Here is a 228,239-nt window from a genome sequence, read left to right on the forward strand (position 1 = left end):
ATGGCCGCACGCGCGACATCACCGTCATTGGCCTGGGCAAGTCCAACCTGGATGGCGTCATCACCGCGCTGGCGAAGACGCAGAACCGCGTGGTGAAGGCGGACCAGCTGTCGGACCGGGGCTTCTTCTACCGCTCGGACCAGTTCAACTTCGCGCGGCGCGGCATCCCCGCCGCCTACTTCGGCAGCGGCATGGACTTCATCGGTCGCCCGGAAGGATGGGGCCGCCAGCAGCGCGAGGCCTGGGAGGCGAAGCATTACCACCAGCCGTCCGACGAGCTGCGCCCGGAGTGGGACATGACGGGCGCGGTGGAGGACGCGCGCCTGTTCTTCCTGCTGGGGGCCCATGTCGCTCGCGCTCCGGAGCTGCCGCGCTGGAACAAGGGGGACGAGTTCGAGGCCGCTCGCCTGGAGGCGCTGGAGGCACTCAAGGCCCCCCGGACGCCGCCCTCCGAGGGGGCATCGAAGTAGGGCTGGAAGCGCTCCGTCCGCCGCTCGACGGGCGGGTACAAATGTCCAGTGTTTCGCCCCGCGAGGGTGTTAAACCTCGCGGATATGCCTGAGTTCCAGATCGTCAGCGACCACCAGCCCGAGGGGGACCAGCCGAGGGCCATTGGCGAGCTCACGGAGGGCGTGCTTCGGGGCGACCGCTACCAGACGCTCCTGGGCGTCACGGGGTCCGGCAAGACGTTCACCATGGCGAACATCATCGCCAAGGTGCAGCGGCCCACCCTGGTCATCGCCCACAACAAGACGCTGGCCGCCCAGCTCTACGGTGAGTTCAAGAGCCTCTTCCCGAACAACGCCGTCGAGTACTTCGTCTCGTACTACGACTACTACCAGCCCGAGGCCTACGTCCCGTCGTCGGACACCTTCATCGAGAAGGACTCGTCCATCAACGACAACATCGAGCGGATGCGCCACTCGGCCACCCACTCGCTGCGCACGCGCGACGACGTGGTGATTGTCGCCAGCGTGTCCTGCATCTACGGCCTGGGCGCGGCCCGGAGCTACGTGGACCTGGCGGTGCGCGTGGACGTGGGCGGGGAGATGGGGCGCGACACGTTCATGCGCCGCCTGGTGGAGGGCCAGTACGACCGCAACGACATGGACTTCCACCGAGGCACCTTCCGCACGCGCGGCGACACCGTGGAGGTGTTTCCCGCCTACGAGGAGGAGCGCGCGGTGCGCATCAGCTTCTTCGGCGACGAGGTGGAGCGAATCACCGAGTTCGACCCGCTGCGCGGCGTCACGTTGGGCACGCTGGACAAGATCGTCATCTTCCCCGCCAGCCACTACGTCGCGGGCGAGGACGTGCGCAAGCGCGCGCTGCAGACCATCCGCGACGAGCTGTCCGAGCAGCTCCAGACGTTCAAGCGCGAGGGCAAGCTGCTGGAGGCGCAGCGGCTGGAGCAGCGCACGATGTTCGACCTGGAGATGATTGAACAGGTCGGCTACTGCAACGGCATCGAGAACTACTCGCGGCACTTCTCGGGCCGCGCCACGGGCGAGCCGCCCCCGTGCCTCATCGACTACTTCCCGCGCAACCTGCTGGTCCTCATCGACGAGAGCCACCAGACGGTGCCGCAGATTGGCGCGATGTACCGGGGAGACCGCGCGCGCAAGGAGACGCTGGTCACCTTCGGCTTCCGCATGCCCAGCGCGCTGGACAACCGCCCGCTGAAGTTCGGTGAGTTCGAGGAGCTGGTGCCCCAGGCCGTCTTCGTCTCGGCGACGCCTTCCGAGTACGAGCTGCAGAAATCCCAGGGCGTGGTGGTGGAGCAGATCATCCGCCCCACCGGCCTGACGGACCCGGAAGTCGAAACGCGCCCTGTTGGCAACCAGGTGGACGACCTGCTCGAGGAGGTCCGCCTGCGTGTCACGCGCGGCGAGCGCGTTTTGGTGACGACGCTCACCAAGCGCATGGCGGAGGACCTCACCGAGTACTACGCGGACGTGGGCGTGCGCGTGCGCTACCTGCACTCGGACATCGACGCGATTGAGCGCATGGCCATCATCAGGGACCTGCGCAAGGGCGAGTTCGACGTGCTGGTGGGCATCAACCTCCTGCGCGAGGGCCTGGACATCCCCGAGGTGTCCCTGGTCGCCATCCTCGACGCGGACAAGGAGGGCTTCCTGCGCAGCCACGTGTCGCTCATCCAGACCATCGGCCGCGCCGCGCGCAACCTGAATGGCCGCGTCATCATGTACGCGGACTCCATCACCGACTCGATGAAGAAGGCGCTGGAGGAGACGACGCGCCGCCGCGAAATCCAGCGGCAGCACAACAAGGCCCACGGCATCACCCCTCGCTCCATCAAGAGCAACATCCTCAACTTCTCCGACCACGCCTACGACGCGGAGGGCGGCGGCACGTTGCCCATGGCGGCCGAGGGTGAGGACGACTTGCTCGAGGCGAAGGAGATCCGGCGGCTGGTGAAGGAGTTCACCGAGGAGATGCAGCGCGCCGCCGAGTCGATGGAGTTCGAGAAGGCCGCCGAGTACCGGGACAAGGTCCAACTGCTCAAGGACATGGACCTGGGGCTGAAGCCCGCCTCGCGCTTCCTGCTGAAGGGGCCCGCGAAGGCGCCGGACGAAGCCCCGAAGCGTGGACGGGGCAAGGGCGGCCGGGCGCGAGGGCGCCGTTAGGAGGCGTCTGCCATGGACGTGAAGCTCCAGGAGAAGCTCGACGCCCTTCCCACCGAGCCCGGCGTGTACCTGATGAAGGACCGCCGGGGGCAGATCATCTACGTGGGCAAGGCCATCAACCTGCGCAGCCGCGTGCGCTCGTACTTCACGCGCACCGGGGACACGCGCGTCTTCGTGTCGCTGCTGGATGAGCTGCTCGGCGACCTCGAGACGGTGCTCGTCCACAACGAGAAGGAGGCGCTGCTCCTCGAGAACGAGCTCATCAAGAAGCACCGGCCGCGCTTCAACGTCCTGCTCAAGGACGACAAGCAGTTCATCTCCCTGCGCCTGGACCGCACCCACGCGTACCCGCGCCTGGAAGTCGTCCGCAAGTACGAGCGCGACGGCGCGCGCTACTTCGGCCCGTACTCCAGCGCGGGCGCCATCCGCGAAACGCTGCGCATCATCAACCGCTACTTCCGCCTGCGCACCTGCACGGACCACGTGCTGGCCAACCGCAAGCGGCCCTGTCTGCTGTTCCAGATCGGCCGCTGCCCGGCGCCCTGCGTCCACCCGGTGCCCGAGGACGACTACCACCGCAGCGTGGACGAAGTGGTGATGTTCCTGGAGGGCAAGGCCAGCGAACTGGTGGAGGGGCTCCGTCTGCGCATGAAGCGCTCCGCCCAGGAGCTGAAGTTCGAGGAGGCCGCGCGGGTCAGAGACCAACTCCTGGCGATTGAGCGCAGCCTGGAGCGCCAGAAGATCGCCACCACGGACTTCAAGGACCAGGACGTCTTCGCGCTGTTCCGCGAAGGCGACCGCATCATGTTCTACGTCCTCTGGGTGCGGCAGGGCCGGCTCAACGGCGGCCAGGCGTTCCCCTTCGGCAACCAGGAGTTCCCCAACGAGGAGCTGCTCGCCTCGTTCGTGAACCTCTACTACGACCAGGGCAGCTTCGTGCCGGAGGAGGTGCTGCTTCCGCTGGACCCCGAGGACGGCACCGACGGACTCGAAGGCCTGCTCTCCGAGCGGAAGGGCGAGCGCGTGCGCGTGCTGGTCCCCAAGCGGGGGGAGAAGCACGAACTGGTGCAGATGGCGGTGAAGAACGCCGAACAGGCCTTCGTGGAGCGCCGCCGCACCAAGGACGAGACGGACCAGGTCCTCTCACGCCTCCAACAGCGGCTGAACCTCAAGAACTTTCCGCGCCGCATGGAGTGCTTCGACATCTCGCACTTCCAGAGCTCCGCCATCGTCGCCTCGCAGGTGGCCGTCACGGATGGCGACGCGGACAAGTCCCGGTACCGGAAGTACAAGATCAAGACGGTGGAGAAGCAGGACGACTTCGCGAGCATGTACGAGGTCGTGACGCGGCGCCTCAAGCGAGGGCTGGAGGACGGCGACCTGCCGGACCTGCTCGTCATCGACGGCGGCAAGGGGCAGCTGGCGAGCGCGCACGCGGCCATGAAGGACCTGGGCGTGGACTCCGTCGACGTGGTGGGCCTGGCCAAGAGCCGCGACTTGGAGGTCTTCGACCGGGATGCGGAGAGCGCTCGAAGCCCCGAGCGGGTGTTCGTCGTGGGGCGAAAGGACCCCATCGTCCTGGCTCAGAACTCGGCGGAGATGTTCATGCTGACGCGCATGAGGGACGAGGCGCACCGCTTCGCCATCACCTTCCAGAAGCAGGTGATGCGCAAGAGTCGGGTGCGTTCGGCGCTGGAGGACATCCCGGGAGTGGGGGAGGTGCGGCGCAAGACGCTCTTGCGGCACTTCGGTTCACTCAAGCGCGTGGGCGAGGCGAGCATCGAGGAGCTGGCCGACGTGGTGGGCCCCGCCGTCGCTGAGCGTGTCCATGCGGGGCTTCACGGACACCCCGACGAAGAGGAGGAAGACCCTGTCCGGGAAGCATCCCTCGACGATGCCGTCGAACCGGCGAACGAAAAATCGCAGGGAGGGTCGCCACCCGGTGCCGCGTGATTAATTTCCACTTCGGACTGCGGGGGAAGTGCGCTGGAACCGCGACGTTCCTGGGGTTTTTAATTGCGACTGGGCTCGGCGCTGATTTATAGCGGTTGACGATTCGAGCCGTCCAAAGAGGGCGAGGGACCGACATGAGGCTGTATCCGAAGGTGATCCCGATCATCTCGCGAGAGGCGATTCAGCAGCTCATGCAGGATGGGGACATCGAGGTGGAGCCGATGCGCGTGGCGGACGCCGAGATGGACCTGTCGGCCATCATGCGTGAGTACCTCGCGAATGAAGAGCGTGTGAACCAGGCGACGCGCGAGGCGTTGGAGCGTCGCGGATATGACTACTCCAAGTTCAACCAGGTGAAGCGCGAGATGGCGGATGTCCGCGGCTTCAAGATGGGCGACGAGGGCATCGAGTACGTCATCAACCAGATGATCGAATTCCTCCTCATCAGCCGGAACGTGGAGGAGGTCTACTCGGCCGACAACTCGCTGCGTCAGAAGATTTTCGCGGTGATGAAGCGGCACCTGGACGTGGATGATGAAATCGACAAGGAGGCTCGCTCCCGCCTGAAGCACCTGCAGGAGGGCACCAGCGCCTTCGACATCGAGTACAACAAGACGGTGGAGCAGATCCGCCGGGCTCGAGGCCTCATCTAGTTTTCTTGGGGGAGAGGGGACTGCCGTTCCCCGCTCCGCTGCCTACCTTGTTTTACAAGGAGGCAGCGTCGATGGCGGGACCTCTCACCGCGTTTCTCTTGTCCGGGTTGCTGGCCGCGGGGCCAGGCGGGTTCACGTTCGAGGGCCGGCAGGCCAGCGCGCGGACCGAGCAGCCGGACGCCTTCTTCATCCAAGGACCGCTGCCCTTCACGGACCTGGCCGAAAGCGGCCGAGGGAGCGCGGACCTCACCGTCGAGGACCGGGTCGACGCCCCCGAAGCCACGTACGGCGACAAGGCGAGCTTCTCCGCGTCTTTCCGCCTGGGGGCCACCGACTACCGGGTGGAGCTGTCCCAGGCCGGTTTCCCGCCCGCCCAGGCCCTTGCACAGGCGCCTTCCCGGCCGCTCCCTCCACCCCCGCCGCATACCGTGGCCGGCGGCGTGCTGCTGAACGTGCCGCTCTACGGCAACAGTGGCCTGGGGTGGTCAGCGATGACCCGCACGCATGCCGCGGTGGCGGTGTGGGGCGTGGGCAGCGTGTGGCGCAACGGGCGGCTGCTGACGGACACGGCCTTCGTGCACGTCGGGGCGTTGGATGCGGGGGCATTCGCGGACGACGACACGCACCGGATGCTGCGTCAGGCGCGCGTGGGTGACGCGGAGCTCGTGGTGCTGGTGTGGAACCTGCCTCCGGAGGCGGAGCCGCGAGGGTTCCTCCAGTTCATCTTCGAGGACGTGGCCATCCAGGTGGATGGGGTGTCCGTGCGCTCGGTGGCGGTGGTGGAGAACACGGGCCATGTGACGGGAGACCCGTATCTGCTGACGCCCGTGCCGGCGGGGGTCTATCCCGGAGTTCCGCCCCCGCTTCCGCCCGCGCCGGTACAGCAGACGGGGACCGGCGGCAGTGGGCTGGCGACGTCCGCGGCGGCGGGGCAGGAGCCGTCGGTGGTCATTCCTGGAGGAAGCACGCGGGTGCTCGTGGGCGGGAGTGATGGCCAGGTGGTGACGGAAGGCGGTGCCACGCTGGGCACCGGGGCGAACGTCCTCGTGGCGCCTCGGGAACCCGAGGTGACGAGCGGCGTCTCCCCCATCACGAGCACGCCGAATCCACCGGTGAACACTTCGCAGGTGCTGCCGGGGACGCCCGTGCTGGGCCCGTCGTTCGCAGGGGACCAGACGGTGATTTCGGGCACGACGGCCCCGGGGGTGAATTCCACGGTGAGCGCCTTCGGGACTCCGGCGAACCTGTCGACCACGGGCTCGTTCTCCGTGCCGTCGCTGACCGCGCCCAGCTTCGATGCGTTCTCCGGGACGGCGCAGGTGAGCCCGGGCATCATCGGCACCGCGCCGCCGCTGAACGCGGACTCGGCGACGCCGCCCACCGCGCTGTTGGGGGCCCCCACGCCGCTCAATGCCGCGTCGGCGCCCCCGCTGCTGGGGTCGCCCACGCCACTGAACGCGGCGCCGGCCACGGGGCTGCCCGCCACGCCGGCGCCGGCCAATGCGGCGCCCGCGACAGGCGTGGGCTCGACCGGAGCGCCCGCGGCGGCACCGGCGGGTACGCCCGCGAACTGAGGGCGACGGGCGACACTCCAGCGGGCCAGGGCCGTGGATTCAGCGGCTCTGGGCGCGTTTCGCGCGGAGCGATTGGCGCGCGGGCGTGGGTCGTCGCGCCCACCCGACAGCGTCGAGGCCGGGCGCGCGTCGTTCAGCGGACGCGCGAAGGGGGCGTCTGTCGCGCCATCGCGGCGGCCTGGGACAGGCGCTTGCGAAGCTGGAGGACCAGATGCTGGAGATAGTCGAGCCGCTCGATGATGCGCGGATCATCCCCCGCGTTCACCAGGTTCACCGGTGTCAGGGGCGCGGTGCGCAGCGTGCTCAGCAGGTCCGAGAAGTGGGCCTCCACGTCGCCGAGCGCATCCAGGCCTTCCCGCAAGTCATCCTCGAGCATATCGACGAGCACGGTCGCGTCGGTGCGAGAGGGCAGGGTCCGAGCCAGGCGCTCGGTGGCCACTCGGACCGGGTCGGCCTGGCGCGACAGCACGGGGGCGGCGAGGGCGAGAGGGGGCATGGCCTCGACGCTACAGGCCCGTAGCACCCCGTCAATTTTCCCGCCCTCGCGTCCCCGGTGCGTAGGGCCTCAGCGCCCGGCGGCCTTCAGAGTCTCGCGATGGCTCGTCAGGAAGCTCGCCACGCTGGTGGGAGCCTTGCCCGTGAGCTCCGCGACACTTCCCGTCGCCTCGCCCATGCGTCCCTCGGCCACCGCCACGTCGAACGAGGCATAGGCCTCCGCCAGCGGCGCGGGCAACCCGTGCGCCACCATGCCCGCCTTGAGGCTCGTGGCATCCACCGGAACGAACTGCACGGGACGGCCGGACAGCTCGCTCGCCAGTCGCGCCAGCTCCGCGTGACTCACCGCCGACGGGCCCGTCACTTCCAGCGTGCGCTTGCCCTCGAAGGTGGACATCAGCGCGGCCACTGCGATGCGAGCGCAGTCCTCGCGGGCGATGAACGCCGTCGAGCCCGTGCCGGTGGCGGCCACGAGTTGTCCCGTGGCGATGGCCTGCGGCAGGCTGTGCAGCAGCATGTCCGCGTAGATGTTGTTGCGCAGCACCGTGTAGCCCAGCCCGCTCTTCGCCAGCGCCTGCTCCGTCGCCCAGTGGTCCTTCGCGAGGGTGATGGGCGAGTCTGGCTCGGGGCGGGTGAGGGACGTGTAGACGATGTGCCGGACACCGACGCGGAGCGCCGCGTCCAAGGCATTCTGGTGCTGGGTGATGCGGCGTCCGGGGACGTCGAGCGAGTCCGTGCTGATGAGCAACAGCCGCTCCGCGCCCGCGAACGCGGTGTCGAGCGACTTCGCGTCATCGAAGTCCGCCTTGCGCACGACGACACCGCGCGCCGAGAGGTCCGAGAGCTTCGACGGCTCCCGGGTGGTGACGATGAGCGAGCCCTTGTGGGACTCCAGGAGCAACTCGACGACGCGACGGCCAAGGTGGCCGGACGCGCCGGTGACGAGCAGGGTGGCGGACATGGGGACTCTCCGGAGCAGCGGGGTGACGTGAGCTTCGGCCCTTGGGTTAATCCCCGGACTCCCTGCTGCACAATGCCTCCTCGTGGAGCATACTGTTCCATGGAGGGAACAATGGACCTCAACCAGCTCGCGCTCTTCGTCGCCGTCGCCGAAGGGGCCAGCTTCTCCACCGCCGCGAAGAAGCTGGGCATGCCGAAGTCATCGGTGAGTCGAGGCATCTCCAGTCTGGAGTCCTCGCTGGGCGTGCAGCTCATCCATCGCACGACGCGTCGGGTGGCGCTCAGCACCGCGGGCCAGGCGCTGTATGAGCGCGTGTCTCCCATGCTCGCCTCGCTGCGCAAGTCCGTGGGGGAGCTGCCGGAGTTGGAGGACGAGCCCTCGGGCGAGCTTCGGCTGACGGCGGTGGTGGACTGGGGCACCACCGTGCTGGCGGAGATCATCACCCGCTTCGTGGCGCGCTACCCAGCGGTGAAGGTGGACCTGCACCTGGACAACCGCGTGGTGGACCTGGTGGCCGAGGGCTTCGACGCCGCCCTCAGGTTGTCCTCCAACACGCTCAAGGACTCCTCCCTGCGTGCCCGCCGGCTGGGGCCCTTCTCGCTGCGCCTCTACGGCTCACCCGCGTACCTCGCGCGCCGGGGCACTCCGCGCCATCCTCGCGAGCTGACCAGTCACACGTGGGTCTCCTTCCGGAGCGTGAAGCCCTTCTCGCTGGTGGGACCCGGGGAGACGATGCGCGTCCCTCAGTCGGGCTCCATCCGGTGCGATGACATGTTCTTCATGCGGGAGACGCTGCGCCTGGGCGCGGGCATCGGCTTCCTGCCGTCGATGCTCGCGGAGCCCGAGGTCGCGGAGGGGCGGCTCGTCCCGGTGCTCCCGAAATGGAGCATGCCCGGGGGCAGCGTGTGGTTCGTCTCCACCGCGGAGCGGCACATGCCACGGAAGGTGGCCGCCTTCCGCGATTTCCTCCTGGAGACGCTGAAGCAGCGCCCGTTTCCACCTTGAGCCGGAGCGCGGTGCCGTCCCGCGCCCCTTCGCTGTCAGAGCGAGCCGAGGAACTTCATCAGCGCGGCGCGGTCGTCGCTGGAGAGCGCGCGGAAGCCCTCACGGGCGGCGAGGGCCTCGCCCCCGTGCCACAGCACCGCTTCTTCTATCGTCCGGGCGCGACCGTCATGCAGGAACCCGGAGTAGGGCAGCACCGTGTGCGTCAGCCCCAGGCCCCACAGCGCGGGCGTGCGCCACTCGGTGCCGGTGGCCGCGCCATCCGGCCTGCCATCCGCGAGCTCCGGGCCCATGTCGTGCAGCAGCATGTCCGTGTACGGATGGATGCTCTGAAAGGCGAGTTCCTCGTAAGCGGACGCGCCCGTTTCGAGCGTCTCGCGGTGGCAGGATTCGCAGCCCAGTGAGCGGAACAGCTTCTCTCCGCGCTGGACCACCGGGTCTTCCAGCGCCGTGCGCGCGGGAACGCCGAGCGACTGCGAATAGAAGACGGCGGCCTCCAGGAGTTCGGGCGTGAGTTCATGCGTCCCGTCGGGCTCCGGGAAGAGCGGGCTGCTGATGCCCATGTCGTTGAAGTACGCCTCGGCGGACTGCTGCAGCAGATGAGGGCTGTTCGCCTTCCACCCGAAGCGCCCGGGCACGAGCGTGTGCAGCGCCGCGTCCCAGACCTCGTTCATCCGCCCGGAGATGCCATCGCCGTCCCGGTCATCAGGGTCCTCCAGGGCGCGCAGCGTCTCGAGCGGCAGGGCTTCCAGCAACCCCAGCCCGAACACGGGAGGGGGAAGCCGCAGCGACATCAACATGTTCGCGGGCAACGCGGAGCCATCCGACGGTGCGATGTTCACGCGCGGCGAGCGCAGCGAGTACGGCGTGCCGTCCGCGTACTGCCCGGTGCTCTCCACCCATGAAAGCGTGAGTGCGGCGGGTGGCATGGCGCCATAGACGGCCTGGTCCCTCACCTGCAACCCCAGGCCAGGGACCGGCACCGCGCCGTATGGATGCTCGGGCATTCCCTCGGGAAGGCTCACTCGCACGAGGAGCTGGGTGCGCTGGGCCGTCGGCCCCATCACCGGCATGCCGCGCCCGTTGCGCAGATGACAGCCGTTGCATGAGACGTTGTTGTACGTCGGCCCGAGCCCTGGGTTCACACGCGAAGGCGCCGGGACGAAGATGGCCTCGAAGGCCGCGTCGCCGTCCCGGTGCAGCCGGTCATACTCAGGTCGCAGATTGGCGGCGGGCTGGGCGAACGCCAGCGACGTGCGATTGTCGACGGTGGTGGCCCCGCCCGCCCTCGGCGGAGCGAAAGGCACCTGGGGCGCCTCCTCTCCGCAGCCAGCGGTCCACAACAGCAAGGCCCCCATCATCACGGCACGTCGCATGGCGTTCACCTTCGCTTGTCACCCTACGTTACTTCGTCACCAGGGGCAGCACTTCGCCCTGGAAGGTGTCGTGCAGGGTGCGGATGGCTTCCTGCGCCGCCACGATCTTGGGGCGCTCCGTCTCGTTGGTGATGGACTCGCGGAACGGCTCGGCGATGGCGGCCAGGGCGCTGATGGACCCGGCGATCTGCTGGCGGATCTTGACGTCGAGCGTGCTGTCCACGCCCACCACGTCGCGCAGGGAGCTGCCCGTCTTCGTCTCACCCGGCAGGTGGCCCAGGTAGGCGTTCTCCACGCTGCGGATGTTGTTGGTGAAGTCCTCCAGCGAGTTGTACGCGAACTGGCTCTCCACCACGTCCGGCTCGCGGGTGTCGTACGGCTCGGCGATCTTCCCGTTGGCGACCTCGTCCAGGATGGTGGTGATGCCGCCCACCATCTCCTGCGCGGCGGCCTGCACGGACGGGTACGCGGAGTTGCCCGACTGGCCCGCGGTCGCCAGCGTGTCACGGAACGGCGCGTTGCCTTCCACCGACTGGACCCACCGGCCGTGCAGAATCTGGCCCACGGCCTTGAGCTCCGCGGACAGGGCCTTGAGGTACTCGAACTCGCGGGCCGTGAGCTGGCCCACCGTCTTGGTGCCGCCATTGCCGAAGATGATGTACTCCAGCGTGTGGAAGCCCTTCTGCTCGTTCTTGAGGTTGCTCACGTACTGCTGCGTGAGGGCGTCGTTGTTGGCCAGCACGGCCTCCAACTCGGTGTGGCTGACCGGCCAGCTGTCCAGCGCCGGGTCATAGCCGAAGCTGTCCACGGGACCGAACAGGAAGCCCTCGCTCTGCTCCCAGGGAATGCGCGCCGCGCGCCACGCCGCCTTGGCCGCCGCCAGCTTGTCCGCCGTGGGCGCCGCCGCCAGCGAGACACAGGCGGCGTCCAGCTCGGTGAGCCGCGTGGCCAGCCGCGCGTAGGTCGGCACCACGACCTTGTCCGCGAACGTGACGACGAGCTCCTGGGTGACCTTGGAGTCGTCGGTGGGGTTGTCGGAGTCGTCGCCGCAGGCGCCGAGGAACAGCGCGCTGGACAGGAGCGCCGGCGCGAGCGCCAGGCGGAGGGGCAGGGACATACGCTTCATGACTGACCTTTCGTTGGGGGTTGGTGGACGCAGGCACCTGGGCCGACGTCAGTAGTTGAAGCCGGTGGCGAAGCGCAGGGTGTTCTCCGGCCGGAAGGCGGAGGAGCCCAGGCGGCGGTGCCCGAAGTCGAGCTTCGCGAACGCCACGTTCATCAGGTTGTAGGACAGGCCCACGGTGTAGACGGAGCGGCGGAAGCGCGGGTTGTCGTACAGCTCCTCGCGCGGCTTGAACTGCGTGTCCGCGTAGTCGTAACGGACGAACGGGAAGAGGTGGTGCGAGTCGCTCAGCCCCACCACGCTCGCGATGTCGTAGCCAAGCTCGCCCCACACGGCCAACGCGTTGTCGGACACCGGCGTGCGTATCACTCCCAGCAGGTTGGACAGGCGCGCGTTGCGCTGGGAGACCAGCTCCGCGTTCTTCAGGTGGCCGTACATCACCAGTGCCTTCGCGCTCCACGGGCCCTTGCGCACGGACAGGTGCGCGTCCAGCAGTGTCAGCGGAGCCGACACGTAGCCGCACGGCGCCACTTCCCTGGGGTTCGCCTCCTCGCAGCTCTTCACCAGGTCCGCCTTGGGACGGTTGCGTGTGGTGTCGCCGTGATAGGCGGACACGCCGAAGGTGAACCCGTCGAAGTGCGTGACGTCCGCCCGGACGACGAGCGCCATGTCCGTGGCCCGCTGCACCTCGAAGCGGCGCTGGTGTCCGCCCGCCGACCAGAGCTGTGAGCTGAAGCCGGTGGAGTCCAGGCCGTTCACCAACTGGCCCGTGAGCCGCAGCCCCCAGGGGAACTTGTAGCGCAGGCGCACGCCCATCTCGTCCCACGTGTTGGGGATGATGCTCGTCTCCGCCTCGTCGCGGTTGGTGCCCAGGTAGTCGGTGGGCCGCGAGAACTCACTCAGCGTGCCCACCGCCACGTAGAAGCGGCCCACCGCGAGCGCGGCGTTGGCCCCCAGCTTCTTCGAGAGGAACATCTCCTCGACGAGGATTTCGCCGCCCTTGTCCAGCTCCTGGTCGAACTCGCCGAACTCCTCGTACTCCAGCTCCATCGCGGAGCCGGTGCCGCCGTGCTCGAATTCGACTTCGACCTCGGCCTCGAGACCGTAGTCGGGCAGGCCGCCCTTCACTTCAATCACGAAGCGGTTGGTGTCGAACTCGATGCGCGAGTCGCGCTGCGCGCCACCCGCCCGGTTCTGGTCCAGCCCGTAGTTGAAGTAGGCGAACTGCAACTCACCGTACGCCGTGACGTAGACGTCGATCTTGGGACGCGTGGGCCCCAACGGGGGCGTCGCGGGCGGCGCGGCGGGAACCGGAGCGGGCTGCGCGGGCTCGGCGATGGTCGGAGCCGAAGGCGCGGGCTCCACCTGGGGCGCCGAAGGCGGCTCCACGGCGGGCTCGGCTTGAGGGGCTGGGGGCGCCTGGGGACCGGCCGGAGCTTCGGCTCGGGCAACCGTGCCGGAGAACACCAGCGTGGAACAGAGCAGCAGGGATGAACGGACGAAGCAAGAGCGTGGGCGCATCGGAGCGGCGCGCACCCTACGCTCGCGATTTTGATTTTGCAAACCAGAATCAAATTGTGTTCAGCAAGAAAGGCCCGGAATACCGCGCACCGGGCCTCTCCAGAGGGGACTTCAGCCTCTCGTCACCACTTCATCTCTTCCTTGCCGGGGCCGGCTTCCTGGCGCTTCTCGCCGGGACGGCTGACGGAGGTGAGGGTGGCGCGCACGGCGCCCAGGTCCAGGGTGCCCACGGCGGCCAGGGGCAGGCGGCGTGCATCGTCGGAGAGCCACACGTGCACTTCGCGCTTCTGCTTGGGGCGGTCCAACCGAACCGCGGTGCCCTGCAGGTGCCACGCGGTGAACTGGCCCAGGGGCGTCGTCACCTGCTCCTTCTTGAGGACCTGTCCCTGCATGCGCCACAGCCGGCGCACGCCGTACACGTCGAAGCAGACGGACATGTTCTCCTCCAGGGGGAGCTGACGCAGCAGGTAGATGGAGCCCGCCACGTCGAGGCCGTCCTTGTCGTAGGTGTAGTTGTACTGGCCCTTGGCGCGCTGGCCGATCTGGTAGTCCACCTTGATGGCGCGGTCCTTGTGGGTGAACGCGACCTCCACCTTGCGGCGCATCTCGTTCTCCGTGGCGTCCTCCACGTAGCGCTTGGGGCGCAGTGTTTTCGGGTGGAGCCACGTAGTGGCGCTGCCCCGGACGCGGCGGACCTTGGAGAAGAAGGAGTTGGTCTGCGCCTCGGCCAGCACGGGGATCTGCCCGTCCTGCTGCTTCTGGACTCGCAGGGTCATCTTGCCCGCCTGCGCGCCCATGGCGTCCAGGTCGAACTCGAGCACCTCGCCGGGCATGAAGGCCAACGGCATGCGCAGCGCGGGTAGCGCCTGGGCGCACGGTTCCACGGTGATGGGGGGCTCTTCGGGTGTCGCCGCCGCGCTGGCTTCAGCGGGTTTGTCGGCTTCGGGCTTGTCGGCCTCCGTGTCCGGGAGCTGAGCCCAGGCGGTGCCGCCGGAGGACAGCATCAGCCAGGCCGCGAGGAGGGTGCGCAGGGAGCTCATCCATCTTCCTTCCACAAGGGACTACGGGGTGCTCTGGGGCGTGTGACGGCCCGGACGCTTCGCAAATTCGGACGTCGACCATCGCTGCCGGAGCCGGGCAGTCACGAGCTGGCGGACCTGGGTCCATTCTCGCGCATCCCGGCTGATGTCCCAACCCGACCGGACCAGGTGACGTGCCGCGTCTCGGGCGAACGCCTGGTCTCCCAGCTCGGAGAGGAGACGGAGGTACTCGTAGTCCTCCAGGCCGTCTCGCAGGTGTTTGAGCCGCAGCGACTGCACCGGGTGGTGTCCGGAATCTCCCAGGTGTCTGGGCGTGCCCGGATAGAAAAGGGTGCCGTCGCCGTTGCCGCCGAACTCGAGGAGGTCCGTCCAGGGGTCCTCCTTCGTGTTGTAGGCAAAGACGGTGTCGAAATAGAGCTCGCCATCCACGCCACTCGCGAACGCCAGCGGGCCCATGGCCCGGTTGAGCGGGGCGGGGTGGTCCACCATGTACGAGGCCCAGCCGCTGTAGGCACGCTCCCGCGCGGAGTCCGGAGCGGGGCCGCCGTTGCAACCATGCGAATTGCAACTCTGATACCACCACACCTGGGTGGCCTCGGGCAGCTTCGCGCGCAGCTCCGCGAGTTCGTGCACGGCGCGACAGGTGGCGGGGCCCGAGCGGGGATAGAAGCAGTTGAGCGTGGGCGCGAGGATGTCCGCGGCGGGCGCGAGCGTGGCGTCGAACGGGCTGGTGATGAGCACCCGGCTTCCACCGGCGGCGCGCACCCGGCGCGACTGTGCAAGCACCAGAGGCACGTCCTCCGGCTTCGGCTCGTCCTTGGTGTAGAAGAAGAGCTGCGCGGGCCAGCCCTTCGTCTGGAAGTGCTCGGCGAAGGCGCGGTAGTACGCCACCTTCTCTTCCTCGGTGACGGCCTGCTTGTTGTCGCGCAGGTCAGCGGTGGTGAAGCGGGCGCCGGAGTCCAGCAGGGTCCCTTCGAGGAAGGGCCCCATCTCCGCGTCGTAGGCGCTCCAGTCCAGGAGGGCCTTGCCGTCCTCGAAGCGCACCGGGGGCGGCGTCATGCTCATGCCGTGCGCGCTCACGCGGTGCTCCAGCAGGACGCGTGCGTACGCGCGCAGCAGCGCGCGCGCCTCCGGTGAGTCCGGGTTCAGGCCGTGTCCCCGGGCGATGCTGTAGAGGGAGATGCCGAAGCTGGTGGGCAGCGAGGACGTCGCTGGCAGCACGAAGGGCTGCACCTCCACCGTGAAGGGCACCGCGACGCGCTCCACCTTGTTGAAGCGTGCCCTCAGCGTGCCCCGGTAGGTGCCCGGAGACTGGCCCTCCGGCGCGCACACCTCCACGTAGAGGACGGTGGGCAGGTCCGGGTCTCCGTCGGGGACGGGGGCGCTCAGCGGCAGCAGCGGATCCGGCCAGGCTCCCTGGGCGCCCTGGCTGTTGGACGCGAGGTGGACCGGGAGGTAGCCCTCGCGCCAGAGGGCCGCGGGCAGCGCTTCCCCGGGGCCTCCGAGGAACAGGGGCGTCACCTGGAGCTGCCGGGCCGTGCCGGGGAGCACCACCTGCACGCCTTCGCACTCGCCGCGCGCGACGCTCAGGCGTGCCTGGGGCCGCCCCTGGAGCGCGGCACCGGGCCGCACCTTGACCAGGGCCGAGACCACCATTGGTTCCGGTGTAGCGGCCACCGCCGCCATCACCACCCACGCCCAGCCCGCGCCCATCCGCCCCCTTCACTCTCCAGCGGTGCTACCCACCGCTCTCGGCACTCGCCACCGTCATGGTGCGCCCGGGCTGGTAGTCGGTGATTTCCGCCACCACCATGCCCAGCGCGAACTCAGCCTCCACCCGCACCGGCACGTGACGCGCGTCCGTGGTGAGGTAGACGAACATGTCCCGCTTCGACGTCAGGCTGCCGCCGAACTCCGCCTGCACCCGCGTCTTGAACACCTCCTGGGTGCCCAGCTCCGTCTTCATCGTCTCGCGCGACTCCACCTTGGCGCGCATGGTGAAGCTCTTGCTGCCGGTGAACACGGGGTAGGCGTACTCACCGCCCACCGCCAGCTCCTGGTTGCGCAGCGCGAAGGTGGCGCCCGTCACGTCCAGCGTCCCTTCGACGACCTCGGCGGTGGACTCGCGCGGCGACTCGCCTTCCTTCTGTTTGACGACGAAGACGCTCTTGCCATCCGGCTGCATCTTGATGCGCTGCCGGCGGCGCTTGCCGTTCTCGTCCGCGTGCAGGTCACTGCCGACGACGCGCTGGGTGCTGGCCTTCCAGTACGACACGAACTTGTCCTTGATGGGCCACACGCCGATGAGCGCGTCGGAGCGCGCCACCGCGACGATGGGCCACACGTCCTCGCCCCACTGCTTCATGGGAGAGCCCACCGTCACCTGCGCGGTGCCCGCGGTCACACCGAGGTACTTCACGCGATACTGCGCCTGCTCACCGGGGCCGAACGCCGGGTTCGCGGAAGGCTCCTGGGCCACGGCCGATGCTGACCAGACCAGGCCCGCCAGCATCGCCGCGAACCCCCAATTGGACTGCGCACGCATCGGTTGAGCTCCATCGCTAGGAAGTTAAGTAGCCTGCCTGCTACCTGCCAGGCCCTGCCCCCGAACCATTCCCGCCACTCCACATTTCCATGGACGTGCCCGTCCCCCGGGCATTCAACGGACGCTCGTTCCCTGGCCGTGGGGGCGACGCAAGGGCCGAGCGGGGACGCAGTCTCGCACGCGAGGGCCCCCGGGCGCCTCTTCGCGGCCCAGGCCCGGCCGCCCTCCAGCAAGCCGGCCATGTCCACCGGCCGACACCGCTGCTAGCCTTCCGAACTGGCGCCTACAGGTAGGCGGCGCCTTGCCACGGAGGCACGGGAACATGGCCGGCAACTACGACTTCGACGATGACGACCACAAGGAATCGGCCCCGGTGGGGAAGAACAAGGAGTTCGACTGCCCGGGCTGCGACGCCAACAACCCCGTGCCTGACGGCTTCGGGGACGGTGACGAGCTGCGCTGCAACTACTGCGGGTGCGAATACAGCGTTCGCATCAGCGCGGAAGGCCGCATGAAGTTCAAGGAGATCTGAGGCGGCCCGCCAGCGAGCCAGCTCGGTCGTCTCAGGTCCGCTCGCCGAAGATGGCGGTGCCCACGCGCACCAGCGTCGCGCCCGCCTCGATGGCCAGCTCGAAGTCGTGCGTGGTGCCCATGGACAACTCGGTCAGCGCGTGGCGTTGCCCGAGCTCGTGCAGCGCCTGGAAGTAGCCGCGCGCGCGGGCCTCGTCGTCGGTGGGCGGGGGCAGGGACATCAGTCCCACCAGCCGCAGCCCGGGCAGCTCGCGCACCTGCGCCAGGAAGTCGGGCAGCGCCGAGGGCTCCAGGCCGGACTTGGTGGCCTCGCCGCCCACGTTGACCTCGACGTAGCAGGGCAGGGGAGCCAGGCCCTCGCGCCGCTTGGACAGCTCGCGCGCCACTTCCAGCCGCTCCAGGGCGTGGAAGGTGCTGGCCACCTTCGCCACGTACTTCACCTTGTTGGTCTGCAGGGGGCCAATCGCGTGCCAGCGCAGCCCCTCCAGGTCCGCCAGCTCCACGGCCTTGTCCCGCAGCTCCTGCGCGTAGTTCTCCCCGAAGTCGCGCTGGCCCGCGGCGTAGGCCTCGCGGATCAGCGCCGCGGGCTTCAGCTTGGAGACCGCCACCAGCGTCACCGACTCCACGGGGCGCCCCGCGCGAGCACACGCGGAGGTCACCCGCGCTCGCACCGACGCCAGCCGCTCCGCGACGTCAGAGCCCATGGTCATCGCTTCCAGGCCAGGGGCACGCCGGCGCGCTCGAGCAGCGCGAGCGTTTCCCCCAGGGGGAGTCCGACGACGTTGGTGGGGCTTCCGTCCACGGTGGCGACGAGGAAGCCGCCCTTGCCCTGAATGGCGTAGGCGCCCGCCCGGTCCACGGGCTCTCCGGTGCCGACGTACCAGGCGATCTCCGCTGCGCTCAGTTCCCGGAACGTGACGCGGGTGCGCACGACGAGCGCCTCCTCGTGGCGGCCCGCGAGCGCGACACCGGTGTGGACGTCATGCGTCCTGCCGGACAGTCGGCCGAGCATGGCGCGGGCCTCGGCCGGGTCCTGGGGCTTGCCCAGGAGCTCCGAGCCCAGGGCCACGGTGGTGTCCGCGGCCAGCACCCAGGCGCCTGGGGAGCGGGCGGCCACGACGGCGGCCTTCTCGCGGGCCAGCCGGAGGACGTAGGGGCCTGCCTCCTCGCCAGGGCGGGGTGTCTCGTCGATGTCCGCCGCGGAGACGGTAAAAGTGAGACCCAGTTGCGACAGGAAGTCCCTGCGGCGGGGAGAACCGGAGGCCAGGACGAGCAACGTTTGATCAGCGTGCGTGTGCATGTTACGGCTCCAGGCGTCGCGTCCTTAGCAGACTTGCGCCTCGGAGTGGACTCTACGGATGAATCCCGCGGACCTCCTGTCGGCCATGAAGCGGACAGTGGAACAACTGGCCGCCTTCAACGAGATGGCGAAGGCGTTGACGTCCACGCTGGAGCTGCGCGAGGTGCTCGCGCTCGTCATGCAGAAGGTCAGCAGCCTGCTGCTGCCCCGCAACTGGTCCCTCATCCTCCAGGATGAGCGCACCGGAAAGCTCTACTTCGAAATCGCCGTGGGCGAGGGAGCGGGCGTCCTCAAGGGCCTGCAACTCAACCCCGGCGAGGGCATCGCCGGCGCCGTCTTCTCCTCGGGCGTGGCCCGGCTGGTCCACGACGTGGGCGGCGACCCCAGCTTCTCGCCCCGCTTCGACGAGGCCTCCGCCTTCCACACCCGCTCCATCCTCGCCGTGCCCCTCTTGTCCCGAGGCCACGTGCTGGGCGTCATCGAACTGGTCAACGGCCCCACGGACCCGCCGTTCTCCAACGACGACCTCACCACCCTCACGGCCATCGCGGACTACGCGGCCATCGCGATCGAGAACGCGCGCAACTTCCGCCGGGTGCAGGAGCTCACCATCACCGACGAGCACACCGGCTGCTACAACGCCCGGCACCTGCGCGCGCTGCTCGACACGGAGGTGAAGCGCTCCGCGCGCTTCCGGCATCCGCTGTCGCTCGTCTTCCTGGACCTGGACCACTTCAAGAGCGTCAACGACCGGCACGGGCACCTGATGGGCAGCGCCACGCTGAAGGAGGTGGGCGACCTGCTCATGTCCCTGGGGCGCAACGGCCTGGACGCCGTCTTCCGCTACGGCGGCGACGAGTTCGCCATCCTCCTGGTGGAGACGGACCAGGACGGCGCGGCCCAGATTGCCCAGCGCGTGTGCGAGGCGTTTCGCGGGCGCTCCTTCCTCCAGGAGCACGGCCTGGACGTGCGCGTCACCGCCAGCGTGGGCGTGGCCACGTTCCCGGATCACGCCACCTCCGCGTTGGAGCTCATCCGCTCGGCGGACTTCGCCATGTATGGGGCCAAGGCCCGGGGCCGGGACGCCATCTGTGTCGCCGAGCCCGGGGGGCCGGATACAGGCAGCGGCAACGGCTCCGATTTCCCGGCGCGCTGAAGCACCTGGCCCGCAAAGGCCGAGGGCCGGGGAGGGGAACACCCTCGGCCCGGCCCTCGTGGGACTGCGTCGTGCGGGACGACGACTACCCGGCGCCCACCACCGAGTCGATGGCCTCGGTGTTCGTCACGACGTTGCCGTTCTTCTTCAGTGCCTTGAGGAAGGACTCCGTCACTTCAATCTGCTTGGCCTGCTGGGCCTGGGCACGCAGGGTGTCCTTCTTCGCCTCGAAGCCCACGGCGTCCGGCTTCTGGCGCTCCACCACTTGCGCCACCACGAAGCCCTCGCCCACGGGGAACGTCTCACCCAGCACCTGGGGACTGGTGGCCGCGAAGGCCGCCTTCACCAGCGCGGGCGCGGGGCCCAGGTGCGGCACGGCCTCACCCTCGGCGGTGAAGCTGTCCGTCTCCACGGCCTCCGGACGCGTCTCCGTCTCGAAGCGCAAGAGCGCGGGCTGCTCCTTCTCCGGCGGGAACAGCTCCTTCAGCGTCTTGCCGCCCTGCACGGTGGCCAGCGCCTTCTCGGCCTCCGTCTTCGCCAGCTCCTTGGCGCGCTCCTGCTTGTAGAGCGTGGTGGCGATCTCGTCCTGGACCTCCTCCAGCTTCTTGTCCTGCGCCGGCTGCTTCTCCTCGACCTTCACGAGGTGCACGCCGAACTTCGTCTCCACCGGCTGCGTGACGCCGCCCGCGGTGAGCGCGAAGGCCGCGTCCGCCAGCGCCGGCTCCCAGCTGCCGCGCTCCACCCAGCCCAGGTCGCCGCCGCGCGCCTTGCTGCCCGGGTCTTCGCTGCTCTCGCGGGCGACCGTGGCGAAGTCCTTGCCGCCGTCGATCTCCTTCTTGAGCGCCTCCGCCTTCTTGAGCGCCTCCGCCTTCTGCTCGGCGGTGGCCTCCGGGGGCAGCTTCACCAGCACCTGACGGGCGCGGATGCGCTCGGGCTGCTGGTACACGAAGCGGTTGGCCTCGTAGTAGTCCTTGATCTCCTTCTCGTGCGCCTTCTTCCAGTCCGCCAGCTGCGCGGGCGTGGGCGCCGTCACCTTGTCCGCGAACATGGTGGGCAGGAAGCGCGCGAAGACGACCTTGGCCTGGTTGCCGTCCTTCTCGTAGCGGGCCCGGACCTCGTCATCGGAGACGACCGCGTTGGCGCGGACGACCTCGATCATCTTCTGCGCGGCCAGCTGGCGGCGCAGCTCGGTCTCGAACTCCTGGGGCGTCTTCCGGTAGAAGTCGCGCAGTACTTGCTGGTAGCGCGAGAAGTCGAACCCGCCCTCCTTGGCGTGAAAGTCCGTGTTCTGGTGGATGAGCTTGCGCAGCTCCTCGTCGGACGGGGTGATGCCACGCTGCTCGGCCGCCTGGGCCAGGAGCTCCGTGTTCACCAACCTGTCCATCACCTGGTTGTGCATGCCGAATTGCCGGGCCACGGACTCGGGGATGGGGCTGCCCTGCGATCGCAGGAAGCTCATCTGCCGGGCCCAGGCCGTGGCGAAGTCGCGCAGCGGGATTTCCTTGCCGTTCACCTTGGCCACCGAGCCCGGCGCCGTGGTGGCGGGACCCGTGGAGCCGAAGCCGGAGCTGCCCGGCCCGAACGAAAGCGTGAACACCACCGCGATGCCGATGATGAACAGCAGGGAAAAGACCTTCCGGGGGTTCAGACCGTCCATTGTCGTCACTTCGAGAGCAAACGCGCCGAGAAAAGTCGTGCGGAAGGACTCGCGACGCGGTGTTGTTGGTAGCCCGGCCGAAGGGTGGTTGACCTGCGGCCACCCCCGTCACAGGGCCTTGACTGCCTAGGACACTGCACCGGAAAATGCAAGCGATTTAGAGAGTTTAGCCGGACCCCCACCCTCCGCACTTCCCTCCCACCCCGGAATTCCCCTCTGTGCTGTCGCTCCTCAAGCGATATCGGCGCCCCCTCATGGTCGGCGTCCTGCTGCTCTACCCGCTGGTCGCCTTCCTGCTGAGCGGGCGAAAGGGCAGGGACCCCAACCCCATCGACCGGGCGGTCATCGCGGTGACGTCGCCCGTCCAGCAGGTTCTCACGGCCTCCATCGAGGGTTCGGTGTCGGCGGTGCGGCACTACCTGGATTTGCGCGGGGTGCGGCAGGAGAATGACGCCCTGCGGTTGGAGAACCTCCAGCTCCGGGCCTCGGTGCAGGCGCTGGGCGAGTCGCGCACGGAGAACGAGCGGTTGCGCAAGCTGTTGGGCTACGCGGAGGCTGCAGCGGGGCCGGAGATTCCGGCGCGGGTGGTGGGCGTCAATCCGGTGGCCAAGCTCTTGTCGGTGCGCATCAGCGCGGGGGAGAAGGAGGGCGTCTTCCGGGGCATGTCGGTGGTGACGCCGGATGGAATCGTGGGACAGGTCATCCGGGCCACGGGGAGCTATTCGGACGTGGCGCTGGTGACGGACTCCCAGAGCCGGGTGGCGGTGCGGGTGCAGCGTTCCAGGGCGCGGGGCACGGCGTCGGGTGCTGGCAGCGGACCTTTGAAGCTGGAGAACATGCTGCGCACCGAGGACGTGGACAACGGAGACCTCATCATCACCTCGGGCACGGATGGCATCTACCCACCGGGGCTGGTGGTGGGCCGGGTGACCCATCTAGAGAAGAAGGAACACGGCATGTTCCAGGGTGGGGACATCGTGCCGGCGGTGGACACCAGCAAGCTGGAAGAGGTGTTGGTGGTGGGCAGTCCCTACAGCGCGATGGCGCAGGGCAGCGCGGCGGAGGGTGCGTCGAAATGAAGTTCCTGGTGACGGTGGGCATCGCGCTGGCGCTGCTCACGTTGGAGTCCGTGGTCGTCAAGCAGGCGGGCCTGGTGCTGGGCCGCATCGACGTCACCGTGGTGCTGGTGGCGTTCCTCGCCCTGCGCGCCACGCTGCTGGAAGGCGCCTTCTCCGCGTTCGCGGTGGGCTACCTGTTGGACTTGATGAGTGGCCAGCCCACGGGGCTGTTCACCTTCCTCGCCGTCTTCACCTTCCTGGTGGGGCGGCTCGTGTCGACCTTCGTGGACGTGCGAGGCGGCCTGTCCTTCGCGCTGTTCGCCATGGGCGCGGACGTGGGGCACGGCCTTCTGGCGGCCTTCTTCACCTGGCTGACGGTGAAGGACGGTGGCACGGGGCCGGTGCTGGCGGGGCTGCCCGTGCAGGTGGCGCTCACCGGAGCCGCGGCCCTGGCGCTCTTCCCGTTGCTGCGGCGTTTCGAGGCGGCGCAGGACCGTCCGGCGGGGTTGCTGAGGTGACGCCTCCGACGCTGGGCAACACGACGCCAGGCCGCGAACTGCGCCGGCGCTTCCTGTGGCTGGGCCTGGCCATGACGGTGTTGCTGGGCGTGTTGTCCATCCAGCTCTACCGGCTGCAAATCACCCGGGGCGAGGAGTACTCCGCCAAGAGCGTGGCCAACTTCGTCAAGGAGGTGCGCCTGCGCGCCGACCGCGGCGTCATCAAGGACGCGCGCGGCACCATCCTCGTCGACAGCCGCCCGTCGTTCGACGCCGTTGTCACGCCCGCCTTCTGCACCGACTGCTCCGAGCAGGTCATCCCCCGGCTGGCGGAGCTGCTCCAGTGGGACGCCGACCAGGCGAAGAAGGTGGAGGACCTGGTGCGGCAGGGCCGGCGCAACGCGCCCTTCCAGCCCGTGCCGGTGCGCGTGGACCTGACGCGGGACGAGTACGACCGGCTGGCCGCCCGCCGCGACATCCTGGACGGCGTGGAAGTGGCCCCCGTGCCGCACCGCCACTACCGGACCAACACGGTGCTGTCGCACGTGCTGGGCTACATGAACGAAATCACCCAGGAGGAGCTGGAGCGCCTCAACGGCGACGGCTCGCGCTACGCGCTGGGGGATTACATCGGTCGTCGCGGCCTGGAGCGTTACTTCGAGCAGCGCCTGCGCGGCCAGGACGGCGTGCGCAAGGAAGTGGTCAACGCGCGCGGCCAGAAGATTGAAGAGCTCAACGTCAAGCTGGGCGACAACGCCGTGGTGCAGCCCCAGGCGGGCAGCAACCTGGTCCTCTCCATCGACATGCGCCTGCAGGAAGAGGCCGAGCGCGCCTTTCCCGGCGTGACGGGCGCTGTCGTCGCCATCGACGTGCACACGGGCTTCATCCGCGCGCTGGTGTCGCGGCCCGGCTTCGACCCCAACCTCCTGACGGGCCGCGTGACGCCCACGCAGATGGCGCAACTGTCCAGAGACCCGCTGGAGCCCATGGTCAACCGCGTGGCCGCGGAGCACTACAGCCCGGGCTCCACGTTCAAGGTCGTCACCGCGCTCGCGGCGTTCAAGTCCGGCGCCTTCCGTCCGGAGACGGTGGTGAACTGCCCGGGTGGTTACCGGCTGGGCGCGCGCACCTGGCGCTGCCACCTGGACCGCGGCCACGGCCCGGTCAACGGCCTGGACGCGATGAAGAGCTCGTGTGACACGTGGTTCTACAAAGTGGCGGACACCATCGGCCTGGACCCCATTGGAGAGATGGGCAAGTCGCTGGGCCTGGGCAGCCCCACCGGTATCAGCGTGGTGGCGGAAGTGCCGGGCATCATGCCGACCAGCGCGTACCACGACAAAGCCTCTCCGGGCGGCTACACCAAGGGCATGGCGCTCAACAGCGCCATCGGCCAGGGCGACAACAACGTCACGCCGCTCCAGCTCGCGCTGATGTACGCGGCCATCGCCAATGGCGGCACGCTCTACAAGCCGCAGATGGTCCAACGGCTGGAGAACCTGGACGGGCAGGTGGTCCAGGAGTTCAAGCCAGAGGTCGTCCGTCGGGTGGAGCTCCCCCCGGCGCACCTGAAGTCCGTCATCGAGGGCCTGGTGAAGGTGGCCCACGAGCCGGGCGGCACCTCCTACCGCTCACGCCTCAAGGGCATGCGCGACTTGGACGTCCTCGTCGCGGCGAAGACGGGCACCGCCCAGGTGGCGCGCCTGGGCGCCATCCGCCTCAGGACGCACCAGATGAGCTACTTCGAGAGAGACCATGCCTGGTTCGCGGGCTTCGCCCCGGCGGACAAACCGGAGATCGCCGTCGTCGTGCTCAACGAGCACGGTGGTCACGGTGGCGTGGATGCCGCGCCGACGGCGATGGCCGTCATCCAGAAGTACCTGGACCTGAAGAAGCTGGATGCCTCGGCGCCGCCGCCGCGTCCCAATCAGCCCTACACCCCCTCGGTGCTGCGCGCGCCGTCTCCGGACGAGGCGGCCCTGACGCGCGGGGTGAAGCCCCCGAAGCTGCTGCCGGGCGACGAAGAGGCCTTGGAGGACACCCATGCAACTCCGGATTGAGCGGCGGATGGTGCCCCACGTTCCCTGGGGCCTCATCATCTGCGTGCTGGGCGTGTCGCTCCTGGGCATCTGGAACCTCGCCTCGGCGTCGCGTCCTCCGCTCGCGCCGGTGTGGTCCAGCCAGGCGCTCTACCTGGGGCTGGGCGTCGTCGCCGTGCTGGTGGTGTGTCTGGTGGACTACCGCTGGATTCAGCGCATGGCGATGCCCATCTACGTCGCCAACATCCTGGCGCTCATCGCGCTGCGCTTCATCGGCCACACGGCCAAGGGCGCGGAGAGCTGGTTCGTCATCGGCCCGTTCCGCCTCCAGCCCGCGGAGTTCATGAAGATTGGCGTCGTGCTGATGCTGGCCAAGGTCTACCACGACGACTTCCGCCCCAATGAGCCGTCCTACGGCCTGGTCCGTCTGTGGAAGCCGGTCCTCGTCGTGGGCGTGCCCTTCGTCCTCGTGCTCGTCCAGCCGGACCTGGGCACCGCGCTGATGATTGGCCTGTCCTCGCTCACCGTCATCCTCTTCGGCAAGGTGCGCTGGTACCTGGTGGCCACGCTCGTCGCGGCCATCCTCGCGGGCGCCATCGTCATCTGGAACGACTACGTGCGCGACGTGCCGGAGCCCCGGCCCACCATCGTCCGGCACCACCTGAAGAAGCACCAGAGTCAGCGCATCTCAGGCTGGTTGGACCCGGAGGCGGACCTGCGCGGCAGCGGGTACCACGCGGCCCAGTCGAAAATCGCGGTGGGCAGCGGCGGTGTGTCCGGCAAGGGCTGGCGCGAGGGCACCCAGACGGGCCTGCGCTTCCTGCCCGAGCAGCACACCGACTTCATCTTCTCCGTCTGGGCGGAGGAGCACGGCTTCGTGCTGTGCACGCTCCTGCTCGTCCTCTACGGCGCCATCTTCATCTTCGGCCTGGGCGTGGGGTTCAACGCCCGCGACAGGTTCGGCGCCTTCGTGGCCGTGGGCGTCGTCGCCATGCTCTTCTGGCAGGTGTTCGAGAACATCGGCATGGTCATCGGCCTGCTCCCGGTGACGGGAATTACCCTGCCGCTGATGAGTTATGGCGGGTCTTCCATGATGTCCGTGATGCTCAGCATTGGCTTGTTGGTGAACATCAGCATGCGGCGTCACATGTTCTGAGACGTCGCGAGCCGCGACGCTCGAACCGGTGCTCCGAAGCGAAGGATGGCGAGGAGCGCTCGGCGGCTGCTCGCGGGTGGTGTATGAATCACCCCACCAATTCCGGGGGGAGGGCGAGTCCCTCTCGGGCCGGTGGAGGTCAGGCATGCAGAGGAAGGTCGGGCAGAAGGTGAGTGGGAGTGTCCGCGTGGCGGAGATTCCCGTGGCGGCGAGGGACGTGAAGCCCCCGGCGCCAGCGCCCGTGGCGCGGGCCCCCGTCGTGGTGAAGGACGAGGTCCGAAAACCGGCGGCGTCGCTGCCGACGTTCTCGCCCCTCATCGAGCGCAACCAGGGGGAGCCGGAGCACCGGGAGTTTCCCCGGGCGCAGCTGACGACGCGTTTCGAGGTCTGGGTGGATGACGCGGAAGGCGGGCGGCGCTTCGCCGCGAGCCTGGCCTCCATCAACGTCAGCGTCAGCGGGGCCTTCCTGGAGAGCACCTTCTACCTGCCCATGGGCACGGTGCTGGGCGTGAGCTTCTCGCTGGAGCCAGGCGCCTCGCCGGTGCGGGCGCGGGCGGAAATCGTCCGGGAGGAGCGTGAGGACGGCCCCGAGGGACGCAGCGGCTTCGGCATCCGCTTCCTCGACTTCAGTGGACAGACGGAGGTCGCCCTGGCGCGGCTCTTCGTGGGGGCCCGGCTGCGAGCCTTCGCGGAAGACTACCTGCACTCCCAGCGGGCGCGTTCGCTGCCCAACGAACTGGAGCGCGTGGTGGATGTCCTTTCGGCGTGGGAGCTGCTCAAGGCGACGAGCACCGAAGCGGACCCCTGGCAGGCCAAATAACGCCTGACACCCCACTCCGAGGGTCGGCCAGCCATGGAAGGGTGGGGGGGATTTGCTGGAGACACGGATTGAGGAGCGGCTCGCCCAGGGCCGTGGGCGCCACCGCGAACCGCCTGTCTCAGGCGGGCTTGCCACCCGCCAGCAGGCGTCGCCGCTCCGCCTGGTAATGCGCTGAACACAGTCCCTTCGAGCGCTGCTCCCGCGTGCAGTCCGGCATGGTGCAGCGCCGGTCTGATGCCACCATGTTGCCCGCAAGGGCCTTGGGCGGACGGCCGCGGCGACGGCTTGCCGCCATGCCGTTGCTGTTGCCACCCGTGGGGATGCCCTGGTTCATCGCCCGGAGGACGCCTCGGCCAATCGCATCGCCAAGCGCTTCCGCCCAATTCACCAATGCGGGGGTCAGGGGGACCTTCGACAACTCCTTACGTGGTCGTGCCATGAAAACTCCCGTGAAAACAGTCAAAACAAACAAGGCTTCCAATGCGCCTATTTGGCGGTGGATGTCAACGCTGTCAATACAACCAGGGAGGGGTCTCGTCTGACTCGCAAAACCCGCGCGGAAAATTGATGACAAGACTGCAAAGGGATACGTGTTTCCCGCAGGCGTGGCGGACGAGCATTCGGTATCCGCGCTGTATTTGTCCGCAGGGGTGAAAATGACGCGGAGTCTGAGAAATCGCTGAAGGCTCGTCACGACAACGTCGCGCGAGTCGATTCGGGTGTTGGGTTGGATTGAGTCAGTGCCGCGGCAGGGCAAAGCCGCTGCTCCAACGGTTCCGGGCTCGCGAGAAGGATCCGCTGACAAGCCATGCTTCGTGGAGTCAGTCCGTGGAACGAACGGGGCGGGCATCACGCCGGCCAGAGGCGCTCGGGGGGACGCTGGAACTCATCCCACGACCCGACAGCGCGAAAGGGCGACAGTGCCCTTGGGGTGACAACAAGGCCGGGCGAGGCGCGACGTGGGACTCGAGGTCCTCACGTGCGCACAGGCCCGGCGAAGCGGCCTACAGCGCCTTCTTGATGGCGTCTTCGATGCGCGCCTTGGGGACGGCGCCGACAATCTGCTCCACGACCTTGCCGCCCTTGAAGAGCAGCAGCGTGGGGATGGACCGGATGTTGTAGTCCTGCGGCGTTTGCTGGTTGTCGTCGATGTTCATCTTGGTGAACTTCACCTGACCGCCATACTGGGTGGCGAGCGCGTCGATGGACGGGGCGATGGCGCGGCACGGCGCGCACCAGGTCGCCCAGAAATCCACCAGCACGGGCTCCTGGGAGTCCAGCACCAGCTGCTTGAAGTCGCCATCTCCGACCGCCTTCACGTTGTCGCCTGCCATGGTGTCTCCTTCGGGCCCTCTCCGGCCTGCACGGCGCGTCGTCTAGTACGTGCCCCGGGAGCCTGCAAGAATCGGCGGACCGTCAGCCGATCTGCCAGAAATGATGCGGTGGACAAGCGGGGGTTTCACCCGTCATTCCGAACGGCTCCCCATAGAAGCCCGGCGCTGGTGTAGGCTGGCGGGCGTGACGAAGCTCTTTCTGCCCCAGTCCCAGCTCGAGGAGTGGGCACTGGCCGACAAAGCGGACGTGCGGGATGGCCGGCTGGTGGTCATGGCCGAGGGCGGCACCGCCTTCGCCGTCTCTCCCGCCGTGCATTTCCTGCAACTCGTGTCGGGCGAGGACACCCACGGTCTGGTGGCCAAGGTGAAGACCGAGGAGCAGCTCTCCCGCCTGGGGGCCGAGCAGATGGCCGACTCGGTGCTGGTGGGGGAGTCCGCCTACGAGGTCGTTCCAGGGTATGTGACGGAGGTGCCCTCCGGGGCGCCGAAGCCGGAGGCGGCGGGCAAGAAACCCGATTCGGAGACCGACCTGTTGGCGGCGTTCCTTCTCAACAAGATGGGCTGATTCGCTCGTCTGTCACGGTTATTGCCTGAATCCATGAGCCACACGCTCGTATCGCTCGCCTGCCACGCCTACGGCATCGCCGCCGTGGCCTATCTGGCCTACCTGGTCCGCCAGTCGGACGCGCTGGCCATGGCCGGGCGCGTGCTGGTGGGTGGGGGGCTCGTGCTGCACGGGGTGGCCCTGTTCGAACTGCTGGGGGCCCAGTCCGGCCGCCCCGTGGGGATGGCCCAGGGCTTCTCCACGCTGGCCTTCCTGCTGCTGGCCATCTTCCTGGCGCTGGATGTGCGCTACCGCCGCCCCGTCATTGGCGCGTTCCTCACCCCGCTCGCGGTGACGGTGCTGATACCCGGGCTCTTGATGCACGGAGGGCAGTCGCCGCTCCCGCCGGGGGTGCGACAGCCGCTGCTTCCGCTGCACATCACCCTGGCGTTGCTGGGGCTTGCGGCGTTCGCGGTGGCCGCGGGCGTGGGCGTCATGTACCTGTTGATGGAGCGGCAGGTGCGCGCCAAGCGCTTCGGCCTGCTCTTCTCCCGGCTGCCGTCGCTGGAGTTCCTCGACACCCTCAATCGGCGTTTGGTGGTGTGGGGCTTCATCGCGCTGTCCATCACCCTGGCCACGGGGGCGTTCTTCGTCGCCACGACGGTGGGCTGGCAGTGGGACGGCAAGTCGATTGCCACGGTGGTGGCGTGGGCCGTCTTCGCCGCGCTCGTCAACGCGCGCATCTTCGCGGGCTGGAGGGGACGCCGGGTGGCGTTGCTGACCATGGCGGGGTTCTGTCTGGTGCTGGTGTCGTTCCTCACTTCGTACGACGTGACGACGAGCACGGCGGCCGCCCTGAGGATTCCCTGAGTATGGAGCTCGTCTGCATTGGCCTGTCCCACCGTACGGCGCCCCTGGTGGTGCGCGAGCGGTTGGCCCTGTCCGAGACGCGTCAGGTGGAGGTGCTCCAGCGGCTGGCCCAGTCGCCGGTGGAGGTGCTCTGGGTGTCCACTTGCAACCGCGTGGAGGTGTATCTGTCCGCGCCGGACGGGCTGGTGGCTCGGGAGCGCGCGGTGATGGAGCTCCAGGCGCTCGGCGGTGAAGAGGCGTTGGAGCACCTGTACGAGCACCGCGGCGAGGCGGCCCTCATCCACCTGTTCCGCGTGGCCTCCAGCCTGGACTCCATGGTGCTGGGCGAGGCGCAGATTCTCGGGCAGGTGAAGGACGCCTTCGAGCGAGGGCAGGGCGCGGGGGCGGTGCGGGGTGAATTGACGCGGGCGTGCGCGGCGGCGTTCGGGTGTGCCAAGCGCGTGCGCACGGAGACGGCCATCGGCCGCGCGGCGACGTCCATGGCGTCCGCGGCGGTGCAACTGGCCAGCAAGGTGTTCGACGGCTTGAAGGGCAAGACGGTGCTGGTCGTGGGAGCGGGGGAGATGGGAGAGCTGGCGGCGCGCCATCTGCAGCAGGCGGGCGCGACGAAGCTGTTCATCACCAACCGGACGTTGGCTCGCGCGGAGGCGCTGGCGACGGAGGTGGGTGGGGTGGCGCGTCCCTTCGAGGAGCTGTTCACGCTCCTTGGGGCCGCGGACGTGGTGGTGTGCAGCACCGCGTCGCCCGTGCCCCTCTTCACGCGGGAGAACGTGAGCGCGGTGGGCAAGGGGCGCAAGGGCCGGCCGCTGTTCATGGTGGACCTGGCGGTGCCTCGAGACATCGACCCCGGGGTGGGCACGCTGGACTGGGTGCACGCCTACGACGTGGACGACATCCAGAAGTTCGTCGCGGACAACGCGGCCGCGCGCGCCGAGGAGGCGCACAAGGCGGGCGTGCTGGTGGCGCAGGAGGTGGCTCGCTTCGTCAAGGAGCGCGCGCTGCGCGAGGGCATGCCCGTGCTCGCGAGGCTGCGTCAGCGCGCGGAGGCGATTGCCCGCACGGAAGTGGAGCGCACGTTGACGGCGTTGGGTGACGGGCTGACGGACAAGCAGCGCAAGAGCATCGAGGCCATGGGGCGCGCCATCGTGAACAAGCTATTGCATGAGCCCACCTCGCGACTGCGCGCCGTGGGGCCGGAGGGCGAGGGCAACCGGCTGGCGGGTGCCGCCGCGGAGCTGTTCGGTCTGCTGGAGGCGGAGCTCGAGGCGGCGGACGCGGCTTCTTCCGCCCTGGCCCCTGTTCCACAACAGGTCGCCACGGGAGCGAAGCGATGAAGTCCGTGCGCATCGCCACCCGACAGAGTCCGCTGGCGCTCTGGCAGGCGCGTCACGTGGGAGCGCTCCTGGCCGCGCATCATCCCGGCCTGGAGGTGTCCTTCGTGGAGATGACCACCGAGGGAGACCGCTTCCTGTCCGCGCCGCTGTCCGCGGTGGGCGGCAAGGGTCTGTTCGTGAAGGAAATCGAGCAGGCGCTCATCGACGGTCGCGCCGACCTCGCGGTGCACAGCCTGAAGGACATGACGTCCGAGCTGCCGGAGGGCCTGGTGCTCGCGGCGGTGCCGACGCGCGAGGACCCTCGCGATGCCTTCTGTGGCCTGGACGGGCAGACGTTGGACTCGCTGCCTCAGGGTGCGCGCGTGGGCACGTCGTCGCTGCGTCGCAGCTGCATCCTGCGCTCGCGACGGCCTGACCTCGAAATCGTCAGCCTGCGTGGCAACGTGCAGACGCGGTTGCAGAAGACGAAGGAGCTGGGGCTCGCGGGCGCGGTGCTGGCGTACGCGGGACTCAAGCGTCTGGGACTGGAGGGTGTCATCACCCAGGTGTTGTCCACCGAGGTGAGCCTGCCCGCGGTGGGGCAGGGTGTGCTCGCCATCCAGTGCAGAGGTGCCGATGCGCGGGTGTGTGGGCTGCTTGCCCCGCTGGAGGATGCGACGACTCGGGTGGCGGTGACGGCCGAGCGCGCGCTGCTGGCGAAGCTCGAGGGGGGGTGCACCGTGCCGCTGGCGGGGCACGCCACGGTGTCCGAGGGCATGGTGCACCTGCGCGGACTCGTGGGCCGGCCGGATGGCGCACGGGTGGTGCGGGGCGAGGTCCGTGGGCCCGTGGCACAGGCGCGGGAGCTGGGCGAGGCGCTGGCCGAGGACCTGCTGTCGCAGGGCGCGGCGGACATCCTGCGTGATTTCGCTCGCCGCCCGGACGCACGGCCCTAGACTGTCGCCCGCGTGGAACGGCGACTGGAAGGCATCCGAGTCTTGGTGACGCGCCCGCGTGAGCGGGCCGAGGAGCTGTGCTTTCTCCTGGAGGACGAGGGCGCGGAAGTGCTCAGCCTGCCACTGCTGGAGTTGCGTCCTCCGGAGGACCCTCGGCCGCTGGCGTCCGCCGCCGAGCACATCCAGCGCTATCGCTGGGTGGTGTTCGCGAGTCCCTCCTCGGTGGACGCGCTGATGGATGCGCTGCGCGAGGCGGGCACGGCGCAGCGGCTCGCCCGCGTGAAGCTGGCGGCGGTGGGGCCTCGCACGGCGCGCGCCGTGAGGGGTTATGGCCTGGACGTCGCCGCGGAGCCGGATGAGGGGACAGGGGAAGCGCTCTTCGAGGTACTCAAGGACGCGCTCCAGTCGGGTGACGAGGTGTTGTTGCCCGCGGCGGAAGAGGGACGGCGCGAACTCGAGGATGCATTGCGAGACGCGGGCGTGCTCGTCACCCGCGTGACGGCCTATCGCTCTCTTCCAGCGGAGCTTTCGCCAGAGGCGCTGGAGCTGCTCGCCGGTTCACCGCCGGACGTCGCGGTGTTCGCCTCGCCGCGCACCGTCGAGGCCTTCCTGGAAGCGGCGGGTCGCGAGCGGCTGGGGCCCGCGCGAGTGGTGGCGATTGGCCCCACCACGGCGTCCGCACTGGAGCAACTCGGTCTGCCTGCCACCGCCGTCGCGGAGAAGCCCACGCCCGAGGCGCTGGTGGATGCCACGGTCCGCGCGGTGCGCGGGTAGCTCACGGAAGTTGGCCTCGGCTGTCGCGGAGCGTCCTCGGCCCGAGTCGTGGGTGGATGCCACGGTCCGCGCTATGTGCGGGTAGCCCGGGGGATTCGGCCTTGCCCGTCGCGGGAGGCGGCCCCGCTTGAGTCACGGGTGTGAGCCTCCGCGCCGTTCGCGGGTAGACTGTCCTTCCCGTCGACGTCCGGGCGAATGCGTACCCGGGGATGGTCGACGTGGAGGGGTCTTCGATGATTCGGGGTTCGCAGCGGAGCGCCGTCGTACTCGGGTTGTTGTTGTCCGTCACCGCGGCGGCGCAACAGGTGTTGGAATACAAGGACCTGGGCCACCGGGTGCTCAGCACCCCCGCGGACCCCTTCGTCTTCTACGTGGACGGCCGCCAGGCACAGCCCGCGGGCAATGACCTCAACCTGGTGGTGGCCGCCAGCCGCGCGGCGGCCCAGACGTGGCAGGTGAGCTGCTCGTGGCCGACCTTCTCCTTCCCCCAGGACGGTGGCGTGGCCACGACGGGCTCGCCCATGGCGAACGTCAATGACCCCACCGACCGCTTCAACGTGGTGCCCGTCTGGGTGACGAGCGCGAGCGACCCGCGCTACACGGACACGCTCAATGGCGGGGACAGGCCCTCCGCCGCGCGTCCACTGACCTTCAGCGGCTACGTGTACCAGTGCGACATCTTCCTCAACGCCGTGGACTTCACCTGGTCCACGCTGACGCCCACGCCCGCGGGCCAATACGACATCCAGAGTGTGCTGACGCACGAGATTGGCCACTGCCTGGGCCTGGGCGACTCCTTCGAGGCCATTGGCGCGGTGATGTTCTTCGACATTCCGAGGGGCGAGAGCCGACGCCAGCTCGCGGACTACGACAGGACGGCGCTGTGCCGCTTCTATCCGAAGACGGGCGCCGTCGGTTCGCCCTGTGACAGCACCGCGTGCACCACTGGCCTGACGTGTGTCACCGCTCCGTCCACCGTTTCTGGCGCGGACCTCAAGGTCTGTGCGAAGGGCTGCTTCGGCAGTACCTCCGGCGAGTGTCCGGCCCCCTATGTCTGTCGCGAGTCCACGGCGGTCTCCGGGTACACGCGGGCCTGTCTGCCGGCCCTGCCTGACGGAGTCACCCCCGTGGGCCGCGAGTGCACGCCTGGCCCGAGAAGCTGCGGCAACACGAATGGCGACTGCATCGCCCCGGTGGCCCCTCCGTCTGGCAACGGCGAGTTCGACCGGTGGGACAATGGATACTGCACGGAGACGTGCAGCGGCTCCGGTTCGTGCCCCGCGGGCTCGGAGTGCTCCAACGTGGCCGGGCAGGGCTCCATCTGTCTCAAGGACTGTACGCCCGGTGGCAGTGACTGCCGCCCTGGCTATACCTGTGAGACCCGGCCCGAGGGCGACCTCTGTGTCCCCGGCTGCTATGGCGACCTGGACTGTGACAGCAACTCCGTCTGCCGGACGTGTGACCGTGTCTGTGTTCCGAAGCAGACGGCGGGCAAGCAGGTGGGCGATGCGTGCGCGGCGAACGCCGAGTGCGGCACCAACCAATACTGCCTCTTCGCGGAAGGGGGCACGCAGGGCGTGTGTGCGCAGCAGTGCTCCGTCTCGGCGTGCGCCTGCCCGGGTGGAACGTCGTGCCAGGTGGTGAACAAGGACGGTGAGCGAGCCTGCGTCCGGGCGTGCTCCACCAGCTCGTGTCCCTCGACGCTGCGGTGTGGCGCGGTGGAGCAGGGGAGCTCCGCCTGCCTGCCTGTCTGTCTTTCCAACCAGGACTGCGCGCCCAACATGCTCTGTGCTTCCGGGGGCACCTGTTACGATCCGCTGGCGCGGCCCGACGCCGGCCCGTGCACGCTGTGCAACGATGGTGGCACCCAGCCGCCACCGCCCGTGGACGCGGGGCCTCCTCAGGGCAGCGTCAATGGTCCGGATGGCTGTGGTTGTACGGGTGCTCCTGTCTCGGCCGCGGCATTCCTGGGTGGATTGGTCCTGCTGCTGCTGGTGGCGGGAAGGAGACGGACTTGGCACAAGCAGTGAGCGGCTCTGGCAACCCTCCCGCACGGAGCCGGGATGACTTCACCACGCTCTTCGTGCTGGAGGCGTTGGTGGGGCAGGGGCTGCTGACGGCCCAGCAGGCCCAGGAAATCCTCGCGAAGGAGGGGGCCGCGCGAGCGCGAGTCCTCAAGGCGCAGACAGCCGCGAGTGGCAAGGAGGCCGCGCGCTACGACGTGTCGCCGGTGGAGGTGGTGGCGGCCTTCCAGGTGCCCCTGGCCAGTGGCCGGGGCGTGCTGGACGAGGACCGCGTCACGGAGGCCGCCGCGCGCGCCGCGGGCATCGCCTACCGGAAGATCGACCCGCTCAAGCTGGACATGACGCTTGCCACGCGAACGGTGTCCCGGCCGTATGCGCAGAAGCACGTGTTGCTTCCGCTGGAGCGTACGGCGCAGGGGCGGTTGTTGGTGGCGGTGGCCAACCCGTTCGACCGGGAGCTGTTCGAGAGCTTCCATCGCCTCACCAGTCTCCCGCTGGAGCCGGTGCTGAGCTCGAAGGCGGACATCCTCAAGTCCATCTCCGACATCTACGGTTTCAAGAAGACGCTGGCCCGCGCGGCGGATGACTTCAGCGTGGCGGCGGGTGGGGGGCAGCTCTCCAACTTCGAGCAGCTCGTGTCGCTCAGCGGCACGCAGGAGTTGGAGGCGTCGGACCGGCCCGTGGTGCAGGCGGTGGACTATCTGCTGCGCTATGCCTTCGACAACCGCGCTTCGGATATCCACATCGAGCCCAAGCGGGCCACCAGTGTGGTTCGGTTGCGCATCGACGGTGTGTTGCACCCGGTGTACTCGTTGCCGGCGCAGGTGCATCCGCCGATTGTGTCGCGCGTGAAGATGCTCTCGCGCATCGACATCTCCGAGAAGCGCAAGCCCCAGGACGGGCGTATCAAGACGGAGCGGGACGGGCGTGAGGTGGAGTTGCGTGTCAGCACGCTGCCCACGGCCTTTGGCGAGAAGGTGGTCATTCGCATCTTCGACCCGGAGACGCTGGTGCAGGACATCGCCCAGCTCGGGTTCGAGCCGGACGAGAAGAGCTCCTTCGAGTCGTGGATTGACCAGCCCCACGGCCTCATCCTCGTCACGGGGCCGACGGGCAGTGGCAAGACGACGACGCTCTACTCGGCGCTCAAGGCGCTCGCGGGCCCGGACGTCAATGTCACCACGATTGAAGACCCTATCGAGATGGTGTGGGACGCCTTCAATCAGGTGCAGGTGCAGCCCAAGCTGGGGCTCGATTTCGCGAGCGCGCTGCGCCACATCCTGCGTCAGGACCCGGACGTCATCATGGTGGGTGAGATTCGTGACCAGGAGACGGCGGAGAACGCCATCCAGTCCGCGCTCACCGGACACCTCGTCCTCTCCACGTTGCACACCAACGACGCGCTGGGCGCCGTGGCGCGCATGAGGGATTTGGGCGTCCCGTCGTTCCTCCTGGCACAGAGCTTGTTGGGCGTCATGGCCCAGCGACTGCTGCGGCGCGTGTGCAGTCATTGCGCGGAGGAGGCGACGCTGACTCCAGATGAGCTCCTCGCGCTTCAGGCGCCGCTGCCCTTGTTGCCGGGTGGGGTGCGCCTGCTGAAGGGCGCGGGCTGCGTGCGCTGCCGAGGCACCGGTTACGTGGGCCGCACGGGCGTCTTCGAAATCGTCACCACGAATGGAGAGCTGCGCGAGCAGATTTCACGCGAGGCTCCCTACGAGAAGCTGGTGGAAGTGGCTCGGCGCGGAGGGATGCGCACGTTGCGCGAGGCCGCCGTGCGCAAGCTGGCGCAGGGCCTCACTGCCTTCGACGAAGTGGTGCGCATGACTTCGGCGTGAGGCGGGACGTGGACAGGCCTCCCGCCGGAAAGGTGGGGGCCTGCAATCACCCGGTGTCAGGCGGGGCAGGTGAAGCGCGCGTGCCTGTGATTGAAGGTGGGGCAACGCCGCCTTGAATCAAGAACGAGAAATCCGCAGCTGCTGAATTTGCATGGAATGGCATGCCCAACGACAGTCATCGCCATTGCGAGAGTGCCCGTTCGGTACTCGCTGGTCGCTGAACTGTGGCTCGGTGATATGCAGATGGGCGAGGTCGCTGCTCTGTGTCCGGCGCAAGAAACCACTCGGGGCTGTATGATGAGTGGCACGGAACGCGACGAGATTGGCCTGAGATGGCCTCAAGATTGATGACACTTATCGACGTCGAACGCCTCACCGGTGGTGGCAAAAAAACGCTGTCATCCGTTTCCCAGGACGGAGGTTTCCAGGTGTCGTCATCCAGGGCGACACACTTCATTCCCTGGTGACCACCGCGTCCGAGCTGTGCGCTACCCTGGGGCAGGGGGCCACCCGAATGGCATGATGTTCTACGAGGGGGCGCACTAGCGTGGCCACGATGGAAATGCATGCGGGGCGTAACTTCCGTTTGCGAACACGAAGAGATGACACCCAAGTCGGAGTTGCGAATTACTACGCCTTTGCCCATGGCAAACGGCCATCCTGGTGGAGTGCAGAGGTGCCTCTCGCCGCCACGGCGTTCGGTGTCTACGAGAACCGCCTGCACGCCAGGGATGGCGCCATCGTCCTGACGGAAGACGGGCTCGTGGTGTTGTCGGGCGCGGAGAGCACGCAGGTGCGCTTCGACGAGATTGAGCGGGTGCTTCTCCCCTCCAAGGAGCCGCTCTCGCTCGCGCTTCAGGTGATTCTGCACTCGGGCCAGGTCGTCGAAGTTCCTGCTTTCGGGCCGGAGGGGATTGCGTTCGACCTGTTCCGTTTCCTGAGCAGTGCCGTGAGGGAGGCCAGGGCAAGGACGAGGTAGGGCCGTCGTGCGGCCATGGGCAGGCGGATGTCTTCGTCCCCTGGCGCCCGAGCGCTCCAACGACAACGGCCCGGTCCCCCGCGAAGGGAACCGGGCCGCGATGTCTGCTCAACCGAGCGAACGCCTAGAAGCGCGCCTGCAGCAGGGTGTTGAAGCCCAGCGCGTGCGGCTTCTCGAACGTGGCCTGCGCCACGCCCGTGATGTCGTCCCGGAACGTGGTCCGGTTGGTGTCGTACGTGTAGTAGACCTCGCCCACCGCCGCGACGGAGTCGGACAGGTCCCAGCGGAACGTCGCCTTGGCGGAGTAGATGGGCTCCGCGCCGCACGCTCCCGAGCCACCGCACGTCTCCGGCAGGATGCTCAGCTGATTCACGTCACGCACCACGACGGTGCGCGTGCCCACCAGGTTCGGCGGCGGGTTGTTGCCACCGAGCAGCGACGTCGGGCTGCGGAACGACGCCGGACGCTGGATGCCGAAGATGAAGCCCGGCGTGAAGTGCAGCGCCGGCAGGTGGTAGTCCGCACCCAACGCCAGGAAGATCTCCGGGTTCAGCTCCGTCCCCTCGGGGAAGTCCTGGAACGGAGGGAAGCCCGGCACGTCGAACTGGATGTACGAGAGGCTGCGGTACAGGCCGAGCAGGCTCAGGCGCAGGAAGCCCAGCTTCGCGCGGGCCTGCAGCGCCAGCGCCGTGGCGCCCTGGGGCTCCGTCGCGCCGAACTGGTCCGGCTTCTCCAGCGTCTGGGACAGGTAGCTGCCTTCCAGCGACACGGAGTAGGACAGGCCACCCGGGTACTTCTCCGGAGCGAAGAAGCGCTCGTAGATCTCCGGGTCGTTCTTGTAGAGCCGGAAGTCCACGCTCGTGCCGACGGGCACGCCCACGTGGTAGACGACCTGCGCGGACACGCCCGCGGCGTTCACCGGCGCCTCCACACCCAGCGTCGCGAGCCCGGGGACCAGGCCCTTCTGGAAGTAGCCGCCGCCCGCCTCGACGCGCAGCGTCTCCAGGATGTCCACGCCCGCGCCGGCCATCACGCCGTAGAGCGTCTCTTCCTCGAGGACGAGCTCGTTCTGCACCAGCGCCGTCTTGCCGCCCACGTACGCGTACCACCTGTCGCGGGTGATCTGCAGCTTGGCACCCGGCACGCCGTTGGTGGCCGAGCGGGTGGTGAACACGCCGCTGCCGCCCCAGGAGATGCGGTACGCATAGCCCAGCCGGAAGCGGTCCGCGGACACCGGGAAGCCCACCAGCGAGATGCCTTCCTTCTCACCCCAGCCCGGGGGCTGGTAGTTGAGCCGGATGTAGCTGGAGTTGTCCTGGATGGCGACCTGACCGCTCGGGCGCTCCAGCACCAGCAGCGTCAGGGCCGCCTCCGTCGTCAGTCCCTCGAAGAACGCCGGTGCCCGCTTGTAGAGCACGATGTTCGACAGCGACTCGAAGCCGGAGAAGCGCGTGTTGAAGTTGTCGTAGAACTGGGTGTTCTGGTTGCCCGCGCCAAACCGTGCGTTGGGGCTGTTGGGCGTGGTTTCACCCGAGCCCGCGAGCACGTTGTCGTCCGCGAACACGAACGACAGACGCGTGTCCACGAAGTCACTGGCCCAGGCGGGCACACTCAGGGAGATAAGGCCGGTCAGGGCCAGCTTCTGCAGCGTTTTCAATGTCCCTCTCCACGGAGCGCCCGCTTGGGTTCGCTCCTCCCTGCACCCCGGTGACCCGGGGCGCGAGTTTCGTCAAAAGCCTACGGATTCACGCAAGGTTCGATGGGACGCGGGCACTCCATGCCCGGGCCAGGGTAGCAGCAGAGGTCGTCCTGATCTCGGGGCAGCACAATCCAGCGAGGCCGAGCCGCGCTGACGTGGCGCAGATGGCCCACGATGTCGAAGGTCGCTCCATGCAGGAACCGGCACTGCTCGGCGCGCTCCGCGTCGGCATCCGTCTCGCTGCAGTTGACCACCAGGTCCGGTACGGCGTCCTTGGTCACCAGGTTGATGCGGGTACGCGGGTGCTGGCTCACCTTGCAGCTGGCCGAGCCGTTCACCGCGTCCTGCACGGAGACCCACACGAACAACTGGTTGTCCTTGAGCGTGTGCTCCAGGCGCGTGGCCGCGGCCAGGGCGACGTTGGTCGCCACACCGGGCACGCTGCTGCCGCCGAAGCGCACATTCACGGCCTTGTCGCACCAGATGTTCACCGTCACGCCCGTGGTGTAGGCGTTGGAGGAGCGCGTCCACGCCTCGGTGGCGGGGGACACGGGCGGCAGCGCGTTGAGCGCGTGCAGTCGGCCGTTCACGGTGGCGTCCAGGCCCGCTTCGGCGGCGCCCGTCGGGTTCATCTCCACCACGAACTGGCCGAAGTTGTCGTAGGTCGTCTTCTCCGCGCAGATCTGCCCACGGTACTCGCCCAGGCCCAGCGTGCAGTCGACGTTGCACTTACGCTCGGGGACGTCCGGGTCATTGGGGTCGTCCTCGCCGCAGGCGCCGAAGACGTTGGTGCGCGGGTCGGGACAGAAGAAGGGCACGCTGTTGTTGCCGTTGGCGTCGCAGCTCCGGAAGACCTGCGGGAACTTCACCCGGCGAATCTTCACCAGCGAGGACTCCAGGCCCTCCATCTTGTAGTTGCCGTAGCTGTAGCCGCACATCACGTCCGTGATGTAGGGCGAGCCGCTGAAGCCGCACAGCCGGCCGTTGATCTCCGTCGGCGGCGCCAGGGCCAGGTACTTGTTCCACTCGGCCTGGGGCAGCAGGCGGACCTTCTCGCGGATGCTCCACGAGGGGAACGTCAGCTGCGTGGTCGCGGTGAACTCCTGCACGGAGCCCGCGATGGACCACAGCAGGTCGCCCGGATCCAACCCTTCCGGGAAGGAGTAGTTGTAGATGTAGAGGGCGTTGAAGCGGCCTGGGAAGAAGCCCGAGGGCTCCGCCGTCTGGGTGTTGGCGCCGGGGATGCTTCCCTCGCGCACGCGGCACGCCGTCAGGTCCGTCACGAAGAAGCCGCCCGGGTCCGTGCCCGTCACCAGCAGCGTCACCGGCTGGTTGTAGTTCGGGTCGTCCGGCTCGCAGTTCTGGATCAGCGGCGAGCCCGCCTCGGGCGCGCGACCAATGCGCATGAACGTGCCGTTGTACGCGGTGAGCTGGTCGCTGTTCTGCGGCACCTGCACCGTGGAGATGGTGGGCTCCTCGAAGTGCATGGAGCGCGACAGGCCGGTGGAGAAGGTGCGCGTGGCGGGCTCCTCGGGGAGCTCTCCGGCGACGACCTCACCCTCGGCGTAGTCGACCTGGACGGGCTCGTCCTCCACCCACACGTGGGCTTCACCGTAGAGCTGCGCGCTGCGCACGGTGCCCGTGCCCTTGCCATTGGTGAGCTGCACCCACCGGTAGCGATAGGGGCCGGTGAGGTTTCCCGGGACGGTGCGGAAGGAGACGGGGCCGTTGAACGCATCCATCGGCTGGCCCTTCACGTCCACCGCCTGGATATCGAAGTCGATATCCACCGGACCGCGAGGCATGGCCAGGCGGCAGTCTGGGGTGCCACGCAGCTCCATGGGCACGGCGGCCTGGGTGCCACCGTGCTGGGCAACGCAGCTGGCCACCACGGGCAGCGACGCGCGCGGATTGGAGTCCGCGACGTAGAAGCCCTTCACGGTGACTTCGAACGACGCGAGGCCCTTCGGCTGAGGCGACTCCTCGGTGTAACAGCCGACCAGGGCCAGCGCCGACAGCAGCATGAGCTTCTTCATTACTTCACCCTCCGGCCAATGCGGCCGTCTTCCACGGCGTCGGCGATGGGCATCGCCGTCGGGTTCGTGCAGAAGTTGCGCAGCTGCTGCGTCACCGTTCCGCACACGGGGTTGATTCCACTCATGACTTCGCGGCAGTCACACCGGCCGGTGAACGGGCCCGCGGAGACCGCGCAGGCGGCCTGGGCCTCCAGGGCGGTGGTGACGTCGGGGATGTTGCAGCCGTCCGGGTTGTAGCCCCGGGCCGCCAGATCTCCGCAGGTGCAGGTGCCCACCTGCTTGGCGGCGATGCAGGCCGCGCGGGCCTGGTCGGGGTTGGTGACGGAGGCGACACCGCAGCTCGACGGGTTGTAGCCGTTGCGCAGCAGGTCCTCGCAGGAGCAGCTCCCCACCTTGGCGGACAGCTCGTTCTCGTAGTCCTGCATCTCCCGACAGGAGGCGCGCAGGCGATCATTGATGACCCACTGGCCGTTCACCAGCGAGCCACAGCGCTGCCCGTCAGCCCGGTTGCCACGCGTCGCGTAGCCCGCGTTGATGTCGTCGCAGGTGCAGAAGTCCTGCATGTAGCCGATGAGCGAGTCGCGCAGGGAGATGCCCGTCTCCTGGCGCGTGGTGTTGCGCTTGAGCACGTTGAAGCCCGAGCCACCCTTGGCGATGTAGTCGTTCACCGCCACGCGGTAGGTGCCGAACGGGTTGAGCGCCTTGCCGCCCACCACGATGTTCGTGCCGGGGTGGGCGTAGCAGCGGCCCGTCGTGGCCGAGGTGCTCGTGTCTTGGATGCACTGCCAGGGGGCGTGGCCTTCGCGGTTGTCCGGGGGGCAGTCCGCGCCCTCCAGCGAGAGCTTGCACTCGACGCGCAGGTCGTTGATCTGCACCTGGGCGCAGTCCATGGTGAAGCTGGCACCGGAGATCTGCGCCTGACTCACGCAGCCACGCTCGGAGGAGCGCTCGGCCACGAAGTCGAACATCTCCTGCATCTCCTTGCCCGACAGGTACATGATGTTGATGGTGTTCTCGAACGGGAACACGTTGAACATCGACTCCTGGGACACGACGCCGGAGTAGAGGTTGTCGCGGATGCCCAGCGAGTTGGTGAGCGCCATCTGCGCGTCCACGCGGCGACGCTTGCGCATCGAGTCCGCGGCGATGTTGCCCAGCGGCGAGTCGCCACCCGTCGAGTTGTTCCGGCGCGTCACGTCCGTGGGCGCGTACGCGAAGATGTTCGTGAGCTGCAGCTTCATGTCCATCCCGATGATGTAGGGCTGGAGCAGGTGCGTCGTCTGTCGGTCCTCCTGCTCGCGGCAGGCGTCGATGGCCGCGCGCACGGCGGGGGTCTGGATGAACTGGCCGTCCTCCCAGAAGATGTTGGAGTCGTAGCGGTAGCGGCGCATGGCGTCGTCGCACCAGAGCCCGTCGATGGGGAACACGCGGTAGTCCTGGCTGAGGACCTCGCCACCTTCACCCGTGCCGAGCACGTCCGGCATCTTCACGACCAGCTCCAGCCGGCCCACGTACTTGGAGAAGGCGCCGGAGTGTGCGAGCACCACCTTGCGGCCGCTCGGGTCCGCCAGCAGCTGCGGCGGGTTGAGCACCACGTGCAGGTGGCCGCCCATGATGACGTCGACGCCGGAAACGCCGGGGACGAACACGCGGACGACCGAGTTCTCGTTGCCCTCGGGACCGAACCACTCCAGCACCTGCCAGGGGCTGTCCTCGCGGCGGATGAAGCTGCGGGCGCGGCCGTACTCGTAATAGGCCTCGTAGCCCTGGACGACGTCCTGGTCCTCGGTGAGGCCCAGGTGGCTGACGAGGACGATGAGGTCCGTCACCGGCCGAAGGAGCGCCACATAGGCGCGGACGACCTCGTTCTGCTCCAGGGGGGTGACCTGCAGGCTGTTGCCACCCTCGACGATGGAGTTGAGCGAGGAGATGTTGGCCATGCCGACGATGCCCACCCGCAGGCCCTTGATGTTGCGGATGGTGTACGGCGAGGTCTCCAGCCCCGTCTCGTTGCTGCCGTTCTGCCGCCAGTCATTCCAGTTGTAGTTGGCGGCGAGCAGCGGGAAGGTGGCGTTCTGCTTGGCCTGCTGCGTGAAGTTCAGCGCGCCGGCGTCGAACTCGTGGTTGCCCACCACCGCGGCATCCAGACGTGCCTGCGACAGGAAGCGGAACTCCACTTCACCGTTGTTGAGGTTGAAGATCGGAGCGCCCTGGAAGCAATCGCCCGAGTCGACGTGCATCACCCGCTCGCCCCTCGCGCGCTCGCGCTTGAGGATGGCGGCCATGCGCGTCGCGCCACCGAAGGGACCGGCCTCGGGCACGAGGCCCAGGTCCTGGTCCGTTTTCAGCGGAGCGAAGTCATACGGGATGAGCCGGGAATGGATGTCCGAGGTATGAAGGAGCGTGAGGCGCACCTCCTGCCCCTCGAGGTGGTAGTCCTGGCCCTCCACCACTGGCATGCATGAGGCGGTGGCCAGGGCACTAAGAAGGCCGAGCAGGAGGCGACGCATCAGGAAGAATCCGTGTTTCGGTAGGACGTCGGGAGTAAAGCGCGCGCAAGGTACGGTATCGGACACGGGCGGGCAAGCTACGCCGCCATGGCATTCCTACTCGCACACCTTGACCGTTCAACTCCAGGAGAGCAGGCAGACATGCGGCAGAGCCATTCCAGTGTGACTGACATCGAGATCATCGAGGATTTCTCGGCCACGGCGCGCTGCGACGAGGGTTTCCTCCGAGTGAAGCGCCTGCGGTGTCGCAATCGACGCGCGGACGGCTCTTCCTCGCCAGTCTACCGGGTGGACGTGGTGGACAGGCCCCGACTCGATGCGGTGTCGGTGCTCGTTTATCGACGCGGTGCGGCGGGACTGGAGGTGTTGACGCGGATGAACCTGAGGCCCGCAGCATACTTCCGGAAGGATCAGCGGGACGCGATGACGGTGCCGGACCCCGGTGCGGGCTACCTGCGGGTGGAGGAGATCGTCGCGGGGTTGCTGGAGCCGGAGGACAAGGGTGAGGAGGGCCTGCGGCGCCGCGCGGCCGAAGAAGTCCGCGAGGAGGCGGGCTACGCGGTGCGCCCCGAGGACATCCAATTGCTGGGGGGCTCGTTCTTCCTGGCGCCGGGCATCCTCTCGGAGAAGGTGTTCCCCTCGGCGGTGGACGTCACGGACGTGAAGCAGGAGGAGCCGGAGGGGGATGGGTCGCCCCTGGAAGAGGGGACGCTGCTTCAGTGGCGGACGCTCCAGGAGGTCCTCGACGCGTGCCGGCGCGGTGACATCCCGGATGCGAAGACGGAGGTGTCGCTGACGAGGCTGCTCGCCCGACTGGGCTGAGACATGTCCGTGGGGTTTCTCGCGGGCCGCGTGCCAGGGTAGGGTGCGCGGCGTTTCCGCACTCCACTGACGAGGTCGCTGCATGTCGTCGCTGCCCCCGTGGCTGGCCAACCTGTTGCCCATTCTCATCCTGCTGGGGGCCATCTCGCTCGTGCTGGCCCGCCTGCCCAAGGTGGAGCTGGGTCACACGGACGCGTTCCGCCGCCGCCGCTTCTTCAACTGGTTCCCACTGGGGATGACGTACGCGTTCCTCTACATGGGGCGCTACAACCTCAACGAAGCCACCAGCGCGATGAAGGGCCACACGTCCAACGCGGACTTCGGCACCATCTTCTTCTGGGGCACGCTCGTGTACGGCTGCGCCTTCCTGCTCAACGGTCCGCTGACGGACCGGCTCGGTGGGCGGAAGACCATCCTGCTGTCGGCCGCGGGCTCGTCCGTGGCGAACGTGCTGATGGGCATCGTCGTCTACAAGGTGCTCACGGACGGCTGGCAGCCGCCGGGTGGAATCGTGGGGACGCTGTCGTTCCTCTACGCCGTCAACATGTACTTCCAGAGCTTTGGCGCGGTCTCCATCGTCAAGGTGAACGCGTCCTGGTTCCACGTGCGCGAGCGCGGCCAGCTGGGCGGCGTGTTCGGCATCCTCATCTCCCTGGGCGTGTACTTCGCCTACGACTGGAGCCGTTTCATCGCCAAGGCGGCGCCCACGTACTGGGTGTTCTTCGTGCCCGCGGCCATCCTCGCGGCCTTCGTGGTGGTGGACTACTTCGTCATCCGCGACACGCCCAGCCACACGGGCCATCCGGACTTCGACACCGCGGACGCATCCAGCGGAGAGTCCCAGGCGGGCCTGGGCGTGTGGCCCGTCTTCAAGAAGATGATCACCAACCGCACCATCATCATCATCCTGATGGTGGAGTTCTGCAGCGGCTTCATGCGCAACGCCATCATGCAGTGGTACCCCAAGTTCGCGAAGGCGACGGGCATCGCCGACGGTTTCGTCGCGGCCAACTGGGGCATGCTGCTCTGCGTGGCGGGCATCACTGGCGGCATGTTCGCCGGCGTCATCAGCGACCGCGTGTTCGACTCGCGCCGGGGTCCTGTCTCCGCGGTGCTCTACGCGGGCATGAGCGTGGGCGCGGTGGCCACGCTGTTCCTCCTGGGCAGCCCCGCGCTGGGGTGGACGGTCATCTTCATGTCCCTGTGTGTCATCGGCGTGCACGGCATGTTGTCCGGCACCGCCAGCATGGACTTCGGTGGCAAGAAGAACGCGGGCCTCGCGGTGGGCATCATCGACGGCGCGGTGTATGCGGGCACGGCGCTCCAGTCGTTGCTGCTCGGGCGCATCCTGCCGGCGGGGGAGGTGGCCAAGGACCCCCACAACTGGGGCAACTGGCCCCTGGCCATGCTGCCCCTGTCCTTCGCGGGCCTGCTGCTGGCCACCAAGGTCTGGAACGCCCGGCCCCAGTCCAAGGCCGCCCCCGCCTCGGGCGCTTCCGCTGTCACGCAGACAGTTGCAGCTCCCAAGACTGGTACCGGGGGCTGAGCCCCCTGTGGACCGCTGGACGTCACGGGGGCGTCACTCCCCCGTGACAGGGTTGTAACGTAGAGTGGCGGTGTGTCCCAGGCACCCGCACCGCTCCATAGCCGCTTCGAGGTTCACGACCGGAAGCAGTTCGAGATCAAGCTCGAGTACCAGCCCTCGGGCGTGGACGAGACGCGCTACCTCGTGGAGGCGCATCTGTTCCTCCCTGGCAGCTTGAACATCGACCAGGAGACGTACCCCCGCGCGGACTTCTACGCGGACATCCACAACTACGTGCGCTTCAAGACGCCGGTGATGGCGGTTCAGGAACTGCTCTCGTCGGACACCTCGCCGCTGGTGCGGCTGGAGGCGTGGCTGCGCACGGGGTTGGGCTCGGAGCGGGACGTCGTCTACCAGGCGAAGCTCCTGTCGTGCGTGCTGCGCGGGGCGCTGCGCCGCTTCGCCACGGGCGTGGAGTCCCGCTGCGAGGGGCCGGTGGCGCTGCCCACCGACGCGTGCGCGACGCTGGAGTCGGAAGTCGTGGCGATGCAGGCGGGGGTGACGCAGGTGCTGGCGCGCTTCCGTCAGTGGCTGCGCTCGGTGGGGGAGCTGCGCCTGCAGGAGCGCTCCCGCGCGTCGCTGCGGCTGGTGGACGAGTACGTCAGCCTGCTGGTGGAGAACGGCTTCCGACGCTCGGTGGCGGACATGAAGTCGCTGCCGCGCGGAGAGCCGTGGCTGGGGCTGCGCAAGGGGCTGATGGAGGCGGTGCTGCGCGAGGAGTCCTACCGCAAGGAGCACCGGCTGCGCAGCGTGCTGAGCCCCACGGGCGACAACGAGGAGTACATCCAGCGGTTGGGCATGCTGAAGAAGTTCTGCATGAACGTGCTCTTCCTGTCCTCGCGCCGCCTGCAGAAGCGGCAGGGGTGGGAAGAGGTGCTGTTCGCGCTGGCTGCGGGCATCGCGATGGCGTTCGCCACGGCGGTGGCGCTGTGGGCGCAGATCCGCTTCACCCAGGTGAGCCTCAACTTCTTCCTCATCGCCGTGGTCGGCTACATGATGAAGGACCGCATCAAGGAGGGCCTGCGGCGGCTGTCGAGCCGCGTGGCGGCCACGCACCTGTCGGACCGCACCGCGGACCTGGTGGACCCGGTGACGGGGCGCACCATCGGCAGGTGCGAGGAGCGCGTGGACTACGGGCCCAAGGTGCCGGACTCGGTGGCGGCGCTGCGGCACCAGGACGACTTCCTCACCGTGTCCCAGGGCGAGCTGACGGAGACGGTCATCCGCTACCGCAAGCACATCATCCTGGACGCGCGCCTCCTGCCGCGCTCGGACCGGGGCCTGTCGGGCGTCACGGACATCCTCCGGCTCAACGTGGAGCGCTTCCTGCGGGACATGGACGAGCCCGAACTGGCGCTGGAGTACGTGGACCTGGCGGACCTGTCGGTGGGGCACATCCGGGGCGCCAAGCGCTACCCCGTGGACGTGGTGTTCCGCTTCACGGTGGAGGAGGAGGAGACGGACCGCCGCCAGGAGAGCACGCAGCTGGTGCGGCTGGTGCTGGACCGCAACGGCATCCAGCGCATGCTGCGCTTCGCGGACACGGCGCCGGGCGCGCCCCCTGGCCCCATGCCCTGGCAGTCAGCCGCCTGACATAGGCGGTTTCGGCGGCACGGGCGGGCGCGCGCGGGTAGTCTTCGCCGCGCCCATGGCCCACGAAGACTTCAAGAAGCGCATCCGCGACGACTGGCGCGACAGCCTGAACGCCATCCTGGCTCGGGCCCGCTCCCTCGGCGAGCGGGCGGTGCTGGCGTTCGACCTGGACTCCACCCTGCTCGACAACCGGCACCGGCAGGCCCGTATCCTCCGGGAATATGGCGAGGCCCAGGCCGTGGCGAGCCTCGCCGCCTGTGGCCCCGAGCACTGGACCTCCGGCTGGGACATGCGTGACGCGATGCGTGCCTGTGGCCTGGAGGAAGCCCAGGTGCAGGCCCACTTCCCGGAGGCCCGCCGCTTCTGGGGCGAGCGCTTCTTCACCAGCGAGTACTGCGAGGTGGACGAGGCCATCGACGGCGCGGCGGCCTTCACGCACGCCGTGGTGGCGACGGGTGCGCGGCTCGTCTACGTCACCGGGCGCCACGAGGGCATGCGCGAGGGCTCCGTCGCCTGCATGCGGCGCCACGGCATGGCGGTGCCGGACGACGCGCGGGTGCTGCTCTTGATGAAGCCCACGCTGCGCGAGGACGACGACGCGTTCAAGCGAGAGGCGCACGCGAGGCTGGGTCGGCTGGGCACCGTGGTGGCCGCCTTCGACAACGAGCCCACCCACGCCAACGACTACCGGGTGCGCTTCCCCGAGGCCACCGTGATTCACCTGGCCACGGATCATTCCGGTCGACCGGTGACGCTGTTGGACGGCATCATCAGCGTCCCGCATTTCACCCTCGTTTCCTGACGCACCGCGCCTGGAACACAGGTGCGGCCCTGAGGGGTTTGAAAGGCTTTGAAGTCCCCCTGCCGCGCGCTATGAGGCGCACGGCGTTTGCCGCCCCGGGTGAGGAGGGGCGGACAGCATGGAGGCACCCGCGGTGGCCAGCCCGTACTCGAAAGACTTGCTGTTGACGATGTACCGGAAGATGTACCTCATCCGCCGTTTCGAGGAGCGCGCGGGCCAGCAGTACACGCTGGGGAAGATCGCCGGCTTCTGCCATCTGTACATTGGCCAGGAAGCCGTGGCGGTGGGCCCCATCGAGGCCATCCGGAAGGAAGATTACATGCTCAGCGCGTACCGCGACCACGGCCAGCCCCTGGCGCGCGGCAGCGACGCGGGCATGGTGATGGCGGAGCTGTTCGGCCGGGGCACCGGCTACAGCAAGGGCAAGGGCGGCTCGATGCACATCTTCGACATCGAGCACCAGTTCTACGGAGGCTACGGCATCGTCGGCGGGCAGATTCCGCTGGCGGCCGGCATGGCCTTCGCCAGCCGTTATCGCAACGAGGACCGCGTGACGGTCTGCTACTTCGGCGACGCGGCGGCCAACCAGGGCGCGCTCCACGAGACGTTCAACATGGCGTCGAAGTGGAAGCTGCCGGTCATCTACATCTGCGAGAACAACCGCTACGGCATGGGCACGGCCATCTCCCGCACGTCGGCGGTGCCGGAGATCTACAAGCGCGCCGCCGCCTACGACATGCGCGGCGAGCCGGTGGACGGCATGGACGTGCTGAAGATGTACGAGGCCGTGAAGGACGCGGCCGCGTGGTGCCGCGCGGGCAAGGGCCCCGTGCTGCTGGAGGCGAACACGTACCGCTTCCGTGGCCACTCCATGGCGGACCCGGCGACCTACCGCTCCAAGCAGGAGGTGGAGGAGGAGCGCAAGGGCGACCCCATCCCCAAGCTGCGCGACTACGCCATCAAGAACGGCCTGGGCGCGGACGCGGACTTCGAGCGAATCGAAGAAGAGGTGAAGGCGCAGGTGGACGCCGCGGTGAAGTTCGCGGACGAGTCCCCGGAGCCGAGCCTGGAAGAGCTGTGGCGCGACACCATCGTCGAGCCGGGCGAGCCGGACGTGCGTCCCCGTGAGCGGGTGCTGGGCACGAAGGTGACGAACTGGCCGTCGTACCCGAGCGGCCAGGAGCTGAAGGTGACGTGGGACCTGGAGCCGCGTGAGCAGGCGGAGCTTGCGGACAAGAAGGCGGGCCTGACCCGCTAGTTCCTCCGCCCCCTGACCAAACCAACCTTTTTGATTTCGAGTCGGAGCCGACGATGCCCGAGTTGATGTACCGCGAGGCCCTGAACCAGGCGCTCGCCGAGGAGATGGAGCGCGACGCCAACGTCTTCCTGATTGGCGAGGAAGTGGGTCGCTACAACGGCGCCTTCAAGGTGTCGCAGGGGCTGCTGGACAAGTTCGGGAGCGCGCGCATCATCGACGCGCCCATCTCCGAGCTGGGCTTCGGCGGCATGAGCGTGGGCGCGGCCATGGTGGGCCTGCGTCCCGTGGTGGAGATGATGACCTGGAACTTCGCGATTCTCGCGATGGACCAGATCGTCAACAACGCGGCCAAGCTGCGCCACATGTCCGGCGGTCAGCTGCGCTGCCCCATCGTCTTCCGGGGGCCGGGCGGCGCCGGTGGCCGGCTGTCCAGCCAGCACAGCCAGGCGCTGGAGTCCAACTACGCGCACTTCCCGGGCCTGAAGGTGATTGCGCCCGCGACGCCCGCGGACGCCAAGGGGATGCTCAAGGCGGCCATCCGCGACGAGAACCCCGTCATCATGTTCGAGGGCGAGCGGCTCTACGCGCTCAAGGGCGAGGTGCCCGAGGGCGAGCACGTCGTGCCGCTGGGCAAGGCGGACGTGAAGCGCGAGGGGACGGACGTCACCGTCATCACCTGGAGCCGCATGTATTACTTCTGCATGCAGGCGGCCGAGGAGTTGGCGAAGGAGGGCATCAGCGTGGAGGTCCTGGACCTGCGCACGCTGCGGCCCCTGGATGAGGAGGCCATCCTGGCGAGCGTGCGCAAGACGAACCGCGCCGTCATCGTCGAGGAGGGCTGGGCGCTGGCGGGTATCGGCGCTTCCGTGGTGGACATCATCCAGTCCAAGGCGTTCGACGAGCTGGACGCGCCGGTGGAGCGCGTGACGGGGCTCGATGTGAACATGTCCTATGCGGCGAACCTGGAGAACGCGACCCAGCCGGACGCGCCCAAGATCATCGCGGCCGTGAAGAAGGTGTTGTACCGCCAGGGAGCCTGACCCGTATGGCCACGCCCATTCAAATGCCGAGCCTCTCCCCGACGATGACGGAGGGGAAGATCGTCAAGTGGCTGAAGAAGGTGGGGGACAAGGTCTCCTCCGGTGAGGCACTCGCCGAGCTGGAGACGGACAAGTCCAACCTCGAAATCGAAGCCTACGACGACGGCTACCTGCTTCAGATTCTCGTCGGCGAGGACCAGTCGGCCCCCGTCGGCGCGCCCATCGCCTATATCGGCGCGCAGGGCGAGAAGGTGGCGGCGGGTGGCGCTCCGGCGCCCAAGGCCGCCGCGCCCGCCTCCGCTCCCACGCCTGCTCCCGCCGCGAAGGTCGAGGCCCCCGTGGCCCCGGCCGCCGCTCCCGCGACGGGCGGTGGTCGCATCGCCATCCAGTTGCCGAGCCTCTCCCCGACGATGACGGAGGGGAAGATCGTCAAGTGGCTGAAGAAGGTGGGGGACAAGGTCTCCTCTGGCGAGGCGCTCGCCGAGCTGGAGACGGACAAGTCCAACCTCGAAATCGAAGCCTATGACGACGGGACGCTGGCGGAGATCGTCGTCGGGGAGAACCAGTCGGCGCCCGTCGGCTCGCCCATCGCCTACCTCACGCCCAAGGGTGGCAAGGCCGCCGCTGCTCCGACTCCGGCCGCCGTGCCGAAGCCCGTCGAGGCCGCCGCGCCCAGGCCCCCAGCGCCCGCCGCACAGGCCACGCCTGCCGCGTCGGCACCGGTGGCCTCCGGAGGACGACGCGTCCGGGCCAGCCCGCTGGCGAAGAAGATCGCCAAGGACCGGGGCCTGGACATCGCCCAGGTGCAGGGCTCCGGCCCGTCGGGTCGCGTGGTGAAGCGCGACATCGAGGAGGCGCTGGCTCGGGGCGTGAAGGCTCCGGCGGCCGCTCCCTCGGCGCCCGCCGCGCGCAAGGCTCCGTCCGCGGCGACGGTGGCCCGGCCCGAGGCGCGGTCCGAGCCGCTGTCGTCCATGCGCAAGGTCATCGCGCAGCGGATGACGGAGGTGAAGCCCGGCGTGCCGCACTTCTATCTCACCCTCGAGGTGGAGATGGATGCCGCGGTGAAGGTGCGCGAGGAGGCGAAGGCGATGGAGCTCAAGGTCTCCGTCAACGACCTCATCGTGAAGGCCGTGGCGATGGCCGTGCGTCGCTACCCGAAGATCAACGTCTCGCTCCAGGGGGACCAGGTGGTCCACCACGGCTCGGTGGACGTGGGTATCGCCGTGGCGCTGGAGCAGGGGCTCATCACGCCCGTCATCCGCGACGCGGACACCAAGGGGCTCCAGGCGATCTCCACGGAGGTGCGTGAGCTGGCGGAGCGCGCCCGCAAGCGCGCCCTCAAGCCCGAGGAGTACACGGGCGGCTCCATCACCGTGAGCAACCTGGGCATGTACGGCATCGACCAGTTCGTCGCCATCATCAACCCGCCGCAGGCGTCCATCCTCGCGGTGGGCGCGGTGGCGGACAAGGTGGTGGCGCGGGACGGGCAGATGGTGATTCGCAAGATGATGACGGCGACGCTGTCGTGCGACCACCGCATCATCGACGGTGCCATCGGCGCGGAGTTCCTGCGGGAGCTGCGCGGCCTGCTCGAGCACCCGACGCGGCTGCTCTTCTAGGCCGTTCTCGTGGCCCGCTCCTCGTCGTGCCCCATTCTCAGGGGCGCACGGGAGCGGGCCGCTTCGTCACTGGCGCGTCGGCTCTTCGCGGCGCGCTTCCTCTTCCAGTCGTCGCTGCTCGCACGTCACGCTCGCCTGCTGCTCGCGGCTCGTGCCCGTGGGCAGGTCATGCTCGTCTCCCAGCGAACGGCCCCTCATGCCCGGCCAGGGCTCGGGGCGCGTGGCCTCTACGTGTTCGATGTGCTCCACGTAATCACTGTCACTGGCCGCATTGCGCGGCACGTCGTCCGGCTTGTCCTGGTGCGCCATGGCGCTGTCCTCCTGGGGGTGGAGACTCGTGCGGAGTCCCTCCGTTAACGGTGTGACGCGAGGCGATAGGCGTCCACCCCGAGGCCCCGCCGCAAGGCCCGTTCCCTCGCTTGCTGAGCAGGCACGAAAAAAAGGCCGGCAGCCGCGTCGGTTCGCTGCTTAACTTCGTCCAAATGAACGACGACATGACACGCGAACGGCTCGTCCAGGGTGTGTCGGAGTTGGAGGAGCGGGTGGGCCAGCCGCTGCCTCTCGCGCAGTCGCTGCACCAGGCCCTGCTCGGCGCGGTGTTCCCCCTCACCGCTGAAGAGCTCACCTGGGTGGCCCGGGAGAACGAGGCCCCGCCCACGGTGCTCTCGCTGCTGGGCGTGCTGCCCAGGGGCAGCTTCCCCTCCGTGGACGCGGTGGCCGTGGCCCTCGAGCAGGATGCCGCCCACGCGGAGCAGCTCCCCGAGACGCGCGACTCCACCCTCACATCTCCCCGCTGAATCCTCCCTCCCAGGCGCGCCGGGCGCTCTCCCGGCGTGTCCATGCAAAGCCGCCTGGCACCTCCGTGCCCAGGCAGGGAACCATGCGGTCGTCTGGATTTTCCTGGGGGTCAAACCTGTCTGGTTGCTCTAGAGTTGAGGAGGCATTGCGTCCCGGGGGGACGGTTCCGTCGGCACCCAGAAGAAAGGGAGTCGGAGGAGGCGCTATCCTAGGCGTCACCAGCCTGGCCTCGTCGTGGGATAGCCGGCCAGGAGGAGCGTCATGAACCCGTCTGAGCTACCCGCGGTGCTGTACGTCGACGACGACGCCCTGAACCTGCGGGTCTTCGACGCGAACTTCGGACAACGCTTCCGCATCTTCCGCAGCGCATCGCCAAGCGAGGCGTTGACGCTGCTCGAGCAGCGCAAGGGAGAGATTGGCGTCATCCTCTCCGACCAGCGCATGCCGGGGATGACGGGCGTGGAGCTGCTGGAGCGGGCGCGTTCGATTGCGCCCGACGCCAAGCGCATGCTCGTCACGGCGTATGCGGACATGCAGGCCGTCATCGACGCGGTGAACCGCGGCCAGGTGACGCGCTACTTCGTCAAGCCGTGGGACCGCTCGGAGCTTCAGGCGGCGCTGGACGACGCGCTGAAGATTGCCCGGCTGGAGCTGCGCATCCGCGAGGTGGAAGGGCGGATGATGAAGTCGGAGCGTCTGGCCACGCTGGGCCAGGTGACGGCGGGCATCGCCCACGAGCTGATGGGCCCGGTGGGCTACCTGTCGCAGAACGTGGCGTCGCTGCAGCGCGACCTGACCAGCGTCATCCAGTACGTGTCGAAGCATCTGCCGGCGGACCCGAGTCCTCCTGTCGCGGAGACGGTGGAGGACCTGCCCGCGCTCATCAAGGACCTGGCGGACGGCGCGGAGCATCTGCGGCAGGTGGCGCTCGGGCTGCGCGCGCAGGCGCGTGGCGAGGACATGGAGGGCACGGCGGACGTGGCCGAAGTGGTCTCCTTCGCGGTGAAGCTGGCGCGGGCGGAGGTTCGAGACAGGGCGCGGCTGACGAGCAACGGCGAGCCGGTGCGGGTCGTCTTCGGTCCGGTGAAGTTGTGCCAGGTGTTGCTCAACCTCGTGGTCAACGCGGCGCAGGCCATGGGTGGCACGGGACGTCAGGGGCGCATCGAGGTGCGCTGGTCCGTACGCCCCGAGGACGTGGTCCTCACGGTGGCGGACAACGGCTGCGGCATCCCCATGGACCTGCAGGAGCGCGTCTTCCAGCCGCTGTTCACCACGAAGCCGGTGGGCATCGGCACGGGCCTGGGCCTGTCCATCTGCCGGGAGCTGGTGACGCAGGCGGGTGGCAACCTGCGGCTGTCGTCCACGCCGGGCGAGGGCACGGACATCGAAATCACCCTCCGGCGAGCCCCGCTCCCCTGAGGCCGAAGGCGTTGCTGAGCACGCGCCACATCCGGTGGAGTGACTCGCCTTCCGAGCGGCGCACGTCCTCCACCAGCACCGCGCGCTGGGGCTGCGCCCCTTCTCGGGCGTACTCCACGACGAGCGCGTAGCGGGGCCCGGGACGCTCGACGAGGTGCACCGCGCGCACGGCGTCGAAGGGCACCAGCTCCGAGCGGGTGGCGCCGGGGGTCCAGGCCAGCCGCTCCAGGCGCAGCGTCTCCGAGCGGAAGTGCAGCACGAATCGGCGGCGTCCCAGCCGGGCCTCGAATCGCAGGGCCACTCCGACGAGGGCCGCGGCGACGAGGGCCAGCGTCCCGGCTGTGATGGGGAAGGCGCCCTTCTCGAGGCCCACCATGACGGCGGCGCCCAGCGCGCAGCCCACGGCGACACCCACACACAGTCCCGGCAGCATTCTCCGCTCCCAGCGCGGAGGGAGGGATTCGCCCAGCAGCCGCCCCCCGTCGTAACGCAGGCGCACGTCCCCCAGCAGCGGGGGCACCCGGTTCTCCAGCAACGCGTCCTCGAAGCTCGCCACGGACGGCAGCATAGCGGCCCTCGCATGCGAGCCTCGAAGTCCGCGTGAAGCTGTGCGAATCTCCCAAGTCATGGATCTCCCGTTCGAGACCGGTGAGGGCGGCGGTGGGGAGGGGGGAACGCTCGCCTCGACGGTGTTGGTGGTGGACGACGAGCCCGTCGTGCTCGACATCTGCGCGCGGCTATTGGAGCGCGAGTCGGACCTGGTGGTGTTGGTGGCGGCGAGCGCGGAGGATGCGCTGCCCATTCTTCGCGAGCAGCGCGTCGACGTGCTGGTGACGGACAAGAACCTGCCCGGCATGGGTGGGGTGGAGCTCGTCGCGGAGGCGCGCAACCTCCAGCCCACGATGGAGGCGCTGATGATTACGGCCTACGCGAGCAGCGAGTCCGTCATCGCCGCGTTCGCCGCGGGGGCGAGTGACTACATCCTCAAGCCTTTCGACGACTTGCGCGTGCTGCGCGCCAAGGTGCGGGCGGCGCTGGAGCGGCGGACGTCCGGGACGCAGGTGCGGGAGCAGGCGCGGGAGCAGGCCCGGGAAGCGGCCGCGCTGCTAGCGGCAGGGCAGGACGCACCGGAGCCGGCGCACGTGGCGCTGGAGGTGGAGCTGCGGGCCTACGAGGAGTCCTCTCGCACGGTGCTGGAGGGGAAGGTGGCGGTGGTGGGCAGCGAGGATGCGCTCCGCGCGCTGAGGGAGGCGGGCTTCGAGGTGCGAGAGGTGGCGCCGTACGCGCCTGAGCTGGAGACGGTGGACGTCGTCGTTGTCGAGACGGGCGATCCGCAGTGGCGCACGCTGGCGGAGCGCCTCCAGCGACGGCCTCCGGACGTGCTGCTGCTGGCCAGTCCGCAGGCGGACCTGGGGGACCTGCTGGAGGCCATCACCCTGCGCATGGACCTGGTGGGATTTGGCAGCACGCAGGGCGCGAGCGCGCTTCCGGAGAAGGTGCGGATGCTGCTCCTGCGCCGGGGCGTGCAGCGGGCACAGGACCGGCTCGCCGCCGCGCTCTCCGTGTTCCGCCGGAGCATCCCCACGCCGTCGGCTTGAGTCGGTTCAGCAGGGGAGGCGACGGGACGCGAGCGCCCTCAGGGGGCAGTGCCGTCGAGCTGACGCGCGAACTCGAGCTGGACGTTCAGCAACTCCGTCATGGGGACCGCGCGCCGAGACACGAGGGCAGGGTCCTTGCCCTCCGCTGTCCATAGCGGAGGGTGGAGGGAGAAACCCTCATCCGGGGAGAGACGTGAGACATCCTCGCTCCAGCCGGACCAGCGGTACGCGCCGTAGAACTCGGAGAGATCTCCTCCAAGAAAGAAGGCGAGCAGGTCCGAGTAGCCGCGTCCCAGGTCCTCCCACTTGAGCGAGTCGGGGGCGAAGTAGAACGCGCCGCCACGTCCTTCGCCGAGTGCCCCGCCGTCGAGCGCGAAGTGGCCACCGAGGACGTCGTGGGCGACGAGCAGCATCCCCTGCGTCGGCGCCACCGCCAGATGCGCGCCCAGGGCATTCCAATTCGCCAGGCTGCCGCGCATCCGCACACCACCGCTGCCCAGGACTCGGAGCCAGCCGTGGTCGACGAGCAGCCCACCTGTTTCATAGGTCACCGCGCCCAAGGTGGAGCGGGTCGTCACTTGAAGCTGCTGGAGCACCTCGCCCGCAGCCACTTCATCCCGAGGCAGAACCTCGACGGGGCTGCTCGCGGAGGCGAGCCACTCCTGCACGAGGGGCCAGGCGGGCGAGGTTGCGTCGAGCAGCTCCTGCAACGTCCGCATGGCGAGCCACCGTGCTCCGGAAAAACAAAACGCCGCCTTCTTTTCAGAAGGCGGCGTCGGAGTGACCCTGCCGGGATTCGAACCCGAGTTTGAGCCGTGAGAGGGCTCCGTCCTAACCGCTAGACGACAGGGCCGACATTTCGCTGCAACCACCGTGTTTCTGCTGCTGCTTCCTACATTCTCGTTTTGCTCTCGTCAACCTTCTGATTTCGAGCTTTCTGAGGTGCTGCGGACTGCGGTGCTGCGAGCTGGGGAACTAGGATTCGAACCTAGATAAGCAGAGTCAGAGTCTGCTGTCCTGCCGTTAGACGATTCCCCAATCACTGCGGCTGCCTCTACTACCAACACCGCCCAGCGACTGCAACAACTTCGGTGGGCGGCTGCTGCTGCGACTTCTACTTCTTCTTCCCCGACTTCGTCTCCGGCTTTTTCACCGGCTTGACCGCCTGCTGGGTCGGGACGATGTAGATGCGAACTTCCTCGTTCGCCTCGTAAATATTCAGCCCCGCGAAGTTCTTCCCCGAGGGGTTGGTGATGTGGACCGCTTTCACGCCCGGCTGGTTGACGATCTGCCGTCGTGGATAGCTGCTCGTCGAGTAGACCGAGCGGTAGTAGTCCAGCGTCGCCTCGAAGTCCTTCGGCACCCTGTAACGGTTCTCCCCCACCTTCTGAGCACCGTCCGGAAGCTGCGCGCCGCTGACCACGTCGGCACTCGCCCCCGCCACCCAGAGCGCACACAGCGCCGCACCGAGCGGGCGCGCCTTATAGAAATGCCGTTTCATGGTGTCAAGTGCACGCATCATGGGTGGTGAAGATAGGTGCCGAAGCGGCGGACGTCCACTGCTTCGTCGGGCGGTACGTCACCCGCCCCGCGTGAGCGCGGCGTCGATGCGACGCAGGGCCTCGTCCCGCCCCGCGAGCAGCAGTGTCTCTCCGATGCCCGGGCTCGTGGTGTTGCCGGTGATGGCGACCCGCACCGGCTGCGCCACCTTGCCCATGCCCACGCTGGAGGACTCGCTGACGGCCTTCACCACGCCGTCCAGCGACTCCACCGTCCACTCGGACAGCGCGGCGACGCCGTCGCGCACCTTGCGCAGCAGCACGAGCGAATCACCGACCAGATGCTTGGCCGCGGCCTTCTCGTCGAGCGTGACGCCCGTGCCGAAGTAGAGCGCCGCCGTGGTGGCCATCTCCTCCAGCGTACGAGCGCGCTCCTTGAGCGCATGCACCAGCGGAACCAGCCGCGAGTCGCCCTTCGCCTGGAAGCCCTTGGCCTCGAGGAAGGGCACCAGTCGCTCGGCGACGGTGGCCTCCGGCAGGAGCTTCATCCACTGCTGGTTGAGCCACAGCAGCTTCTCCGGGTTCCACACGCCGGACGTCGTGCCGACATCGGAGAAGTCGAACCACTCCTCCATCTGCTCGCGGGTGATGACCTCGTCGTTGCCGTGGCTCCAACCCAGGCGGATGACGAAGTTGCTCAGCGCCTCCGGCATGATGCCGGTGCGCTTGTGCAGCATCACATCCGCCTCCGGGTGCTTGCGCTTGGAGAGCTTCTCGCGGTCCGGCCCGAGGATGAGCGGCAGGTGCGCGAACTCGGGCGGCTGCCAGCCCAGTGCCTGGTAGAGCATCAGCTGCGGGAAGGTGGAGTTGACGTGCTCCTGCCCGCGCGCCACCAACGTGATCTCCATCAGGTGGTCATCGATGACGCAGCCGAAGTTGTAGAGCGGGATGCCGTCCGCGCGCAGCATGACCCAGTCGTCCAGGTCCGAGTACGGCTTGGTGATGACACCCAGCGCCTTGTCGTCGAACGACACGGTGCCCTCGGTGGAGGGCATCTTGAAGCGGATGACGGCCTCCTCCTCGCGACGGCCCGCGGGAGGACCCTTCAAGTCGCGGCACGTGCCCGGGTACTTGTAGAAGCCGCCGGACTTCTCCATCGACTCGCGCTGGGCCTCCAGGTCCTGCTTCGTGCAGTAGCAGCGGTAGGCCTTGCCCTCGGAGAGCAGCCGCTGGGAGTGCTCGCGATAGGTGTCCAGGCGCTGCGTCTGGAAGTAGGGCGCGTGCGGGCCCTCCTTGCCGGGGCCCTCGGTCCAGTCGATGCCCAGCCACACCAACCCGTCGAGGATGGCCTGCACCGACTCGGCGGTGGAACGCACGCGGTCGGTGTCCTCCATGCGAACGATGAACGTGCCGCCGAACCTCCGGGCCTGGAGGTAGTTCATCAGCGCCGTACGGGCACCGCCAATGTGGAGGTAGCCGGTGGGCGAGGGAGCGAAGCGGACGCGTGGGGCAGTGGGCATACGGGCGCGCGGATTAGCAGGGAGGCGGTAGGGGGTCAACGCGGATGGGCACGCTGAGGTATGGTGCGCGCCGAGGAGAGAAAGCGTATGTCGATTCGTCAGCTATTTCGCATGGGGATGGTGACGGTGGCGCTGTTGGGCGCCCTGCCCGCGGCCGCCACCACGCAGCTCCGGGTGGACCTGTCGCAGCTCTCCCGGGACTCGGACGCCGTCATTCACGGGGTCGTGCGTCGAGTGGAGAGCCGATGGAGCGGTGATGGTCGGCGCATCGTCACCGACGTCGAAGTCGAGGTGAAGGAGCCGCTCAAGGGTCAGCCAGGGGGCACGGTGCTCGTGACGCAGCCCGGCGGTCAGGTGGGCGATATCGGACAGGTGGTGCACGGGCTCGCGTCTTTCAAAACGGGCGAGGAGGTCGTCATCTTCCTGCGCAAGCGCGGCACGCAGGCCTTCCGTCTCTCCGGTCAGGCCCAGGGCAAGTACCAGGTGGTGCGCGAGGAGGCGGGCAAGCCCGCGATGGCCGTCCCGGAGCCCTCGGAGGCGCTCCTGCTGGACCCCGTCACGCGTCAGCCGAGCACGGTGGTGGAGAAGCCGAGGACCCTCGCGGAGCTCAAGGCGGCCATCCGCGCCGCGCTGACGGAGCCGGCGCCGTGACGCCCGCGGCAACCCTGCTCGCGGTCCTCGTGCTGGGACAGTTCGACCCCTATGTCCGCAGTCGGGTGACCCCGGGCGATGACGCCACCCAGTGTCTGTACTGGACGCAGCCGAGCATCACCTGGAACCAGAGCAGCTTCGGCAATCCGGACACGACGAGCGACACGGAGTTCGAGGCCATCCGCGTCGCCTTCCAGAGCTGGGAGGACATCTTCGCCGCCTGCGGCAACCTGACGCTGCGGCAGGGCCCCGTCATCGACGAGCGCAAGGCGGGCTATCTGCGCGGACAGCAGAACCAGAACGTGGTGCTCTTCCGCACGAAGGTCTGTAGCGCGTTGGTGGCGGCCACGGACGCGTGTTGGAAGGCGGAGACGTGCGGCAATCAATACGACTGCTGGGATGACGACGAGAGCACCCTCGCCATCACCCTGACGACGTACGACAAGCGCTCGGGCATCATCTACGACTCGGATATCTCCTTCAACGCGAGCCAGTACGTCTTCACCACGGCGAATGGGCCCACCTGCTTTCCTCCCGTGACGACGAACTGTGTCTCCACCGACGTGCAGAACACCGCCACGCACGAGATTGGTCACTTCGTCGGCCTGGACCACACGCGCCTCGCGAGCTCCACGATGTTCCCGAGCGCTCAGGCCGGAGAAGTGTCCAAGCGGACCATCGACTCCGGCTCCCGCGACTTCGTCTGCTCCGTCTACGCCAAGGGCGGCGCCAGTCAGGCGTGTCTGCATCCGGTGATGAACGACGAGCTGGGACCCAAGGGTGGGGGCTGCTCCGCGACAGGCGCTTCGTCGCTCGGCCCCGCGCTGATGGCCTGGGTGCTGTGGCGGCGACGTCGTGCGCGGGAGGGCCGCTCATGAGGACGCGGTGGCTGCTGGGCCTTGTGCTCCTCGCCTCCTCGCCCGCCCTGGCGCAGGAGGAGTTCCCCTATCGTCGCACCGTCGTTCCGGGCAGGCCCTTGTGTCTGCTGTGGCCGGTGCGCGAGTACATCTACCACCTGGACGCGGACGGCAGCGCGCGCACGCCAGGGGACACCGAGGTCGCCGCCATCGAGGCGTCCTTCGAGTCCTGGCGACAGGTGTCGAAGACGTGCAGCGACTACGCCTTCAAGCGCGGTGACGACTGGAGCCTTCCCGTGGTCGTGGGCTACGACCAGGAGCGGCCCTTCGCCAACTACAACATCGTCACGTTCCGCGAGACGTCGTGTGATGACGTCGTCGCGGCGGACGACCCGTGCTGGGACGCGGAGACGTGCGGAAACCAGTACACGTGCTGGGAGCACGGCGATGGCACCATCGGCCTCACCACCTCCACGTTCAGCTTCACCGACGGCCGTGTGCTCGACTCGGACATCGAGCTGAACGCGTCCCAGCCCGGAGGCAGCACGGGCTTCCTCTTCACCACGGTGGACTCGCCGCCGTGCCTGGGCGTCCCGGCCACGAACTGCGTGGCCACGGACCTGCAGAACACCATGACGCACGAGATTGGCCACGTCGTGGGGCTGGACCACGTGCCCATCTCCGGGGCCACCATGGAGCCCACCGCGCCGCCGGGCGAGACGCGCAAGCGCATCATCGACGCGGGCTCCGCCGCCGGCTTCTGCTCCATCTATCCCCGGGGCCTTCCGCCCAATCAGTGCCTCATGCGCGCGGAGGCGGGCATCGTGCTCCTGGCGGACGGGCGGGGCACCGGTTGCGCCGCCGCTCCTGGCGCGGGTGTCATGGGGGCCTGGCTGGCTGCCGTGGCCTTCTTGCGCGGGAGGCGGCGGACGGGCGGACGTCGGGATGGCACTGCGTCCACACGCGAGCGGACTTAGAACGAAGAGCGTGGCTGTCGCTTTCTTCGACCTCGACAAGACGTTGATTGCCGCCAACTCCGGCTCGCTGTGGGTCCGCCGCGAGCTGGAGCTGGGGCACATCACCCGGTGGCAGGCCGTGCGCGCGAGCCTGTGGATTGCCCGCTACCACCTGGGCTTCGTGTCCATGCAGGACGCGCTGGAGCGCGCGGTCGCTCTGCTCGCGGGCTCGCGGGCCCGTCCCATCCAGCAGCGCACCGCGGACTTCTACGAGCAGACGGTGCGGTCGCTCTATCGCCCGGGTGCGCTCGTCGCCGTGGAGGAGCACCGCCGCGCCGGTGACAGGCTGGCGCTCTTGACGTCCTCGTCGGGCTACCTGTCGGAGTGGGTGGCGCGCGAGCTGCGGCTGGACGCGGTGCTCTGCAACCGCTTCGAGGTGGATGCCGAAGGTCTGCACACGGGCCGTCCGCTGGGGCCCATCTGCTTCGGCGAGGGCAAGCTCACGTACGCGGAGGGCTACGCTCGCGAAGTGGGCGTGCCGCTGGCCGCGTGTGCCTTCTACACGGACTCGTACTCCGACTTGTCCGTGCTGGAGGTGGTGGGGCGGCCGGTGGCCGTGCATCCCGACCACCGGCTCAAGCGCGAGGCCCGGAAGCGAGGCTGGCCGGTGGTGAGCTGGGGTGTTCCGTCCGGAGGGGGCGCCATGTCCTTGCCGCCCGCGCCTCCGGTGGTGCCTTCCACCGGGCCCTGAGCGCGCGACGCCCAAGGCCCGGCGAGTCGCGCGGACCTCAGCGGCGCGGCGCGACCAACCGCATGCTGAAGGTGTAGTCCACGTTCACCGGATGGCCCTGGTACATGATGGGCTTGTAGGTGCGGGACTGGAGCGAATCCAGCACCGGCTTCTCCATGTACGTGACGGACTTGATGACGCGGCACTTCTCCACGCGGCCCTTGGTGGTGATGGTGCAGCGGACAATCATCACGCCCTCGGCCTTCGCCGCCATCGCCTCGCGCGTGTAGACGAGGTCCTTGCTCTGGTCGACCATCTCCGGGCGGGACATGTCCTCGTTGTAGGGCAGCACGTCGCCGCGCGCGGAGGCGAGCGCCGCGGTGGGCAGCACCGGCACCGCCAGCCCACCCGACACGCCCTTGGCCTGCGTCGCCGCCGCCGCACCCACGCCGCCCGCGGTCTGCGGAGCCGCCGGCTCGGCGGCAATCGCCTGGGTGGGCGAGAGCAGCACCGGCGCGGACATTCCACCCGGCGTCGCCACGGGCTCGGCCACTTCGACTTCGTCCGTGGCGGCGGAGACGGACGCCACCTCCACGCCACCGCCCCGACCCGCGCCACCCCGGCGCTTCTGGAGCTTCTGCGACAGCACCACGTCACCGGAGCCGCCCGTGACGACGGTCTCCATCTGGTAGCCCTCCATCGCGAAGGTGAGCTCCACGGTGATGGAGCCGTCCTGTCCCGCCGGCAGCTCCAGGGTGAAGGGCGTCGTGCCGCGCTCCTTGCCCCGGTAGAAGACGCGCGCGCCGCTGGGCTGGCTCATCAGCTTGAAGCGGACCTTGTGCGCGCCGGCGGGAATGGGCGCCTCCTGCGCGGGCGCCGTGGGCGGAGCCTGCACGGGGGCCTGCGCCACCGCCTCCGGCTTCGTCTCCGGCGGCTTGACGGGGTCCTTGTTGCTCATGAAGAAGACGGCGCCCACGGCGACGAGTCCCGCCACCGCCAGTCCGCCCAGTCCGCCGATGGCCAGCGTGCGCTGACGGGCGCGCTGGACGGCCACCGGCACCTCCACGCTGATGTCCACCGCGAGCGTGTCACCAGAGTCCGTCCCCGAGCTGCCGGCGCTGGAGAACAGCGGGGAGGGGTAGGGGCCCGTCGTCGTCGCGCCACCGGGGCGCTTGAAGATGCCGCTGTTGCCGCCCGCGGACATGCTCGCCTCGCGCAGGCCCTCCAGCAGCTCGTCCATCGTCTGGAAGCGACGCGCCGGGTCCTTCTCCAGGCAGCGGCGCACCACCGCCTCGATTTCCGGCGGCACCGCGATGTCCGGGCGCAGCTGCTGGAAGGTGGGCGGGGCTTCCTTGTAATGAGCGAAGATGAGCTCGATGTGGTCCCGCGCGATGAACGGCGGGCGCCCCATCAGCATCTGGAAGAGGACGATGCCCAGCGAGTACACGTCGCTGCGCGCGTCCGTCGCGTTGCGCGCCTGCTCCGGCGCCATGTACTGCGGCGAGCCGAGGAACGTACCGTTCTGGGTGATCTCCGGGGCGATCTGCCCTTCCTGCGGCTCGGCCACCGACTTCACGAGCCCGAAGTCCAGGACCTTGACCAGGTCCTGATCCTGCTCGTTGAGCAGCATGATGTTCGCGGGCTTCAGGTCCCGGTGGATGATGCCCAGGCTGTGCGCCTCGCGCAGCGAGCGGCAGATCTGCTGGGTGATGGCGATGGCGCGCGACCACGACAGTGGCCCCACCTGCCCGAGCACCTGGGCCAGCGTGCGGCCGTCCAGGTACTCCATGGCGATGTAGAAGATGCCATCGTCCGTCTGCCCGTAGTCGATGACGGTGACGGTGTTGGGATGGCGCAGCTTCGAGGTGAGGGAGGCCTCGCGCAGGAAGCGCTTCTGGAAGCCGGGGTCCCGGGTGCTGGAGTAGCTGGGGTTGAGGACCTTGAGCGCGACGACTCGCTCCAGGGGGGCCTGGAGGGCTCGGTAGACCTTTCCCATGCCGCCGATGCCCAGGGGATCCAGGATGCTGAATCGACCGTTCAGGGTCCGGCCGATGAGAGGATCCGCGCCCGTCGCGGCGGGCGTCTCGGGGTTCGGCGAGTCGCCCTTGATCATTCGTACCCCCTGACTACAAGCAACATGGATTCTCCAGGAGTGTGCCGGGTACGCATCAAACCATATCTCCACTTCCGGACGCACTCCCGGCCTCGCGGATCCACGACGTACCAAGGCGGCTGACAGCACACACCTGGGCCGTCGGGTGTGGGACGGTCCATTTCACCCCGCATTGAACTCCTTCACGGCCCGGACTACCGTGAGTCCACCCGCGCGCCAGGGCTGAAGCGGGCGGGGACGCCCCCCATGGCAGACACCCCCAACTCCCCCGTCGTGGATGCACAGCTTCGCCGCGCCTCCGTTCAGGAGCGTCTTGGCGCGCTGGAGGTCGAGCAGGCGCGACTGCGCCAGGAGCTGGTCTCCCTGTCGGGAGAGCTGCGACTGCCGGGCCTCTATCTCACCCTGGACGCGGCGGGCACCAGCGCGCTGCTGGTGGCGGACGCGGTCCAGGAAGTGGTCCGTCTGGTGGAGCTGGAGCCGCTGCCGGGAGCCCCCCCTCATGTCGCGGGGACCTTCATCTACAGAGGAAGCCCCGCTGTCGCCGTGGACCTGGCCGTGCTGCTGGGCGTGACGCGCGAGCCGGCGCTGGATGCGCACCTGGTCATCTGCAAGGGCGCTCGGCCGGTCGCCGTGCTGGTGGACAGGGTCCGCGACCTTGTCGAGGCGCCGGTGCTCGTGGAGGGCACTCCGGATGGTGACGTGGCCTTGCCGTGGGATGGCACCGGGTTGATGGCGGGCCTGTGCCGGACGCCCGAGGGGATTCGCCCGCTGCTGCGCATCTCCGCGGTGCTGGTGGGGTCGGAGGAGACGTGAGCGAGGCCGTCCTCGACGACGCGACGCTCGTGAAGGTCGAGGAGGTCCTCCGGGCCGCCTGCGGCCTGACGCTCGCGCACAGCCTGCGACGCTCATTGGAGACGGCGCTGGCGCGCTCCGCGGAGTCTCGCGGCCTGGAGCCCGAGTCCTTCCTGCGCGGCCTCTTGCGGCGGGACGCGCAGGCGGTGGAGACCTTCATCGAGTACGCCGTCATCGGCGAGACGTACTTCTTCCGTCACCCGGAGCACCTTCGCTCGCTCGCGAGGCTGGCGCTTCCCCAGGCCGGCCCGTTCTTCCAGGTGTGGAGCGCGGGCTGCGCCAGCGGCGAGGAGCCCTACAGCATCGCCATGGCGTTGCTCGCGGCGGGCGTGCCGGAGGGGCAGTTCCGCGTGCTGGCCACGGACGTGTCGGGCCGGGCGTTGGAGCGCGCGCGGGACGGGCTGTATGGCCCCTGGTCCCTGCGCCACATCGAGCCGGAATTGGAGCGGCGCTTCCTGGAGCCTCGGGGCGAACAGCTCTCCGTCGTGGCCCAGGTGCGGCGTATGGTGGAGTTCCGCCGCCACAACCTGGCCACGGAGCCGCCACCCCTGAGCGCACCGAGCGCCATCTTCTGCCGCAATGTCCTCATCTACTTCCCACCGGAGCTGGTGCGGCGGGTGCTGGAGCACTTCGTCTCCGTGCTCGCGCCGGGGGGACTGCTCTTCGTCTCGCCCGCCGAGGTGCCCCTCACCAACGGGCTGGGCCTGGAGGCGGTGGACGCCGAGGGCAGCGTGGCGCTGAGGGTGCCTCCTCCCGGATGGACGCGTCCCGCGCCGCCGACTCCGCGCGCTGTTCGCGACGCCGCCACGGCCCTGCGTGCCGCGGCGCGAGCGCTGCCGCCTCGTCCTCCGCCCCCCGTGGAGCCTCCGCCGAAGCCCGTCATCGTGGCCCCGACGGCGGCGCCCCCCGTCTCCGTCCTCAAGGACCCGATGGCGCGCGCGGTGGACGCGGCGCGGGCCGGACAGTTCGAGGAAGCAGAGGCACTGGCGCGCGAGGCCGCGAAGGCGCTGGTGCCGGAGGCGTACCTGCTGCTGGCGATGGTGGCGGAAGGGCGCGGAGAGCTGAACGGGGCGGTGGAGGCGGTGCGCAAGGCGCTGTATCTGGACCCGAGGTTGGCGCTCGGCCACGCGACGCTGGTGGCGCTCTATGGGCGCATGGACCGGCCCGAGGACGCGGAGCGCGCACGGCAGAATGCGCTGCGCGCGCTCGATGGGCTGGACGACGAGCAGCCGTTGCGCGGAGTGGAAACGATGACCGCCGGAGGCCTGCGACAGGCCCTGGCTCCAAGAACGCAGTCCGGCTGGCAGGGTGTGCGCTGATGGCGCGCGTCCTTCACCGGTGGGAGGCAACGTGGACGACAAAGAGACGAAGCTGACGCTGCCGGGACGGCTCGCGGTGGGACGCCTCAGCCTGCGTTTCAAGATTGTCGCCGTGACGGGCGTGACGGGCGTGCTGGTGGCCGGCATCCTCATCCTCGCCTTCTGGGTGCAGATGAGCGGTGCGCAGCGGGAGGACCTGGCGCGGCGCTCGCGCTCGGTGAGCTCGGAGCTGTCCAGGACGCTGGCGCCCATGCTGGTGGCCAACCAGGACGCAAGCCGCATCCAGGCCACGGCGCACGGCGTGCTGCGCCACGTGCCCGACGTGGCCTACGTGCTGGTGCGCGACGCGAAGGGCGAGCTGTTGGCGGAGGTCGCCGCGGAGCGCTTCGCGGGCGCGGACCAGCCGTCCGCCGAGGGCGAGGACGCGGTGGAGCGCAGGCTCGTCATCCACGGCGAGTCGGTGCTGGAGTCCACGGTGCCCGTGCTCGCGCCGCAGGGGGGCTCCAACCGCCGCGTGGGCACCGTGCAGGTGGCGCTCCACGAGGAGGCGCTCACCAACGCGCTGAAGGGCACCACCCGCTTCACCCTGGTGCTCGGCCTCTTCATCCTGTCCGCGTGCCTGCTGGCGTCGTGGTTCATGTCGGGGCTGCTCGTCGTCCCGCTGGAGCGACTGGCGCGCGCGGCGTCGGGCATCGCGGGCGGCAACCTGCGCCAGCAGTTTGACACGGTGGCCTCGGATGAGATTGGCGAGGTGTCGCGCAGCTTCGCGGCCATGTCCGAGGGCCTGGCGCACCTGCTGGAAGACCTGCGCGGCGCGGCGGCGGAGATGGAGAAGGAAGCCGTCGGGGTGCTGACCACGTCCACGCAGCAGTCGGCCATGGCGCACCAGCAGGCCTCCGCCATCAGCGAGACGAGCACCACCGTGGCCGAAATCGCCCAGACGTCCAAGCAGGCGACCGCCTACGCGGACTCCGTCATCTCCCAGACGCAGAAGTCGGAGGTGCTCAGCACCGAGGGCCAGAAGGTCGTCTCGGAGAGCGTGGCTGGAATGGAGAAGCTGGGCGAGCAGGTGAAGGCCATCGCCCTGTCCATTACCGACCTGAGTGAGCGCACCCTTCAGATTGGCGACATCATCAGCACCGTGAAGGATGTCGCTGAACAGTCCAACCTGCTGGCGCTCAACGCCTCCATCGAGGCGGCCAAGGCGGGTGAACACGGGCGCGGCTTCGCGGTGGTGGCCACCGAGATGCGCACCCTGGCGGAGCAGTCCCGACTGGCCGCGGAGCAGGTGCGCGGACTGCTCAACGAAGTGCAGAAGGGAACGCGCGCGGCCGTCAGCGCGACGGAAGAGGGAAGTCGGCGGGCACAGGCCGCGATGGAGCTGGCGCGCGGCGCGGGCTCGGCCATCCTCGGACTGTCCGAAGTCATTCGCGAGTCGTCCGGAGCGGCCCGACAGATCGCCGGCAATACCCGGCAGCAGACGATTGGCGTCGAGCAAATCGCCGCGGCGATGGGCGAGCTGACGTCCGCCATGGGAGACTCCGTCATAGGGACGCGACGCATCGAACAGGTGGCTGGAAACCTGACCAATCTCTCGAAGCGCTTCTCGGACCTGGTGGGTAGGTACCAGCTATGAACGCGAACGTGGCGACGTCACGACAGGCCTTGAAGGTCCTCATCGTCGAGGACACAAGGACCATCACCAACTTGCTCCAGGTCTACCTGATGGGATGGGGATTGGAGTTCTTCGACGCGCCCAACGGCGTGGAGGGTTTGAGCAAGGCAAGAGACCTCAAGCCCGATCTCATCATCTCCGACGTGCAGATGCCGCTGATGGACGGGTTCGCCCTGTGCGCGGCCGTCCGCGCGGACACCCAGTTGCACAACATTCCCTTCATGATGCTCACCTCCCTGAAGGACGACGCGAGTCGCCAGAAGGGCAAACTGGTGGGTGCCAACGCGTTCCTCAACAAGCCGGTGTCGGTGGATGACCTGCGCTCGAAGGTGAGTGACATGTTGAAGCTGCCCGCGAAGACCCGGTGATGCCCGCATGCCGAGTGACGAGGTCAAGGTGAACGACTCCTTGGGCCCCCAGCCCCAGCTCGACGTTTCCCACGCGCCCGGGGTGAGCGCGGACAAGCGCCGCGAGGTGCTCGGCGCCCGTGCGCGTGCCCTGGCCGAATCTCGTCACGAGGAGCACCACGAGGTGCTGTCGGTGCTCGCCTTCCAGGTGGGAGGCGAGCGCTACGCGGTGCGCATCGAGCACGTGGACCATGTGCTGGAAGCGCGCGGCATCTCCCCGTTGCCTGGTGCGCCGCCGCATGTGCTGGGCGCGCTGGCCAGCCGCTCGCGGGTGGTGCCGGTGTTGGACCTCCGCCAGTTGCTCGGGCTGGAGGGCGGCGGCATGTCGGACCTGGGAAAAATCGTGGTGGTGGAGGTTGGTGAGGAGACGTTCGGCCTGGCGGCGGAGTTGGTGGAGGGCCGCAAGGAGTTGCCGAAGTCCGAGCTCTCGGAGCCTCCGCCGGGACCCTTCTTGTACCTGACTCCGGACCGGCTGACGGTGCTGGAGTTGGAGCAGCTCGGAGGCCCGGCCGGCCAGGCGCGGGAATAGAGGCGCGACATGGACCCGCAGCTCTTGCGCAGCATCTGGCCGGTGTTCTCCGCGGAGACGCGTGAGCAGATCCAAGCCATTGGAGCGAAGGTGCTCGGGTTGGAGGGCCCGGCTCGCGAGCGCGAGGCGGACCTGTTGCCCTCGCTCAAGCGACTGGTGCACAGCCTCAAGGGCTCGGCGGCGAGCCTGGGGCTGGACGACATCGAGCAGGTGGTGCACGCCATCGAAGACGGGCTGACCCACATCGAGCCGGATACGGGCCTGCCTCGCGCCGCCGTGGAGTCCATGCTGCGCGGCCTGTCCGGCATCGAAGCGGCCATGGCCCGGGGTGACGCCGGCCAGTCTCCCGAGGTGGAGGGCCTGAGCGCGCTCCTGAAGCTGCTGGGGCGCGACGTCTCCATTCCCCAGTCGACGACGGTGGCCTCGGGCCTGTCCGCCCAGGGGATGGAGGCGCTGGACTTCCTCGAGGCCTCGCTCGGCGCGCTCTGCTCTCCGGACGTCCCGGACAGGGCGGCCGTCGTGCGCAAGGCGATGGAGCGGGCGCGCACGCTGCGAGGCGCGGCGCAGGAGTCCGGCGCCACGCGACTGGCGACGCTGGCCGAGTCCGCCGCGCTGGGCTTCGCGCGCATGGAGCCCGGAGGTGACGCGGCGAGTCTGGCCGCTTCCGACGTGGCCGGTACGCTGGTGGAGCTGCGGGCCCAACTGGAAGAGGGTGGGGCGCAGGGCAACATGGCGCGCACGGTGGATGCGCTGCGTGCCGTGCCCGCGCCGACTCCCGCTGACTCGGGCACCCCAGGCGCGCAGACGACCGCGCCGCAGCCGGAGGTGCGAGGCACCACGGCCGACCACACGGTGCGCGTGGCGGTGAAGACGCTCGAGTCACTGGCGCTCCAGGTGGAGCTGCTCGTGGCGGGGCGCGCGCAGCAGGCGCGGCGCTCGGAAGGCTATCGCGCCCTGTCGGACGGGACGCACGAGGTGCTGCGACACCTGGAGCGCGCGTCGTCGCAGCTCACGCTGGCGGGTGGCGGGCCGGCGCTGGAGTCGCTGCGCTCCGGCGTGGCGCTGATGCGGACGATGCAGAAGCGTCTGCTGGAGGTGTCGCGCGAGGCGCACCGCGACGGCGAGCAGCTGGCGCTGGTGGCGCAGGTGGCGCGCGATGACCTGCGCGATTTGCGCATGGTGCCCGCGTCCCAGCTCCTGGAGCCGCTGCGCCGCACCGTGCGCGAGGTGGCCACGCGGCTGGGCAAGGACGTGGCGCTGGAGCTCACCGGCGGCGATGTGCGGTTGGACCGGCGCATCCTCGATGCGCTCAAGGACCCACTGCTGCACCTGGTGCGCAACGCCATCGACCACGGGCTGGAGTCGCCGGCGGAGCGGCGTGCCGCGGGCAAGCTGGAGACGGGCCGCCTGACGGTGCGAGTGGAGCCTCGGGGCGCGCGCATTGGCGTGGTGGTGGAGGACGATGGCTACGGCCTGTCACCGGAGCGCGTGCGCGCCACGGCCGTGCGCCGGGGGCTGCTGTCGGAAGAAGAGGCAGCCCGGCTCTCCGACGCGCAGGCCGCGCGGCTGGTGTTCCAGCCGGGCTTCTCCACGCGAGAGCAGGTGACGGCGACCTCGGGACGCGGCGTGGGGCTGGACGTGGTGCAGGCCATGGCGGCGCGGCTCCAGGGCTCCGTCGACGTGGAGTTCTGGGCCGGTCGGGGCACGCGCTTCACGGTGGACCTGCCGCTGACGCTGGCCTCCGCGCTGGGGCTCCTGGTTCGCACGGGCACGACGGTGTCCGCCATTCCTTCCGACAGCGTGGAGCGCGTGCTGCGCCTGAAGCCCGAGGACGTGGGCACGGTGGCGGGGCGCGTGGTGGCCCGCGTGGACGGCTCGCAGCTGACCTTCCTGCCGCTGGCGGAGGCCATTGGCCTGCCCCGGCTTCCCCTGGCCATCGAGTCGGGGAACGTGCAGACGGCGGCGCTGATCGTCGTTGGCGGCGACAAGGTGCTGTACGCCATCGACGAGGTGGTGGGGCAGCAGGAAATCGTCGTGCGCTCCCTGGGCAAACATCTCCAAACCGTGCGGCACCTCGCCGGCGCGGCGGTGCTGGATGACGGTCGCGTGGTGCCGGTGCTCAACGCGCCGGAGCTCGTTCGCGTGGCCCGGCCGGAGACGCGCTCGATGGCGGCGGAGGTGCGGCGTCCGCGCATCCTCGTGTGCGACGACGCGCTCACCACGCGCTTCGCCATGAAGTCGCTGCTCGAGATTGCCGGCTTCCCGGTGGTGACGGCGGCGGACGGTGAAGAAGCGTGGGGCATCCTGGAGCGCACGCCGTGTCAGCTCGTCGTGAGTGACTGGCAGATGCCGCGACTGGATGGCGTGGGGCTCGCCCGACGCATCAAGTCCCACCCGACGCTGCACTCCACACCCGTCATCCTCGTCACCTCGCTCGACAGTCCGGAGGACCGCGCCGCGGGGCTCGAGGCGGGCGCGGACGGCTACCTCGTCAAGCGCGAGGTGGAGCGCGGCAAGCTGCTCGAACTCGTGCGGCAGCTCCTGCCGACCCGCTGAAGTCGCTCAGGAACTAGAGGCTCCCGGAGGTCCCAGCTCCGCCGGGAGCTGGAGGACCCAAGGGTGTACGCCCGGGGCAGGGGAGCGCACGCTGCCGCCGAGTCGCCGCGTGAGTTCTCCCAGCAACATGAACGGGCGCTCACCTGGCTCGCGTCCTCCTTCTGTCGATGCGGCCAGTCGCCAGCAGCGCATGGGTTCGAGCAACTCCAGTTGAAGTGTCACGGACGTGGCATGCGTCGACGCGAGCCCGCGCACCAGGGCTCGCACCCAGGCCTCCAACTGCGCCGGGCTTGCCTTCACCATCACCGCCCGGTCCGGCACCGCCAGCGCGACACTCCACCGGGACGCCCGCTTCGTATCGGGGCCGAACGCCGAGTGGAGCAGTGGACACAGGTCCGTGGCGCTGCCTCGTCCCAGCCGGAAGTCGATGAGGGCCCGCTGGTCCTGGGCCGAGCGCATCATCCGGTCCAGATAGCGCTGCATCGTCGCGCTCAAGGGACCGGCGGTGCCCTTCATCATCATGTCCAGGTAGCCCTTGATGACCATCAACGGGGTTCGCAGGTCATGTGCCGCGAGCGAGCGGCGCTGCTCCCAACTGGCCGCGTTGCGTTCCTGTTCGCGTCGTGAGGCCAACAGGCGCGCGTGGCGGGCTTCGGCGGCGGACTCGCGGGCATGCGCGGCGAGCAGGGCGCTCGCGAAGGCGGACAGCCGTTCGAGCACCCGCTCGTCCGAGCGTCCTGTTCGCTCGGGCCACACCTTCAGGAGCCGTCCGCCTCCCGACGATGGACCGGCGACGCCCGTGCCCGCCCTGGCCACGCAGGTGCGCCCATCATAGAGGGCCGCGCCGGAGGCCTCCGTCAGCCGGAGCGTCTCGCGCAGCAGCAACTCCATCCCCGCATGGGAGCCACAGCGCAGCGCGCGCTCGGCCACCGCCGCGAGCGCCTGCTCCACCCCTGCGTCGAGCGTGAGGTCCACGCTCCGCCCACTCCAAGCACCGGCTTGCACGCGCAGAGGTATGGGCACGCCTCGGTCAGGGCGCAACACTGCCCACGGAGGGCAAAGAAAGGGACGCCTACCGGCAATCCTTTACCCACGTCCGCCGACGGGCTCCCGACTTTTTACTGTCCCGCGGGGCAGGGTGATCGCCCAAACCCGCTCAACTCCTCGCATGCACCCCTTGGCCGGACCCTTGCTAACGGCCACTGCGACGGGCTGCGGAAGGGACGAATGGGGACTCTCGACTACTACGCGGCAATCGCGAGACTCGCTCCGGGGGCCCTGGCCCTCAGTGCGATGCGGCGAGTGCAAGGCGTGGCACGGCAGGCGCGATATCGAAGGCGCGAGCGCACCGATGAGGTGTTGCTGCTTCAAGCCTTCGGCGCGGCCCGTGCGGAGGAGCTGGCGGAAAGAGCCCTCGGCAATCGAGCCTCCCGTGTCTGGTGTGAGCTGTCCCAGCGTGACTCCGTGCTGGAGGCGCTCGCGGCCATTCCCGGAGCGCGTGAGCGTGCCAGGGCCCGCGCCCAGGCCGCGCTCCGTCAGGAATGGGACGTCTTTGGAACGCGCGTCGCCTTTGGTGAGGGCCGCCCGGTGGACTGGTCGCTGGACGCGCTCAGTGGCCACCGATATCCGCTGGCCCCCGTGGATCGGATGCCGCTCCACTCGAAGGGGAATGACCCGAAGTACCCCTGGGTGATGGGGCGGCTCGACAGCGCCATCGCGCTGGCCCAGGGCTACTGGGTGGAGAAGTCACCGGACGAGCGCGACAGGCTCTCCTCCGCCTTCGCCATGCAGGTGCTCGACTTCCTGCAGGCCAATCCCGTGGGGCAGGGCGTCCACTGGACGTGCGCCATGGAGGTGGCGCTGCGCGCGGCCAATCTCGCGCAGGCGCTGGTCATGTTCTCCGATGCCGCCGTGGTGCGCCGTCCGGAGTTCCTGGTGCCGGTGCTGGGCTCGCTCGCGGACCATCTGTCCTGGGTGGAGGCGCATCTCGAGGACCGGGGCGCGGTGCCCAACAACCACCTCGTCTCCAACTACGTCGGCCTGCTCGTGGTGGGGCTGCTCTTCCCCCAACTGCCGGACACGTCGCGCCAGGTGTCGGTGGCGGTGTCGGGCCTGTGCGAGCAGATGTCCGCGCAGGTGCATGTCGAGGGCACGTCCTTCGAGGGCTCCATTCCCTACCACCGGCTGTCGGTGGAGCTGTTCACCCTGGCGCTGCTGGTGGCGCGGGGCTCGGGCGTGGCGCTCGGCACGGCCTATGAGACGCGCCTGCGCAGGATGTTCCATGTCGTGCGCGCGTGGTGCTCGGAGACGGGGCTGGCGCCGCAGTTGGGTGACAACGACTCCGGTCGCGTCTTCCCCCTGCGGGAGCGGGGCGACCTGGAGCAGGGCTATCTGGTGGGCCTGGGCGCGGCCCTCTTCGGAGACGCGGGCCTGGGAGGCGGCGAGCCGCCGGACGAGGCGGCGTGGCTCCTGGGCCAGGCGGGCATGGAGCGTCACCGTCGGCTGTCGCCCGCGGCGCCTTCTCTGTCCGTGAGCTTTCCCGAGGGAGGCTTCCACGTGCTGCGGGGCGCGGGAGCCGTCGTCACGGTGAGCGCGGGCAAGCAGGGGCAGCGCGGAGTGGGCGGGCACAGCCACAACGACAAGCTGTCCTTCGAGTTGCACCTGGGCGGCCGTCCTCTCATCGTCGACCCTGGCACGGGCTCGTACACGAGAGAGCCGGCGATGCGGAACGCGTTTCGTGGCACGGCCGCGCACAACACCGTGCAGGTGGATGGGGCGGAGCAGGCCCCGTTGGACCCCGCGCGGTTGTTCGCGCTGCCCGAGGGTGCGAAGGCGCGCGTGGTGGCCTTCCTTCCTGGCTCGAGCGTGGACAGATTGCGTGTCCGTCATGATGGGTACCGCATGCTCCCCGCGCCGGTGGGCATCGAGCGCACGTTCCGGTTGAACCGGCACGAGCGCGCGTTGGCGGGGTGCGACAGCTTCATCGGCACCGGGCAGCACGAAGTCATTGGACGCTTTCATCTCCCCGACGAGCAGGCGCGGCGCGTGACGCCGGATGCGCAGGTGCTCGCCCGGGCGCAGCGCGCGGCGGAGGAACCGCTGGAGTTCGAGCCCCTCGCGGTGGAGCTGGGCCCCGCGGGCGCGCCGCTCGCATGGATTCTGCTGGAGCGCGGACTGGAGTCTGGACTGGTGGCGTCTGGGTATTCACCCGGCTACGGGCGGGTGGTGCCGGCGATGACGGTGGAGTTCCGGAGGCAGGTGAAGCCTCCGACGGGTTTGAGGTGGTTGGTTGTCTTCAGGTGAGTTTCGGGTCGGGGCGTGACCGTCTTGACGGCACGTCGCATCAGGAGAGGTGAGGACGATGAGGGTGATGGTCGGCAGCCCGCTGTTGGAGCGTATTCGTCGGCGGGAGGCGAAGGTCGGTGTGGTGGGGTTGGGGTACGTCGGTCTTCCTTTGGGTATGGCGTTCGCGGAGGCGGGCTTCCCGGTGTTGGGGCTCGACGTCGACAAGCGCAAACTCGACAAGATTGAGAAGGGCGAGAGCTACATCAAGCACATCCCCAGCGGGCCGCTGGCGGAGCTCACGAAGTCCGGCAAGCTGAAGGCGACGAACGACTTCGCGAAGGCGAAGGACCTGGACTGCGTCATCATCTGCGTGCCCACGCCGCTGACGGCTTCGCGTGAGCCGGACATGAGCTACATCATCCAGACGGGTGAGTCGCTCGCGCCGCACGTGCGCCGGGGACAGCTCTTCATCCTGGAGTCCACGACGTACCCGGGCACCACCGAGGAGGTGCTCAAGCCCCTGCTCGAGAAGAACGGCCTCAAGGCGGGCGTGGACTTCCACCTGGCCTTCAGCCCCGAGCGCGAGGACCCGGGCAACAAGAACTTCAACACGAAGACGATTCCGAAGATTGTCGGTGGCTACACCCCGGAGTGCTCCGAGGTGGCGGCCGCGCTGTACGGCAGCGCGCTGAAGGAAGTGGTGCCGGTGTCCTCCACCCGCGTGGCGGAGCTCGCCAAGCTGCTGGAGAACATCTACCGCTGCGTGAACATCGCCATGGTCAACGAGATGAAGATGCTCTGCGACCGGATGAACGTGGACGTGTGGGAGGTCATCCAGGCCGCCAGCACCAAGCCCTTCGGCTTCCAGCCGTTCTACCCGGGCCCGGGTCTCGGTGGGCACTGCATCCCCATCGACCCGTTCTACCTGACGTGGAAGGCGCGCGAGTACGAGTTCCACACCAAGTTCATCGAGCTGGCCGGCGAGGTGAACTGGCAGATGCCGTACTACGTGGTGCAGCGCACCATGGAAGCGCTCAACAAGAGCCGCAAGACGCTCAACGGCGCGCGCGTGCTCTGCCTGGGCGCCGCGTACAAGAAGGACATCGACGACATGCGCGAGAGTCCTTCCCTGCGCATCATGACGCTCCTGGCGGAGAAGGGCGCGGACATCAGCTACCATGACCCGTACGTGCCCGAGCTGCACAAGGGCCACGGCTTCAACATGGAGATGAAGTCCGTCCCGTTGGTGCCGGAGAAGCTGGGCGACTACGACGTCGTCATCATCCTCACGGACCACTCCAACATCGACTACGCGGCGGTGGTGGCGAATTCGTCGTGTGTGATTGACACCCGCAACGCGACCAAGGGCGTGTCCCTGGGCCGCGAGAAGGTGACCAAGGCGTAAGCAGGGGCCCGGAAGCCGACCCTCCGGGCAGGGGTCCACGACTCCAGGTGTCGGGAGGGGCACCTGGGGTCGGCGGACCTGCTCGTCTTGCGGGGTGGTTTGGGTACAGTGGGGGCCGTGAATTCCCTCACCCGACCCGTTCTCCCCCTGCTGGCGGCCTCGGCCGTGTTGCTGGCGGCGACGCCCGCGCAGGACTCGCGACTGACGCTGCTCGATGCGATGTCGAGCGAGCTGTCGCGCAACCAACAGCAGCTCAAGCTCCAGAGTCACGAGCCGCCGTACTTCATGAGCTACCAGCTCAAGGACTACGCGCAGGAGGTCGTGGCCGCGCGTTATGGCGCCGTCTTCCTGGACGACGGCTACCGCGAGCGTCGGCTCTACGTCGACACGCGGGTGGGCGACTATGCCTTCGACAGCTCGGTCGAGGAGGGGCTGGAGTTCTCCTTCTCCACCAAGGGCACCAGCTACACCTCGCGCAAGGAAGGCCCGCTGGATGACTCGCCGCTGGCGCTGCGCACCGCGCTGTGGCTCATCACCGACGAGAAGTACAAGTCGGCGCTCTTCCAGTTCCTGAAGAAGAAGGGCGAGGACGTCTACTCGGTGGAGGACCCGAAGCGTCCGGCCTCCTTCACGAAGGAGAAGGCGAGCAGCTTCGTCCAGCCGCCGGTGGCGAACCCGTTCAACCGCGAGCGCTGGGTGAAGCTGTCGCGTGAGGTGTCCGCGCAGTTCAACGCGCATCCGGAGATCTTCGATTCGGAGGTCCGAGTCACCTCGGACAAGGTGACTCGGCTGTTCGTGTCCACGGAGGGCACGCGGCTGGTGACGGAGGAGACGTTGTACGGGCTCCATGTCACGGCGGTGACGCGGGCGCCGGACGGGCAGCTCCTGGATGACTCGCGTGACTTCTACGCGCCCACGGAGGCGGGGCTCCCGGACGATGAACGCGTGCGCGCGGCGGCGGCGAAGGTCATCGAGGAGCTGCTCGCGCTGCGGCAGGCTCCCGCCATCGACCCGTACTCGGGGCCCGCCATTCTCGCGCCGGAGGCCTCGGGCGTGCTCTTCCACGAGACGGTGGGGCACCGGCTGGAGGGCGACAGGCAGGATGGGGACAACGAGGGGAAGACCTTCAAGGGGCAGATCGGGAAGCTGGTGCTGCCCGCGTTCCTGTCCATCCACGATGACCCGTCCCAACGTGCACTGGCCGGGGAGCCGCTCAACGGGTACTACCTCTATGACGAAGAGGGAGTGAAGGGGCAGCGGGTGACGCTGGTGGAGAAGGGCGTGCTGCGAAACTACCTGCTGGGTCGACGTCCGGTGGATGGGTTCCTCAACTCCAACGGACACGGGCGCAGCCAGGGCACGCTGAAGCCGGTGGCGCGCATGGCGAATCTGATGGTGGAGAGCACGCGGCAGGTGAGCGACGCGAAGCTGAAGCAGATGCTCATCGACGAGGCGAAGCGGCAGAACAAGCCCTATGGCCTCATCATCCGCGACATCACCGGGGGCAACACCAACACGTCCAGCTACGGCTACCAGGCCTTCAAGGGGGTTCCGCGCATGGTGTACCGGGTGGATGTGAAGACGGGAAAGGAGTCGCTGGTGCGTGGCGTGGAGATTGTGGGCACGCCGCTGTCAGCGGTGAACCGCATCATGGCCACCGGCGAGAAGCGGGGCATCTTCAACGGCTTCTGCGGCGCGGAGAGCGGCAACGTGCCCGTGTCCACGGTGGCGCCCGCGGCGCTGCTCCAGGAGATCGAGCTCCAGCGCGCGGTCGAAGGCAAGGACCGTCCGCCCATCCTCCCCAGCCCGACGACACTGCAGGCGTCGCCGGCTCGCGAGAAGCCCTGATTCGCCAATGCGGGGGGCATGGCACAAAGAACGTCCGGCACCGCCGGGCGGATGGGCGGAGAGCGGCGCGGTGCTCCTGAGGGGAGCCCGCGTCGTGTGGCGTCTGTTGTCGGCTCGAGCCGCTGATTCAGGCGCGGAGGGCGAACCGCCGAGAAGAAACCGTGCCGTGCCGCGAGCGAGGACTGGCGTCGTGTGGAGTCATGCGATGTCCCGGGACGGAGGTCGCGTTGCGAGGAGTTTGTGGAGCCGGATGGCGCCACGAGCAAGGACTGGCGTTGCGTGGAGTCATGCGATGTCCCGGGACGGAGGTCGCGTTGCGAGGGGTTTGTGGAGCCGGATGGCGCCACGAGCAAGGACTGGCGTTGCGTGGAGTCGTGCGACGGCCCGGGACGTAAGTTGCGGCGCGCGGAGTCTATTGCGCCGCATGGCGCCGCGAGCAAAGGCTGGCGTCATGTGGAGTCGTGCGACGTCTCGTGACGGAGGTCGTGTCGCGAGGCGTCTGCTGTCGGCGCTGGGTGTTCTGTTCGTGCTCCTCGTGGGCGGCGTCGGAGGCGCGGAGCCCCTGCCCACGGGCGAAGCGTGGTTGGAGTTGGTGCACGACGACAGGCTGAGCCCGGGTGGTAACTGGGAGCTCATCTCGGTGGAGTCCACGTTGGATGGACGCCCCCTGCCATCGGCCCCAGAAGATGGTGCGCGGAGCGCGTCGGGCGGCCCCCGGCATGAGCTGCCGCTCGGGCTGCACTGGCTCGACGTGACGACGGTGTACGAGGGACGCTCGGATGTCTTCTCGTACGTGGAGGGCTATCGCTTCGTGATGCGCGGGCGCGTGACGCTCGACGCGCGGCCCGGCGACACGGTGCGCATCACCTCGACGGCGTATGAGCGCGACGGCGTCACCGTGCAGTGGCAACAACGTCCCGCCTTCCTGCTCATGGGGCAGCCCCAGGAAGCGGTGGTGGGAATCGAGTACGGCGCCGCTGCGAACAGGCCGCTCCCGGAGGACGTGGCGGCGCGGGTCGTCGATGAGGTGCTCGCGGAGGCTCGACGGCTGTCTCCCATTCAATCCGTGGCCACGGCCTCCGTGTCCTCCGGTGCCGAGCCTCCTGGCACCTGCGAACTGGAGCCCATCTTCTTCGCCTTCTTCGACACCCGACTCTCCCCGGACGGGGAATCCTCGCTGCTGCGCGCGGCGGACTGTCTTCGTGAGCGTCCGAGCCTGCGCGTCCGGCTGCGGGGCCACGCGGATGTGCTGGGGACCGAGTCCGTCAACGCGTCGCTGGGCTTGGGGCGCGCTCAGTCCGTGGCAGCGAGGCTCGAGGCGCTCGGCGTGGAGGGAAGCCGCCTGCTGCTGGAGACGCACGGCGCGGACCAGCCTCCGTGTGATGACGGGACTCCAGGGTGCTTCGCGCGCAGCCGCCGCGTGGAGTTGGTCGCGGAGCCGTCGCCTCTCTGAGTCGCGAGCCTCCGCCTGGCGCTCACTCCAGCCGCGCGGAGCCCACCGTCATCACCATGTCGCGCAGGTGCTGCGCCTCGAAGGGCTTGGCGAGCACCGGGTTGCGCACTTCCTGGAGGAAGCGCTTCGTCTCCGGGGTGAACGCGCCGCCGCTGATGAAGACGATGCGGTCATGCAGCCCCGGCCAGGTGTCGCGGACGGAGTGGTACACGTCCATGCCCGTCAGCTCCGGCATCATCAAGTCGCAGAGGATGACATCGAAGGCCCTGTCCTGGCCCAGGTGCGCCAGTGCCTCGCGGCCATTGGCGAGGGTGACCAGCTCGTGGCCTCGCAGGAGCCTGCGCATCAAGTCGAGCACGCGAGGCTCGTCATCCACCACCAGCACGCGTCGCCCCAGGGACGGAGGGCCGACCCGGGGGAGCGGTGCGACGAAGGCGTCATGCTCCGCGCGAGGCAGGAACACTTCCACGGTGGTCCCCTGGCCTGGCTCACTGCTCACGCCAATGCGTCCCCCCAGCGCGGAGATGATGTCGCGACAGATGGCCAGGCCCATGCCCATGCCTTCGCCCGAGCGACGCGTGGTGAAGAGCGGGTCGAAGATGCGGGGCATGACGTCCGCGGCGATGCCGCAGCCGGTGTCGCTGATGGAGAGCCGCACCTCATCGGCCTCGGCGCGCAACGCGACGGTGATGCGATGCTGGGAGGCGTGCCCGTCGGGGATGGCGTGGGCGGCGTTGAGCACCAGGTTGAGCAGCACCTGGCCCAGCTTCGTCGCGGTGCCACGCACCCGGGGCACTTCCGTGTCGTAGTCGCGCACGACTTGCGCCCGGTGGCGCAGTTGGTTGGCCGCCATCCGGAGCGTGCTCTCCGTGACGGCCTTGAGGTCCACCGGCTCCATGGCCTCGGCGCTCGTGGCCGAGAGGGCCTTGAGGTCCGCGACGATGCGCTGGATTCGCAGCGTGCCCTCCAGGGCTTCGTCGAGGACCTGGCGACATTCCTCGTCGGTGGGCTCGTTGGGGCCGGGCAGTCGCTCGCGCAGGTATTCGAGGTTGCCCGCCGTGTACGCGAGCGGGTTGTTGATTTCGTGCGCCAGCCCCGCCGCGAGGATGCCGAGGGACTGCGCGCGCTGCTCCCGCTCCTTCTCCTGGAGGAGCTGCGCATCCCGGCGCTTGCGCTCCACCGCGTTGACCAGCACATGGCCCGTCAAGCGCATCAGGTGCCGCTCTTCCGGCTTCCACTCCCTCGGCTGGTCCATGGCGTCGAACCCCATCCAGCCGATCAACCGGCCCGCGAGCAGCAGCGGCGCGTTGATGTAGGAGCGGATGGACAGCAGGGCGCAGAGGCGACGCTCCTCGGTGGCCTCGAGGGGAAGCTTCGCCGCGTCCGTCACCGTCACCATGCGGCCCGCGCGCAGCTCGTCCAGCGACCAGCGGAAGTCCACCACGGAGCGTCCCCGGTGGGTCGCCAGTCCGTGGGGCTGCATGCCGTGAGCGCACCACTCGTAGGAGTCCGACAGGTGCTCGCCGTCGTCGGAGAGGAGGTTGACGTAACCGCGCTGCGCGTCGATCTGCCGGCCAAGGACTTCCAGCGCGGCGCGGACGCCAGCCTCCAATTCGTCGGGTGGCAGGTTGAGCAGCTTCTGGGACGTGTCGGTGAGCAGCGACCAGCTCTTGAGCAGGAGCCCCAACTCCCCGCGCATCTCCCGCAGGGCCTCGGCTTCCTGGCGCAATGTCACCTGCGCGCCCTCGGGAAGCCCCGGGGCTCGCGTCACGCTGAGTTGATCCAGGACGTCGGCGGACTGCTGGAGTCGCTCCAGCAGTGTCCGAGAGTCCGTTGCCTCGGCGGACAGCGCTGGGCTGCTCCGCTGCTGCTCGGCCATCGATTACCCCCTCCCGTCCCCGCACAGGCTTCCCCAACCTGTGGCGCGGATTTCAGCTCGGCCGAAATTGTGCCACCAGTTTGTTCTCTGCATCCAGTGTGCAGTTTTAAAAAATGCAACCGGGCAACAGGTGGTGGCGGCGACTCAGGGGGAGGTGGGGGGAGGGATGCCCAGCGGCTCCGGAGTAGGAGGGGGCGCGAGGCGAAGTTGCCTGCCGCCCTTGAATCCGCGCCATTGGATGTAGCGGCGGAAGTCCTGGAGGAAGGTGTCGGGGGAGAGGCCCACGGCCTGGGTGAAGGCCTCGGCGAAGTCGGGCCCCTGGCTCATGGCGTGGAGGATGCCCCGCACCACGGGCTCGCCGTAGCGGCGGGCCAGGAAGGTGAAGGCGTGGTGGGCGGCCCCGTAGACGATGTCGCTCTCGCGTCGGTAGAGGGTGTCGGCCTGGGCCAGCGGGTCCGCGCGGGGATGGGTGCTCCAGTAGCGGGCGAGGTCCTCGAGGGAGGTGACGCGGTAGCCCTGCTCGGCGGTGTACGAGGCCATGCCCTCGCGGAACCACAGGGGGATGCGCTTGCGCGTCCAGCCCAGGCGGTCCGAGGCCACCTGATACATCAGGCTGTGGGTGAGCTCGTGCAGCAGCAGCTCGTCCACCTGGGCCTGGCTTGCGCCCAGGAGCGTCCAGGTGCGGGGGCTTTGGAGTTCGATCTGCTCGTAGCGGGCCCACGCGCGCAGGAAGTCATGGTCCGGGCGGTTGGCGGCGCGCTCCAGGGCGGCGTGGTTGGGGTGGATGATGATGGCGACGGAGTCGTCGAAGGTGCCCCAGCGGGCCATGCGCGGCAGGGCGCGTTCGACGGCGAGGCGGACCTGGGTGGCGGCGTCGGAGTCTCGCGGCTGGAACTCCAGGGTGATGCGCGCTCCGCTGGCGGTGGGCGTACCGGGCTTTCGCATGGCGTCCGTCGGGACGTCCATGGTGGTTCGTCGTGGCGCGGAGCAGCCGGCGAGAAAGCCCAGCACCAGCAGGACCAGGGCGTGGCCGAGGCTCCCCTGTCTTCGCATCCATCCCCTCGTCACGAGCCTCACTCCACCCCGAGCCAGCGCAGCACCGCGCGCCCCACGTCCGCGACGGTGGTGAAGCCGTCGACGTCCGGCGCGGGGGGGCCGAAGTAGAGCACGGGGACGCGGTGCAGGGTGTGTCCTCGCGTGGACAGGTCCTCGACGTTGCCGTGGTCGCTGCACACCATCACCCGGGCATCGGCGGGACGGTGGGCCACGACGGCGCGCAGGAAGGCGTCGAAGGTGTCCAGCGCGGCATGGGCCGCGACGAAGTCCTGCGCGTGGCCGGCCTCGTCCGCGAGGTAGTGCTCGAAGAAGGTGAAGTCCGCGCCCGCGGTCACGCGCCAGAAGATGTCGGCGGCCTCCTCGGGCGTGCGCTCGGGGGCGGGCAGGCCGTAGGCGCGAGCGTTGGCGCCGGTGATGTCCGGGGTGAGGCCGTCTCCGGCCCGGGCGTCCTCCAGCGTGCGCAGGGGCACGGGGCCCGCGGCGAAGGCCAGCTTGGACGCGGAGGGCTTCATGCGGCGCCGGGCCTCGGGTGTCGGGGTGAACTCCGGAGGCAGGGTGGTGGGGCGCCGGGGGACGCCGAGCGCGTCCAGGTAGGGCGCGGGGTAGGCGTTGGCGAAGGTGGCGGTGCGGCCGGCCGCGAGCAGGCGCTTGACGATGGAGCGGTCCGCGAGCAGCCCGCGCAAGGGGGCGTTGGGGTAGCCCAGCACGTGCTGGCCGATGAGGGCGGGGGCCGGGTCTCCCGTGAGGATGGCCGTCTGGTTCGAGGCGGACTGGGGCCTTCCGGACACGCCGAACGTCGTGTCCACGGGAATACAGCGCCCTCCGTCCGGCAGGGTGGGGCCTGGGGCGTCCTGGAAGAAGGAAAGCAGGTGTTCACGGTGGGCGAGCGGGTTGATGGCCGGGTCCTTCCGGCCAATGCCCACACCATCGATGAACAGGAGCGCGACGCGCACGGCTCGCGACTGTATCCTCGAAACAGAACGCATGGCCCTCCACGGCGACCTCTTCAGCTATCCGCTTCCCGAGTTCCTTCAATGGTTGGACAGCTCCCGCAAGACGGGGACGCTCCAGCTCTCCTGGGAGGCCGGCGAGCGGAAGCTCTTCCTTCTCTCCGGTCAGGTCGGGGCCACGGCCTCGGAAGGCCTGCGTGGGAGGGTGGCCCGGCTCCTCGCGCTGGCGAAGCTCGCCTCGGGCGCCAAGGTGCTCGCCGCCTTCGACGAGCTGTCGCGCACGCCGGACGTGGACGCCGCGTTCGACGTGCACGGGCTCCAGTCGCGGTGGATTCGGGATTTGGGCCGCGAGGAGCTGTTCGCGGCGATGACGGACCTGACGATTGCCGAGCGGGGGACGTTCCACTGGACGGAGGACGCGGACCGCTCGGGCGAGGACTGGGTTCCGTCCGACATGAGCATCCGCGAGCTGTTGTTCGAATCGCTGCGCTGGGTGGATGAGCAGCCGGACGTGGACAAGGCGCTGCCCATCGACGCGCTCAGCGTCCGCGCGTTGACGCCGCCCAGCCCGAGCCAGCCGCTGATGCATCGAATCATCCTGGGGTTGTGCGCGACGCCGCAGAACCTGGGACGTCTGCGGCTGTCGATGGGCGTGTCCCGCTCGTCGGTGACGCGGCGGGTGTACGAGTTGCTCCGGGCGAAGCTGGTGGAGGTGGATGGGGCGCCGCAGGTGGAGGCGGACCCGGTGGCGGAGATGCTGGAGAAGGGCGCGGTGCTGATGCGCGAGGGCCAGTTCGACGCGGCGGGCATCGTCTGCGCGTCCTTGCTGGCGAGCGACCCCGCGGACCGGCGCGTGCGCGAGTTCGCCCGGCTGGTGCAGCGTGAGCACGTCGCGGCGCTGTACTCGGACATGCCGCCGCTGCTGGTTCCCCTCGTGATTCACGACCCGCAGGGCATGTCGCTGCTCAAACCCGAGGAGCGGCAGATCGCGGGCCTGGTGAGTGGGACGTGGGATGTGTCCACCATCGTCCTGGCGAGTCCCGCGAGGGAGCTGGAGACGCTCAAGACGCTCGCGAAGTTGCACCGCATGGGCTTGCTGCAGCTCACCGCGCCGCGCTGACCGGTGCGCCCGAGTCGGCGCCGCGCTGTTCGAGGCGCCCGAGTCGGCTCCGCCCTGACCGAGGCGGCGGAGTCGGCTCCACGCGGAACGAGGCGCCGGAGTCGCCTCCGTGCTGGCGCAGGCGTCCGAGTCGGCTCCTCGCCCCGTGCGAGGTGCCGGGGCGCTCCACCGTCCGCGCTGCTACTCCGAGGCGGGGAGGCCCACCGCGTTGAGGCGGACGAAGGTCTGCATCAGTACATAGAGCGCGAACGCCGCGTCATCGACGCGCAGGTGTTGCTGGGTGGCAAGTCCCTGGATGCGCAGCAGATCCGCCCCATCCACGCGGAGCAGGAACGCCTGTTGCGCCAGCGTGCCCTCACCCGCGAACGCCAGCGAGCGCCGGATGGCGTCCGTGCAGGCCGTGACGCAGGTGGAGTAGTTGCCCGCCATGAACGCGGCCTCGGCCGCGCGCGCGTGGTCGAACATGTCTCCCGGCGCCAGTGCGCTCACCGCGCCGAGCAATTTGGCGGAGGTGGCCTGCGAGATGGGGGCCACGATGGGAGGCGGAGGCGGCGCCACCATGGGCTCCACCCGAGGCGGGGGAGCAATCGCGGGGAACGAGCCCGAAGGACGATGAGGCACCGGCGTCGGCATCATCGCCACGGCGGGGCCATGGCCCGAGGGCGGGGCCAGATGCGTCGAAGGGGGCGGCTGCCGGTGCTGGAGGTGCTGGGCGAGCTGCGCTTCCAGACCCGCGGGCTGCGCGCCACCGACGGGGGCCACCGGGCGCGGCGGCGGGACGATGCGCTTGGCGCGCAGGTCCTTGATGACCAGCCGGGTGATGGCCTTGAGCGTGTCGAGCACCCCGCGCCCATTGGTGGCGGCGGTCTCGAAGTCCGGCACGCCGCGCGGGTTGAGCTCCTGGCGGAGCTGCTCCACGGGCAGCACGTTCTCCAGGTCCCGCTTGTTCCACTGCATCACCAGCGGGAAGCGGTCCAGCCGGATGCCGTGCTCGAAGAGGTTCTCTTCCAGGTTCGCCAGCGACTCGCGGTTGGCGTCCATCGCGTCCGGCTGCGAGTCCGCCACGAAGACGACGCCGTCGGCGCCCTGGAGCACCAGCTTCCGCGTCGCGTTGTAGAAGACCTGGCCGGGCACGGTGTACAGCGCCAGCCGCACCGAGCAGTCCCCGACGCGCTCCACCTTCACGGGGAGGAAGTCGAAGAAGAGCGTCCGGTCGCCTTCGGTGGCGATGGACATCATCTCGCCCCGGTGCGCGGGCCGGACGGTTTCGTAGATCTTCCGCAGCGAGGTCGTCTTGCCGGACAAGCCAGGTCCGTAAAAGACGATTTTGGCGGCCACCTCGCGGGCCATCAGGTTCACGCTGCTCACGGTGTCAGCTTTCCTAGAACGACTCGACGCTTCGCGCCAGTTGCGGACGGGACATTCGCGGGGGTTCCCACGAGGAATTCGGCGGCCAGCAACGCGAACAGGGCCGCTTCCTTCGCTCCTTCCGGAAATCCCAGGGTATCAAGCCGGCGGACGGGAAGGGGGGCCAGCCGCTCCTCAAGCCGCTCCATCAACCGGGGATTCCGGGTACCCCCTCCCGAGGCGTACATCGCCTCCAGACCTGGAGTGCGAGGCAGGACCCACGTCTCGTACGCCCGCGCGGTGCTCTCCACGGTGAACTCCAGCGCGGTGGCCATCAAATCATGGGGGCGGTCCGCGTAGCGCGCCCACAGGCGCTCCACCATCACATCACCGTAGCGCTCGCGCCCGGTGCTCTTGGGAGGAGGCTGCGCGAGGAACGCGTCCGTGAGCAGGTCCGCCAGCAGCGCCGGAATCACCTGGCCCTGTCGCGACAGGCTCCCGTCCAGATCGCACGCCAGTTTTCCCTGGGTAACGCGCCGCGCCAGCCCGTCCATCACCATGTTGCCGGGCCCGGTGTCGAAGGCGAGGGTGTCATCCAGTCGCGCGCTGACGACGGACACGTTGGCGATACCGCCGATGTTCTGCAGGGCGCGAGGGGCCTCGGGGTTTCGGAAGGCCACCCAGTCGAAGTAGGGCACCAGCGGCGCGCCATGGCCCCCGGCGGCTACGTCCCTTGTGCGGAAGTCGCTGACGACGGGCAGTCCCGTGCGCTCGGCGATGACGGAGGGTTCGCCAATCTGCAAGGTGGAGGGGAAGGCCGAGGTCCCCGGTGGCAGGTGCGCCATCGTCTGCCCGTGAGAGCCGATGGCGCTCACGTCCGAGAGCGCCACCCCGGCCCGCTCAATCGCCTGGAGCGCGGCGCGAGCGAAGTGCTCCGCCAATTCGAAGTCGAGCTGACTCAGGGAGCGGGCGTCCTGGGGCCCCAGCATCCGGACCACCAGCTCTGGGGGAAAGGGCGCGGAGACGTGGGACAGCAGGTGCAGCCGGGCTCCGCCGCCCGTGCCCGTCACCTCGCACAGCGCGGCCTCCACCGCATCCGCGCTGGTGCCGGACAGCAACCCGACGCACAGGCGCGGGCGCTGGGAGTCAGGGAGGGGAGGTTGGAGGCGCATGCCTCCAAGTCTAAGACTCGCCCCCCACGCCGCGCCGTCAGCGGACGGGCGAGCGGGGGCTCCGTGCGTGTGCGCCCTTACGTCCCGGGCCGCCAAGCGCACGCAAGCCGTTCTCCTGGAGACGCTTCCGGGCCCCCCGGGCGTCCAGCCCCGTGAAGTGCATGGCCACGGCCACCTTCACCTCGCCGCCGGATGCCTCCAGCAGACGGGAGGCTTCCGGAGCGGGCAGGTGCGTCAGCTCGGCCACCATTCGCGCGGCGCGGGCTCGCAGCTTCGCGTTGGCGGGGCGCACGTCCACCATGCGGCCCCGGTACACCTTGCCCAGCGCCACGAAGGCCGCGGTGGTGATGGCGTTGAGGATCAGCTTCGTCGCGGTGCCGGCCTTCAGCCGCGTCGAGCCGGCCACCAGCTCCGGCCCCGTGCGCGCCAGCACCAGGGTGTCCACGTCCGTGCGAGCTCTGGGAGGGTTGCAGCACACCAGCACCGTGTGCGCCCCACGCCGCTTTGCTTCACGCAGCGCGCCCCGGACATACGGCGTGGAGGAGCTGGCGGAGATGCCGCACACGACGTCGAGAGGGCCCGCGTCGAAGGCGCGCACGTCGGAGGCGCCCGCGTCGGCGTCGTCCTCGGCGCCTTCCACGGCACGAGTCAGCGCCCGGCGTCCACCGGCGATGCGAGCCTGGACCTGGGAAGGAGGGCTGCCGAACGTAGGAGGACACTCGCTGGCGTCGAGCACGCCCAGACGTCCACTGGTGCCAGCACCTACGTAGAGAAACCTGCCGCCCGCCCGCAACGCATTCGCCACGGCCGTCGCTGCCTGGGTGACAGCGGGCAACGCGGGGCGAACCGCACGGACGGCAACGACGTCCTCGTCATGTAACCGGCGGACGACCGACCCGATGGAGCGTAGATCAAGGTCGTCCGCGCGGGGATGAAGCCGCTCGGTGGGAGGGAGTTTCGTGGATGAAGCGCGTGAGGACCCCACCCCCGAGCGCATTACTTCAAGCCGCCTTCGTCACCTTGCCCGCTTTGATGCAGCGGGTGCAGGCGAGAACGCGCTCCGTGCGGCCCTCGACGCTGGCCCGGACCTTCTGCAGGTTCGGGAGGGTTCGCTTCTTGGTCTTGTTGTTCGCGTGGCTGACGTTGTTGCCGACGAGCGGACGCTTGCCACAGATGTCACACTTCCACGCCATGACCTCTAACTCCTTGAAAACTGGGGCGTTGGACGCCTGCCGATAAAGAGCGGCGGAACCTGCCAGAAAGCCGCTTGGAAATCCAGCCTTTCAGCCGTTTGGATCAGCCCTTGAGCGGATCCTTCTTGTTCAACATGTCTTGAACCAGGCGTGCGGCGCGCACTCCGGCGAGCAGCTCGCCCTCCAGGCCGAGGCCGGGAAGCACCTCGCGGCCCGCGAGCAACAGGTTCTTCACCGGGGTTCGCTGACTCAAACCGGTGACGCCCAGCACTGCTTCCGATTCGAAGCTGTAGAGCGGGTGCGGCATCAGCCGCGTGCCGCGCGAGCCGCTGGCGTCGAGGTAGGGCACGGAGCGCAAGAGCCGGTGCTGCGCGGTGAAGGGCATGACGGCGTCCAGCTGCGCGTCGATGCGGGTGGCCAGGGCCTGAAGGTGCTCCTCGCCCAGCTCCCGAGCGGACGCGGGGATGAAGACGCCGGCGCACACGACGCGCAGGGCCTCCGCGTCCTTGCTCTCCTTGCCACCCGTGGCCGAGGCGCGCGCGGGGTGGAGCTGGAGCAGCATGGCGCCCAGCTCCGCGTCCTGGGTGTCCACGAGCGTCAGCTCGCCCAGGCCACGAGGGAGCGCTGTCTCCGGCACCACCCAGTTGACGGTGAAGAGGATGGATTTGGTCGTGGACTGATCCAGGTGCTCCATCAGGCCACGGTGGTGCTTCTTGTCCGTCACCAGCCGCCGCAGCGCGCCGGAGTCGGTGGCGGCCACCAGGCAGGCCGCGCGGTAGATCGTGTCCGAGCGGACCAGCTTCACGCCGGCGAACTTGCTGCCGTCGAAGGACAGCTCCTCGACGATGAAGCCGGTGGGGCTGTCGCGTCCGAGCACGTCGCCGCCCAGCTCCGCCAGCCGCCGGGTGAGCATCTCTCGCAGGCCGTCGTGGCCGCCGGCGAAGAAGGAGGGCGCCGCCAGCACCTGGGACAAGGTCCGGGTGAGCGCGAGCGGCGACTCCGGCTTCTCCAGGTGGTTGATGAAGGGGCGCAGCCCGCGCACCAGGGAGGCGGCGGGGGCGTCCGAGGCCAGCCGGAGCGGAGTCTCCAGCCCGGGGTGGGCCTTGATGAGCTTCTTGAGGCCCCATCCCTCGAAGAATCCATCCGGGGGCAGGGCGGGGTGGGCCTTGAAGAAGGCGTCGCTCGCCTCGTGCTGCGCGGTGGTGCCGACCAGCGCGCCCAGCAGCGCCTCGCCTTCCTCGCCCAGCTCGCGCGTCACCTCGGCCTTGCGGCGCGTGGCGTCGGAGTGCAGGTCCATGCGGTTTCTTGGCAGGACGAGCTGCAGCTCGGGGGAGTGGGGGCGCAGCGCGCGCTGCACGGTGGTGGTGAGGCCCAGCTCGGTGAGGGCCTCCTCCACGGCGGGCATGGCCTTGAGGGGCGGCGCGACGAAGGGCGCGTAGGGGAGCACGTAGCCGCCGTGCTCGTAACCCGGGCCCATGCCGTCGTGCTCCACCAGCAGGACGCGATGGCCGCGCTTGGCGAGCAACGCGGCCGAGAGCGCACCACCCAGCTGACTGCCCAGCACGATGACGTCATACACGTGCCGGGATGGACCCGAGGGAAGCTTGAGTTTGGCTGCGGACGTCATGAGGCGGGCAACACTACACAACGTCCCGCGCCGCTGGCTCCCTTTTGGCGCGCCGTGAAGGCCGGTGGGGGCGGAGTGACCCGGCCCCGGGCTCAGCTCCCCACGCCGAAGAGGCGCGTCTCCAGCTCGGGCGGAAGGGTGGTGAAGTCCGGGAGCGTCCAGAGGGCACCGGCCTGTCGCAGCTGCGTCGAGGACGTCGTGGTGGTGATTCCCACCACGGGCATTCCAGCGTCGTGCGCGGACATGACGCCGAGGATGGCGTCCTCGAAGGCCAGGCACTGGGAGGGGTCGACGCCCAGGCCCTGGGCGGCCGCGAGGAAGATGTCCGGGAAGGGCTTGCCCCGGGAGACCTCCTCGGCGCCGACGATGCGGTGGAAGACGGGGCGCAGGCCCAGCCCGTCAATCACCAGCTCCCGGTTGCCGTGGGGTGCCGCGGTGGCGATGGCCATGGGGATGCCGGCCGCGCGCAGGCGGGAGATGAAGGCTTCGGCGCCCCGGTGCAGCCGCAGGTGGGGCCGGTAGAGGGTGCGGTAGTGGTTCTCCTTCTCGTCCGCGAGCCGCTCCAGTTCGTCGGGTGCGAGCGCTCGGCCGAGCAGCTCCGGGAGGATTTCTTCGTTCTTCTTGCCGGCGAAGCGGGTCTGGAAGTCGTCGGCGGTGAGGGACAGGCCGAGCTTGCGCGCGAGCGCCACCCAGGCCTGGTTGTGGAACACCATGTTGTCGACGAGGGTACCGTCCATGTCGAACACGGCGGCGCGCAGGGGCGTGTCGGAAGGTGTCATGGTTTCCCACCCATAGCGCGGCGGGGGACGGGGCGGTCCACGAATCGCGCGCGTCAGGCCGACATGACTGATATTCGGGGCTCCACATGAGTGATGGCGTGCTGATGGAGACGCGTGGGGCGGTGGGCGTGGTGACGCTGAACCGTCCGAAGGCGCTGAACGCGCTGAATCTGGAGATGTGCCGACAGCTGCATCCCCAACTGGATGCGTGGGCGGCGGACCCGGCGGTGAAAGCCGTGGTCATCCAGGGCGCGGGTGGCCGGGCCTTCTGTGCGGGAGGCGACGTGCGCGCGGTGGCGGCGTCCGTGGCCGAGTCTCCTCGGGGCGAGCAGGAGCGGGTGTCGCGTGAGTTCTTCCGCGCCGAGTACGCGCTGAACCACCGCATCCACCACTTCGGCAAGCCGTACGTGTCGCTGGTGGACGGCGTCTGCATGGGCGGCGGGGTGGGGCTCTCCATCCACGGGGCGTATCGGGTCGTGACGGAGAAGCTGGTGCTGGCGATGCCGGAGACCGCGCTGGGGTTGTTCCCGGACGTGGGGGGCGGCTGGTTCCTGCCGCGCTTCCCGGGTGAGTCGGGGACGTATCTGGGGCTCACCGGGGCCCGGTGTAGCGCGGCGGACGCGATGTGGCTCGGCTACGGGACGCACCACGTGGAGTCCGCGCGGCTCGCCTCGGTGTTGGAGGCGCTGGTGAAGGCGGAGTGGGGGACGGGGCCGGCGAGCGCGGTGGTGGAGCGGATCCTGGCGGGCTTCCACGCGGACGCGGGGACGTCGGTGCTCGCCACGCAGCACGCGGCGATGGACCGGTGCTTCGCGGCGGAGCGGGTGGAGGACATCCAGCAGGCGCTCGAGGCGGAGGGCACGGCGTGGGCCCAGGAGACGTGGGCGACGCTGGTGCGCATGTGTCCGACGAGTCTCAAGGTGTCACTGCGCCAGCTGCGGATGGGGCGCACGCGGGACTACGACGAGATGGTGGCGGTGGAGTACCGGCTGAGCCAGTCGATGACGGCGCGCGCGGACTTCCGCGAGGGCATTCGCGCGGTGCTCGTGGACAAGGACAACAAGCCGCGCTGGCACCCGGGCACTCTGGGCGATGTCACCGAGGCGGACGTGGAGGCGTGCTTCGCGCCACGGGCGGGTGACGAGTTCGTCGTGTCGTCGAACTAGATGAGAGCGCCCAGCTCCACGGGCCCTGGCGGGCGGCTTCGTCGCCGGGATTGGGGAGGACCTGGAAGTCCCAGTCCAGGCGGCCACAGCCCCTACATGGAGGAGGCAGGCCGCCGAAGTTGCGCCAGACGACGGTGAGGTCCGCCGGGTCGAGGTAGAGCGCCTCTGTTTCCGAGTCGTGCAGGTACTGTGTCTCGCACGAGGCGCAGCGGACGAGCTCGAAGTCCTCGTCGCCGAGCACCTCTCCACCCCTGCGGCGAATCTTCTCGGGACAGGGCGAGAGCACGGACATGGAAGGGCTCTGGCGCGACAGGCTACAGGTCCTCGTCGCTGACGACGGTGACGCCCTCGGAGCGGAGCAGCGCCGTGGTGATGCCCTCACCGGGCCGCAGTGTCCCGGACTCGTAGACGCGCTGGCTTCCGCAGGAAGGACTCTTCTCCTTCAACAGCGCTACCGAAGCACCGAAGTTGCGCGCGGCATCCAGGGCCAGTTGGGCGCCTCGCTTGAAGTCCTCGGTCCGGTCGACGCGAGCTTCTCGTTCCAGCGCCCGCGCCTGTCCCGCCCAGACGTCGACACCCGAGCCACCGCAGAGGTCCACGGGAGGACGAGGGATGGGAAGGCCCGAGCCCACTTCGGGGCAGACGGGAACGACTGCCTTGCCCTCCAGCGCCGCGAGCACTCTCTCGGAGCGCTGCGAGCGACCGTCGTACCGGCAGGCTTCCCCGAGCAGGCACGCGCTCACGAGCACCGTGGATGCCTCGCGAAGCGCCGCGCGCCTGTCGTCCTTTGCCGGGTCCGCGCAGGTGCTTCCTGGCTCTCGCGAGCCCGTCACTTCACGGCCCCGGGACTGCGCAGCGCCAGCTCTCCCGCCGTCGCCACCGCCGTCACACGAGTGCGCATCCCATCCAGCGCGACCTGCCCCGTCACCGCGAGCCGCACGGCCAATGGATAGAGCCGATGCTCCTCGACGAGGATGCGAGCGCTCAGGCTCTTCTCATCATCATCCGGCAGCACCGGCACGGCCGCCTGTCCGATGATGGGCCCGGTGTCCGTGCCCGCGTCCACGAAGTGCACCGTGCACCCGGCCACCTTCACGCCACGCTCCAAGGCCTGCCGCTGCGCATGCAGCCCTGGGAATGACGGCAGCAGGGAAGGGTGGACGTTCAGCACCTTGCCCGTGAAGCGCCCCAGGAGGTCCGCGCTGAGCAGCCGCATGAACCCCGCAAGGCACACCCACTCCACGCCCGCCGCGCGCAGCGCCTCCAACAGCGCCGCCTCGAACTCCACCTTCGACGCGTGGGCCTTGTGGTCCACCACCACGGCCGGAACTCCCGCCGCGCGAGCCCGCTCGAGCGCGTAGGCGCCAGGCATGTTCGAAACGACGCAGGCCACCTCGGCCGGGAAGTCCTCCCGGGCGCACGCGTCGAGCAGCGCCTGGAGATTGCTCCCGCTGCCGCTGACGAGCACGCCCAGCCGGACCCGCCGTCCGCTCATGGCTCGATGACCGCCGTGGCCTCGCCCTGGCCCGCTTCCACGCGGCCCACCTCGCTGGCCTCCACGCCCCGTCCGCGCAGCACCTCCAGCGCCTTCGCGACGTCCTCCTGTGCCACCACGACGATGAGGCCCAGGCCCATGTTGAACGTGTTGAACATCTCGTCCCGGGCCACGCTGCCCAGCTTCGCGATGAGGTCGAAGATGGGCGGCTTCACCCAGGACTTCTCGCTCAGCACCGCGCGCGTCCCATCCGGCAGGCACCGGGGCAGGTTGCCCGGAATCCCGCTGCCGGTGATGTGCGCCATGCCCTTCACCTTCACCTCGGCCAGCAGCGCCAACGCGTCCTTCACGTAGATGCGCGTGGGCTCCAGCAGCGCGTCGCCCAGCGGACGCCCCAGGCCCTCGGGCGTCGCGTCCAGCGCGAGCTTCGAGTCCTCCAGCAGCACCTTGCGCGCCAGCGAGTACCCGTTGCTGTGCAGCCCCGAGGACGTCAGCCCGATGAGCGCGTCACCCGGCTTCACGCTCTTGCCGTCGATGATGGCCGACCGCTCCACCACGCCCACGCAGAAGCCCGCCAGGTCGTACTCGCCCCGCGCGTAGAAGCCCGGCATCTCCGCCGTCTCGCCGCCCAACAGCGCGCAGCCGGCCTGCTCGCAGCCCAGGGCAATGCCCTTCACGACCTCGGCCGCCGCGTCCACCTCCAGGCGCCCGGTGGCGAAGTAGTCCAGGAAGAACAGCGGCTCCGCGCCACAGGTGAGGATGTCGTTCACCGACATGGCCACCAGGTCGATGCCCACCGTGCCGTGCCGGCCCGCGGAGAAGGCCACCTTCAGCTTGGTGCCCACCCCGTCCGTGCCCGCCACCAGCACCGGCTCCCGGTACTTTCCCGGCGGCAGGGCGAACAGCCCGCCGAAACCGCCGACGCCCGCCAACACCTCCGGACGCATCGTCCGCGCGGCGAAGGGCTTGATTCGGTCGACGAAGGCGTCGCCGGCCTCGATATCCACTCCGGACTGCTTGTAGGTCGTTCCCACGGGCGGCCTTCTATCGGCCGGCGCGCCCGTTGTCTCGGCCAGCGAAAAGGGGGTGTCGGGTTTGAGGCGCGGACGCCTGCACACACTCGCTGTCCCACTGATCCGCACAACATGGAATTTGACCAGGGGGGGAGGGGCTGATTGACTCCTCGCAGGATGGGCGCCGAGGAAACCCTCTTTCAACGTTTCGGCAAGGAATTCTCAAAGGGCACCGAGCTCTTCCGCGAGGGAGAGGCCGGCCGGGAGATGTACGTCATCCAGGCGGGCAAGGTCTCCATCACGAAGCGCGTGCGCGACGTGGAGAAGACGCTTGCCGTGCTGGGTGCCGGAGAATTCTTCGGGGAGATGGCCATCATCTCCAACAAGCCCCGCAATGCGTCCGCGGTCGTCAACGAGGACGCTCGCCTGCTGGTCATCGACCCCAAGACGTTCGAGGCGATGATCCGCGGCAACGCCGAGATCGCCGTCCGGATGATCAAGACGCTGGCGGGGCGGCTCTCCGAGGCGGACGCCCAGATTGAGAACCTGCTCCACAATGATCCGGCCAGCCGGGTCGTCCACCAGCTCATCCTGCTGTCCCAGACCCGGAGTCGTCCGTCCGAAGAGGGCACAGAGGTTGATTTCGTGGTCCGCGACATGCCCCGCCAGATTGGCGTGGGCGAGCCCGCGGTGCGCAACGTGCTGGACCGGATGATCCGGGCCGGCCTCATCTCACGCAGTGGTGACAGAGTCACCGTGTATGACACGGCCAGACTCCACGACTTCCTCCAATACCTGGAGATGAAGTGGAAGTTCGGAGACCTCTAGCGTGAAGCTCCGAGTCCTCGGCTGCCACGGTGGCGAGCTTCCCACGTGCAAGAGCACGTGTTTTCTCGTCGATGACGTGCTGGCGCTCGATGCGGGCGCACTGACGGGGACGCTCTCGTTGGAGGAGCTGTGTCGGGTGGACCACGTCCTCGTGGGCCACAGTCACTTCGACCATGTGAAGGACCTGCCGCTGATGGCGGACCTGGTCATCGGTCGCCGCGACAAGCCCGTCACCATCCACGCCTCGCGCGAGTGCGCCAAGGCCCTGCGCGACAACATGTTCAACAACGCGCTCTGGCCGGACTTCACCCGCATCCCGACCAAGGCCAACCCCGTCCTGCGCATCAAGACGTTCCGCGCCGGCGGCACCTTCGAGGTGGGGCCCTACACCGTGCGCAGCGTGCCGGTGAGCCACCCCGTGGAGTCCTGCGGCTTCATCATCTCCAACGGGAAGACGTCGCTCGCCATGAGCGGCGACACCGGCCCCACCGACAAGCTCTGGAAGGCCCTCAACCAGACGCGCGACCTCAAGGCGCTCCTGTTGGAGACGTCCTTCCCCAACGCCCTCCAGTCGCTGGCCGACATCTCCGGCCACCTCACACCCCACACCCTGGGCCTGGAGCTCCAGAAGTTCGAGCGCAACGGGACCTCCGTGATGCTCTACCACCTCAAGCCAGCCTTCGTGGCCCAGCTCAAGAAGGAGCTGGCGAGCATGCCGGTGGAAGTCCTGGAGCTGAACGACACCTTCGAGTTCTAGCCCCGTCCCAAGAGGGACGACGCGGCGCGCCACACGGAACGGTTGACGGGCGGGGACGGTCGGATTAACCCCCGGCCCCTCATGGCCTGGTTTTCGAAGAAGCCCCGCATCGCCGTCGACACCCAGCAGCAACCCGAGCCCGGTCCGTCTCGCATGGAGGGCTTGTGGGCCAAGTGCGAGAACTGCGACGAGATCATCTACCGGCAGGAGCTGGAGAAGCACTGGATGGTGTGTCCGCACTGCGACCACCATCATCCGTGGAACGCGCGCGCGCGGCTGGCGACGCTGCTGGACCCGGACAGCTTCGAGGAGTTCGACAAGGAGCTGGAGCCGCAGGACCCGCTCGGGTTCAGTGACACGAAGAAGTACAAGGACCGGCTGAAGTCCACGCGCAAGAACCTGGAGGAGAACGACGCCTTCGTCTCGGGCGTGGGCCGCATCGCCGGCCACCAGGTCTCCGTGGGCGCGTTCATCTTCGAGTTCATGGGCGGCTCCATGGGCTCGGTGGTGGGCGAGAAGGTGGCGAGGACCTTCGAGCGCGCCCACGAGCTGAAGTGCTCGGCGCTCATCTTCTCGGCCTCCGGCGGCGCTCGCATGCAGGAGGGCATCTTCTCCCTGATGCAGATGGCGAAGACGTCCGCGGCCATCGCCCGCTTCCGCACCGGCAACAAGCCGTACATCTCCGTGCTGCTGCACCCGACGACGGGTGGCGTGGCGGCGTCCTTCTCCTGGCTGGGCGACGTCATCATCGCCGAGCCCAAGGCGCTCATCGGCTTCGCCGGTCCGCGCGTCATCGAGCAGACCATCCGCCAGAAGCTGCCGGAGGGCTTCCAGCGCTCGGAGTTCCTGCTCGAGCACGGGATGATCGACAGCATCGTCAACCGCAAGGACCTGCGCGCGAAGCTCGGGCAGATTCTCGGCCTGCTGGGCTGAGTCCGCGCGGCTCGCGTCCCTGGCATGAGCGCGCCCCGCACACCGGAGGAGGCCCTGGGCTTCCTCTCCCGGCTCAACCCTTCCGGCATCAAGCTGGGGCTGGAACGGGTGCGCGAGGCGCTCGAGGCCCTGGGCCACCCGGAGCGCCGCTATCCGGTGCTCCACGTCGCGGGCACCAACGGCAAGGGCAGCACCTGCGCCTTCGCCGCCACCGCGCTCCAGTCCGCGGGCCACCGCGTGGGGCTCTACACGTCCCCGCATCTGGTGCGCATCAACGAGCGCATCCGCGTGGGCGGCGAGGACATCTCCGACGAGGACTTCGGCCGCGCCATCCTCGACGTGTTGGAGCGCTATCCCTCCGCCGTCGCGGAGCCGATGACGTACTTCGAGTTCGGCACCGTCGTCGCCCTGTGGCACTTCGCGCAAACTGGCGTGGACGTGGTGGTGCTGGAGACGGGCCTGGGTGGGCGGCTGGACGCCACCACCGCCGCGCCGTCGATTGTCACCGCCATCACCCCCGTCTCCTTCGACCACATGGAGTACCTGGGCAACACCCTGGGCTCCATCGCCGGTGAGAAGGCCGGCATCCTCAAGCCCGGCGTGCCGTGCGTCGTCGCCCGGCAGGAGCCCGAGGCCCTGGAGGCCATCGAGGCCCGTGCCCGTGCCCTGTCCGTGCCGCTCTGGGTGGAGGGCCGGGACTTCTCCGTCGAGACCCAGGCCGACGGCAGCCTGGCCTACAGGGGACCGGGCTGGAGGCTGGACGGATTGCGGACCTCGCTGCGCGGACCGCATCAACTCCAGAACGCTGGAGTGGCGCTGGCCTGTCTGGAGGCCCTCGACGCGCGAGGCATCGCCGTCACCCCCGAGGCGGCGCGAGCGGGGCTGGGCTCGGCGCGCTGGCCGGGACGGCTGGAGGAAGTAGGGCAGGGGCCCACTGTCCTGTTGGACGGAGCCCACAACCCCGCGGGTGTGGCGGTGCTGCTGGCGTCCCTGCGGGCGCTGTACGCGGGTCGCCCCATCCACTGCGTCTTCGGCGTGGTGGCGGACAAGGACCGGGGGCCGATGATGCGGGCCCTCTTTCCCGCGTGTGCTTCCGTACAGCTCACGCCCCTGGACACCCCGCGCTCGTTGTCACCGGCGGCCTATCTGGACGAAGCGCGCGCCCTGTCCGCCGACGTGGCCGCATGGCCCGACGTGGATGCCGCGCTGGCGGAAGCCCGGCGGCGAGCGGGCGTGGACGGCGTCGTGCTGTGCACGGGTTCTCTCTTCCTGGTCGGCATGGTGCGAGCCCGGAAAGACCGGACCCGAACGCCCTGAAGGGCCACCTCGAGACACCTGGACGACGGTGTTTCACCCAGCAGGACCAGGGCTCTCCAGACGAGGCTCGTTGGGGTGACCTTGTAGGGTGGACCTTCGGTCTTCGCTGAGCAAGACGGGTGAGCAGAGGGACTGAATCCTTGGCGCGCTGCATCAGCCGCCGTAGATTCAAGATATGCGCCTGCCGGACTGGAGAGCCGCGACGACCACGGGACCAGCCATCCCCTCCATCGATGAAGTCGACTTCCGGGCGCTTTACTCGAAGACGAAGTACGTGGTGGAGACCGCGGACGGCTGGTCGTTGGTCATCACTCGCTACCGGCCGGTGAAGCAACCCTTCGCCCAGCCGCTGTTCGGTGAGCCCCTGCTGCTGGTGCATGGCTTCTCCCAGAACCGGCACACGTGGACGAGCGGACAGTTCGTCAAGAACCTCCTCTTCTTCGGCGTGGACATCCACATCCTGGAGCTGCGAGGGCACGGCAAGAGCTCCATCGCCTTCCAGAAGGAGCGGGCCGAGCGCTTCAAGCGCCCCCTGCCTCCAGACCTGGACTACGGCTGGGACATCGACAGCTACTTCCTCTACGACCTGCCCGCCGCCGTCTCCGGCGTGAAGCGCATCACCCGTCGCGAGCGCATCTTCTACTGCGGCCACTCCATGGGCGGGATGCTGGGCTACGGCTACACCGGCATCCACGACGACTTCGAGGGCCTCATCACCATCGGCGCTCCAGCGGACCTGGGGCGGGGCTTCATGCTGCTGCGCATGGTGGCGCGCGGCGCGCCAATGCTTGGCGGCATGGTGGACCTGACGCTCGCGGGACTGAACCTGGGGGGCGAGGTGGAGGGGCTGGGCAGGAAGGTGCTCGCGCGAGGCGTGGGCACGGTGAACGCGAAGCTGGGCAAGAAGCTGGAGCCCGAGGCGCGCCGCAAGCTGCGCTTCAACGCGATGCCGGTGGACCTCATCCTCAAGTTCGTCGAGCGGCAGATTGGCAAGGCGGAGGACTCGCCGCTGTATCAACAGCTCACCACGCGGATGAACCGGCTCATCAACCCGGAGCGCGTGGGCTCCGACGACATCCGCTGGCTGTTGCGCGAGGGCGGTGAGCGCGAGCCGCGCAAGGTGCTGGAGCAGTTCGCCCGCTGGATTCGTCGCGGGGAGATGGTCTGCTACCGCACGGGCTACGACTTCAAGCGCGGCTTCGAGAAGATTCAAATCCCCATGGCCATCATCTTCGGGGACATGGACCCGCTGGCGTCGGTGGAGTCCACCCGGAGCGTGTATCGCGCCGCCAAGAGCGAGTACCTCCTCTGGCGACCGGTGAAGGGCAACAGCCACATCGAGCTGACGATGGGGCACGACATCCGGCAGATCTGCTACGACATCAAGAACCTCATCGAGTACGCCCGGACGCACCGTCACCGCACGCCGGCCCTGCCGCGCCTTCGCTGAGGGCCGTACGGCTGGAAAGTTGGAGGGTGAGGCGCGCGTGTTAGCATCCGCGCCCACTGTCAACGTGAAGGGGAGTGGTTGATGAAGGCCTCAGCGGTGTGGCTGCTCGGTGTGGTGCTCGTGCCCTTCTGGGCGCTCGCGCAGGCTCCGGCGAACCTGAACACCATCACCGGCGTGCAGGTGAATGGCGGGACGGTGACCATCACCGGCTCGAAGAAGGCGAACTTCACCACCTTCACCATGACGGACCCGCCCCGGCTCGTCATCGACATCGCGGAGGCCGTCTTCTCCGGCGTCCCCGAGGAGACGCAGGTGGGCAATGGCACAGTGACGGGCATCCGCACCGCCAGCTATGGCTCGGATGACTCCGCCATCGCCCGCGTGCTCATCGGCTTCGAGCGCGAGGTGGAGACGGACATCCAGGCCACCGACACGCAGCTCGTCGTCAAGGTGGTCGGCGGGGGCGGACAGGCCGTGGCACAGGCTCCCACCACACAGCCGGAGCCCGCCGCCGCGCAGCCCACCACGGATGGCACCGCCGCGAAGGCCGCCGCCGCGGCCGAAACCGAGCGTCAGGCCCAGGAGAAGGCCGCCGCCGAAGCCACCGCCCGCGCCGAAGCGGACCGTCAGGCGCAGGAGAAGGCCGCCGCCGAGGCGAGCGCCCGGGCCAAGCAGGACGCGGACGCCGAGCGCCAGCGCCAGCAGGAGGCCGAGGCCCGCGCCACGTCCCAGCGAGAGGACGAGCAGCGCGCCGCGCAGGCCGCCGCCGACGAGCGCAAGCGTCAGGAAGAGGAGGCCCGTGCCTCCGCGCAGGCCGCCGCCGACGAGCGCAAGCGCCAGGAAGAGGAGGCCCGTGCCTCCGCGCAGGCCGCCGCCGACGAGCGCCGTGCCTCCTCCGAGTCCGCCGCCGAGGAGAAGAAGCGCCAGAAGGAGGAGGCGCGTGCCGCCGCGAAGGCCGCCGCCGAGGAGAAGCAGGCCGCCGCCAAGGCCGCCGCGGACGAGGCCGTCGAGGCCCGCCGTCAGCGTGAGGAAGAAGCCCGCGCCGAGCGCGAGCGTCGCCAGCAGGAGCGGGTGGCCTCCGCCACGCCGCGTCCGCGTCGCGAGGTGGCCAGCGGTTCGGACTCGTCCGCGGAGGTGTCGTCGCGGCGCAAGACGATGACGCTGGTGGGCTTCCAGCAGCAGCCGGGAGTCTCGCGCGTCTTCATCCGCACCAACGAGCCGGCGCGCTACACGGTGAGCGAGCAGGGCAACGCGGTGGTGCTGGAGCTGGAGAACAGCCGCATCGACCTGAACAACAACACCCACCCGCTGGACACGTCCTTCTTCAACTCGCCCGTCACGCGGGTGGAGGCGGACGCGAACGGCCGCGATGTGCGTGTCACCATCCAGCTCCGGCAGCAGGCCCCGGTGCAGGCGCGGCAGGACGGCAACGTCATTTCGTTGGATTTTCAGCGCACGGCTCGGTGATAAGGGCGACCGCGCGGCCGTGGCGCGGCATACCCTGCACCCCTGAATGAGCCTCCTCGTTCCGCTCGCCGCAGCGCTGCTGGTGTCGTCAGCGCAGATTCCGCTCGCCACCCAGGTCCAGCTCCCCTCCGGCGAGACGGTGGAGCTGGCCGCGGACTTCCTCACCTACGAGGCCGACAAGCAACTGCTCACCGCGCGCGGCCACTGCGAGCTGCGCACCGGTGAGATGCTGCTGCGCTCCGACGAGGTGACGTACGACGAGGCGAACCAGGTGGCCACCGCCACCGGCAACGTCATGTTCGTGGGCCCCGACGGCATGGCCGCGGTGGCGGACGACGTGCACGTGGACATCCGCACCTTCGTGGCCACCCTCAAGGGCGGCCTCTTCATGCAGAAGAAGGGTGTCACCCAGGAGGCGCTGCTCACGGCGAAGACGCCCCAGGAGCTGCGTGCGATGGGGGAGACGCCCATCATCCTCAGCGGCTCGCGCATCCGTCGCACCGGTCCCAACGCCTTCGTGGTGGATGACCTGGCCTTCACCCCGTGCGAGTGCGGCCCCGGAACGCCGACCTGGCGCATGGAGGCGAGCTCCGCCAACGTCATCCTCGGCGAGCGCGCCACGCTGACCTGGCCCGTCGTCTACATCCAGTCCGTCCCCATCTTCGCGCTGCCCTGGGTGTATCTGCCGCTGGCGGAGCGACGCACGGGCTTCCTCTTCCCCAGTCCGCAGTTCTCCAGCCTCAATGGCCTCGGCCTGGAGCAGCCCCTCTTCGTCACGCTGGGTCGCAGCTACGATTTGACGTTCACCCCGGGCTACTACCATGGCGCGCTCGTGGAAAAGACGCACGACCCCGATGGCAATTCCGAGACGAAGAACACGATTACCTACGAGGAACCGCGGCCCAACGGCGTGAAGGGCCCCCGGTTGCTCACTGAGTTCCGCTACGTGCCCAGCGAGCGGACGCGGGGGCGCGCCACGCTCGGGTTCCTCTACGACTCGCGGCCCAAGCTGGACCCCACGACCCTCGACTTCTTCCGCTATCCGGTGGATCCGAACGGGATCAGAAAAATCATCGACGCCCCGCGCGGACTGCGAGGAGAGGCTTCCTGGCAGCACTTCCAGGACCTGGGCTCGGGTTGGTACGACCGGGTGGACGCGTCGGTCGTCTCGGACGGCAACTACACCCGCGACCTCACCGCAGACATCCTCGTCCAGGGGCTGGATTACCTGCGCAGCACCGCCACCGTCTTCCGGCGACAGGAGGACTCCTACGCGGGCCTGGACGTCTCCCTGCGCCAGGACATCCGCTGGCCCTACCGCTTCTTCCAGGACAACCGCGTGCCGGCGGAAGTCGACCCGCTGCGGCCGGACCTGCCCTCACCGAGGACCTTCCAGCGACTGCCCGGGCTGGTCCTGTCGCTGCCCGAGCGCCCCCTCCTCGGGGGCCTCACCGGAGGACTGCGCGCGGAGTTCACCCGCCTGGCCCCCATCCATGAAGGCTTCGGGGACGAAGGCGTCGACGGCATCTTCCGACCCAATGGCAACTACCTCCTCCTGGGGGTCGGTGACGCGCCGGACCCCGGTCAATCCAATGCCCTCTTTGACTCGAGGGACCGCGAGGCCAGGGACCGCATCGACTTCACGTCCCGGCTGTCGACGTCGGTGGCGCTGGGGGACGTCGCGCGCGTGACGCCGTCGTTGTCGCTGCGCCAGGACGTGTGGGCCGGTGAGTACTCCGGCAAGTCGTGGCAGCGCGGCTATCCCATCGGCGGGCTCATGCTGGACACGCAGCTGAGCCGGACCTGGACGGGCGCGAAGACGAGCTACCGCCACAGCTTCGCGCCCTCCCTGGAGCTTCGCTACGTGCCGGGAGGGTGGGGGCGGGTGCCTTCGGCGGGCGCCGAGGATGGAGGCCTTGCCCAGCCCTACGACCAGATTGATCGGGCGGTGCCGCTCGCGCTCGATGGCTCCACCCGGGGCTTCCTCCAGGGTGTGCTCGCCGTGGACCAGTCCCTGCGCGTCAAGACGGGCACCCAGGTCCGTGAGCCCCTTCGGCTTCGCATCGGTCAGGGGTTCGACCTGACGCGCTACGTGCCGGCCGCCAACAAGCTGGGAGACCCCGAGCCCGTCCTGCGGGACACCTTCGCGCGACTCAGCGCGAGCGCCGGCGTGTTGAACGCCGGAGGGCTGGTCCGGCTCGACCCCAGGTCTGGCCGCATCACCCAGCTCAGCGCGGACTTCGCCATCGACGACGGCAAGGGCAACGCCCTGTACGCGCGCTACGACGACATCCTCACCACCAGCCGGGAAGCCCTCGCCAAGGGTGATTCCCCCTTCGCCCAGGGGCCCGATACCCTCCGCCGCCCTCTAGATGCCTTGGTAGGCGGTGTATCCCGAGAAACGCCCGGCCTCCCTCCGGCCGAGCGGTCTCAAGCTCTCATCGCGGGTGCGCGTTTGAAGCTCGGATTTGGCCTCGGGGTGCGGTACGAAGCTCTGGTGCAGCCCCTTTACCAAGATCAAATAACCCAAGAGTACAAGCCCCTCGCCCAGCAGACACTGGGCGTGTCGTATGGGCCAGCGTGTGACTGCTGGCGCATCGAAGGGGTTGTGACTCTGCGACGTGATATCGGGTTGGAATTTTCCGATGTGAATGTCAGCGTCGCGGGTGTCGGATCGTTCGGTTCGGGCGGCTAGGAATCACCCCATGTGCATGGTGGTTCCACCAACCCCCAAGCAGCCAGGAGAAGTATTTCGTGTCGGACCTCGGAAAACGAATCGGCCAGCGCATCCGCGAGCTTCGTACGCAGAGGCCGGAGCGGTGGACGCAGGAGGAGCTCGCGGAGCGGGCTCAAATCAGCGTCTCTTTCCTTTCCATGATCGAGCGTGGAGAGCGTGTCCCCCACGTGGAAACGCTCGCCGCCCTGGCCAACGCCCTTGGCGTCAGCCTTGGAGAGCTTTTCACCGGAACGGAGCAGACCCTTGCCCAGACGGAGGACCTGCTGCGTCCTCTGTCTGATTTCGCGCGCGCCCGGGGCCTCACGGCACGGGACGTGGACCGCCTGCTGGGGGTCGCCCGGGTGATGTTCAGCGGCACCGCCGCCTGAATTCCACCCCGGGGGGCCCCTCGCCGGACGCAAGGGGCCCATCGGTCTTCCTGTCCTGTCCTTGACTGGACGGTAGGTAGACCGGGAAGATGATGGAAATGCGCTGTGCGCTGCTCGCGCACAGCGTGCTTCCTTCTTCGTCAAGGAGTCGTCGCTGATGCGTCCGGGTCTGGCCTCGTGGATGGCCTTCACGAGCATGGTGTTGTTGGCGTGCTCTTCGCCAGCTCCTGCCACGCTTGAGTTCGTGGATCAGTCTCCGGCTAGGCCGCGACTGGGAGAAATCACCACACTGCGCTTCCGCGCGGTGGACTCGCGAGGCATGGCGCAAGCCGGCACGCAGGTGACTTTCACCCTCCAGTCACCGGTACCGGGTGTTGAGATTTCTCCCACCGAGGGGACGACCAACCCCGGTGATGGACTTGTCTCCATGCAGGTGGTCGCCCGAGGAGGCCGTGTCGCCTCGGTGGTCGTGGTCGCGTCGGCGGGAACGGGTGCGGAGGCCAAGTCGGTCATCTCCCCGGTCATCAGCTTCGCGGGCACCAACTCCAGCTCCCGTCAGCTCACGTTCCAGTGTGGCTCGTGGTCCGGTGATGGTTCCGGTCTGCACCACGCCATTGGCGCCTGGGATGAGGCGCGGCACCTGATCGCCGGCGTGAAGGTGCGCTGCATCGCCCACGTGGGTGATCGCAACGGCGACGGCATCGAGGGCGCGCAGGTGTCCTTCCTCACCGAGGCCGGCACCATTGGCCCCACGGCCACGTCGACCACCGACGTGGTGGGCAACGCGGAGGTCCTCTACAAGACCTCGCTGCCGCTGCCGCAGGACGTGGCGCCGGGCGTGTTCACCTGGAATCCCGTCAAGGACGCCACCCACACGGGTGACTACATCGCCCCGCTGTGGATGGAGCCGTTCCTCTGGGAGAGGAACCCCCTGGCGGCCCATGGGACGCCGGCGCAGCCGTTCATCGACCGTGCCGAGCCCGAGCGCGCCGACCCCATCCGCCCGGGCATCACCAACAACCCGCGCGACAACCTGGTCGCCCTCATCGCCCTCACCACGGGCGAGGAGGCCTTCAACGACGACAACAACAACGGCCAGTGGGACACGGGCGAGCGGTACGACGACCTGACCGAGCCCTTCGTCGACAACAACGACAACGGCACCTGGGATGCGGGCGAGCGCTTCGTCGACACCAACGGCGATGGCCGGTGGAACGGCGGCAACGGCGCCTATGACGTGTCCACGCTCATCTGGGTCCAGGAGCGCATCCTCTGGACGGGCGTGCCCCACGGGTTGGACAAGGTGGACACGGTGCGGCAGATCTCCCCGCCGCCGCCGGCGACCAACGTCCACATCGACCACTTCGGCTCCGCCAGCGCCACCTTCCTCGTGTCGGACCCCTGGTTCAACCACATGGCCCAGAACTCCGAGTCGGACGGCTGCACCGGCGGCGCCGAGGGCCCCGTGCAGGTCGACCCGTTCGTCACCGGGATGATTCCGCTCACGTACCCGTCGTACAGCGTGGAGCGCTACCTCATCAGCGACAAGCACGACATCACCCAGGAGCCGCAGCCCTCGCCGTTCCCCGCGCCCGTTGCCTGGAAGACGGAAGCCCTCTGCAAGTACACCGCCGCGCAGCTCGAGGGTCACAAGGTGTTCGTCACCGCGCCCCTCGTGACGGGCGACGTGCTCTAGTCCGCCGTCTCGCGCGGGCCTCCCGGAGAAGTACCCATTGACCCCGGGGGCCCGCGTTCGTAGGGTCCACCCGGCTGATTGAAGAATCAACCAGCCGGTGGAGGACGTCGTGGGCCAGAGCAAGTCGGCGGCGGACAACGGGAATCGCGAGAGCGAGCGCCGCCGGACCATCCTGCGGGCAGCCATCGATGTGTTCGCCCGAAAGGGCTATCACGGCTGCCGCATCGCGGACGTGGCGAAGGAAGCCGGTGTCGCCTACGGCCTCGTCTACCACTACTTCAAGAACAAGGATGAGCTGCTGGAGACCGTGTTCGACACGGGCTGGAGCGGCTTCGTCACGCGCGTGCGCGCGGTGGTGGAGGGGGAGGGGGCGCTTTCGGCCAAGGTGTACGGCGTGGTGGACGTGGCCTTCGAGGCGTACCGGGTGGACCCGCGTGCGGTGAAGGTCCTCATCCTGGAGATTGCCCGCAGCCCGGCGGGCTCCCGCATCAACCGGCAGACGGCCTTCGTGGACGCCATCCGCCTGAGTTCGGAGCTGTTCATCCGGGCGAAGGAGGCGGGGGAGCTGCGCGCGGACACGGACCCGTTGCTGTCCTCCGCGCTCCTGTTCGGCGCCATCGAGATGGGGCTGACGGCGTTCGTGACGGGGCTGGCGGACTCGCGCGACGCGCAGGCGCTGGAGCGGGCGAAGGCGCAGATCGCCGATACCTTCCTTCATGGCGTGCTGGCGGACGCGTCGCCAGGCGCGGAGACCGCCGCATGGAAGCCGGAGAAGCCGTCGTCGGAGAAGTCCTCTACGAAGTCCAAGGCCCCCAAGCGCACCTGACCATCAACCGGCCCAAGGCGCGCAACGCCTTGTCGCCCACGGTGGTGAAGGCGCTGATGGACGGGCTGGAGCGTGCGGAGGCGGACCCCGCCGTCCGAGTGGTGGTGCTCACCGGCGCGGGCGAGAAGGTCTTCTGCGCGGGCGGAGACCTGGGGCAGATGGTGGGCGACGGCGGCTTCCTCGCCACCCACGAGGGGCGCCGCTCCTACGGGAAGCTGCTGACCCGGTTCCAGGAGGCGCGCAAGCCCACCGTGGCGCGCGTCAACGGGCACGCGCTGGCCGGTGGCCTGGGGTTGGTGCTCGCGTGTGACCTGGCCGTGGCGGTGGAGACCGCGGACTTCGGGACGCCCGAAATCGACGTGGGCCTGTTCCCGATGATGATGATGGCGCTGCTGCAGCGCCACGTGGGCCGCAAGCGGGCGCTGGAACTGGTGCTGACGGGGGACAGGCTCCCCGCGCGCGACGCGCTGGCGCTGGGCCTGGTCAACCGGGTGGTGCCCGCCTCGGGGCTGGACGCCGCCGTCGCGGCGCTGGCGGGGAAGCTGGCCGGCAAGAGCCAGGCGGTGCTCGCCCTGGGCCGGCGTGCCTTCTTCACGGCGGAGGACCTGCCGCTGCCCGCGGCGCTGGAGTTCCTCGCCTCGCAGCTGTCGCTCAACGTGCTCGCGGACGATGCCGGCGAGGGCGTCTCCGCGTTCATGGAGAAGCGCGCGCCGAAGTGGAACGACCGCTGAGCGTCGTCGTGCTCAGGGCACGCCGAGCGCGGTGTCCCCGCTGGCCACGGCGGGCGACGCGGGTGGGAAGAAGTCCAGGCGCAGCAGCGACTCGCCATCCACCCAGATGCCGTCCACCTTCACACCCCAGTGGAGGTGGGGGCCGGTGACGCGGCCGGTGCTGCCCACGAGGCCCAGGTGCTGGCCCTGCTCCACCTTGTCGCCCGTGCGCACCTGGATGCGCGACAGGTGGAAGTACGCGGTGAAGAGGTCTCCGCCGTGGTGCACGAGCACCGTCTTTCCGGCGGAGTAGTTGTCGCGCGCCATCACCACGGTGCCCTCGTTGCTGGCCGTCACCTGCGCGCCCGGGTCCCCGTCGATGTCCACGCCGAAGTGCTGGCTGGACAGCTTGCCGTTGAAGGTCCGCCGGTCTCCGAAGGGCGCGGTGATGCGGTCCTGCCGGGGCCAGACGAAGTTCTGCGCGAAGTGCGGCGCGCTGAAGGGCTGGGAGAAGGCCGCCGCGAAGGCCTTCCGGTCCGCGGCGATGCGGGCCTTCACCGAGGCCGGAGGCGCCACGTACTTGCCGGACACCTTCAGCTCGCGCGACGGATAGCCCGGCTCCGCCACGTCCAGCGTCCCCGTCAGCTCCAGCGGCGCGCCGCCCAGCGACGACGGCCCCACCACCTGCACCAACGCACTGCCGGGCGCCAGCTCCACCGGAAGGCCCGTCACCGCGAGAAAGCCATCTCCCCACGGGAAGAAGCGCAGCGCGCGTCCCGCGAGCGTGCCCGTGGGCATGCCCGCCATGCCCCGCACCGCGACCATCACCGGGTCGCCGGGCTTCGCCGTGCCGGGCTGGAGCGAGAGCAGGGGGCGACCCTGCGCCGCCGAGGGCGCCTGCACCGAGGAGGCGGGGACGACGACGGCCGCGGGCGTCGGCTCGGCGGCCTGGGCCTTCGCCCCGAGGGCGAGCAGTGCGAGCAGCGCGTGGGAGGGCGCGGAATACAACCAGCGGGCGGGGTGCGGAGCCATGAGCGGTCCTTTACACCACGAAGTCCCGGACTCTTCCCAGGGTGAGAAGAGCAGGTGTCGGACGCCTGCCCCTTTCCCCGGGAGCGCCCGCTGGGGTGCCTGCCTGGCGACGTCCGGCCCCTCGGTCCGCGAGCGAGCGGCGCACGCCAGACATTGTCGGCACTTGGACGTCGCATGGGGCTGGAATCGCGGGCAGGTGGGCTGGAGGGCAGGCAGCCGACTGTCAGCCATGGCGTCAAGCCGTACCGGCGCGCCTCCAGGCTTCCTAGCTTCTGCTCGAACCCAATAACCCTTTGGAGATTCGTGGATGCCTCGTCCCTATAGCTTCGACCATTTCCAGGTACCGAAGACTCTGCCGCAGAGCCGCAGCATGCGCCGGCGGGACAAGGAGCACCTCGCTCAATCCCGCTCGCAGACGGAGGAGCTGGCGGCGCGCGAAGGAGTCCACTACGGCAAGTCCTTCTCCGAGACGGAGGAGAACTTCCACGCGCGACAGATGGAAGCTCAGCTCGAGGAGCTGGCGCGTCAGGAACCCGACGGCAAGTTCTCCCACGGCATGTCGACGCCCGCCCGCGCGGCGTCGAAGCGCGCCTCGCGTGAGGACAAGGTCCGGGAGGACCAGAACAGGAAGCAGGCGTCGAGGGGGGAGCCCGTCATCCGGGGCACCTTGCCCATTGGCGCGCTGCCTCCCACGCGCGAGCAGCCTCCGCGTGGCCGGTTCCCGGACCTCATCGACGATGCGGGGCGCCAGTTGCAGACGCTGCGCGGCGGTCTGGGGGACGCGGTCAAGGCGGTGGCGAGGCTGGCGGCGCTGCCCTTCGAGGTGATCCGCCTGGCGGCGCGGCGCCTCAATCCCCTCCACGGCTAGCGGCGCCCCGTGGAGCTGACGCTCGTCAGTTACAACATCCACAGCGGCATCGGGACGGACGGCCGGTTCGACCTGGGCCGCGTGGGTGAGGTGCTCCGCGAAGTCGGAGCAGACATCGTCGCACTCCAGGAGGTGGGCGACTTCCGCGCGCGCACCTCGCGCGAGGACCAGCCCGAGCACCTGGCGGACATGCTCGGGATGCACATGGCCTTTGGCCCCAACGTGGTGCGCAACGGCCGGCGCTACGGCAACGCCATCCTCACGCGGCTGCCCATCCTCCACTCGAAGAACTACGACTTGAGCGTGGGGCGGCGCGAGCCTCGGGGCGCGCTGCGCTGCGACCTGGACCTGGGCGGGGGACAGCAGCTCCACGTCTTCTCGCTCCACCTGGGCCTGCGGGTGGCCGAGCGTCGGCGTCAGGAGGCGTTGCTCCTGGGCTCGGACATCCTCCGGGACGCCGTGCGCAAGGACCCGGCCGTGGTGTGCGGGGACTTCAACTACTGGGGCAACGGCGCGGTGCCGTCGCTGGTGCGCCAGGCCATCCACGACGCGGCGCTGGAGCTGGGCACTCCCGCACGGACCTACCCCACGCGGTGGCCCGTGCTGCGGCTGGACCGGATTTACGTGGACTCGGGTGTCCGGCCGCTCTCCATCCACCCCCACCGCACGGAACGCAGCCGGATTGCATCCGACCACCTGCCGCTCGTCCTGCGTTTCGCGGCGCCCATCGCCGAGGTGGCGTCGTCCCCCTCTCCACCGGTGGAGCTCATCGGGTAGCGTGGGGGAACGGCGGGCGCGTTGAGTGGCCGACGCTTGCGAACGCCGGACAGAAACGCCGGGAGGAGGTTGTCCCGGAGGGCAGGGGTGCCTAGGTTGGCGCCACTTCTGTGAGGACGTGAGCGCCGGCCGGAGAGTGAATGCACGTGGGGAGCGAACAGACGGAGCGTGGCCTCGCCGCGCTCGTCGGCCGCATGGCGGACAGCTTCAGCCGCCTGGTGACGCAACATCTCCAACTGGCGCGCCTGGAGCTCGCGGAGGACTTGAAGGCCACGGGCATGAACGTGGCGATGATCGCCGCCTTCGTGCCCTTCATCCTGGTGGGGTATGCCTTCGCGTGCGGTGCGCTCGCGGCGGTTCTGTCCGCGTACCTGGGATGGGCCGGGGCGCTCGGGGCGGTGTCGCTGCTCAACCTGGTGGCGGGAGGGGGCGGCATCGCCTGGGCGCTGCAACGACTGAAGGCACGGCGGATGATGGACGACACGGCGGATGAGTTGACCCGTAGCATGGCGGCCCTCTCCACTCCGGCCCCGGTACCCGTGGGCAACCCGCTCTTGAAGGAGTCTTCGAATGGGCGCTAGCAATGGACACCCCAAGCCCGTGGGCCCTCGCACCAGCGCGGGGCTGCGCGAGGACATCGAGCGGACGCGCGCGGAGCTGGCCACGTCGGTGAGCGCGCTGCGCGAGGAAGTGGCGGTCGCCGCGGACTGGCGCGAGTGGGTGCGCCGTCATCCGCACGAGTGCGTGGCCGCGGCCTTCGCGGTGGGATTCCTGCTGGGCTCGCGCCGCTGAGCGCGCGGGCCGACGACTTCGTGGTTTCACCCTTTGAATCGAGGAGAACGCCTTCATGGACATGAACCCGCAGCAGGTGGCCGACCGGGCCCGACAGCTTCAGGACCGCGTGGTGCCGCAGATTGATGAGGCGCGGCAGAACCTGGTCGACATGAACAACCGCGTGGTGAGCTTCATCCGCGCCAACCCCGGGACGTGCCTGTTGGGCGCGGTGGCCGTGGGCTTCCTGGTGGGGCGCATCGCCTCGCGTCGCTGAGTGGCACCGCTGACGCAAACACGAGAGAGGGCACTCATGACGAACTATCCAGGGGCTTCAGGTAACGGCAACCCTTCGTCGCGGGAGCATGGCTCCGACGCGGGGTTCGGCCAGCGGGTGGACCAGATTGGCTCGGAGGCGCAGCAGCTCTGGAGCGATGCGAGGGGCGCGGTGGATGACCTGGGACAGACGCTGGACCTGCGGGGCCGCGTGGAGCGCAACCCGTACGGGATGATGGCGGCCGCGCTGGGCGTGGGCTACGTGCTGGGCGGTGGGCTCTTCACGCCGCTGACGGCGCGCATCCTCAAGCTGGGTGTGCGGCTGGCGGCGCTGCCCTTCGTGAAGGACGAGCTGCTGGGCATGGCCGAGACGGCCTTCCAGGGTTATCAGACGGGGCGGAGCGTGGTGGGCTCGCCCGCGCGGGAAGGCTCCGCGTCGGCGGATGCGTCCGCAGCGGGGACTCCGCGCCCTCCGTCCTACTAGCGTTTGCTGTCTCATCTCCCCACGACGTAACAGCCTGTTGGAGTCGCGAATGAACCTGAACGCCCTCAAGAAGATGGACAAGGACGACCTGCTCAACCTCATCGGTCTGGAGAGCCGTCGCAGCGCGGCGGAGGATGTGTTGCCGGTGCTGGGCGCCTTCGCGGCGGGCATCCTGGTTGGCGCGGGCCTGGGCCTGCTCCTGGCCCCGAAGGCGGGCAACCAGCTCCGCGATGACCTCAAGCAGCGGCTGCAGAGCGGCCAGGACTACCTGTCGAACACGCTGGGCCGGGGTGAGACGTCGCCCTCCCAGGGTGCGCAGCCGCCGGTGTCTCGCACCGCGTGAGCCTTGCGTCCGTGCGCACAGCGCGGACCGTGACGTGAGGGCCTCCATCCGTGTGCCGCGAGTCGGCGTCGGGTGGGGGCCTTCGTGTTTTCGCGAGCAGGGGCGGGGCCAGGCCCGGCGCGGATGAGAACGGCTCTGTTCGAGGCAGGGTGTAGACTCCGTCGCCGTGAGTGAGACGACGAAGGGTGGGGCGTTGGGGCCCGTGAGCGCGGCGGCGGGGCCGGAGGCGGCGCTGTCGCGGCTGCGCGCGCTGGAGACGCTCGAGTCGGGCTACGAGGCGTGGCTGGAGTTGAAGGGGGAGCATGCGGCCTCCTCGGCGCGGTTTCGAGAGGAGCGGGAGCGGTTGGATCAGCAAGGCTCCTTCCTGTTGGGCGCCGTGCGCGCGGCGGGCCTGGAGTCGACGTCGTCTCTGGAGCCGGGGCTGGTGCCCACGTCGGCGTCGGCGGGTGACTTCCTGCGAGACGCCGAGGAGAAGCTTTCGAAGACGCGCGAGGCGCTCGCGGCGCGCGAGGCCGAGTCCGAGGCGGGCTACTCAGCGGCCTTCGCGGAGATTCGCGCCACCCTGAAGGACCGCGTGCAGCGGCACCTGGCGGTGCATCGTCCGCGCTTGACGTTGCTGCTGCGCCGCGTGGGAACGGAGCGCTCCATCCTCCATGTCGAGCGTGTGTCCGGCGACACGCCCGTGCTGCTGTGCATGCTCTTCACGGGGAGGATTCCGTCGCGGTATGGCTTCCTCCTGGATGATTCGACGGAGGATGTGGCCCTGCCTCCCGCGCCGCTCTATCCGGACGAAGGCGTGGCGTCCGCGGACGTGAGACCGGATGCCTCCGCGCTGGTGGAGCGCGTGCGCGTGGCGGGCGAGGTGCTTCCGGTGAAGGGCATGTTGCCGCTGGCCGTTCCGCGTCCGGGAGGAGGAGAGGACTTCTTCCGACTCCTGCAGCGTGGGGCCGTGCTCGAGGTGGAGGTGGTGGAGGGCGCGACGTTTCGCAACGTCCTTGGCCGCGAGGAGTCCGAGCGCTTCGCGGGGCACCTCTTGCGCCTCAAGCTGGCGGGGCGCATCGACCTGGACATCGAAGCGGGCTGAAGTCGATGGATGGGACTGGGCACCCCGCCTTCGAAAATGGCGGCGACCTCTGGTAGACGCGACGCTCCGTGTCCGACGCCAGCCCCTCGAGCCTCAGTCCCTCGCGCCATCCGTGGTGGCCCCTGCTGCTGGTGGGGGCTGGTGCCTGGCTGCTTCGAGTCGCGGGCTTCTTCCACCGGGGCGGCGCGTTGGGCTACCCGGTGGACTACGACGAGGGCGTCTATTTCAGCGCCGCCGCGCTCCTGTCGCAGGGCGTGTTGCCTTATCGCGACTACTTCTTTGTTCATCCTCCAGGCCTGGCGGTGCTGCTGTCGCCCCTGGCCGCGCTCTCCCGCGTCTTTGATTCAGCCACGGCCTTCACCGTGGTTCGCTGGTTCATCCCCGTCCTCGGCGCCCTGAGCACGGTGCTGAGCGGACGCATCGCCCAGGAGCGGTGGGGGATGCGGGCGGGGCTCGTCGCGGCGCTCGTGTATGCGGTCTACCCAGAGGCCGCTGCGACAGAGCGAGGCCCATTCCTCGAACCGTTGCTCAACCTCACCTGTCTCGGGATGGCATGGGTGTGGCTTCGCCCGGGTGGGGATGGCGTGGCTCGGCGACAGGATGGGTGGGTGGGGGTGCTGCTGGCCACGGCCTGCGCCATCAAGCTGACGGCGGGCGTCTGGGTGCTCGCGGCGGTGTGGGCTCGCGGAGCGGCGGGGGAGTGGAGGCGCGTCGTGAGAGTCGTGGGCGCCGCGGTGGGAGCGGGACTGCTCTGGGTCGGGCCCTTCTTCGCGCTGGCGCCCGGTCCGATGTTCGACGGACTCCTGCGCTTCCAGTTGATGAGGCCACCCGATGGAGAGCTGGAGCGCTGGCGTCGGCTCCTCTCGATGCTGGGCGAGGGCCACGTCGGTGTCTCCGTGCTGAGCATGCTGGGGCTGCTCGTCGTGCTGGTGCGCGCTCGGCGGAAGGAGGCCGTCGCCGAGAGGCTCTTCGCGGGAGCCTGGCTCCTCACGTGTGTGACGTTCCTCGCATCCAAGAGCTATTGGGGCCAATACAACGCGAGCCTGGCCCCGGCCACGGCGGTGCTCGCCGGGCTCGGCGCTTCGTTGCTGTTCGCGTGGGCGGAAACGCGCTCTCGCGCCGTCGCCGCCTTCGTGACGGGAGTGGTGGGGATTGCCGCGCTCTCGCCACTGCCGGCCTCCCTCCGAGGCGCGAACCAGAAAGACCGTGGACTTCTCGCGCTGGGGAACAGCATCCGCGCCGGTGTGCCCGCTGACTCGGCGCTCTGCGTGTTCGAGCCCTCGTGGGGCATCGTCGCGGGGCGACTGCCAGGGATTCCCAAGGGCGCCCCCGTGCTCGTCGACCCCTACGGCCTCATGTTGCACGACGCGCTGGGTGGCACCGAGCGCTTCGCCTCCGCGGCGGCGGCCTTCGAGGATGAGCGCTCGCAGAGAACGATGCTCCCGCTTCTCGCGCGCTGTGACGTCCTGGTCCTCAATGGCCGCGGCGAGTGGCAACTGTCCACGGCCAGCGAGCGCTGGATTCACGAGCACTTCTCACAGGATGGGCCCCTGTGGAGGTCGACCTCCTCGGATTGAGGAGGCCGTGGCACTCGTACCTGGTACTCAGTTCGTCCGGATGATGCCCACGTCGGCGGTGCCCGCGAGCAGCGCGCTGCCGATGAACAGGTTGTTGGACTCCGCGCCGCCCAGGCGCACGGCCTGGAAGATGACCAGGTACGTCTGATTGGCCTTCGGGAAGGCCGTGCCCGGAATCGTCACCTGCGCCTCGCGGTACGTGCCCGGCACGGCGACGAGCTGGAGGAACTCCACGGGCGTGGTGGGCACGTTGGAGTAGGTGGGCTGGCCCTTCTCTCCGTCCGAGCTCACGGGCACCACGGTGACGAAGCCCAGCGTGCGCTCCTTGTTCCCCGCCGCCGCCGCGCGGTCGAACGTCAGCGCGGTGCCCGAGGCGTGCCGCAGGAAGCCCTCGGGGGGGTGGAACCGGGTGATGGCCTCCTGAATCGGCGCGTCGTCGACCTGACCCACGTAGCGCGTGCCGTTGCGCGAGGCGATGAACTGGTACGTGGCGCCGGACTGGTAGGCCAGCTCCGGGTCGCTCCCGGCCACGTTGGTGCGGCTGTAGCTGCCCGAGCCGTCCTCCGTCAGAGTCGTGGCCTGGCCGCCCACCGGCTGCAGCGTGGCAGTGGCGCCGGACACGCCCGAGGGCTGCGAGTTCTCCCCGGACTTGGTGCCGAAGAAGACGACCGCCGCCGTCTGAGCGGGCAGCGAGATGACATCGCCCCCATCCGGGATGACCGTCCCGGCGTCGAAGCCCGCGAGCGCCAGGGCGCTGATTTCCACCTCGGGCGTGGCCAGGAGGGTGCCCACCATGACGTGGTCGGCGGTGAGCTGGGCCCCCGTCTTCTCCAGGTCGCACGCCAGGGGGGCAAGGGAGAGGGCAGCGACGGCGGCGGACAAGAGGAAGCGTTTCATCGGAGTACCTGGGTTGCGACGAGTCGGCCGAGCATAGCAGGCACGTGCGACAAGCCCCGCGCACTCGGCATCTCGGGGTATCCTCCGGGTACTCGTGCAAGGACACCGCGTTCACTCCGCGAGCCGGCGCTTCTTCAAGCGGCTCGGCTTCTCCCTGGCCATGGCCGCCTTCTTCGGCTGTGTGCTGGGGATCCTCGTCTATCTGCGGGCACCCCAGCCGGCGGCGCCGCGAGGAGACTCGCCCTCGTGGATGCCCTCGGGCGTCGTGGAGATGGCGCAGGGCTGGCTGGAAGGCCTGGAGCGGCGCACCTACGACTGGCGCGTGCTGGAGTTGGGCGCGCGCTCGGAGCGCCCGGACGAGGCCGTGGTCGTCGCCATCGACGATGAGACGCTCGCCGAGGCCCGGCAGGACGACAGGCCCGGCGTCGCCACCCAACCCTGGCCCCGGCAGCTCGTGGGCGCCATGGCGCACCGACTGGTGGAGGAGGGGGCGCTGCTGGTGCTGCTGGACCTGCCGTTCCCCGAGCTGAGCCCGAATGCCTGCGTCAACCCGAAGCTGTCACCCGGCGCCATCTCCAGCGACGACGCCTCGTTCCGCGAGTTCCTGGAGCGTGACTCGGGCAAGGCGCTGCTGTCCTTCTCGTGGGAGTCGCAGGGCTCGCGGGTGCTGCCTCCCGCCAGCCGCCTCTGGCCCTACCGGGTAAAAGTCGGGACGTTCCCCGGCACCTCCGAGGCGCGCGCGAAGGCGCAGGCGGTGCTCGCCGTGCAGCGGCCCGTGTTCGTCATCCCCGCTGGAAGTCAGGTGGAGGTCTGGGGTGGTGCCTCGGACGAGGCGGATGCGCGCGAACTCGGGACGCGGCTGGGCTCGCCGGGGGCCGCTGTCGCGGAGCGCCGTGCGGCGGACGACACGTTCCGCATCGGCCCGACGGAGCTCTTCGTCTCGCTGGCGGAGGTGCAGGTGGTGGGGTTGGACCCCGCGAAGCTGGTGGAGGTCCGTCAGCTCCAGCACCCGGTGGCGCCGCTCATGGGCGGTGGCGCGGGCTATGGGGCCGCCACCCTGACGACGGACCCCGACGGTGTGGTGCGAGGAATCCCTCATCTGGTGGCGTACACGGCGAGGGATGGGCGTCACGTGCTGCCCTCGTTGCCGCTCGCGGCGGCGATGCGGCTGGCCAACACGCGCTCGCTTCGCTACGCGGACGGCCGGCTGCACGTGGGAGATGCGTACTCGGTGCCGATGGACACGTCGGGCTTCAGCCTGATGCGCTGGGATGCACCGACGGCGGGGCGGGGCTCTCGCGGCTCGCTGGCGCGCTCCATCCGTGCGTGGAACGTGCTGCTCAATGTCTTCGACGTGGCGGACGAGCGCCCGGCGCGCTTCGACAACGACTTGGAGGGCCGCACCGTCGTCCTCACGCGCACCGCGGGCGAGTCAGGCCACTTGCGGCCCACGCCCATTGGTCTGGAGACGCCGGGGGGCGCGATTCTGGGGCAGGCGCTGGCCAACATCCTGCGCTCCGAGGGCATCTCGCGCGCACCAGCGGATTACGACCTGGGGCTGACGGTGGGCCTCGCCTTCCTGGGGGCCTTCCTCGCGCTGTCGCTCAGCTTCCTCCTGCGTTCGCTGCGGGGCGCGATGCTGTACCTGAGTGGCCTGGCCCTCGCGGGTGCGGGCTACACGGCGGCGGCCTTCTACGTGTTCATCGAGCAGCGGCTCTGGGTGGCGATGGCGGGCCCGCTGCTGGCCATGGTGGGGGCCTTCGCCGTCACCACTGTCTACGCCTTCCGCAACGAGCAGCAGATTCGCGACTTCGTGCAGACGGCGCTGGGCCGCTACGTCAGCCCGGAGGTCGCCCGGCTGGTGACTCGGGACTTGAGCCTGATGCGCCCCGAGCGCCGACGAATGTCGGTGTACATCTGCGACATCGAGGGCTTCACCCGCTTGTCGGAGGGCATGACGCCCGAGCAGCTCGTGGGCCTCTTCAACGAGTACCTCCTGGAGATGGCGGCGGTGGTGCGTTCCACGGCGGGGCAGGTGGACAAGTACATCGGCGACTCGGTGATGGCCTTCTGGGGCGCGCCGGTGCGCACCGAGCGCCACGCGCATCTGGCCTGTGAGGCCGCGCTGAAGATGCGCGCGGTGCTGGCGGAGAAGCAGGATGCCTGGGAGAAGAAGTACGGCCGCCGTCTGAGCTTCCGCGCCGGAGTGGACACGGGCGAAGTCGTCGTCGGCGACATGGGCAGCGAGCTGAAGTCGAACTACACCGTGCTCGGCGACGCCGTGGGCATGGCCGCCCGGTTGGAGTCGCTGAACAAGGTGTACGGCACCTACGTGCTGGTGGGGGACGGCACCGTGTCGCTCGCGGGCGACAACTACGTCTTCCGCGTGGTGGACCGGGTGCGACTCAAGGGGCGCGCGGAGCCGCTGCGCGTGCACGAGCTGGTGGGGCGGAAGGGTGAAATCACCAGCCCGCAGCAGGACCAGCTCGCCCTGCACGAGAAGGCGCTCACCGCGTACCACCAGCGACGCTTCGCGGAGGCACACGCCCTCTTCGAGCGTTCCGCCACCGAGTTCAAGGACACCGTCTCCGCCGTGTATGCCGCCCGCTGCGCTCGCTTCATCGTCACTCCGCCGCCCGCGGAGTGGGATGGGGTGCACGGCGTGGAAGAGGGTGAGCACCTCGCTGTCGCGGCGTGAGGGGCTTCGCCGCCGGACGGTGCGCGCGTGCCGCGACTGCGCGCGAGGTGCTCCAGCGGACGGTGCGCGCGTGTCGCGATTGTGTGCGAGACGCTTCAGCGGACGGCGCGCGCGTGCCGCGATTGTGCGCGAGGCGCTCCTGCGGACGGCGAGCGTTCGCTGTCGCGGCGTGAGGGGCTTCGCCGCCGGACGGCGCTCGCGTGCCGCGCTGCAGCGCGAGGTGTTCCGCGTCAGCCGTCGTCGGGGTCCGGTGTGTCCGGCTGGCCGAACAGCTCGCTCACGGGAGCGTCCTTCGCGATGTGCTCGTTGACCACGCGGCGCATCTTCTCGGGCGTCATCTCCGAGTAGTACACCTCGCCGTCCCAACCCATGAGCTGGTAGTCCTCGGGCGACAGCGGGTCCCTCTTGCGGCCCGTGTCCTCGCGGACCACGACGTTGGGCCCCATGTGGCAGAAGCCGTAGCAGCCGCCCCGGTACAGCTCGCAGCGCGGCACCAGGCCCTGCTCGGACAGCGAGTCCCGGGCGGCGGCATACACACCATCCGCGCCGCCGGCCTTGCAGGTCGACCCTTTGCACACGGACAAGCGGTAGCGCTTCATCGCCAAGACACCACCCACCCTACGGAGTCCACGCCCCGAGCGAAAGCAGCCAGCCCCCACCTTCGTGTGCCAGGCCGCACTCCACACCGTCCCGGGGACGAAAGCCCGGACGCCAGACGCCAGGGCCATTGAAGAGCTGCAACGTCATCACCCGCACCCCGTAATGAAACCGGCCCGCCTACCGCTCGAGGAGCGGGGAGGCGGGCCGGGGCAGCTACACATCCGTACGCGCGGAGCGCGCGGGTGGATCTACTTGAGGAACTTCGTCACCTGGATGGGGCCCTGCTGCGTGACGACCGTCTGTCCGTGCGTCACGACGGCCTTGCCGTGCCCACCGTGGTGGTCGTGCCCCGCGCCCAGCTGCGGCGTCTTGAGCTGCACCAGGCCCTCGCCAATGCGCGTGTGGGCCTCCTTGTGCGTGTGGTGCGGCTCCTCGGAGCCCTCACGCTTGTTCCACGGGTCGGAGGGGTGCGAGACGGCCGGCCCCTTCAAGAGCTTCGGGATGTCGTAGACGAAGTTCTGCCGCGTGTACTCGGAGGGCGTGTGCATGTACGTGTCCATGCGGATGGCGTCCTTGGGGCACGCGTCCACGCACAGGCCACACACGATGCAGCGCAGCTCGTCGATGACGAACTGGGTGGGGTACTTCTCGATGACGCGCGACTCGCCGTCAGCGTCCGTCTCCTCGTACTCACCCGCCTCGATGTAGATGCACTGCGCCGGGCAGATGGTCGCGCACATGTAGCAGGCCACGCAGCGCGGCTTGCCGTCCTCGCGCGGAACCAGCCGGTGCAGACCGCGGTAGCCCTCCGGGTAGATGGGCTTCTCCTCGGGGTACTCGACCGTCGTCATCAGGCTGGTGCCCGTGCGGTCCTGCACCTGCGTGTTCGTGTCACGCGTGCCGAAGAGGTTGCGGAAGAAGTGCTTGGTCGTGATGGCCAGACCGTGCAGCAGCCCCGGGATGTACATCCGCTCCCGGATGTCCGTGCGGGGGTCCTGGGTGACCTTGGTAACCTTGATGGCCATGATGGTGTCTCGATTCCCGGTGCCCTAGGGCCTAGTGCGAAGACGTCGCGCTCGCGTGGGACGGCAGCCCATGCGCGTCGTGCCCGTGGTCATGGCCATGGGCTCCATGCGCGCCGTGCGCACCGCCCTCCGCCGCTTCTGCCTTCTTCGTCATCGTCAGCACCACCAGCACGCCGATCTCCAGCATGCCCACCACCGCCAGCGCCCGCAGCGACGGATCCCACAGCACCAGCGCACCCGAGACGAACACGTTCACCAGGGCCAGCGGCAGGAGGATCTTCCAGCCCAGCGTCTGGATCTGGTCGTAGCGGAAGCGGGGGAAGGTCCAACGAATCACCAGCTGCACCCAGATGAGGAAGACCACCTTCACCCAGAACACGGTGCCGAGCAGCGTGCCGTACAGCCAGCCGTGCTCCTGCATCAGCGGCTGGCTCGCCAGCCACTCGCCGCCGAAGGGCAGGTGGTGGCCGCCGAAGAACAGCGCCGTCGTCACGCCGGCCAGCACCACGACCTCCACGAACTCGGAGATCATGAACATGCCGAACTTCATGCCGGAGTACTCCACGAAGTAGCCGATGATCTCCGACTCGCCTTCCGGCACGTCGAAGGGCGCGCGCTTGGTCTCCGCGAAGGACGCGGCGAAGAAGCCGATGAAGCCGATGGGCTGCAGGAGGAAGCCCCACGCCGGCACGCCGAAGTCGAACGCGCCTTCCGTGCGCCACAGGTACTGCGCCTGGCCCGTGGCCTGCGCCCCGGCGAGGCCCAGCTCACCGACGATCGCGGGCAGCTGCAGCGAGGAGAACGCCATGAACAGGCCGATCAGCGACAGGCCCAGCGCCACCTCGTACGAAATCATCTGCGAGGACGCGCGCACGCCGCCCAGCAGCGCGAACTTGTTGTTGGAGGACCAGCCCGCGAGCGCCGTGCCGTAGACGGCCAGGGACGCAATCGCGAGCAGGTACAGCACGCCGAAGTCCGGCGTGGCGACCACCATGTCCACGCGGTGACCGAACACCGTCACCGAGGGGCCCGCGGGCACCACGGCGAACAGCGCGAACACCGGCGCGAAGGCGAGGATGGGGCCCAGCTTGAACAGGAACCGGTTCGCGGTGCCGGGGATGAAGTCCTCCTTCGTCAGCATCTTCAGCACGTCCGTGAGGATGTGCGGGATGCCGGCGAGGGAGCGGTTGCGCAGGCCGGGCAGGTCGATGCGCGCGCGGTTGGGGCCCACGCGGTCCTGCATCAGCGCGCTCCACTTGCGCTCGGCGAGCGTGAGGAGCGTGGCGATGATCATCACGAAGACGAGCATCAGGAAGATGATGTTCGACAGCCGGCTCGCACCCGGGAAGAGGTGCTTCTCGGCCAGGCCGGCCACCACATAGGCCGCCGCCGAGACACCCGCGAGCGTCGCGACGATGAAGCCCGTCGCGAAGAGGACAGTCAGTACGCGCTTCATCGCTAGATACCCCTCACCCGGGGAGAACCGAACTCACGGTAGCCCGGAGGACGCCCATCGGCGCCGGTGGGCAGCGGATTGATACCCGGCTTCTCCCGGTCCGGCGGAGAGGCCTTGTCCCAGTTGAACTCGGCGAACTCGGCCACCTTGCCGGACAGCTCGCGCCACACGTCGCGCGCGGAGGTCCAGGCCGGCGCCTCGCCGCCCACTTCGCGCGTCAGCTCCGCGACCCACTTCCAGCCCGGAGTCACGTCGCCCTTGGGCGGGTACGCCTTGCGGAAGCGCTGGGTGATGCCGTCCATCTGCGTGAAGGAGCCCTCGTCCTCGACGTGAATCGAGGCGGGCAGGAGCACCGTCGCCTGCGCCGTCACCGGCGACTCGTTCTTCTCCTGCACCACGAAGACGTCCAGCTTGGAGGCGGCCTTGGCGAAGGCCTCCACGTCGCCCGGCACCTCGGTGCCGATGGCGTAGAGCGCCTTGACTTGACCCTTGTCCAGGGCCGTGGTGAGCGCCTCGAAGGTCTCCACCTTCAGGCCCAGGCCCTTGGCGATCCACTCCAGGCCCTTGCGGTTGGGGTTCTTGTCCGCCGTCTTCAGGAAGTGGTCCGCCTTGCCCGCTGGACGGCCGCCCACGTAGACGGTGGAGATGCCCAGCGTGGCCTTCGCGAAGGTGAGGCCCGCCAGCAGCTCCTCGTTGGAGGACACCGGCGAGGCGAGCACCGCGAGCTTGCCACTGCCCACCAGCGGCTTGAGCGCCTTGGCGGCGGCCTGAGCGGCCTCCTTGCGCGTCACCACCGGAACGACCTCGGAAGCGGCCTGGACCGTGGCGCGGCCAATCCTCGCCTGGAGCACGCGGCCCAGGTTGAAGGACTTGTACATGAGCCGGCCCTGGTCACACATCCAGCTCTTGTTGATCTCCTCGTTCTCACGAGGACGGATGCGGTAGGTGTCCTGCGACATCCAGTCCGCGTACGTGTTGCAGCCCTTCGCGCAGCCCGTGCAGATGGACGGGGTGGCGGAGAGGAACCACGCGCGCGCCTTGAAGCGGAAGTCGCGGCTGAGCAGCGCTCCCACCGGGCAGACGTCCACGGTGTTCAGCGAGTAGTCGCTGTCCAGCTCGTTGCCCGGGAACACGTCGATGCGCTCGTGGCTGCCGCGGCCGAACACGCCCAGCTGCGGCTCCTTGGCGACTTCGTTCATCACGCGCACGCAGCGGGTGCACATGATGCAGCGCTCCTGGTCCAACACGACGCGCGGCCCCAGCACCTTGCGCTTGTTCTTCAGGGCCTTGCCGCCCTCCAGGCGCGAGGGGCGGTAGTCGTACTTCATGTAGTAGTCCTGCAGCTTGCACTCACCGGCCTGGTCGCAGATGGAGCAGTCGACCGGGTGGTTGAGCAGCAGGAACTCCATCACCGAGCGCTGCTGCTCCTTCACCTTGGGCGTCGTCGTCTTCACGACCACACCTTCGGCGAGCGGCGTCTGGCACGCGGGCACCATCTTGGGCGCGTTGGACGCCTCGATGAGGCAGATGCGGCAGTTGGCCGCGATGGAGAGGCGCGGGTGGTAGCAGTAGTACGGAATCTCCGAGCCGACCGACTTGGCCGCCTCGATCATGTTCGTCCCCGGCTTCACGACGACTTCCTTGCCGTCGATGGTGCAGGTGACGAAGCCCGGGTTCTTCGGCGCGGGCTTGGGCGGCGGACCCGGAGGGGCGGCGGCCTTGGGCGGCGCCGTGACGCTGCTGGCCGCCGCGGGGGGCGTGTCCAGCTTCGCGCCGGCCGGAGGGTTGGAGGGCTCGGGACCGATCTTCGCCGCGGGGGTGTCCGTGGGCGCGCCCTTGGGGGGCGGCTGCGCATCACCGGTCGGCTTCTTCGTGTCGTCGTTGCTCACTGCTCGACCTCGCCGCCAATCATGTTGATGGTGTCAAACGTGGGGATGAGGTCCGCCAGCATCTTCCCCTCGATGATATGGGGCACCGCCGCGAGCACCGGGAAGCCCGGGGCGCGCACATGGACCTTGTACGGACGACCGCGCCCGTCGCTCACCAGGTACCAGCCCAGCTCGCCGTTCGAGGCCTCGGTCGCGTCGTAGCACTCGCCGGGCGGCACCTGGATGCCCTCCATGACGAGCTTGAAGTGCGCCATCACGCCTTCGATGGTGCCGTAGACCTCCGGCTTGGGCGGCAGCGCGATGCGCCAGTCATCCACGATGATGGGGCCCGCGGGGATGGTCTCCAACGCCTGGCGGATGATGCTGATGGACTGACGCATCTCCTCCATGCGGACGAGGTAGCGGTCGTAGTTGTCGCCGTGCTCGCCCACCGCGACGCTGAAGTTGAAGCGCTCGTAGACCCAGTACGGGTGCGCCTTGCGCAGGTCGTGGTCGATGCCGCACGCGCGCAGCGCCGGGCCCGTCCAGCCGTAGTCGATGGCGTCCTCGGCGCTGATGACGCCGGTGTTCTTGGTGCGGTCCACGAAGATGCGGTTGCGCGTGAGCAACCCGTCCATCTCCACCAGCAGCTCCTCCGTGCGGGTGAGCGTCTTGTGGACCTTGTCCGCCCAGCCCTCGGGCAGGTCGCGGTTGATGCCACCCACGCGGCCGAAGCTGGTGGTGAGGCGCGCGCCGGTCAGCTCCGTGACGCGGTCCTGGATGAGCTCGCGGGCCTCCATGCCGTAGAGGAACGGCGCGAAGCCGCCCATCTCCAGGCCGGTGGCGCCCACGCACGTCAGGTGGTCCGTCAGCCGGTGCAGCTCGCTGCCGATGACGCGGATGTACTGGGCGCGCTCCGGAATCTCCAGGCCGATGAGCTTCTCCACGGCGTTGAGGAAACCGAAGTTGTTCATCATCGCGGACAGGTAGTTGAGCCGGTCCGTGTACGGCAGGCACTGCGTCCAGGTGACGTTCTCGCAGCTCTTCTGGAAGCCGCGGTGCAGGAAGCCAATCTCGGGGTCGATCTTGACGATGGTCTCGCCGTCCAGCTCCACCTTCAGCCGCACGGTGCCGTGCGTGGCCGGGTGGGACGGGCCCATGTTGATGACCATGTGCTTGCTTTGGAGGTGGGCCTCCAGCTCCGAGCCCTCCGGCGGCAGCGAGCCGTCGGTGTCCGGATTGTGGCCCTTCGCATCAAACGTGTGGCTGTCGGCCATGGTGTCTGTCGTCCTCAGGAGTGCCCGCTGGTGCCGGGACCGCGGAAGATGTCCTTGATGGGGCGCTCGGGGATGAGCGGCTGCCGGTCTCGCAGCGCGTAGTCCTTGCGCAGCGGGTGGCCCTGGAACTCGTCGTACAGGAGGATGCGGCGCAGGTCCGGGTGGCCCTCGAAGCGGATGCCGTAGAAGTCGAAGGTCAGGCGCTCCCACCAGTTGGCGCCCCGGTACACCGGCACCAACGTGGGGATGACCGGCTGGTGCTCGCTCACGCGCACCTTGAGCCGCACGTGCTCATGGCGCTTGAACGAGTAGAGGAAGTAGACGACCTCGAACCGAGGGTCGTTCTCCGCCAGGTGCAGCCGGTCCACGCCGTCGATGGAGCCGAAGAGCTTGAACTCCAGCTCCGCGTCGTCCTTGAGGAACGCGGCGACCTTCGGGAGCGAGTCGGGATGGATCACGGCCCAGGCGCCACCGGCCCGGTCCACATAACGCTCCACCACCGCCTCGGGAAAGTGGGCGGAGACCCTGTCCAACGCGAAAGTGCTCAAGGGGGACCCAATGACTGAGGGAGAAGAATCCGCGGCTTTATAAGGAGCCCAGAAGGGGGGCGTCAACGTAAACCCTCAACCATGTAGGCCACTTAGGAAGCCCAGAAGCCCGCGTTGCGCACGCGGCGTCCGAGCGGGCGTGTGGATCGGTGGAAGGGGAGGAATTCAGGCCGCCGAGCCCGGGGAGCCGACGAGGGCGGGAGCCGTCGCCAGGGGGACGAAGGTGGCCACCGGCCGACTCTTGCCAGGCACGAGCGCCTGGGTGATGGCCTCCCAGTGGAAGAGGGGGCCCGCCTGGTCCCGGGTGGCCTCCGAGACGAGCACCGGGACGCCCACCCGCTTGGTCAGCCCCTCGATCCGGCTGGCCAGGTTCACAGTGTCGCCAATGGCGGTGTAGTCCAGGCGCCGGGCGGTGGAGCCGATGTTGCCCAGGATGACGGGGCCAGTGTGGACCCCCACCCCCATCCGCAGGGCCGGGGCCCCCTGGAGTGCCCGGTCCGCGTTGAAGTCCTCCAGCTCCCGCACCATCGCCAGGGCGCAGCGCACCGCGCGCTCGGCGTGCTCGGCGTCCGCCAACGGGGCCCCGAAGTACACCATGAGTGCGTCCCCGATGAACTTGTCGAGCGTTCCTCCATGGCGGAATACCACCTCCACCATCCGGCCATAGTAGGCGTTGAGGAGCTTGACGACCTCGCCCGGGGGGAGCCGCTCGCTCATCGAGGTGAAGTCGCGGATGTCGGCGAAGAGGACGGTCACCTCGCGCAGCTCCGGCTCCGGGGAGGCGAGGCGCTGGAGTCGTTCCGCGACGGCGGGGGCGAAGTAGCGGCCGAGGCGGGCGCGCTTGAGCTCCTCTTCTGAGACGGCGGCGGAGAGCGCGCGGATGCGGTTGAGCAGGTGGCGGGCGCCGGCGGCGGCCACGGAGAGCATGACCACCGAGGCCAACTGGGCGCCGATGCCGATGCCGGCCTGGTGCTGGAGCGCCATCTCCGCGACGGCGGCGAAGGCGGTGACGACGAGCGTCACGGTGTTGCGCAGCGACAGCGCCGCGAGGATGACCAGCACCGCGAAGATGCCGAGCGTGAAGCCGGCGACGCCCCCGGGGGAGGGCGACACTGGAATCGCGTGGCTCTGGAGCCAGTACACCGCCGGCACGTCGATGAAGGCCACGGACAGGCCGGCCCAGCGCACGGCGCGGGGCGAGCGGGCCACGGCCACCCACACCGCCGCGGTGCAGAGCCAGTAGACGGAGAGGGGGCGGAGGTACTCGACCCAGTCCGCCTTGCCCACGCCCAGGCCCAGACAGGCCGACATCACGAGCATGACGGTGACGGCGACGAAGCGAATCCTCGAGAGCTGGCGCGCGTTGCGTCGCCGCTCGTCGTCGAGGGCCCGGTTCACCGAGTCCTGGATGCCTTCTGGCGCGTTGGACCTCAGGCCCTCACCCCCCATCCCAGGCTCCACGGGTCGACTTCCGCAGCACGCACATCTTGCACCGTCTGGACCGCGCTCGCACCTTCCGGGCCGGAAAGGGTCCTTGCCTCGCGAGCCTGTCGCGTTGCGGTATACACGCGGATGCATGGCTGAGTCCGTTCCTCCTCATCCGTTCCGTTCGCTCGGTTGGCGCCTCGTGCTGGGCGCGGGCCTGGGGTTGGTGTTGTTCGCTGGAGAGTCCTGGCTGCTCTTGCGCTCGGGGCTGGTCGGCGTGGACATCCCCGTGGACGGGCCCTACGCGGCGCTGGCGGCGGCGGTGAGGCCGGTGCTCCCGGGCCTGCTCCTGCGCGTGGCGGCCGTCTACCTGGTGGCGGGGATGGTGCTCGCGGGCGTGGCGTGGGGGCTCGCTCGCGTCTGGGGCCGGGGTGGGGTGGGGGCGACGGCGACAGGCTGGTGCGTGCTCGTCCTGCTGCTGGCGTGGGACCGCGCCATCTCCCGGCCCGCGCTCTTCGACGACCTGCCCGCCGTGCGTCCGCTCCTGGCCTGGCTGGTGGACCATGGCGCACCGTGGCATCCGCGCGCGGCGGCGGTGCTGCTCGCGCTGGTGCATGTCGCGGTGCTCCTGGCCCGACTGGGGACGTGGAAGCGCCGGCTCCAGGTGGGCTTGGGACTGGTGGCCACAGTGGTGGTGCTGTTCGTCGCGGGGCGCGCGGGCGGTGGCGGGACGACGGACGCCAGGCCTCCGCTGGTGGTGCTCATCGGCATCGATGCCTTCCGGCCGGACCGGCTGCGCACGCTGGGCGGAAACGGCGAGGTGGCGCCGCACGTGGACCGGTTCGTGGAGGACGCCACGCTCTTCACGCGGGCGTATACGCCGGTGGCCCAGACGGAGCCCGCGTGGCGCTCGCTGCTCACCGCGCGCTGGCCCCACGAGACGGGCGTGCGCTACGCGCTGACGTCCGAGTCTCGGATGAAGCTCCAGCCCACCTTCGCGGAGTCCTTTGCTCGGGCGGGGTGGCGCACGGTGTTCGCCACGGACTGCTCGCGCTTCCACGCGGAGGGGCCCGCGTCGGGTTTCGCCACCCGGTTGCAACCTCCGCGGGGCGCGGTGAACTTCCTCCTGGAGAAGCTGCGCTACCGCGCGCTCGGCGTCTTCGCAGACCATGCCGTCGGTGCCGCGTGGGTGCCGGAGTTCATCGACAACCGCGCGCTGGCTGGCATCCATGACCCCATGGGCTACGCCGGGCGGCTGACGTCCACGCTGCTCGACGAGGCGAGCCAGGGCCCCACGCTGTTCGCCTTCCACGCCACCGCCGCGCACTTCCCCGGCGACCCCGTCCATCCCTTCTACCGGCGCTTCGTGTCGTCGTCCGAGCCCCTGGAGCGCCGGCTGCGCATGCACTTCGCTCCCGTGTCTCCCGGCGCGAAGGGCGGGTGGAGTCGCGACGGGGCGGAGGCGCTCTACGACGAGCTCATCTCCCAGGCGGATGCGCAGGTGGGCATGTTGCTGGACGCGCTGCGCCGCTCGGGGCGGTATGACGACGCGCTCATCGTCCTCATGTCGGACCACGGCGAGAGCTTCCACGAGGACCGGCCGGACCTGGCGGGCGCCACGCCCGTGCATGGCGCGCGGCTGTCCGATTTGGAGAACCGCATCCTGCTCGCGGTGAAGCCGCCGAAGGGACGTGCTGTCGCGCCCGCCACCTCGGAGGCGCTGGTGCGCCTGGTGGACGTGGGGCCCACGCTGCTGGAGCTGTCGAGCCTGCCCGCGCTCTCCGGCGTGGACGGTGTGTCCCTGGCGCCGCTCTTGCGCGGTGAGTCGCTGGCTCCGTTGAACCTTTACGCGGAGACGGGCTTCACGCACGTCTCGCCCGAGGTGTTCGACAGGGGGCACTGGCCCGGCGCGCCTCGCGCGTTCGACGCGTACCGCATCCGCCCGGACGGCGTGGTGGAGCTGGGTGACGCGGCGCACGAAGCCGTGGTGTTGGAGAAGGACCGGGGCGCGTTCGACGGACATCGCTGGTGGGTGGACCGACCGCAGGCGGATGGCACCCTGCTGCGCGTGTGCGAAGGGGACTGTGAAGGGCTGGACGCGCTGGCGCTGGAGTCGTGGCTGGACACGGTGCGAGGACGGACGCCGGAAGGGGACTCGCGTAAGGTGGCCGGCCATGTCGACGACTCCAGACGCCCCGTCTCTCCAGGAACAGTACGCCCCCCACAACAGCTGCTTCGGCTGCGGCCCGGCCAACACCCAGGGCCTGCGCATCCGCAGCCGCGTGGAGGGTGACCTCGTCGTCGCCGAGTGGACGCCCTCCGAGCACCACCAGGCCTTTCCGGGCGTGCTCAACGGCGGAATCATCGGCGCGCTGCTGGACTGTCACTGCAACTGGACGGCGGCGTACCACCTGATGAAGGCGCAGGGCGCGTCCTCTCCGCCGTGTACCGTGACGGCCGACTACTCCATCACCCTCAAGCGCCCCACGCCCATGTCCGGGCTGGTGCGGCTGGAGGCGAAGCCGGTGGAGCTCAAGGGCGACCGCGCGGTGATTGAAGGCACGCTCACCGCGGGCGGCAAGGTGACGGCGCTGTGCCGGGGCACCTTCGTCGCGGTGAAGGAAGGCCACCCCGCGTACCACCGCTGGTGAGGGCGGAAACACCAGGGGCCCCGATGGTGAGGGCGGAAACACCAGGGGCCCCGACGCCACCCCTCTGGAGGGGAGGCACGCGGGGCCCCGGGAGCAAGACGAAGGCTTTGGGACTACTTGCCCATGGAGATGAGCAGGTCGTGCCGGGCGGCCGTCTGGTTGGGCTGCTCGCGGTCAGCGATTCGGTGGACCTGGTTGGCGATCTTGTCCTGGAGGAGCATGAGACCGTCCAGCACCTGCTCCGGACGGGGCGGGCAGCCGGGGATGTAGACGTCCACCGGGAGGATGCGGTCGATGCCCTGGAGCACCGCGTAGTTGTCGTAGAAGCCGCCCGAGGACGCGCACACGCCGAAGGACACGACCCACTTGGGCTCGGTCATCTGCTCATACACGCGCTTGAGGATGGGGGCCTGCTTCAGGTTGATGGTGCCCACCACCATCAGGAGGTCCGCCTGACGCGGCGAGAAGCGGGGGAACTCGGCGCCGAAGCGCGCGATGTCGTGACGGCTGGCCGCCACGGACATGTACTCCATGCCGCAGCAGGCGGTGGCGTACGGGTAGGTGAACAGCGAGTACTTACGGGCCCAACCCAGGCCCTTGGAGACCATGCGCTGGAAGAAGCCCATGGCTTCGTCGCGGCGGGTCGTCAGCACTGGAGCGATGTCTGAATCAGCCATGATGTCTCAGCTCTCCCAATCCAGGGCGCCCTTTTTCCAGACGTAGATGAGGCCCACCACCAGGGTCACCGCGAAGACCAGCATCTCCACGTACCCGAACCAACCGAGCGCCTGGAAGTTCACCGCCCACGGGTACATGAACACGGCTTCCACGTCGAACACGATGAACAACAACGCGACGACGTAGAACTTCACGGCGAAGCGCTGGCGTGCCGGGCCGCTCGACTCGGAGCCGGCCTCGAACGGAGTGGACTTGATGGCGCTCGGGCGACTGGGGCCCAGCAGCGACGTGATGAAAGGAATCGCGACGCCCATGATGCCGGCCAGCAGCAGCACCACCGCCAGGGGCAGGTAGGGCGAGAGGGGAGAGGGAGTCATCGCGCGCGGAACCTAATGACACCGGCCTTGCCATGTCAAAGGGAAAGTCCCCCTGCTCGGTGCCGCAACCCCTTGAGATAACGATGAAAAGCAGGGCTTGTCGACTCCGGCGGCGAGCAGGGGGCCTGGGACGGTTCCCCGCATGCCCCGCGAGCAGCGGGCTCGTTTGACGCTTCTGGGGACGCACGCCTACCGTCGGGCGGCGCCGGCGGCCGGCGATCAGCGCGTCACTTGGGAGACGACAGGCATGTGGGGGCGGCTCGGCTTGCGGATGCAGGTGGCCATCGCGGTGCTCGTGCCCTGTCTCACGGTCATCGGCCTGTGCATCTGGAACTTCTCCGCCCGGCAGCGCGAGGTCTCCCTGGAGCTGCTCCAGAAGCGGGCCCGGGTCCTCGCCACGCTCGTGGCCAACCACCCGGCGACGCGGGAGTGGGACGGCACGGAGGCTTCCAAGGAGCGCCTGGACACCGTGCTGGCCCAGTTGGAGGCCCGTGACGTCAACGGTGAGGGTGGCTTCACGGTGAACTATCAGGGGCTGCTCGGGCCGGACGGCCGCCCCGTGTACGAGTCCGCGACGCGGCTGCCCGAGCATGCGCGCGGTCGGACGGCGGTGACTCGGGAAGGCTGTGTGACGTCGCTCCTGGCGCTGCGCGAGGTGTCGGTGCGCTGCGCGAGCGGCGAGCGGACGTATGTCGTCGGCCTGGGCCTGGACGAAGCGGCGGCCTCCGTCACCGAGCTGAAGGGCTCCGTGGTGGCGGGGCTGGTGGGCGCGCTGGTGCTGGGGCTGCTGCTCGCGGCGCTCATCGGGCGGACCATCGTCGAGCCCGTGTCCCAGGTGACGGACGTGGTGCGGGACGTGGCCCGTGGAGACGTGTCGCGCGTGGAATTGGACGTGCCGGCCACGGGCGAGGTGCGGTTGATGGCGCAGTCCTTCAACCAGATGCTCGGCACGCTGCGAATCACGGTGCTGGAGCTGGTGTCGCGCACGGAGCAGTTGTCCGGAGCATCACGCGGACTGCTGGGCGCCTCCGCGGACCAGGAGCACGTCATCAGTCAGCAGGCGGCGTACGCGCAGCAGATCGCCGCGACGTTCGAGGAGCTGAGCCGCACGGCGGAGCAGATCTCCAGCTCCACCGAAGTCGTGGAGTCGAGCGCCCGTCGCACGCACGAGGCCGTGGCCGAGGCGATGGCGGTGGTGGCGCAGGTGGTCGCGGGCATCAACGACATCCGCACCGAGTCCAAGGGCGTGGCGGACGCGATTGTCGGCCTCAACCAGGACCTGCAGCAGGTGTCCAAGATTGCCCACGTCATCAATCAGGTGGCGGAGCGCTCGGACCTGCTGGCGTTGAACGCGGCGCTGGAGGGCACCAAGGCGGGCGAGGTGGGGCGGGGTTTCTCGCTGGTGGCGGCGGAGATGCGCAAGCTGGCGGAGAACGTGTCGGCCTCCGCGCGGGACATCGGCCGCATCGTCGAGAAGGTGCAGGACTCCGGTGAGGAGGCCGCGTCCAAGGCGCGCGTGGGCATGGCCACCAGCGACCGGGGCGTCGAGGTGGCGGAACAGGCCTCCTCGGTGTTCCAGCGAATCGTGGAGCTGGCGCGTGGCACCAGCGAGGCCGCGCGGCAGATCACAATCGCCACGCGGCAGCAGCGTCAGTCCAGCGAGCAGGCGGTGCAGGGCGCGCGCAACGTGGCGGAGTTGGTGAAACAGGGCGTGGACGCCACGGGCCGCACCACGCGCATTGCCCAGGACCTCCAGGCGGTGGCCGAGGGGCTCACCGCCGTCACCAGCCGCTTCAAGACGACGCGGAGCTGAGAGGCGCCTACTCGTCGCGCGTCCAGCGGACCTGGAGCTCCAACTCGTCCACGTCGCCTTCGCGCTCGTGCTCGATGCTGAAGTGCGCGTGGGCGGGGACGTGCAGCCGCTCACCAGCCACCTGGATGCTGAAGCCCTTGCCGCTCTCCACCGCGTCCGCGAGGCGTCGCAGCTTCGCGACGAACTGCGCGCGGGGATAGACCTTCTCGATGTCACGCTTGGGTCGCTTCGCCATCACTTCATCCTGCCAGCGACGTGCAAACCCGTCGAACTTCATTACTGTGCGCGCCCATGGGCTCGCTCGAACTGTCCCCCGCGCATTTCCGGCGTCTGGCTGACCGCGTCTCCACCCTGGCCGAGGAGTGGCTCGAAGGGCTCGACTCACGCCCCATCGCGCCCTCAATCAATGGCGCCGCATCGGAGGCGATGTTCTCCGAGGGACTCCCCGAGCAGGGCCTCGGAGACGCCGCGCTGGATGCGCTGCGGCCCTTCATGGAGGGCTCTCGCGCGGGCAATGCGCGGTTCCTCGCGTACGTGTTCGGCTCGGGCGAGCCGGTGGGTGTGCTCGGCGACTACGTGGCCAGCGTGGTGAACCAGAACGTCACCGCGTGGCGCTCGGCGCCCACGGTGGTGAGCCTGGAGCGCTCGGTGATTCGGAGCCTCGCGAGCGCGGTGGGCTGCGAGGGCTTCACCGGGAGCTTCGCGGGTGGAGGCTCCTCCGCCAACCTCATGGCCCTGGCCATGGCGCGTGAGTCGCTCGCTCCCGCCAATGAGGACGGCGCGCCGTCCGGCGTGGTGTACGCGTCGGCTGAAGTCCACATGTCCATTCCCAAGGCTGTCGCGCTCCTGGGCCTGGGGCGCAAGAACCTGCGGCTGATTCCCACGGATGCGCAGTGGCGGATGCGTCCGGACGCACTGGCTCGCGCGATAGCGGAGGACAAGGCCGCGGGCCTACGTCCCCTGGCCGTGGTTGCGACGGCGGGCACGGTGAACACCGGCGCGGTGGACCCGCTGACGGCGGTGGCGGCGCTGGCGCGCGAACACGGCCTGTGGATGCACGTGGATGGCGCCTACGGCGCGCTCGCGGCCATGGCCTTCCCGGAGCGCTTCGAGGGACTGGGTCTGGCGGACTCACTGTCCATGGATGCGCACAAGTGGCTCTATCAGCCAGCGGACTGCGGCGCGCTGCTGTTCCGCGACGCGAAGGCCGCGCGGCGTGCCTTCTCCTTCACGGGGGACTATGCGCGCGCCCTGAACGCGGACCCGGTGGAGGGCTTCGCGTTCTTCGACGAGTCGATGGAGCTGTCACGTCGCGCTCGAGCCCTGAAGGTGTGGCTCTCCGTCCGCTTCCACGGGCTCGCCGCGTTCCGCGAGGCCATCCGCCGCGACGTGCGGAACGCGGAGCGCCTGGAGGCGCTCGTCCGGGACACGGCGGGACTGGAACTCCGCTCCCCGGCGACGCTGAGCGCGGTGTGCTTCCGCTACACGGGCGGACTTCCGGACGCGGGGCTCGACGACTTCAACACGCGACTGCTGGCGCGAATCAACCGGCGGGGCCGTGTCTATCTCTCCAACGCGACGCTGGAGGGGCGCTTCTTCCTGCGTGCCTGCTTCGTGAACCACCGCACCACGCCCGAGGACGTGGCGACGGTGGTTCACGAGGTGCTCGCGGCGGCGGAGGAGCTCAGGGCCTCGTAGTCACGTCACGAGGCCCTGGGCGCGGGCTCAGGCGTGACTCTGCTGGAAGCGGTGGAGGGCCTCCTCCACCTCGTTGGCGAGCGCCATCACCTGGTCGCCGACCTCCGACTTCCCGTCGCGCTGAGCCTCCTTCATCTTCTCCTTCACCTTGTCCTTGAGGGGGCCGATGCTCAGGCTGCCCGGGGCCTGACTGGGCACGTAGTCGATGAGGCTCTCCGCGAACTTCTTCACCAGCGCCTGGGCCGGGACGAAGAGGAACATGCGCTGGCCGTACCATTGCGTGTACAGGCCGGAGAAGAGCGCCTCCTCGAACGGGTCCGAGCGCAGGTTGAGGATGTAGGGCCAGGAGGGGTTGAAGCGCTTGCCGCTGAACCACATGTCCGGGCCCCGGCCATCCTGGTAGCTGAAGATGACCTTCCAGTCGTCGTAGCGCACCGCCGCGATGTTGCCGCTGTCGAGCACGTAGATGAACTCGTGTCGCTGTCCCGGCTCCTTGCCCGCGAGCAGCCCGCGCTGGTCATACCCATCCAGGTGCACGCGGAACTTCTTCTTCCCCACCGTGTGGCCCTGCTTGCACTTGTCCACGATGTCCTCGGGACCGCCCGACGCCGCGACGAAGGTCGGCATCCAGTCCTCGTGCGCGAAGATGTCGTTGATGACGGTGCCCGCCTCGATGACCCCGGGCCACCGCACGACGCAGGGGACACGCACGCCGCCCTCCCACGTGGAGCCCTTCTCGCCCCGGAAGGGCGAGTTGCCGCCGTCGGGCCAGCCCATCTTCTCCACGCCGTTGTCGGTGGAGAACACGACGATGGTGTTGTCCGCGATGCCCAGGTCATCCAGCTTCTTCAGCAGCATGCCCACGTGGTCATCCAGCTCCGTCATCGCATCCGCGTACAGGCCCTTGCCCGTCTTGTTGCGGTACTTCTCCTGCAAGAACGTCCACACGTGGGTGCGCGTGCTGTTGTGCCAGAGGAAGAAGGGCTTGTCGTCCTTCGCCGCGCGCTCCATGAACGACAGGGAGGACTTGAGGAACTCCTCGTCCACCGTCTCCATGCGCTTCGTCGTGAGCGGCCCGGTGTCGACAATCTTCTGCCGGCCCACGCGGCCCCAGCGTGGATCCTCCGTCGGGTCGTCGCGGTCCGTGGACCAGCAGTGGAGCACCCCTCGCGGACCGAAGCGCTCCTTGAACGCCGGATCCTTCGGGTAGTCGGGGCACTCGGGCTCGTTCTCCGCGTTGAGGTGGTAGAGGTTGCCGTGGAACTCGTCGAAGCCGTGCACCGTGGGCAGGTAGCGATTCGAGTCGCCCAGGTGGTTCTTGCCGAACTGCCCGCACACGTAGCCCTGGGGCTTGAGCAGCTCCGCGATGGTGGGGTCCGAGTCCTGGAGGCCGTAGGCGGCGCCTGGCATGCCGATGGTCGTGAGCCCCGTGCGCAGCGGGTTCATGCCGGTGATGAAGGCGGCGCGGCCCGCGGTGCAGCTCTGCTGGCCGTAGCAATCCGTCATCATCGCGCCCTCCTTCGCGATGCGGTCGATGTTGGGCGTCCGGTAACCCATCATTCCCTGGTTGTAGGCGCTGACGTTCCACAGGCCGATGTCGTCACCCCAGATGACCAGGATGTTCGGCTTCTTCCCCGGCTGCTTGCTGTCGTGGCCGTTGCCGTTGCCGTTGCCCTTGTTCTTGGATTTTCCGATGAACGCCATTCGCTCCGCCCCCCGCTGTCCCGCCGTCGGTGAAATCCGTCCGGCCGACAGGCAAGGTGAGGCGGGGTGGTGTGAGGGGCGACTTGCCCTGCGGGGCAGTGGTCGGCCGGCTCCATTCCCGAACCCGTGCGTCCAGGCGAGCGTCGCCCCGCCCCAATGACTCACACCCGCGGCCGTTGCGCCTCCCTCTTTCGAGAAACGAGGGGGGACCCATGACGCTGGACCGCATTCGCCGCATCGCGCGCACGTGGCGCATCAACACGCTCAACACCGCTGTCTATGTCGCGTCGGGTGGCACCAAGACACTTCACGAAGGTCACTTCGCCCGCTGGCGCGGAACCTGGCGCAATTGGAGCCGGACCTTCGAATGTCAGCCCGAGCGCTTCGAGACGCCGGGCACGGAGGCGGAGCTGTGTCGCATCGTCCGTGAGTCGGAGAAGGTCCGCGTCGTGGGCGGGGGACATTCGTTCAACCGCTGTCCGCTGACCCAGGGGACCCTGATTTCGCTCGATGCGCAGAACCGCGTCCTGGAGGTCGACATGGAGCGGCGAGTGGTGCGCGTCCAGGCTGGCATCCGGCTGCGCGACTTCACCCGGCGGCTCCTGGAGCACGGCCTCGCGTTACCGGTGCTCGGGTCCACGAACGCGCAGAGCCTGGGGGCGCTGATTGGCACGGACCTGCACGGCACGGGCAGGTCGCATGGCTTCCTCTCCGAGCAGGTGCTGTCGCTGCGCGTGGTGGACGCCGCGGGCGAGGCGCGCACGCTCCGGCGCGGCACGCCCGAGTTCCATGCGGTGGCGGGCTCGATTGGCACCTGCGGCGTCGTCACCGAGCTGGAGCTCCAGTGTGTCCCCGCGTTCAACCTGGAGAAGCGCCTGGAGGTCGTCCCGCGTCGGTGGGCCGAGGACCACCTGGACGAAATCCTCGGCACGAATGACCACGTCAGCTTCTATTACGTGGGCGGGATTGACGCGGAGCACGTCCGGATGAACGTGTGGAACCGGTCGACGCGGCCTCCGTCGCGGTTCTGGCACCTCCGGAAGATGGGGCTGGAGCTGCTGGACATGTCGCTGTCGGGCTATCTGCTCGGCTTGTCCCGGGTGCTGATGCTGACGGAGCCCTTCGCGAAGGTCGGCTTGTTCTTCATGAAGCTCACGCAGCAGGGACGCAAGACGGTGCTCCCCATGTGCTCCGCCTTCTCGCGCCAGCTCTTCTACCACCACGATGAGATTGAGTACGGCGTGCCCTTCGCCGTGCATCAGCGGTGTCTCCAGGAGGTGTTCGACCTGCTGAAGCGACGGCGCTTCGTCTGCATCGTCGAGGTGCGCTTCACGCCCGCGACCTCCATGGCCACGGTGGGGCCGGGCGTGGGGCGGCGCACGTGTTTCATGGAGCTGGCGCCCAGCCTGTCCGTCGACTCGAGCTCCGTCTTCGCGGAGGCGGAGCAGATCTTCCTCAAGTACGGCGGGCAGGTTCATCTGGGGAAGGCGACGCGCGCCACCGAGGAGGACATGGAGCGGATGTATGGCGTGCGCTGGCACGCGCTGCGCACCGTGCAGCGCGCCCAGGACCCCGATGGGAAGTTCGTCAACGACTTCGTGGCCCGCGTCTTCGGCCCCACGCGGAGGCTGGAGACGCGGGACGAAGACGCGCCGACACCGGAGCCCGTCGTCTCATGGGGTTGAATCGCCACGCTCCCTTCCCGTCGTGTGCGGGAAGGGAGGCGGGCCCGCGCGTTACTGGTCCAGGACGTAGGCGAACAGCAGGGGAGCGACGATGGAGGCATCGCTCTCGACGATGTACTTGGGCGTGTCGAGGCCCAGCTTGCCCCAGGTGATCTTCTCGTTCGGCACCGCGCCCGAATACGAGCCGTAGCTCGTCGTCGAATCGCTGATCTGACAGAAGTAGCCCCAGAGCGGCACGCCGGTGCGCTGCAAATCCTGATGCAGCATGGGCACCACGCAGATGGGGAAGTCCCCCGCGATGCCGCCGCCAATCTGGAAGAAACCCACGGGCGTCTTCGGAGCCACGTCCGTGTACCAGGCCGCCAGCGTCTGCATCGCCTCGATGCCCGTGCGCACCGTGTGCACGTTCTTCACGTCCCCGGAGATGCAGTGCCCCGCGTACATGTTGCCGAGCGTCGCGTCCTCCCAGCCCGGCACCCAGATGGGCAGGTTCTTCTCGCACGCGGCCAGCAGCCAGCTGTTCTTCGGGTCGATTTCGTAGCTCGACTCCAGCTTGCCGCCGCGGAGCACGCGGTACATGAACTCGTGCGGGAAGTAGCGCTCGCCCGCGCGGTCCGCCGCCATCCACTCCTCGAGCACCACCGCTTCGATGCGCCGCATCGCCTCCATCTCCGGGATGCAGGTGTCGGTGACTCGGTTCATGTGCCGTCCGAGCAGCGCCAGCTCATCCGCGGGCGTGAGGTCCCGGTAGTTCGGCACCCGCTCGTACGCCTCGTGGGCCACGAGGTTGAAGAGGTCCTCTTCCAGGTTCGCCCCGGTGCAACTGATGGCGTGGACCTTGTCCTGGCGAATCATCTCCGCCAGGGAGATGCCCAGCTCGGCCGTGCTCATGGCCCCCGCCAGTGTCACCAGCATCTTTCCGCCGCCATCGACGTGACGGCGGTAGCCCTCGGCCGCGTCCACGAGCGCGGCGGCGTTGAAGTGACGGAAGTGCGTCCGACAGAAGTCCCTGATTCCCATGCGTGCTGCTCCCGGCGACCACGAGGTACAAGCGCGGGGGCTGTCGCCAGGAACACACCACGCCTGAACGCTCTACGGTCCGGACTGGCACCGCCATCGAAGCGTCGGGTGGCTCGGCGGGGTTCGTATATTCGCTTCACCCACGCGCCGCAACATGGGCGGCGGGCCTGCTCGGCGGGCAGGGAGCTCAGGCGGCGGCGCGGGACTTCAGCTTCGCGAACAACTCCGGCGGCATCGCGGCCGTGCCCAGGCGGTGCTCGGGCGACACGGCCTCTCCATGGAAGTCACTGCCGGCGGTGGGCACCAGGTCGTGCTCCTTCGCCAGAGCCAGATACTTCTGCCGCAGCCCCGGGTTGTGGTCCGCGTGCAGCACCTCCAGGCCGGAGAGCCCCGCCTTCGTCAGCTCGCGAATCTCCATCCGCTCCGCCTTGGACGAGCCCGGGTGCGCCAGCGTCGCCGTGCCGCCCGCGTTGCGGATGAGGCGGATGGCGTCCGCGCCGTCCAGCTTGAAGCGCTCCACCCAGGCCATGCCCCGCGTCCCCAGGAAGCGGTCGAACGCGGCCTTCATGTCCACCGCCCAGCCCTGGTCCACCAGCACCCGCGCCAGGTGCGGCCGGCCCAACTGCGCATCCCCCGCGACGGCCAGCACATGCTCCATGCGCACCGGGAAGCCCAGTTGCTGCATCCGGGCCACCATGGCCTCCATGCGCTGCTCGCGCTCGCCGCGCAGGCGCTGGGCGAACCGCGCGAGGTCCTCGTCGTCCGGCCTCACGAAGTGCCCGAGGATGTGTACCTCGCGACCCAGGACGAAGGCGGACACCTCGATGCCCGGCACCAGCTCCACGCCGTGAGCGCGCGCCGCTTCGCCGGCCTCCGCCAGCCCCGCCACCGTGTCGTGGTCCGTCACCGACAGCACCGTCACCCCCGCCGCCGCCGCGCGCGCCATCAGCTCCGTGGGCGTGTACTGGCCGTCGCTGGCGGTGGTGTGGGAGTGCAGGTCGATCATCTCGGGCTCCGGGGCGAGCGGTTGAAAGCCGCACTGTCGCGACCTAGGCTCTTCTTCAAACCACGGACAACGTCAAGAGCGATGCCGCAGCACCCACTCCAAATCTCACGAAAGATTGAGTACGGGCTGCGGGCCATGACCTTCCTGGCCTCACAACCCCTGGAGCGCATGGTTCCCTTCCGGGAAATCGCGCGCCGGATGGACGTTCCCGAGGACTTCCTCGCCAAGATTCTCAAGGTCCTCGTCTCCCAGAAGCTCGTGCGGTCCACCCGGGGCGCGCACGGGGGCTACGCGCTGTCCCGGCCCGCCCGCGAGGTGACGTTCCTGGAGGTCATCGAGGCGGTGGAAGGGCCCGTCCACGTCAATGTCTGCCAGGACACGCAGCACGATGGCTGCAAGGCCACCGGCAGCTGCACCATGTACGGCGTCTGGAAGCTGGGGCAGCAGCGGATGCTGGACGTGTACCGCTCCACCACGCTGGACCGTCTGGCGATGACAGAGCTGCGGGCCCCGTCGGAAACCGGCTCGCCGGCCGTGACGGCGCGGGCCTAGACTGCCCGCCCCATGGCCAAGAAATCCGACACGAGCATCGAGAACCGGGTGTACCTCTTCGAGTCGCTCGCCAGCAGCTACGTGGCCGCGGCCTCGGAGGCGCTGGGCTCCAAGGACTCCGCCGAGCGCGAGCGTGCCCGGAGGGCCCTCGCGGAGCTGGCCTTCGTCTCCTGTGTGGTGGCGGACACCGGGGACCTGACGCCCGAGCAGGTCCGGGAGCGGGTGCTGAGCGCGCCCGCCGTCGACGCCGCCCCCCAGAAGCGCGGCAGCCGTCGCAAGCGCGACAAGTAGGGGCGGGGGCTCAGGCGGTGCTCCCCTTGGCGGGCGGGCGGTGTTAGATCGCCGCGCCATGGCCAAGACCTCCTCGAACCCGAAGAAGTCCCTCCGCTCCGCGTACTCCGGCGCCCGCAAGGCGGACCCCCGTCCCATCACCGGCAAGGAGAGGCCGGCGGAACTGCTCGCCCACGCCTTCAGCGCCTACGTGGGCCGCCAGGAGCGCACCGCGTTCGAGCTGATGTCCAAGTCGATGGAGGACGACGCGTCCATCTTCCTCACGCTGTCGGGCGCGATGACGCCGGCGGGTCTGCACCAGAGCTGTCTGATTCCCCTCATCGAGAAGGGCGTCATCTCCGCCATCACCACGACGGGCGCGAATCTGTACCACGACGCCCACCGCATCATCGGCCACGCCATCCGTGAGGTGAACCCCAACGCGGGCGACCTCCAGTACCGGCTGGCGCGCATCATCCGCATCTATGACCTGGGTTTCTGGGAGGAGGCGCTGCTCGACACCGACCGCCTCTTCTCCGCCATCATCCGGCAGCCCGAGTTCCAGAAGAAGATGACCACGCCGGAGTTCCACTTCCTGCTCGGCAAGGCCATCCACGGAATCGAAAAGCAGCTGGGCGTGAAGCAGCCGTCGCTCCTGTCCACCTGCTACAAGCACGCGGTCCCCATCTGGGTGGGCGCGGTGCAGGACGGCTCCATCTTCCTGAACATCGTCAAGCTCAAGCGCCTGCTTGGGCCCGAGTTCAAGTTCGAGCTCGACATCAACGACGACGTCTACTCCATGGCGGCGATGCAGCACTTCTGCCGGCACAACGGCAGCAAGCGGCTGGCCATCTGGATTCTGGGCGGCGGCGTGCCGAAGAACTACACGCTCCAGGGTGAGCCGCTGCTGGACCAGATTCTCAACGTCCCCACGTCGGGCTTCGACATCGACGTGCAGTTCTGCGTGGACCCGGTGGACAACGGGGCGCTGTCCAGCTGCCCCGCGGGCGAGGGCCACACCTGGGGCAAGGTCTCCGTGGAGGCGGTGGAGACGGGCTCCGTCTACGTCCACTGCGACGTGACGGCGGTGTTCCCCTGGCTGACGCACGCGCTGCTCAACGAGCCGAAGAACAAGCGCAAGCCCATGCGGCTGATGGACCGGCTGCCCGAGGCCATCACCTTCCTCGACGCCGATGTGAAGAAGCGCAGCAAGGCTCTGATGAAGACGCTGGACTGGAGCGTGGAGGAGGCGGAGCCTTCCACCAAGAAGGACGCGAAGAAGCACGAAGCCTACGTCCGCTGAACGCCCCAGGCCCCCAGGCTCCAAGGAGCTTCTGACCCATGAGCACGCAACAGCCCCCTGCCACCGGCGTGGTGATGACCCTGGTCAGCCACGCCCAGTTCAAGACGCAGCTCACCCACGGCCCCTCCAGCGCGGGCCTCCAGACGGAGGCGCCCCGCGACAATGGCGGCACCGGCGGCAGCTTCTCGCCCACGGACCTGGTGGGCGCGGCGCTGATGTCCTGCGCGGTGACGACGATGCACCTGTTCGCCTCGCGCGAGGGCATCGCCCTGGGAGAGATTCGCGCGAAGGTGGAGAAGCGGATGACGCCGCCGCCGCGCCGCATTGGCGAGCTGGTGCTGGACATCCAGATGCCCGCGGGCCTGTCCGCCGAGCACCGTGCTCGCCTGGAGCAGGTGGGCCGTGAGTGTCCGGTGGCTCGCAGCCTCCACCCCGAGGTGAAGCTGCCTCTGACGTTCAGCTACCCGGACTGAGCCGGGCGCCCGGCTGTCCGGCCGTCCCCCAGTGGAGCCTCCGGGCCTTTGCTGCCCGGAGGCTCCCGCGTGAGAACCCTTCCCCCGCGGCGGTGTGGGCCGCGTGGCCGGGAGGGGCGGCATGGATGCGAAGCGACTGGGTATCTATCTCAGCGATCACCACGCGGGCTCGGTGGCGGGCATCGCGCTGGCGCGGCGCACCGAGTCGGAGAATCACAGCAACCCCGTGGGCCACTTCCTGGCCGCGCTCATCCCGGAGCTGCGCCAGGACCAGCGGACGCTCGAGGCGGTGATGCGGGCCCTGGAGCTGCGCAAGGACCCGCTCAAGCCCCGCGTCGCGTGGGTGATGGAGAAGGCGGGCCGCCTGAAGCTCAACGGCCACTGGGTGCGCTACTCGCCCTTGAGTCGCCTCATCGAACTGGAGGGCCTGTGCACGGCCACCGAGGGCCGCATGTCCCTGTGGAGCACGCTGGCGCGGCTCCAACTTCACGACTTGCGGCTGGCGGGCTTCGACTTCGAGTCGCTCGTCGCCCGGGGTGAGCTGCAACAGGCGGGGCTCCAGCGGCTGCGCGCCCGCGCGGCGGATGTCGCCTTCGCGGACGAGCCCACGCCCTTCGGCGCCGGGGAGCCCGCCATCGCCAGCTACTGAAAACACCACGCCCCCCGACGCTTCCCCTCAAGGGGCGCGGCGGAGGGCGGGGTTTGAAGCGTCGAAGGCGAAGTGACTACGTGCCCGACGGAGACACCGGAGGACGGGTGGCGTCCGGCACCGGCACCAGACGGAGCTGGCTGGCGCTGCCCGCGAAGGTCGCGTCCACGCCGCGCTCCAGGTACGTGTAACCGGACAGGCCGTCCTCGTACATGCGCAGCAGGGTGCGCGACTCGTCCAGGGAGATGCGACCCTGGCGCAGCGCCATCTCGGTGAACTTGCGCAGCCGGGCCACCAGGTCATCCCTGCTGTAGCTGACGTAGTTCAGCACTTCCGTCACGGTGTCACCGGCCACCACGTGGTCGATGAGGTAGCCGCCGTTGGGCGCCAGCGACACCTGCACCGTGTGCGTGTCCCCGAAGAGGTTGTGCAAGTCGCCGAGAATCTCCTGGTACGCGCCGACCAGGAAGATGCCCAGGTAGTAGTCGTCATCGTTGAGCGCGTGCAGCTCCAGCGCGTCCTTCACCTCGCGCTTGTCGATGAAGTGCTCGATCTTGCCGTCCGAGTCGCAGGTGATGTCCGCCAGCGTCGCGCGGCGCGTCGGCTTCTCCGCCAGCCGGTGGATGGGCATCATCGGGAAGAGCTGGTCAATCGCCCACGAGTCCGGCAGCGACTGGAACACGGAGAAGTTGCAGAAGTACGTGTCGCTGAGCGCCTTCTCGAGCGAGTCCAGCTCCTCGGGAATCTCGCCGGCCTCCTTCGCGATGCGCATGATCTTGTGGCAGGTGGCCCAGTAGATGTTCTCGGCCGCCACGCGCTGCTCCAGCGACAGGTGACCCAGCGAGAAGAGGGTGAGGCTCTCCTCCTTGGCGTCCTGCGCGTCGTGCCACGCCTCCAGCAGGTTCTTGTTCGTCACCTCGCGGAAGGTGGACAGGAGGTTGCGCACCACGGAGGGCGCCTTCTCGTCCACCTTGTCCGGCACGTGGGCCGGGTCGAACTCGCTGGTGCCCAGCACGTCCACCACCAGCACCGCGTGGTGCGCGACGACGGCGCGCCCCGACTCGGAGACGAGCGTCGGGTGCGGCACGCCAGCGCGGTCACACGCCTCCATCACGCCGAAGACGACGTCGTTGGCGTACTCCTCCGTCGTGTAGTTCATGGAGGAGGCGAAGTTCGTCTGGGAGCCGTCGTAGTCCACGCCCAGGCCACCGCCCACGTCCAGGTACTTCAACGGCGCGCCCTGACGCGCCACCTCCACGTAGAAGCAGCCCACCTCGCGCAGCGCGTTCTTCACGTTGCGGATGTTGGAGATCTGGCTTCCCAGGTGGAAGTGCAGCAGTTCGAAGGCGGGCAGCAGGCCCGTGTCCTTCATGAAGCTGATGCAGCTCATCAGCTCCGACGAGGACAGGCCGAACTTGGAGCGGTCTCCGCCGCTGGCCTCCCACTTGCCGGCGCCACGGGTGGACAGCTTCACGCGCATGCCCAGCCGCGGGGTGATGCCCGTGCGGCGCGAGACCTCCGCGATGAGGGGCAGCTCGCTGGGCTTCTCCACGACGAGGATGACGTTGCGGCCCAGGCGCGAATAGAAGAGGGCCGTCTCGATGTACTCCTCGTCCTTGTAGCCGTTGCAGATGACGAGCGCTTCCTCGTTCTCCAACAGCGCCATCACCGCCATCAGCTCCGGCTTGCTGCCGGCTTCCAGGCCGTAGTTGTAGCCCTTGCCCGCCTCGATGATGGTCTCCACCACGTAGCGGTGCTGGTTCACCTTGATGGGGTAGACGCCCCGGTAGCCGCCCTTGAAGCCCTGGTCGGCCATGGCCTTGCGGAAGGCCTCGTTGAGGTGGACGACGCGGTGGCGCAGCACATCCGTGAAGCGCAGCAGCAGCGGCAGTCCAATGCCCCGGCGACGAACTTCGTCCACCAGGTCCTTCAAGTCCATGCTGGGGGCCTGGGGGCCGTCCGGATGGACGCAGACGTGGCCCTTGTCGTTGATGCCGAAGTAGGGCGAGCCCCAGTTCCGGATTCCATAGAGCTCGTGCGCGTCAGCGAGGGTCCAGCGGTGCGGAGGGGCGTTTGCGGGCATCGGCGGTTCGAGGCTCCCAGGGAAATGGAGGGTGGACTCCAGTCAACACTGGAGGGGCGCGGGAACTATAGGAAAGCCCCCCCGCATACAACAGCCGGCTGAAGGGACAGCAAGCTGGCGGGCAGGCGACCACCCCGGGCCCCTGTCCTGGCGGGCGGACCTTCCATCTGATTCCTACCCTTTGGACGGAGTGTCGGGAGGACGCGTGGATAGAAGGGAAGGGTACATGGAGTCGTCCGCACGCAGGGAAGAAGCGCCGCTGACCCCTCGAGAAATCTACGAGCGACTGGACCGCTACGTCATTGGCCAGGACGCCGCCAAGCGGGCAGTGGCCATCGCCGCCCACAATCACCTCAAGCGCGTGCAGGCCCGGAGGCTGCGTCGGCAGTCGCTCATCAAGAAATCCAACATCCTGCTCATTGGCCCCACCGGCAGCGGCAAGACGCACATCGCCCGCAACCTGGCGGACATCCTCCAGGTGCCCTTCACCACCGTGGACGCCACCGAGTACACGGAGGCGGGCTACTACGGCAAAGACGTGGAGGTGATGATCTCCGACCTGCTCCTCAAGGCGAACCACTCCGTCGAGGACACGCAGCGGGGAATCATCTTCGTGGACGAGGTGGACAAGATTGCCCGCCGCTCCCAGGGCGCCCGCAACGGTGCGGGCAGCCGGGACATCGGTGGAGAGGGCGTCCAGCAGGCCCTGCTGAAGCTCCTGGAGGGCCGCGAGGTGTACGTGCCGCTCAACGTCACCCAGGCCTGGAACAAGAGCGACTTCGTCCAGGTGGACACGCGCGACATCCTCTTCATCTGCGCGGGCACCTTCAGTGACTTGCACGACGCCGGCGACGAGGCGTTCAGCAGGCCCCTGGGCTTCGGCGCGGACGACGCCTCCAAGCGGCTCCGCAAGCGCATCAGCACCAAGCAACTGGTGGAGTTCGGGATGCTGGCGGAATTCCTCGGCCGCCTGCCCGTGGTGGTGCAGTTGGATTTGCTGGGCGAGGCGGACCTCATCCGTGTGCTCACGGAGCCGCCGGACTCCATCGTCCGGGAGTTCCGTGAGCTGTTGGCCATGGACGAGCTGGAGCTGGAGTTCGACGACGCGGCGCTGCGCGAGGTGGTGCACTACTCGGTGTCGCGCGGGCTGGGGGCTCGTGGGCTGCGCTCCATCCTGGAGCACGTGATGGCGGACATCATGTTCGAGGCGCCCGAGCGTCGTCGTCGGCAGTTGAAGGTGGACGCGGACTACGTGCGTCCCCGGCTGGTGGGGCTGGACGCCGTGCAGCTCAACGTATGACGTCCCCGGCATGCTCCGAGGCCCGGGCCGCCGCTCCCAGTCGGGCGGCGATGTCCGGGTCCTGGATGAGCTGGAGGACCAGGTCGTTGCGCAGGAGCGCGGCCGTGTCGCCCCGGACGAGCGCCTGCTTCACCTTGTCGTCCTGGAGGAGCCGCTGGAAGCGCGGGTCCTTGCGCAGGGCCTTGAAGGCGGGGTCGTTCTTCAGTGACGCCGCGCGCTCCGGGTCCCCCGCGGCCTTGGCCACCTGGACCATGTCGTCCATGGGGGCGAACTGGGTCATCTCGAAGAGGTTGTAGCGGCGCGCGGCGTGGGCGGCCAGGGAGTCCTTGGGCGACACGCCGATGCGCTTGCCGGCGACGATGACGTGCTGCTCGAAGAAGGTCATCGCGCTCAGGGCCATCCAGGCGAAGGCCGCCGTCTTCCCCGCGCCCAGCACGAAGCCGAGGAACCGGTCGATGCCCCGGTTCTCGTTCTGCTTGCCCGTGGCGAGGAAGCGCTGGAGCAGGGTGCCCAGCGCGTAGCGCACGGTGAGCCACACGCCGACGAAGAGCAGCACCGTGCCCAGCAGGAGGCCCAGCAGCAGCGGGCCGTCGAGTGCCTCCGCCAGCCGGGGTGCGACGAAGGGGCCCAGCCGGCGCGAGGCGAAGAACCCCAGCGCCAGGCCCACCCAGTTGGCCACCTGGCGTGAGGCGCCGGTGAGGGCGCCGATGAGCCCGAAGAAGAGCACCATGCCCAGGATGATGAGGTCGATGACCATGGGGCTTTGCCGCGCCTCCGGACGACGTCAGCGAATCTTGAACGAGTCGCCCTTGGCCTTGGCTTCTTCAGACAGGCGCTTTTGCGCCTCGGCCAGGCTCTCCTTGTAGCGGGGATTGGAGGGCTCGTAGGTGAGGGCCATCTTCAAGTTGCGCTCGGCGGCGGACCAGTTGCCGGCGTCGATGTCCTTCTGGGACTGCTGGTAGAACTGGCGCCCCTTGGGGTGGGTGCCAATCTGTTCTTCCTGCTCCTTCTTCGCGGCGGCCTTCGTCTCGGATTCGGACGCCTCGGTGAAGCGCAGCTTCTGCGCGCGCTCCGCGCCCGTCACATCGACGAGGTACTTCTTGCGCTTCGTGTCGTCGCGCAGGACGTAGTAGGCCTCGGTGACGCGCTTGTAGAGCTCGTGCACCTGCTCCTTGAGCTGCTTGTCGTCGATGTGGAAGAAGCGGTCCGGATGGTAGGTGCGGCTCTCCCGGTAGAACGCCTTCTTGATGTCGGCGGGAGTGGCCGTGCGCTCCAGCAGGAGCACCTCGAAGTAGTCGAGCTGGTCCAGCTTCGCGCAGCGCGACTGGAGGTCCGCGAGCTGGTGTTCATCCAGGCCCGGGCCCTTGGCCGCGCTCGGCGGTGGAGGCGGCGCCATGGGCGCGATGGAAGGGACCGCCGGCGCGATGGGCGGCACCATGGGGCTGATGGCCGGAACGCGGGGCGCCGTCATCGGCGGGATGCCCGGGACGGTGGCCGCGGCGGGAGGCCGGGGCGGCAGGTCCGAGGGCGCCAGTGCCGGCAGCGACATCGTGGGCCGTGCGCCCGGACGTGCCTGCGGAGCTGAGGTCGGCGGCGGAGGCGGGACGACCTGTCCGACGGCGAGCGTCGGAGGTGGACGGGGCGTGAGCGCGGGACCCCGTGGCGCGGCGCCTTGCGGCGGTACGGCCGGGGCGATGCTCGGAACGGTGGTGTGGGGCGGTCCCGCCAGGGGAGTGGTCGCCGGACGGACGGAGGGGGCCGCCGGGGCGATGCTCGGCACCGCGGGCGCGATGGACGGGACTCCGGGAGGAATGCTCGGCACCGCACCATGGGGCGCGGCGCCAGCGACGGGAGGTGGCGGCGGCACGATGGCGCGAGGCGCGACGGGCGGAGGCGTCAGGGGCGAGGTGCCGGCGGATGCCACGCGAGGCGGGGTGCCCGCGACAGGCGGAGGAGGCGGCACGGTGCCGACGGGAGCCGCACGGGGTGGAGTGCCGGCGACAGGAGGAGGCGTCGGCGGCGCGAGACCGGCGGGAGTCCCACGCGGCGCGGGGCCCGAACCCGGAGGAGGCGGCACGGTGCCGACGGGAGCCGCGCGAGGTGGCGTGCCGGTGACAGGAGGTGGCGTCAGCGGCGCGAGACCGGCGGGAGTCCCACGCGGCGCCGGGCCCGAACCTGGAGGAGGCGGCGGCACCGTGCCCATGGGCGCCGTGCGAGGCGCAGCGCCCGCGACGGGAGGAGGTGTCAGCGGCGCGAGGCCCGCAGGCGTCGGACGCGGGGCGGGGCCCGAAGCGGAGGGGACTGCGCCCCCGGGTGCTCCGCCCGCGACAGGCGGGGGAGTCAACGGCGCGATCCCGGAAGGTGCGCCTTGGGGCGAGGGCGGTGGTCCTGCTCGCGCGGCGGGCGCTGTGGGCCTCGCTGTCGCTTGAGCCTGCGGCGTACCCGTTGCGGGACTCGCGGGTGCACCGCCGGCGGCGGGCATGGCAGCAGCCACCGTGGGCCTCGCACCTGTTGCCGGAGTCGCGGGCGCACCGACGGCGGGAATGCCTGCGGCGATCGATGGCCTCGCACCCGTTGCCGGAGTCGCGGGCGCACCGACGGCGGGAACGCCTGCGGAGACAGTGGGCCTCGCACCCGTTGCTGGACTCGTGGGTGCACCGACGGTGGGAATGCCTGCAGCGACCGTGGGCCTTGCACCCGTTGCTGGACTCGCGGGTGCACCGACAGCGGGAATGGCGCCCGCGACCGAGGGCCTCGCACCTGTCGCCGGAGTCGTGGGCGCACCGACTGCGGGCACCGCGGAGACAGTGGGCCTCGCACCCGTTGCCGGAGTCGCGGGCGCACCGACAGCGGGCACCGCGGAGACCGTGGGCCTCGCACCCGTTGCCGGAGTCGCGGGTGCACCGACAGCGGGCACTGTGGAGGCAGTGGGCCTCGCACCTGTCGCCGGAGTCGTGGGCGCACCGACTGCGGGAATCCCTGCGGAGACAGTGGGCCTCGCACCCGTCGCCGGAGTCGCGGGCGCACCGACGGCGGGCATGGCGGCCACCGTGGGCCTCGCGCCCGTGGGCGTGGAGGTGGGGCTTCCCACCGAGGGCAGCCCCGTGGCGCTCGTGCGCTGCGGCGTGGGCGCGGTGATGGCGGGCACGGACACCGTGGGCCGCTGCGATGGAGGCACGGCCGGCGCCGCGACGCCCGGAGGTCTTGCTGTCGGCACTCCAGCGGGCGCGGCTTCCGTTCCGGGAGGACGCGGCGGGGCGGCGGCGGGAGGCCTGGCCACCGGCGCCGGAGTGGGCGGCACGGGGCCCGGGGTGGCCGCCGTCATCCGCGGAATGGCGGGGCGCGCGGGAGCCGCCGGTGTCCCGGGCGGGCTTCCCGGCGGCCTGCCGGAGCTGGGATCGGAAGGCTCGGACATCGCGCTCGTCTACTGGGCCACGGCGGGCAGGTCGTTGTTGTTGTGTCCGGCGAGGCGGGTGCTCCGGTTCGCCTGGATGGACTTCTGGATGTCGTCCTCCGACATGCCAGACGACAAGGTGATGGTCGTCGACGTCTTCTGTCCCGTCTCCGTGTCACACGCGGACACGTTCACCAGTCCGTCCGTGTTGATCTCGAACGTGACTTCGATCTTCACCTCGCCGCGATAGCCGATGCGGAAGCCCGCGAACTCGAACTCACCGAGCATCTCGCACTCGTCGGCCCGGTTGGACTCGCCCTGATACACGCGAATCTTCACCTTCTCCTGCCCGTCACGGCTGGTGGTGAACGCCTTCGAGCGGTCAATGGGCACCGGCGTGTTCTTGTCGATGATCTTCTCGGTGTACCCACCCACCGTGCCGATGCGCAGCGTCAGCGGCGTGACGTCCACCAGGAACGTCTCCGTCTTGCTGTCCAGCAGCGCATGCGACTGGAGCGCCGCGCCCATGGCCACGACCTGGTCTGGGTTGATGCCCTCCAGCGGAGCCTTCTGGAAGTAGTGCTTCACGGAGTTGCGGATGATGGGCAGCCGCGTGGGCCCGCCGACGAGGATGACCGCGTCGATGTCCGCCGCCGTCAGCCGAGCGCTCTGCAGCGCCTCGTCGCAGACCTTGAACGTGCGCTGCACCAGGTCCATCACCATCCGGTTGAACTGGTCCTGGTTCAACGTGTGGCGCAGGTCCATCACGTTGCCCTGCGCGTCCTGGCAGATGCCCGCGCAGAGGATGTCCGCGGAGCCCGTCTGCCCCACGTCGATCTTCGCCTTCTCCGCGGCCTCCTTCAGCATCTGCAGACAGAACTTGTTCTGCCGCAAATCCAACCGCGTCTTGCCCAGGAAGTCGTCCGCCAGCCACGTCATGATGCGGTCGTCGAAGTCGTCGCCGCCCAGGTACGTGTCGCCCGCCGTCGCGAGCACCTCGAAGACGTCCTTGCCGATCTCCAGGATGGACACGTCGAACGTGCCGCCGCCCAGGTCGTAGACGACGACGCGCTGGTTGACGTCCCGGCCAAAGCCGTACGCGAGCGCCGCCGCCGTGGGCTCGTTGAGGATGCGCAGCACCTCCAGCCCGGCGATGCGGCCCGCGTCCTTGGTGGCCTGTCGCTGGTTGTCGTTGAAGTACGCCGGAACGGTGACGACCGCCTTGGTCACCTCACGTCCCAGGTACGTCTCCGCGACGGCCTTCATCTCCTTGAGCACCAGCGCGGAGATTTCAGGCAGCGAGTACGCACGCTCCCTCACCCCGATGCGCACCGAGTTGTTCTCGCCCTCGACGATGCGGTACGGCATCACCGCCTGTGCCTTCTTCACCTCGTCGGAGAAGTAGTAGCGACCGATGAGCCGCTTGGCCGAGTACACCGTCGTCTCGGGGCTGGTGATGATGTTCTTCTTGGCCGCGTTGCCCACCAGCACCGAGCCATCCTCGAGGAAGGACACGCAGGAGGCATGCGTCGTCTCTCCCCACTCGTTGGGGATGACGATGGGCTGGCCATCCTGGACCACCGACACGCACGAGTACGACGTGCCAAGGTCGATGCCGATTGCGATGTCGTCCGACATTCCATCTCCGGTGAAGGGTCTAGCCCGAGGCCGTCGGTGAAGCGCCCGGAGGTTAGGAGCCTCCGGAAGAGGTGTCAATGTTCGATCAATGTAAAGCCCAGCCATTTCAAGCACTTAGCGAAGTGGCAAGGGGGCGTGCCCGCTGGCTTGAGGGGGGGAGGGGACGTCATTATCTATGGAGCAAAGGAGTTCTCCCTCATGTCCGTCGTCCTCGCAGCCCTCACGTCAGACCCGAACCTGCTCAGGTGCGAGCTCCACCGGCTCGCCGAGCAGGTGCTCGTCCAGACGGAGCCTCGCGCAAACGCGGTGGGGGTGGGAGCGTACGCCCAGGACGAGGTCCTCCTGCGCCGTTTCTCCAGCGCGGAAGGGGAGCCCTCGCTCGTGGGGCTCGCCCCACCGGGTGAGTCGGAAGCCCTGCTGTTCCACGCCAGCCGCATTCCGGTGGGCCAGTCGCTGGAGGAGAACACCCAGCCGTTCCGCTCGCGCCGCTGGCTGTTCGCCCACCAGGGCAGTGTCAGTGGCTTCGACGAACTGCGCGCGACCCTGTTGGACTCGCTGCCAGAGCACCTGCAGCGTCAGGTGCACGGCGGAACGGACAGCGAGGTGCTCTTCGCGCTCTTCCTGCGTCACCTGCGTGACGTGGGGCGCACCGACGACCCCCGGCTGGAGGCGCACGTCGCCGGTCGCATGCTGGCGGACACCGCGCGCGAGGTCATCAAGCGCTCCGTGGATGCGGGCATCCCTCGCGCGTCCACGCTCAACCTGGTGGCCACCAATGGATACCTCCTCGTGGCCTGCCGCTTCGGCGAGGAGCCGCTGTTCTATTCGCGACTCGAAGGCGGCGCGGAGTGCGTGCCCTGCGGAGTGACGGCCAGCTCTTCAGAGTCGCAGCCCGCGGTGGGCGCCCACCGGCGTCGCCGCACCGTCGTCCTGGCCAGCCACCTGAAGCGCCCGGGGAGTTGGGTGGAGCTGCCTCGCGGAACCACCCTCGCCGTGGGGTTGGACCTTCAGGTGCAACTGCTCAACGGCGGCTGAGCCCGGAAGGCGCTCTCCTGGTCGAACGCCCACGCACTTCGCGTGGGTCGTTCCCGCCCCGTGGCTTTCGGAGAGGCTGGAGCTGAAGTGACGGATTCCCGGAGCATCCCGGCGCAAGCGGGTGAAGCACGGGAGTAAAACGAAAAAACCCAGGAATCTAGACGCCTCTTCCGGGAAACCGAAGCGGATTCCATGGGTGGAATGTGAACCGCTTTACAGGCCCCGCAGATTTGTTGCCTCATACTGGCGTAATTCCAAGGGTTTTACTCCGGGAATGAGTTTTGCCGCTGCCACTGCCTTCCTCTGCTTCGCTTGAGTCCCGGCTGTCCGTCGTCGTTCGCCATCCCGTGGATGCGGTGGTGGCGGCCTCGATGGGCCGGCGCTTCGCCCGGGACGCGGGATTGTCGGCGGCCTCCAGCGCGGAGGTCGCGGTGGTGGTGAGCGAGCTGGCCACCAACCTGGTGCGTCACACGCGGGCGGGCGGGACGGTGGAGGTGTGGTGTGAGGACGGCTGGCTCTGCATCCGCTCGCTGGACCGGGGCCCGGGCATGGCGGAGCCGGAGCGGCTCTTCGTCGGCCGCGAGGGACGCCCAGGGCCTTTGCCAGGAGAGAGCCTGGGTGAAGGCGGCGCCGCCGTGCGACGGCTGACCGACGAGGTCCGCGTGTCCAACCGCGAGGGCGGTGGCCTGGAAGTGTTCGCGCGCAAGCGCATGAGTCTGGAAGCAAGGAGACCGTGGTGAGTCGGGGCGTAACGAGTACACAGCTGCTGGGCGTCTTGCAGCACTTCATGACGGAGACCGCCGCGCGGCTGGTGCTTCGAGGAACGCTGGAGCCGCTGCGATTGTCGGCGGACACGCTGGGCGCGGCGGAGCTGCCGCGGGTCATCGAGGCGCTGGAGCCCGCCACGCGCCACTTCGTGGACCCGGCCCGACGTCCGGACCTGGCCGCGCGGTTGCGGGCCCTGACGGCGACGGCCACCGTCCCCTCGGGGTTGAGCGCCGCGCGCGAGCCGACGCCGGCCCCCGCGACGACGACGATGGACGCGCGGCCCACCACGTACCTGGTGCGGACGGAGGCGGACGCAAGCCATGCTCGGCTCGCGGCGCGCGCGCTGTGCGAGTCGATGGGGGGACGCGGCTACGAGTGCCAGAAGGTCGCGACGGCGGTGAGCGAGCTGGCGCGCAACCAGATCTCCTACGCGGGCGGCGGCACCATCCAGCTCATCCCCGTGCAGACGCCGCGCAAGCTGTTGCGCGTGCGCGCGGAGGACCAGGGGCGGGGCATCCCGGAGCTGGAGCGCGTGCTGTCGGGCACCTACCGGAGCAAGACGGGCATGGGCCTGGGCATCCTGGGCGTCAAGCGTCTGGCGGACCGGTTCGAGGTGAAGACGGGCGCCACGGGAACGCAGGTGGAGTTCGAGGTGTGGCTGTGAGGTTGTCCATCGCCCACCGGACCCGTCCGAAGGTGGGCGAGGTGGAGAACGGCGACGGCGTGGTGGTGCGCGTCGACGGGCCGCACACGCTGCTGGCGGTGGTGGACTCGCTGGGCCACGGGCCCGCGGCGGCACAGGCGACGGCGGAGGCCGTGCGCTGCCTGGGCCAGGCGCCGCTGGGCCCGTCCGTGGAGCCGCTGATGGAGGCGCTGCACGCGGCGCTGCGCCATGGCCGGGGCGCGGCCATCATGCTCGCCGTGTTCGACGGGCACACGCTGCACTGTGGCGGTGTGGGCAACGTGGAGCTGCGCACCGTGGGCACGCGCGTGCCGGTGCTTCCCACGCCGGGCATCCTCGGCCAGTCCTTCCGCACGCTGCGCACCGTCTCCACCGTGCTGTCGCCCGGAGACCGTCTGGCGGTCTTCACCGACGGCTTGAGCTTTCGCCTGGACCTGGAGCTGGTCCGTACGCAGTCCCCCGATGCGGCCTGCGCGTTCCTGATGGAGCGCTTCGGCCGTGTCACCGATGACGCCACCGTGCTGGTGGCGGATGTGGAGCCGTCGTGAGCCACCCGGACAGTCCCCTCCCTTCGCGCGACCTGTCGCGCATCCCCATCATCCCCCTGTGGGGACAGCTCATCGTCCCGCTCCAGGGCGACATCACCGACGCGCAGGCGGCGCAGCTCTGCTCGGACGTGCTGCGCGACATCCAGCGCACCAGCGCGAAGGGGATGGTGGTGGACATCTCCGGCCTGTGGCTCGTGGACAGCCACCTGTGCGCGGTGCTGGCGCGGCTGGCCGCCTCGGCCCGGCTGATGGGCACGCGCACCGTGCTGTGCGGCATGGGCGCCGACGTGGCGCTCACCCTCCAGAGCATGGGCATCCAACTCGACGGCGTGGAGACGGCGCTGGGGCTGGAGGAAGGCTTGTCGCTGCTCGGCGTCCGGGCGGTGGGCGCGCGCACGGCCGAATCGGAGCGCGAGGAGGCCCAGCGCCTCGCGGACGAGATGCTCGGCATCATCGCTCCCCCCGTGGCCAGGAACGTCGTCTGAGGGAGACTCCATGAGCACCGCCCTGCCCACACCCCTGACCGTCGACCCCGAGCGCGTGGGGCGCATCATCGACGTCCTGTCCCTCATCTCCGTGGGGGAGTTCTCGCCCGAGCGCACCACCATCTCCATCCGTGAGCAGGACGAGCTCGCCGCGTTGGAGGAGACGCTCAACGTCTTCGTGCGCGAGCTGGCCACCACCCGCCGCGAGCACGAGGAGGCCCTGACGCGCCTGGCGGCGAGTCACCGCGAACTGGAGGAGAAGCTCTCCACCATCGACCGGCAGCGCGACGCCATCCGCGACCTGTCCACGCCCATCATCGAGCTGTGGGAGGACATCCTCACGCTGCCCATCGTCGGCGTGGTGGACACGCAGCGCTCCGTGGAGATGACGGAGCGGCTCCTGCAGCGGGTGGTCCAGGGAAAGGCCCGCTGCGTCATCATCGACATCACCGGCGTGGAGGTGGTGGACACGATGACGGCCAACCACTTCATCAAGATGGTGAACGCGGCGCGCCTGCTGGGCGCCTACTGCGTGGTGACGGGCATCAGCCCGCTGATTGCCCAGACGCTGGTCCAGATTGGCGTGGACCTGCGGGAAGTGAAGACGCTCGGCAGCCTGAAGGAAGGCCTGCGCGATTGCTTCCAGCACCTGGCCGGGCGTGGCGGCAACACCTCCACCTCCCGGCGCTGACCCCTTCGATTTCCGAGAGGAGACACGGCATGGTCCGCATGTGGACGTTCGGTGACAACAAGGTGTGGCTCGAGTCGCCCGACATCATCCGACTGGTCAACGTCGGGGTGTTCGACCTCAAGCTCCTCCACGAGCTGAACCAGGTGGCGCTGGAGCTGAGTGCGACGCATCCCCGGCTCTATCTGATCTCCGATGTGCGTCGCGGGACGAGCATCTCCGCGGACGCGCGCAAGACGCTGAGCGAGAACCCGGAGGCGATGCCCTTCGTGGCCACCGTCCTCTTCGGCGCGAGCTTCGCCTTGCGGACCATGGCCAACATGATGGGGCGGGCCTCGGCCCTGCTCGGGCGGACGCAGGGCGCTCCGTTCGGCATGGTGGAAACGGAAGAGGAAGCCCGGGGCTGGGTGGCCGCCCAGCGCGCGCTGCAGGGCGCTGCCCGAGCCTCCTGAAAGGGCTGTCCGGAGGAGGCGCGAGAACCTCCGGACGCCGACCCGCTCACCGCCGCCGGCGCAGCCCGAGCAGGCCCACCCAAGCCAGCCAGACGAGGCCGAGCGGGAGGGCGCCCGCGGTGCTGGAGCAGCCCACGCCGCCTCCCTCCACCAGGCTGGGACGGATGACGTTCCACTGGTGATGGGCGGGAGTTATCTGCACGTTCCCCGCGATGTCCGTCGCCAATACATCCAGCGAGTGGATGCCCTCCGACAGCGAGCGGACGGTGAGGGGATTCTCACAGGGCGACAGCTCCACGCCGTCCAGCGTGCACTTGAAGCCGGAGACGGGCTCGGAGGTGTTCAGGGTGAAGGTGACCTCCGAGAGCGTGCTGGTGCCCGTGGGGCCCCCGCTCAGCGTGGTCGTCGGCGGCAGGCTGTCCACCGTGAAGGTGCGAGGCGTGGACTTGTCGCCAATGTTGCCCGCCATATCCGTGGCGAAGACCCGCAGGTCCTGCAGCCCGGTGACGATGGCCAGCGTCACCGCCACCGTCCACTCGCCGCGCTCGTTGGCCAGTGTCGTCCCCACCGTCAGTCCGTTGAGGGTGGCGGTGAGCGTCGTCCCCGGCTCCGAAGTGCCGGTGATGGTGTAGTTGTCCGGCCTGACGATGGCGTCGACCGCCGGGGTCAGGACGACGGGGGGGGCGGGCTTTGAGGTGTCCACGGTGAAGGCGTGGGTCGTGGAATCGGGGCCGGTCCGCTTGAAGGCGTCCGTGCAGTACGCGTTGACCAGATGGAGCCCATCCGACAGCGCCGCCGAGGGCGTGAACTTCCACTCGCCCGTGCTGGCGATGACCGGATGCTGGTCCTGGGGCAGGCCATCCAGGCGCACCGTGAGGACGCATTGCTGCGGGGCCGTGCCGACGATGAGCGGCGTCGGCGAGTTCACGAGCGCGGCATTCGTGGGGGTCCGCAGCTCGGGCTTGCCCGGGGGCTCCAGGTCGAGCGTGAAGGCGCGTGTGATGCGAGGCCCCTCGTTGCCGGCGAGGTCCATCGCCTGCACCAGCATGTCGTGCCGCCCGTTGGCGAGGCCCTGGGGAGGCACATAGAACCAGTTCCCCGCGCCATCCACGGTGACACCCGGGAGGGTGGTGCCATCCAGGGTGATGAAGATGGTGCTGTCCGCCTCCGCCGTCCCTTCGATTCGAGGGGTGGGAGTGGTGAGTGTCGCGTTCTGGGCGGGCACGGAGACCACCGTGGTGGGAGGCGTCGTATCCACGCGGAAGGACCTCGAGGAGGACGGGTCTCCCGTGTTCCCGGCGAGGTCGGTGGCTTGGACCTGAACGTCGTGTCTCGCCTGGCTCAGCCCCGCCACGGGGGCGAACGTCCAGGCACCGGTGCTCGACGCCGTCACGGCGCCCGCCAATGCGCCGTCGATGAAGATGCTCACCTTGGCGCCCGCCTCGGTGGTTCCGATGAAGTCGGGGCGCGCCTTGCCCACCACGGCATCGGCGGCCGGGCTGGTGAGGATGGGAATCGCCGGGCGGGAGGCATCCACGGTGATCTGGATGGCCACGGAGGGGGCGCTCTCGTTCTTCGCGACGTCGGTGGCGGTGGCCGTCACGGTGTGGGGGCCATCACCCAGCGTGGTGCTCACAGGCACGGCCCACTGTCCGTTGATGTTCGTCACCGCCGTGACGAACACGGCCTCGTTGATGAGGAGCTTCACGGTACTCAGTGGCTCGGCGGTGCCCTCGAAGGCCGTTCCGTTCGCGTTGACCAGGGTGCCCGTCGTGGGTTTCAGGATGGTGGGGGCGCTGGGGTCCGTCACGTCCACGGTGAAGCGGACCTCCGCGGGCGCACTGGTGTTGTTCGCGGGATCCGTGGCGGTGGCTGTCACCAGGTGGGTGCCATGCGGATATTCCACCAGGGTGGGCAGTGACCAGTTCCCGCCGCCATTCACCACGGCGGTGCCGACGAGGTCCCCATCCACGAGGACTCTCACGCTGCTGCGGGGCTCGGCGGTGCCGGAGAAGCCCGTTCCGTCCTCGCCCACCACGATGTCCACGGTCGGCGTCAGGATGACGGGCGCGGCGGGGGGCGTCAGGTCCACGGTGAAGGTGGACGTCGCGGTGGTGCTCGTGTTGTTCAAGGCGTCGGTGGCGATGGCCGTCACCGTATGCGAGCCCGCGCCGAAGCCCGTGCGAATCGCTATCGACCAGGTGCCCTCGGCGGTGGTCTGCGGGGACGCGATGAGGCCGCCGTCGACGCTGACCCGGACGGTGCTCAGTCGCTCGGCCGTGCCCGAGAAGGCCGTGCCCGCGGCGCCCACCACGGTGTCGGGATTGGGGGTCTGAATCACGGGAGCCGCGGGGGCGGTGATGTCCACGGTGAAGGTGGACGTCGCGGTGGCGCTCGTGTTGTTCGACGCGTCGGTGGCGGTGGCGGTCACCGTATGTGCCCCGTCCGTGAAGCCGCCCTGCGTGGGCAGGGACCAGGCGCCGGAGGTATTGGCCTGGGCGGTGCCGACGGGCGCGCCATCCACGCTGACCTTCACCGTGCTGTCCGCCTCGGCGGTACCGGAGAAGCCCGTTCCCGCGGGGCCCACCACCGTGGTGGAGTTCGGCGTCTGGATCACCGGCGCGGTGGGCGCCTCGATGTCCACGGAGAAGTGGCGCTCCGCGACGACGCTCGTGTTGCCCTGCACGTCGGTGGTGGTGGCCGTTACCGTGTGAGGGCCGTGCGTGAAGGTCGTGCTGACGGGCAGGGACCAGGCCCCCAGGCCGTTGGCCTGGACGGTGCCATGCGCGGCGCCATCGACGCTGACCTTGACCGTGCTGTTCGCCTCGGCGGTGCCGGAGATCCCCGTGCCAACGGGGCCCACCACCGCGCCTTCGGTGGGAACCTGGATGACAGGCGCGGAGGGGGCGATGATGTCGACGACGATGCCATGGCTGGCGGTGGCGCTGAGGTTGTTCGCGGCATCGGTGGCGGTGGCCGTCACGGTGTGGGCGCCGTTCGTGAATCCCGTCCGGACGGGCAGGGACCAGGTGCCGGTGCCGGAGGCCTGGATTCCGCCGACGGACTGGCCATCCACGTAGACATTCACCATGCTCAGGTTCTCCGCGGTGCCGGAGAACGAAGTGCCGGCCGGGCCGATGACCGCGCCCTCCGCCGGCGTCTGAATCACGGGCGCGGCGGGAGCGGCGATGTCCACGGTGAAGGTGCTCTCCGCGGTGCTGCTCGTGTTACCGAGCGCGTCGGTGGCGATGGCCGTCACGGTGTGCGTTCCATGGGTGAAGCCAGCCTGGGGCGCGAGCAGCCAGTTCCCACTGGGGCCGGCCTGGGTGGTGCCGACGGGCGCGCCATCCACGCGGACCGTGACGGTGCTCACGTTCTCCGCGGTGCCGGAGAAGCCCGTTCCCGCCGTGCCCACCACGGTGAGGGGGTTGGGGGTCTGAATCACGGGCGCGGCGGGCGGCGTCACGTCCACGACGAAGCTGATGGCCGTGGGGAGACTGGTGTTGTTCGCCGCGTCCGTGGCGGTGGCGGACACCGTGCGAGTGCCGTTGGCGAAGCCCGTGCTGACAGGAAGGGACCATGCCCCGCCGGGGCCGCTCGCCTGGGCGTTGCCGATGGGCACTCCGTCGACGCTGACGCTCACGGTGCTGTTCGCCTCGGCGGTGCCTGAGAAGCCCGTGCCCGCGGGGCCCACCACTGTGTCGGGATTCGGCGTCAGGATGACAGGCGCGGAGGGCGCCGCGGTGTCCACGGTGAAGGTGCGGGTCGCGGCGGGGCCCACGTTGTTGCCAGCATCGGTGGCGGTGACCGTCACGGTGTAGGAGCCGTGCGTGAAGCCCGTCTGCGTGGGCACCGACCAGGCGCCCGTGCCAGTGGCCTGCGGGGTGCCGACGACGGTGGTACCCACGCGGACCGTCACGATGCTGTTGGCCTCCGCGGTGCCGGAGAAGCCCGTTCCAGCGGTGCCCACCACGGCGCCCGAGGCGGGCGTCTGAATCACGGGGGCAGGGGGGGGCGTCTTGTCCACGGCGAAGGTGCGCTGCGCGGTGGGGCTCGTGTTGCCAGCGGCGTCTTTGGCCGTGACGGTCATCGTGTGCGAGCCTTCGGCGAGCGAGGTGTTGTTGGGCAGGGACCAGGCGCCGGTGGTTGCGTGCGCCGTGGTGGTGCCAATGAGAAGGCCGTCCACGAGGACTGTCACGGTGCTCGAGTTCTCGGCGGTTCCGGAGAAGGTCGTGCCGGCGCTGCCCACCACGGTGCCCGCGACGGGTGTCTGAATCAGGGGGACCACGGGCCCCGCCGCGTCCACGGCGAAGGCGTTCTCCGCGGTGGGGCTGATGTTGCCGACGCCGTCGGTGGCGGTGGCCGTCACGGTGTGCGGCCCTTCATCCAGGGAGCTGCTCGCGGGGACCGTCCAGGCACCCGTGGTGGCGTGCGCCGTGGTGGTGCCGACGAAGGCTCCGTCCACGTGGACCGTCACGATGCTGTTTGCCTCGGCGGTGCCGGAGAAGTCCGTTCCAGCGGCGCCCACCACGGCGCCCGAAGCGGGCGTCTGAATCACGGGGACGGCGGGGGGCGTCTTGTCCACGGTGAAAGTGCGCTGCGCTGCGGGGCTCGTATTGCCAGCGGCGTCTTGGGCCGTGACGGTCATCGTGCGGGAGCCCTCGTCGAGCGAGGTGTTGTTCGGCAGGGACCAGACACCGGTGGTGGCGTGCGCCGTGGCGGTGCCGATGAGGAGGCCGTCCACGAGGACCGTCACGGTGCTGTTTGCCTCGGCGGTGCCGGAGAAGTCCGTTCCAGTGGCACCCACCACGGTGCTCGCGGCGGGCGTCTGAATCACGGGGACGGCGGGGGGCGTCTTGTCCACGGTGAAGGTGCGCTGCGCGGCGGGGCTCGTGTTGCCAGCGGCGTCTTCGGCCGTGACGGTCATCGTGCGGGAGCCCTCGGCGAGCGAGGTGTTGTTGGGCAGCGACCATGCGCCAGTGGTGGTGTGCGCCGTCGCGGTGCCGATGAGAAGGCCGTCCACGAGGACCGTCACGGTGCTCGAGTTCTCGGCGGTGCCGGAGAAGCCCGTGCCAGCGGTGCCCACGGCGGCGCCCGAAGCGGGTGTCTGAATCACGGGGGCGTCAGGCGCCGCCGCGTCCACGGTGAAGGCGTTCTCCGTGGTGGGGCTGATGTTGCCGGCGGCGTCGGTGGCGGTGGCGGTCACGGTGTGCGGCCCTGCTCCCTGGGAGCTGCTCGCGGGCACCGTCCAGGCACCGGTGGTGGCGTGCGCCGTGGCGGTGCCGACGAAATTGCCATCCAGATGGACCGTGACGGTGCTCGAGTTCTCGGCGGTGCCCGAGAAGTTCGTTCCAGTGGCGCCCACCACGGCGCCCGAAGCGGGCGTCTGAATCACGGGGACGGCGGGCGGCGTCTTGTCCACGGTGAAGGTGCGCTGCGCGGTGGGGCTCGTATTGCCAGCGGCGTCTTTGGCCGTGACGGTCATCGTGCGGGAGCCCTCGGCGAGCGAGGTGTTGTTGGGCAGCGACCATGCGCCAGTGGTGGTGTGCGCCGTCGCGGTGCCGATGAGGAGGCCGTCCACGAGGACTGTCACGGTGCTCGAGTTCTCGGCGGTGCCCGAGAAGTCTGTTCCGGCGCTGCCCACCCGTGCGGCGTTGATCGGCGTCTGAATCACCGGTGCGACGGGGGGCGTCTTGTCCACGGAGAAGGTGCGCTGCGCTGCGGGGCTCGTATTGCCAGTGGCGTCTTTGGCCGTGACGGTCATCGTGCGGGAGCCTTCGGCGAGCGAGGTGTTGTTGGGCAGCGACCAGGCGCCAGTGGTGGTGTGCGCCGTCGCGGTGCCGATGAGGAGGCCGTCCACGAGGACCGTCACGGTGCTCGAGTTCTCCGCGGTGCCAGAGAAGCCTGTCCCGGCGCTGCCCACCCGTGCGGCGTCGATCGGCGTCTCAATCACCGGTGCGAGAGGCGGCGTCGTGTCCACGGTGAAGTGGCGCTCGGCGACGGGGCTCGTGTTGTCGTCGGCGTCGGTAGCGGTCGCGGTCAGCGTGCGCGCCCCCTCGGTGAGCGGGGTGCTCGGCAGGAAGGACCACTCGCCGGCGGGGCTCGCATCGATGGTGGCGTAGGGGACGCCATCCAGCAGGAGGTCCACCCGGCTATCGGGTTCGGCGGTGCCCGAGAAGTCGGTGCCGCCGGTGCCCACCAATTCCCCTTCGGTCGGCGTCAGAATCACGGGCGCGAGCGGGGGCGCGAAGGCTTCCACGGTGAAATAGACGGGGTCGCTCGACAGGCTGCTCAGCCCTTCGAACTCGGCGTGCGCGGTGAGCGAGTAGACGCCGTCATCGAGGTCCGTTGGCACACGGACCGAGAAGTCTCCAGCGTCGCCCACCGGCGTGGCGGGAAACTCCCACTCCGGCGTGGCGGGGCGCTCGATGTTGCCCATGCGCAGGAAGACGGTGGCGCCGGGATCTCCCGTGCCCGTGACGACCGGCGTCGGAGCCGTCAGCGCCTGGCCGTCGCCGGGCGTGGTGATGACCGGCGTCCTCGGAATGACGAGCGCGTGCTCCACCAGCGTGACATCACCCGGTTCACCCACGCTCGTCCCCACATCGCCGGAGACGCTCTCTCCGCCCGTCACGCGGACGGGACAGCCCGTCAGGCTGCCTGCCTGGAGCAGCACCTTGCCACCCGCTCCAGGGCCAAATCCCTCCTGGGCGCCAAAGGACTCCGCGGGAACCCCGGGCCCGCCCTGGGCCATCAGCGCTTCGCACTCGGCGCTCTCCACCAGCCGCGCGGAGATGCTTCCTCCCTCGCCACCGCCCTCGGTGCCCAGGTCCCATGGCAACGCCTGGCCATTGGCTTCGATGCGGCCCGCGCCCGTGAGCTTGCGCGCCCGGAAGAAGACGACGCCGCCATCACCCAGGGGCTGCTGACGCAACAGCGCGCCGCTCGCGGTGATTATGCCGCCGTTGTGCAGCGTGCCGGAGGCCAGGAAGGCCACCACGCCACCAGAGGTGCCATTCCAGCTCCGGGCCTTCAGCTCCCCGGTCGGATGGATGGTGACGCTCGTGTACTCAGGCACGCGGATGACCTGCGTGGACAGGGGCACGAAGTCATTCAGCACGGGACGGGTCAGCGTCAGCACGGCTCCCCGCACCCGCGCCACTCGCGCCAGCTCCCAGACTCCCCCCGGGCTCTGCTCCCGGGGGCCAAAGGTGAACGTGGCCACGGACGAGGACCGCACGGGGCCGACGCCCAGCGTCTGCAACACCATCACCAGGTCACCGGCGACGAAGCCCTCGGGGGCGTCGACCTGAAGCTCGTGGTCCCCCTTGCTCAAGGGCGACGTCACCGCGGCATAGCTGTTGATGACCCGGCTCTCATGGGCCTGGACGGTCAGCGTCTCATCACGCCCCGCGCCGAGCCCGAAGACATCCGCCTCCGCGAACGCGGGAAGCGCGACCAGCGCCAGGGCGCAGGTCAAAAGGTGCATCCATCCCGATGATTTCATGGCGAGGCTTCCTGAGTGGTCGGCAGCATGAGGAGGAGCTCAACCCGGCGGTTTCGCTCCCGGCCCTCGGGGGTGCTGTTGCTTTGAGCGGGATGCTCCGGGCCGTAGCTCCGGAGCCGCAGCTTGTTGGGGGACACCCCGTGTTCCACGAGGTAGCGCCACACGGCCTCGGCGCGGCTTCGGCCCAGGCGTGGATTGAACGTCTCCGCGGTCGAGTCATCCGTATGACCGTCGACCGTCATCATCTTCACCGCGGGATTCGTGAGCAGCATCTCCACGGCGCGGTCCAGGTCCGCGGACTCGGCGGGCAGCTCCGTGCTGCCACTGCGGAAGTACACCTTGCCCTCGAGCACGAAGCGGTCCCTCGACACGTTCGCGATGGGCGACATCTCCCCGGGGTTCGGAATCATTGAACCCTGGCTGCTCTGGAACTCGCTCGCGCGCCTCGTCGGGATGGGCAGGGGCACGGACTCGTGGACGATGCTCGTGTCCGAGTCCGGTCGCGAGTCCTCCCCCAGCATGTACGAGAAGGACACGCCCGCGAGCAGCCGGAAGAGAGGGACGCCCGGCTCCGCGCCGAAGCCCAGGCCGCCGAGCGCGAACAGCTCCACGCCGTCCCGGGGCGCATAGCGCCCGCCTCCCAACAGCTCCACCGCGCCGCGTGCCTGCTTCCAGGAGAGGCCCGCGTTGAGCGCCAGCTCCGCCCGCAACGGCGAGCCCACCGTCATCAACCCCGCGCCAATCCGAAGCTCACTCCCCAGCTCACGTGACTCCAGCGTGGGGACCTGGATGACCGCGGTGGGGCGCACCAGCATGCCCAGCTCGAAGGACGGAGCGAAGCGGGTGCCCAGCCTTCCTCCCACCATCACCTTCGCGAGGAGGCTCGTCTCCGCTTCGCGCGCCAGCGCTCCCTGCGTTCCCATGGGGAGGAAGACCCCCACCTCCGCGGCCAGGTCCACGGAGTCGTCCTCCTCCGTGCGCAAGAGCCCCACGCGGGCACCCACTCGCGGCGCGCCGACGCCATGGCGCGTGGGGGCGATGACCCCTTGCGACGTCAGGTCATCTCCCTCTCGCTGGGTCAGCACGGGCAGCCGGACGTCCAACTGGAGCCGGGAACTCAGGCCCCAGCCCATGACGAACACCGCCGTCGAGCGACTGCGCAACAGGGGCATGTTCTCCCCCTTGGCGTTCAAGGTCAGCGGCTCGTGTTGATAGTGACCGAGCACCATCACCCGCAGCTCGCCGTCGCGCAGCACGGTGCCGCCGCCCGTCGCCAGCGGGCCGGGGCCTGGATTCACCTCCAGGCGCTCCAGGGCGAATGCTGGAAGGGACGCTGGCTCCTGGGCGCGAGCCACCTGCGCCAGCAGCAAGGCCGCCAGAGTCCATCTTCGCTGCCACCTGGCGCGCCAACCGCTCATCCGCATCCCATGGCACGTGACAGACAAGGGGTTCATGCGGGAGACAGCCCGCGGACACGTGCCGGGTTGAGGCCGAGAGCAAGGCACGTACCAAGGCCGCTGCGTCGCAAGCACCCCAGGCGAGGCCTCGTCATGCGTGCCGGTGGAACGCGGTTGCGTCCTCGCGGACCGCAAGCGAGGCGCAGGGCGGCGGGTTTCGGGGCCAGGGGCCCGGCTTCGGGCTGGCACGGAACGGGCAAGTGCTCGCGGACGCATGGCCTTCCAGGAACGACTCGCGCTGTCCCTCACGCTGACCCAGGGCGGGCAGACCTTCGTCATTCCCGGCGGACAGGTGGAGGCCTTCTCCGTCCAGCTCCTGCCGCACGGCTTCACCGCCTCGGTGCGCTTCTGGACCGGACTGGAGAAGGATGACGCGGCGCTCTTCACCGCGTTCTCCACCCAGGACCTCCTGGACGTGAAGCTCTCCATCATCAAGGGGGGCTACCCTGTTCCGAAGACGCCGCCGGAGCCGCTCACCCTTCATGGGCTGGCGCGTGCCCGGGGGATGGAAGCTCGGACGCACGGCCCGGTGGAGGGCGCGCCGGTGCGCTTCCGGCGCTACACGGTGGAGTTCGAGGACGCCGCCCGGGTGCTCTGGCGCCAGCATCGTCCCACCGAGCTGCGCACGGACACCACGCTGGCGGCCCTGCTGACGGAGCACACGGCGGGGGCCTTCGCGCTGGACTGTGACTGGGACGTGCTCGACGAGAAGCGGCCCCTCATCTGTCTCGCGCTGGGAGAGGACGCGCCGGGCGTGGGCTTCCATGACTTCGTCGCGTGGCTTGCGGCGAGCCGGGGCGGCGTGTGGACCTATGACAGCGTGAAGGACCGCTACGCGCTCCTGGGCCGCAAGGCGCCCGTGGGCACGGCCGCGCCCCTGTCACGCGAGAAGGTGGAGCGGGTGGAGGTGGTGATGCCGGCCGTGCCCCGGCACGCGGCTCGGGTCCTCAATGTCTCCGCGCTCAAGCCCTCCACGCTGGATGTCCCGGCGACCGTGGGCGTCGTGGGGCTGCATCAGGACCATCTGGTGCGCACTCCCATCGTTTCCCAGGTGGAGCAGCGGCAGACGCTGGAGGTCTCCCGCCTGCGCGTTCCCCAACGACGGATGCGACTCACGTTCCGCCACTACCCCACCGTCGCGGTGAATCCCGGCGCGGGGATTCGGCTGGAGGGCGTGCTGTGGGGCAGCGCGGCGGTGGGGATGGGGGAGGACCTGCGTTCCGTGGAGCTGAAGCTGGAGGCTCGGACGCTCAACGAAGGGCCTCACGCGGGGCTTCAGATGCAGGACGCGGGTTTCACGGTGGAGATGTCGCTTCTGGTGGAGCGCACGACGGACACCACGGTGACGCTGCCGGTGCATCGGACGCCGCGCTATCCCATCCACGTCGAGGGCAAGGTGCTCAGCCCTGGAGGCGGGGAGAAGGACCGCATCTATCTGCTGTCGGAGGACAAGAAGACCTCGGTGCTCACGTGGCGGGTGACGGTACCGCTGTGGAACAAGGCGGTGAGCGTGCCGGCCGAGCCGGGCTTCTTCCCCGGACACTTCTACTTCCCGCCGTATAAGAACGCGCGCGTGCTGGTCGCGCTGCACTTCGACCGGGCGGAATTGCATCGTCACCTCGACTGGGCTGACGCCGCGCGGCTTCCCCAGGCAGGGCAGGGGGACGGAATCCTGCTGGGGAAGAACGACACCAGTCAGACGTCCATCGTCCACGACTACCAGGACATGAAGCCCGTGTGGCACCTGCGCCGGGTCTCCGGTCCGGACACCGAGACGGTGCGCATGGCCGAGGGCGTGATGATGTTCCGCACGAAGGAGGAGCCCGGCGCCGCCGCAGCCGAGTCCACCTACGATGTCTCGCCGCAAGTCGAGACGGCGCGCGCGGACCTCACGGCGGGCGTGAGCGGGGCCATGGGCGAGACGACCGCCGCGTACAAGACGGCGGCCGGTGCCTCTCAAGCGAAGCTGGACGGCGCCACGGCGGAGACGCAGGCGAAGCTGGAGGGCGCTCAGGCGGCGGTGAACGCGAAGGTGGCCGAGACGCGGGCCGCGCTCAACGGTGCCCTGTCGGGACTCAACGGGAGCACCGCTCCGCTGGATGGCGCCGCGGCCGAGGCACGCGTGGCGCTGGAGCGACTCAAGTGACGCGCGAGGGCCTGTCGCCCGGGCACGGCCCATGGGCGCGAGTGACGTGGGGCCTTCATGCGTGGGCCCGGAGCCGAAGGGAGGTCGAACCGTGAAGGCATTGCTGGGGACGCTGACGGAGCTTCGAGGCGACCTGGAGTCGTGCGGGGCGGGCTGCACGGCGCGCGTGGGCTCCTCGCGCACGGCCGTCGAGTCCGTGGGAAGTGGCATCGATGCCCTCATCACGTCGATTCGCCCCGAGCTGGAGCCCGTGCTCGCGGCGCTCCTGGGGCGCATCGACGCGCTCGACGCGAAGCTGGCGTCGCGAAAGGACGACGCGGACGCGGCCAGGCTGCGCGCGGAGTTGTCCCCCCTGCGCACCCAGGTGGATGGCGCTTCCGTATCGATGGCGTCGTCGTTGGCCGCGCTGGAGGGGAGCGTGGGCTCGCCACTGCGTTCGAGCCGCGAGGGCGCGGCGACGTCGCTGGGCACGCTCGAGTCGACGATGTCCGGGCAGGTCGAGTCCCTGCTCTCGCAGGTGGAGACGGTGGAGAAGGCCGTCGTGCCCGCGCAGGCCCAGGTGGAAGGCATCATCACCCAGGCGAGCGAGGCGCTGGATGCCCTGGTGAAAGGCGCGGTCGCCGCCGTCGCCGCCATCCGCGAGCCGCTGCAACAGGCGGTCAACACCGCGCTCGCGACGCTGGAGTCCGTCCTCACGCAATTGGCCACGGTGAAGGAGCAGGTGCTGTCGCTCTTCACTCCGCTGCCCGCGGTGCTGGAGCAACTCCAGACGCTGTATCAGACGCTCGTCGGCTCGCTGGAGGCGCTGCTCACGCGCGTGAGTACGCTGTTGGATGCGATTCCGGCGGCGAACCTCCCCAAGCCGCTCGTGACTCCGGCGGTGCAGTCCATCCAGCAGGTGGTGACGCAAATCACCACGCAGCTCGGCACGTTCTCCTCGCAGATGGCGACGCAGATGCAGTCGCTCCAGGAGCAGGTGCTCACCCAGGTGGACACGGTGCGGACCCAGGCGCTCCAACAGGTGGACACGCTCCAGCAGCAGCTCGTGCAGCAGGTCGACTCGCTGAAGCAGGCCGTTCTCTCACAGGTGCAGCCCGCGAGCGCGCAGATGGATGCCGCGGTGTCCGCCGCCGTCACGCAGGTGGGGACCGCGAGGGACCAGGCCGTCGCGCAAGTCTCGGCCATCCAGGACCAGATGGCTGCTCAGGTGGAGGCGGTGAAGTCCCAGGTGAAGGCGCGGCTCCCTGCGCTGGAGCAACAGGTCGACGCCGGGGCCCAGGCCGCCCAGGCTCAGATGGAGGCCGCGGGCGCTTCCGCCGAGGAGCAGGTCACCACGGCGCGCACGGGTTTGAAGTCCCAGGTGGATGGCGTGGCGGGCACCGTCGGTGCGTCGCTCGACTCACTGGAGGCGCGGATGGCGCTGCCGCCACCTCCCGTGACACCAGGGCCCGGAGGCCCGCTCCGGGCGTGAGTCGCTGTCAATCCGTCGGGTGATTCCGAGACAAGGGGTTGTCGCGGACATGCGACAACTCGCACGAATCCAGGCTCGTAGTCGTTCGAGAGACACTTCTCGACGGAGCCTGGTCGGATGTTCCAGGACCCTGGGCGTTACAACTCCCCGAACAGGTTGGCCAGGAAGTTACCGACGGGCACGCGCGGGGGCATCACCCGGGTGTCGTAGATCTTCACCTCGCCCGCGGAGGCGAAGTAGTCGGTGGCGACCAACGCGCCGCCGACGCGCACGGGGTTGGGGACTGGGATGATGTTGAACGTGCCCGGGGTCTCCAGGGCGACCGTCGCCGCCCCGTTCCACTGCTTCAGTTCGATGGCGGGCGGCGCGCTCGCCTGGGTGCGCAGGCCGTCGACGTTGAAGACATACCCGGTGTTCACGACGCGGACGGCGGGGTCCTTGATGTCCATCCCGGCGGAGGGGATGACTTGAATCATCGGCTCGATGGTGTCGATTCCCTCCGGGCTGTTCTTCATGCGCCGCTGCAAGTGGTCCAGGCAGACCTCCACTCCGATGCAGACCTCGTTGATGTCCTCGTGGGCATCGCCGAGCCGGAAGATGCAGCCACCCTGCAAGGAGTTGGTGGACCACTCGTCGCGGTTCTGGCTTCGGGTAGGGGCCTGGGACAAGGCGTCGTGAGAGCCCAGGGTGGGCACCGTGGTGCGGTACTTGTTGACGGAGCCGAGCAGGCTCATTCCGCGCGTGTCAACGTGTCCGATGCGAGCCCAGGCGGCATCGAAGGTCGTCGTCGTCTCGTTGATGTAGTCGATGCCGGAGACGTATTCCTTGTAGACGAGCCGCTCGTGCTTTCCATCCGGGTTCAGGAAGCCCCCTTGTTGGATGAGCGCGATGTTGAAGACCTCGACGCCCGTCTTCCTGTTGGGCACCACGGGGTCCATCACATCCATGTACCCGATGATGGTCCCGAGGACGAACAGCCAGTTCCTGAACCGGTCCGGCCGCGCATTGAACGACCACTTGCGGAAGTCCTTGAGCACGTCGGCGATGAGCTCCAACGGGTAGCCGCCGCGGACGCCCCGGAAGAAGAACTCCGGCATCACGAACACCTTGAGCGTGGTGGCGTCCATGTCCGTGTGCGGACTGTTGGCCGCCGCCAGGATGGCGTTCTTCACGTAGGAGCACCGGTTCGTCAGGTCGGTGCGGTCGTTCGCGTGGCCCTTGTACGCCTGGGTCCCCTTGCCGGCCACGACACGGTGTGGAGGGCCAGGGAAGAGCTTGTGCGTCCCGTTCCAGATACGCCCAGGGGCGCCCGGGTTCTTCGCGTTGTAGCCAAGCTGGTGGTGATAGCCGATGAACTGAACGTCGTCGTAGCTCATGGGGTCTGCTCGAAGTGAGGGGCTTCGGTGGGGCTGCGCCCCGCACGACGGCACGGGACGCCTTTGGACTACTTCCCGGCGGAGGGGGCCTCGATTTTCGGGCCCTCCACCTTGGGCGGCTCGACCTTGGGCGGTTCCACTTTCGGGGGTTCGACCTTGGACCCCTCGCCCTTGGGGGCGCGCTTCTTCTTCGGAGCGTCCGTGCGGATGCGGCTCTCTTCCAGCTCGATATCCACGCGCCCCGGAATGGGCGTGTCCAGCAGCACCTGCCAGGCCCCGTCCGGCGTGGTGAAGAGGAAGGAGATGGCCAGCGGCGACTCCTCCGGAATCTTCACCTTCGTCTGCGTCTTCTCGCCGGGATAGACGACGAGCGTCTGCACCACCGAGTCATCCGGGTGGACCACGCGCTCGGCCACGTCGGCGTAGAACTCCGTCATGTATCGCTGCGAATCCACCGCGCGCACCAGCATGTGCATCGGCCGTCCCTGGTTCGTCCCGGGCGGCGACTTCACGTTGATGGTTAGGTGCGTCGGCGCGCAGGCCACCGTGCCCAGCGCGAGCGCCAGCATCACCAGCCACGGCCCCTTCGTCGCGCTCATCGCGTCACCTCCTGGAACAGCGTCCACGGCCCACCGCGCATGCCGAAGCGCAAGCGGATCTCCGAGTGCTCCGAGCCATCCGGACCCGGCAGCGGCCAGATGGCGTTGTGCTCGGCGTCGAACGTGGCGGAATCCAGGATGCGGAAGCAGTTCCACGACGAGCGCGACAACTCGGTGGAGCGATACCGCTTGCCCTCGCGCCCCGGCACCCGCAGCTCGACACCCACCGACGCCGACCGCGGCTCCCACCACGCCAGCGCGAAGTCCTGCCACGCGGGCGTCTGGTTGAAGCCGAAGGCCGCCGCCGCGCCGCACTTCAGGAAGGACATGGTGACGAAGCCGTTCTCGCCCGACGGCGGCAGCGGCAGCGGACGCACCTGGAGCATCAGCGCCTGGGGCTTGCCCTCGTCATTCCAGAGCAGCTTCGCCAGCTTCGAAAGCCGCCCGAGCATCGCCAGCATTCGCGGGGGGACGGACAGCTGCTGACGCAGCGCCCGGCGCAGCATCCACTCCGTGCCGCGCTCCTCCACCACCGGCGACAGCATCTGGTTGACGAACTGCCAGAAGGCGCCGTCCTTGCGCTTGAGCACCTCCAGCTCCGTGGGGTCCAGCTCCTGGCTCGCCTCCACGGCGAACGGATAGCGCCGCAAGAGGGGCGTGAGCAGCGTCCGGAAGCGCCACTCCCACTGCTCCTCCAGCACGCGCTCCAGCTCGGCCCGGCCCAGCTCTCGCGTCATCAGGAAGGGCTCGCGGAACGGCCGGCGCAGCTCCCCGAGGATGCCCTGCTTGTCCAGCCACGCATCCACGCGGCGCAGGTAGGAGCCTTCATCGTCCAGCAGCATCGACAGGCCCACGCGGCCCAGCGGCGAGAGCAGGTCCGTGAGCTGCCGGCCGCCTTCCTCCGTCGACGCGGGCACTTCCTCGCCCGCGGCGCGCAGCGACGCGGGAACGACCACGCGCTCTCCCAGCACCGGCGCCGCGTTGAAGCCCGACACCTCCGTGTGCAACTGCGACACCAGCAAGAGATAGGCGGCGAGCTGCGCCGTCTGGCCGTCCTTGTCCGGCGTCATGAGCTGCACGATGGGCCGGAACGCGGACAGCTCCTGCCGGAGCGGCTCGTAGTACGGGCCCTCCATGGGGCCGATGCCCGCCCCCGTGGCGACCTCGCGCAGCATCGACACCAGCTCCGACGTCGGCTGCGTCACCGCCGACAGCTCCGAGGCCAGCGACGTCGTCAACGCGGTGAAGCGGTAGTCGCGGTACTTCACCAGGAGGTCCTGGCGGTAGCGCTGTCCGAAGTTGGAGACCTTCTTCAGCACATAGCCCTGGCGCTGCGCGGCCTCCGCGCGAGACAGCTTCGAGTCCGTCATGCGGATGGTGAACTCGTCCACCAGCGGCCGGATGTCCGTCTCGAAGGTCAGCCACTCCGAGCCATGGCGCGAGGGCAGGGTGTCCACCCGGCCCATGTCCATCGCGTCCTCCATGGACATGCCCATCCCCATCTCCGACGCGGAGGCCACCGCGCCCGCCGGCAGGCGCACCGTCTGCCTTTGGAACGGCCGCTGGCCCTGCTCCATCTGCCGCAGAAGCTTGTCCAGCAGCACGCGGGACAGCTCCTTCGGGCGGAACTCGAACGACTGCTGCAGCACCCGCACCTCCAGGCGCGCATCCCCGTTGGTGGGCACGAAGAGGCCCCCGGTGCGCGTCAGCAGCTCCGCGGTGGACATCTCCGCGGCCGCCTTCAGTCCCGCGTCGATCTCCTCCTCCATGCGCAGCACCGCGGCCAGCATCGGCTCGTGCTCGCGGTGCCAGTCAATCGAGTCGAGCGTGCTCTCCACGCCCTTGAGCGTCGCCTGGCTCTCCGGCGCGCCCGACGCGTCCAGCAGCGCGAGCATCTTGCGCGCGGACGTGTACGCGACGCTCTGGGCCAGGGTTATCTGGAGTCGCTTGCGCTCACTGGTCAGCACCCGCCACTGCTCCAGGTCCAGCTCGCTGGCGCCCATCACCAGCTGGAGCCGCTGGAGGTGGTCACGCCACGGGCCCAGGTAGCTTTCCTCCGTCAGCCACTCGTAGGGCCAGCGCATCCACGGCAACTGCCCCTGCGCCTGCATCCCCGCGCGCCACGCCTGGTCGCTGGAGATGATGTAGTCGCCCACCACCTCCTCGCGCAGCTTGGTGGCCTGCATCCAGTTGGATTCCTTCGCGGCGGCGTGCGTCCCGATGAAGCCCAGGGAGTCCGCGGCCCAGTTCCAGCGCTTGCGGTACTGCACGTCCAGTCCGGACAGGATGAAGCGGCCCATGTCGTCGCCGCGAGAGGCGCGCGTCACCGCCATGACGTGCAGCATCTGCTCCGGGCGGCACAGCGTCTCGCGCTCGCAGCGCTCGTCCGAGTGCGTCGGCGCCCAGCGCGAGCGGTTGCCCACCAGCTCCGCCGGCGCGCAGCCGGGGATGAGCGTGCCGCAGCGCTGGCACTGCTCCTGGCAGCTCTCCAACAGCGGCTTGAGGTACGAGAGCCGGACGGTGTTGGCGAGCTGATCTCTCAGCACCTCCTGCTCGTCGAGGAAGCTGTGGCTCAAGAGCGGGAAGTAGCGCGCCGCGGCCAGCAGCGTGTCCATGGACTGCATCGCGCCCTGACCCTTGTCCACCACGACTTCGCCCGACGCCGTCAGGTGCTGCTGCCCCAGCCGCTGCACCGTCGCCTCGAAGTCCTCCATGTGCCGCTGGGCTTCCTCCAGCTTCTTGTAGAAGTTCCCGTAGGCCCCGAGCACCGGCAGACAGCCCACCGCGAGCAGCAGCGCGCAGCGGCTCAGGTGCTTGCCGCGGTAGCGCGCGCGCAGCTCGATGTTTCGCTTCTCCGGGGCGATGGCGAACACGCCCGTGGAGCGCGCCTCCGGCATGGGCGACGACAGGTACACCCGCGACAGCTCCGGGCGATACGACAGCGTGCCGCCTTCCCACAGCCCGGTGACGAAGCGCGAGAGCGCCGCGAAGGACTCGCCACCGCGCGCGTAGAACTCCTCCAGCCGGCTGAAGGCCTCCACCGACAGCGACACGAGCCCGAGCGCGAAGTACTGCTCCATCGGCTGGAGGCCCGCGGCCAGCTTCGCCTCCTCACCCGGCGGCGGCACGTCCCAGTGCAGGGGAATGCCATGGCTGCGCAAGAGCTGGGCGAAGTCCGGGAAGCCCACCATCGCATCCATGTGCGTCAGGCACAGCCGCGTCTCCACGGCGCCCTTGCACACCTCGGAGAGCAGGTTGATCTTCCCGCGCACCAGCTGGATGACCCGGCGCACTTCGTCCGGCGGAGTCTCCGCCAGCCAGCGTGCGTCCAGCGCGATGGCGACCCGGCCCTTCTGCCGTCGGAAGCTCGCCTCCCACAGGCGCCGCAGCGCGCGGCGCGCCTCCTGGGTGTCATCCTCCAGCAAGGACGCGGAGACCTCCTGCACGATCTTGTCGGGCCCCAGGAAGATCTGCAGCAGCGGGTCCGAGGTGAAGCTGGGCATGAACTGCCGCTCCTGCCGCCGCCAGTCCACCTCCAGGTCGATGAGCGTCGTCTTGCCGGCGCCCGCGGGGCCGAACACCACCACCGTGGGGAAGTCCATCACCGCCACGCGGTAGCGCCACGGCAGCGCGCTCAGGAACTGCTTGCGGATGCGCACCAGCGCGTTCGCGTCCAGCTTCCTGCGCGGCTCCACCTGCGGCGCGGCGCGGCGCCGCTTGCGCCACCACCACACCAGCCCCACGACGAGGGCCACGGCGAGCAGCACCGCCAGACCTATCAACACCCAGGTCAGATAGGGCTTCGCTGCTTCCACCGTCGCAGGACTCGCGTTCGCCGCAGCGCTCGCGGCCGCGGCGATAGGGGTCTTCTCGCCCGCCATGACTCAATCCCTCTTCCCGCCCGCTTTCGCGCGGGCCGCGAGCTGGAGTCCTTCGAGGACGTCCTCCAGTCGCTCCAATGTCGCCTCCAGTTGCACGCCCCATGCCTCCCGCTCCTTCGGGGAGAGCCGGGCGCCGCCAGGGCCGGGTTCCAGGGCACGGGCCCCCTCACGAAGCACGTCCAGCAGGGGGCGGGTGCCCTCCGCGAGGCTTCCCAGGGACGAAGTGACGACCTGCTCCAGCCGCTCCACCAGCTCGGCCATGGCCTTCCGGGACGCGCTCGCGTCCATTCGTGACGCGGGGGGCGGCGGATTCATGGGGTGGCTCTCAGTTGGACAGGTGCCAGAGCAGCACGGGGACCGCGACGATGATGGACATCGTCACGGCGTAGTAGCGCCAGGGGAAGTCGTAGAGGGTGGGCGGGGGGCCCATGTCCTCGGTGGTGACCTCCGGCGCGACGGCGTGCGGCTGGGGGATGCGGGCCACCAGCTGCTCGCGGTAGTCGCGAAGCCGGGCGGGGTGGCCCACGTGCCGGCCCACGAAGCCCGCGGTGAGGCAGAAGTGCAGCATCTCGAAGAGCAAGGGCGGCGTGTCCTGCTTGCGCAGGCCCGCGTCGGCCAGGTCGAAGAAGAGGTCGCCGCCGGAGTCCACGCCGAAGGCCTTGAGCTGCAAGAGCGGCCAGTGCTGCGCGTCGTCATTCGCCAGCCGGCCGAGCACCTTCTCGTCCACGAGGAACGCGAAGGGCTGGAGCACCTGCTCCACGTCGTCGGAGCGCAGCCCTTCGCCCAGGTGGATGCGCAGCTGCTCCAGCTCGAAGACCAGGCCGCGCGACATGGCCTCCATGGCGCCCGGGGAGAGCCGCTCGCGCAGGGCGGAGTCCAGGCTCGGTGAGCCCAGCTCCCGCTCGAGCAGCTCTTCCACGCGTCGATAGGCCAGGAGGATGGCTTTCCAGTGAGACATCTTCATGTCAGGAGGCTCCCGGAAGGACGAGGGGACCCGCGCCGGCGATGGTCGCTCGCAGCTCCACCGTCGCTTCGTTGTTCCACACGTCCAGCAATTCCCGTACCCGCGTCAGGAAGCACACCACGAGGGGTTCGAAACCTTCCTCGAAGGGCTCCAGCACCACCTCGTACACGTGGCGCAGGCCCGAGCCGCGCCGGGCGCTGTCCGGCACGCGCTGCACGCTCAGCTCCCGCAGGAGCGGAAGGACGCGGCGGAAGGGGCCCTCGCCGGGGGTGCCCAGGTGCTCCAGCACGGCGCGCAGCTCCTCCAGCCCCAGCGTGGGCTGCGCCTTCCAGGCCAGCAACTGGGTGAGGGCCGTCAGGTCATCGCGCAGGGGGCTCTCGCGGTCCGGCTGGAGCTGGCCCACCAGCCGCCAGTCCAGGCCCTCGATGTGGCGCCCCGGCACGCCCACGGTGAGCCGACCCAGGGCCTCCGAGGCGAAGCGCGGCTGGTGCCACAGCGCCTCCACCAGCAGCTTCCGGGGCGCGGAGAAGGCCTCCGGCATGCGCAGCACCAGGTGGGGGGAAGGGCCGTGCTGGGTGGGGACCTCCTCCACCTCGTAGCCGGGGCCCTTTCCGGGCAGGTGGGCGGGCCGCAGCGGGGACAGGCCCGCCTTCGTCATCTCGTACACGCCCGTCACCGAGTGCAGCGCCAGCTCGCGCCCCGCGCTCATGTTGCGGATGGGGTGTTCGGAGCGCGTGCCGTCCGTGGTGATGACCTGGGCGGGCTCCGCGCGCAGGTTCTCCACCGGGACGGCGAAGGGGACCAGGAAGTCCGGCCGCAGGGAGCGGCCCACGGTCCACTCCTGCGCCAGGTCGAAGCAGAGGCTGAAGCGCCGCCACTCGCCGCGCGTGGGCGGCACCGCGACGTGGAGGAACAGCTCCGTCTCCGGGAAGAGGAAGAACGAGCGCAGCCGCTGCAGGGGGTGCGCGAAGCTCGCCGAGTCATCCGGCGCGGGCGGCTCCCGGTCGAACGACACCTCGCACTTCGCGCCCGTGGAGTGCTCGTCCGCCAGCTCGCCGTACACCACGCTGACGTCGCGCAGGTGCTGGCGCAGCGAGTGGAACACGGCCAGCGACGGCAGGTACTCGTCCAGGTGGCGCACGTGCAGGCTCATCGTCTCCACCGCGTCCGCGCGCTCGTGGCGCGACTCGAAGTGGAGGATGAGCCGGTGGCCGCCGCGCACCAGGGGGCGCACCTGTGTCGACTCCAGGGTGACGGGCAGCACGCGCAAGTCACGCTGGAGCCGGAAGATGCCGGGCTCGCCCTCCGTGGGCGTCAGCCGCAGCTCCGTGCCGCGCGGCAGCAGCACCGGCTCGCCCATCTTCCCCGCGGGCATCGCCTGGACGACGGCGCGCGTGGGCAGCGGCTCCAGCAGGAAGTCGAAGAAGCCCGCGAACAGGCGCCGCCACGTGGAGCGCAGGTTGTGCAGCGTCGCCTGCCGCGTCTGCACGGAGAAGAACGCCATCGCCTCGATGAGGCGGCGCACGTCCGGGTCCTCGCGCTCCAGGGGGGCGGCGGGGTAGCGCTCGTGGAAGCGCTGACGGAAGCGCTCCAACGAGGCCATCTCCTCGAGGAAGTCCTGGTGCAGCTTGTCCTTGGTGCCGCTCATCGGGTGTGCTCCCTCAACCCAGCTTCACCAGCGCGCCGGACACGCTGGTGACTCCGGAGGCCTTGAGGTTGGCCATGCCCTGCGCTTCCAGGTCAAGCGCGGCCTGGCCCGACACCTTGACGTTCAGCCCGCTCATGGTGGCCTCCGTCGTCCCCGACAGCTTCAGCGTGAGGCCGTCCACCTTGGCCTCGCCGCCGGTGGCCTGCATCGACGCCGTCATGCCCTTCATCGCCAGCGCCTGGGTGGCCTCCACGTTGATTTTCGCCGAGGAGGAGAGGCTGGCGTCCTGCATGGCGCTCTGCGTGAGCTTCGCCTGCGAGGTGAAGGTCATGTCCTTGGTGCTCTCCACCGTCAGCGTGTCCTGACTCTTCCAGTCGGACGTCTTGGAGGAGAGGAGGGTGATGGTCTCCGCGTCCACCTTGAAGTCCTTGACGGTGACGACGATGCTGTCCGCCTTCTGCACCACGGTGCTGGTGTCCGTCTGGCCCGCCACCTTGAGGGTGATGCTGGTGCCGTCCATCGTCACCGTCTGGAGAATCTGCCCGTCGGCGTTGTCCACCGTGACGGTGATGCCCTTCTGCTTGTCCAGCTCGATGGTGCAGACCAGCGTTCCCATGGTTCCTTCACGCCTCCAAAGCGCGCCTACGCGGGCTCTTCCTTCACCCGGATGGTCAGCGTCCCCTCCTTGATTTCGATGCGGGCCGTGTCCTTGGCGTTGGTCCTTTGCAAGAGGAAGACCGGCTTGCCCTCCGCATAGGAGTGCCGCATGGAGGTGCCGTTTTCGGGCGTCTTGCCCACCAGCAGATGGGTGCCCTGGCCGTCCGCGGGCATGCGCGCCGTGTCACGCCAGTCCAGGAAGCGCTTGAGCCAGGCCTTCTGGAAGTCCAGCCCCACCAGCACCCGCTCCCCCTTGTAGGCCGGGAAGTAGAAGTGCCCGGGCAGGAGGTTCGGGTTGAACGGGAGGGTGACAATCTGGTTCTGCCAGAGGGGAATCTTCACCTTGTAGCCGTCCTGCGACGTGGCCGAGTCGGTGTAGGCCTGCCACGTCTCGTGCGGCTGCTCGCCCATCTCGCTGACGATGAGTCCCTCCACGTAGCGGGGCCAGGTGGGCGGGGTGTAGGCGGGCAGCTCCACCCAGGTCTCCGCCTGGGGCTCCAGCACGGTGTGCATGGCGAAGTCGAAGCCGGTGCTCTTGGCCAGGTGGTCCGCGTCCGGTGAGGACGCGAGCGCGTCCCCCCGCAACGCGATGGAGCGCACCCGGAACGTCTGCCCGGCGCCCAGCCCCGCCGCGGCCCAGGCCTGCGTCGTGGGCAGCTTCACCAGCATGCCTGGCGTCAGCGCGGTGGCGGGGAAGCGCCTCCACGTCAGGTCGACCTCCATGCCGCGAAGCTTGAGCCGCCCGGTCTCCAGCGTCACCCGCGCGTCCACCTCCGTGGCGATGGGGGTGCGCACGAGCACGTCCTGGCGGATGCCGGTGACGGCGCGCGCTTGGGTGATGGGCCGGGTGGCGGGGCCCTCGGCCACCGCGTTGAGTACATTCACGTCGTGGCGCACCACCTCGGGGAAGCGCAGCGCCACCTGGTCCATCTCCGGCCCCACCAGCTGCACGGGCGTGCCCGTCGCGGCCTTGGCCGTGGACAGCGCGTACTTGCCCGCCGCGTAGTCGTACGCCAGCACGCCGTTGCGCGTGTCCACGTACCAGAGGAGGAAGTCGTAGAAGCTGGCGCCTTCCTCCGGCGTGAGGCCCAGGAACAGCTGCGGGCAGGTGCTGTCCAGGCCCGCGCTCCAGTCGTAGTTGAAGGTGATGTGCGAGCCCTTGTGGGCGTCCAGCACGTCCTTCATCGACTTCTGCGTGTAGAGGATGCAGGGGAAGTGCTGGCTCCACAGCAGCTGGGCCGCGTCCTGGAACGTCACCCCGTAGCGGCGGTGCAGCAGGGGCGCGCCAGGGGCGGTCGTCGCGGGCATCTCCACCAGGGTGCGCTCGGAGACCAGGCCCTTGATCTTGAGGGACGTGAGCGCCGGCTGCTTCGCGGTGTCGGTGAACGTGCTCTTGAGCTCGAGCTGGACCTCCATCAAGTCCTGCTGGAGGAAGGCGGCCTTGAGCGCGTCCGTCTCCATGCCCCCCGCGGACGTGTTGTCCGCGAGGTCGAACTCCACGCGGCCCTCGAAGCCCCAGGGGCGCAGCTCCAGCGCGAAGGACTTCACGTCGCCCGCGGGAATGGCGTGCGCGGTGCCGCCCGCCGTCAGGGTGACGGACACCACCAACTTGTCGTCGAAGCCGCCGGTCGTCATGGCTCCTCCTCCACGCGCACGTGGGCACTGAGGGTGTCGAAGCGCAGGCGCAGCTTGTGGCGCTCGCCGCCCACGGTGCCCGTGAGGCCGAAGTGCAGCCACAGCCCCGCGTCGCGCCCGCGCAGCGTCAACTCCACGTCCGACAGGCGCGGCTCGTGGTGGGCAATCTCCTCGCGCAGCTCGCGGGTGAGCGTCTCCACCAGCTCGCGCGTGCCGTACTTCTCCGTGTACTCGCCCAGGCCGAAGTCGCGGCGGAAGAAGCCGTACCCCGCCTTGGTGTTCAGCACGGCCTCCAGGTTGCGCAGCACGTGCTCCAGCTCATTCGAGCCCTTGCGGCCGGTGCCCCGGCTGTCGCCACGGACCGCGAACTTGTCCAGGAAGGAAGCGCGGGCCATGTCAGGACCTGCGCCAGAAGAGGGACACCTGGGCGCCCTGGAGCGCCGGGGTGGCATAGAAGGCCAGGCCGTCCTCGCGCAGCGCGAACTGCCACTCCTCGCCCTGGGACAGCTTGTACCAATCAATCTCAGGGCCCAGCGCGTGCGGGAAGGACGGGTGCGGCACGTGTTCGAAGGCGATGCCCTTGAGGGCCATGCGGCGCACCGTGGCCAGGCGCGAGGGCCCCGCCAGCTTCACGCCGTCCACCGGCAGCGGCTCTCCGGCCAGCCGGCGCTGGACCAGGAGGTACAATTCGCCGCTCTCCCGGACCTCGGGCGGCAGCGGGGAGAAGATGAACTGGCCGTCGCGCGCCGTGAAGGCCCGGTGCGTGGCGCGGGTGGCCTCCGGCTGGAGCGCGCGCGTGAGCAGCTCCACCCAGCGGCTCAGCCCCTTGCCCGGGGCCTCGTGCTGGTAGGTGGGCAGCGACTTGTCGGGCATCAGCTCCAGGTAGCAGCACGCCTCGAAGTACAGGCGGCGCAGGGAATCGAAGAAGACATACGGGTGCGGGGAGACATGGCGGTGCATGTCCTCCAGCAGGGCTTGCAGCCGCTGCACCTCGCACAGCGCGCGGCGGGCATTGCTGAGCCGGTCCGTGCGCAGGTAGCTGTCGGAGAGCCGGGCGATGAGCTGCAGCCGCGACTGCTCCAGGAGCGCCTCCAGCCGCTCCAGCAGGGCCCCGAGGAACGGGTGGGGGCCCACGAGCAGCAGCGGAGGAACCAGGTCCTCCGCCAGCCGCCACACGCCCTCGGTATCCCTTCGGAAGACGGCCAGGGGGAGCGTGTCCTTCGCTCCGTCCAGGACCGGCTCCGCGGACAGGCGCAGCCGCCGCATCACCCGCTCGACCACTGGCGGGTCTTCGGCGTACAGCCGCACGCTCTGCGCGTTCGTCGTGTCCCCCATCACATGCAGGTAGATGGTGGCCTCCGCGCGGCCCGTGCCCTCCAACGAGAAGGGCGGCAGCACCGCGTTGCCGGGCACATCCACCACGAAGCCAGCCGGGGTGACCGCCGTCAACGTCGAGACGGACAGGCTTCCACCGGCCAGCAACGGCTCGCTCCAGGCCATCGCCGCCACGCCGTAACCCGGCGTGCCAGACAGCGAGGCGTGGAGGCGGACCTGTGCCTCCAGCGACTCTTCCTGGGCCTCGAAATGCTCCGGAAGCAGCGTCTGGCCGACGTGCCACCGGACCCGTGCGAGCTTGAAGGGGGGCATGTTGTTTTCGTGGCGGAGGGGCTTACGCCGTCTCCGTGACGCCCCACTTCTTGACGATGTTCTTCGAGGACGCCGCCGCGACGTTGATGGACTGCTCCAGCGTCTTGGGCTTCACGCCAATCTGGAACGTGAAGTTCTTGGGCGACTGCACCTCACGCGACTCGTTGTCCGCCACGTTGATGTTCAGCCGGTCGCCGTTCTTCTCCAGCAGGCCGTTGAGGTCCGCGTCCACGAAGTTGGACTTGAAGTACTTCTTCGCGAGCGGGTCGTACTCGTAGATGACGTACTTCATCACCACTTCAATGTTGGAGAACGTGCCCAGCAGCATCTCGGCGATCTTCTGCTTGTTCGCCGTGGAGATCTGCGCGGAGAGGTACAGCGCGTCGGTGACGCCCGTCTCCCACAGGTAGCTGTTCAGGACGCCGACACACTTGGTGGCCAGCGCCTTGTCCGGCTGCTCCGGGTCGGCGATCGTCTCCTGGTCCGCCACGAGGACGATGCCGCCCACGGTGATGGAGGTGATGAAGCCCACGGGGGTCTGCTTGTCCTTCTTGAAGTTGAAGCCCTGATAGACGTCCAAGTCACGTGCGAATTGAGGCATGACTCACTCCTGGATGGTTGGGGGTTGGGTGAAGAGAAGCGGGGCCTACCCGAGCCGGGACTCGAGCATCAGCTCCACGTTGAGGCCTTCGAACTGGATGTGCGGCAGGACGGCGACCTTGCAGTCGTACCAGCCGATTTCACCCGTGCGCTGCTCCACCACCACGCTGGTGGCCTTGAACGGGAAGCGGCGGACCGTGAGGTCATCGGGGCTTGCCACCGTCGTGACGTAGCCCGCCAGCCACGCGTCGAGCTGACGCTGGATATAGGGCGCATCGGCGGTGCTGCCGATGTTGTCGCGCATGATGCACTTCACGTAGTGCGCCAGGCGGGTGATGGAGAACGTGTACGCCAGGTTCGTGACGAGCTGCGAGTTCTCCGAGTCCTTCGGGTCCTTGAAGCGCTTGGCGACCTTGGCGGACTGGGTGCTGAAGAACGTCGCCTCGCTGGAGCCCTTCTTGTACACGAGCGGCATGAAGCCGCACCGCGCGAACTCGAACTCGCGGTAGTCCGGGATGGCGATCTCCACAGGGGCCTTGAGCTCCTCCTGGCCGCGCATGAAGAACGTGTCCACCGGAAGGCCGGTGAGCAGACCGCCGCCCTTGGGGCCGCGGATGGACTGGCACCAGCCGGAGTTCTCGAACGCCTTCACCATGTTGCGGGCGAAGAGGATGGACGAGTTGCCCCAGAGGTACTTGTTGGAGTCACCCTGCGAATCCTCCGTGAAGTGGAGGTCGTCGCACGGGTTCTTGTCCGGATGCCAGGGCAGGCGCAGCACGTAGCGGGGGAACGTCAGGCCTAGGTACGCGGCCTCCTCGCTGTTGCGCAGCTCGTTCCACTTGCCGTAGCGCGGGTGGGCGAGCGCGCCCTCCAGGTCCTTGATGGCCTCCATCTCCTCGACCTTGTCGCAGCCGAAGAACTTGGGGCTGACGGCGGCGATGAACGGGCAGTGCGCCGCGTTGGCCACCTTGCCCATCTGCGTCAGCCACTTGATGTCGCCCGGCGTGGAGGAGAACTCGTACAGGCCCACCAGGGCGCCGAAGGGCTGGCCGCCGTACTGGTCGTACTCCTGGATGTAGACCTTGTTGAACAACGAGCCGGCGAACACGTCCGCGGAGTTGTTCTCGAAGTCCTGACCCAGCTCGTCCTGCGCGGCGTCCAGCAGGTCGATGGCGATGTTCGCCTTGAAGTTGGTGTGGGAGACCAGGTCCTCCAGGCCCCGCCACGCCGACTCCATCTTCTGGAAGCGCTCGTGGTGGAGGATTTCGTTCATCTGGTCGTTGATCATCGCGTCGATGCGGTCGACGACGTCGAGCACCTGGCCCTTGTCGAAGCGCACCGCGTCGCCCGCATCCGTCGTCGCCGGGGACACGTTCTGGACGAGCGCGGCGAGCGAGGACATGAAGCGCGCCTCGATGGTGACTTCCTTCTCATCGAGGGCGGGGACGAACTTCTCGGAGATCATCGGCTTGGCGTCCACGGGACGCTCCAGCCGCACGCTCTTGAACAACCCAGGCAGATATGAGGTTTCAGCCATGACGGTTACCTTCGTGGAAATAGAGTGGACGTGAGCGGCGGCTTACGAGTTCACGGTGGCGGGGACGGTGGCCGGCGCGGTCGCGGGGGCCGTGGCGGCGGGCGTGGTGGCCCCAGCGCCGTTGGCGGCGGGCGTGGCGTTCGCGGGAATCGCCTTGGGCAGCTTCAGCGACTCGTAGTCCTTCAGCTCGGCGAGGACGGCCTTGAGCGCCTCCTTGTTGGAGAACAGCTCGTAGACCATGTTCCGCAGCGCCTTCTGGTTGTCGATGCTGGACTGCATCTCCAACAGCAGCTTCTTGAGCAGCCGCAGCGCCTTGAGCTTGGGGACGTGGTTGACGATTTCGTCCGGGTGGAAGGACTTCATCTTGGTGATGGGCAGCTCGACGTTCAGGTCGGCTTCCACGTCCGGGTTGATGCGGTTGGGCACCTGGAAGTTCACGGACATCTTCATGTCCGCCATCAGCTCGTTCAGGTTGCGCCCGTTGACCGAGCGCAGCTTGCGCGCATCGAGGTCCACCTTCCGGTCCTCGGAGGAGCCGAGCGAGAAGTCTCCCAGCATCAGCATGCGCAGCGGCAGGTCGACCGCCTCCTGCTCGCCATTGATGGTGGTCCGGTACGTGAGCGTGATGCGCGACTTGGGCAGTTGTTCCTGGATTGACATGGCTACGTTACTCCCCTCGGGTGGAAGGCCTTTCTGCGACCCGGCGGGACGCGCCGGGGTCCTGCGTCACTGCGGAGGCGGTGAGGTCGGCGTGGTGTCACCGGAGAACAGGACCACCTGCCGCGACTGCTCGGGTCCGCCGATGATGGGCTCGTAGCCCAGGTGACTGGAGTCCTCGACGCGGGCGTGTCCGTGCTGGTCCCTGATGACCAGCACCACGGTGAGGAACACCGGTGTGTCGATGAGGTGAGGCAACACGCGCGAGCGCAGCCGGCGTCGCGCTTCAATGGCCCATGCAGTGCCGGTGCCACAGAAGGCCTCGTTCATGTGCAGCCAGGCTTCGAGGCCGCCGGTGGGCACGGTGGCGAAGCCGCCCATGGAGGTGCCGTCGCCCAGCGCCGCGCCGCCCAGTTGGATGCCGCGCGTGTCGATGCGCTGGCGGCGGGTGGCGCGCCGCACGCGGACCTCCGCCTCCGGGTACGCGTGGGAGAACAGCCAGTGCAGCGTGGAGGGACAGGCGGGGCGCAAGAGGCGAAGGCGGTGCGCGGCGGAGCCCTCCCAGCCCGGCAAGAGCGAGCCGTCGCGCTCCGGGAAGAGGCCGGCGAAGCGCGCGCGCAGGAGCAGGTGGTCGAAGTAGCCCAGGAAGCTCTCCATCGCGTCGTGCTGCAGCGACTCCATCGCCTTGAGGAAGAAGGAGGGCAGGGGCGACTGGACGCTGAGCAGTCCCAGGTTGACGGTGATGATGGCGCGGCGCGGGTTGCGCGCGAACTCGATGGAGTGGACGAGCTGGGGGGCATGCACGGTGCCCCGGTGGCTGCGCAGCTCCAGGTCATCCGGGCCGTAGCCCTCCTTGAAGAGCAGCTCCACCAGCGCGGGGATGTCGAACTCGTGGGCGCGCTCGATGATGCGCGCTTCGATGGAGGGCTCCCCGGCGGCCGGGGTGGAGGAGGTGGGCGTGGCGTCAAGCATGGCGTCAGTCCTCCTCTCTGGAGGTCAGCGAGGGCTGGGCGAGGAAGGCTTCCAGGTCCACCCGGTAGAGCTGCTCCAGCGCGCGCATGGGCAGCGAGTCGGCCTCTTGCAGGAATGGCTCCAGGTCGCGCGCGTGGCCGCTCAGGCCGGAGTAGAAGCGGGTGAAGAGCGAGGGCAGGTACACGCGCGGGTCGAACCGCTCCACGGTGGCCAGCACGTCCGCGGCAATCACGCCCGCCTTCGTCATCTCTCCGCGGTCGACCAGCGTGTTGAACGCGTCCAGCTTGCGAAGCAGCAGCGCGAGCGGCGCGGAGATGGGCACGCCACCCACGGTGGGCGCGGCTGGCTCGGCGCGGGGCGCGGGCGCGGACTTCTCCGGGGGCGCGTTGTCGCGAGAGGGCGCGGTCTCCGGGAGCGGCTGGGGTGCGAGCGCGAGCGCGGGTGGCGGCGCGGGTGGGGGCAGGGCCTCCAGGTGACGCCTCAGCCAGTGGCTGAGGTTGCGCATGGGCTCCTCGCAGCCATTCTTGGGAAGGGCGGAGGGCATCGCGGCGAGGATGGGCTCGGAGAGCTTGAGGGCTTCTTCGATGGGCGCGCGGTTGTCGGCCTCGCACCAGCGCCGCCACGAGGCGTCCTGCTTCTTCTCGTTGTGCGCCAGGTGCTTGTTCACCGAGCGCAACAGCCAGCGCAGTCCGCTCTCCAGGAAGATGTCGCGCTTGGCCTCCGGGCCGAACGCGGCGCGGCTGGTGGTAAGCACCAGGAGGAGCGAGCGGAAGAGGCCCGGCATCGCGAGCAGGCCCTGCTCCTGGAAGGCACCGAAGAGGTAGGCGCCGACGAGCCGCGTGTCGCGCTGACCCTCGCGCAGCAGGGCCTCCGCGCTGCGGGCCGCGTTGGCGTAGTCGCCGCTGGCGACGGCCTCCGTGACGGCCTCCACGCGAGCGTCGGGCTCTTCGCCGGGTGCCAGGCGGGGAGGCTCGCCCTCCAGGGGCTGCTCCAGGAAGGTGCCGTCGAAGGGCGGCAGGCTTTGGGCCAGGTCAGCCATCGATGACCTTCACCTGTCCGGGGGAGACGACCTGGATGACGCCGCCGTACGAGCACATCAGCTTGGAGTTGCTCTCCAGCGCGGGCGCGTTGCCGAGCATCAGCTTGGGACAGCCGGGCACCCAGGGCGCCGCGGTGGCGGGGATGCAGGGCATGGGCGTGAGGACGCCGAGCGCGGCCGCCGTCGCCGCCGCCACGGTGGGGTTGGCCAGCGACTGGCACATCCCGAAGGGAGGGATGTTCACCAGGGGCTTGTTGTCGAGGACGTTCGCCGCGGGCGTCGGGCTGACCACCTTGTTGGTGGGCAGCACCACCAGCGACGAGGGGGCGAGGCCGAAACTGCACTGCAGCATCGCTCCCATGACGACCTGGGCTCCCATGCGAGCACCTCGTGGGCGTCGTGGGTTCCGGGATGGAACGTCAGACGCTGAGCCACGCCATTGCGTGGCGCGTGCCAGCGTTCAGATCCGGCCGTTTCCCTCTGGGGCCTCGAAGGGGGAGGGGGCGGGGTCGGCCAGGACGCGTCGCCAGGGAACGCGGGCGCGTCCGCCGCGTACGCGCGCTAGCGGGAGCGCTCGTCGTCGCCGGGGCCCCGGACGCTCTCGCGAGCGCGGCCCCTCAGCGCGGTGAGGGCCTGGAACACGGGGTCCGACGACTTCTGGTGGAGCGCGCCCGTGAGGTACTGGGAGCGGCACCACTCCGCGTTGACCTGTCCGTCCTTCGTCCTGTGCGGGAGAAGGGGGAACAGCTCGATGCGGTCCGGGAGGTGCTCGGCGCCCAGCCGCAGCTCCAGCCGGCGGCGAATCTCCAGGCGTCGGTTGCCCGCCTCCTGGGTGAAGCGCTCCGCGTCCTCGGTTCCAGTGAAGACGAGCAGGACGTGAGGTGTGTGCTGCGCGGTGCCTCCCGACGCGGCGATGCTGACGCAGGCCCCCTGGCAGAACGGCAGGTCGGCGAGCGCCTCCACGACTTCCGTTGAGGGGTAGATGCGGCCGTCGCGGCGGACGTCGCGCGTTCCGGCGTAGAGGAATTGCTCGCGCTGGCGGGTGAGGATGACGTGGCCGGGGGGATGGTCCTTGTCCGGCAGCGGCGTGAAGACGCCCACGTCGCCCGCGGCCTCCTGGCCACTCAGGTTGAGGTCCTTCAACGTCCAGGGGCGCCCGGGCGCGGGGGCGATGGCCGCGTTCAGCTCGCCGATGCGGCGGGGCGACGCGAGCACCACGCCACCCTCCGACGCGTCGATGAGCACCAGCGCGTGGGGCACCCTGGTCAGCTCCGACTGTCGTACCCACTCCCGCCAGGCCTCCCAGTCATGGAGGGCATCGACGGAGCGGAACCAGTGCCCCACGCCCTTGAGGGGCCCGGAGCGGGCGCGCGTCAGCGTGTCCCGAAGGGCCGGAGAGACGCCGAGCGCTCGCGGCGGGTGCTCGAGCAGCAGGCCGGGGGTGCGCTCCAGGTCCGCGGGCTCCAGATGGAGGAAGGTCGCGCCCCTCAGCAGCGAGGCGAAGAGCAGGGCGGGCTGGTGCTGGAGGAAGTGGAGGCCGGGCGCGGCGAGCACGTCGCCCGCGCCCAGGCCGAAGGTGAGCAGCCCGTCGCACAGCGCGCCGGTCCACGCGCGCTCGGCGCTGAGGGGCACGGGGGTGTCCGGCGGGTCGACTCGCGGCGAGAACAGCAGGGCCACCGTGTCGGCGGGGCGGTACGTGTGGGAGGCGAACGAGGGCGCCGCGTCCCCTCGGGAGCGCAGCAGGAGGTTCTCGAAGCCCTTGATGAGCGGCGCCTGGTGGGCCTCCGCGGAGATGTGCTGGGGCTCCAGGAGCGCGAGCCTCCGCGACAGGAACAGGGGCCCGGTGGGCGGCAGGACGCTGATGCACGCGCCCAGCTTCAGCGCGGCCATGAGCGAGACGAGCAGCTCCTGTCCCAGCGGATGGACGAGCGCGACCTTCACGCCCGGCTTGACGCCCTGGGCGGCCCACTCCGTGGCGCGGCGGGACGCACGCTCGCCCAGCTCCCGGTAGCCCAGGGCCTGCCAGCCTCGCGCGGAGTCCCAGGCGCGAAAGGCCGCGGCGCCGGAGTCCGCGTGGCGGACGACCAGGTCATGGAAGAAGTCGTGGTGCTGGCCCGGGCGGCTCTTCGGCGCGGGGCCACCCCGGCCCGCGTGGTGGGTGGCGAGCGCGGCGATGAAGCCCTCCGAGTCACTCCAGCTCTCCTTCAGCCAGGTGGGGAGCCCTCCATCGGAGGAGGCGGCTTCGGACTGGCGAAGGATTTCCCGGAGGTCGAAGGGCATGGTGGCTTTCTCCCGGCGAGTCTATCCGACGGGGGGACGGGTGCGTCGGCCCCCGACAGCAAGAGTCGGGCCGGTGTGGGCCTCGGATTCGGGTGGAACCGTCCGGGTGGGGGGATGTCGGGGCTCGGGGGAACCCCTTACGTTCGCGACAACGCCTTGCACGGTGAACACTCGTGACGCGGCCGTGCTTGACACGGATTGCAATGGCTTTCGTTGGCTGGGATTGAATTGGGCGGAGGGGATGGGCCTATGCTCGCCCGCATGATCATCGCCATCCCCCGTGAAACGGTGCCGGGTGAAAGGCGGATCGCGCTCGTGGCGGAGAGCGTGAAACGCCTCATCGGCAAGAAGCATGAAGTGGTGGTCGAAAGCGGTGCGGGCCTGGGCGCGGAGTGTTCCGACGACGAGCTGCGGGCCGCGGGTGCCCGGGTCGAGTCGAGCGTCGACGCCCTCTACGCCGCCGCCGACCTGCTGCTCAAGATTCAGCCGCCGGACGAGACGGAGCTGGGCCGGCTCAAGGCGGACTCGGTGCTGGTGAGCCTGGCGTACCCACTGGCGAATCCGGCGCTGGCGCGAGAGGTGGCGAAGCGTCGGGTGACGTTGCTGGCCGTGGACATGATTCCGCGCACGACGTTGGCGCAGATGATGGATGTGCTCAGCTCGCAGGCGACCATCGCGGGCTACCGCGCGGTGTTGCTGGCGGCGGAGGCGCTGCCCCGGCTGTTCCCCATGTTGATGACGGCGGCGGGCACCATTCCTCCCGCGAAGGTGCTGGTGCTGGGCGCGGGCGTGGCGGGACTGCAGGCCATCGCGACGGCGCGGCGGCTGGGCGCGGTGGTGGAGGCGTACGACGTCCGCAAGGTGGTGAAGGAGCAGGTGGAGAGCCTGGGGGCGCGCTTCGTCAACATCGACATCGCGGACGCGGCGGGATCCGGCGGGTACGCGAAGGAGCTGGGCGATGAGGCGAAGCGCAAGCAGGCGGAGGTGCTGGCGACGCACGTGGCGAAGTCGGACGTCGTCATCACCACGGCGCTGGTGCCGGGGCGGCGCGCGCCGGTGCTCCTGCCCGCGGAGATGGTGCGGCGGATGAAGAGTGGCTCGGTGGTGGTGGACATCGCGGCGGAGCAGGGTGGCAACTGCGAGCTGACGCGCGCGGGGGAGCGCTACCGCACCGAGACGGGCGTCACCGTCATCGGCGAGCGCAACCTGCCCAGCCAGATTTCGGTGCATGCCAGTGCGATGTACTCGCGCAACATGGAGAAGCTGCTCGCGCACGTCACCGACAAGGACGGCGTGCTCAAGCTGGATGTCGCGGATGAAATCGTGAAGGGAATGCTCATCACCCGGGGCGGGGACGTGGTCCACCCGGCCGTCGCGGACATGGCCATGGCGGACCAGGCCAGGAGAGAGGGCTGACATGTCGCTGACGCTGATCTTCGGCCTCTACGTCTTCTTCCTGGCGGCCTTCACGGGCTACCAGGTCATCTCCAAGGTGCCGCACCTCCTGCACACGCCGCTGATGGCCTTCACCAACGCCATCTCCGGAATCTCACTGGTGGGCTCGCTGCTCGCGGCGGGTGGGCACTACGGGACGGTGTCCACGATGCTCGGCGCGGTGGCGGTGCTGGCCGCCACCATCAACGTCGTGGGTGGCTTCCTCATCACCGACCGCATGCTGCGGATGTTCAAGAAGAAGGGTGGCGCGCGATGACCCTCTCCCTGACGGAGACGTTCGTCCAACTGCTGTACCTGGGCGCCTCCATCCTCTTCGTGCTGGGCCTGAAGGATTTGGGCGACGCGCAGACGGCCCGGCGGGGCGTGCTGCTCGCGGAGATTGGCATGGTGGCCGCAGTCGCGGGCACGCTGCTGTACGGCGTGGGCGTGACGCAGGTCATCGTGCGCTGGGAGTGGATTGTCGTGGCGCTGCTCATCGGCTCCGCGGTGGGCACGGGCATGGGCCTATGGATTCCCATGACGAAGATGCCCGAGCGCATCGCGCTCTCGCATGCCTTCGGCGGCCTGGCGGTGGGGCTCGTGGGCGTCGTCGAGTACCTCCAGCACGGAGGTCCCCACATGAGCACGCTGCAAATCACCGCCACGGGCCTGGAGGTGGCGCTCGGCGCGCTGACGTTCACCGGAAGCATCATGGCCTTCGGGAAGCTGCAGGGCTTCATCACCGGCCGGCCCGTCACCTACCCGGGACAGAACATCTCCAACATGCTGATGATTGTCGGCACGTTGGGGCTGATTGGCTTTCTCGTCTATTCGCCCGACGCGTCGTGGGCCTTCTATTCCGTCGCGACGCTGGGCGTGCTGCTGGGGGTGTTGCTGGTGCTGCCCATTGGTGGCGCGGACATGCCTGTGGTCATCTGTCTGCTCAACTCGTATGCGGGCCTGGCGGCGGCGGCGACGGGCTTCGCGCTGGGCAACAACGTCCTCATCATCTGCGGCGCGCTGGACGGCTTCTCCGGCTTCCTGCTGGGCATGATGATGTCCAAGGCGATGAACCGCTCGTTCGCGAACGTGCTCTTCGGCGCGTTCGGCGCGGCACCGGAGGCGAAGGCCGTCACGGAGGGCGCATCTGCCTCGGGTCCGGCGCCCAACGTGGGCAGCGTGGAGGAGGCCGCGGAGGTGCTGCGCGCGGCCCGCTCCGTCATCGTCGTGCCGGGCTACGGCATGGCCGTGTCGCAGGCTCAGCACGCGGTGAGGGATTTGGCCAACGTCCTTCAGGCCAATGGCTGCGACGTGCGCTACGCCATCCATCCGGTGGCCGGACGGATGCCGGGGCACATGAACGTGTTGCTGGCCGAGGCCAACGTTCCGTATGACCACCTGTTCGACCTGGACGTCATCAACGACGACTTCACGGCGACGGACGTGGCGCTGGTGGTGGGAGCGAATGACGTGGTCAATCCGGCGGCGCGCTCCAACCAGAGCAGCCCCATCTACGGCATGCCCATCCTCTCCGCGGACATGGCGAAGACGTGTGTCGTGCTCAAGCGCTCGCTCAACCCGGGCTTCGCCGGAATCGAGAACGAGCTCTTCGTGCGCCCCAACACGATGATGGTGCTGGGGGACGCGAAGAAGACGCTGATGCAGTTCACTTCCGCACTGAAGGAGTAGCTCCAAGCGGAGGCGTGGGGCGACTGCGGGCAAGCCCCGGCGCCCCCTCTTTCTGATCCGAGAGAAGCGTCTCTGACCCAGGAGTGATTGAAGGCATGGCACCGCAGCCGTATGTGAATGTGAGGAGGTGTGCCGAGTTATCCGGAATGACGGTGGAGAATTCCATTCCGCATCCTCATTGAGTGTGGACCCTGGCTACCTTCGCGCAGAGACTCTCCGTTGACGAAATCGCGCATCGGCATTCCATTGAGGGATTCGGATGGAGCTGGGGCGGGGCGGAATCAAGGAGTTGGCGAATGGTCGGCGACTCACGGGAAGGAAAGGCCTTGCCGGAGGAGGTTTCGGCGGGCACGACGGAGCCTGAAGGCGGAGGCACCCCCGTGTTCGGTGGCGTCTCCGAGGCGGAGCTCGACGTCTTCGTCAGCAAGCTGCGCACGGACAAGAACCCGCGCGTGCCGGCGGCGACGTCGCGCGCTCGCGGTGACGTGCATGGTGAGCGGCTGCACAAGGGCGTGCGTCGTTCGCTCGTGTCGTCCGTGGTGGAGGAGGAGCCCGCGCCGACGCCGGTTCCCACCGAGAAGCACGCGTGGTTCATCGCGCTGGGCGCCAGGCCCGCGGGGCCCTTCGAAGCGGAGGCCCTGAAGGGGGCGTGGGAGCGCGGCGAGCTGGGGCCTGACTCGCTGTGCTGGCGCGCGGGCTTCGCGGCATGGCTGCCCTTGGGGCAGGTTCCGGAGCTGCTCCAAACGCTGGCCCCTCTCCCCCTGGAGCTGGAGCTCAGCGCCGCCGTGGACGCGGCCCTGTCGGCCGCTTTCTCCGAGGGGCCGGAGCTGCCCGCGGCCACCGTGGCGGAGGCCTCGGGCATTCCCGCATGGGCCGTCGAGGCGTCCCCACGGGCGACGTCCAGCACCCCGGTTGAAACCGTGGGAACGCACGCGGTGCTCGCCGAAGTCACCGAGGTCTCCGAGCAGGTGGAGGCCCGTTCGCGAGTGGGCGGCTGGTGGTTCACCCTGGCCGGTGGCGTCGCGGGGGGTGTGACGGTCGCGCTCGTCATGGGCCTGTTCGGTCGCTGGGATGGCGCCTCGGCGCTGCTTGCCCGGATGAATGTCGCGGAACTCTTCAAGCCCGCGCCCTCCCAGGTGGTGGCTCCGCCCGTCGTGGCCGTGGCCCCGCCCGTGGTCGCGAGCGCGCCTGTCCCCGAGGCCGTGGCAACGACTCCCGTGTCCGTGCCGGGGGCGGCCCTGGCGGGTGCCGCGCAGGGTGTCTCCGCGCCGACCGGTGGGGGTATCGCGATGGACGTCGTGGCCGCTCCCATCGCTCCGACGTTGCCGCCAGTCGCGGCGGTCCGTCCTTCCCTCGCGGGGGTCGCGGCCGTGGAGCGGGGTGGCGCGGTGCCGGTGCTGGCCGTGTCCGGTGGGGGACTCGCGAAGTCCGTGGGAGCCGCCGCGCCTTCGTCCAGCATGGACCGGGACGTGGAGGCCGCACCGGCGGTCGCCGCCGTGTCGCCGAGGGTTTCCGAGGTCAAGCTGGGTTCCGGAGAGCGGCCCGTGTCGCCGCCGCCCACGCCCGTCGAAGCACCCGTGCGCGCGAGCCCGCCGCAGCCCGGCTCGGATGACGACCTGGGGCCGGATGAGGAATTCGCGCGGGAGCTGGCGGGGCCTTCTCCAGGCTCGGGTGGGCCGGAAGACGCCCCTTCCGTCTACATCCCGCCGGTGGCGCCCATCCAGAATCCGCGCGTGTCGCTGGCGCAGTCGGATGTCTTCGAGGTGGTGCTCGCCAACAAGAGCGAAGTCACCGCGTGCGCGGACGTCAAGCCGCGTCCGGTGGACGAGGGCGCGCGCGTGGTGGTGCGCTGGTCCATCCTTCCGAGTGGAGAAGTGTCCGAGGTCGTCACCGAGACGGCCTCGCTGCGCGGCACGCCGTTCGCGCGTTGCATCGAGGCCAAGGTTGGCGCCTGGGTCTTCCCCAAGCACCATGAGCAGGGGGGGCCGGTGCGGTTCCCATTCGTGTTCTGATCCCACATCAGGAGCGCCCATGCCTGCCTACGTCGTCGTCGAAATCTCGGTGCATGACGTGCAGACCTACGAGCGCTACAAGCAGCTCGCGCCTCCCTCCATCGCCCACTATGGCGGCCGTTATCTCGTCCGGGGTGGGGCGACGGAGGCGCTCGAGGGGACGTGGCAGCCGCCCCGCTTCGCCCTGCTGGAGTTCCCCACCATCGAGCAGGCCCGCGCCTGGTGGTCCTCTCCCGAGTACGCCGCCGCCAAGGCGCTGCGCCACGCGAGCGCCCACACGATGATGCTGTTGATGGACGGGCTGCCGCAGGATGACCGGCACGCGGTGGCCCTGGCGGGCGCCAGCGCCGAGTCCTCGGCTCCCTGAGCGGGTTTCGCCCGCGGTGCCCGCGCGAGCGAGGGGGCGCGCGAATCGGAGTAGCCTCAGCGTTACGCGCCGGACTCCCGTGCTCGCATCTCGCAGGCGGTGGTGCCCGGCCGGAACTGGAGCGCCATGTCTTTCGCCGAGCCCCTCTTGCGCCGCGGGCGTTTCGCATCCGTCCTGCTTCTGTGTCTGCTGTCGGCCTGTGACAACGGGGGAGAGCCGCCGACGGAAGAGGACGTCCTCGTGCAACTGGCCCGCATCCCCGGCCTCACGGTGCGCGAGGAGCCCGCGGGCCCGCAGCTGCCGAACCACCGCTTCTTCGTCATGGAGTTCGAGCAGCCGGTGGACCATGCCCATCCGGACGGCCAGCGCTTCCGCCAGCGTTTGACGCTGCTGCACATCTCGCGCTCCAGTCCCATGGTGCTCTACTCGGGGGGCTACTTCGTCTCCACGGAGCCGTCGCGACGCGAGCCCACGCAACTGCTCGACGCCAATCAGCTCTCCGTGGAGCATCGCTACTTCGGGCCGAGCCGCCCCACGCCGACGGACTGGAGTCAGCTCACCATCCGGCAGTCCGCGGACGACTTCCATCGCATCGTCGAGGCGTTCAAGCCGGTGTATCCCCTGCGGTGGATTTCGACGGGCGCGAGCAAGGGGGGCGAGACGATGGTGTTCTTCCGCCGCTTCCATCCCCAGGACGTGGACGCGACGGTGGCCTACGTGGCGCCCATCGCCCGCTTCGACGATGACCGCTTCATCACCTTCCAGGAGTCCGTGGGCGAGGCGGCGTGTCGGGAGCGGCTGAAGTCCTTCCAGCGCGCGGCCCTGGACCGGCGCACGGCCCTGCTGCCGCTGATGGACGCGAGGGCCCAGCAGCGCGGCCTCACCTTCCAGCACCTGGGCCGGGAGCGAGCCTTCGAGCACGCCATCATCGAGCACTACTTCTACTTCTGGCAGTACGACAGCCTCGCGCGCTGCAACACCGTGCCGAACGACTCAGCGAGCGACTCCGCGCTCATGGACGAGCTGGACGGGCGCGTGGGGCTCGACTTCTTCTCCGACGCGGACGTGGAGGCCTATGGCCCGTATTTCTACCAGGCCGCCGTGGAGCTGGGGCACCCGAGGCCCTTCGAGGTCCACCTGGCCAGCCAGCTCCAGCATCCGGGCACCGACGTGCCCGCGGTGTACGTCCCGCCCGGCCTGAGCCCCGTGTTCCGTCCGGAGGCGATGCCGGACATCCAGGACTGGGTGTCCACCCAGGGCGAGCGGCTGATGTTCATCTACGGCGGCCATGACCCGTGGAGCGCGGCGGCGTACGAGCTGGGTGGGGCTCGCGAGGCCGTGCTCTACACGGTGGCGGGAGGCAATCACGGCGCGCGCATCTCGCAGCTGCCGGAGGCTGAACGCAACGAGGCCCGGGAACTCTTGCACCAGTGGGCTGGCGTGAGTCCCCAGGCCTCGGGGCTGCAATCACTGTCGTGGCGGCTGGAGCCAGAGGGCGAGGAGTTCGGTCCCCGCCCTCCGCGCTCACGTCAGCGTTAGTTCACGCCGACGGCGGTCCAGCTCTCCTTGACCTTCGCCACCTCGGCCGAGTCCGCGCCGTACAGGTCCGTGGCCGCGGTGATGGTCGCGGCGCGGGCCTGGGCGAACGTGGTGTTCGGCGTCATGTAGTGGGCCAGGGCGCGGTAGTAGATCTTCAGGCCCTTGTCCATGCCGATGCCGTCCTTGACCTCGAGCTTGGACGTGCTGTTCGTGCCGCCGTTCGCCAGCAGGTAGAAGGCGTTGTTCGCGATACCGCTCGACCCGTGGACTTCCGTCTGCTTCGGGTAGTCCTTGTAGTTGTCGATGGAGTACCCGTCCTTCTTCGGGTCGTTCATGTAGCGCAGGCCGTCCTCGTTGGAGCCGTTCGTCGGCGTCCAGGCGGTCTCGCCCACCGTCCAGTTGAACTTCACCTCGGGGTTCTTCGTGGACGCGTACCACTCCACGCCCGCGCCCATGATGTCGCTGAACGCCTCGTTCAGACCACCGGACTCGTTGCGGTAGATGAGGCCGGCGGTGCGCTCCGTCAGGCCGTGGGTGATCTCGTGGCCGGCGATGTCCAGCGCGGTGAGCGGGCCGGACGTCTTGCCGTCTCCGTCGCCGTAGCTCATCTTCGTGCCGTCCCAGAACGCGTTGACGTAGTTGGTGCGCACGTGGACGAAGGAGTTGAGCGCCTCGCCCGCGCCGTCGATGGAGTCACGGCCCAGGATTTCCTTGTAGAAATCGTAGGTCATCTCCGCGCCGTAGTGCGCGTCCACGGCCGCCTTGGTGCGCGGGCCGTCGGAGGCCTCGCCCCAGACGTTGTTGTCGTCGGTGATCTGCGTCTTGCCCGACGCCGTCGTCTTGTTCATCGCGTCGTAGGTGTTCACGCCCTTGCCGCGCGTGCCGTCCTCGAGCGTGTACTTGCCGTCCGCGCCCTTCGTGGTCTCCAGCGCGACCTTGCCGCTGTACAGCGAGGTGTCGTCCACCGTCTTGTTGGTGGGCTCCTCGACGGGGGGCGTGGTCTCCGTCGGGGTGATGCTCACGCCCCAGCCGTTCAGCGTGCCCTTGTCCAGCCGGGCCTTGTCCTCGACGGTCAGCGTCCACTCGCCCTTGGCGCTCTCACCGGCGAACGCGCTCAGGTCGAACGAGCCCTTCACGTCGTCCGTGCTGCCGCCCTTGCGGTCGTGCACCACGGCGCTCGTGCCGGAGGGGCTGGTCAGCGTGACCTTCAGGTCGCCCTTGAACGTGTGGGCGATGTCCAGGTCCAGCTTCAGCTTGTCGATGGTCACGTCCTTGTCGAACGCGATCTTCGACGTGACGGTGCCCTGGTCGGCGATCTCCGTCTTCGTGGTGGACGTCGCGGTGATGGGCTCGGGAGCCGCCGCGCCCTTGGGGGCCGCGCGGTTCGAACCGTAGAACCCGCCAATCTCGTTGAAGGACTCGAAGACCTTCCCGGTGTTCGCATCCACCAGGTAGTTCATCTTCTGGGGGCGGTCCTGGCCCTCGATCGCCTGCATCTGGACGCGGTACGCGGAGTGATACTCGCCGGCCTTGTCCTGGTAGATGACCCGCTCGGCGTTCGGCTGCTTGTCCGGCTTCAGGCCGAACTCCTTGCGCGCGATGTCGATGGCGGACTGCGTGTTCAGCTTGGGCAGCTCACGGCCCAGGCCCGCCGGCACCGTGGACTGCTCGCCGGTGACGCCGGTGACCTTCCCGTCCTTGTCCAGGTGGGAGATGATCTGCTCACCGAAGACCTTCACGCCCTCGTGAACGCGGTCCAGGCGGACGTGCGTCATGCCGAGCGCGTCGCGCTCGACGTTGGCGGGAACGAACGTGGTGGGCTGGGGCAGCAGCGTCTGCGCGCCCTTCAACGGGTTGATGTGGTTCAGCGAGGCCTGCACGGCCTGCTGCGCCTCGGGGCTGGTCAGCGCGATCCGGCCAGGACCAGCGGGGGCCTGGGTCAGCGTCTTCTCCGCACGCGCCAGCTCCGTGGGACGCGCCGAGGGGCCGAAGCCGTCCTTGGTGGTCAGCGGGGTGGCGGCCTTCGCCGTGTTCTTCGGCTGGGCCTCGGTGGTTGCGGGACGGACGCTGACGGGCTTGGTGTCGACTCGACGGATGGTCATTCGAAGCTCATTGACAGCGGGGGATGCCAGGATTGTCGCGCTGACGTCACATGGAGTTTCGGATCTCAGTGCTGCGACGCGCCATCCCCGCTTTCTCCGCTTATTTTTGCCAGTGTTTCAGTGATTTCAGCCCTCTTGTGAGACTGGAGGTGTGTCTCGTTCTGCCAGGGGTGGAATCGGAGGGGGCTGTGGGTGGAGTCCGAGCCGACTCGTGGGCGGGGCTCCCGGGAATTAACGGTGAATTATCCCGGCATTTTTCCACCCTCAAAGGGGGAGAAATGAGGGTTTCCGGGGAGCTGGGGTGGATCAGCCCCGGTAGGACGGGGTTCCGGCGCGCTCGTGCTCGGGGACCTCGATGACCTGGGTGTCCGCCAGGTAGTCGTGGATGCAGCGCCGGTCCTCCCGGAAGATGCAGAGCGCGTCGGCAAGGCCAGACACGCACAGCAGCTGGTTCAGGATGCTGGGGAGCAGGTTTCGCAAGAGGAGGATTCGGACGAGTGAAACATGGCTCCCGTCCATCCTCACCACGCGGATGTGGCGCCAGCGCTTGCCCAGGCTCTGTCCGTTCTTCGCCGCGAGGTAGAGCTGCACGCCGCACAGCAGGAGGGAGCCGAGGACTCCGCCCAGCAGGAAGACGAGCGAGAAGAGCTCCCGGCCCGGCAGGTCTTCGGTGAGCGCCATCATGACGAGTCCCACGGTGAAGGGGACGAAGACGACGATGGAGTCCACCAGGTTGGCGAGGAAGCGGTCTGCCCGGGAGGCCAGCGGTGGCAGGGCCCTCACCGCGCAGAAGCCGCAGTAGCGCCGCCCGTCGCGCGCCCACCGCAGGCAGTCGTGGCACGCGAAGGTGCCACAGCGCTGGCAAGCGGCGGTGGCGGTCATCTCCGGGTGGAAGGCACAGCGGGCGTCGAGCGATGGGCTCGTCGCGGGGTCCAATGAAGACATGGCGGCTCCAGGCGGGGCTCAGGGCCCGCCGAAGAACGAGACCTCGAGCACTCGCACGAAGAGGTTGCAGGCCGCGTGAAACAGCGCGGCGCCCACGACGGTGCCGGTGCGCTCGCGCATCCATCCGAACAGCAGGGCGGGGAAGAAGACGGACAGGCGCCACGCCTGGAAGATGGCCAGGTGCCCCAGGGCGAACAGCACCGCGGTCACCCAGAAGGCGGGGCCCAGCCGCACGCCCAGGAACTTGCGCCCCTGCGGCCACGCGTCGCGCAGGCGCGTCTGCAGATAGCCCCGGTAGAAGAACTCCTCGGGCAGCGCCACGACGAAGAGTTGATCCACCACCCACTCCCCGAAGCGCGGAGGCAGCCGGAGGCGGAAGTGGGCCTCTCCGCCCAGCGGCGTGAGGTGGCGCGCGAGTGTCTCGGGCAGGTGCGGCAACAGCTCCGCGAAGCCGGCGAACGCCAGGAAGAAGAGCGGGCCCACCACCGCGGAGAACAACAGGAACAGGCGCACGTCCTCGCGCCACGCGCGCAGGGACAGGCCGTAGTCGCGGTAGTCCTCGTCCCGCCAGCGCATGGGGATGAGGGGCAGGTAGAGGAAGCCCACCGTCGCCACCAGTTTGGGGATGCTGGTGCCGCCGAAGATGAGGAACGCGGCGATGATGCCCGCGAAGCCCAGGGCCCACAGGCCCACGGCTTCCTGCACGGCGTTGGGACGCCAGGGGGTCGCCACCGTTTGACTCATGGCTCGTTCGCGGAGGTGAGGGTGAGCTTCACCTCGCCCAGGGGGAGCACCCTGCAGCCGCTCCGGGTGCGTTGCACCACCACCGCCACCAGTCGCCCGTCCGCGTCGAACAGGGGACTGCCGGGGGGCAGGGCCAGGGGGACATCATAGAAGGGCGCCGGTGCGCGCGCGGCCTGGGCCGCTTCGGGCTTCGCGGGGCGATTCCGGGCGCCAGGGATGACGCCCACCACCCAGCGCCCCGCCAGGCTGTCGCCCTCCTTGAGGAGGCGCACGGGCACGGCGGGGTAGGCGCCATCTGGCGCGGCGACGACGGCGACCTTCAGCGCCACGTTGGCGAGCAACACCCGCGCGGGCAGGGCCTGCCCCCCGTGCTCCACCGTGGCGACGTTCATGCCCACGTACTCCAGGCCCACGGGGTCCATGGAAGTGAGCACCTGCCCCGCGGTGCCCACGAAGATGCCCGGGCCGGCGCGTCGGGGACCGCTCACCTTCACCACCGAGCGGCTGTGCTGCTCCAGCACCCGCTGGAGGTCGGCGCGCGAGGGCCGCCCCGGGTCCGCCGAGGCGGCGGGCAGGGTGACGAGACACAGTGCGAGGGCGAGCGGAGACAGGCGGGACATCGGCGCGCGCCGCAGCCTATCACCGCCCGGCGCGCAGCGCGGTGAGGAAGCGTTCCGCCGGCAGCGTGTTCAATACGTCCTGCTTTCGGGCCCAGCCGCGCCGCGCGGTGGCCACGGCATAGGCCAGGTTGCCGAGGTCCTCCTTGCGGTGGGCGTCGCAACTGACCACCAGCTTCACGCCGAGCTGGGTGGCCTTCCGGACATACTCAGCCTTGATGTCCAGCCGTGCGGGCTTGCCGTTGATCTCCACCGACACCCCGCGCTTCGCGGCGCGCTCCAGGATGTCCTCCATCCGGAGCGGGTAGGGCTCGCGGCTCTGGATGAGACGGCCGGTGGGGTGTCCGAGGATGTGCAGGTGCGGGTTGTCCATCGCGGTGAGCACCCTGCGCGTCATCTGTTCTTCATCCATGCCGTGGCGCACGTGGATGGAGGCGATGACGACCTCGAGCTGCTCCAGCACCTTGTCGTCATAGTCGAGCGCGCCGGACTCCAGGATGTCCACCTCGATGCCCTTGAGCAGTCGCATGCCGGGCACCGCTTCGTTGACGCGGTCGATCTCCTCCCACTGGCGCTTGAGCGCCTCCACCTTGAGGCCGCCCGCGTAGATGGCCGCCTCGCTGTGCTCGGTGATGGTGAGGTACTTCAGGCCCAGCGCCTTCGCGGCGAGCGCCATCTCCTCCAGCGAGTTGCGTCCGTCCGACCAGGTGCTGTGCGCGTGGACCGCGCCCTGGACGTCGTCCATCGTGACCAGGTCGGTGGGGAGCTTCCCCGCGCGCGCGGCCTCCACCTCGCCATTGTCCTCGCGCAGCTCCGGGGGGACGAACTGCATGTCGAGCAGCGCGTAGAGCGCCGCTTCGTCGTTCACCTGAAGCTTGGTGCCGTCGTCGCGGTGAACGCCCCACTCGGAGATCTTCATGCCCCGCTCGTGGCCCAGGTTGCGCAAGCGGATGTGGTGGGCCTTGGAGCCGGTGAAGTGATGCAGGGCGGTGGCGAAGTCCTCGTCCGGCAGGACGCGCAGGTCCACCTGGAGGTCTCCCGCCTCCATGCGCACGGAGCACTTGCTGTCGCCCTTGCCGAGCACGGTGGCGACACCGGGCGAGGTGGCCAGGGCGTCCAGCACGGGCCCGGCGACCGCGGCCGAGGCGATGATGTCCACGTCCGACACCGTCTCCGCGCGGCGGCGCACGCTGCCACCCAGGCTCGCGCGCACCACGCCGGGCGAGGCGCGCACGCGCTCCAGCAGGGCCTCGGCGATGGGGAGCACGTCTCCCAGGAGCTTGCGCTCGCCGCGAGCGCGCCGGAACAGGGCGATGCCCTCCAGAATCTTCGCCTCGCTCTTCGCTCCGAAGCCCTTGAGCTCGCGCACGCGGCCCTCGCGGCAGGCCGCTTCGAGCTCCTCGACGGAGCCGATGCCCAGCTCCTTCCAGAGCGCGGCGACCTTGCGCGGGCCGATGTCCGGCAGCTTCATCAGCTCCAGCAGGCCTGGGGGGAACTTCGCCCGCAGGTCCTCGAAGTAGGTCATCCGTCCGGTGGTCACCAGCTCGGAGATCTTCTCGGCGAGCGCGGGGCCGATGCCCGGGAGGCTCTCCAGGCGTCCTTCCGAGACGATGGCGCCCAGGTCCTGGGTAAGGCCGAGGATGCGGTCGGCCCCCATGTCGTAGGCGCGAGAGCGGAAGCCATTCTCGCCCTGGAGCTGGAGTAGCAGGGAGATGTCCCGGAGGACCTGGGCAACGGTGGCTTTGTCGACGATGGGAGCGGTCACGGCTGGAGTCACGCGGAGGAAGGTAATGCCCGGGGAACGGGGATGCAGGCCGCTCCTCGTTATGGGAAAAGGACGGCGATGACGAAGATCAAGCTCGGACCGGCGGACTTCGCCGAGAAGGAAATGCGCGGCTACGAAGTGGGCAAGCGCAACGTCTGCATCGCGAAGATTCACGGCCGATACAAGGGCCTTGATGATTGGTGCAACCACGCGGGCTGCCTGCTGTCCGGAGGTCGCCTCGAGGACAACCTCGTTGTCTGCCCGTGTCATGAGGTCGGCTTCGACATGGATACGGGCCGGAACGAGACCTCCCCGGGGGTCTGTGACGACCAGCCGACAGTGACGGTCGAGGTCCAGGACGGCGCCCTCGTCGTCGACCTCCCCGACAATTCCTGAAGCACCAGACGCAACGGAGTCCTCTTCATGGCACACGACGGACACGACCATGACCCCCGTCATGGCGACGGACACGGGCATGACCACGGCCACGCGCGCGGGAATGACCCTGTGCGCACTCATGCACACAAGCATGAGCACGGGCACAGCCACCCCCATGAGCACGGCGACGGGCAGTCCCACGTGCACGAACACACCCACGCGCATGAGCACCCGCACGAGCACGGGGGCCATGACCACGGCCACGAGGGCGATGCCCACGACCATGCCCATGCGCACGAGCACGGAGGCCATGACCATGGACATGACCACGGCCACAAGGGCGATGCCCACGACCATGCCCATGCGCACGGGGGCCACGAGCACGGGCATGACCACGGCCACGGGCACGAGGGCCATGCCCACAAGCACGAGGGCCACGGGCATGACCACTCCCATGCGCACGAACACGGGGGCCACGAGCACGGCCACTCGCACGAGCAAGGGGGCCATGACCACGGCCACTCGCACAAGCAAGGGGGCCATGACCACGGCCACTCGCACGAGCAAGGGGGCCATGACCACGGCCACTCGCACGAGCATGGGGGCCATGGCCACGGACATGCGCACGAGCACGGGGGCCACGACCACGGCCACTCGCACGGGCACGCGGGTCATGACCACGGCCACGAGGGGCATGGCCACTCACATTCACACGACCACGGCCACACCCATGATGCTGCGGAAGGGAACGTGCCGCGGGAGCACAAGTCGCGTGCGCCGGTCCACGTCAGCGCCTTCATCGTGACGTGCTCGGACAGCCGTGACGCCGCGCGTGACGCGAGCGGCAAGGTCCTTCGTGAAGGGCTGGAGGCCGCGGGCCACGGCATCGCGGGTTACGTCGTCGTGAAGGACGAGCCGGAGGCCATCCGGGCCGCGGTGGCGGAGGCCCAGTCCTCGGGCGCTCGGGCCATCCTCTTCACGGGGGGGACCGGGATTGGCCGGCGCGACACCACCGTGGAGACGCTGCGGGCTTTGTTTGAGAAGGAGCTGCCCGGCTTCGGCGAGCTGTTCCGCATGCTGTCGTACCGACAGATTGGCAGCCCCGCGATGATGTCCCGGGCGACCGCAGGCACGTATCAAGGAATGATAATTTTCGCGCTTCCGGGCTCGCCCCAGGCCGCGCGACTGGCCCTGGACGCGCTCATCCTCCCCGAACTGGGCCACGCGGTGCGGGAACTCACTCGATAATCAACATCCGGGAATTCTGGCGTTTGGCCGTTGATACGGTTTTTCTGTATTGGGGCTGGTTTGAGGATTGACCCGCAGGCAACGTTTACGCAGAGTAGTCAACATTCGCTGCTCTGTCGCGAATAGGTTTGCAGGTCGTCCCCCACAAAGCAGACCTCCCGAAAGAGGAGGAGCCCCATGCACATGAAGCGATTGGCTTCGTTGGTGTTGATGCTCGGTTGTGTCTCGGCGTTCGCGAAGGCGTCGGAGCGAGAGGTGTGGATCACTCTCGGCTCGGACGCGCTTTCGGAGGTGAACGCCGCGTTCATCGTCGCGGGGGCGAAGGTTCCCTCACTTGCAGGGCAGAAGGGCGACGTCGTCGCGCTGAAGCTGCCCGAGTCGGAAATCAACCGGGTCTCCCGGGTGATGCACGACAAGCTCAACCGCTGTGGTGGTTTCGTCTACCACGACACGGAGGCGGAGGCCCTCGCGGCCATCGCGGGTGTCGGCCAGACGCAGCTCAGCCCTCTGGCGGTGACGTACACGCTGGACAACGGCCCGGTCGTCAACACGCTGCTCGGGAGCATGACCGAGGCGAACATCCTGGCGAACATCACCCACCTCTCCAGCTACGCCACGCGCTATTACACGTCCGCGACGGGCGTGCAGGCGGCGAACTGGCTCAAGGGCCTGTGGGAAGGTTACGCGGGAGCGCGTGCGCAGACGGGTGGTGACGTCACCGTCCAACTGTTCACCCACGCGGCGTGGGCGCAGCCGTCCGTCATCCTCACCATCACCGGCACGGAGACGCCCTCGGAGATCGTCGTCGTGGGCGGTCACCTGGACTCCACCAGCTCCTCCGGCAATGCCCCTGGCGCGGATGATGACGCGTCCGGCATCGCCACCCTCACCGAGGTCATCCGCGTGGCCATGGCCAACGGCTACCACCCGGCCAAGACGGTGAAGTTCATGGCCTACGCCGCCGAGGAAGTGGGCCTGCGTGGCTCCAAGGAAATCGCCGACCAGCACAAGAACCAGGGAGCCAACGTCATTGGCGCGCTGCAGCTCGACATGACGAACTTCAAGGGCTCCACCATCGACGTCGCGCTGATGACGGACTTCACGAACGCGGCGCAGAACACCTTCATCACCAGCCTCATCTCCGCCTATGTCCCGGGCGTGCAGGCGGCGAACTCCACGTGCGGTTACGCGTGCTCGGACCACGCCTCGTGGACGAACGCGGGCTTCGCCGCGTCGATTCCGTTCGAGGCGCTGATGGGCCAGCACAACAGCCTCATCCACACCTCCGGCGACACGCTGGCGAAGAGCAACAACACCGCGACGCACGCGCTCAAGTTCGCGAAGGTCGCGGGCGCGTACGTGGCGGAGCTCGCCAAGGGCACCGCGAACCTCGCCGACAGCGAGCCGCCCACCGTGAGCCTCACGGCCCCCTCCGATGGCGCCACCGTGTCCGGCAGCGTCACGCTCTCCGCCACCGCCGCGGACAACACCGGCATCGGCCGCGTGGAGTTCCTGGTGGACGGCAACGTCGTGGGCACCGCCACCGCGTCTCCGTACTCGGCCTCGTGGAACTCCGCCGCCGTCGCGAACGGCAGCCACACCGTGGTGGCGAAGGCCTACGACCTCATCGGCAACACCGCCAACAGCACCTCCATCTCCGTCACCAGCAGCAACGCCTCCAGCAACGCCATCTACGACACGGTGCTGCGCGTGCCGCGCTGCTCCAACGTGGGCAACGTGTGTGACTCCACCACGCTGCTCAATGGCCGCGCCGGCCTGGGGCCCGAGCTTCACGCCCCCAACACCATCAACAACTCCTGCGCGGACGGCCTCTCCGGCGCGTACCACGCCGACGAGTCGAACGACCGTATCCGGGTGTCCACCGTCAGCGGCGCGCCCTTCGCGGCGGGCCAGACGGTGCGCGTGGAGGCCACCGTGTGGGTCTTCGCCGTCCGGCCGGACAAGCTGGACCTGTACTACACGGCGAACGCCAACAGCCCGGTGTGGACGAAGATCGCCACCGTCGCCCCGGTGGCGACCGGCCAGCAGACGCTGACCGCCACGTACACGCTGCCCGCCGGCACGCTGCAGGCCGTGCGCGCCCGCTTCCGCTACAACGGCAGCGCGGCGCCCTGCGGGACCACCTCGTACGACGACCACGACGACATCGTGTTCGCCGTGAGCCCGTAGCCACATAGGATGCCCCCCGCGCCCCCTTCCCGGTTCGGAAGGGGGCGTGGACTCCCGGGACGCCAGGTCTCGGGAAGCGTGGGCGGCGGGCCGCCGTTCCAGGAGCATTTGGGAGCCCCGACGTGACACGCCGCTCGAAGTCGAATCCCGGCCTGAGCCCCCGGGCGGCCGAGCACCTGCGCCCCCGGCTCGACGCCTTCCTGGCCTCCACGGATGCCCGGGCCCGCATCGGGTTCGACCCGGTGGAGTTCCCCCACCGCTACAAGGACGCTCGCGACATCGAGGTGAGCGCGTTGCTCGCCTGCGCGCTGGCCTATGGCCGCGCGGACCTGTTCCGTCCCAAGGTGGACTCGCTGCTCCAGCGCATGGGGCCATCCCCCGCGGCGTTCGTGCGCGCGCTCGACATTCCGGGAGCGAAGGCGCTGCTGGATGGCTTCGTCTATCGCTTCAACGTGGGCACCGACGTCGCGGTGTTGCTGTTGGGCATGGGACGCGCGCTGCGGGAGCATGGAGATTTGGAGTCCCTCTTCGTCCAGGGGCTCGTCGCCGAGGGGAGTCTGCATGGCGCGCTGGGCGCCTTCACCACCGCGCTGCGGCGCGTGCCGCTCGAACCCTTGCGCGCGGCGATGGGACCCGAGCGAGGGCTCCACCACCTGCTGCCTTCCCCGCTGGGGCCGGGCGCCGCCAAGCGGCTGAACCTGTTCCTGCGGTGGATGGTCCGAGGCCCGGACGCGGTCGACTTCGGCATCTGGAAGCGGGTGACACCCTCGGTCCTGATGATTCCGTTGGACACGCACATCGGCCGTATCGCCGGGCACCTGGGCCTGACGCGTCGCAAGGATTTGACCTGGCGCACGGCGGAGGAGGTGACGGCGTCGCTGCGGGCCCTGGATGCGGAAGACCCCGTCCGGTACGATTTCGCGCTCTGCCACTATGGGATGAGCGGGGCGTGCCCGGCGCAGCCGGTGCCGGAGAACTGCGAGCGCTGTCCGCTCCTGGGCGCCTGCCTTGTGGGGCCGCGCGTGGTGGCGGCGGCGACCCGTCGGGTCCCTGGTGCCTCGCGACCGCGGGGTTCCTCGGTGTCGCGCAGGGAACGTCGTTGACCGTGGGGCGCTGGAGCGCTGCAATCCGGTCGGGTGTCTCCGTGTCTTCTTGATGGGGACATCGAGGCCTCCCCGGGCCGAGGAGCGTGAAGCGGTGTTCGCAACACTGGTGGCGGTGCCTCCGGCGGTGGCGGAAGCAGTGGAGCGCGGCGTTCGCGCATCGGGAGCGGGACAGCACTGCCACGTGTTGTGCGTGACGGGCACCGATGTGATTGCCTCTCCGGTGGAAGAGGGGCTCCTGGTGACGTGGGATTCAGGGGGCCCGCTGGAGGACGTGCTCGCGGACGTGAGTCGACTCCACGCGCTCCGGGTTTCGGCTCGCACGCACCTGGTGGTGCTCACGACGCGCGCGGACGCGGAGACGCAGGCGATGGCGGAGGCCGGAGCCGACGAGTGCGTGGCCTCCCCGGCGACGGGCTGGGGCGCGCGACTGGCGGCCTTGCGTCGGCGCATGGAGACGGAGACGGGCGAGCGGGATTTGCAGGCCCTTCGCCGCACCTGTGAGTTCCTCCGCAGCGCGCTGGATGCGGTCCCTGAGCCGCTCTTCGTGAAGGACCGGCAGCACCGCTGGGTGGCGCTCAACAGCGCCTTCTGCCGCTTCATGGGGCACCCCGCGGAGGCCTTGCTGGGCCGCTCCGACCACGAGTTCGTGCCCGCGCACGAGGCGGACAGCTTCTGGCGCAATGACGAGCAGGTGTTCCGCTCGGGTGTCCCCGACGAGACGGAGGAGACCCTGACCGACCGGACGGGACTGGCCCGGGTGCTGGTGACGAAGAAGGCCACGTTCAGCGGCGCTGGAGAGACGTTCCTCGTGGCCATCATCCGCGACATCACCGACCGAAAGCGCCTGGAGTCGCAGCTCCTGCTCGCCGAGCGGATGGCGTCGGTGGGCACGCTGGCGGCCGGAGTCGCGCACGAAATCAACAACCCGCTGGCCTATGTCACCTCCAACCTCGCGTTCGTGAGGGACCTGCTGGCGCAGCAGGAGCTGTCCTCGGAGCAAATGCCCGAGCTGCGAGAGGTCGTGTCGGACGCCCTCGACGGAGCCGGACGGGTCTGCGCCATCGTCCGGGACCTGCGCACCTTCGCTCGCGGGGACGAGGATCATCACGGTCCGGTGGACGTGCTGCGCGCGGTGGAGGGCGCGCTGCGGTTGGTGCGCAACGAGCTGACGCACCGGGCGCGCGTGGTGTGCACGCTGGAGCGCGTGCCGCCCATTCACGGCAACGAGGTGCGGCTGGGGCAGGTGGTGCTGAACCTGTTGGTGAACGCCCTCCAGGCGCTTCCTCCGCGTCCCGTCGAGGAGAACCGGGTCCGTGTCAGCCTGCGCACCGGACGCGTGGGGCAGGTGGAGCTGGAGGTCACCGACAACGGGATGGGCATGGCGCCGGAAGTCCAGCGGCGCATCTTCGACCCCTTCTTCACCACGCGCTCGGTGGGGGAGGGGACAGGGCTGGGACTGTCCATCTGTCTCACGCTGGTACAGGCCATGGGGGGCCGCATCGAGGTGAGCAGCGCGCAGGATTGGGGAAGCACCTTCCGCGTGGTGCTGCCGGCGCTCTCGGTGGGGACGGTCGCCGCGCCTGAATCGCCGGTGCTCGGCGCGGTGGTGCCGTCGTTGGTCCGCCGCAGGCTCCTGCTCATCGATGACGAGCCGTCCGTGGGCAACTCGGTGAGCCGGCTGGTGCGCGACGTGTATGAGGTCCACGCGGTGCAGGACGCACGCGAGGCGTTGCGACGGTTGTCCACGGGCGAGCGATTCGATGCCATCCTGTGTGACTTGATGATGCCGGGCATGAGCGGAATGGACTTCGTGGTGGAGCTGGAGCGACTGGCGCCCGAGCTGGTGCTGCGCACGGGATTGATGACGGGTGGGGCCTTCACCGCGCAGGCGCGCGAGTTCGTGGGCCGCCATTCGAGAGGGCTGTTGGAGAAGCCCTTCGAGCGCGAGCGCCTGTGCACCTTCGTGGAGCACCTCTTTCCATGAAGAGGGCGACGCGGCGGAACCTGGGCCTTGGCCTGGTCGTGGTGCTGGTGGGCGTGGTGCTGGTGGGCATGGACTGGCTGCGCGGCCTGTCGTTCGTCGTTCGCGCCGCGGGGATGGAGGGCTCGGTTCCAGCGGTCGTGGCCCGATGGCGCAACGGGCCCTTCGAGGTCAGCGAGCTGACTGTCCCCACGCGCCACGGGGACGTGCGTGCGCGGCTGTATCGGCCACGGGAGGTCCGAGGGCGTACGGTGGTGTTGACCTCGGGCGTCCATGCCGACGGCATCGATGAGCCCCGGCTGGTGAAGTTGGCCAAAGACCTGGCCACGGGCGGGCAGACGGTTCTCACTCCCGAGCCGCCGGACCTCCTGCGCTACGAAATCACCGCGCGCCTTCCCGACATCATCGAGGACGCGGCCCTGTGGACCGCCGCCCGCGAGGACCTGGCGCCTGGCGGGAAGGTGGACCTGTTCGGCATCAGCTTCGCGGGAGGGCTCTCCGTGGTGGCGGCTGGGCGGCCCGCGTTGCGAGACAAGGTCGCCTCCACGCTCTCTTTCGGAGGGCATGGGGACCTGCCCCGGGTGCTGGCCTTCCTGTGCAGCGGGGTGTTGCCAGACGGTTCACACCTGGCACCGCATGACTATGGCGTGGTCATCATCCTGCTCAACGTCGCGGACCGACTGGTGCCACCGGAGCAGGTGGAGCCGCTGCGCGAGGGCATCCGGACCTTCCTGCGCGCTTCACACCAGACGCAGAAGGACCAGAAGCTCGCGGAAGTGACCTTCGCCCACGCGCGGGTGCTGGAGACCCGCATGCCCGAGCCGGCGTCGAAGCTGATGGGGTACGTGAATACGCGGAACGTGGCGGCGCTGGGGCCCCTGCTGCTGCCGCTCGTCCGGGACTTCGCCGCGGACCCGTCGATGTCGCCGGGCAGGTCTCCCGCGCCTGCCTCGCCCGTGTATCTGCTCCATGGCGCGGGGGACACGGTGATTCCAGCCATGGAGTCCGTGCTGCTGGCGGACGCATTGCGCCCCTACACGGAGGTGCACCAGCTCTCCACGCCGCTCATCAGCCATGCGGAGGTGGACCGGAAGGCGGGGGCGGCGGACGTGGTCCGGATGGTGGGCTTCTGGTCGAGCCTGCTGGACGAGTGAGGCAGTCCCCGCTCCCGACCGACCGCCGGGCGAGCACCCAGGCGTCATCCAGCGGACAGCGCGGTGCGGGCATGGCTTCCGGAATGAAACGCCGGATACATTGTCTCGCGCCATGAGCGTCAGTCTCCGTGACGTCCTCACAGGTGAGGACGTGTTCGGCTACATCCATCGGGTTCAAGGTTCATTCGACTCGCGTCTCTTCCAGCGGATTCTCGGCGCAGCCAATGCGTTCAAGGAGGGTGACGAGGCCCTCGGAATCGCCGCCGCCGACGAGGACTCCCGGGCGAATGCCCGTGCGCTGCTGGCTCGCACGCGGCTGGGCGACCTGCATTCGCACCCTCCCTTCGAGGACCGGCTCCACGCCTTCATGATGGAGGCCCTGGATGTCGAGGAGCTCCAGCGGTTGGAGGACTGGACGCTGGGGCAGCTCAAGGCGTACCTGCTCTCGGCCGACGAGGCGGATGTCCGAGGCATCCTGGGGGGCCTGGGCAGCGACGTCATCGCGTGTGTCGTGAAGCTGATGAGCGACGCGGAGCTCAAGGCAGTGGGCTCGCGCATCTTCCATCCGTTGCCGGGCAGCAACCTGGGCGCGAAGGGATATCTGGGTGCGCGGCTCCAGCCGAACTCGCCCACGGACCACCCGGACGACATCCGCTGGCAGGTGTTCAACGGCTGGTCCTTCGCGGTGGGCGATGTGGTGCTCGGGACGAATCCCGTGTCTTCCGCGCCGGAGTCCGTGGCGGCGGTGGAGGCGGCGCTGCACGACCTCCTCGTCACCTTCGGACTGACGGAGGTGATGCCTCACTGCGTGCTCTCGCACATCGACGTGCAGGCGAAGGTGGAGGCGCTGCGGCCTGGCACCACGGGCATCTGGTTCCAGAGCCTTGCGGGCAACGAGGCGGCGAATCGGACCTTCGACGTCACGCTGGAGAAGATGGCGGAGCATGCGGCGAGCCGGACGGGGCGATACGGGCTCTACTTCGAGACGGGGCAGGGCGCGGACGCGACGAACGGGCACCACTTCGGTTGCGACATGCTGGTGCATGAGTCACGCAAGTACGGCTTCGCCCGGGCGCTGAAGGCGCGGGTGTCGCTGGCGCAGCTCGGAGCGGGACGGACGCCCTCGCCGTGGGTTCACGTGAATGACGTGGCGGGGTTCATCGGTCCGGAGGTGTTCCGCACCCGGGAGCAGCTCGTGCGCTGCTGCCTGGAGGACATCGTCATGGGCAAGCTGCACGGGCTGATGATTGGCCTGGACGTGTGCTCGACGTTGCACATGGACGTGTCGCTGGACGACCTGACCTGGTGTCTGGAGCAGGTGGTGGAGGCCGCGCCCGGCTATCTGATGGCGTTGCCCACGCGCAATGACCCGATGCTCAGCTACCTGACAACGAGCTTCCAGGACCACGTGCGGCTGCGCGAGAAGCGGGGCCTCAAGGTCGACGACCGGATGTGGGCCTTCTTCCAGTCGCTCGGGGTCATCGATGCAGCGGGGCGGCCCACCGAGCACTTCGGAGACCCGGCCTGGGTCTATCTCCAGTATCGCCGCCGCAAGGGGGATGAGCGCTCGGACGCGATCATCCTGGAGGAGGCGCGCTCGGAGATGGCGGCGGTGCGTGAGCGGGGCGTTCCGCTGGCCGTGGGACATGGCGAGACGCCGTGGGAGCTGGAGCCGTCGCTGGAGCGAGAGCTGCGTGCCTTGTACGAGGACGCGAAGGTGGGGCTCTGGTCGGAGCTGACGGACTCGGTGGTGGCGGGGATTTCCGAGGCGGTGATGCTGCGCACGTGCGCGGAGGACCGTCGCGACTACATCCTGCATCCGCCTGCGGGAGAGCGGCTGGACTCGGCCTCCGAGCTGGCGGTCCGGATGCTGCGGCTGAGGCACGAGGGCCGCTGGGATGCGCAGATACTCATCTCGGACGGACTGGATGCGCGCTCGCTGATGGACGAGGGGCACCTGCACCCGTTCCTGACGGAGCTGAGGCGTGAGCTGGACGCGGCGGGGTGGAAGGTGGCACCGGAGCACCTGGTGCTGAAGCATGGGCGCGTGCGGGCCGGGTATCAGGTGGGCGAGTTGTTGTTCGGTGACGCGGAGGAACGCGCGCCACGAGCACTCATCCACGTCATCGGTGAGCGGCCGGGCTCAGGGCACCATGCCTTCTCCGCGTACCTGACGGCGCCCTCCGCGACCACCTGGGGGCGACAGGGGAGGGCGGACCACGACATCACCCGGCTCATCGCGGGCATCTCCGATACCAGCGTGCGTCCGGAGGCCGCGGCACGCGAGGCGGTGAGCATCCTCGCGGAGCTGACCGCCACGACGCGGATGAAGCCCCTCGCCGAGGGCGGAGTGACGGAGCTGCGAGCGGTGCCTCAGCTGAGAGCGGAGCCGGAGCTGGCTCATCGCTGAGTCAGGTGTGCCCCCGATACGTGCGTGCTTTGGGGCCCAGGAGCCCTGTGTCAGCGATACATGAGCGCCATCGAGTCCATGCGCGCCGACTGGCCCGGGGTGAACTCGGACATGCACGCGTCATCGACGTAGCCCATGTAGTTTCGGACCGGGTCGAGCCCCACGTCGGTCGGACACGAGTCGCCACCCACCACGCACGTGTACGTCGGCTTGGATCGAGACGTGTCGCTCACGCCGTCGTCCGTCGTGCAGCCCGCCATGGTGTGCAGCAGGCCCAGCCAGTGACCCACCTCGTGCACGGCCGTATCTCCGAGGGCGTACGGCGACGCGGTGCCCCCGGGCAGCACCGCATTCAACAACACGACGCCGTCGCTCAGCGGCGCTTCGGCGACACCCCACGGAAACGTGGCCCACGCGAGGAGGCCATTCCCCGGATTCGCCAGGTACAGGTTCAGGGACTCCTTGCCGCCCTGGTGAAGCGCATTCTTCGCCGCCGCTTCCGCCGCGCTGCCGGGTGCCATCACGTACGAGGTCGCGTTCGTCGTCCGCGTCACCGACATCAGGTCGAACCAGAAGGGTGTGGCGGCATAGGCCGCACTCAGGATTTCGAGCTGCGCGAGAATCGTCGCCAACGGGACGTCCCCATTGGCGATGCCCGTGCCCCGGCGAATGACGTGCACATAGGTCGGCACCCGCACCGAGCCCGGCAGCCGCATCGCGCTCACGCCGCCTCGGGTCGACTCCTGGGCCACCCGCGTCAGCGTCTCCTCCGAGGGCTCCTCCGTCCCGCATCGCGAAGCGGTGATGTCGGCCTCCAGCGGCTCGGGTCCACCGCCGCAGCCCCAGGCCACCAGGCTCACCAGGACGATTGCCTTCGCGATGCTTCGCTCCATGACCTGCCTCCCCGCTTCGTGAATGCAACGGATGCGTCACCGCAGTGGCTCGAAATCAGGCGCTCTCCGACATCATTGTAAAACGAGTTGGCCTGCGCCAGGGGCGGCGGCACCCCAGGGGAGAAGGCGCTCAATCGTTCACGAGTGGGCAAGCGGGGCACGAGGGCGGCATAGACTGGGGGCGACCGCTCACCGAAAGGGCCTCCCGTGCGCCGCCCCCTCGTCGTCCTCTGCTTCGTGCTCGTGGCCGGCTGCGCTTCGACGCAAAAACCCGCGCTCACCTCGGGGACGGACGCGGAGGTGAAGGCGCCGGACAAGCCTCCATTCCTCAATCCCGCGGAGATCGTGAAGCGGATGGAGGCGTCCCCGGTGTCGTACAACATCGAGGGAAAGGACTCGCCTCCCGGGGGCTGGGCGGATCAGCTCTGGCCGCAGCGGGTGCCCTCGCGCGAGGCCCCTCGCGTGGTGACGGAGCAGGGCGAGTTCGTCATCCTCGACTGGCCCGAGCACCCGGAGGCGCGGGCGTTGCTCGACGAGGCGGAGCCTCACTTCCAGGCGAAGCGCTACGCGGAGGCGGCGAAGCTGTACGAGCAGGCCACGCGTGTGTGCCCGGACTGCTATCTCGCGTGGAACTTCCGGGGAGACGCGGCGTACTTCGCGGGTGACGCGGCCACCGCGCTGGAGCACTACCAGAAGGCGACCCGCATCAACCCGAATGACCACCGCTCGTGGTTCTTCCTGGGCAACGCGTTCGCGCGGCTGGGGCGCTTCGATGAGGCCCTGGACTCCTGGGCGTGGTGCCTGGTCCTCAACCCGCGCTACCCCATCATCCGGCAGTTCTTCCGCGCCAACGCCGGACTGGGGCTCGTCGTCCGTGAGGATGCCATCGTCCCCCGAGGCTACGCCGAGCGGGCCGGCCAGGGCGTCACCGTCCAGTTCGATCCGGACCACGACCCGTCCTGGCTCGCCTTCGCCAACTGCAAGGCGCTGTGGCTGGGCGAGCCCGCGCACCGTCAGGAGATGACCGGCACCGAGAAGGAGCACTACACGACGGTGGAGGAGATGGAATGCCTGGGCTCGGCGCTCATCGTCCACGCGGGTCAGAAGCAGAAGGGCGAGACGGAGCGCTCCGACCCCACGCTGGACCGCCTGGCCTCCATCACCGATGACGGCATGCTGATGCAGGCGGTGCTCTTCGAGGTGGGGGCCCGAATCCACCCCCAGGTCGTCCTCACCTTGGACGAGGACGTCCGGCAGCGCCTCAAGGCGTATGTGCTCAAGCACGTCCTGGTGCCGGCGTCCGCCGTCGGCGGCTACGACTTGTGACGGACGCGCGGCGGGCCCAGGTCAGCGAGGCAGCTTGAAGCGGAGGGTGAAGACATAGGAGACACTCTGCGGGCGCCCCTGGAAGGTCACCGGGCTGTAGCGCCGGTGGTGCAGTGCATCCAGCACCTCCTCGTCCATGTGCGCCAGGCCCTTGATGATGCGGCAGTCGCGCACGTCTCCCTCGCGGGTCACGACGCACTTTGCGATGACGGTCCCCTCCACGCGGGCCATGCGGGCCTGCTCGGTGTACTCGAGCGGAGGGCCTCCCATGAGCACGGGCTGCGTCATGCCCTGTCCGAACGGGAGCACCTCTTCGCCCGTGCCGTCGCCGACGCCATTCGGCAGGCCAGGGATGACTGCCACGCCGGTGATGTTGCTGGTCGGATCTCCGTCCGGGTGGCCCCCCGGCACGCCATCACCCGGAGGCACCACCTCGTCGGTATCCGAGGGGTTCGCCGCCGGCTCCGGCTCGACCGGCTGAGGGTCCGCCGGAAGCGGGTTGATCTGCGTGGGCATCGTGGTGCGCTTGGGCTTGGTCCGCTTCGGCTGCACGGCCTGCTTCGGCTGGGTCGGGGCCGTGTACCCCTTGGCCACCTGCCTACCCTGGTACAGCGTGAGGATGGGGTCCTTCTCGGGCTCCGGGGGAAGCTCCGCGGGACGGGCGGAGATGACGAGTACCGCGCCGAACAACCCCGCGTGGACGGCCACGGACCACCACAACCCCAGGCCCAACCGCCCTGCTCGCTGCCGCTCGATGACCGACTTGAACACGGAAGCCTCCTCCCACCGACGGGCGCTCCCGGAGTCCACCGCACCACACGGTGGTTCTCCGGCGTGGGCAGTTGGCTTGGAGCGCCCCGTCCACGCAGGACTCAACCTACGGAGTCCACGACGTGGGATGGCCGGAGGCAGGCCATCTCTTCGTCACGGTTCAGTCATGAGGCGGAGACCTCCATCCGGTAGCCCACCCCGCGAAGGGTGTGGATGGTGAAGCCCGACGCGCTTGTCCAGCCGAGCTTCTTCTTCAGGCTGGAGACGAAGTTGTCCACCGTGCGCGGGTCCACCACCACGTCGCGGCCCCACACCGCGTCCAGGATTTCCCCTCGGGGCAACGCGCGCTCGCGATGGCGCAGCAGATAGGCGAGCAGGTCGAACTCCGTGCGCGTCAGCTCCACGCCCACGCCGTCCGGCTTCGTCACGGTGCGGCGGCCCATGTCCAGCGTGTAGCCGCCGAACGTCGACACCTGGGTCGGCGCGACGCCCGCACGGCGCACCAGCGCGCCCACGCGCGCGAGCAGCTCCCTCAACCGGTAGGGCTTGGTGAGGTAGTCCTGCGCCCCCGCGTCGAAGCCCCGGACGATGTCGTCCTCGAGCGAACGCGCGGTGAGCATCATCACCAGGCTCTTGACGCCTTGCGCTCGCAGGCGGCGACAGAAGCTGTAGCCGTCTTCGCCCGGGAGCATCACGTCCAGGATGAGCAGGTCGAACTCGCGCTGACGCAAGAGCGGCTCCGCGTCGCGGGTACTCGGGGCCTCGGAGACGTCGTAACCCTCGTCCAGCAGGTTGTCCCGGAGCCCGACGCGCAAGTGCGCATCGTCCTCGACGATGAGGATGGTGGGACGGGTGGAGGAGGGTGGGGTGGAGGTGGTCATCGACGCGGCTCGTGGAAGGTCAGCGCGAACGTGGTCCCCTCGGGCGTGGAGGAGGCCACCTGGATATCGCCATGGTGCAGCTTCATGATTTTCCGGCACAGCGCCAAGCCTAGCCCGCTGCCGTGGACCTCCTGCCCGGGAGGCATCAAACGATAGAAGTCCTGGAAGACGTTCTCCCATTCGGACTCGGGGATGCCCACGCCGTTGTCGCGGAAGAGCATCGTGCAGCCGTGGCCTTCGAACACGCGGGCACTGACGGAGATGCGCACGGGGCTGCGCTGGTTGTAGGCGCACGCGTTGCGGCCCAGGTTGGAGAACAGCAGGCGCAAGAGCGACGGGTCCGCCTCCAGCTCCGCGTCGTCCATGTCGGTGGTCAGCTCCACCGGCACGGAGGTGGCCGACGCCAGGTCGTCCCGCAGCGGGTTGACCAGCTCCTCCAGGCGCACGCGTGAGGCGCGCAGCGTCCAGCGGCCCTTGTCGATGCGGTTGAACGACAGGATGTTCTCCACCAGGAAGTGGAGGCCGTCGGCGGCCTGGACGATGCGGGCTGGGTAGTCGCGCATCTCGGGCGCATGGGTCAGCTTGCGCTCCAGCGTCTCGCCGAGCAGTCGGATGGAGGCCAGCGGCGTGCGCAGCTCGTGCGAGACGGTGGCCACGAAGTCGCTCTTGAGCTCCAGGAAGCGGTACTTGCGCTGCTGCGCCACCAGCGCCAGCGCGACGATGGCCGCCGCCAGCGCACCGCACACGGCCACCAGCAACGTCTTCAGGCCATAGCGCGCCTCGATGTTGGCCTCCACGCGCGCCCACTCGGGCAGCTCCACGAGCAGCATGAGCTCCCGTGCCGGCATCGCCGAGCGTCCCCCCACCAGCCGCATCTGTCCGTCCGACTCGAAGAGCCCGCGCGTGCGCATGTCCTGGGCGATGGGGACCAGCAGCGCCGCGATGTCCACGGAGATGCCGTACAGCACCTCTCCGCGAGGCTCCACGTACCACTGCTCTCCCAGCAGGGTCGGCTCCACCAGCTCCGGGGGCATCACCAGCATGCCGGCGCCCGCCTCGCGCGAGCGCTCCAGGAAGTCGCGCGTGGGCTCTCCCAGCGCGCGGCTCAGCCGGAGGATGCGGGACTGGAGGAAGTCGAAGTCGGCCTGCGAGAAGTGGGAGCGCTCGCGCAGCAAGTCGCGTTGCAGCCCCGCCCCCCGGCTGATGCCGCCGAACTCCTCAGGAAGTCCCTCGCGCAGCAGGGCCCGGATGAGCGGCGTGGTGGCGGGGCCGCGCTGCAGGTGCTCCACCGCGAGCAACAGGAAGGGCAGCTCCTGCTCGACGGGCAGCGTCTGGCGGGTGTGGTGCCGCAGGAACTCCTCCACCAGCGCCGTGGCGCGCGACGTCTGGCCCGCGAGGAGGGCGGCCTCGGCCGCGCGCAGTCGCGTGAGCCGGGGCTCCCAGGTGCCTCCCAGGGCGGCGCCACCCCGGACGTGGTCCGAGAGCATCTCGTAGAGAGCGCGCGCGGGCATGTCCTGGCCCGGCAGGGGGTGGATGAGGCGCGGCAGGAACTGGTGGCCGCGGAACTGGAGGTAGAAGCCCTCGCCCGGAGCCAGCGGATTGTCCACGGCGGCGTGGATGGCGGCGATCTGCTCCTCGAGCTGGCGGGCCAGGATTTGTCGCAGGGTCTCCGTGGCGGCGTGCGCCAGGGCATCGCGGCGGGAGCGGACCTGCTCGTGCGCGTCCTCGCGCTCGCGCGTGAAGATGCGTTGAAGGCTCACCAGCCCCCAACCGAGGGCGAGGAGCCCACAACCCAGGGCCACGAGCGTGGGAAGGAGCCTGCGCAACATGCGATTCGCTGATTGTGACTATCGCACAGGAGGGTGCCCCAGGAGACCTTTCGCATCGCCCCCGGGGGCTGACGAGTGTCCCAGGTCAGCGGACGGGCAGCCTCGCGGTCCACGGGAAGACAGCGGGAGAAGGGGGGGACTGGCCGCCGGGGCAAGAGGGTGCCGAGGTTCAGCCGTGGGCCCGGGTGTCCACGCGGGCCTCAACTGAGGGAGGTCCGCCCATGCACTTTCCCCTGTCACGGCTGTCCCCCGCTGGGCCGGTGGTGCTTTGGGGAGGAGAGCTTCCCTCCGGGGGGCTCAAGTACCTGACGTTTTCGCGCTACCTGGAGTCGATGCCCGAGGGAGCCTGCGGGCTGGTGGAGTTGTCGGGTTCCTCGTCCTCGCTCGCGCTGGACGCGCTGGGCAAGGAGCGCGGGCTGCCGGTGCTCGCGCTCACGGATACGGCGGGCGCCGCCTACCTGCGAGGGCAGGGGTTCGGTGGCGAGGTGCGTACCGTGCGGCGGCTCTCCGAGGCCTGGGAGGTGGCCCTGGGCTACGAGCGACAGGGCTGGTGCTGGCCGCGACAGCTCTCCAATGGCGCGCTCGTGGGCTGCGTGGAGGGCTGGGCCTCGGAGCTGCGCGACTTCGTGCGCGAGGCGTATCCCTCCGTGCGGCTGGTGGTGAGCGGCTTCGGCACCGGCGCCACGGTGGTGGGGCTGCACCGGGCCTTCACGCCGGAGGGCTACGACGTGGTGGGGCTGCAGCCCTCACTGGGCGCCCCGCTGCCGGGCTGGCGGCGGTGGATGGAGCAGAACCTGGGCGAGGCCGACCTCTTCCACCCCCACCGGGAGGAAGTGGTGCTGGAGACGGCCGGACCCAAGCACTCGGATGGCCTCGCCGCGCTCCTCACGTACGCGCGCGCCGAGGCCCGGCCGGACGAGGTCCTCGTCATCTCCCACAACGCCCGCCCTCCGTTCGGCTGAAGCACGCCTTTCCCCCTCGCGCAACTGCATCCCGCAAGCACGCCTTCTCCGTATTTTCAGCCAGCAAAGAAGTTTATTCTTGATTTACTGGCGGGAACGGCGGGTGAGTTAAGGGGGGGCTATTGTGTTGATAACAAAATAATCCTTAACCTCTGGACGCCCTGGCCGAGCAGGCGTCCGACGGCGTGGGGCCCTCAACACCACCCGAAAGAGGTCGTCGTTCATGAAGCGTCTTTGGATGGGCACGGTGAGCGCCGTGCTCGCCGTGCTGATGTGGTCCCCGCAGGCTCATGCGAGGCAGGCCGCGGTTGATGCCTTCCTCCTCACGCCGGCGGATCGCTCCCTGCCTCAGTCCGCCGCGTCGGCGTCCCAGCGCGGACTGCGCATCAACAGCGTGGAAGGTCGTCTCGGCGTACCGACCTTCGTTTTCAGTGAGCGCTCCCTGAGCGCGGGTCCCCAGGCGAAGGCCTCGCGCCCGCTGACGCAGGCCAGCGCGAACACCGCGGCGCGTGAGCACCTGCGGAGCGTGGCGGACCTGTACCGCCTGAACGCCTCCGAGGTGAACAGCGCGGAGCTGCGCCAGGTGCACATGCCCAAGGGGGGCGAGGGCGCGGTGGTCGCGACCTACGGCCGCCGGGTCAATGGCATCGAGGTGTTCCGCAACGAGGTCAAGGTCGTCATGGACGCCAGCCAGCAGCTGGTGGCCATCTCCGGCTACCTGCAGCCGCGTCAGCAGGACGACGAGAAGAACGCCCAGGCGTCGGCCTTCCGCGTCTCGGCGCCGCAGGCCATCTCCCGCGCGTTCCAGGACCTGACGGGCGCTCAGCTCGACGCCCGGGCGCTGGTGCCCGCGGGCGCGAAGGGTGACTACAGCCACTACACGGTGGACTCCCGCCAGTTGTCGACGCACGGCTTTGGTGAGGCGCCGCGCTCGAAGAAGGTCCTCTTCCCGATGCCCGACGGCCTGGTGCCGGCGTACTACGTGGAAGTCAACGCGGGCCCGGAGAGCAACCCGGACGCCTCCTACACCGCCTACGTCATCGACGCGCGCGACGGTTCGCTGCTGCTCAAGCACAACCTGACCGTGTCGGAGCAGTTCAGTTACCGCGTGTGGGCGGACCCGGCGAGCAAGCTGCCCTACGACGGTCCCCAGGGCACCGAGGCCACGCCGCACCCCACGGGCACCCCGGATGGCTATCAGGCGCCCCTGAACATCCCGGCCAACCTGGTGACGCTGCAGAACTTCCCGTTCAGCCGCAATGACCCGTGGCTGCCGGCGAACGCGACGGTGACGACGGGTAACAACGTCGATGCGTACGCGGACCTCGGTGGTGGCGACGGCTTCCAGCCGGGCTTCGACCTGCGTGCGCCGCTGAGCGACGTGGCGGGCCGCGGGTTCGACTACACGTTCGATTTGACGAAGTCGCCCGCCGCGAACCAGACGCAGCGTCTGGCCGCCGTGGTGAACCTGTTCTACATCACCAACTTCCTGCACGACTGGTTCTACGACGCGGGCTTCGACGAGGCCTCCGGCAACGCCCAGTTGAGCAACTTCGGGCGGGGTGGCCTGGAGAACGACAGCCTTCGCGTGGAGGCGCAGGACTCCGGTGGCCGTAACAACGCCAACATGGCGACTCCGGCCGACGGCGCCCGTCCTCGCATGCAGCAGTACGTCTTCGACGGCGTGGCGGAACTCACGGTGAGCGAGCCGGCGCCCCTGGCGCGCGGCTACCTCTCGTACACCGCGTCCTTCGGGCCGACGGTCTTCAACCTCGAGGGTGATTTCGCGCTGCCCCCCACGGGGCCGGATGCTGCGACGACGCTGGCCTACCGGATCGGCTGCGCGGATGCCAACGGCGCCGACCCGTACGGTGGCACGACGCCGTTCACCGGCAAGATCGCGCTCATCGAGCGCGGCACCTGCTCCTTCGCCTACAAGGTCCTCAACGCCCAGCGCGCGGGCGCCATCGGCGTCTTCATCACCAACAGCGCCGCGGGCGCTCTGGGGCCCATGGGCGCCAGTGGCGTCGCCGCTGTCGACCGCGCCATCACCATCCCTTCGCTGTTGGTGACCAAGCCGGACGGTGACGCCTGGCGGACGGCGCTGGCCACGGCGCCCATCAAGGGCCGCCTCCGCCGCAACGCCGACCTCGACCGCGATGGCACGCTCGACAACGAAATCGTCGCGCACGAGTGGGGGCACTACATCTCCAACCGCCTCGTCGGTAACGGCTCGGGTCTGACGAACAACCAGGGCGGCTCCATGGGCGAGGGCTGGGGTGACTTCCACGCCATGCTGTTGTCGGTGCGCGCCGAGGACGTGAACCGGACGGGCAACAACCAGTGGCAGGGCACCTACGGCATGGCCGGCTACACCCAGAGCGGTGGTCGCAACCAGGGCTACTACTTCGGCATCCGCCGCGTTCCGTACAGCACGAACATGGCCAAGAACGGCCTGACGCTCCGCCACATGGCGGACGGCACGGCCATTCCGACCACCCACCCGACCAACGGGGGCGGGAACAACGCGGAGGTCCACAACTCAGGCGAGGTCTGGGCCTCGATGTTGTGGGAGTGCTACGCGAGCCTGCTGAACGCCCATCCGTTCCAGGAGGCACAGGACCGGATGAAGCGCTACCTGGTGGCCGCCTACAAGGCCACGCCGGTCAGCCCCACCTTCCTGGAGGGGCGTGACGCGCTGCTGTCTGTCGCCGCCGCCAGCGATCCCGCCGACTACCAGCGCTTTGTCAGCGCCTTCGCCAAGCGCGGTGCCGGCTTCGGTGCTCGCGTCGCGGACCGCAACAGCGCGGACCACATCGGTGTCGTGGAGAGCTACCAGACGGGCGATGCCCTCGAGGTGGTGAGCATCACCCTGGATGACTCGAGCGTCGGCTGCGACAAGGACGGCGTGCTGGACGCCGGCGAGACGGGCCTGCTCAAGGTGACGGTGCGCAACGCGGGCGCTGGGAACCTGAGCGCGGTGACGGCCACCGCGGCGTTCAACGGCTCGAGCCCGGGCGTCGTGGGCGCCTTCTCGAGCGGCAGCTCGCTCTCGTTTGGCAACATCGCTCGCGGTGCGACGGCGACGGCGAGCGTGGCTGTCGCCCTGACGGCTGCTCCCGCGCAGGCTTCGGGTGCGCTCGCGCTCCTGGGCGTGGACGTGACGTTCCCGCACAACCTGCTGAACGGCACGACCCTTCGTGCGTTCCGCAGCCAGGTCAACTACGACGAGAAGCCCAATACGTCGGACACGGACTACGTCGAGGCGCAGAACACCCCGTGGGTGGCCTCGACCTTCAACTACCGTCCGATGTGGGACAACGGCTACGCCACGACCGGGTACTGGCACACCTCCAACGAGGCGACCTCGCTCGACAAGCGGCTGACCTCGCCGCTGTTCAATGTCGCGGCGAATCAGAACTTCACGCTGACGTTCTTCCACCGCTTCAGCTTCGAGTCGGCGTACCTGAGCGGGGCCTGGGTCCACTTCGATGGTGGAGCCATCGAGTTGTCCGTCGACGAGGGGCCGTGGGAGAGCTGGTACCTCTACCTCACGCCTCCCATCCCGGCGAATCCCAACATCGCGTTGATCGACGAGGGGAATCCGTACCTGGGCGGCTGGCCGGGGTTCGCTCAACTGAGCGCGGGCTACCCGTCGTTCGTCCGGTATACGGCCAACTTCGGGCAGGACCTCGCGGGCCATCAGGTGCGCGTGCGCTTCCGTCACGCGTCCGACGGTGGCGTGGGCGCGTATGGCTGGGATATCGCCAACATCAGCCTCACGGGTATCACCAACACGACGCCGTTCTACTCGCTGGTCGCGGAGACCTTCACCGGCACGGGCACGGCTCCGACCTGCAACGTGGCGCCGGTGGCCGAGGCGGGCCTGTCCCAGACGGTGACGGAGGTCGTCGTGGGCGCTGGTGGTGTGGTGACCCCCCGGGTCATCACCCTCAACGGCACGGGGAGCGTCGATCCTGATGCCTCCGCGCAGAGCACGCTGACGTACGCGTGGACCCAGATTGGCGGTCCGCCGGTGACGCTCAACGGCGCGAACACGGCCACGCCGACCTTCAGCACGCTGGTTCCGGCGAACACCATCTTCACGTTCCAGCTCGTGGTGAGCGATGGCACGGACTCCAGCCAGCCCAAGGTGGTCCAGGTCCTCGTCGCCAACGTGAACAACCCCCCTGTCGCCGTGGCTCGCGTGAAGGACGGCGGCCCCACGACGGTGGATGAGCGTTCTGGCAGCGTCACGCTCGATGCGTCCGATTCGACGGATGCGGACGGCGAGGAGCTGAGCTTCTCGTGGACCCAGACCGCGGGTCCGGCGGTGGCGTTGGATGACGAGACCAGCGCCACTCCGACGTTCGCTGTGCCGGAAGTGACGGCGGACACCGCCTTCACGTTCAGCCTGATCGCAACGGACGGCATCGCCGATAGCGAGGCGGAGATCACCATCACCGTTCGCCAACTGGACCGTGCTCCGGTGGCGGACGCCGGTGGGGACCGGCAGGTTGGCTCGGGCTCCACGGTGACGCTGTTGGGCGGCGCAGTGGATGAGGACGGCGAGGACATCACCTTCGCCTGGACCCAGACCGAGGGTCCGACGGTGGAGCTCACGGGGGCGGACACCGGCTCCCCGCGCTTCACCGCTCCGGAAGTGACGGGGGCGTCCATCGTCCTGCGCTTCAGCCTCGTGGCGACGGCCAATGGACAGGCCAGCGCGGCGAGCATCGTGACCATCACCGTCACGCGCGACAACCACGCGCCGGTGGTTACCACGATGAGCAGCTACACGGTGCACGAAGGCTCGGGCGTGAAGATGCGCGCCTCGGCCGAGGACGCCGATGGCAATGACATCACGTGGCAGTGGACGCAGGTCGCGGGTCCGTCCGTGCAGCTCCAGGCTTCGGATACCGCGGAGGCGTTCTTCGTCGCCCCCGAGGTGTCGGAGACCACGGTGCTGCTCTTCCGCGTCCGGGCGAAGGATGACCTGAGCTCGAGCGAGCCCGCCGAAGTGGCGGTGACGGTGCGGAACCTGGCGGACGAGGGTGGTTGCAGCGCGGCGGGTGGCAGTGCCACCAGTGCGCTGGTGCCGGCCCTGGCCATGCTGGCGCTCGCGCTGCGCCGTCGTCGCAGGAGCTAGTGCTTCGTCCGGCCTCGCCATGAGGTCGGAGCGGAAAATGTGAGGGGCGGTCCCGGGAGGTTTCCGGGGCCGCCCCTTGTTTTTGAGAGGGCCGCCGCGTCATGGGCGGAGTGGCCGCAGCCTCACGGAGGATGCCGATGTTCGTGAAGTCGAATCAGTGGTCGCGGTGGATGGTGGCGGGGGTGGTGCTGGTCGGACTGGGATGCAGGGGGCCCGGGGATGAGCTGAAGCGCGATGCGTCCGCGCCGCCAACTCCAGACGCGTCGAGTGAGGCGAACGTCCGCTCCGAGCCGCCGCGGTTGGAGGAGGATGCTGGGGCCCCCGTGTGCCCGCCGCGTCAGTACCAGTGCTGCGATGGGAGCTGCTCGGAGAACAAGCGGTGCCCAGGCATTGCGTGCGACCCGCGCCCGGTTCCTCCCTCGTACAAGGAGTAGTCGAGCGTTGAAGCTGGGCGAAAGGCTCGAATCCACCTCTCGACGGGGTCGAGCTTTTCCCTTCGCGGGGGCGTTCTTCCGGGCGCGACAATGCTCGTGTGGATGACTTCGAGGGCTGCTCTTCCTGTCTGGGGGTGATGCCAGCCATGCCCTGTCAGGACAGCTCCTCCCAATCCCAGACTACGGGTCCTGAGACCGACCCTCACGATTGCCACGGGGGCGGGAGTTCATCTGCTCCTCGCGCCGCATGACGTCGTACTTGGCTCGCTGGCCCTCATCGAGCAGGGCCGTCATCGCCTGGTCCGTCTCCTCCCGTTGCGTCCGCAGCGCCTGGCGAATCTCACGCGGATTCTTCGTGCCAGTGCGCACCTCCTCGAACAGGGTGTTGCGCGTGGTCTCCTCGGCCTCCAACCGGCGCGTCAGCTCCTGCTCCTGGGAGTAGTTCAGCTTCGCCTCGGACACGAGCCGCTTGATTCGCTCCGTGCGCTGAGCCGTCGAGCGGACCTGCGCCTGCATCCACTCCTCCTGCCGCGAGCGGAACTGCTCGGTGCGCATCTCCTCCTGCACCGAACGCATCGCGTCCTTCAGCGCCTCGCGGCCACCCTCCGTGCTCAGGGTCTCCCCAGTCATCAGCCCCCGCACCTCCGCGCGGAGTTGATCCAACTCGGCCGTCAGCGCGGGCGCCGCGGCGCCACCCCCGTCCGTCCCGGCCACCGCCGGCCGCCGCTCCAGCTCCATCAGGCGCCGGGACAGGCTCAGCGTGGTGTCCTCCAGCGCCTGGATGCGCCGCTCCAGGCCTTCCTGGCTGGCGGGCAGGGCGGCGACAGGCTCGGGCCGCTCGGAGGCGGAGGGAGCCTCGGTACGCCCCGGGGCCCAGAGGGCCACCGCGAGCGCGGCCGAGGCGAGGACGAAGGACACAGGGCCAAGGAGCTTGTTCATGACTTCTCCGACGGGGGCGGGGACGCCGTATTCCATACCCCGCCCGCTGCCCGTGCTCCACCCCGTCGTGGGCTCCTGGCCATCCGCCGATACGGGCCCTCGCGCGGCTCCTCGCCCCGCGCGAGGGCGCGTCTCAGCCCTGCTGCGCGGCCCCGGCGGGCTCGTCCATGTCGATGGGGCCCTGGTCGGGGCCCATCGTCAGGGCGCACGCGTCACACATCCAGAAGCGGACGATCATCCCGTTCTCGCCCGTGGAAATGTAGTTGGAGCCAATCACCTCGCCCCCCTCGGTCTTCTTGCAGGAGAGACAGGTGTGCGTCGGTTTGCTCTGCGTCATCGCGGGACCTCGGGGTGTGGAAACGCAACGGACCGACACCCAGGGAGTGCCGGTCCGCGCAAGCCTACTTCACTCCATCCGCATCAGCCGATGGCCATCTGGTAGCCGCCGTTGGGGTTGGAGCTCAGGAAGTGCTTCATCTGCTCCGGCGTAATGGTCTTCACGTTCGCATCGGCCGGGTCCCGGACGATGAAGTTGCCCTTGGAATCCATGCCCGCCACCGTGACGTAGTGGCCGGACGTGCGGCCCTCGTTCTGGTGCGGAGGCATGGCGTGGTAGTCGCCGTTGGCCACCACCAGCTTGCCCGCCTTGAGCTGCTCGGTGATCCACTCCACGTTGGCGCCGGGGCCCTTCATCACCGACTCCTTGCCCATCGCCTTCGCCATCGCGGAGATGCCGTTGACGCCCGTGCCGTTGGACGACGTGCCGCCAATCTTGCCCAGGTGGTTGATGAGCTGCGCGTCCGTCATGTCCTTGCCGTAGCCGTTGGCGCGGGCGATCTGCGCCATCGACGTGGGGCCGCAGTTCGCCGGGCCGTTCGTGTACGAGCCGTTCTTGCCCGCCGGGTTGTACTGGCTGATCTGCGGAACCTTGCTCGGGTCCACGCGGCCGTCACCCGTGACAGGGGCGGCGCCGTCCGTGGCCTGCGGGCCCGTGGGCTTCGGGTTGAGGTCCACCGGCCCCGGCTTGTTCGTGCCCGGCGTGAAGGTGCTCTGGTCCTTGCCCGCGACCCCCGGCAGCTTGAGCGAGTCACCCGCGAGGATGAGGTTCGGGTCGGTGATCTTCGGGTTCATCTCGCGAATCTGGTTGATGACATCCCAGTGCGAGCCCTCCATGCCCTGGCCCTTGAGCTTCGAGGCGATGCCCCAGAGCGTGTCACCCTTCTTGATCTGATAGTCCGACTCACCCACCGGCTTGCGCGGGTCCGCCTGGTTCGCCGCCACACCCGGCTTGGCGCCCGGCGTGGTGTTGGTGTTGCCGCCCGTCACCGTGCTGTCGGGCACGTTGGCCGTCGTTCCGCTCGGCGTCTTGCCGCCGGGGAACAGGGTGTTCATGTGGTTCTGGATCTTGTTCTGGTAGTCGTGGCCCCGGGCGTCGTTCATGTTGCCAGCGCCCCGGTGCCACTCGCGCGCGGCGGCCAGGCTGCTGCCGTGCTTCTTGGTCAGATCGCCAATCGTCTTCGCGAGGAACTCCATCTGCTTCTCGGGCGGAATCGTCTGCGCGTTCGCCCCGCGGCCCACCTGCATGCCAGACCACTTCTCGAACGAGGGCAGCAGGCCGTTGTCGTCCAGGCCGATGAGCCCGTGGCCCGTGCCGTCCTGGTGCACGCCGTGGTTCTTGAACGACGACTCCTGCGCGACGATGCCCGCGAGGACTTTCGGGTCCGCGCCGTACTTCTGCGCGTACTTCTCGATGTACGGCCAGAGCTGCTGCAGGTTCAGCTGCGCGTCACGGCCCTGCGGCAGGCCCGAGGCCTGCGTCGAAGTGGGCGAGTACGTCTGCTGACGACCTTCAATGCGGGGGGACATGGGCGCTCCGCGATTGGAAACGATGGGGGTGTGGGAACAACAGATGTCAGGATTGTCGAGCGCTGAGAATTAGAGTTGCCTCGACCCCCCACGGAATTGACTGACTTCCTGGGTGCGCCAGAGCTAGGACAGGCGACATTCCCCGCGGAACTCGAACAAGGAGTCGCGAATGAATGCACTGCGTTATGGACGCGTGGCAGGCGCGTCATTGTGTCTGTGGGCCACTCTTGCCGCCGCGCAGCAACAGTCCCTCACCGGCGTCTATGCCAGAGAGGGCGGCACCCTCGCGGTGCTCGAGGGCGACAACCAGACGCTCGTCCAATACACATCAACTTTTCCACAAGGACAGGGCATGGGTGAATGTGACTGCACCCTGTCCGTGCGGAAGAAGTCCGCGAAGGATTGGACACTGTCTACTTTTCAACCTGGAGGCACTTGGACGCTGAGTCTGGAATCCGAGCGGCTGGTGTTGAAGGGTCCTGGGACGGGGTGCTGCGGGGCGGGGTGGTCCGGCCAGGATGGCTTCTCGCGTTCATCCTCGACGGCGCTGGCGACGTGCAAGGTGAAGGCGGCGCAGGCGGCGCTGAAGACGGTGGATGGGGCGAATCGCGGCGCGGCGCTGGCCTCGGGTGACGCGGTGCAGGTGTTCGCGGAGTCACCGCCGCCGGACGTGGTGCCCGTGCGCGTCGTCCAGGGGAAGCAGGTGCGGGTGGGGCAGCTGGCGTACTCGGAGCTGGAATGTCCCGTGCGCGCGGGTGGCGAGGCCTCCGCGGCGTCGGGCGTCATAGATGTGAAGGCGCTCGTGGGCCGGTGGGTGCAGGTGCATCGCAAGGGGAAGGGCTATGTCATCGACCAGCCCTGTGGCTCCGCCATTCCCGCGGTGACGGTGAAGTCGGACGGCGCTTTGGAGGTCGACTTCGGGCAGGACAGCCTCGAAGGCAAGCTGACGGCCGTGAAGGCGGGAGCCGCTGCTGGCGTGTCCACGCTGGAGGTGGCGTACGCGGGAGGTTCGCGCGAGACGCTGCAGTGGTCGGTGGCGGACGCGAAGCGCAACGTGGTGCGTCTGCAGGGCGGCCAGGACTTCTTCCGCAAGGGCGAGCTGTACGTCCGCGACGACGCGCGAAAGGGCATTCCTGTCCGCGCCGAGGCTTGCGACGAGTTCGAGTGAGCCGCGCGCCGGGCGGGAGGCGGTGGAGTGCCTCCCGCCACTCGGGCGGGCTCAGGGCTCAGCCGAGCTTGTACGGCTCCAGCTCCGGCACCTTCTCCAGCAGCAGCGGCGGCGAGTGGAGGTAGGCCGTGCTGCGGCGCTTCTGGTCGATGTCGTCGTAGACGCGCTGCACCTGCGTGGGCGTCAGGCCCATCACCTGCGCGGCTTCTTCCGTGGACACCGCGTGGTTCTTGGCCCACATCAGCAAGTCCAGCT

Annotated in this window: 192 protein-coding genes, 2 tRNA genes and 1 pseudogene (2 of these 195 running past the window's edge); 106 read left to right on the plus strand and 89 right to left on the minus strand. The window is 69.0% G+C overall.

Translation table 11 applies throughout. From position 1 onward, the window contains the following. From HUA76_RS21145 to HUA76_RS21165, 5 genes are all read left to right on the plus strand, one after another. Positions 1–470, plus strand: partial view of a M28 family peptidase gene (locus HUA76_RS21145; protein ID WP_174461896.1) — the 3' portion only. The gene continues 1,228 nt to the left of window position 1, outside the view; only the last 470 of its 1,698 coding nucleotides appear in the window; its start codon lies beyond the left edge, outside the window; it ends in the stop codon at positions 468–470. A gap of 84 nt (positions 471–554) precedes the next feature. Then, positions 555–2,648 carry an excinuclease ABC subunit UvrB gene (uvrB, locus tag HUA76_RS21150; RefSeq protein ID WP_174461897.1) on the plus strand — a complete coding sequence of 698 codons (2,094 nt, stop codon included), beginning with the start codon at positions 555–557 and terminating at the stop codon, positions 2,646–2,648. A gap of 12 nt (positions 2,649–2,660) precedes the next feature. Then, entirely contained in the window at positions 2,661–4,601 is a 1,941-nt protein-coding gene (gene uvrC, locus HUA76_RS21155; protein ID WP_141648987.1) for an excinuclease ABC subunit UvrC, read from the plus strand. 134 nt (positions 4,602–4,735) lie between these two features. Continuing rightward, positions 4,736–5,254, plus strand: a complete 519-nt coding sequence (locus HUA76_RS21160) for a DUF507 family protein (RefSeq protein ID WP_141648986.1) — start codon at positions 4,736–4,738, stop codon at positions 5,252–5,254. A 71-nt stretch (positions 5,255–5,325) separates the two neighbouring features. Then, entirely contained in the window at positions 5,326–6,828 is a 1,503-nt protein-coding gene (locus HUA76_RS21165; protein ID WP_174461898.1) for a hypothetical protein, read from the plus strand. 133 nt (positions 6,829–6,961) lie between these two features. Here HUA76_RS21165 and HUA76_RS21170 read toward each other — a convergent pair whose 3' ends face one another. Together HUA76_RS21170 and HUA76_RS21175 are read right to left on the minus strand one after the other, a co-directional pair. Then, on the minus strand, positions 6,962–7,324 hold the full coding sequence (locus HUA76_RS21170; protein ID WP_174454948.1) for a hypothetical protein: 363 nt from the start codon (positions 7,322–7,324) through the stop codon (positions 6,962–6,964). A gap of 69 nt (positions 7,325–7,393) precedes the next feature. Then, a complete protein-coding gene (locus HUA76_RS21175) occupies positions 7,394–8,284 on the minus strand; it encodes an SDR family oxidoreductase (protein WP_174461899.1) in 891 nt (296 codons plus the stop codon). A 99-nt stretch (positions 8,285–8,383) separates the two neighbouring features. On the opposite strand from HUA76_RS21175, the gene HUA76_RS21180 reads away from it, so the two are divergent. Beyond that, positions 8,384–9,289 carry a LysR family transcriptional regulator gene (locus HUA76_RS21180; protein ID WP_254614357.1) on the plus strand — a complete coding sequence of 302 codons (906 nt, stop codon included), beginning with the start codon at positions 8,384–8,386 and terminating at the stop codon, positions 9,287–9,289. A gap of 35 nt (positions 9,290–9,324) precedes the next feature. On the opposite strand, the gene HUA76_RS21185 is transcribed toward HUA76_RS21180, so the two are convergent. The 6 genes from HUA76_RS21185 to HUA76_RS21210 all read right to left on the minus strand — a co-directional run bounded on the left by HUA76_RS21185 (position 9,325) and on the right by HUA76_RS21210 (position 16,891). Then, positions 9,325–10,662, minus strand: coding sequence for a di-heme oxidoredictase family protein (locus HUA76_RS21185; protein ID WP_174454951.1), 1,338 nt, complete (start codon positions 10,660–10,662; stop codon positions 9,325–9,327). Positions 10,663–10,690: 28 nt separating this feature from the next. After that, entirely contained in the window at positions 10,691–11,788 is a 1,098-nt protein-coding gene (locus HUA76_RS21190; RefSeq protein ID WP_174454952.1) for an imelysin family protein, read from the minus strand. A gap of 48 nt (positions 11,789–11,836) precedes the next feature. Beyond that, complete coding sequence (locus tag HUA76_RS21195) at positions 11,837–13,306, minus strand: hypothetical protein (protein WP_174454953.1); 1,470 nt, start codon at positions 13,304–13,306, stop codon at positions 11,837–11,839. A 122-nt stretch (positions 13,307–13,428) separates the two neighbouring features. Then, complete coding sequence (locus HUA76_RS21200) at positions 13,429–14,346, minus strand: DUF3108 domain-containing protein (protein WP_141647672.1); 918 nt, start codon at positions 14,344–14,346, stop codon at positions 13,429–13,431. Between the two features lie 21 nt (positions 14,347–14,367). Continuing rightward, a complete protein-coding gene (locus HUA76_RS21205) occupies positions 14,368–16,059 on the minus strand; it encodes a DUF4091 domain-containing protein (protein WP_174454954.1) in 1,692 nt (563 codons plus the stop codon). A 25-nt stretch (positions 16,060–16,084) separates the two neighbouring features. Beyond that, positions 16,085–16,891, minus strand: coding sequence for a DUF3108 domain-containing protein (locus HUA76_RS21210; RefSeq protein WP_174461900.1), 807 nt, complete (start codon positions 16,889–16,891; stop codon positions 16,085–16,087). Between the two features lie 322 nt (positions 16,892–17,213). Here HUA76_RS21210 and HUA76_RS21215 point away from each other — a divergent pair, with 322 nt between their 5' ends. Further along, positions 17,214–17,423 (plus strand): hypothetical protein, encoded by a 210-nt coding sequence (locus HUA76_RS21215; protein WP_174461901.1) that lies wholly within the window; start codon positions 17,214–17,216, stop codon positions 17,421–17,423. Between the two features lie 31 nt (positions 17,424–17,454). On the opposite strand, the gene HUA76_RS21220 is transcribed toward HUA76_RS21215, so the two are convergent. Together HUA76_RS21220 and HUA76_RS21225 are read right to left on the minus strand one after the other, a co-directional pair. Next, positions 17,455–18,126: a YggS family pyridoxal phosphate-dependent enzyme gene (locus HUA76_RS21220; protein ID WP_174454957.1), complete on the minus strand. Its 672-nt coding sequence runs from the start codon at positions 18,124–18,126 to the stop codon at positions 17,455–17,457. Positions 18,127–18,128: 2 nt separating this feature from the next. Continuing rightward, positions 18,129–18,722: a nucleoside triphosphate pyrophosphatase gene (locus HUA76_RS21225; protein WP_174454958.1), complete on the minus strand. Its 594-nt coding sequence runs from the start codon at positions 18,720–18,722 to the stop codon at positions 18,129–18,131. A 58-nt stretch (positions 18,723–18,780) separates the two neighbouring features. Here HUA76_RS21225 and HUA76_RS21230 point away from each other — a divergent pair, with 58 nt between their 5' ends. Continuing rightward, positions 18,781–19,878 carry a diguanylate cyclase gene (locus tag HUA76_RS21230; protein ID WP_174454959.1) on the plus strand — a complete coding sequence of 366 codons (1,098 nt, stop codon included), beginning with the start codon at positions 18,781–18,783 and terminating at the stop codon, positions 19,876–19,878. An 85-nt stretch (positions 19,879–19,963) separates the two neighbouring features. Here the strand turns inward: HUA76_RS21230 and HUA76_RS21235 are convergent, their stop codons facing one another. Next, positions 19,964–21,535, minus strand: coding sequence for a SurA N-terminal domain-containing protein (locus HUA76_RS21235; protein ID WP_174461902.1), 1,572 nt, complete (start codon positions 21,533–21,535; stop codon positions 19,964–19,966). Positions 21,536–21,753: 218 nt separating this feature from the next. Between HUA76_RS21235 and mreC the strand changes: the two genes are divergently transcribed. The 5 genes from mreC (at position 21,754) to HUA76_RS21260 (ending at position 27,105) form a co-directional block, all read left to right on the plus strand. Continuing rightward, positions 21,754–22,614: a rod shape-determining protein MreC gene (gene mreC / locus HUA76_RS21240; RefSeq protein ID WP_174454961.1), complete on the plus strand. Its 861-nt coding sequence runs from the start codon at positions 21,754–21,756 to the stop codon at positions 22,612–22,614. Beyond that, on the plus strand, positions 22,611–23,111 hold the full coding sequence (locus HUA76_RS21245) for a hypothetical protein (RefSeq protein WP_174461903.1): 501 nt from the start codon (positions 22,611–22,613) through the stop codon (positions 23,109–23,111). The genes mreC and HUA76_RS21245 overlap by 4 nt, the downstream gene beginning before the upstream one ends. Beyond that, the gene (mrdA, locus tag HUA76_RS21250) at positions 23,108–25,150 is read left to right on the plus strand and encodes a penicillin-binding protein 2 (protein ID WP_174454962.1); all 2,043 of its coding nucleotides are present in this window, start codon (positions 23,108–23,110) and stop codon (positions 25,148–25,150) included. Before HUA76_RS21245 ends, mrdA begins: the two co-directional genes overlap by 4 nt. Continuing rightward, complete coding sequence (gene rodA, locus HUA76_RS21255) at positions 25,134–26,285, plus strand: rod shape-determining protein RodA (protein ID WP_141648961.1); 1,152 nt, start codon at positions 25,134–25,136, stop codon at positions 26,283–26,285. Before mrdA ends, rodA begins: the two co-directional genes overlap by 17 nt. Positions 26,286–26,430: 145 nt before the next feature. Beyond that, a complete protein-coding gene (locus HUA76_RS21260; protein WP_141648960.1) occupies positions 26,431–27,105 on the plus strand; it encodes a PilZ domain-containing protein in 675 nt (224 codons plus the stop codon). 118 nt (positions 27,106–27,223) lie between these two features. Here HUA76_RS21260 and HUA76_RS21265 read toward each other — a convergent pair whose 3' ends face one another. Both HUA76_RS21265 and trxA read right to left on the minus strand, forming a co-directional pair. Beyond that, positions 27,224–27,544 (minus strand): hypothetical protein, encoded by a 321-nt coding sequence (locus tag HUA76_RS21265; protein ID WP_141648959.1) that lies wholly within the window; start codon positions 27,542–27,544, stop codon positions 27,224–27,226. Between the two features lie 565 nt (positions 27,545–28,109). Beyond that, positions 28,110–28,439: a thioredoxin gene (trxA, locus tag HUA76_RS21270; protein WP_174454963.1), complete on the minus strand. Its 330-nt coding sequence runs from the start codon at positions 28,437–28,439 to the stop codon at positions 28,110–28,112. A 184-nt stretch (positions 28,440–28,623) separates the two neighbouring features. On the opposite strand from trxA, the gene HUA76_RS21275 reads away from it, so the two are divergent. The 9 genes from HUA76_RS21275 to HUA76_RS21310 all read left to right on the plus strand — a co-directional run bounded on the left by HUA76_RS21275 (position 28,624) and on the right by HUA76_RS21310 (position 37,734). Then, positions 28,624–29,004 carry a hypothetical protein gene (locus HUA76_RS21275; protein ID WP_141648957.1) on the plus strand — a complete coding sequence of 127 codons (381 nt, stop codon included), beginning with the start codon at positions 28,624–28,626 and terminating at the stop codon, positions 29,002–29,004. 33 nt (positions 29,005–29,037) lie between these two features. Next, a complete protein-coding gene (locus tag HUA76_RS21280) occupies positions 29,038–29,853 on the plus strand; it encodes an inner membrane protein YpjD (RefSeq protein ID WP_141648956.1) in 816 nt (271 codons plus the stop codon). Positions 29,854–29,855: 2 nt separating this feature from the next. Then, the gene (hemA, locus tag HUA76_RS21285) at positions 29,856–31,187 is read left to right on the plus strand and encodes a glutamyl-tRNA reductase (protein WP_174454964.1); all 1,332 of its coding nucleotides are present in this window, start codon (positions 29,856–29,858) and stop codon (positions 31,185–31,187) included. Beyond that, complete coding sequence (gene hemC / locus HUA76_RS21290; protein WP_174461904.1) at positions 31,184–32,122, plus strand: hydroxymethylbilane synthase; 939 nt, start codon at positions 31,184–31,186, stop codon at positions 32,120–32,122. Before hemA ends, hemC begins: the two co-directional genes overlap by 4 nt. Positions 32,123–32,134: 12 nt before the next feature. After that, the gene (locus HUA76_RS21295; RefSeq protein WP_174461905.1) at positions 32,135–32,896 is read left to right on the plus strand and encodes a uroporphyrinogen-III synthase; all 762 of its coding nucleotides are present in this window, start codon (positions 32,135–32,137) and stop codon (positions 32,894–32,896) included. Positions 32,897–33,129: 233 nt separating this feature from the next. Continuing rightward, a complete protein-coding gene (locus HUA76_RS21300) occupies positions 33,130–34,926 on the plus strand; it encodes an adhesin (protein ID WP_174454967.1) in 1,797 nt (598 codons plus the stop codon). Further along, a complete protein-coding gene (locus HUA76_RS21305) occupies positions 34,911–36,755 on the plus strand; it encodes a GspE/PulE family protein (protein ID WP_217439901.1) in 1,845 nt (614 codons plus the stop codon). Before HUA76_RS21300 ends, HUA76_RS21305 begins: the two co-directional genes overlap by 16 nt. A 400-nt stretch (positions 36,756–37,155) precedes the next feature. Continuing rightward, positions 37,156–37,278, plus strand: coding sequence for a hypothetical protein (locus HUA76_RS46465; RefSeq protein WP_371823507.1), 123 nt, complete (start codon positions 37,156–37,158; stop codon positions 37,276–37,278). Between the two features lie 153 nt (positions 37,279–37,431). Further along, entirely contained in the window at positions 37,432–37,734 is a 303-nt protein-coding gene (locus HUA76_RS21310; protein ID WP_174461906.1) for a hypothetical protein, read from the plus strand. A gap of 124 nt (positions 37,735–37,858) precedes the next feature. On the opposite strand, the gene HUA76_RS21315 is transcribed toward HUA76_RS21310, so the two are convergent. From HUA76_RS21315 to HUA76_RS21325, 3 genes are all read right to left on the minus strand, one after another. Beyond that, on the minus strand, positions 37,859–39,391 hold the full coding sequence (locus HUA76_RS21315; RefSeq protein WP_141644744.1) for a hypothetical protein: 1,533 nt from the start codon (positions 39,389–39,391) through the stop codon (positions 37,859–37,861). Between the two features lie 80 nt (positions 39,392–39,471). Beyond that, positions 39,472–41,469, minus strand: a complete 1,998-nt coding sequence (locus HUA76_RS21320) for a hypothetical protein (RefSeq protein ID WP_141644743.1) — start codon at positions 41,467–41,469, stop codon at positions 39,472–39,474. Beyond that, the gene (locus tag HUA76_RS21325) at positions 41,469–43,979 is read right to left on the minus strand and encodes a bifunctional UDP-sugar hydrolase/5'-nucleotidase (RefSeq protein ID WP_141644742.1); all 2,511 of its coding nucleotides are present in this window, start codon (positions 43,977–43,979) and stop codon (positions 41,469–41,471) included. The genes HUA76_RS21320 and HUA76_RS21325 overlap by 1 nt, the downstream gene beginning before the upstream one ends. 141 nt (positions 43,980–44,120) lie before the next feature. Here HUA76_RS21325 and HUA76_RS21330 point away from each other — a divergent pair, with 141 nt between their 5' ends. From HUA76_RS21330 to HUA76_RS21360, 7 genes and pseudogenes are all read left to right on the plus strand, one after another. After that, the gene (locus tag HUA76_RS21330) at positions 44,121–44,801 is read left to right on the plus strand and encodes an NUDIX hydrolase (protein WP_141644741.1); all 681 of its coding nucleotides are present in this window, start codon (positions 44,121–44,123) and stop codon (positions 44,799–44,801) included. A gap of 82 nt (positions 44,802–44,883) precedes the next feature. Continuing rightward, the gene (locus HUA76_RS21335) at positions 44,884–46,347 is read left to right on the plus strand and encodes an MFS transporter (RefSeq protein ID WP_174454970.1); all 1,464 of its coding nucleotides are present in this window, start codon (positions 44,884–44,886) and stop codon (positions 46,345–46,347) included. Positions 46,348–46,419: 72 nt separating this feature from the next. Next, entirely contained in the window at positions 46,420–47,979 is a 1,560-nt protein-coding gene (locus HUA76_RS21340; RefSeq protein ID WP_141644739.1) for a hypothetical protein, read from the plus strand. Between the two features lie 55 nt (positions 47,980–48,034). Continuing rightward, positions 48,035–48,781 (plus strand): hypothetical protein, encoded by a 747-nt coding sequence (locus tag HUA76_RS21345; protein ID WP_141644738.1) that lies wholly within the window; start codon positions 48,035–48,037, stop codon positions 48,779–48,781. A gap of 133 nt (positions 48,782–48,914) precedes the next feature. Further along, a complete protein-coding gene (gene pdhA / locus HUA76_RS21350) occupies positions 48,915–50,039 on the plus strand; it encodes a pyruvate dehydrogenase (acetyl-transferring) E1 component subunit alpha (protein ID WP_141644746.1) in 1,125 nt (374 codons plus the stop codon). Positions 50,040–50,083: 44 nt separating this feature from the next. Further along, positions 50,084–51,079, plus strand: a pseudogene (locus HUA76_RS21355) (pyruvate dehydrogenase complex E1 component subunit beta); the annotation flags it as partial. Between the two features lie 5 nt (positions 51,080–51,084). Beyond that, complete coding sequence (locus HUA76_RS21360) at positions 51,085–52,698, plus strand: pyruvate dehydrogenase complex dihydrolipoamide acetyltransferase (RefSeq protein ID WP_174461907.1); 1,614 nt, start codon at positions 51,085–51,087, stop codon at positions 52,696–52,698. A 66-nt stretch (positions 52,699–52,764) separates the two neighbouring features. Here the strand turns inward: HUA76_RS21360 and HUA76_RS21365 are convergent, their stop codons facing one another. Further along, positions 52,765–53,007 carry a hypothetical protein gene (locus HUA76_RS21365; RefSeq protein WP_141644735.1) on the minus strand — a complete coding sequence of 81 codons (243 nt, stop codon included), beginning with the start codon at positions 53,005–53,007 and terminating at the stop codon, positions 52,765–52,767. A gap of 173 nt (positions 53,008–53,180) precedes the next feature. Between HUA76_RS21365 and HUA76_RS21370 the strand changes: the two genes are divergently transcribed. Continuing rightward, positions 53,181–53,495: a DUF2795 domain-containing protein gene (locus HUA76_RS21370; protein WP_254614358.1), complete on the plus strand. Its 315-nt coding sequence runs from the start codon at positions 53,181–53,183 to the stop codon at positions 53,493–53,495. A 262-nt stretch (positions 53,496–53,757) separates the two neighbouring features. After that, positions 53,758–54,915, plus strand: coding sequence for a sensor histidine kinase (locus HUA76_RS21375; RefSeq protein WP_141644733.1), 1,158 nt, complete (start codon positions 53,758–53,760; stop codon positions 54,913–54,915). Here the strand turns inward: HUA76_RS21375 and HUA76_RS21380 are convergent. Next, complete coding sequence (locus tag HUA76_RS21380) at positions 54,887–55,471, minus strand: hypothetical protein (protein ID WP_371823505.1); 585 nt, start codon at positions 55,469–55,471, stop codon at positions 54,887–54,889. The genes HUA76_RS21375 and HUA76_RS21380 overlap by 29 nt on opposite strands. A 70-nt stretch (positions 55,472–55,541) precedes the next feature. Between HUA76_RS21380 and HUA76_RS21385 the strand changes: the two genes are divergently transcribed. Continuing rightward, positions 55,542–56,513, plus strand: a complete 972-nt coding sequence (locus HUA76_RS21385) for a response regulator transcription factor (protein ID WP_174454974.1) — start codon at positions 55,542–55,544, stop codon at positions 56,511–56,513. 38 nt (positions 56,514–56,551) lie between these two features. Here the strand turns inward: HUA76_RS21385 and HUA76_RS21390 are convergent, their stop codons facing one another. The 5 genes from HUA76_RS21390 to gltX all read right to left on the minus strand — a co-directional run bounded on the left by HUA76_RS21390 (position 56,552) and on the right by gltX (position 59,532). Next, a complete protein-coding gene (locus tag HUA76_RS21390) occupies positions 56,552–57,232 on the minus strand; it encodes a DUF2625 family protein (protein ID WP_174461908.1) in 681 nt (226 codons plus the stop codon). A 62-nt stretch (positions 57,233–57,294) separates the two neighbouring features. After that, positions 57,295–57,366 (minus strand) — tRNA-Glu (locus HUA76_RS21395). Between the two features lie 114 nt (positions 57,367–57,480). Beyond that, positions 57,481–57,551, minus strand: a tRNA-Gln gene (locus tag HUA76_RS21400). Positions 57,552–57,627: 76 nt separating this feature from the next. Beyond that, positions 57,628–58,014, minus strand: coding sequence for a hypothetical protein (locus HUA76_RS21405; protein ID WP_254614359.1), 387 nt, complete (start codon positions 58,012–58,014; stop codon positions 57,628–57,630). 78 nt (positions 58,015–58,092) lie between these two features. Next, positions 58,093–59,532: a glutamate--tRNA ligase gene (gene gltX, locus HUA76_RS21410; protein ID WP_174454976.1), complete on the minus strand. Its 1,440-nt coding sequence runs from the start codon at positions 59,530–59,532 to the stop codon at positions 58,093–58,095. An 87-nt stretch (positions 59,533–59,619) separates the two neighbouring features. Here gltX and HUA76_RS21415 point away from each other — a divergent pair, with 87 nt between their 5' ends. Genes HUA76_RS21415 through HUA76_RS21430 form a run of 4 tightly spaced genes read left to right on the plus strand, consistent with a single transcriptional unit; the run spans position 59,620 to position 62,747 of the window. After that, positions 59,620–60,183 carry a hypothetical protein gene (locus HUA76_RS21415; RefSeq protein WP_141644727.1) on the plus strand — a complete coding sequence of 188 codons (564 nt, stop codon included), beginning with the start codon at positions 59,620–59,622 and terminating at the stop codon, positions 60,181–60,183. Then, positions 60,180–61,061 (plus strand): myxosortase-dependent metalloprotease, MXAN_2677/MXAN_2678 family, encoded by an 882-nt coding sequence (locus tag HUA76_RS21420; protein WP_174461909.1) that lies wholly within the window; start codon positions 60,180–60,182, stop codon positions 61,059–61,061. The genes HUA76_RS21415 and HUA76_RS21420 overlap by 4 nt, the downstream gene beginning before the upstream one ends. After that, entirely contained in the window at positions 61,058–62,017 is a 960-nt protein-coding gene (locus HUA76_RS21425) for a myxosortase-dependent metalloprotease, MXAN_2677/MXAN_2678 family (protein ID WP_174461910.1), read from the plus strand. The genes HUA76_RS21420 and HUA76_RS21425 overlap by 4 nt, the downstream gene beginning before the upstream one ends. Positions 62,018–62,027: 10 nt before the next feature. Beyond that, complete coding sequence (locus HUA76_RS21430) at positions 62,028–62,747, plus strand: HAD family phosphatase (RefSeq protein WP_174461911.1); 720 nt, start codon at positions 62,028–62,030, stop codon at positions 62,745–62,747. Positions 62,748–62,784: 37 nt separating this feature from the next. On the opposite strand, the gene HUA76_RS21435 is transcribed toward HUA76_RS21430, so the two are convergent. After that, positions 62,785–64,839 carry a TonB family protein gene (locus HUA76_RS21435; protein WP_141644723.1) on the minus strand — a complete coding sequence of 685 codons (2,055 nt, stop codon included), beginning with the start codon at positions 64,837–64,839 and terminating at the stop codon, positions 62,785–62,787. A 246-nt stretch (positions 64,840–65,085) separates the two neighbouring features. Here HUA76_RS21435 and HUA76_RS21440 point away from each other — a divergent pair, with 246 nt between their 5' ends. From HUA76_RS21440 to HUA76_RS21465, 6 genes are read left to right on the plus strand one after another with little or no spacing between them, the layout of a single operon-like run. Further along, positions 65,086–65,652, plus strand: coding sequence for a chemotaxis protein CheW (locus tag HUA76_RS21440; RefSeq protein ID WP_141644722.1), 567 nt, complete (start codon positions 65,086–65,088; stop codon positions 65,650–65,652). Then, complete coding sequence (locus HUA76_RS21445) at positions 65,649–67,010, plus strand: protein-glutamate O-methyltransferase CheR (protein ID WP_174461912.1); 1,362 nt, start codon at positions 65,649–65,651, stop codon at positions 67,008–67,010. The genes HUA76_RS21440 and HUA76_RS21445 overlap by 4 nt, the downstream gene beginning before the upstream one ends. Before the next feature lie 31 nt (positions 67,011–67,041). Further along, complete coding sequence (locus tag HUA76_RS21450) at positions 67,042–68,646, plus strand: methyl-accepting chemotaxis protein (RefSeq protein WP_371745583.1); 1,605 nt, start codon at positions 67,042–67,044, stop codon at positions 68,644–68,646. Then, complete coding sequence (locus HUA76_RS21455) at positions 68,643–69,053, plus strand: PleD family two-component system response regulator (protein ID WP_141644719.1); 411 nt, start codon at positions 68,643–68,645, stop codon at positions 69,051–69,053. The genes HUA76_RS21450 and HUA76_RS21455 overlap by 4 nt, the downstream gene beginning before the upstream one ends. Before the next feature lie 7 nt (positions 69,054–69,060). After that, a complete protein-coding gene (locus tag HUA76_RS21460) occupies positions 69,061–69,621 on the plus strand; it encodes a chemotaxis protein CheW (RefSeq protein WP_141644718.1) in 561 nt (186 codons plus the stop codon). Positions 69,622–69,630: 9 nt separating this feature from the next. After that, positions 69,631–72,177 (plus strand): response regulator, encoded by a 2,547-nt coding sequence (locus tag HUA76_RS21465; protein WP_174461914.1) that lies wholly within the window; start codon positions 69,631–69,633, stop codon positions 72,175–72,177. Positions 72,178–72,183: 6 nt separating this feature from the next. Here the strand turns inward: HUA76_RS21465 and HUA76_RS46090 are convergent, their stop codons facing one another. Beyond that, positions 72,184–73,152, minus strand: coding sequence for a histidine kinase dimerization/phospho-acceptor domain-containing protein (locus tag HUA76_RS46090; RefSeq protein WP_174454983.1), 969 nt, complete (start codon positions 73,150–73,152; stop codon positions 72,184–72,186). A gap of 252 nt (positions 73,153–73,404) precedes the next feature. On the opposite strand from HUA76_RS46090, the gene HUA76_RS21475 reads away from it, so the two are divergent. From HUA76_RS21475 to HUA76_RS21490, 4 genes are all read left to right on the plus strand, one after another. After that, positions 73,405–75,480, plus strand: coding sequence for an alginate lyase family protein (locus HUA76_RS21475; protein ID WP_174461915.1), 2,076 nt, complete (start codon positions 73,405–73,407; stop codon positions 75,478–75,480). Between the two features lie 67 nt (positions 75,481–75,547). Further along, positions 75,548–76,867, plus strand: a complete 1,320-nt coding sequence (locus HUA76_RS21480; RefSeq protein ID WP_174455257.1) for a nucleotide sugar dehydrogenase — start codon at positions 75,548–75,550, stop codon at positions 76,865–76,867. 117 nt (positions 76,868–76,984) lie between these two features. Continuing rightward, positions 76,985–78,715, plus strand: a complete 1,731-nt coding sequence (locus HUA76_RS21485) for a TldD/PmbA family protein (protein ID WP_246137863.1) — start codon at positions 76,985–76,987, stop codon at positions 78,713–78,715. A gap of 424 nt (positions 78,716–79,139) precedes the next feature. Next, complete coding sequence (locus HUA76_RS21490) at positions 79,140–80,168, plus strand: OmpA family protein (RefSeq protein ID WP_217439908.1); 1,029 nt, start codon at positions 79,140–79,142, stop codon at positions 80,166–80,168. A 22-nt stretch (positions 80,169–80,190) separates the two neighbouring features. Here HUA76_RS21490 and HUA76_RS21495 read toward each other — a convergent pair whose 3' ends face one another. The 3 genes from HUA76_RS21495 to HUA76_RS21505 all read right to left on the minus strand — a co-directional run bounded on the left by HUA76_RS21495 (position 80,191) and on the right by HUA76_RS21505 (position 84,056). Further along, entirely contained in the window at positions 80,191–82,047 is a 1,857-nt protein-coding gene (locus HUA76_RS21495) for an ATP-binding protein (RefSeq protein ID WP_174461917.1), read from the minus strand. A gap of 144 nt (positions 82,048–82,191) precedes the next feature. Further along, positions 82,192–83,100, minus strand: a complete 909-nt coding sequence (locus tag HUA76_RS21500) for a hypothetical protein (protein ID WP_174461918.1) — start codon at positions 83,098–83,100, stop codon at positions 82,192–82,194. A 20-nt stretch (positions 83,101–83,120) separates the two neighbouring features. Beyond that, the gene (locus HUA76_RS21505) at positions 83,121–84,056 is read right to left on the minus strand and encodes a metalloenzyme (protein WP_174461919.1); all 936 of its coding nucleotides are present in this window, start codon (positions 84,054–84,056) and stop codon (positions 83,121–83,123) included. 31 nt (positions 84,057–84,087) lie between these two features. On the opposite strand from HUA76_RS21505, the gene HUA76_RS21510 reads away from it, so the two are divergent. Beyond that, on the plus strand, positions 84,088–85,173 hold the full coding sequence (locus tag HUA76_RS21510) for a DUF4388 domain-containing protein (protein ID WP_141649099.1): 1,086 nt from the start codon (positions 84,088–84,090) through the stop codon (positions 85,171–85,173). A 180-nt stretch (positions 85,174–85,353) separates the two neighbouring features. Here the strand turns inward: HUA76_RS21510 and HUA76_RS21515 are convergent, their stop codons facing one another. The 6 genes from HUA76_RS21515 to HUA76_RS21540 all read right to left on the minus strand — a co-directional run bounded on the left by HUA76_RS21515 (position 85,354) and on the right by HUA76_RS21540 (position 91,291). Then, positions 85,354–86,541 (minus strand): GTP-binding protein, encoded by a 1,188-nt coding sequence (locus HUA76_RS21515; protein ID WP_174461920.1) that lies wholly within the window; start codon positions 86,539–86,541, stop codon positions 85,354–85,356. Further along, positions 86,538–87,692 (minus strand): anhydro-N-acetylmuramic acid kinase, encoded by a 1,155-nt coding sequence (locus HUA76_RS21520; protein ID WP_174454990.1) that lies wholly within the window; start codon positions 87,690–87,692, stop codon positions 86,538–86,540. Before HUA76_RS21520 ends, HUA76_RS21515 begins: the two co-directional genes overlap by 4 nt. A 37-nt stretch (positions 87,693–87,729) precedes the next feature. Next, positions 87,730–88,689 (minus strand): N-acetylmuramic acid 6-phosphate etherase, encoded by a 960-nt coding sequence (locus HUA76_RS21525; RefSeq protein ID WP_174461921.1) that lies wholly within the window; start codon positions 88,687–88,689, stop codon positions 87,730–87,732. A gap of 4 nt (positions 88,690–88,693) precedes the next feature. Continuing rightward, entirely contained in the window at positions 88,694–88,885 is a 192-nt protein-coding gene (rpmB, locus tag HUA76_RS21530) for a 50S ribosomal protein L28 (RefSeq protein ID WP_015348676.1), read from the minus strand. Positions 88,886–88,988: 103 nt separating this feature from the next. Beyond that, positions 88,989–90,512 (minus strand): NAD(P)-binding protein, encoded by a 1,524-nt coding sequence (locus HUA76_RS21535; protein ID WP_174461922.1) that lies wholly within the window; start codon positions 90,510–90,512, stop codon positions 88,989–88,991. Positions 90,513–90,604: 92 nt separating this feature from the next. Beyond that, positions 90,605–91,291, minus strand: coding sequence for an HAD family phosphatase (locus HUA76_RS21540; protein WP_174454993.1), 687 nt, complete (start codon positions 91,289–91,291; stop codon positions 90,605–90,607). A gap of 86 nt (positions 91,292–91,377) precedes the next feature. Between HUA76_RS21540 and HUA76_RS21545 the strand changes: the two genes are divergently transcribed. Next, positions 91,378–92,457 carry an enoyl-CoA hydratase/isomerase family protein gene (locus HUA76_RS21545; RefSeq protein WP_174461923.1) on the plus strand — a complete coding sequence of 360 codons (1,080 nt, stop codon included), beginning with the start codon at positions 91,378–91,380 and terminating at the stop codon, positions 92,455–92,457. Here the strand turns inward: HUA76_RS21545 and HUA76_RS21550 are convergent. From HUA76_RS21550 to purM, 4 genes are read right to left on the minus strand one after another with little or no spacing between them, the layout of a single operon-like run. Further along, positions 92,387–92,749: a hypothetical protein gene (locus tag HUA76_RS21550; protein ID WP_174461924.1), complete on the minus strand. Its 363-nt coding sequence runs from the start codon at positions 92,747–92,749 to the stop codon at positions 92,387–92,389. The genes HUA76_RS21545 and HUA76_RS21550 overlap by 71 nt on opposite strands. A gap of 22 nt (positions 92,750–92,771) precedes the next feature. Beyond that, complete coding sequence (locus tag HUA76_RS21555; RefSeq protein ID WP_174454994.1) at positions 92,772–93,290, minus strand: DUF523 domain-containing protein; 519 nt, start codon at positions 93,288–93,290, stop codon at positions 92,772–92,774. Next, complete coding sequence (purN, locus tag HUA76_RS21560) at positions 93,287–93,952, minus strand: phosphoribosylglycinamide formyltransferase (protein ID WP_174454995.1); 666 nt, start codon at positions 93,950–93,952, stop codon at positions 93,287–93,289. The genes HUA76_RS21555 and purN overlap by 4 nt, the downstream gene beginning before the upstream one ends. After that, a complete protein-coding gene (purM, locus tag HUA76_RS21565) occupies positions 93,949–94,986 on the minus strand; it encodes a phosphoribosylformylglycinamidine cyclo-ligase (protein ID WP_141648192.1) in 1,038 nt (345 codons plus the stop codon). The genes purN and purM overlap by 4 nt, the downstream gene beginning before the upstream one ends. Before the next feature lie 156 nt (positions 94,987–95,142). On the opposite strand from purM, the gene HUA76_RS21570 reads away from it, so the two are divergent. The 11 genes from HUA76_RS21570 to HUA76_RS21620 all read left to right on the plus strand — a co-directional run bounded on the left by HUA76_RS21570 (position 95,143) and on the right by HUA76_RS21620 (position 108,075). After that, positions 95,143–95,793: a Crp/Fnr family transcriptional regulator gene (locus HUA76_RS21570; protein WP_141648199.1), complete on the plus strand. Its 651-nt coding sequence runs from the start codon at positions 95,143–95,145 to the stop codon at positions 95,791–95,793. 1 nt (position 95,794) lies between these two features. Further along, positions 95,795–96,550, plus strand: coding sequence for an MBL fold metallo-hydrolase (locus tag HUA76_RS21575; RefSeq protein WP_141648191.1), 756 nt, complete (start codon positions 95,795–95,797; stop codon positions 96,548–96,550). Positions 96,551–96,631: 81 nt separating this feature from the next. Then, complete coding sequence (accD, locus tag HUA76_RS21580; RefSeq protein WP_141648190.1) at positions 96,632–97,483, plus strand: acetyl-CoA carboxylase, carboxyltransferase subunit beta; 852 nt, start codon at positions 96,632–96,634, stop codon at positions 97,481–97,483. Positions 97,484–97,507: 24 nt separating this feature from the next. Then, positions 97,508–98,800 carry a folylpolyglutamate synthase/dihydrofolate synthase family protein gene (locus tag HUA76_RS21585; RefSeq protein ID WP_174454996.1) on the plus strand — a complete coding sequence of 431 codons (1,293 nt, stop codon included), beginning with the start codon at positions 97,508–97,510 and terminating at the stop codon, positions 98,798–98,800. 175 nt (positions 98,801–98,975) lie between these two features. Then, entirely contained in the window at positions 98,976–100,250 is a 1,275-nt protein-coding gene (locus HUA76_RS21590) for an alpha/beta hydrolase (RefSeq protein ID WP_174461925.1), read from the plus strand. Positions 100,251–100,331: 81 nt separating this feature from the next. Beyond that, positions 100,332–101,717, plus strand: a complete 1,386-nt coding sequence (locus HUA76_RS21595; protein ID WP_141648188.1) for an AMIN domain-containing protein — start codon at positions 100,332–100,334, stop codon at positions 101,715–101,717. A 46-nt stretch (positions 101,718–101,763) separates the two neighbouring features. Then, positions 101,764–104,412 carry an LPS-assembly protein LptD gene (locus HUA76_RS21600; protein ID WP_174461926.1) on the plus strand — a complete coding sequence of 883 codons (2,649 nt, stop codon included), beginning with the start codon at positions 101,764–101,766 and terminating at the stop codon, positions 104,410–104,412. A 59-nt stretch (positions 104,413–104,471) separates the two neighbouring features. Further along, the gene (locus HUA76_RS21605; protein ID WP_002634858.1) at positions 104,472–104,822 is read left to right on the plus strand and encodes a helix-turn-helix domain-containing protein; all 351 of its coding nucleotides are present in this window, start codon (positions 104,472–104,474) and stop codon (positions 104,820–104,822) included. 157 nt (positions 104,823–104,979) lie between these two features. Continuing rightward, on the plus strand, positions 104,980–106,518 hold the full coding sequence (locus tag HUA76_RS21610; protein WP_174461927.1) for an Ig-like domain-containing protein: 1,539 nt from the start codon (positions 104,980–104,982) through the stop codon (positions 106,516–106,518). Between the two features lie 109 nt (positions 106,519–106,627). Further along, positions 106,628–107,344: a TetR/AcrR family transcriptional regulator gene (locus tag HUA76_RS21615; RefSeq protein WP_174455000.1), complete on the plus strand. Its 717-nt coding sequence runs from the start codon at positions 106,628–106,630 to the stop codon at positions 107,342–107,344. After that, positions 107,278–108,075: an enoyl-CoA hydratase/isomerase family protein gene (locus HUA76_RS21620; protein WP_174461928.1), complete on the plus strand. Its 798-nt coding sequence runs from the start codon at positions 107,278–107,280 to the stop codon at positions 108,073–108,075. Before HUA76_RS21615 ends, HUA76_RS21620 begins: the two co-directional genes overlap by 67 nt. Positions 108,076–108,087: 12 nt before the next feature. Here HUA76_RS21620 and HUA76_RS21625 read toward each other — a convergent pair whose 3' ends face one another. Continuing rightward, positions 108,088–109,086, minus strand: a complete 999-nt coding sequence (locus tag HUA76_RS21625; RefSeq protein WP_174461929.1) for a M23 family metallopeptidase — start codon at positions 109,084–109,086, stop codon at positions 108,088–108,090. A 307-nt stretch (positions 109,087–109,393) separates the two neighbouring features. Between HUA76_RS21625 and HUA76_RS21630 the strand changes: the two genes are divergently transcribed. From HUA76_RS21630 to HUA76_RS21670, 9 genes are all read left to right on the plus strand, one after another. Beyond that, a complete protein-coding gene (locus HUA76_RS21630; protein ID WP_174455003.1) occupies positions 109,394–109,954 on the plus strand; it encodes a hypothetical protein in 561 nt (186 codons plus the stop codon). 9 nt (positions 109,955–109,963) lie between these two features. After that, complete coding sequence (locus tag HUA76_RS21635; RefSeq protein WP_174455004.1) at positions 109,964–110,731, plus strand: endonuclease/exonuclease/phosphatase family protein; 768 nt, start codon at positions 109,964–109,966, stop codon at positions 110,729–110,731. A 140-nt stretch (positions 110,732–110,871) separates the two neighbouring features. Then, positions 110,872–111,312 carry a phage holin family protein gene (locus tag HUA76_RS21640; RefSeq protein WP_141648730.1) on the plus strand — a complete coding sequence of 147 codons (441 nt, stop codon included), beginning with the start codon at positions 110,872–110,874 and terminating at the stop codon, positions 111,310–111,312. Beyond that, on the plus strand, positions 111,302–111,523 hold the full coding sequence (locus HUA76_RS21645) for a DUF3618 domain-containing protein (RefSeq protein ID WP_141648729.1): 222 nt from the start codon (positions 111,302–111,304) through the stop codon (positions 111,521–111,523). Before HUA76_RS21640 ends, HUA76_RS21645 begins: the two co-directional genes overlap by 11 nt. Before the next feature lie 55 nt (positions 111,524–111,578). Beyond that, a complete protein-coding gene (locus tag HUA76_RS21650) occupies positions 111,579–111,779 on the plus strand; it encodes a hypothetical protein (protein ID WP_141648728.1) in 201 nt (66 codons plus the stop codon). A gap of 36 nt (positions 111,780–111,815) precedes the next feature. Then, complete coding sequence (locus tag HUA76_RS21655; RefSeq protein WP_141648727.1) at positions 111,816–112,262, plus strand: hypothetical protein; 447 nt, start codon at positions 111,816–111,818, stop codon at positions 112,260–112,262. Positions 112,263–112,311: 49 nt separating this feature from the next. Beyond that, positions 112,312–112,605 (plus strand): YtxH domain-containing protein, encoded by a 294-nt coding sequence (locus tag HUA76_RS21660; RefSeq protein WP_141648726.1) that lies wholly within the window; start codon positions 112,312–112,314, stop codon positions 112,603–112,605. Positions 112,606–112,771: 166 nt separating this feature from the next. Then, on the plus strand, positions 112,772–113,689 hold the full coding sequence (locus HUA76_RS21665; RefSeq protein ID WP_174461930.1) for a hypothetical protein: 918 nt from the start codon (positions 112,772–112,774) through the stop codon (positions 113,687–113,689). 68 nt (positions 113,690–113,757) lie between these two features. Then, complete coding sequence (locus tag HUA76_RS21670; protein ID WP_174461931.1) at positions 113,758–115,266, plus strand: hypothetical protein; 1,509 nt, start codon at positions 113,758–113,760, stop codon at positions 115,264–115,266. Between the two features lie 27 nt (positions 115,267–115,293). Here the strand turns inward: HUA76_RS21670 and HUA76_RS21675 are convergent, their stop codons facing one another. Beyond that, complete coding sequence (locus HUA76_RS21675) at positions 115,294–116,163, minus strand: hypothetical protein (RefSeq protein WP_174461932.1); 870 nt, start codon at positions 116,161–116,163, stop codon at positions 115,294–115,296. A 160-nt stretch (positions 116,164–116,323) separates the two neighbouring features. Here HUA76_RS21675 and HUA76_RS21680 point away from each other — a divergent pair, with 160 nt between their 5' ends. Continuing rightward, on the plus strand, positions 116,324–118,861 hold the full coding sequence (locus tag HUA76_RS21680) for an adenylate/guanylate cyclase domain-containing protein (RefSeq protein ID WP_174462015.1): 2,538 nt from the start codon (positions 116,324–116,326) through the stop codon (positions 118,859–118,861). Between the two features lie 230 nt (positions 118,862–119,091). On the opposite strand, the gene HUA76_RS21685 is transcribed toward HUA76_RS21680, so the two are convergent. From HUA76_RS21685 to HUA76_RS21715, 7 genes are all read right to left on the minus strand, one after another. Next, on the minus strand, positions 119,092–119,460 hold the full coding sequence (locus HUA76_RS21685; RefSeq protein ID WP_141648286.1) for a ferredoxin: 369 nt from the start codon (positions 119,458–119,460) through the stop codon (positions 119,092–119,094). Between the two features lie 249 nt (positions 119,461–119,709). After that, positions 119,710–120,486, minus strand: coding sequence for an NADH-quinone oxidoreductase subunit I (locus HUA76_RS21690; RefSeq protein ID WP_174461933.1), 777 nt, complete (start codon positions 120,484–120,486; stop codon positions 119,710–119,712). Positions 120,487–120,517: 31 nt separating this feature from the next. After that, positions 120,518–121,942, minus strand: a complete 1,425-nt coding sequence (locus HUA76_RS21695) for a complex I subunit 1 family protein (protein WP_174461934.1) — start codon at positions 121,940–121,942, stop codon at positions 120,518–120,520. Positions 121,943–121,944: 2 nt separating this feature from the next. Further along, positions 121,945–123,831 carry a 2Fe-2S iron-sulfur cluster-binding protein gene (locus HUA76_RS21700; RefSeq protein ID WP_174455010.1) on the minus strand — a complete coding sequence of 629 codons (1,887 nt, stop codon included), beginning with the start codon at positions 123,829–123,831 and terminating at the stop codon, positions 121,945–121,947. Next, complete coding sequence (gene nuoD / locus HUA76_RS21705; protein ID WP_141648282.1) at positions 123,828–125,087, minus strand: NADH dehydrogenase (quinone) subunit D; 1,260 nt, start codon at positions 125,085–125,087, stop codon at positions 123,828–123,830. Before nuoD ends, HUA76_RS21700 begins: the two co-directional genes overlap by 4 nt. A 14-nt stretch (positions 125,088–125,101) precedes the next feature. After that, on the minus strand, positions 125,102–125,620 hold the full coding sequence (locus tag HUA76_RS21710) for an NADH-quinone oxidoreductase subunit C (RefSeq protein WP_174455260.1): 519 nt from the start codon (positions 125,618–125,620) through the stop codon (positions 125,102–125,104). Positions 125,621–125,800: 180 nt separating this feature from the next. Then, positions 125,801–127,084 (minus strand): adenylate/guanylate cyclase domain-containing protein, encoded by a 1,284-nt coding sequence (locus HUA76_RS21715; RefSeq protein ID WP_174461935.1) that lies wholly within the window; start codon positions 127,082–127,084, stop codon positions 125,801–125,803. Positions 127,085–127,211: 127 nt separating this feature from the next. On the opposite strand from HUA76_RS21715, the gene HUA76_RS21720 reads away from it, so the two are divergent. Further along, entirely contained in the window at positions 127,212–129,353 is a 2,142-nt protein-coding gene (locus tag HUA76_RS21720; RefSeq protein ID WP_174461936.1) for a sulfatase-like hydrolase/transferase, read from the plus strand. After that, positions 129,343–129,711, plus strand: coding sequence for a PaaI family thioesterase (locus HUA76_RS21725; RefSeq protein ID WP_246137189.1), 369 nt, complete (start codon positions 129,343–129,345; stop codon positions 129,709–129,711). The genes HUA76_RS21720 and HUA76_RS21725 overlap by 11 nt, the downstream gene beginning before the upstream one ends. Before the next feature lie 113 nt (positions 129,712–129,824). On the opposite strand, the gene HUA76_RS21730 is transcribed toward HUA76_RS21725, so the two are convergent. Together HUA76_RS21730 and HUA76_RS21735 are read right to left on the minus strand one after the other, a co-directional pair. After that, positions 129,825–130,388 carry an NADH-quinone oxidoreductase subunit B gene (locus HUA76_RS21730; RefSeq protein WP_141642903.1) on the minus strand — a complete coding sequence of 188 codons (564 nt, stop codon included), beginning with the start codon at positions 130,386–130,388 and terminating at the stop codon, positions 129,825–129,827. Between the two features lie 6 nt (positions 130,389–130,394). Next, the gene (locus HUA76_RS21735; protein WP_141642904.1) at positions 130,395–130,766 is read right to left on the minus strand and encodes an NADH-quinone oxidoreductase subunit A; all 372 of its coding nucleotides are present in this window, start codon (positions 130,764–130,766) and stop codon (positions 130,395–130,397) included. Positions 130,767–131,013: 247 nt separating this feature from the next. Here HUA76_RS21735 and HUA76_RS21740 point away from each other — a divergent pair, with 247 nt between their 5' ends. Then, positions 131,014–132,579: a methyl-accepting chemotaxis protein gene (locus HUA76_RS21740; protein WP_174455014.1), complete on the plus strand. Its 1,566-nt coding sequence runs from the start codon at positions 131,014–131,016 to the stop codon at positions 132,577–132,579. Between the two features lie 7 nt (positions 132,580–132,586). On the opposite strand, the gene HUA76_RS21745 is transcribed toward HUA76_RS21740, so the two are convergent. Continuing rightward, on the minus strand, positions 132,587–132,814 hold the full coding sequence (locus HUA76_RS21745) for an amphi-Trp domain-containing protein (RefSeq protein ID WP_141642906.1): 228 nt from the start codon (positions 132,812–132,814) through the stop codon (positions 132,587–132,589). A 56-nt stretch (positions 132,815–132,870) separates the two neighbouring features. Here HUA76_RS21745 and HUA76_RS21750 point away from each other — a divergent pair, with 56 nt between their 5' ends. Next, positions 132,871–134,277: an aminotransferase class V-fold PLP-dependent enzyme gene (locus HUA76_RS21750; protein WP_174461937.1), complete on the plus strand. Its 1,407-nt coding sequence runs from the start codon at positions 132,871–132,873 to the stop codon at positions 134,275–134,277. A 27-nt stretch (positions 134,278–134,304) separates the two neighbouring features. Here the strand turns inward: HUA76_RS21750 and HUA76_RS21755 are convergent, their stop codons facing one another. After that, the gene (locus tag HUA76_RS21755; RefSeq protein WP_174461938.1) at positions 134,305–135,981 is read right to left on the minus strand and encodes an arylsulfatase; all 1,677 of its coding nucleotides are present in this window, start codon (positions 135,979–135,981) and stop codon (positions 134,305–134,307) included. Between the two features lie 212 nt (positions 135,982–136,193). On the opposite strand from HUA76_RS21755, the gene HUA76_RS21760 reads away from it, so the two are divergent. Next, positions 136,194–137,666 carry a D-arabinono-1,4-lactone oxidase gene (locus tag HUA76_RS21760; protein ID WP_174461939.1) on the plus strand — a complete coding sequence of 491 codons (1,473 nt, stop codon included), beginning with the start codon at positions 136,194–136,196 and terminating at the stop codon, positions 137,664–137,666. Positions 137,667–137,717: 51 nt separating this feature from the next. Here HUA76_RS21760 and HUA76_RS21765 read toward each other — a convergent pair whose 3' ends face one another. Together HUA76_RS21765 and HUA76_RS21770 are read right to left on the minus strand one after the other, a co-directional pair. Then, positions 137,718–138,686 carry a deoxyhypusine synthase family protein gene (locus tag HUA76_RS21765; RefSeq protein ID WP_141642910.1) on the minus strand — a complete coding sequence of 323 codons (969 nt, stop codon included), beginning with the start codon at positions 138,684–138,686 and terminating at the stop codon, positions 137,718–137,720. Between the two features lie 187 nt (positions 138,687–138,873). Next, positions 138,874–139,692 carry a PHP domain-containing protein gene (locus tag HUA76_RS21770; RefSeq protein WP_141642911.1) on the minus strand — a complete coding sequence of 273 codons (819 nt, stop codon included), beginning with the start codon at positions 139,690–139,692 and terminating at the stop codon, positions 138,874–138,876. 81 nt (positions 139,693–139,773) lie between these two features. On the opposite strand from HUA76_RS21770, the gene HUA76_RS21775 reads away from it, so the two are divergent. The 5 genes from HUA76_RS21775 to HUA76_RS21795 all read left to right on the plus strand — a co-directional run bounded on the left by HUA76_RS21775 (position 139,774) and on the right by HUA76_RS21795 (position 142,939). Beyond that, positions 139,774–140,244 (plus strand): Rrf2 family transcriptional regulator, encoded by a 471-nt coding sequence (locus tag HUA76_RS21775; protein ID WP_141642912.1) that lies wholly within the window; start codon positions 139,774–139,776, stop codon positions 140,242–140,244. A gap of 12 nt (positions 140,245–140,256) precedes the next feature. Beyond that, a complete protein-coding gene (locus HUA76_RS21780; protein WP_174455018.1) occupies positions 140,257–140,535 on the plus strand; it encodes a hypothetical protein in 279 nt (92 codons plus the stop codon). Positions 140,536–140,593: 58 nt separating this feature from the next. Next, on the plus strand, positions 140,594–141,817 hold the full coding sequence (locus HUA76_RS21785) for a deoxyhypusine synthase family protein (RefSeq protein ID WP_141642914.1): 1,224 nt from the start codon (positions 140,594–140,596) through the stop codon (positions 141,815–141,817). Positions 141,818–141,855: 38 nt separating this feature from the next. After that, positions 141,856–142,290, plus strand: a complete 435-nt coding sequence (locus tag HUA76_RS21790; RefSeq protein ID WP_141642915.1) for an OsmC family protein — start codon at positions 141,856–141,858, stop codon at positions 142,288–142,290. A 121-nt stretch (positions 142,291–142,411) separates the two neighbouring features. Continuing rightward, on the plus strand, positions 142,412–142,939 hold the full coding sequence (locus tag HUA76_RS21795; RefSeq protein ID WP_174461940.1) for a hypothetical protein: 528 nt from the start codon (positions 142,412–142,414) through the stop codon (positions 142,937–142,939). A 76-nt stretch (positions 142,940–143,015) separates the two neighbouring features. Here HUA76_RS21795 and speA read toward each other — a convergent pair whose 3' ends face one another. Beyond that, positions 143,016–145,022, minus strand: coding sequence for a biosynthetic arginine decarboxylase (speA, locus tag HUA76_RS21800; protein WP_141642917.1), 2,007 nt, complete (start codon positions 145,020–145,022; stop codon positions 143,016–143,018). Positions 145,023–145,248: 226 nt separating this feature from the next. On the opposite strand from speA, the gene clpX reads away from it, so the two are divergent. After that, a complete protein-coding gene (gene clpX, locus HUA76_RS21805) occupies positions 145,249–146,322 on the plus strand; it encodes an ATP-dependent Clp protease ATP-binding subunit ClpX (protein ID WP_174461941.1) in 1,074 nt (357 codons plus the stop codon). On the opposite strand, the gene HUA76_RS21810 is transcribed toward clpX, so the two are convergent. The 3 genes from HUA76_RS21810 to dnaK all read right to left on the minus strand — a co-directional run bounded on the left by HUA76_RS21810 (position 146,312) and on the right by dnaK (position 151,354). Then, positions 146,312–147,079, minus strand: a complete 768-nt coding sequence (locus HUA76_RS21810) for a CvpA family protein (RefSeq protein ID WP_141642919.1) — start codon at positions 147,077–147,079, stop codon at positions 146,312–146,314. The genes clpX and HUA76_RS21810 overlap by 11 nt on opposite strands. Positions 147,080–147,106: 27 nt before the next feature. Next, positions 147,107–147,871 (minus strand): J domain-containing protein, encoded by a 765-nt coding sequence (locus HUA76_RS46470; RefSeq protein ID WP_141642942.1) that lies wholly within the window; start codon positions 147,869–147,871, stop codon positions 147,107–147,109. Positions 147,872–149,746: 1,875 nt separating this feature from the next. Then, positions 149,747–151,354, minus strand: coding sequence for a molecular chaperone DnaK (dnaK, locus tag HUA76_RS21820; protein ID WP_141642920.1), 1,608 nt, complete (start codon positions 151,352–151,354; stop codon positions 149,747–149,749). 198 nt (positions 151,355–151,552) lie between these two features. Between dnaK and HUA76_RS21825 the strand changes: the two genes are divergently transcribed. The 7 genes from HUA76_RS21825 to HUA76_RS21855 all read left to right on the plus strand — a co-directional run bounded on the left by HUA76_RS21825 (position 151,553) and on the right by HUA76_RS21855 (position 156,012). After that, positions 151,553–152,389, plus strand: coding sequence for a class II glutamine amidotransferase (locus HUA76_RS21825; protein ID WP_141642921.1), 837 nt, complete (start codon positions 151,553–151,555; stop codon positions 152,387–152,389). A gap of 347 nt (positions 152,390–152,736) precedes the next feature. Then, positions 152,737–153,129 carry an ATP-binding protein gene (locus HUA76_RS21830; RefSeq protein ID WP_371745576.1) on the plus strand — a complete coding sequence of 131 codons (393 nt, stop codon included), beginning with the start codon at positions 152,737–152,739 and terminating at the stop codon, positions 153,127–153,129. Then, positions 153,126–153,821 carry an ATP-binding protein gene (locus HUA76_RS21835; RefSeq protein ID WP_371823506.1) on the plus strand — a complete coding sequence of 232 codons (696 nt, stop codon included), beginning with the start codon at positions 153,126–153,128 and terminating at the stop codon, positions 153,819–153,821. Before HUA76_RS21830 ends, HUA76_RS21835 begins: the two co-directional genes overlap by 4 nt. Then, the gene (locus HUA76_RS21840; RefSeq protein ID WP_371745574.1) at positions 153,812–154,387 is read left to right on the plus strand and encodes a SpoIIE family protein phosphatase; all 576 of its coding nucleotides are present in this window, start codon (positions 153,812–153,814) and stop codon (positions 154,385–154,387) included. The genes HUA76_RS21835 and HUA76_RS21840 overlap by 10 nt, the downstream gene beginning before the upstream one ends. Further along, the gene (locus HUA76_RS21845) at positions 154,384–154,872 is read left to right on the plus strand and encodes an STAS domain-containing protein (protein WP_174455022.1); all 489 of its coding nucleotides are present in this window, start codon (positions 154,384–154,386) and stop codon (positions 154,870–154,872) included. The genes HUA76_RS21840 and HUA76_RS21845 overlap by 4 nt, the downstream gene beginning before the upstream one ends. Positions 154,873–154,882: 10 nt before the next feature. Beyond that, positions 154,883–155,563, plus strand: a complete 681-nt coding sequence (locus tag HUA76_RS21850; RefSeq protein WP_141642923.1) for an STAS domain-containing protein — start codon at positions 154,883–154,885, stop codon at positions 155,561–155,563. 29 nt (positions 155,564–155,592) lie between these two features. Further along, positions 155,593–156,012: an STAS/SEC14 domain-containing protein gene (locus HUA76_RS21855; protein WP_174461942.1), complete on the plus strand. Its 420-nt coding sequence runs from the start codon at positions 155,593–155,595 to the stop codon at positions 156,010–156,012. Positions 156,013–156,058: 46 nt separating this feature from the next. On the opposite strand, the gene HUA76_RS21860 is transcribed toward HUA76_RS21855, so the two are convergent. Together HUA76_RS21860 and HUA76_RS21865 are read right to left on the minus strand one after the other, a co-directional pair. Further along, positions 156,059–163,501: an Ig-like domain-containing protein gene (locus HUA76_RS21860; protein ID WP_174461943.1), complete on the minus strand. Its 7,443-nt coding sequence runs from the start codon at positions 163,499–163,501 to the stop codon at positions 156,059–156,061. 14 nt (positions 163,502–163,515) lie between these two features. Beyond that, positions 163,516–164,889 carry an OmpA family protein gene (locus HUA76_RS21865; protein WP_141642926.1) on the minus strand — a complete coding sequence of 458 codons (1,374 nt, stop codon included), beginning with the start codon at positions 164,887–164,889 and terminating at the stop codon, positions 163,516–163,518. Between the two features lie 301 nt (positions 164,890–165,190). Between HUA76_RS21865 and HUA76_RS21870 the strand changes: the two genes are divergently transcribed. After that, positions 165,191–167,122: a hypothetical protein gene (locus HUA76_RS21870; RefSeq protein ID WP_174461944.1), complete on the plus strand. Its 1,932-nt coding sequence runs from the start codon at positions 165,191–165,193 to the stop codon at positions 167,120–167,122. Between the two features lie 91 nt (positions 167,123–167,213). Continuing rightward, a complete protein-coding gene (locus HUA76_RS21875) occupies positions 167,214–168,593 on the plus strand; it encodes a hypothetical protein (RefSeq protein WP_174461945.1) in 1,380 nt (459 codons plus the stop codon). 137 nt (positions 168,594–168,730) lie between these two features. Here HUA76_RS21875 and HUA76_RS21880 read toward each other — a convergent pair whose 3' ends face one another. The 17 genes from HUA76_RS21880 to HUA76_RS21960 form a co-directional block, all read right to left on the minus strand. Beyond that, on the minus strand, positions 168,731–169,969 hold the full coding sequence (locus HUA76_RS21880) for a hypothetical protein (protein ID WP_174461946.1): 1,239 nt from the start codon (positions 169,967–169,969) through the stop codon (positions 168,731–168,733). Positions 169,970–170,037: 68 nt separating this feature from the next. Continuing rightward, positions 170,038–170,568: a hypothetical protein gene (locus HUA76_RS21885; RefSeq protein ID WP_141642930.1), complete on the minus strand. Its 531-nt coding sequence runs from the start codon at positions 170,566–170,568 to the stop codon at positions 170,038–170,040. Further along, positions 170,565–174,449, minus strand: a complete 3,885-nt coding sequence (locus tag HUA76_RS21890) for a type VI secretion IcmF C-terminal domain-containing protein (protein WP_174461947.1) — start codon at positions 174,447–174,449, stop codon at positions 170,565–170,567. The genes HUA76_RS21885 and HUA76_RS21890 overlap by 4 nt, the downstream gene beginning before the upstream one ends. Before the next feature lie 3 nt (positions 174,450–174,452). Then, positions 174,453–174,764 carry a hypothetical protein gene (locus tag HUA76_RS21895; RefSeq protein ID WP_246137192.1) on the minus strand — a complete coding sequence of 104 codons (312 nt, stop codon included), beginning with the start codon at positions 174,762–174,764 and terminating at the stop codon, positions 174,453–174,455. A gap of 10 nt (positions 174,765–174,774) precedes the next feature. Beyond that, positions 174,775–175,413 (minus strand): DotU family type IV/VI secretion system protein, encoded by a 639-nt coding sequence (locus HUA76_RS21900; protein ID WP_174461948.1) that lies wholly within the window; start codon positions 175,411–175,413, stop codon positions 174,775–174,777. Position 175,414: 1 nt separating this feature from the next. Then, complete coding sequence (locus HUA76_RS21905; protein ID WP_141642933.1) at positions 175,415–177,061, minus strand: type VI secretion system baseplate subunit TssF; 1,647 nt, start codon at positions 177,059–177,061, stop codon at positions 175,415–175,417. Positions 177,062–177,074: 13 nt separating this feature from the next. After that, positions 177,075–177,677 (minus strand): hypothetical protein, encoded by a 603-nt coding sequence (locus HUA76_RS21910; protein WP_174461949.1) that lies wholly within the window; start codon positions 177,675–177,677, stop codon positions 177,075–177,077. A 26-nt stretch (positions 177,678–177,703) separates the two neighbouring features. Continuing rightward, complete coding sequence (locus tag HUA76_RS21915; protein WP_174461950.1) at positions 177,704–179,353, minus strand: hypothetical protein; 1,650 nt, start codon at positions 179,351–179,353, stop codon at positions 177,704–177,706. After that, positions 179,350–179,748: a GPW/gp25 family protein gene (locus HUA76_RS21920; protein WP_174461951.1), complete on the minus strand. Its 399-nt coding sequence runs from the start codon at positions 179,746–179,748 to the stop codon at positions 179,350–179,352. The genes HUA76_RS21915 and HUA76_RS21920 overlap by 4 nt, the downstream gene beginning before the upstream one ends. 1 nt (position 179,749) lies before the next feature. Beyond that, the gene (gene tssK, locus HUA76_RS21925) at positions 179,750–181,000 is read right to left on the minus strand and encodes a type VI secretion system baseplate subunit TssK (RefSeq protein ID WP_141642937.1); all 1,251 of its coding nucleotides are present in this window, start codon (positions 180,998–181,000) and stop codon (positions 179,750–179,752) included. A 22-nt stretch (positions 181,001–181,022) separates the two neighbouring features. Next, positions 181,023–181,601: a hypothetical protein gene (locus HUA76_RS21930; protein ID WP_141642938.1), complete on the minus strand. Its 579-nt coding sequence runs from the start codon at positions 181,599–181,601 to the stop codon at positions 181,023–181,025. 45 nt (positions 181,602–181,646) lie between these two features. Beyond that, positions 181,647–183,137, minus strand: a complete 1,491-nt coding sequence (tssC, locus tag HUA76_RS21935) for a type VI secretion system contractile sheath large subunit (RefSeq protein WP_141642939.1) — start codon at positions 183,135–183,137, stop codon at positions 181,647–181,649. A 42-nt stretch (positions 183,138–183,179) separates the two neighbouring features. Next, positions 183,180–183,797, minus strand: a complete 618-nt coding sequence (gene tssB / locus HUA76_RS21940; protein ID WP_141642940.1) for a type VI secretion system contractile sheath small subunit — start codon at positions 183,795–183,797, stop codon at positions 183,180–183,182. Between the two features lie 66 nt (positions 183,798–183,863). Then, entirely contained in the window at positions 183,864–184,766 is a 903-nt protein-coding gene (locus HUA76_RS21945; protein WP_141642941.1) for a type VI secretion system baseplate subunit TssG, read from the minus strand. 4 nt (positions 184,767–184,770) lie between these two features. After that, the gene (locus tag HUA76_RS21950) at positions 184,771–185,805 is read right to left on the minus strand and encodes a type VI secretion system protein IglI family protein (protein WP_174461952.1); all 1,035 of its coding nucleotides are present in this window, start codon (positions 185,803–185,805) and stop codon (positions 184,771–184,773) included. Beyond that, positions 185,798–186,184, minus strand: coding sequence for a DUF4280 domain-containing protein (locus HUA76_RS21955; protein WP_141646313.1), 387 nt, complete (start codon positions 186,182–186,184; stop codon positions 185,798–185,800). Before HUA76_RS21955 ends, HUA76_RS21950 begins: the two co-directional genes overlap by 8 nt. A gap of 182 nt (positions 186,185–186,366) precedes the next feature. Then, entirely contained in the window at positions 186,367–188,085 is a 1,719-nt protein-coding gene (locus HUA76_RS21960) for an AMP-binding protein (protein ID WP_174461953.1), read from the minus strand. 249 nt (positions 188,086–188,334) lie between these two features. Between HUA76_RS21960 and HUA76_RS21965 the strand changes: the two genes are divergently transcribed. The 6 genes from HUA76_RS21965 to HUA76_RS21990 all read left to right on the plus strand — a co-directional run bounded on the left by HUA76_RS21965 (position 188,335) and on the right by HUA76_RS21990 (position 195,126). Further along, on the plus strand, positions 188,335–189,501 hold the full coding sequence (locus HUA76_RS21965) for a Re/Si-specific NAD(P)(+) transhydrogenase subunit alpha (RefSeq protein WP_254614362.1): 1,167 nt from the start codon (positions 188,335–188,337) through the stop codon (positions 189,499–189,501). 1 nt (position 189,502) lies between these two features. Next, positions 189,503–189,796, plus strand: a complete 294-nt coding sequence (locus tag HUA76_RS21970) for an NAD(P) transhydrogenase subunit alpha (RefSeq protein ID WP_141646315.1) — start codon at positions 189,503–189,505, stop codon at positions 189,794–189,796. Then, the gene (locus HUA76_RS21975; RefSeq protein WP_141646316.1) at positions 189,793–191,208 is read left to right on the plus strand and encodes an NAD(P)(+) transhydrogenase (Re/Si-specific) subunit beta; all 1,416 of its coding nucleotides are present in this window, start codon (positions 189,793–189,795) and stop codon (positions 191,206–191,208) included. Before HUA76_RS21970 ends, HUA76_RS21975 begins: the two co-directional genes overlap by 4 nt. Before the next feature lie 326 nt (positions 191,209–191,534). Further along, a complete protein-coding gene (locus HUA76_RS21980) occupies positions 191,535–193,220 on the plus strand; it encodes a GYF domain-containing protein (protein ID WP_174461954.1) in 1,686 nt (561 codons plus the stop codon). A 19-nt stretch (positions 193,221–193,239) separates the two neighbouring features. Beyond that, the gene (locus HUA76_RS21985; RefSeq protein WP_141646318.1) at positions 193,240–193,587 is read left to right on the plus strand and encodes a DUF1330 domain-containing protein; all 348 of its coding nucleotides are present in this window, start codon (positions 193,240–193,242) and stop codon (positions 193,585–193,587) included. Between the two features lie 126 nt (positions 193,588–193,713). Next, positions 193,714–195,126 (plus strand): S28 family serine protease, encoded by a 1,413-nt coding sequence (locus HUA76_RS21990; protein WP_174461955.1) that lies wholly within the window; start codon positions 193,714–193,716, stop codon positions 195,124–195,126. On the opposite strand, the gene HUA76_RS21995 is transcribed toward HUA76_RS21990, so the two are convergent. From HUA76_RS21995 to polX, 5 genes are all read right to left on the minus strand, one after another. Further along, entirely contained in the window at positions 195,123–197,228 is a 2,106-nt protein-coding gene (locus HUA76_RS21995) for a M4 family metallopeptidase (protein ID WP_141646320.1), read from the minus strand. The genes HUA76_RS21990 and HUA76_RS21995 overlap by 4 nt on opposite strands. A 306-nt stretch (positions 197,229–197,534) precedes the next feature. Then, positions 197,535–198,173 carry an RDD family protein gene (locus tag HUA76_RS22000; RefSeq protein WP_254614363.1) on the minus strand — a complete coding sequence of 213 codons (639 nt, stop codon included), beginning with the start codon at positions 198,171–198,173 and terminating at the stop codon, positions 197,535–197,537. An 18-nt stretch (positions 198,174–198,191) separates the two neighbouring features. Continuing rightward, positions 198,192–198,917: a myxosortase MrtX gene (gene mrtX / locus HUA76_RS22005; RefSeq protein ID WP_174455035.1), complete on the minus strand. Its 726-nt coding sequence runs from the start codon at positions 198,915–198,917 to the stop codon at positions 198,192–198,194. Next, positions 198,914–199,537: a serine protease gene (locus HUA76_RS22010; protein WP_174461956.1), complete on the minus strand. Its 624-nt coding sequence runs from the start codon at positions 199,535–199,537 to the stop codon at positions 198,914–198,916. Before HUA76_RS22010 ends, mrtX begins: the two co-directional genes overlap by 4 nt. A gap of 19 nt (positions 199,538–199,556) precedes the next feature. Next, a complete protein-coding gene (polX, locus tag HUA76_RS22015) occupies positions 199,557–201,299 on the minus strand; it encodes a DNA polymerase/3'-5' exonuclease PolX (RefSeq protein WP_174461957.1) in 1,743 nt (580 codons plus the stop codon). Positions 201,300–201,377: 78 nt separating this feature from the next. Between polX and HUA76_RS22020 the strand changes: the two genes are divergently transcribed. From HUA76_RS22020 to eutB, 7 genes are all read left to right on the plus strand, one after another. Next, the gene (locus HUA76_RS22020; RefSeq protein WP_141646325.1) at positions 201,378–201,695 is read left to right on the plus strand and encodes a Rieske 2Fe-2S domain-containing protein; all 318 of its coding nucleotides are present in this window, start codon (positions 201,378–201,380) and stop codon (positions 201,693–201,695) included. A 732-nt stretch (positions 201,696–202,427) separates the two neighbouring features. Then, complete coding sequence (locus HUA76_RS22025) at positions 202,428–202,925, plus strand: molybdenum cofactor biosynthesis protein B (protein WP_174455038.1); 498 nt, start codon at positions 202,428–202,430, stop codon at positions 202,923–202,925. A 177-nt stretch (positions 202,926–203,102) separates the two neighbouring features. Beyond that, entirely contained in the window at positions 203,103–205,115 is a 2,013-nt protein-coding gene (locus HUA76_RS22030; protein WP_174461958.1) for a M20/M25/M40 family metallo-hydrolase, read from the plus strand. Between the two features lie 122 nt (positions 205,116–205,237). Then, entirely contained in the window at positions 205,238–206,218 is a 981-nt protein-coding gene (locus tag HUA76_RS22035; RefSeq protein ID WP_174461959.1) for a TIGR02757 family protein, read from the plus strand. Between the two features lie 94 nt (positions 206,219–206,312). Then, positions 206,313–208,205, plus strand: a complete 1,893-nt coding sequence (locus HUA76_RS22040) for a hybrid sensor histidine kinase/response regulator (RefSeq protein ID WP_174461960.1) — start codon at positions 206,313–206,315, stop codon at positions 208,203–208,205. Further along, positions 208,202–209,356 carry a hypothetical protein gene (locus tag HUA76_RS22045; RefSeq protein ID WP_174461961.1) on the plus strand — a complete coding sequence of 385 codons (1,155 nt, stop codon included), beginning with the start codon at positions 208,202–208,204 and terminating at the stop codon, positions 209,354–209,356. Before HUA76_RS22040 ends, HUA76_RS22045 begins: the two co-directional genes overlap by 4 nt. A 112-nt stretch (positions 209,357–209,468) precedes the next feature. Further along, positions 209,469–211,766 (plus strand): ethanolamine ammonia-lyase subunit EutB, encoded by a 2,298-nt coding sequence (gene eutB / locus HUA76_RS22050; protein WP_174461962.1) that lies wholly within the window; start codon positions 209,469–209,471, stop codon positions 211,764–211,766. Between the two features lie 50 nt (positions 211,767–211,816). Here eutB and HUA76_RS22055 read toward each other — a convergent pair whose 3' ends face one another. Continuing rightward, entirely contained in the window at positions 211,817–212,659 is an 843-nt protein-coding gene (locus HUA76_RS22055; RefSeq protein ID WP_174461963.1) for a zinc metalloprotease, read from the minus strand. Positions 212,660–212,866: 207 nt separating this feature from the next. On the opposite strand from HUA76_RS22055, the gene HUA76_RS22060 reads away from it, so the two are divergent. Further along, positions 212,867–213,985, plus strand: a complete 1,119-nt coding sequence (locus tag HUA76_RS22060) for a tetratricopeptide repeat protein (RefSeq protein WP_174455045.1) — start codon at positions 212,867–212,869, stop codon at positions 213,983–213,985. 21 nt (positions 213,986–214,006) lie between these two features. On the opposite strand, the gene HUA76_RS22065 is transcribed toward HUA76_RS22060, so the two are convergent. The 3 genes from HUA76_RS22065 to HUA76_RS22075 all read right to left on the minus strand — a co-directional run bounded on the left by HUA76_RS22065 (position 214,007) and on the right by HUA76_RS22075 (position 217,466). After that, positions 214,007–214,756 (minus strand): energy transducer TonB, encoded by a 750-nt coding sequence (locus tag HUA76_RS22065; RefSeq protein ID WP_174461964.1) that lies wholly within the window; start codon positions 214,754–214,756, stop codon positions 214,007–214,009. Between the two features lie 164 nt (positions 214,757–214,920). Continuing rightward, on the minus strand, positions 214,921–215,637 hold the full coding sequence (locus tag HUA76_RS22070) for a response regulator transcription factor (protein WP_174455047.1): 717 nt from the start codon (positions 215,635–215,637) through the stop codon (positions 214,921–214,923). Continuing rightward, a complete protein-coding gene (locus HUA76_RS22075; protein ID WP_141647746.1) occupies positions 215,634–217,466 on the minus strand; it encodes a HAMP domain-containing sensor histidine kinase in 1,833 nt (610 codons plus the stop codon). Before HUA76_RS22075 ends, HUA76_RS22070 begins: the two co-directional genes overlap by 4 nt. Positions 217,467–217,687: 221 nt before the next feature. Here HUA76_RS22075 and HUA76_RS22080 point away from each other — a divergent pair, with 221 nt between their 5' ends. After that, positions 217,688–218,428: a hypothetical protein gene (locus tag HUA76_RS22080; protein WP_141647745.1), complete on the plus strand. Its 741-nt coding sequence runs from the start codon at positions 217,688–217,690 to the stop codon at positions 218,426–218,428. A gap of 223 nt (positions 218,429–218,651) precedes the next feature. Further along, positions 218,652–223,577: a myxosortase-dependent M36 family metallopeptidase gene (locus tag HUA76_RS22085; protein WP_174461965.1), complete on the plus strand. Its 4,926-nt coding sequence runs from the start codon at positions 218,652–218,654 to the stop codon at positions 223,575–223,577. 614 nt (positions 223,578–224,191) lie between these two features. Here the strand turns inward: HUA76_RS22085 and HUA76_RS22090 are convergent. The 3 genes from HUA76_RS22090 to HUA76_RS22100 all read right to left on the minus strand — a co-directional run bounded on the left by HUA76_RS22090 (position 224,192) and on the right by HUA76_RS22100 (position 226,816). After that, positions 224,192–224,950 (minus strand): hypothetical protein, encoded by a 759-nt coding sequence (locus HUA76_RS22090; protein WP_141647743.1) that lies wholly within the window; start codon positions 224,948–224,950, stop codon positions 224,192–224,194. A 133-nt stretch (positions 224,951–225,083) separates the two neighbouring features. Next, positions 225,084–225,287 carry a hypothetical protein gene (locus HUA76_RS22095; protein WP_141647742.1) on the minus strand — a complete coding sequence of 68 codons (204 nt, stop codon included), beginning with the start codon at positions 225,285–225,287 and terminating at the stop codon, positions 225,084–225,086. A gap of 83 nt (positions 225,288–225,370) precedes the next feature. After that, positions 225,371–226,816, minus strand: a complete 1,446-nt coding sequence (locus HUA76_RS22100; protein ID WP_174461966.1) for a C39 family peptidase — start codon at positions 226,814–226,816, stop codon at positions 225,371–225,373. A 169-nt stretch (positions 226,817–226,985) separates the two neighbouring features. On the opposite strand from HUA76_RS22100, the gene HUA76_RS46310 reads away from it, so the two are divergent. Continuing rightward, positions 226,986–227,984 (plus strand): hypothetical protein, encoded by a 999-nt coding sequence (locus tag HUA76_RS46310; protein WP_174461967.1) that lies wholly within the window; start codon positions 226,986–226,988, stop codon positions 227,982–227,984. Positions 227,985–228,042: 58 nt separating this feature from the next. On the opposite strand, the gene nadE is transcribed toward HUA76_RS46310, so the two are convergent. After that, on the minus strand, positions 228,043–228,239 hold the end of the coding sequence (gene nadE / locus HUA76_RS22110; RefSeq protein WP_174455051.1) for an NAD(+) synthase. 799 nt of this gene lie beyond the right edge of the window; the window shows 197 of its 996 coding nt (coding positions 800–996); the start codon falls outside the window, past its right edge — the gene reads right to left on this strand; the stop codon is at positions 228,043–228,045.

This window comes from Myxococcus sp. CA056, from assembly GCF_013336715.1.
Lineage (GTDB): Bacteria > Myxococcota > Myxococcia > Myxococcales > Myxococcaceae > Myxococcus > Myxococcus llanfairpwllgwyngyllgogerychwyrndrobwllllantysiliogogogochensis.

What these genes read in the sequence shown, in the direction of transcription:
- tssC (WP_141642939.1), bottom strand. Translation starts at nt 183,137, where the DNA reads ATGGCTGAAACCTCATATCTGCCTGGGTTGTTCAAGAGCGTGCGGCTG.
- HUA76_RS21245 (WP_174461903.1), top strand. Translation starts at nt 22,611, where the DNA reads ATGAAGTTCCTGGTGACGGTGGGCATCGCGCTGGCGCTGCTCACGTTG.
- HUA76_RS21685 (WP_141648286.1), bottom strand. Translation starts at nt 119,460, where the DNA reads ATGAAGCGCTACCGCTTGTCCGTGTGCAAAGGGTCGACCTGCAAGGCC.
- HUA76_RS22010 (WP_174461956.1), bottom strand. Translation starts at nt 199,537, where the DNA reads ATGTCCCGCCTGTCTCCGCTCGCCCTCGCACTGTGTCTCGTCACCCTG.
- HUA76_RS22090 (WP_141647743.1), bottom strand. Translation starts at nt 224,950, where the DNA reads ATGAACAAGCTCCTTGGCCCTGTGTCCTTCGTCCTCGCCTCGGCCGCG.
- HUA76_RS21455 (WP_141644719.1), top strand. Translation starts at nt 68,643, where the DNA reads ATGAACGCGAACGTGGCGACGTCACGACAGGCCTTGAAGGTCCTCATC.
- HUA76_RS21210 (WP_174461900.1), bottom strand. Translation starts at nt 16,891, where the DNA reads ATGCGTGCGCAGTCCAATTGGGGGTTCGCGGCGATGCTGGCGGGCCTG.
- nuoD (WP_141648282.1), bottom strand. Translation starts at nt 125,087, where the DNA reads ATGGCCGACAGCCACACGTTTGATGCGAAGGGCCACAATCCGGACACC.
- HUA76_RS46310 (WP_174461967.1), top strand. Translation starts at nt 226,986, where the DNA reads ATGAATGCACTGCGTTATGGACGCGTGGCAGGCGCGTCATTGTGTCTG.
- HUA76_RS21930 (WP_141642938.1), bottom strand. Translation starts at nt 181,601, where the DNA reads ATGCCTCAATTCGCACGTGACTTGGACGTCTATCAGGGCTTCAACTTC.
- HUA76_RS21495 (WP_174461917.1), bottom strand. Translation starts at nt 82,047, where the DNA reads ATGGCCGAGCAGCAGCGGAGCAGCCCAGCGCTGTCCGCCGAGGCAACG.
- HUA76_RS21535 (WP_174461922.1), bottom strand. Translation starts at nt 90,512, where the DNA reads ATGACGTCCGCAGCCAAACTCAAGCTTCCCTCGGGTCCATCCCGGCAC.
- HUA76_RS21795 (WP_174461940.1), top strand. Translation starts at nt 142,412, where the DNA reads ATGGATGCGAAGCGACTGGGTATCTATCTCAGCGATCACCACGCGGGC.
- HUA76_RS21600 (WP_174461926.1), top strand. Translation starts at nt 101,764, where the DNA reads ATGAGCCTCCTCGTTCCGCTCGCCGCAGCGCTGCTGGTGTCGTCAGCG.
- rpmB (WP_015348676.1), bottom strand. Translation starts at nt 88,885, where the DNA reads ATGGCGTGGAAGTGTGACATCTGTGGCAAGCGTCCGCTCGTCGGCAAC.
- HUA76_RS21680 (WP_174462015.1), top strand. Translation starts at nt 116,324, where the DNA reads ATGGCCGCCTTCTTCGGCTGTGTGCTGGGGATCCTCGTCTATCTGCGG.
- speA (WP_141642917.1), bottom strand. Translation starts at nt 145,022, where the DNA reads ATGCCCGCAAACGCCCCTCCGCACCGCTGGACCCTCGCTGACGCGCAC.
- HUA76_RS21190 (WP_174454952.1), bottom strand. Translation starts at nt 11,788, where the DNA reads ATGAAGCGTATGTCCCTGCCCCTCCGCCTGGCGCTCGCGCCGGCGCTC.
- HUA76_RS21760 (WP_174461939.1), top strand. Translation starts at nt 136,194, where the DNA reads ATGACGCTGGACCGCATTCGCCGCATCGCGCGCACGTGGCGCATCAAC.
- HUA76_RS21215 (WP_174461901.1), top strand. Translation starts at nt 17,214, where the DNA reads ATGGCCGGCAACTACGACTTCGACGATGACGACCACAAGGAATCGGCC.
- HUA76_RS21915 (WP_174461950.1), bottom strand. Translation starts at nt 179,353, where the DNA reads ATGACGACCGGCGGCTTCGACGACAAGTTGGTGGTGTCCGTCACCCTG.
- HUA76_RS21330 (WP_141644741.1), top strand. Translation starts at nt 44,121, where the DNA reads ATGCGGCAGAGCCATTCCAGTGTGACTGACATCGAGATCATCGAGGAT.
- HUA76_RS21480 (WP_174455257.1), top strand. Translation starts at nt 75,548, where the DNA reads ATGGTCGGCAGCCCGCTGTTGGAGCGTATTCGTCGGCGGGAGGCGAAG.
- HUA76_RS21265 (WP_141648959.1), bottom strand. Translation starts at nt 27,544, where the DNA reads ATGGCACGACCACGTAAGGAGTTGTCGAAGGTCCCCCTGACCCCCGCA.
- HUA76_RS21300 (WP_174454967.1), top strand. Translation starts at nt 33,130, where the DNA reads ATGATTCGGGGTTCGCAGCGGAGCGCCGTCGTACTCGGGTTGTTGTTG.
- HUA76_RS21965 (WP_254614362.1), top strand. Translation starts at nt 188,335, where the DNA reads ATGCTCGCCCGCATGATCATCGCCATCCCCCGTGAAACGGTGCCGGGT.
- HUA76_RS21365 (WP_141644735.1), bottom strand. Translation starts at nt 53,007, where the DNA reads ATGGCGCACCAGGACAAGCCGGACGACGTGCCGCGCAATGCGGCCAGT.
- HUA76_RS21165 (WP_174461898.1), top strand. Translation starts at nt 5,326, where the DNA reads ATGGCGGGACCTCTCACCGCGTTTCTCTTGTCCGGGTTGCTGGCCGCG.
- HUA76_RS21990 (WP_174461955.1), top strand. Translation starts at nt 193,714, where the DNA reads ATGTCTTTCGCCGAGCCCCTCTTGCGCCGCGGGCGTTTCGCATCCGTC.
- HUA76_RS21360 (WP_174461907.1), top strand. Translation starts at nt 51,085, where the DNA reads ATGGCCACGCCCATTCAAATGCCGAGCCTCTCCCCGACGATGACGGAG.
- HUA76_RS21985 (WP_141646318.1), top strand. Translation starts at nt 193,240, where the DNA reads ATGCCTGCCTACGTCGTCGTCGAAATCTCGGTGCATGACGTGCAGACC.
- HUA76_RS21610 (WP_174461927.1), top strand. Translation starts at nt 104,980, where the DNA reads ATGCGTCCGGGTCTGGCCTCGTGGATGGCCTTCACGAGCATGGTGTTG.
- HUA76_RS22095 (WP_141647742.1), bottom strand. Translation starts at nt 225,287, where the DNA reads ATGACGCAGAGCAAACCGACGCACACCTGTCTCTCCTGCAAGAAGACC.
- gltX (WP_174454976.1), bottom strand. Translation starts at nt 59,532, where the DNA reads ATGCCCACTGCCCCACGCGTCCGCTTCGCTCCCTCGCCCACCGGCTAC.
- HUA76_RS21320 (WP_141644743.1), bottom strand. Translation starts at nt 41,469, where the DNA reads ATGAAGAAGCTCATGCTGCTGTCGGCGCTGGCCCTGGTCGGCTGTTAC.
- HUA76_RS21650 (WP_141648728.1), top strand. Translation starts at nt 111,579, where the DNA reads ATGGACATGAACCCGCAGCAGGTGGCCGACCGGGCCCGACAGCTTCAG.
- HUA76_RS21900 (WP_174461948.1), bottom strand. Translation starts at nt 175,413, where the DNA reads ATGAAGATGTCTCACTGGAAAGCCATCCTCCTGGCCTATCGACGCGTG.
- HUA76_RS21780 (WP_174455018.1), top strand. Translation starts at nt 140,257, where the DNA reads ATGGCCAAGAAATCCGACACGAGCATCGAGAACCGGGTGTACCTCTTC.
- HUA76_RS21955 (WP_141646313.1), bottom strand. Translation starts at nt 186,184, where the DNA reads ATGGGAGCCCAGGTCGTCATGGGAGCGATGCTGCAGTGCAGTTTCGGC.
- HUA76_RS21890 (WP_174461947.1), bottom strand. Translation starts at nt 174,449, where the DNA reads ATGGCGGGCGAGAAGACCCCTATCGCCGCGGCCGCGAGCGCTGCGGCG.
- HUA76_RS21195 (WP_174454953.1), bottom strand. Translation starts at nt 13,306, where the DNA reads ATGCGCCCACGCTCTTGCTTCGTCCGTTCATCCCTGCTGCTCTGTTCC.
- HUA76_RS21545 (WP_174461923.1), top strand. Translation starts at nt 91,378, where the DNA reads ATGAGTGATGGCGTGCTGATGGAGACGCGTGGGGCGGTGGGCGTGGTG.
- HUA76_RS21905 (WP_141642933.1), bottom strand. Translation starts at nt 177,061, where the DNA reads ATGAGCGGCACCAAGGACAAGCTGCACCAGGACTTCCTCGAGGAGATG.
- HUA76_RS21235 (WP_174461902.1), bottom strand. Translation starts at nt 21,535, where the DNA reads ATGGACGGTCTGAACCCCCGGAAGGTCTTTTCCCTGCTGTTCATCATC.
- HUA76_RS21260 (WP_141648960.1), top strand. Translation starts at nt 26,431, where the DNA reads ATGCAGAGGAAGGTCGGGCAGAAGGTGAGTGGGAGTGTCCGCGTGGCG.
- HUA76_RS21630 (WP_174455003.1), top strand. Translation starts at nt 109,394, where the DNA reads ATGCCTCGTCCCTATAGCTTCGACCATTTCCAGGTACCGAAGACTCTG.
- HUA76_RS21540 (WP_174454993.1), bottom strand. Translation starts at nt 91,291, where the DNA reads ATGACACCTTCCGACACGCCCCTGCGCGCCGCCGTGTTCGACATGGAC.
- HUA76_RS21895 (WP_246137192.1), bottom strand. Translation starts at nt 174,764, where the DNA reads ATGAATCCGCCGCCCCCCGCGTCACGAATGGACGCGAGCGCGTCCCGG.
- HUA76_RS21855 (WP_174461942.1), top strand. Translation starts at nt 155,593, where the DNA reads ATGGTCCGCATGTGGACGTTCGGTGACAACAAGGTGTGGCTCGAGTCG.
- HUA76_RS21220 (WP_174454957.1), bottom strand. Translation starts at nt 18,126, where the DNA reads ATGGGCTCTGACGTCGCGGAGCGGCTGGCGTCGGTGCGAGCGCGGGTG.
- HUA76_RS21690 (WP_174461933.1), bottom strand. Translation starts at nt 120,486, where the DNA reads ATGGCCATCAAGGTTACCAAGGTCACCCAGGACCCCCGCACGGACATC.
- HUA76_RS22030 (WP_174461958.1), top strand. Translation starts at nt 203,103, where the DNA reads ATGCACATGAAGCGATTGGCTTCGTTGGTGTTGATGCTCGGTTGTGTC.
- HUA76_RS21570 (WP_141648199.1), top strand. Translation starts at nt 95,143, where the DNA reads ATGGGCGCCGAGGAAACCCTCTTTCAACGTTTCGGCAAGGAATTCTCA.
- HUA76_RS21920 (WP_174461951.1), bottom strand. Translation starts at nt 179,748, where the DNA reads ATGGCCCGCGCTTCCTTCCTGGACAAGTTCGCGGTCCGTGGCGACAGC.
- HUA76_RS21550 (WP_174461924.1), bottom strand. Translation starts at nt 92,749, where the DNA reads ATGTCCGTGCTCTCGCCCTGTCCCGAGAAGATTCGCCGCAGGGGTGGA.
- HUA76_RS21975 (WP_141646316.1), top strand. Translation starts at nt 189,793, where the DNA reads ATGACCCTCTCCCTGACGGAGACGTTCGTCCAACTGCTGTACCTGGGC.
- HUA76_RS22085 (WP_174461965.1), top strand. Translation starts at nt 218,652, where the DNA reads ATGAAGCGTCTTTGGATGGGCACGGTGAGCGCCGTGCTCGCCGTGCTG.
- HUA76_RS21715 (WP_174461935.1), bottom strand. Translation starts at nt 127,084, where the DNA reads ATGGGGGGTGAGGGCCTGAGGTCCAACGCGCCAGAAGGCATCCAGGAC.
- HUA76_RS21435 (WP_141644723.1), bottom strand. Translation starts at nt 64,839, where the DNA reads ATGATCAAGGGCGACTCGCCGAACCCCGAGACGCCCGCCGCGACGGGC.
- HUA76_RS21345 (WP_141644738.1), top strand. Translation starts at nt 48,035, where the DNA reads ATGGCCCACGAAGACTTCAAGAAGCGCATCCGCGACGACTGGCGCGAC.
- HUA76_RS21335 (WP_174454970.1), top strand. Translation starts at nt 44,884, where the DNA reads ATGTCGTCGCTGCCCCCGTGGCTGGCCAACCTGTTGCCCATTCTCATC.
- HUA76_RS22100 (WP_174461966.1), bottom strand. Translation starts at nt 226,816, where the DNA reads ATGTCCCCCCGCATTGAAGGTCGTCAGCAGACGTACTCGCCCACTTCG.
- HUA76_RS21885 (WP_141642930.1), bottom strand. Translation starts at nt 170,568, where the DNA reads ATGAGCGCGACGAAGGGGCCGTGGCTGGTGATGCTGGCGCTCGCGCTG.
- HUA76_RS21950 (WP_174461952.1), bottom strand. Translation starts at nt 185,805, where the DNA reads ATGGCTGACCTGGCCCAAAGCCTGCCGCCCTTCGACGGCACCTTCCTG.
- HUA76_RS21695 (WP_174461934.1), bottom strand. Translation starts at nt 121,942, where the DNA reads ATGAAGCGCGTACTGACTGTCCTCTTCGCGACGGGCTTCATCGTCGCG.
- HUA76_RS21230 (WP_174454959.1), top strand. Translation starts at nt 18,781, where the DNA reads ATGAATCCCGCGGACCTCCTGTCGGCCATGAAGCGGACAGTGGAACAA.
- HUA76_RS21645 (WP_141648729.1), top strand. Translation starts at nt 111,302, where the DNA reads ATGGGCGCTAGCAATGGACACCCCAAGCCCGTGGGCCCTCGCACCAGC.
- hemA (WP_174454964.1), top strand. Translation starts at nt 29,856, where the DNA reads ATGGAGCTCGTCTGCATTGGCCTGTCCCACCGTACGGCGCCCCTGGTG.
- HUA76_RS21790 (WP_141642915.1), top strand. Translation starts at nt 141,856, where the DNA reads ATGAGCACGCAACAGCCCCCTGCCACCGGCGTGGTGATGACCCTGGTC.
- HUA76_RS21765 (WP_141642910.1), bottom strand. Translation starts at nt 138,686, where the DNA reads ATGGGAATCAGGGACTTCTGTCGGACGCACTTCCGTCACTTCAACGCC.
- HUA76_RS22020 (WP_141646325.1), top strand. Translation starts at nt 201,378, where the DNA reads ATGACGAAGATCAAGCTCGGACCGGCGGACTTCGCCGAGAAGGAAATG.
- HUA76_RS21655 (WP_141648727.1), top strand. Translation starts at nt 111,816, where the DNA reads ATGACGAACTATCCAGGGGCTTCAGGTAACGGCAACCCTTCGTCGCGG.
- HUA76_RS22000 (WP_254614363.1), bottom strand. Translation starts at nt 198,173, where the DNA reads ATGTCTTCATTGGACCCCGCGACGAGCCCATCGCTCGACGCCCGCTGT.
- HUA76_RS22055 (WP_174461963.1), bottom strand. Translation starts at nt 212,659, where the DNA reads ATGGAGCGAAGCATCGCGAAGGCAATCGTCCTGGTGAGCCTGGTGGCC.
- HUA76_RS21325 (WP_141644742.1), bottom strand. Translation starts at nt 43,979, where the DNA reads ATGCGTCGCCTCCTGCTCGGCCTTCTTAGTGCCCTGGCCACCGCCTCA.
- HUA76_RS22045 (WP_174461961.1), top strand. Translation starts at nt 208,202, where the DNA reads ATGAAGAGGGCGACGCGGCGGAACCTGGGCCTTGGCCTGGTCGTGGTG.
- HUA76_RS21945 (WP_141642941.1), bottom strand. Translation starts at nt 184,766, where the DNA reads ATGCTTGACGCCACGCCCACCTCCTCCACCCCGGCCGCCGGGGAGCCC.
- HUA76_RS21730 (WP_141642903.1), bottom strand. Translation starts at nt 130,388, where the DNA reads ATGGCTGATTCAGACATCGCTCCAGTGCTGACGACCCGCCGCGACGAA.
- HUA76_RS21225 (WP_174454958.1), bottom strand. Translation starts at nt 18,722, where the DNA reads ATGCACACGCACGCTGATCAAACGTTGCTCGTCCTGGCCTCCGGTTCT.
- tssK (WP_141642937.1), bottom strand. Translation starts at nt 181,000, where the DNA reads ATGCCCCCCTTCAAGCTCGCACGGGTCCGGTGGCACGTCGGCCAGACG.
- HUA76_RS21735 (WP_141642904.1), bottom strand. Translation starts at nt 130,766, where the DNA reads ATGACTCCCTCTCCCCTCTCGCCCTACCTGCCCCTGGCGGTGGTGCTG.
- HUA76_RS21860 (WP_174461943.1), bottom strand. Translation starts at nt 163,501, where the DNA reads ATGCACCTTTTGACCTGCGCCCTGGCGCTGGTCGCGCTTCCCGCGTTC.
- HUA76_RS21375 (WP_141644733.1), top strand. Translation starts at nt 53,758, where the DNA reads ATGAACCCGTCTGAGCTACCCGCGGTGCTGTACGTCGACGACGACGCC.
- HUA76_RS21675 (WP_174461932.1), bottom strand. Translation starts at nt 116,163, where the DNA reads ATGAAACGCTTCCTCTTGTCCGCCGCCGTCGCTGCCCTCTCCCTTGCC.
- HUA76_RS21755 (WP_174461938.1), bottom strand. Translation starts at nt 135,981, where the DNA reads ATGGCGTTCATCGGAAAATCCAAGAACAAGGGCAACGGCAACGGCAAC.
- HUA76_RS21170 (WP_174454948.1), bottom strand. Translation starts at nt 7,324, where the DNA reads ATGCCCCCTCTCGCCCTCGCCGCCCCCGTGCTGTCGCGCCAGGCCGAC.
- hemC (WP_174461904.1), top strand. Translation starts at nt 31,184, where the DNA reads ATGAAGTCCGTGCGCATCGCCACCCGACAGAGTCCGCTGGCGCTCTGG.
- HUA76_RS21995 (WP_141646320.1), bottom strand. Translation starts at nt 197,228, where the DNA reads ATGACCATCCGTCGAGTCGACACCAAGCCCGTCAGCGTCCGTCCCGCA.
- accD (WP_141648190.1), top strand. Translation starts at nt 96,632, where the DNA reads ATGGCCTGGTTTTCGAAGAAGCCCCGCATCGCCGTCGACACCCAGCAG.
- clpX (WP_174461941.1), top strand. Translation starts at nt 145,249, where the DNA reads ATGGAGTCGTCCGCACGCAGGGAAGAAGCGCCGCTGACCCCTCGAGAA.
- trxA (WP_174454963.1), bottom strand. Translation starts at nt 28,439, where the DNA reads ATGGCAGGCGACAACGTGAAGGCGGTCGGAGATGGCGACTTCAAGCAG.
- HUA76_RS21185 (WP_174454951.1), bottom strand. Translation starts at nt 10,662, where the DNA reads ATGCGACGTGCCGTGATGATGGGGGCCTTGCTGTTGTGGACCGCTGGC.
- HUA76_RS21465 (WP_174461914.1), top strand. Translation starts at nt 69,631, where the DNA reads ATGGACCCGCAGCTCTTGCGCAGCATCTGGCCGGTGTTCTCCGCGGAG.
- HUA76_RS21280 (WP_141648956.1), top strand. Translation starts at nt 29,038, where the DNA reads ATGAGCCACACGCTCGTATCGCTCGCCTGCCACGCCTACGGCATCGCC.
- HUA76_RS22070 (WP_174455047.1), bottom strand. Translation starts at nt 215,637, where the DNA reads ATGACCACCTCCACCCCACCCTCCTCCACCCGTCCCACCATCCTCATC.
- HUA76_RS21825 (WP_141642921.1), top strand. Translation starts at nt 151,553, where the DNA reads ATGTCCGTCGTCCTCGCAGCCCTCACGTCAGACCCGAACCTGCTCAGG.
- HUA76_RS21785 (WP_141642914.1), top strand. Translation starts at nt 140,594, where the DNA reads ATGGCCAAGACCTCCTCGAACCCGAAGAAGTCCCTCCGCTCCGCGTAC.
- rodA (WP_141648961.1), top strand. Translation starts at nt 25,134, where the DNA reads ATGCAACTCCGGATTGAGCGGCGGATGGTGCCCCACGTTCCCTGGGGC.
- HUA76_RS21640 (WP_141648730.1), top strand. Translation starts at nt 110,872, where the DNA reads ATGCACGTGGGGAGCGAACAGACGGAGCGTGGCCTCGCCGCGCTCGTC.
- HUA76_RS21475 (WP_174461915.1), top strand. Translation starts at nt 73,405, where the DNA reads ATGGGGACTCTCGACTACTACGCGGCAATCGCGAGACTCGCTCCGGGG.
- HUA76_RS21880 (WP_174461946.1), bottom strand. Translation starts at nt 169,969, where the DNA reads ATGAGCTACGACGACGTTCAGTTCATCGGCTATCACCACCAGCTTGGC.
- HUA76_RS21370 (WP_254614358.1), top strand. Translation starts at nt 53,181, where the DNA reads ATGAACGACGACATGACACGCGAACGGCTCGTCCAGGGTGTGTCGGAG.
- HUA76_RS46470 (WP_141642942.1), bottom strand. Translation starts at nt 147,871, where the DNA reads ATGTCGCTGCCGGCACTGGCGCCCTCGGACCTGCCGCCCCGGCCTCCC.
- HUA76_RS21770 (WP_141642911.1), bottom strand. Translation starts at nt 139,692, where the DNA reads ATGATCGACCTGCACTCCCACACCACCGCCAGCGACGGCCAGTACACG.
- HUA76_RS21620 (WP_174461928.1), top strand. Translation starts at nt 107,278, where the DNA reads ATGGAAGCCGGAGAAGCCGTCGTCGGAGAAGTCCTCTACGAAGTCCAA.
- HUA76_RS21440 (WP_141644722.1), top strand. Translation starts at nt 65,086, where the DNA reads ATGGCAGACACCCCCAACTCCCCCGTCGTGGATGCACAGCTTCGCCGC.
- HUA76_RS21175 (WP_174461899.1), bottom strand. Translation starts at nt 8,284, where the DNA reads ATGTCCGCCACCCTGCTCGTCACCGGCGCGTCCGGCCACCTTGGCCGT.
- HUA76_RS21740 (WP_174455014.1), top strand. Translation starts at nt 131,014, where the DNA reads ATGTGGGGGCGGCTCGGCTTGCGGATGCAGGTGGCCATCGCGGTGCTC.
- mrtX (WP_174455035.1), bottom strand. Translation starts at nt 198,917, where the DNA reads ATGAGTCAAACGGTGGCGACCCCCTGGCGTCCCAACGCCGTGCAGGAA.
- HUA76_RS21970 (WP_141646315.1), top strand. Translation starts at nt 189,503, where the DNA reads ATGTCGCTGACGCTGATCTTCGGCCTCTACGTCTTCTTCCTGGCGGCC.
- HUA76_RS21870 (WP_174461944.1), top strand. Translation starts at nt 165,191, where the DNA reads ATGGCCTTCCAGGAACGACTCGCGCTGTCCCTCACGCTGACCCAGGGC.
- HUA76_RS21390 (WP_174461908.1), bottom strand. Translation starts at nt 57,232, where the DNA reads ATGCGGACGTTGCAGGAGCTGCTCGACGCAACCTCGCCCGCCTGGCCC.
- eutB (WP_174461962.1), top strand. Translation starts at nt 209,469, where the DNA reads ATGAGCGTCAGTCTCCGTGACGTCCTCACAGGTGAGGACGTGTTCGGC.
- HUA76_RS21750 (WP_174461937.1), top strand. Translation starts at nt 132,871, where the DNA reads ATGGGCTCGCTCGAACTGTCCCCCGCGCATTTCCGGCGTCTGGCTGAC.
- dnaK (WP_141642920.1), bottom strand. Translation starts at nt 151,354, where the DNA reads ATGTCGGACGACATCGCAATCGGCATCGACCTTGGCACGTCGTACTCG.
- HUA76_RS21590 (WP_174461925.1), top strand. Translation starts at nt 98,976, where the DNA reads ATGCGCCTGCCGGACTGGAGAGCCGCGACGACCACGGGACCAGCCATC.
- HUA76_RS21200 (WP_141647672.1), bottom strand. Translation starts at nt 14,346, where the DNA reads ATGAGCTCCCTGCGCACCCTCCTCGCGGCCTGGCTGATGCTGTCCTCC.
- tssB (WP_141642940.1), bottom strand. Translation starts at nt 183,797, where the DNA reads ATGTCAATCCAGGAACAACTGCCCAAGTCGCGCATCACGCTCACGTAC.
- HUA76_RS22075 (WP_141647746.1), bottom strand. Translation starts at nt 217,466, where the DNA reads ATGTTGCGCAGGCTCCTTCCCACGCTCGTGGCCCTGGGTTGTGGGCTC.
- HUA76_RS21425 (WP_174461910.1), top strand. Translation starts at nt 61,058, where the DNA reads ATGAGGACGCGGTGGCTGCTGGGCCTTGTGCTCCTCGCCTCCTCGCCC.
- purN (WP_174454995.1), bottom strand. Translation starts at nt 93,952, where the DNA reads ATGAGCGGACGGCGGGTCCGGCTGGGCGTGCTCGTCAGCGGCAGCGGG.
- HUA76_RS21745 (WP_141642906.1), bottom strand. Translation starts at nt 132,814, where the DNA reads ATGGCGAAGCGACCCAAGCGTGACATCGAGAAGGTCTATCCCCGCGCG.
- HUA76_RS21180 (WP_254614357.1), top strand. Translation starts at nt 8,384, where the DNA reads ATGGAGGGAACAATGGACCTCAACCAGCTCGCGCTCTTCGTCGCCGTC.
- HUA76_RS21415 (WP_141644727.1), top strand. Translation starts at nt 59,620, where the DNA reads ATGTCGATTCGTCAGCTATTTCGCATGGGGATGGTGACGGTGGCGCTG.
- HUA76_RS21720 (WP_174461936.1), top strand. Translation starts at nt 127,212, where the DNA reads ATGGCTGAGTCCGTTCCTCCTCATCCGTTCCGTTCGCTCGGTTGGCGC.
- HUA76_RS21775 (WP_141642912.1), top strand. Translation starts at nt 139,774, where the DNA reads ATGCCGCAGCACCCACTCCAAATCTCACGAAAGATTGAGTACGGGCTG.
- HUA76_RS22080 (WP_141647745.1), top strand. Translation starts at nt 217,688, where the DNA reads ATGCACTTTCCCCTGTCACGGCTGTCCCCCGCTGGGCCGGTGGTGCTT.
- HUA76_RS21595 (WP_141648188.1), top strand. Translation starts at nt 100,332, where the DNA reads ATGAAGGCCTCAGCGGTGTGGCTGCTCGGTGTGGTGCTCGTGCCCTTC.
- HUA76_RS21205 (WP_174454954.1), bottom strand. Translation starts at nt 16,059, where the DNA reads ATGGGCGCGGGCTGGGCGTGGGTGGTGATGGCGGCGGTGGCCGCTACA.
- HUA76_RS21910 (WP_174461949.1), bottom strand. Translation starts at nt 177,677, where the DNA reads ATGGGAACGCTGGTCTGCACCATCGAGCTGGACAAGCAGAAGGGCATC.
- HUA76_RS21160 (WP_141648986.1), top strand. Translation starts at nt 4,736, where the DNA reads ATGAGGCTGTATCCGAAGGTGATCCCGATCATCTCGCGAGAGGCGATT.
- uvrC (WP_141648987.1), top strand. Translation starts at nt 2,661, where the DNA reads ATGGACGTGAAGCTCCAGGAGAAGCTCGACGCCCTTCCCACCGAGCCC.
- HUA76_RS21850 (WP_141642923.1), top strand. Translation starts at nt 154,883, where the DNA reads ATGAGCACCGCCCTGCCCACACCCCTGACCGTCGACCCCGAGCGCGTG.
- HUA76_RS21500 (WP_174461918.1), bottom strand. Translation starts at nt 83,100, where the DNA reads ATGCGAAGACAGGGGAGCCTCGGCCACGCCCTGGTCCTGCTGGTGCTG.
- HUA76_RS21510 (WP_141649099.1), top strand. Translation starts at nt 84,088, where the DNA reads ATGGCCCTCCACGGCGACCTCTTCAGCTATCCGCTTCCCGAGTTCCTT.
- HUA76_RS21625 (WP_174461929.1), bottom strand. Translation starts at nt 109,086, where the DNA reads ATGGCTCCGCACCCCGCCCGCTGGTTGTATTCCGCGCCCTCCCACGCG.
- HUA76_RS21585 (WP_174454996.1), top strand. Translation starts at nt 97,508, where the DNA reads ATGAGCGCGCCCCGCACACCGGAGGAGGCCCTGGGCTTCCTCTCCCGG.
- HUA76_RS21490 (WP_217439908.1), top strand. Translation starts at nt 79,140, where the DNA reads ATGGCGCCGCGAGCAAAGGCTGGCGTCATGTGGAGTCGTGCGACGTCT.
- HUA76_RS21660 (WP_141648726.1), top strand. Translation starts at nt 112,312, where the DNA reads ATGAACCTGAACGCCCTCAAGAAGATGGACAAGGACGACCTGCTCAAC.
- HUA76_RS21810 (WP_141642919.1), bottom strand. Translation starts at nt 147,079, where the DNA reads ATGGTCATCGACCTCATCATCCTGGGCATGGTGCTCTTCTTCGGGCTC.
- uvrB (WP_174461897.1), top strand. Translation starts at nt 555, where the DNA reads ATGCCTGAGTTCCAGATCGTCAGCGACCACCAGCCCGAGGGGGACCAG.
- HUA76_RS21405 (WP_254614359.1), bottom strand. Translation starts at nt 58,014, where the DNA reads ATGAAACGGCATTTCTATAAGGCGCGCCCGCTCGGTGCGGCGCTGTGT.
- HUA76_RS21520 (WP_174454990.1), bottom strand. Translation starts at nt 87,692, where the DNA reads ATGCGCCTCCAACCTCCCCTCCCTGACTCCCAGCGCCCGCGCCTGTGC.
- HUA76_RS21525 (WP_174461921.1), bottom strand. Translation starts at nt 88,689, where the DNA reads ATGCGCTCGGGGGTGGGGTCCTCACGCGCTTCATCCACGAAACTCCCT.
- HUA76_RS21385 (WP_174454974.1), top strand. Translation starts at nt 55,542, where the DNA reads ATGGATCTCCCGTTCGAGACCGGTGAGGGCGGCGGTGGGGAGGGGGGA.
- HUA76_RS21460 (WP_141644718.1), top strand. Translation starts at nt 69,061, where the DNA reads ATGCCGAGTGACGAGGTCAAGGTGAACGACTCCTTGGGCCCCCAGCCC.
- HUA76_RS21960 (WP_174461953.1), bottom strand. Translation starts at nt 188,085, where the DNA reads ATGCCCTTCGACCTCCGGGAAATCCTTCGCCAGTCCGAAGCCGCCTCC.